The sequence below is a fragment of the Erythrobacter litoralis genome, assembly GCF_029760855.1.
GTDB lineage: Bacteria > Pseudomonadota > Alphaproteobacteria > Sphingomonadales > Sphingomonadaceae > Qipengyuania > Qipengyuania litoralis_A.
The window spans coordinates 1-229,139 of record NZ_SOSI01000002.1 but is presented as its reverse complement, the minus strand read 5'-3'; the positions used below and the strand labels follow the sequence as shown (position 1 = coordinate 229,139).

The 229,139-nt window shown below is 60.4% G+C and carries 215 protein-coding genes, 2 tRNA genes and 1 pseudogene (1 of these 218 running past the window's edge); 127 read left to right on the top strand and 91 right to left on the bottom strand.

Going from position 1 to position 229,139, the window contains the following annotated elements; translation table 11 throughout:
- Both E3U23_RS03990 and lepA read left to right on the top strand, forming a co-directional pair.
- Window positions 1–121: the end of a putative bifunctional diguanylate cyclase/phosphodiesterase gene (locus E3U23_RS03990; protein ID WP_279349911.1), read on the top strand. Its footprint begins 2,075 nt before the window's first position; the window shows 121 of its 2,196 coding nt (coding positions 2,076–2,196); its start codon lies off the left edge, out of view; the stop codon is at window positions 119–121.
- Between the two features lie 51 nt (window positions 122–172).
- Window positions 173–1,990, top strand: a complete 1,818-nt coding sequence (gene lepA, locus E3U23_RS03985) for a translation elongation factor 4 (protein WP_279349910.1) — start codon at window positions 173–175, stop codon at window positions 1,988–1,990.
- A 152-nt stretch (window positions 1,991–2,142) separates the two neighbouring features.
- On the opposite strand, the gene E3U23_RS03980 is transcribed toward lepA, so the two are convergent.
- The 4 genes from E3U23_RS03980 to E3U23_RS03965 all read right to left on the bottom strand — a co-directional run bounded on the left by E3U23_RS03980 (window position 2,143) and on the right by E3U23_RS03965 (window position 8,336).
- Complete coding sequence (locus E3U23_RS03980) at window positions 2,143–5,229, bottom strand: type ISP restriction/modification enzyme (RefSeq protein WP_279349909.1); 3,087 nt, start codon at window positions 5,227–5,229, stop codon at window positions 2,143–2,145.
- A 232-nt stretch (window positions 5,230–5,461) separates the two neighbouring features.
- The gene (locus E3U23_RS03975) at window positions 5,462–6,304 is read right to left on the bottom strand and encodes a hypothetical protein (protein ID WP_279349908.1); all 843 of its coding nucleotides are present in this window, start codon (window positions 6,302–6,304) and stop codon (window positions 5,462–5,464) included.
- A 157-nt stretch (window positions 6,305–6,461) separates the two neighbouring features.
- The gene (locus E3U23_RS03970; RefSeq protein ID WP_279349907.1) at window positions 6,462–6,956 is read right to left on the bottom strand and encodes a DUF2141 domain-containing protein; all 495 of its coding nucleotides are present in this window, start codon (window positions 6,954–6,956) and stop codon (window positions 6,462–6,464) included.
- 114 nt (window positions 6,957–7,070) lie between these two features.
- Complete coding sequence (locus E3U23_RS03965) at window positions 7,071–8,336, bottom strand: glutamate-5-semialdehyde dehydrogenase (RefSeq protein WP_279349906.1); 1,266 nt, start codon at window positions 8,334–8,336, stop codon at window positions 7,071–7,073.
- 286 nt (window positions 8,337–8,622) lie between these two features.
- Here E3U23_RS03965 and proB point away from each other — a divergent pair, with 286 nt between their 5' ends.
- From proB to E3U23_RS03935, 6 genes are all read left to right on the top strand, one after another.
- Complete coding sequence (proB, locus tag E3U23_RS03960; protein ID WP_279349905.1) at window positions 8,623–9,810, top strand: glutamate 5-kinase; 1,188 nt, start codon at window positions 8,623–8,625, stop codon at window positions 9,808–9,810.
- Window positions 9,811–9,878: 68 nt separating this feature from the next.
- On the top strand, window positions 9,879–10,676 hold the full coding sequence (locus E3U23_RS03955; RefSeq protein ID WP_279349904.1) for an outer membrane protein assembly factor BamD: 798 nt from the start codon (window positions 9,879–9,881) through the stop codon (window positions 10,674–10,676).
- A gap of 127 nt (window positions 10,677–10,803) precedes the next feature.
- Window positions 10,804–12,753 carry a CapA family protein gene (locus tag E3U23_RS03950; protein WP_279349903.1) on the top strand — a complete coding sequence of 650 codons (1,950 nt, stop codon included), beginning with the start codon at window positions 10,804–10,806 and terminating at the stop codon, window positions 12,751–12,753.
- Between the two features lie 64 nt (window positions 12,754–12,817).
- Window positions 12,818–14,482 (top strand): DNA repair protein RecN, encoded by a 1,665-nt coding sequence (gene recN, locus E3U23_RS03945; RefSeq protein ID WP_279349902.1) that lies wholly within the window; start codon window positions 12,818–12,820, stop codon window positions 14,480–14,482.
- 35 nt (window positions 14,483–14,517) lie between these two features.
- The gene (gene ligA, locus E3U23_RS03940; RefSeq protein WP_431732662.1) at window positions 14,518–16,536 is read left to right on the top strand and encodes an NAD-dependent DNA ligase LigA; all 2,019 of its coding nucleotides are present in this window, start codon (window positions 14,518–14,520) and stop codon (window positions 16,534–16,536) included.
- A 49-nt stretch (window positions 16,537–16,585) separates the two neighbouring features.
- The gene (locus E3U23_RS03935) at window positions 16,586–17,728 is read left to right on the top strand and encodes a class A beta-lactamase-related serine hydrolase (protein ID WP_279349900.1); all 1,143 of its coding nucleotides are present in this window, start codon (window positions 16,586–16,588) and stop codon (window positions 17,726–17,728) included.
- Here E3U23_RS03935 and E3U23_RS03930 read toward each other — a convergent pair.
- Genes E3U23_RS03930 through E3U23_RS03915 form a run of 4 tightly spaced genes read right to left on the bottom strand, consistent with a single transcriptional unit; the run spans window position 17,661 to window position 20,892 of the window.
- Complete coding sequence (locus tag E3U23_RS03930) at window positions 17,661–18,380, bottom strand: DUF2459 domain-containing protein (RefSeq protein WP_279349899.1); 720 nt, start codon at window positions 18,378–18,380, stop codon at window positions 17,661–17,663. The genes E3U23_RS03935 and E3U23_RS03930 overlap by 68 nt on opposite strands.
- Window positions 18,353–19,279, bottom strand: coding sequence for a 50S ribosomal protein L11 methyltransferase (locus E3U23_RS03925; RefSeq protein ID WP_431732656.1), 927 nt, complete (start codon window positions 19,277–19,279; stop codon window positions 18,353–18,355). The genes E3U23_RS03930 and E3U23_RS03925 overlap by 28 nt, the downstream gene beginning before the upstream one ends.
- A complete protein-coding gene (gene bla / locus E3U23_RS03920) occupies window positions 19,248–20,192 on the bottom strand; it encodes a subclass B3 metallo-beta-lactamase (RefSeq protein WP_279349897.1) in 945 nt (314 codons plus the stop codon). Before bla ends, E3U23_RS03925 begins: the two co-directional genes overlap by 32 nt.
- Window positions 20,182–20,892 (bottom strand): SDR family NAD(P)-dependent oxidoreductase, encoded by a 711-nt coding sequence (locus tag E3U23_RS03915; protein WP_279349896.1) that lies wholly within the window; start codon window positions 20,890–20,892, stop codon window positions 20,182–20,184. Before E3U23_RS03915 ends, bla begins: the two co-directional genes overlap by 11 nt.
- Before the next feature lie 110 nt (window positions 20,893–21,002).
- Here E3U23_RS03915 and sdhC point away from each other — a divergent pair, with 110 nt between their 5' ends.
- From sdhC to E3U23_RS03895, 4 genes are all read left to right on the top strand, one after another.
- Entirely contained in the window at window positions 21,003–21,383 is a 381-nt protein-coding gene (gene sdhC, locus E3U23_RS03910) for a succinate dehydrogenase, cytochrome b556 subunit (protein WP_279349895.1), read from the top strand.
- Between the two features lie 7 nt (window positions 21,384–21,390).
- On the top strand, window positions 21,391–21,777 hold the full coding sequence (sdhD, locus tag E3U23_RS03905; RefSeq protein WP_279349894.1) for a succinate dehydrogenase, hydrophobic membrane anchor protein: 387 nt from the start codon (window positions 21,391–21,393) through the stop codon (window positions 21,775–21,777).
- Window positions 21,777–23,606 carry a succinate dehydrogenase flavoprotein subunit gene (sdhA, locus tag E3U23_RS03900; RefSeq protein WP_279349893.1) on the top strand — a complete coding sequence of 610 codons (1,830 nt, stop codon included), beginning with the start codon at window positions 21,777–21,779 and terminating at the stop codon, window positions 23,604–23,606. The genes sdhD and sdhA overlap by 1 nt, the downstream gene beginning before the upstream one ends.
- Window positions 23,607–23,680: 74 nt before the next feature.
- Window positions 23,681–24,496 carry a glycoside hydrolase gene (locus E3U23_RS03895; protein ID WP_279349892.1) on the top strand — a complete coding sequence of 272 codons (816 nt, stop codon included), beginning with the start codon at window positions 23,681–23,683 and terminating at the stop codon, window positions 24,494–24,496.
- On the opposite strand, the gene E3U23_RS03890 is transcribed toward E3U23_RS03895, so the two are convergent.
- The 3 genes from E3U23_RS03890 to ypfJ all read right to left on the bottom strand — a co-directional run bounded on the left by E3U23_RS03890 (window position 24,493) and on the right by ypfJ (window position 26,568).
- Window positions 24,493–25,113 (bottom strand): peptidylprolyl isomerase, encoded by a 621-nt coding sequence (locus tag E3U23_RS03890; RefSeq protein WP_279349891.1) that lies wholly within the window; start codon window positions 25,111–25,113, stop codon window positions 24,493–24,495. The two genes, E3U23_RS03895 and E3U23_RS03890, sit on opposite strands and share 4 nt — an antisense overlap.
- Window positions 25,114–25,138: 25 nt before the next feature.
- A complete protein-coding gene (locus E3U23_RS03885; RefSeq protein WP_347710007.1) occupies window positions 25,139–25,627 on the bottom strand; it encodes a peptidase S14 in 489 nt (162 codons plus the stop codon).
- A gap of 89 nt (window positions 25,628–25,716) precedes the next feature.
- On the bottom strand, window positions 25,717–26,568 hold the full coding sequence (gene ypfJ, locus E3U23_RS03880) for a KPN_02809 family neutral zinc metallopeptidase (RefSeq protein WP_279349890.1): 852 nt from the start codon (window positions 26,566–26,568) through the stop codon (window positions 25,717–25,719).
- A gap of 98 nt (window positions 26,569–26,666) precedes the next feature.
- Between ypfJ and E3U23_RS03875 the strand changes: the two genes are divergently transcribed.
- The 5 genes from E3U23_RS03875 to E3U23_RS03855 all read left to right on the top strand — a co-directional run bounded on the left by E3U23_RS03875 (window position 26,667) and on the right by E3U23_RS03855 (window position 31,517).
- Entirely contained in the window at window positions 26,667–27,422 is a 756-nt protein-coding gene (locus E3U23_RS03875) for a 3-hydroxybutyrate dehydrogenase (RefSeq protein WP_279349889.1), read from the top strand.
- A gap of 87 nt (window positions 27,423–27,509) precedes the next feature.
- Complete coding sequence (locus E3U23_RS03870; RefSeq protein ID WP_279349888.1) at window positions 27,510–28,160, top strand: PEPxxWA-CTERM sorting domain-containing protein; 651 nt, start codon at window positions 27,510–27,512, stop codon at window positions 28,158–28,160.
- 140 nt (window positions 28,161–28,300) lie between these two features.
- Window positions 28,301–29,764 carry an IMP dehydrogenase gene (gene guaB, locus E3U23_RS03865; RefSeq protein ID WP_279349887.1) on the top strand — a complete coding sequence of 488 codons (1,464 nt, stop codon included), beginning with the start codon at window positions 28,301–28,303 and terminating at the stop codon, window positions 29,762–29,764.
- Between the two features lie 3 nt (window positions 29,765–29,767).
- Window positions 29,768–30,946: an RsmB/NOP family class I SAM-dependent RNA methyltransferase gene (locus tag E3U23_RS03860; protein ID WP_279349886.1), complete on the top strand. Its 1,179-nt coding sequence runs from the start codon at window positions 29,768–29,770 to the stop codon at window positions 30,944–30,946.
- 64 nt (window positions 30,947–31,010) lie between these two features.
- Window positions 31,011–31,517, top strand: coding sequence for a tetratricopeptide repeat protein (locus E3U23_RS03855; RefSeq protein ID WP_279349885.1), 507 nt, complete (start codon window positions 31,011–31,013; stop codon window positions 31,515–31,517).
- A 12-nt stretch (window positions 31,518–31,529) separates the two neighbouring features.
- Here the strand turns inward: E3U23_RS03855 and E3U23_RS03850 are convergent, their stop codons facing one another.
- Complete coding sequence (locus E3U23_RS03850; protein ID WP_279349884.1) at window positions 31,530–32,003, bottom strand: RNA pyrophosphohydrolase; 474 nt, start codon at window positions 32,001–32,003, stop codon at window positions 31,530–31,532.
- Complete coding sequence (locus E3U23_RS03845; RefSeq protein ID WP_279349883.1) at window positions 32,000–32,950, bottom strand: alpha/beta hydrolase; 951 nt, start codon at window positions 32,948–32,950, stop codon at window positions 32,000–32,002. The genes E3U23_RS03850 and E3U23_RS03845 overlap by 4 nt, the downstream gene beginning before the upstream one ends.
- Before the next feature lie 181 nt (window positions 32,951–33,131).
- Here E3U23_RS03845 and E3U23_RS03840 point away from each other — a divergent pair, with 181 nt between their 5' ends.
- From E3U23_RS03840 to E3U23_RS03825, 4 genes are all read left to right on the top strand, one after another.
- Entirely contained in the window at window positions 33,132–35,057 is a 1,926-nt protein-coding gene (locus E3U23_RS03840) for a 2-oxoacid:acceptor oxidoreductase subunit alpha (protein ID WP_279350243.1), read from the top strand.
- Window positions 35,058–35,188: 131 nt separating this feature from the next.
- Complete coding sequence (locus E3U23_RS03835; RefSeq protein WP_279349882.1) at window positions 35,189–36,223, top strand: 2-oxoacid:ferredoxin oxidoreductase subunit beta; 1,035 nt, start codon at window positions 35,189–35,191, stop codon at window positions 36,221–36,223.
- A gap of 107 nt (window positions 36,224–36,330) precedes the next feature.
- Window positions 36,331–36,960 (top strand): hypothetical protein, encoded by a 630-nt coding sequence (locus E3U23_RS03830; RefSeq protein ID WP_279349881.1) that lies wholly within the window; start codon window positions 36,331–36,333, stop codon window positions 36,958–36,960.
- 106 nt (window positions 36,961–37,066) lie between these two features.
- The gene (locus E3U23_RS03825; protein WP_279349880.1) at window positions 37,067–37,978 is read left to right on the top strand and encodes a metal-dependent hydrolase; all 912 of its coding nucleotides are present in this window, start codon (window positions 37,067–37,069) and stop codon (window positions 37,976–37,978) included.
- Window positions 37,979–37,981: 3 nt separating this feature from the next.
- Here E3U23_RS03825 and E3U23_RS03820 read toward each other — a convergent pair whose 3' ends face one another.
- Window positions 37,982–38,602 carry a phosphatase PAP2 family protein gene (locus E3U23_RS03820; RefSeq protein WP_279349879.1) on the bottom strand — a complete coding sequence of 207 codons (621 nt, stop codon included), beginning with the start codon at window positions 38,600–38,602 and terminating at the stop codon, window positions 37,982–37,984.
- A gap of 110 nt (window positions 38,603–38,712) precedes the next feature.
- Between E3U23_RS03820 and E3U23_RS03815 the strand changes: the two genes are divergently transcribed.
- Genes E3U23_RS03815 through E3U23_RS03805 form a run of 3 tightly spaced genes read left to right on the top strand, consistent with a single transcriptional unit; the run spans window position 38,713 to window position 42,593 of the window.
- Window positions 38,713–40,107 (top strand): cryptochrome/photolyase family protein, encoded by a 1,395-nt coding sequence (locus tag E3U23_RS03815; RefSeq protein WP_279349878.1) that lies wholly within the window; start codon window positions 38,713–38,715, stop codon window positions 40,105–40,107.
- A 44-nt stretch (window positions 40,108–40,151) separates the two neighbouring features.
- On the top strand, window positions 40,152–41,396 hold the full coding sequence (locus tag E3U23_RS03810; RefSeq protein ID WP_279349877.1) for a cyclopropane-fatty-acyl-phospholipid synthase: 1,245 nt from the start codon (window positions 40,152–40,154) through the stop codon (window positions 41,394–41,396).
- A 3-nt stretch (window positions 41,397–41,399) separates the two neighbouring features.
- Entirely contained in the window at window positions 41,400–42,593 is a 1,194-nt protein-coding gene (locus E3U23_RS03805) for a serine hydrolase domain-containing protein (RefSeq protein ID WP_279349876.1), read from the top strand.
- A 126-nt stretch (window positions 42,594–42,719) separates the two neighbouring features.
- Here E3U23_RS03805 and E3U23_RS03800 read toward each other — a convergent pair whose 3' ends face one another.
- The 3 genes from E3U23_RS03800 to purF all read right to left on the bottom strand — a co-directional run bounded on the left by E3U23_RS03800 (window position 42,720) and on the right by purF (window position 45,361).
- On the bottom strand, window positions 42,720–43,067 hold the full coding sequence (locus E3U23_RS03800) for a PilZ domain-containing protein (RefSeq protein WP_279349875.1): 348 nt from the start codon (window positions 43,065–43,067) through the stop codon (window positions 42,720–42,722).
- Between the two features lie 111 nt (window positions 43,068–43,178).
- On the bottom strand, window positions 43,179–43,889 hold the full coding sequence (locus E3U23_RS03795) for an SDR family NAD(P)-dependent oxidoreductase (protein ID WP_279349874.1): 711 nt from the start codon (window positions 43,887–43,889) through the stop codon (window positions 43,179–43,181).
- A complete protein-coding gene (purF, locus tag E3U23_RS03790; RefSeq protein WP_279349873.1) occupies window positions 43,889–45,361 on the bottom strand; it encodes an amidophosphoribosyltransferase in 1,473 nt (490 codons plus the stop codon). Before purF ends, E3U23_RS03795 begins: the two co-directional genes overlap by 1 nt.
- 172 nt (window positions 45,362–45,533) lie before the next feature.
- Between purF and E3U23_RS03785 the strand changes: the two genes are divergently transcribed.
- From E3U23_RS03785 to E3U23_RS03735, 11 genes are all read left to right on the top strand, one after another.
- Window positions 45,534–46,775 carry a lipoprotein-releasing ABC transporter permease subunit gene (locus E3U23_RS03785; RefSeq protein WP_279349872.1) on the top strand — a complete coding sequence of 414 codons (1,242 nt, stop codon included), beginning with the start codon at window positions 45,534–45,536 and terminating at the stop codon, window positions 46,773–46,775.
- Entirely contained in the window at window positions 46,768–47,442 is a 675-nt protein-coding gene (locus E3U23_RS03780; protein ID WP_279349871.1) for an ABC transporter ATP-binding protein, read from the top strand. Before E3U23_RS03785 ends, E3U23_RS03780 begins: the two co-directional genes overlap by 8 nt.
- 58 nt (window positions 47,443–47,500) lie before the next feature.
- Window positions 47,501–47,788 (top strand): hypothetical protein, encoded by a 288-nt coding sequence (locus tag E3U23_RS03775; protein ID WP_279349870.1) that lies wholly within the window; start codon window positions 47,501–47,503, stop codon window positions 47,786–47,788.
- Window positions 47,785–48,264 carry a glutathione peroxidase gene (locus E3U23_RS03770; RefSeq protein WP_279349869.1) on the top strand — a complete coding sequence of 160 codons (480 nt, stop codon included), beginning with the start codon at window positions 47,785–47,787 and terminating at the stop codon, window positions 48,262–48,264. The genes E3U23_RS03775 and E3U23_RS03770 overlap by 4 nt, the downstream gene beginning before the upstream one ends.
- A gap of 5 nt (window positions 48,265–48,269) precedes the next feature.
- Window positions 48,270–48,608: a hypothetical protein gene (locus tag E3U23_RS03765; RefSeq protein ID WP_279349868.1), complete on the top strand. Its 339-nt coding sequence runs from the start codon at window positions 48,270–48,272 to the stop codon at window positions 48,606–48,608.
- Window positions 48,609–48,671: 63 nt separating this feature from the next.
- Window positions 48,672–52,145, top strand: a complete 3,474-nt coding sequence (gene dnaE / locus E3U23_RS03760; protein WP_279349867.1) for a DNA polymerase III subunit alpha — start codon at window positions 48,672–48,674, stop codon at window positions 52,143–52,145.
- Window positions 52,146–52,203: 58 nt separating this feature from the next.
- Window positions 52,204–53,820 carry a long-chain fatty acid--CoA ligase gene (locus tag E3U23_RS03755; protein ID WP_279349866.1) on the top strand — a complete coding sequence of 539 codons (1,617 nt, stop codon included), beginning with the start codon at window positions 52,204–52,206 and terminating at the stop codon, window positions 53,818–53,820.
- Window positions 53,817–54,362 (top strand): pseudouridine synthase, encoded by a 546-nt coding sequence (locus E3U23_RS03750; protein ID WP_279349865.1) that lies wholly within the window; start codon window positions 53,817–53,819, stop codon window positions 54,360–54,362. The genes E3U23_RS03755 and E3U23_RS03750 overlap by 4 nt, the downstream gene beginning before the upstream one ends.
- 11 nt (window positions 54,363–54,373) lie before the next feature.
- Window positions 54,374–54,805, top strand: coding sequence for a DUF1330 domain-containing protein (locus E3U23_RS03745; protein ID WP_279349864.1), 432 nt, complete (start codon window positions 54,374–54,376; stop codon window positions 54,803–54,805).
- A gap of 62 nt (window positions 54,806–54,867) precedes the next feature.
- The gene (locus E3U23_RS03740) at window positions 54,868–55,359 is read left to right on the top strand and encodes a hypothetical protein (RefSeq protein ID WP_279349863.1); all 492 of its coding nucleotides are present in this window, start codon (window positions 54,868–54,870) and stop codon (window positions 55,357–55,359) included.
- Between the two features lie 129 nt (window positions 55,360–55,488).
- Complete coding sequence (locus E3U23_RS03735) at window positions 55,489–56,346, top strand: DUF4394 domain-containing protein (RefSeq protein WP_279349862.1); 858 nt, start codon at window positions 55,489–55,491, stop codon at window positions 56,344–56,346.
- Between the two features lie 40 nt (window positions 56,347–56,386).
- Here E3U23_RS03735 and E3U23_RS03730 read toward each other — a convergent pair whose 3' ends face one another.
- The 4 genes from E3U23_RS03730 to E3U23_RS03715 are packed head-to-tail and all read right to left on the bottom strand — an operon-like array spanning window position 56,387 to window position 60,515.
- A complete protein-coding gene (locus E3U23_RS03730; RefSeq protein ID WP_279349861.1) occupies window positions 56,387–57,472 on the bottom strand; it encodes a PA0069 family radical SAM protein in 1,086 nt (361 codons plus the stop codon).
- Window positions 57,473–57,514: 42 nt separating this feature from the next.
- Window positions 57,515–58,042: a molybdenum cofactor biosynthesis protein B gene (moaB, locus tag E3U23_RS03725; RefSeq protein WP_279349860.1), complete on the bottom strand. Its 528-nt coding sequence runs from the start codon at window positions 58,040–58,042 to the stop codon at window positions 57,515–57,517.
- Entirely contained in the window at window positions 58,042–59,766 is a 1,725-nt protein-coding gene (locus E3U23_RS03720) for a transglycosylase SLT domain-containing protein (protein ID WP_279349859.1), read from the bottom strand. Before E3U23_RS03720 ends, moaB begins: the two co-directional genes overlap by 1 nt.
- Entirely contained in the window at window positions 59,754–60,515 is a 762-nt protein-coding gene (locus E3U23_RS03715) for a hypothetical protein (RefSeq protein WP_279349858.1), read from the bottom strand. Before E3U23_RS03715 ends, E3U23_RS03720 begins: the two co-directional genes overlap by 13 nt.
- Window positions 60,516–60,594: 79 nt before the next feature.
- Between E3U23_RS03715 and E3U23_RS03710 the strand changes: the two genes are divergently transcribed.
- The 6 genes from E3U23_RS03710 (at window position 60,595) to E3U23_RS03685 (ending at window position 68,218) form a co-directional block, all read left to right on the top strand.
- Complete coding sequence (locus E3U23_RS03710; RefSeq protein ID WP_279349857.1) at window positions 60,595–62,241, top strand: electron transfer flavoprotein-ubiquinone oxidoreductase; 1,647 nt, start codon at window positions 60,595–60,597, stop codon at window positions 62,239–62,241.
- Window position 62,242: 1 nt separating this feature from the next.
- Complete coding sequence (locus E3U23_RS03705) at window positions 62,243–63,055, top strand: 4-(cytidine 5'-diphospho)-2-C-methyl-D-erythritol kinase (RefSeq protein ID WP_279349856.1); 813 nt, start codon at window positions 62,243–62,245, stop codon at window positions 63,053–63,055.
- Window positions 63,055–63,780 carry an N-formylglutamate amidohydrolase gene (locus tag E3U23_RS03700; RefSeq protein WP_279350242.1) on the top strand — a complete coding sequence of 242 codons (726 nt, stop codon included), beginning with the start codon at window positions 63,055–63,057 and terminating at the stop codon, window positions 63,778–63,780. Before E3U23_RS03705 ends, E3U23_RS03700 begins: the two co-directional genes overlap by 1 nt.
- Before the next feature lie 131 nt (window positions 63,781–63,911).
- Window positions 63,912–65,630, top strand: a complete 1,719-nt coding sequence (ilvD, locus tag E3U23_RS03695) for a dihydroxy-acid dehydratase (protein WP_279349855.1) — start codon at window positions 63,912–63,914, stop codon at window positions 65,628–65,630.
- Window positions 65,631–65,639: 9 nt separating this feature from the next.
- Window positions 65,640–67,025, top strand: a complete 1,386-nt coding sequence (locus E3U23_RS03690) for an NAD(P)H-hydrate epimerase (protein ID WP_279349854.1) — start codon at window positions 65,640–65,642, stop codon at window positions 67,023–67,025.
- Entirely contained in the window at window positions 67,022–68,218 is a 1,197-nt protein-coding gene (locus E3U23_RS03685; RefSeq protein ID WP_279349853.1) for a class I SAM-dependent RNA methyltransferase, read from the top strand. Before E3U23_RS03690 ends, E3U23_RS03685 begins: the two co-directional genes overlap by 4 nt.
- Here the strand turns inward: E3U23_RS03685 and E3U23_RS03680 are convergent.
- Entirely contained in the window at window positions 68,215–68,520 is a 306-nt protein-coding gene (locus tag E3U23_RS03680; RefSeq protein ID WP_279349852.1) for a phosphopantetheine-binding protein, read from the bottom strand. The two genes, E3U23_RS03685 and E3U23_RS03680, sit on opposite strands and share 4 nt — an antisense overlap.
- Window positions 68,521–68,635: 115 nt before the next feature.
- Between E3U23_RS03680 and E3U23_RS03675 the strand changes: the two genes are divergently transcribed.
- The 3 genes from E3U23_RS03675 to E3U23_RS03665 are packed head-to-tail and all read left to right on the top strand — an operon-like array spanning window position 68,636 to window position 72,696.
- Entirely contained in the window at window positions 68,636–70,156 is a 1,521-nt protein-coding gene (locus E3U23_RS03675) for an acyl-CoA ligase (AMP-forming), exosortase A system-associated (protein WP_279349851.1), read from the top strand.
- Window positions 70,153–71,379, top strand: a complete 1,227-nt coding sequence (locus E3U23_RS03670) for a pyridoxal-dependent decarboxylase, exosortase A system-associated (protein WP_279349850.1) — start codon at window positions 70,153–70,155, stop codon at window positions 71,377–71,379. Before E3U23_RS03675 ends, E3U23_RS03670 begins: the two co-directional genes overlap by 4 nt.
- Window positions 71,380–71,433: 54 nt before the next feature.
- The gene (locus E3U23_RS03665) at window positions 71,434–72,696 is read left to right on the top strand and encodes an ExeA family protein (RefSeq protein ID WP_279349849.1); all 1,263 of its coding nucleotides are present in this window, start codon (window positions 71,434–71,436) and stop codon (window positions 72,694–72,696) included.
- A 7-nt stretch (window positions 72,697–72,703) separates the two neighbouring features.
- On the opposite strand, the gene E3U23_RS03660 is transcribed toward E3U23_RS03665, so the two are convergent.
- The 4 genes from E3U23_RS03660 to E3U23_RS03645 form a co-directional block, all read right to left on the bottom strand.
- Complete coding sequence (locus tag E3U23_RS03660; protein WP_279349848.1) at window positions 72,704–73,402, bottom strand: pirin family protein; 699 nt, start codon at window positions 73,400–73,402, stop codon at window positions 72,704–72,706.
- 70 nt (window positions 73,403–73,472) lie between these two features.
- Window positions 73,473–74,588, bottom strand: a complete 1,116-nt coding sequence (gene zapE / locus E3U23_RS03655; protein ID WP_279349847.1) for a cell division protein ZapE — start codon at window positions 74,586–74,588, stop codon at window positions 73,473–73,475.
- Window positions 74,585–75,052, bottom strand: coding sequence for a PaaI family thioesterase (locus E3U23_RS03650; RefSeq protein WP_279349846.1), 468 nt, complete (start codon window positions 75,050–75,052; stop codon window positions 74,585–74,587). The genes zapE and E3U23_RS03650 overlap by 4 nt, the downstream gene beginning before the upstream one ends.
- Before the next feature lies 1 nt (window position 75,053).
- Entirely contained in the window at window positions 75,054–75,836 is a 783-nt protein-coding gene (locus tag E3U23_RS03645; protein ID WP_279349845.1) for a succinate dehydrogenase iron-sulfur subunit, read from the bottom strand.
- Between the two features lie 122 nt (window positions 75,837–75,958).
- Here E3U23_RS03645 and E3U23_RS03640 point away from each other — a divergent pair, with 122 nt between their 5' ends.
- The gene (locus E3U23_RS03640; protein WP_279349844.1) at window positions 75,959–76,636 is read left to right on the top strand and encodes an HAD family hydrolase; all 678 of its coding nucleotides are present in this window, start codon (window positions 75,959–75,961) and stop codon (window positions 76,634–76,636) included.
- Here the strand turns inward: E3U23_RS03640 and E3U23_RS03635 are convergent.
- Window positions 76,587–77,786 (bottom strand): hypothetical protein, encoded by a 1,200-nt coding sequence (locus E3U23_RS03635; protein WP_279349843.1) that lies wholly within the window; start codon window positions 77,784–77,786, stop codon window positions 76,587–76,589. The genes E3U23_RS03640 and E3U23_RS03635 overlap by 50 nt on opposite strands.
- Window positions 77,771–78,916, bottom strand: coding sequence for a hypothetical protein (locus tag E3U23_RS03630; RefSeq protein ID WP_279349842.1), 1,146 nt, complete (start codon window positions 78,914–78,916; stop codon window positions 77,771–77,773). Before E3U23_RS03630 ends, E3U23_RS03635 begins: the two co-directional genes overlap by 16 nt.
- Before the next feature lie 90 nt (window positions 78,917–79,006).
- On the opposite strand from E3U23_RS03630, the gene E3U23_RS03625 reads away from it, so the two are divergent.
- Complete coding sequence (locus tag E3U23_RS03625) at window positions 79,007–80,329, top strand: lipopolysaccharide biosynthesis protein (protein ID WP_279349841.1); 1,323 nt, start codon at window positions 79,007–79,009, stop codon at window positions 80,327–80,329.
- Window positions 80,326–81,075, top strand: a complete 750-nt coding sequence (locus E3U23_RS03620; protein ID WP_279349840.1) for a nucleotidyltransferase family protein — start codon at window positions 80,326–80,328, stop codon at window positions 81,073–81,075. Before E3U23_RS03625 ends, E3U23_RS03620 begins: the two co-directional genes overlap by 4 nt.
- 48 nt (window positions 81,076–81,123) lie before the next feature.
- On the opposite strand, the gene E3U23_RS03615 is transcribed toward E3U23_RS03620, so the two are convergent.
- Window positions 81,124–83,769, bottom strand: a complete 2,646-nt coding sequence (locus E3U23_RS03615) for an Rne/Rng family ribonuclease (protein ID WP_279349839.1) — start codon at window positions 83,767–83,769, stop codon at window positions 81,124–81,126.
- Window positions 83,770–83,915: 146 nt separating this feature from the next.
- Between E3U23_RS03615 and E3U23_RS03610 the strand changes: the two genes are divergently transcribed.
- From E3U23_RS03610 to E3U23_RS03585, 6 genes are all read left to right on the top strand, one after another.
- A complete protein-coding gene (locus E3U23_RS03610) occupies window positions 83,916–84,077 on the top strand; it encodes a hypothetical protein (RefSeq protein WP_279349838.1) in 162 nt (53 codons plus the stop codon).
- A 138-nt stretch (window positions 84,078–84,215) separates the two neighbouring features.
- Window positions 84,216–85,076, top strand: coding sequence for an N-acetylmuramoyl-L-alanine amidase family protein (locus E3U23_RS03605; RefSeq protein ID WP_279349837.1), 861 nt, complete (start codon window positions 84,216–84,218; stop codon window positions 85,074–85,076).
- Window positions 85,077–85,214: 138 nt separating this feature from the next.
- Window positions 85,215–87,653 (top strand): penicillin-binding protein 1A, encoded by a 2,439-nt coding sequence (locus E3U23_RS03600; RefSeq protein ID WP_279350241.1) that lies wholly within the window; start codon window positions 85,215–85,217, stop codon window positions 87,651–87,653.
- Between the two features lie 78 nt (window positions 87,654–87,731).
- Window positions 87,732–88,859, top strand: a complete 1,128-nt coding sequence (gene prfB, locus E3U23_RS03595) for a peptide chain release factor 2 (protein WP_279349836.1) — start codon at window positions 87,732–87,734, stop codon at window positions 88,857–88,859.
- Window positions 88,859–89,578, top strand: coding sequence for a class I SAM-dependent methyltransferase (locus E3U23_RS03590; protein WP_279350240.1), 720 nt, complete (start codon window positions 88,859–88,861; stop codon window positions 89,576–89,578). Before prfB ends, E3U23_RS03590 begins: the two co-directional genes overlap by 1 nt.
- 35 nt (window positions 89,579–89,613) lie before the next feature.
- Window positions 89,614–91,020 (top strand): NAD(P)H-dependent flavin oxidoreductase, encoded by a 1,407-nt coding sequence (locus tag E3U23_RS03585; protein ID WP_279349835.1) that lies wholly within the window; start codon window positions 89,614–89,616, stop codon window positions 91,018–91,020.
- A gap of 10 nt (window positions 91,021–91,030) precedes the next feature.
- Here the strand turns inward: E3U23_RS03585 and E3U23_RS03580 are convergent, their stop codons facing one another.
- Window positions 91,031–92,056, bottom strand: a complete 1,026-nt coding sequence (locus E3U23_RS03580; RefSeq protein ID WP_279349834.1) for a 2-hydroxyacid dehydrogenase — start codon at window positions 92,054–92,056, stop codon at window positions 91,031–91,033.
- 79 nt (window positions 92,057–92,135) lie between these two features.
- On the opposite strand from E3U23_RS03580, the gene E3U23_RS03575 reads away from it, so the two are divergent.
- Complete coding sequence (locus E3U23_RS03575) at window positions 92,136–92,606, top strand: SH3 domain-containing protein (RefSeq protein ID WP_279349833.1); 471 nt, start codon at window positions 92,136–92,138, stop codon at window positions 92,604–92,606.
- A 155-nt stretch (window positions 92,607–92,761) separates the two neighbouring features.
- Here the strand turns inward: E3U23_RS03575 and E3U23_RS03570 are convergent, their stop codons facing one another.
- Complete coding sequence (locus E3U23_RS03570; protein ID WP_279349832.1) at window positions 92,762–93,958, bottom strand: thiolase family protein; 1,197 nt, start codon at window positions 93,956–93,958, stop codon at window positions 92,762–92,764.
- Between the two features lie 104 nt (window positions 93,959–94,062).
- Between E3U23_RS03570 and E3U23_RS03565 the strand changes: the two genes are divergently transcribed.
- The 24 genes from E3U23_RS03565 (at window position 94,063) to E3U23_RS03450 (ending at window position 116,620) form a co-directional block, all read left to right on the top strand.
- Window positions 94,063–95,466, top strand: coding sequence for a coniferyl aldehyde dehydrogenase (locus E3U23_RS03565; RefSeq protein ID WP_279350238.1), 1,404 nt, complete (start codon window positions 94,063–94,065; stop codon window positions 95,464–95,466).
- Between the two features lie 27 nt (window positions 95,467–95,493).
- Entirely contained in the window at window positions 95,494–96,843 is a 1,350-nt protein-coding gene (locus tag E3U23_RS03560; protein ID WP_279349831.1) for a lipopolysaccharide biosynthesis protein, read from the top strand.
- An 87-nt stretch (window positions 96,844–96,930) separates the two neighbouring features.
- Window positions 96,931–97,305: an NADH-quinone oxidoreductase subunit A gene (gene ndhC, locus E3U23_RS03555; protein WP_279349830.1), complete on the top strand. Its 375-nt coding sequence runs from the start codon at window positions 96,931–96,933 to the stop codon at window positions 97,303–97,305.
- 16 nt (window positions 97,306–97,321) lie between these two features.
- Complete coding sequence (locus E3U23_RS03550) at window positions 97,322–97,888, top strand: NuoB/complex I 20 kDa subunit family protein (protein WP_431732661.1); 567 nt, start codon at window positions 97,322–97,324, stop codon at window positions 97,886–97,888.
- Window positions 97,889–97,898: 10 nt separating this feature from the next.
- Window positions 97,899–98,750, top strand: coding sequence for an NADH-quinone oxidoreductase subunit C (locus E3U23_RS03545; RefSeq protein ID WP_279349828.1), 852 nt, complete (start codon window positions 97,899–97,901; stop codon window positions 98,748–98,750).
- Entirely contained in the window at window positions 98,750–99,292 is a 543-nt protein-coding gene (locus E3U23_RS03540) for a hypothetical protein (protein WP_279349827.1), read from the top strand. The genes E3U23_RS03545 and E3U23_RS03540 overlap by 1 nt, the downstream gene beginning before the upstream one ends.
- Window positions 99,289–100,506, top strand: a complete 1,218-nt coding sequence (locus tag E3U23_RS03535; RefSeq protein ID WP_279349826.1) for an NADH-quinone oxidoreductase subunit D — start codon at window positions 99,289–99,291, stop codon at window positions 100,504–100,506. The genes E3U23_RS03540 and E3U23_RS03535 overlap by 4 nt, the downstream gene beginning before the upstream one ends.
- Window positions 100,507–100,701: 195 nt before the next feature.
- Window positions 100,702–101,370, top strand: a complete 669-nt coding sequence (locus E3U23_RS03530; RefSeq protein WP_279349824.1) for a complex I 24 kDa subunit family protein — start codon at window positions 100,702–100,704, stop codon at window positions 101,368–101,370.
- Window positions 101,367–101,546 (top strand): hypothetical protein, encoded by a 180-nt coding sequence (locus tag E3U23_RS03525; protein WP_279349823.1) that lies wholly within the window; start codon window positions 101,367–101,369, stop codon window positions 101,544–101,546. The genes E3U23_RS03530 and E3U23_RS03525 overlap by 4 nt, the downstream gene beginning before the upstream one ends.
- Window positions 101,546–101,683: a hypothetical protein gene (locus E3U23_RS03520; protein ID WP_279349822.1), complete on the top strand. Its 138-nt coding sequence runs from the start codon at window positions 101,546–101,548 to the stop codon at window positions 101,681–101,683. Before E3U23_RS03525 ends, E3U23_RS03520 begins: the two co-directional genes overlap by 1 nt.
- Window positions 101,683–102,975, top strand: a complete 1,293-nt coding sequence (gene nuoF / locus E3U23_RS03515) for an NADH-quinone oxidoreductase subunit NuoF (protein WP_279349821.1) — start codon at window positions 101,683–101,685, stop codon at window positions 102,973–102,975. The genes E3U23_RS03520 and nuoF overlap by 1 nt, the downstream gene beginning before the upstream one ends.
- A complete protein-coding gene (gene nuoG, locus E3U23_RS03510) occupies window positions 102,975–104,990 on the top strand; it encodes an NADH-quinone oxidoreductase subunit NuoG (protein WP_279349820.1) in 2,016 nt (671 codons plus the stop codon). Before nuoF ends, nuoG begins: the two co-directional genes overlap by 1 nt.
- A complete protein-coding gene (gene nuoH, locus E3U23_RS03505) occupies window positions 104,987–106,036 on the top strand; it encodes an NADH-quinone oxidoreductase subunit NuoH (protein WP_279349819.1) in 1,050 nt (349 codons plus the stop codon). The genes nuoG and nuoH overlap by 4 nt, the downstream gene beginning before the upstream one ends.
- Complete coding sequence (locus E3U23_RS03500) at window positions 106,033–106,656, top strand: hypothetical protein (RefSeq protein WP_279349818.1); 624 nt, start codon at window positions 106,033–106,035, stop codon at window positions 106,654–106,656. Before nuoH ends, E3U23_RS03500 begins: the two co-directional genes overlap by 4 nt.
- Window positions 106,653–107,138 (top strand): NADH-quinone oxidoreductase subunit NuoI, encoded by a 486-nt coding sequence (gene nuoI, locus E3U23_RS03495; protein WP_279349817.1) that lies wholly within the window; start codon window positions 106,653–106,655, stop codon window positions 107,136–107,138. Before E3U23_RS03500 ends, nuoI begins: the two co-directional genes overlap by 4 nt.
- 26 nt (window positions 107,139–107,164) lie before the next feature.
- On the top strand, window positions 107,165–107,785 hold the full coding sequence (locus tag E3U23_RS03490) for an NADH-quinone oxidoreductase subunit J (RefSeq protein WP_279349816.1): 621 nt from the start codon (window positions 107,165–107,167) through the stop codon (window positions 107,783–107,785).
- Window positions 107,782–108,087: an NADH-quinone oxidoreductase subunit NuoK gene (gene nuoK / locus E3U23_RS03485; RefSeq protein WP_279349815.1), complete on the top strand. Its 306-nt coding sequence runs from the start codon at window positions 107,782–107,784 to the stop codon at window positions 108,085–108,087. Before E3U23_RS03490 ends, nuoK begins: the two co-directional genes overlap by 4 nt.
- Before the next feature lie 10 nt (window positions 108,088–108,097).
- Window positions 108,098–110,152, top strand: coding sequence for an NADH-quinone oxidoreductase subunit L (nuoL, locus tag E3U23_RS03480; RefSeq protein WP_279349814.1), 2,055 nt, complete (start codon window positions 108,098–108,100; stop codon window positions 110,150–110,152).
- Complete coding sequence (locus E3U23_RS03475; protein ID WP_279349813.1) at window positions 110,137–111,699, top strand: NADH-quinone oxidoreductase subunit M; 1,563 nt, start codon at window positions 110,137–110,139, stop codon at window positions 111,697–111,699. Before nuoL ends, E3U23_RS03475 begins: the two co-directional genes overlap by 16 nt.
- On the top strand, window positions 111,699–113,162 hold the full coding sequence (gene nuoN / locus E3U23_RS03470) for an NADH-quinone oxidoreductase subunit NuoN (protein WP_279349812.1): 1,464 nt from the start codon (window positions 111,699–111,701) through the stop codon (window positions 113,160–113,162). The genes E3U23_RS03475 and nuoN overlap by 1 nt, the downstream gene beginning before the upstream one ends.
- The gene (locus E3U23_RS03465; RefSeq protein WP_279349811.1) at window positions 113,159–113,881 is read left to right on the top strand and encodes a biotin--[acetyl-CoA-carboxylase] ligase; all 723 of its coding nucleotides are present in this window, start codon (window positions 113,159–113,161) and stop codon (window positions 113,879–113,881) included. Before nuoN ends, E3U23_RS03465 begins: the two co-directional genes overlap by 4 nt.
- A gap of 2 nt (window positions 113,882–113,883) precedes the next feature.
- Window positions 113,884–114,681: a type III pantothenate kinase gene (locus E3U23_RS03460; RefSeq protein ID WP_279349810.1), complete on the top strand. Its 798-nt coding sequence runs from the start codon at window positions 113,884–113,886 to the stop codon at window positions 114,679–114,681.
- Window positions 114,678–116,327 carry a ribonuclease J gene (locus E3U23_RS03455; protein ID WP_279349809.1) on the top strand — a complete coding sequence of 550 codons (1,650 nt, stop codon included), beginning with the start codon at window positions 114,678–114,680 and terminating at the stop codon, window positions 116,325–116,327. Before E3U23_RS03460 ends, E3U23_RS03455 begins: the two co-directional genes overlap by 4 nt.
- A 17-nt stretch (window positions 116,328–116,344) precedes the next feature.
- Window positions 116,345–116,620: a DUF1467 family protein gene (locus E3U23_RS03450; RefSeq protein WP_279349808.1), complete on the top strand. Its 276-nt coding sequence runs from the start codon at window positions 116,345–116,347 to the stop codon at window positions 116,618–116,620.
- 6 nt (window positions 116,621–116,626) lie between these two features.
- Here the strand turns inward: E3U23_RS03450 and E3U23_RS03445 are convergent, their stop codons facing one another.
- Window positions 116,627–119,173, bottom strand: a complete 2,547-nt coding sequence (locus tag E3U23_RS03445; RefSeq protein ID WP_279349807.1) for an ATPase — start codon at window positions 119,171–119,173, stop codon at window positions 116,627–116,629.
- Window positions 119,174–119,361: 188 nt separating this feature from the next.
- Between E3U23_RS03445 and E3U23_RS03440 the strand changes: the two genes are divergently transcribed.
- Together E3U23_RS03440 and E3U23_RS03435 are read left to right on the top strand one after the other, a co-directional pair.
- Entirely contained in the window at window positions 119,362–120,453 is a 1,092-nt protein-coding gene (locus tag E3U23_RS03440; protein WP_279349806.1) for a hypothetical protein, read from the top strand.
- A gap of 87 nt (window positions 120,454–120,540) precedes the next feature.
- A complete protein-coding gene (locus tag E3U23_RS03435; RefSeq protein WP_279349805.1) occupies window positions 120,541–121,893 on the top strand; it encodes a sensor histidine kinase in 1,353 nt (450 codons plus the stop codon).
- A gap of 48 nt (window positions 121,894–121,941) precedes the next feature.
- Here the strand turns inward: E3U23_RS03435 and E3U23_RS03430 are convergent, their stop codons facing one another.
- Window positions 121,942–123,228: a citrate synthase gene (locus E3U23_RS03430; RefSeq protein ID WP_279349804.1), complete on the bottom strand. Its 1,287-nt coding sequence runs from the start codon at window positions 123,226–123,228 to the stop codon at window positions 121,942–121,944.
- A 21-nt stretch (window positions 123,229–123,249) separates the two neighbouring features.
- Complete coding sequence (gene gltX, locus E3U23_RS03425; protein WP_279349803.1) at window positions 123,250–124,698, bottom strand: glutamate--tRNA ligase; 1,449 nt, start codon at window positions 124,696–124,698, stop codon at window positions 123,250–123,252.
- A 120-nt stretch (window positions 124,699–124,818) separates the two neighbouring features.
- Between gltX and E3U23_RS03420 the strand changes: the two genes are divergently transcribed.
- Window positions 124,819–126,918 carry a ComEC/Rec2 family competence protein gene (locus tag E3U23_RS03420; protein WP_279349802.1) on the top strand — a complete coding sequence of 700 codons (2,100 nt, stop codon included), beginning with the start codon at window positions 124,819–124,821 and terminating at the stop codon, window positions 126,916–126,918.
- Here the strand turns inward: E3U23_RS03420 and lexA are convergent.
- The 9 genes from lexA to E3U23_RS03375 form a co-directional block, all read right to left on the bottom strand.
- On the bottom strand, window positions 126,912–127,613 hold the full coding sequence (gene lexA / locus E3U23_RS03415) for a transcriptional repressor LexA (protein WP_279349801.1): 702 nt from the start codon (window positions 127,611–127,613) through the stop codon (window positions 126,912–126,914). The genes E3U23_RS03420 and lexA overlap by 7 nt on opposite strands.
- 101 nt (window positions 127,614–127,714) lie before the next feature.
- Window positions 127,715–128,197 carry a cyclic pyranopterin monophosphate synthase MoaC gene (moaC, locus tag E3U23_RS03410; RefSeq protein ID WP_279349800.1) on the bottom strand — a complete coding sequence of 161 codons (483 nt, stop codon included), beginning with the start codon at window positions 128,195–128,197 and terminating at the stop codon, window positions 127,715–127,717.
- A complete protein-coding gene (trpC, locus tag E3U23_RS03405) occupies window positions 128,194–128,985 on the bottom strand; it encodes an indole-3-glycerol phosphate synthase TrpC (protein ID WP_279349799.1) in 792 nt (263 codons plus the stop codon). Before trpC ends, moaC begins: the two co-directional genes overlap by 4 nt.
- Window positions 128,982–129,974, bottom strand: a complete 993-nt coding sequence (gene trpD / locus E3U23_RS03400) for an anthranilate phosphoribosyltransferase (protein WP_279349798.1) — start codon at window positions 129,972–129,974, stop codon at window positions 128,982–128,984. Before trpD ends, trpC begins: the two co-directional genes overlap by 4 nt.
- Window positions 129,971–130,576, bottom strand: a complete 606-nt coding sequence (locus E3U23_RS03395; RefSeq protein WP_279349797.1) for an anthranilate synthase component II — start codon at window positions 130,574–130,576, stop codon at window positions 129,971–129,973. Before E3U23_RS03395 ends, trpD begins: the two co-directional genes overlap by 4 nt.
- A gap of 39 nt (window positions 130,577–130,615) precedes the next feature.
- A complete protein-coding gene (gene pip / locus E3U23_RS03390) occupies window positions 130,616–131,587 on the bottom strand; it encodes a prolyl aminopeptidase (protein ID WP_279349796.1) in 972 nt (323 codons plus the stop codon).
- Complete coding sequence (locus tag E3U23_RS03385) at window positions 131,584–132,414, bottom strand: phosphodiester glycosidase family protein (RefSeq protein ID WP_279349795.1); 831 nt, start codon at window positions 132,412–132,414, stop codon at window positions 131,584–131,586. The genes pip and E3U23_RS03385 overlap by 4 nt, the downstream gene beginning before the upstream one ends.
- Window positions 132,411–133,928 carry an anthranilate synthase component I gene (trpE, locus tag E3U23_RS03380; RefSeq protein WP_279349794.1) on the bottom strand — a complete coding sequence of 506 codons (1,518 nt, stop codon included), beginning with the start codon at window positions 133,926–133,928 and terminating at the stop codon, window positions 132,411–132,413. The genes E3U23_RS03385 and trpE overlap by 4 nt, the downstream gene beginning before the upstream one ends.
- 8 nt (window positions 133,929–133,936) lie before the next feature.
- Complete coding sequence (locus tag E3U23_RS03375) at window positions 133,937–135,871, bottom strand: peptidyl-prolyl cis-trans isomerase (RefSeq protein WP_279349793.1); 1,935 nt, start codon at window positions 135,869–135,871, stop codon at window positions 133,937–133,939.
- A gap of 209 nt (window positions 135,872–136,080) precedes the next feature.
- On the opposite strand from E3U23_RS03375, the gene tpiA reads away from it, so the two are divergent.
- The 3 genes from tpiA (at window position 136,081) to E3U23_RS03360 (ending at window position 139,017) form a co-directional block, all read left to right on the top strand.
- Entirely contained in the window at window positions 136,081–136,842 is a 762-nt protein-coding gene (tpiA, locus tag E3U23_RS03370) for a triose-phosphate isomerase (protein WP_279349792.1), read from the top strand.
- 77 nt (window positions 136,843–136,919) lie between these two features.
- The gene (secG, locus tag E3U23_RS03365) at window positions 136,920–137,288 is read left to right on the top strand and encodes a preprotein translocase subunit SecG (protein WP_279349791.1); all 369 of its coding nucleotides are present in this window, start codon (window positions 136,920–136,922) and stop codon (window positions 137,286–137,288) included.
- A 94-nt stretch (window positions 137,289–137,382) separates the two neighbouring features.
- Window positions 137,383–139,017, top strand: coding sequence for a CTP synthase (locus E3U23_RS03360; protein WP_279349790.1), 1,635 nt, complete (start codon window positions 137,383–137,385; stop codon window positions 139,015–139,017).
- Between the two features lie 286 nt (window positions 139,018–139,303).
- Here the strand turns inward: E3U23_RS03360 and E3U23_RS03355 are convergent, their stop codons facing one another.
- Entirely contained in the window at window positions 139,304–139,771 is a 468-nt protein-coding gene (locus E3U23_RS03355; RefSeq protein WP_279349789.1) for an Hsp20 family protein, read from the bottom strand.
- Window positions 139,772–139,930: 159 nt separating this feature from the next.
- Between E3U23_RS03355 and grxC the strand changes: the two genes are divergently transcribed.
- The 4 genes from grxC (at window position 139,931) to E3U23_RS03335 (ending at window position 141,587) form a co-directional block, all read left to right on the top strand.
- The gene (grxC, locus tag E3U23_RS03350; protein WP_279349788.1) at window positions 139,931–140,188 is read left to right on the top strand and encodes a glutaredoxin 3; all 258 of its coding nucleotides are present in this window, start codon (window positions 139,931–139,933) and stop codon (window positions 140,186–140,188) included.
- A complete protein-coding gene (locus E3U23_RS03345) occupies window positions 140,189–141,007 on the top strand; it encodes a carbon-nitrogen hydrolase family protein (RefSeq protein ID WP_279349787.1) in 819 nt (272 codons plus the stop codon).
- A complete protein-coding gene (locus tag E3U23_RS03340) occupies window positions 141,004–141,471 on the top strand; it encodes a DUF1178 family protein (protein WP_279349786.1) in 468 nt (155 codons plus the stop codon). Before E3U23_RS03345 ends, E3U23_RS03340 begins: the two co-directional genes overlap by 4 nt.
- Window positions 141,472–141,510: 39 nt before the next feature.
- A tRNA-Arg gene (locus E3U23_RS03335) sits at window positions 141,511–141,587 on the top strand.
- Between the two features lie 15 nt (window positions 141,588–141,602).
- On the opposite strand, the gene E3U23_RS03330 is transcribed toward E3U23_RS03335, so the two are convergent.
- The 3 genes from E3U23_RS03330 to hppD form a co-directional block, all read right to left on the bottom strand.
- A complete protein-coding gene (locus E3U23_RS03330; RefSeq protein WP_279349785.1) occupies window positions 141,603–142,481 on the bottom strand; it encodes a mechanosensitive ion channel family protein in 879 nt (292 codons plus the stop codon).
- Window positions 142,482–142,542: 61 nt separating this feature from the next.
- Window positions 142,543–143,115 carry a VOC family protein gene (locus E3U23_RS03325; protein ID WP_279349784.1) on the bottom strand — a complete coding sequence of 191 codons (573 nt, stop codon included), beginning with the start codon at window positions 143,113–143,115 and terminating at the stop codon, window positions 142,543–142,545.
- A complete protein-coding gene (gene hppD, locus E3U23_RS03320; RefSeq protein ID WP_279349783.1) occupies window positions 143,112–144,233 on the bottom strand; it encodes a 4-hydroxyphenylpyruvate dioxygenase in 1,122 nt (373 codons plus the stop codon). The genes E3U23_RS03325 and hppD overlap by 4 nt, the downstream gene beginning before the upstream one ends.
- Before the next feature lie 137 nt (window positions 144,234–144,370).
- On the opposite strand from hppD, the gene E3U23_RS03315 reads away from it, so the two are divergent.
- The 6 genes from E3U23_RS03315 (at window position 144,371) to E3U23_RS03290 (ending at window position 149,658) form a co-directional block, all read left to right on the top strand.
- Complete coding sequence (locus E3U23_RS03315) at window positions 144,371–145,537, top strand: acyl-CoA dehydrogenase family protein (protein ID WP_279349782.1); 1,167 nt, start codon at window positions 144,371–144,373, stop codon at window positions 145,535–145,537.
- 53 nt (window positions 145,538–145,590) lie between these two features.
- The gene (locus E3U23_RS03310; RefSeq protein ID WP_279349781.1) at window positions 145,591–145,905 is read left to right on the top strand and encodes an FtsB family cell division protein; all 315 of its coding nucleotides are present in this window, start codon (window positions 145,591–145,593) and stop codon (window positions 145,903–145,905) included.
- A gap of 111 nt (window positions 145,906–146,016) precedes the next feature.
- A complete protein-coding gene (pdhA, locus tag E3U23_RS03305; RefSeq protein ID WP_279349780.1) occupies window positions 146,017–147,087 on the top strand; it encodes a pyruvate dehydrogenase (acetyl-transferring) E1 component subunit alpha in 1,071 nt (356 codons plus the stop codon).
- A gap of 3 nt (window positions 147,088–147,090) precedes the next feature.
- On the top strand, window positions 147,091–148,473 hold the full coding sequence (locus E3U23_RS03300; RefSeq protein ID WP_279349779.1) for a pyruvate dehydrogenase complex E1 component subunit beta: 1,383 nt from the start codon (window positions 147,091–147,093) through the stop codon (window positions 148,471–148,473).
- 27 nt (window positions 148,474–148,500) lie between these two features.
- On the top strand, window positions 148,501–149,148 hold the full coding sequence (locus tag E3U23_RS03295) for a squalene/phytoene synthase family protein (protein WP_279349778.1): 648 nt from the start codon (window positions 148,501–148,503) through the stop codon (window positions 149,146–149,148).
- Between the two features lie 36 nt (window positions 149,149–149,184).
- A complete protein-coding gene (locus E3U23_RS03290) occupies window positions 149,185–149,658 on the top strand; it encodes a hypothetical protein (protein WP_279349777.1) in 474 nt (157 codons plus the stop codon).
- Here the strand turns inward: E3U23_RS03290 and trmFO are convergent, their stop codons facing one another.
- Window positions 149,659–151,026, bottom strand: a complete 1,368-nt coding sequence (gene trmFO, locus E3U23_RS03285; protein ID WP_279349776.1) for a methylenetetrahydrofolate--tRNA-(uracil(54)-C(5))-methyltransferase (FADH(2)-oxidizing) TrmFO — start codon at window positions 151,024–151,026, stop codon at window positions 149,659–149,661.
- Window positions 151,027–151,097: 71 nt separating this feature from the next.
- On the opposite strand from trmFO, the gene E3U23_RS03280 reads away from it, so the two are divergent.
- Window positions 151,098–151,760 (top strand): lysoplasmalogenase, encoded by a 663-nt coding sequence (locus tag E3U23_RS03280; RefSeq protein WP_279349775.1) that lies wholly within the window; start codon window positions 151,098–151,100, stop codon window positions 151,758–151,760.
- 1 nt (window position 151,761) lies between these two features.
- Here E3U23_RS03280 and gyrA read toward each other — a convergent pair whose 3' ends face one another.
- Window positions 151,762–154,602 (bottom strand): DNA gyrase subunit A, encoded by a 2,841-nt coding sequence (gene gyrA / locus E3U23_RS03275; RefSeq protein ID WP_279349774.1) that lies wholly within the window; start codon window positions 154,600–154,602, stop codon window positions 151,762–151,764.
- A gap of 260 nt (window positions 154,603–154,862) precedes the next feature.
- Between gyrA and E3U23_RS03270 the strand changes: the two genes are divergently transcribed.
- A complete protein-coding gene (locus E3U23_RS03270; RefSeq protein ID WP_279349773.1) occupies window positions 154,863–156,152 on the top strand; it encodes a hypothetical protein in 1,290 nt (429 codons plus the stop codon).
- 61 nt (window positions 156,153–156,213) lie between these two features.
- Here E3U23_RS03270 and E3U23_RS03265 read toward each other — a convergent pair whose 3' ends face one another.
- The gene (locus E3U23_RS03265) at window positions 156,214–156,942 is read right to left on the bottom strand and encodes an NYN domain-containing protein (protein ID WP_279349772.1); all 729 of its coding nucleotides are present in this window, start codon (window positions 156,940–156,942) and stop codon (window positions 156,214–156,216) included.
- Between the two features lie 100 nt (window positions 156,943–157,042).
- Between E3U23_RS03265 and lipA the strand changes: the two genes are divergently transcribed.
- Complete coding sequence (lipA, locus tag E3U23_RS03260) at window positions 157,043–157,996, top strand: lipoyl synthase (RefSeq protein WP_279349771.1); 954 nt, start codon at window positions 157,043–157,045, stop codon at window positions 157,994–157,996.
- Window positions 157,996–158,457, top strand: coding sequence for a type II toxin-antitoxin system RatA family toxin (locus E3U23_RS03255; protein WP_279349770.1), 462 nt, complete (start codon window positions 157,996–157,998; stop codon window positions 158,455–158,457). Before lipA ends, E3U23_RS03255 begins: the two co-directional genes overlap by 1 nt.
- On the opposite strand, the gene E3U23_RS03250 is transcribed toward E3U23_RS03255, so the two are convergent.
- Window positions 158,418–158,921 (bottom strand): CinA family protein, encoded by a 504-nt coding sequence (locus tag E3U23_RS03250; protein WP_279349769.1) that lies wholly within the window; start codon window positions 158,919–158,921, stop codon window positions 158,418–158,420. The genes E3U23_RS03255 and E3U23_RS03250 overlap by 40 nt on opposite strands.
- A 13-nt stretch (window positions 158,922–158,934) precedes the next feature.
- Window positions 158,935–160,077, bottom strand: a complete 1,143-nt coding sequence (locus E3U23_RS03245) for a bifunctional 2-C-methyl-D-erythritol 4-phosphate cytidylyltransferase/2-C-methyl-D-erythritol 2,4-cyclodiphosphate synthase (protein ID WP_279349768.1) — start codon at window positions 160,075–160,077, stop codon at window positions 158,935–158,937.
- A gap of 71 nt (window positions 160,078–160,148) precedes the next feature.
- Here E3U23_RS03245 and dusB point away from each other — a divergent pair, with 71 nt between their 5' ends.
- The 7 genes from dusB to hflX all read left to right on the top strand — a co-directional run bounded on the left by dusB (window position 160,149) and on the right by hflX (window position 169,336).
- A complete protein-coding gene (gene dusB, locus E3U23_RS03240; RefSeq protein ID WP_279349767.1) occupies window positions 160,149–161,171 on the top strand; it encodes a tRNA dihydrouridine synthase DusB in 1,023 nt (340 codons plus the stop codon).
- Window positions 161,168–162,247, top strand: coding sequence for a two-component system sensor histidine kinase NtrB (locus E3U23_RS03235; protein ID WP_279349766.1), 1,080 nt, complete (start codon window positions 161,168–161,170; stop codon window positions 162,245–162,247). The genes dusB and E3U23_RS03235 overlap by 4 nt, the downstream gene beginning before the upstream one ends.
- Complete coding sequence (locus tag E3U23_RS03230) at window positions 162,237–163,649, top strand: sigma-54-dependent transcriptional regulator (protein WP_279349765.1); 1,413 nt, start codon at window positions 162,237–162,239, stop codon at window positions 163,647–163,649. The genes E3U23_RS03235 and E3U23_RS03230 overlap by 11 nt, the downstream gene beginning before the upstream one ends.
- Window positions 163,650–163,710: 61 nt before the next feature.
- Window positions 163,711–165,945 (top strand): sensor histidine kinase, encoded by a 2,235-nt coding sequence (locus E3U23_RS03225; protein WP_279349764.1) that lies wholly within the window; start codon window positions 163,711–163,713, stop codon window positions 165,943–165,945.
- Between the two features lie 3 nt (window positions 165,946–165,948).
- Window positions 165,949–167,319, top strand: coding sequence for a sigma-54-dependent transcriptional regulator (locus tag E3U23_RS03220; protein ID WP_279349763.1), 1,371 nt, complete (start codon window positions 165,949–165,951; stop codon window positions 167,317–167,319).
- Between the two features lie 152 nt (window positions 167,320–167,471).
- A complete protein-coding gene (gene hfq / locus E3U23_RS03215) occupies window positions 167,472–168,014 on the top strand; it encodes an RNA chaperone Hfq (RefSeq protein WP_279349762.1) in 543 nt (180 codons plus the stop codon).
- Between the two features lie 50 nt (window positions 168,015–168,064).
- Entirely contained in the window at window positions 168,065–169,336 is a 1,272-nt protein-coding gene (gene hflX / locus E3U23_RS03210; RefSeq protein ID WP_279349761.1) for a GTPase HflX, read from the top strand.
- A 3-nt stretch (window positions 169,337–169,339) separates the two neighbouring features.
- On the opposite strand, the gene mazG is transcribed toward hflX, so the two are convergent.
- The 9 genes from mazG to E3U23_RS03165 form a co-directional block, all read right to left on the bottom strand.
- On the bottom strand, window positions 169,340–170,119 hold the full coding sequence (gene mazG, locus E3U23_RS03205; RefSeq protein ID WP_279349759.1) for a nucleoside triphosphate pyrophosphohydrolase: 780 nt from the start codon (window positions 170,117–170,119) through the stop codon (window positions 169,340–169,342).
- 54 nt (window positions 170,120–170,173) lie between these two features.
- Window positions 170,174–170,350: a hypothetical protein gene (locus E3U23_RS03200; protein WP_279349758.1), complete on the bottom strand. Its 177-nt coding sequence runs from the start codon at window positions 170,348–170,350 to the stop codon at window positions 170,174–170,176.
- Window positions 170,347–171,114 carry an MBL fold metallo-hydrolase gene (locus E3U23_RS03195; protein ID WP_279349757.1) on the bottom strand — a complete coding sequence of 256 codons (768 nt, stop codon included), beginning with the start codon at window positions 171,112–171,114 and terminating at the stop codon, window positions 170,347–170,349. The genes E3U23_RS03200 and E3U23_RS03195 overlap by 4 nt, the downstream gene beginning before the upstream one ends.
- Window positions 171,111–171,890, bottom strand: a complete 780-nt coding sequence (locus tag E3U23_RS03190) for a TatD family hydrolase (protein WP_279349756.1) — start codon at window positions 171,888–171,890, stop codon at window positions 171,111–171,113. Before E3U23_RS03190 ends, E3U23_RS03195 begins: the two co-directional genes overlap by 4 nt.
- Window positions 171,890–173,449: a methionine--tRNA ligase gene (gene metG / locus E3U23_RS03185; RefSeq protein WP_279349753.1), complete on the bottom strand. Its 1,560-nt coding sequence runs from the start codon at window positions 173,447–173,449 to the stop codon at window positions 171,890–171,892. The genes E3U23_RS03190 and metG overlap by 1 nt, the downstream gene beginning before the upstream one ends.
- A complete protein-coding gene (locus E3U23_RS03180; RefSeq protein ID WP_279349751.1) occupies window positions 173,442–174,386 on the bottom strand; it encodes an AAA family ATPase in 945 nt (314 codons plus the stop codon). Before E3U23_RS03180 ends, metG begins: the two co-directional genes overlap by 8 nt.
- On the bottom strand, window positions 174,383–175,024 hold the full coding sequence (gene tmk / locus E3U23_RS03175) for a dTMP kinase (protein ID WP_279349750.1): 642 nt from the start codon (window positions 175,022–175,024) through the stop codon (window positions 174,383–174,385). The genes E3U23_RS03180 and tmk overlap by 4 nt, the downstream gene beginning before the upstream one ends.
- Complete coding sequence (locus E3U23_RS03170; protein WP_279349749.1) at window positions 175,021–176,193, bottom strand: D-alanyl-D-alanine carboxypeptidase family protein; 1,173 nt, start codon at window positions 176,191–176,193, stop codon at window positions 175,021–175,023. The genes tmk and E3U23_RS03170 overlap by 4 nt, the downstream gene beginning before the upstream one ends.
- Window positions 176,194–176,266: 73 nt before the next feature.
- On the bottom strand, window positions 176,267–177,289 hold the full coding sequence (locus E3U23_RS03165) for a lytic murein transglycosylase (RefSeq protein ID WP_279349748.1): 1,023 nt from the start codon (window positions 177,287–177,289) through the stop codon (window positions 176,267–176,269).
- Window positions 177,290–177,414: 125 nt separating this feature from the next.
- On the opposite strand from E3U23_RS03165, the gene E3U23_RS03160 reads away from it, so the two are divergent.
- The 7 genes from E3U23_RS03160 (at window position 177,415) to E3U23_RS03130 (ending at window position 183,309) form a co-directional block, all read left to right on the top strand.
- Window positions 177,415–177,504: transfer RNA gene (locus E3U23_RS03160), tRNA-Ser, on the top strand.
- Window positions 177,505–177,662: 158 nt separating this feature from the next.
- Window positions 177,663–178,184 carry a tyrosine-type recombinase/integrase gene (locus tag E3U23_RS03155; protein ID WP_279349747.1) on the top strand — a complete coding sequence of 174 codons (522 nt, stop codon included), beginning with the start codon at window positions 177,663–177,665 and terminating at the stop codon, window positions 178,182–178,184.
- Window positions 178,185–178,216: 32 nt separating this feature from the next.
- Window positions 178,217–178,450: a hypothetical protein gene (locus tag E3U23_RS03150; protein WP_279349746.1), complete on the top strand. Its 234-nt coding sequence runs from the start codon at window positions 178,217–178,219 to the stop codon at window positions 178,448–178,450.
- 887 nt (window positions 178,451–179,337) lie between these two features.
- Window positions 179,338–179,745 carry a GtrA family protein gene (locus tag E3U23_RS03145; protein WP_279349745.1) on the top strand — a complete coding sequence of 136 codons (408 nt, stop codon included), beginning with the start codon at window positions 179,338–179,340 and terminating at the stop codon, window positions 179,743–179,745.
- Complete coding sequence (locus tag E3U23_RS03140) at window positions 179,738–180,763, top strand: glycosyltransferase family 2 protein (protein WP_279349744.1); 1,026 nt, start codon at window positions 179,738–179,740, stop codon at window positions 180,761–180,763. The genes E3U23_RS03145 and E3U23_RS03140 overlap by 8 nt, the downstream gene beginning before the upstream one ends.
- A gap of 56 nt (window positions 180,764–180,819) precedes the next feature.
- A complete protein-coding gene (locus E3U23_RS03135) occupies window positions 180,820–182,364 on the top strand; it encodes a hypothetical protein (protein ID WP_279349743.1) in 1,545 nt (514 codons plus the stop codon).
- Window positions 182,365–182,919: 555 nt separating this feature from the next.
- The gene (locus E3U23_RS03130; protein WP_279349742.1) at window positions 182,920–183,309 is read left to right on the top strand and encodes a hypothetical protein; all 390 of its coding nucleotides are present in this window, start codon (window positions 182,920–182,922) and stop codon (window positions 183,307–183,309) included.
- Between the two features lie 98 nt (window positions 183,310–183,407).
- On the opposite strand, the pseudogene E3U23_RS03125 reads toward E3U23_RS03130, so the two are convergent.
- Window positions 183,408–184,040 (bottom strand): annotated as a pseudogene (locus E3U23_RS03125) (tyrosine-type recombinase/integrase).
- 259 nt (window positions 184,041–184,299) lie between these two features.
- Between E3U23_RS03125 and E3U23_RS03120 the strand changes: the two are divergent.
- Both E3U23_RS03120 and E3U23_RS03115 read left to right on the top strand, forming a co-directional pair.
- Window positions 184,300–185,064, top strand: a complete 765-nt coding sequence (locus E3U23_RS03120; protein WP_279349741.1) for an alpha/beta fold hydrolase — start codon at window positions 184,300–184,302, stop codon at window positions 185,062–185,064.
- The gene (locus E3U23_RS03115) at window positions 185,057–186,169 is read left to right on the top strand and encodes a PAS domain-containing sensor histidine kinase (protein WP_279349740.1); all 1,113 of its coding nucleotides are present in this window, start codon (window positions 185,057–185,059) and stop codon (window positions 186,167–186,169) included. Before E3U23_RS03120 ends, E3U23_RS03115 begins: the two co-directional genes overlap by 8 nt.
- A gap of 6 nt (window positions 186,170–186,175) precedes the next feature.
- On the opposite strand, the gene E3U23_RS03110 is transcribed toward E3U23_RS03115, so the two are convergent.
- The gene (locus tag E3U23_RS03110; RefSeq protein ID WP_279349738.1) at window positions 186,176–186,526 is read right to left on the bottom strand and encodes a response regulator; all 351 of its coding nucleotides are present in this window, start codon (window positions 186,524–186,526) and stop codon (window positions 186,176–186,178) included.
- A gap of 196 nt (window positions 186,527–186,722) precedes the next feature.
- On the opposite strand from E3U23_RS03110, the gene E3U23_RS03105 reads away from it, so the two are divergent.
- From E3U23_RS03105 to E3U23_RS03085, 5 genes are all read left to right on the top strand, one after another.
- Entirely contained in the window at window positions 186,723–187,502 is a 780-nt protein-coding gene (locus E3U23_RS03105) for an alpha/beta fold hydrolase (protein ID WP_279349737.1), read from the top strand.
- 189 nt (window positions 187,503–187,691) lie between these two features.
- On the top strand, window positions 187,692–188,810 hold the full coding sequence (locus tag E3U23_RS03100; RefSeq protein WP_279349736.1) for an 8-amino-7-oxononanoate synthase: 1,119 nt from the start codon (window positions 187,692–187,694) through the stop codon (window positions 188,808–188,810).
- Window positions 188,807–189,430 (top strand): dethiobiotin synthase, encoded by a 624-nt coding sequence (gene bioD / locus E3U23_RS03095; protein WP_279349735.1) that lies wholly within the window; start codon window positions 188,807–188,809, stop codon window positions 189,428–189,430. The genes E3U23_RS03100 and bioD overlap by 4 nt, the downstream gene beginning before the upstream one ends.
- Window positions 189,427–190,695 carry an adenosylmethionine--8-amino-7-oxononanoate transaminase gene (locus tag E3U23_RS03090; RefSeq protein ID WP_279349734.1) on the top strand — a complete coding sequence of 423 codons (1,269 nt, stop codon included), beginning with the start codon at window positions 189,427–189,429 and terminating at the stop codon, window positions 190,693–190,695. Before bioD ends, E3U23_RS03090 begins: the two co-directional genes overlap by 4 nt.
- Before the next feature lie 73 nt (window positions 190,696–190,768).
- Window positions 190,769–191,083 carry a MarR family transcriptional regulator gene (locus E3U23_RS03085; RefSeq protein ID WP_279349733.1) on the top strand — a complete coding sequence of 105 codons (315 nt, stop codon included), beginning with the start codon at window positions 190,769–190,771 and terminating at the stop codon, window positions 191,081–191,083.
- Between the two features lie 135 nt (window positions 191,084–191,218).
- Here E3U23_RS03085 and E3U23_RS03080 read toward each other — a convergent pair whose 3' ends face one another.
- The 11 genes from E3U23_RS03080 to E3U23_RS03030 form a co-directional block, all read right to left on the bottom strand.
- A complete protein-coding gene (locus tag E3U23_RS03080; RefSeq protein ID WP_279349732.1) occupies window positions 191,219–192,691 on the bottom strand; it encodes a S41 family peptidase in 1,473 nt (490 codons plus the stop codon).
- Between the two features lie 448 nt (window positions 192,692–193,139).
- The gene (locus E3U23_RS03075) at window positions 193,140–193,715 is read right to left on the bottom strand and encodes a nucleotidyltransferase family protein (RefSeq protein WP_279349730.1); all 576 of its coding nucleotides are present in this window, start codon (window positions 193,713–193,715) and stop codon (window positions 193,140–193,142) included.
- Window positions 193,699–194,550, bottom strand: a complete 852-nt coding sequence (locus tag E3U23_RS03070; RefSeq protein ID WP_279350237.1) for an XdhC family protein — start codon at window positions 194,548–194,550, stop codon at window positions 193,699–193,701. The genes E3U23_RS03075 and E3U23_RS03070 overlap by 17 nt, the downstream gene beginning before the upstream one ends.
- Window positions 194,550–196,739 (bottom strand): xanthine dehydrogenase family protein molybdopterin-binding subunit, encoded by a 2,190-nt coding sequence (locus E3U23_RS03065; RefSeq protein ID WP_279349729.1) that lies wholly within the window; start codon window positions 196,737–196,739, stop codon window positions 194,550–194,552. The genes E3U23_RS03070 and E3U23_RS03065 overlap by 1 nt, the downstream gene beginning before the upstream one ends.
- A complete protein-coding gene (locus tag E3U23_RS03060; RefSeq protein WP_279349728.1) occupies window positions 196,736–197,722 on the bottom strand; it encodes an FAD binding domain-containing protein in 987 nt (328 codons plus the stop codon). The genes E3U23_RS03065 and E3U23_RS03060 overlap by 4 nt, the downstream gene beginning before the upstream one ends.
- A complete protein-coding gene (locus tag E3U23_RS03055) occupies window positions 197,719–198,222 on the bottom strand; it encodes a 2Fe-2S iron-sulfur cluster-binding protein (protein WP_279349727.1) in 504 nt (167 codons plus the stop codon). Before E3U23_RS03055 ends, E3U23_RS03060 begins: the two co-directional genes overlap by 4 nt.
- Window positions 198,223–198,328: 106 nt before the next feature.
- Window positions 198,329–198,508, bottom strand: coding sequence for a hypothetical protein (locus E3U23_RS03050; protein ID WP_279349726.1), 180 nt, complete (start codon window positions 198,506–198,508; stop codon window positions 198,329–198,331).
- Window positions 198,509–198,626: 118 nt separating this feature from the next.
- Window positions 198,627–200,039, bottom strand: coding sequence for a dihydrolipoyl dehydrogenase (gene lpdA, locus E3U23_RS03045; RefSeq protein WP_279349725.1), 1,413 nt, complete (start codon window positions 200,037–200,039; stop codon window positions 198,627–198,629).
- A 167-nt stretch (window positions 200,040–200,206) separates the two neighbouring features.
- Entirely contained in the window at window positions 200,207–200,602 is a 396-nt protein-coding gene (locus tag E3U23_RS03040; protein WP_279349724.1) for an acyl-CoA thioesterase, read from the bottom strand.
- Window positions 200,595–201,011 (bottom strand): hypothetical protein, encoded by a 417-nt coding sequence (locus E3U23_RS03035; protein WP_279349723.1) that lies wholly within the window; start codon window positions 201,009–201,011, stop codon window positions 200,595–200,597. The genes E3U23_RS03040 and E3U23_RS03035 overlap by 8 nt, the downstream gene beginning before the upstream one ends.
- Before the next feature lie 5 nt (window positions 201,012–201,016).
- Window positions 201,017–202,363 (bottom strand): pyruvate dehydrogenase complex dihydrolipoamide acetyltransferase, encoded by a 1,347-nt coding sequence (locus E3U23_RS03030; protein ID WP_279349722.1) that lies wholly within the window; start codon window positions 202,361–202,363, stop codon window positions 201,017–201,019.
- 128 nt (window positions 202,364–202,491) lie between these two features.
- On the opposite strand from E3U23_RS03030, the gene E3U23_RS03025 reads away from it, so the two are divergent.
- Window positions 202,492–202,944 (top strand): universal stress protein, encoded by a 453-nt coding sequence (locus tag E3U23_RS03025; RefSeq protein ID WP_279349721.1) that lies wholly within the window; start codon window positions 202,492–202,494, stop codon window positions 202,942–202,944.
- Window positions 202,945–202,950: 6 nt separating this feature from the next.
- Here the strand turns inward: E3U23_RS03025 and E3U23_RS03020 are convergent, their stop codons facing one another.
- From E3U23_RS03020 to radA, 10 genes are all read right to left on the bottom strand, one after another.
- Entirely contained in the window at window positions 202,951–203,466 is a 516-nt protein-coding gene (locus tag E3U23_RS03020) for a peroxiredoxin-like family protein (RefSeq protein WP_279349720.1), read from the bottom strand.
- A gap of 47 nt (window positions 203,467–203,513) precedes the next feature.
- Window positions 203,514–205,805, bottom strand: a complete 2,292-nt coding sequence (gene rnr, locus E3U23_RS03015; RefSeq protein WP_279349719.1) for a ribonuclease R — start codon at window positions 205,803–205,805, stop codon at window positions 203,514–203,516.
- 21 nt (window positions 205,806–205,826) lie between these two features.
- Window positions 205,827–207,218, bottom strand: coding sequence for a M28 family peptidase (locus E3U23_RS03010; RefSeq protein ID WP_279349718.1), 1,392 nt, complete (start codon window positions 207,216–207,218; stop codon window positions 205,827–205,829).
- A gap of 36 nt (window positions 207,219–207,254) precedes the next feature.
- Window positions 207,255–208,796, bottom strand: a complete 1,542-nt coding sequence (gene proS / locus E3U23_RS03005) for a proline--tRNA ligase (RefSeq protein ID WP_279349717.1) — start codon at window positions 208,794–208,796, stop codon at window positions 207,255–207,257.
- Between the two features lie 54 nt (window positions 208,797–208,850).
- Window positions 208,851–209,414: a polyhydroxyalkanoate synthesis repressor PhaR gene (gene phaR / locus E3U23_RS03000; protein WP_279349716.1), complete on the bottom strand. Its 564-nt coding sequence runs from the start codon at window positions 209,412–209,414 to the stop codon at window positions 208,851–208,853.
- Window positions 209,415–209,484: 70 nt separating this feature from the next.
- Window positions 209,485–210,525 carry an alanine racemase gene (alr, locus tag E3U23_RS02995; protein ID WP_431732655.1) on the bottom strand — a complete coding sequence of 347 codons (1,041 nt, stop codon included), beginning with the start codon at window positions 210,523–210,525 and terminating at the stop codon, window positions 209,485–209,487.
- On the bottom strand, window positions 210,522–212,153 hold the full coding sequence (locus E3U23_RS02990) for an MFS transporter (protein ID WP_279349714.1): 1,632 nt from the start codon (window positions 212,151–212,153) through the stop codon (window positions 210,522–210,524). Before E3U23_RS02990 ends, alr begins: the two co-directional genes overlap by 4 nt.
- 30 nt (window positions 212,154–212,183) lie before the next feature.
- Complete coding sequence (locus E3U23_RS02985; RefSeq protein WP_279349713.1) at window positions 212,184–212,624, bottom strand: iron-sulfur cluster assembly scaffold protein; 441 nt, start codon at window positions 212,622–212,624, stop codon at window positions 212,184–212,186.
- Window positions 212,621–213,136 (bottom strand): CvpA family protein, encoded by a 516-nt coding sequence (locus tag E3U23_RS02980; protein WP_279349712.1) that lies wholly within the window; start codon window positions 213,134–213,136, stop codon window positions 212,621–212,623. The genes E3U23_RS02985 and E3U23_RS02980 overlap by 4 nt, the downstream gene beginning before the upstream one ends.
- A 24-nt stretch (window positions 213,137–213,160) precedes the next feature.
- Window positions 213,161–214,522, bottom strand: a complete 1,362-nt coding sequence (gene radA / locus E3U23_RS02975) for a DNA repair protein RadA (protein ID WP_279349711.1) — start codon at window positions 214,520–214,522, stop codon at window positions 213,161–213,163.
- A gap of 71 nt (window positions 214,523–214,593) precedes the next feature.
- On the opposite strand from radA, the gene E3U23_RS02970 reads away from it, so the two are divergent.
- Window positions 214,594–216,900, top strand: coding sequence for a patatin-like protein (locus E3U23_RS02970; RefSeq protein WP_279349710.1), 2,307 nt, complete (start codon window positions 214,594–214,596; stop codon window positions 216,898–216,900).
- A 1-nt stretch (window position 216,901) separates the two neighbouring features.
- Here E3U23_RS02970 and dnaJ read toward each other — a convergent pair whose 3' ends face one another.
- Window positions 216,902–218,011: a molecular chaperone DnaJ gene (gene dnaJ, locus E3U23_RS02965; protein ID WP_279349709.1), complete on the bottom strand. Its 1,110-nt coding sequence runs from the start codon at window positions 218,009–218,011 to the stop codon at window positions 216,902–216,904.
- A 78-nt stretch (window positions 218,012–218,089) separates the two neighbouring features.
- Window positions 218,090–220,024 (bottom strand): molecular chaperone DnaK, encoded by a 1,935-nt coding sequence (gene dnaK, locus E3U23_RS02960; RefSeq protein ID WP_279349708.1) that lies wholly within the window; start codon window positions 220,022–220,024, stop codon window positions 218,090–218,092.
- A 179-nt stretch (window positions 220,025–220,203) separates the two neighbouring features.
- Between dnaK and E3U23_RS02955 the strand changes: the two genes are divergently transcribed.
- Window positions 220,204–220,692, top strand: coding sequence for a copper chaperone PCu(A)C (locus E3U23_RS02955; RefSeq protein WP_279349707.1), 489 nt, complete (start codon window positions 220,204–220,206; stop codon window positions 220,690–220,692).
- A 41-nt stretch (window positions 220,693–220,733) separates the two neighbouring features.
- Window positions 220,734–221,225: a vgr related protein gene (locus tag E3U23_RS02950; protein ID WP_279350236.1), complete on the top strand. Its 492-nt coding sequence runs from the start codon at window positions 220,734–220,736 to the stop codon at window positions 221,223–221,225.
- Window positions 221,226–221,292: 67 nt separating this feature from the next.
- Here the strand turns inward: E3U23_RS02950 and E3U23_RS02945 are convergent, their stop codons facing one another.
- The 4 genes from E3U23_RS02945 to hrcA all read right to left on the bottom strand — a co-directional run bounded on the left by E3U23_RS02945 (window position 221,293) and on the right by hrcA (window position 225,057).
- On the bottom strand, window positions 221,293–221,583 hold the full coding sequence (locus E3U23_RS02945; RefSeq protein WP_279349705.1) for a glycine zipper domain-containing protein: 291 nt from the start codon (window positions 221,581–221,583) through the stop codon (window positions 221,293–221,295).
- Window positions 221,584–221,647: 64 nt separating this feature from the next.
- Window positions 221,648–223,402, bottom strand: a complete 1,755-nt coding sequence (locus E3U23_RS02940) for a DUF885 domain-containing protein (protein WP_279349704.1) — start codon at window positions 223,400–223,402, stop codon at window positions 221,648–221,650.
- Window positions 223,399–224,004 (bottom strand): nucleotide exchange factor GrpE, encoded by a 606-nt coding sequence (gene grpE / locus E3U23_RS02935; RefSeq protein ID WP_279349703.1) that lies wholly within the window; start codon window positions 224,002–224,004, stop codon window positions 223,399–223,401. The genes E3U23_RS02940 and grpE overlap by 4 nt, the downstream gene beginning before the upstream one ends.
- 9 nt (window positions 224,005–224,013) lie before the next feature.
- Window positions 224,014–225,057, bottom strand: a complete 1,044-nt coding sequence (gene hrcA, locus E3U23_RS02930) for a heat-inducible transcriptional repressor HrcA (protein ID WP_279349702.1) — start codon at window positions 225,055–225,057, stop codon at window positions 224,014–224,016.
- An 81-nt stretch (window positions 225,058–225,138) separates the two neighbouring features.
- Between hrcA and rph the strand changes: the two genes are divergently transcribed.
- Genes rph through E3U23_RS02910 form a run of 4 tightly spaced genes read left to right on the top strand, consistent with a single transcriptional unit; the run spans window position 225,139 to window position 228,562 of the window.
- On the top strand, window positions 225,139–225,855 hold the full coding sequence (gene rph / locus E3U23_RS02925; protein WP_279349701.1) for a ribonuclease PH: 717 nt from the start codon (window positions 225,139–225,141) through the stop codon (window positions 225,853–225,855).
- Window positions 225,852–226,478 carry an RdgB/HAM1 family non-canonical purine NTP pyrophosphatase gene (gene rdgB / locus E3U23_RS02920; protein WP_279349700.1) on the top strand — a complete coding sequence of 209 codons (627 nt, stop codon included), beginning with the start codon at window positions 225,852–225,854 and terminating at the stop codon, window positions 226,476–226,478. Before rph ends, rdgB begins: the two co-directional genes overlap by 4 nt.
- Window positions 226,479–226,514: 36 nt before the next feature.
- Window positions 226,515–227,669, top strand: a complete 1,155-nt coding sequence (hemW, locus tag E3U23_RS02915; RefSeq protein ID WP_279349699.1) for a radical SAM family heme chaperone HemW — start codon at window positions 226,515–226,517, stop codon at window positions 227,667–227,669.
- Entirely contained in the window at window positions 227,666–228,562 is an 897-nt protein-coding gene (locus E3U23_RS02910; protein ID WP_279349698.1) for a tyrosine recombinase XerC, read from the top strand. Before hemW ends, E3U23_RS02910 begins: the two co-directional genes overlap by 4 nt.
- Here E3U23_RS02910 and E3U23_RS02905 read toward each other — a convergent pair.
- Window positions 228,559–229,119 carry a DedA family protein gene (locus E3U23_RS02905; RefSeq protein WP_279350235.1) on the bottom strand — a complete coding sequence of 187 codons (561 nt, stop codon included), beginning with the start codon at window positions 229,117–229,119 and terminating at the stop codon, window positions 228,559–228,561. The two genes, E3U23_RS02910 and E3U23_RS02905, sit on opposite strands and share 4 nt — an antisense overlap.
- Window positions 229,120–229,139: the final 20 nt, after the last annotated feature.

The following is a 229,139-nucleotide window of genomic DNA, read 5'->3' as shown; positions in this document are numbered from 1 at the left end:
GCAGGCTTTGCCGGGCGGAAGCTCGGGCCGGGTTCTCGGCGTCTCACCTGCGGGCGGTTTCGCGCAGTTCAAACTCTCCGCCAACGCACCGGCGCAAGGCGGTGGACCGCAGGCGAGCTGACGCGCGAAAGCGGCTGACAGGGGCGGGCGGCGGCGCTACATGGCGCGCGCAATGACCGACCTTTCCAAGATCCGCAATTTCTCCATCATCGCCCATATCGATCACGGTAAGTCCACTTTGGCGGACCGGCTGATCCAAGTCTGCGGCGGCCTGACCGATCGAGAGATGTCCGAGCAGGTGCTCGATAACATGGACATCGAGAAGGAGCGCGGCATCACGATCAAGGCGCAGACCGTGCGCTTGAATTTTACCGCGAAGGACGGTGAGACCTATGAGTTGAACCTCATGGACACGCCAGGCCATGTCGACTTCGCCTACGAAGTCAGCCGCAGCCTCGCCGCTTGCGAGGGCGCACTGCTTGTCGTCGATGCGGCACAAGGTGTGGAAGCGCAGACGCTGGCCAACGTCTACCAGTCGATTGAGCACGATCACGAGATCGTTCCTGTTATCAACAAGATCGACCTTCCTGCTGCCGAACCCGAAAAGGTAAAGGCGGAGATCGAGGACATCATCGGACTGGATGCTAGCGACGCGGTGCTGACGAGCGCCAAATCCGGCATCGGGATCGAGGATACTCTGGAAGCGCTCGTCGCCCGCATTCCCGCGCCGACTGGCGACCGCGACGCGCCGTTGAAGGCGATGCTGGTCGATAGCTGGTACGATCCGTATCTCGGCGTCGTCATTTTGGTGCGTGTGATGGACGGGGTGCTTACAAAGGGGCTCAACGTAAAATTCATGCAGGGCGGCACGCAGCATCTGGTGGACCGCGTCGGCTGCTTCACGCCCAAGCGCACCGACTTGCCCGAACTCGGACCGGGCGAGATCGGTTTCATCACCGCGCAGATCAAGGAGGTCGAACAAGCCAAGGTCGGCGATACGATCACGACGGTCAAGAACGGCGCCGCCGCTCCGCTCAAAGGCTACAAGGAAGTGCAGCCGGTGGTGTTCTGCGGCCTGTTTCCGGTCGACGCCGCCGATTTCGAGAAGCTGCGCGAAAGCATCGGCAAGCTGCGGCTCAATGATGCCAGCTTCACGTTTGAGATGGAAAGCTCGGCCGCGCTTGGCTTCGGCTTCCGCGCCGGCTTCCTCGGGCTGCTGCATCTTGAGATCATTCAAGAACGCCTGAGCCGCGAATACGATCTCGACCTCATCACAACGGCGCCGAGCGTCGTCTATCGCGTCCATCTCGGCCATACGAAGACCGAGGACGCAAAGACGATCGATGTTCACAATCCTGCCGATTGGCCGGACGTGAACCGGATCGACACGGTGGAGGAGCCGTGGATCAAGGCGGTGATTTACGCGCCCGACGAATATCTCGGCGCGATCCTCAAGCTGTGCCAGGATCGGCGCGGGATCCAGACCGATCTTACCTATGTCGGCGGGCGGGCGCAGGTGAGTTACGAGTTGCCGCTGAACGAAGTGGTGTTCGACTTCTACGACCGGTTGAAAAGCATCAGCCGCGGCTATGCCAGTTTCGATTACGAGCAGATCGGACTACGCGAAGGCGATCTCGTGAAGATGAACATTCTCGTCAACAACGAGCCGGTCGACGCGCTCTCGCTGATCGTCCATCGCAGCGTGGCGGAAGAGCGCGGCCGCGGCATGTGCGAGCGACTTAAGGACTTGATTCCGCGGCATCTTTTCAAGATTCCCATACAGGCCGCGATCGGCGGGAAGATCATCGCCCGCGAGACGATCGCCGCGCTGCGCAAGGACGTTACCGCCAAATGCTACGGCGGTGACATCACGCGCAAGAAGAAGTTGCTCGAGAAGCAGAAGAAGGGCAAGGCCCGCATGCGCGAGTATGGGAACGTGAGCATTCCGCAGGAGGCGTTTATCGCTGCTCTTCGGATGGGGGAGGAGTAGCGAGCAAGGGCGCCTAACGCCGGAGCTTGGCTAGCCAAGCGACAAGTTAGAAGTCGGTGCGCGCCAGCGCATCGCGAGCATCGGCCGGCGGGGCCGCGTAGCGGAACCCGTTCGACGTCACGTGACGCAAACGGCGCGTGGCGGCGCTAGCTCTAGCGGTCCCAATCGCTCCTATCCAATGCCGCCATCGCATCGGTGATCGCATTCGTCTCGACGCTCACCCGCACGACCTTGGCGAGCAGTTCGATCATGCTCTCCTTGTAATCGGCGAAGCGATAGGTGTTGAACTTCTCGCGGATGGTGGGATCGCGCGGTTTCTTTTCCTTGTGCTGGTCCAGCACCCAGTCGATCGCGCTGCGATTGCCAAGGCGATAGTCCCACGCGCCCGCCGGGATGCCGGTGATTTGCGTATCCTCGTCCACCACCACGCTGCCGGTGTCGGCCCCATCAGCAATCACGGATTTGAGCTTGGGCTTTGGATGCGAACCCTCGGCGCGCTTGGGGTTGGGCGTATCGACCCGCTCCAGCGAATACGGCTCGACCTCCTCGTAATCGATATGCAGGCCCAGCAGCGTCTCGCCCCACTGCACCCATTGCGCGAAGTCAGGGTAGAATGGGATACGCGGGAACTCGCGCTTGAGGTTCAGCGCGTATTTTGCGCGATAGACTGGATCGTGCAGGACGGCATAGCAATAGGCGAAGATCGCGTCCTTTGTGACGCCTGCCTTCTTGCCATAGTGTTTGGTAAACTTGTTGAGCGCCCAGTCGCTAATGTTGTCGGTGCGCTCGCCCGACTTTGTGTAGCGGTAACGAGATAGCCCGGTCGCTTTTTCGAGTGTATCGTGATGCCACAACTTCTGAATCGCCAGAGCCTGAAAGGGCTTCGACGCAGGTTGGCCGCTGATCAAAATGGAGCGTGGGAAAGAATTATCACGCTCAATGCGAGCGAGTTGGTAGTGATCCTCGTTGAACTGCCAAAGATAATTTGTCAGTTCGTTGTCAAAAGGTCGATAAAGTGACGAGACCGGATTTGGTGTGGCCTCCAGCTCCGTTCTCGCTGCTGCCAGCTTACGGGTCTTTCTTGTCCACTTGATCCGATCATTGAAATCGATTTGCCGGTAGTCCAATTTACCTTGAGGCAGATCTTGGACCAAATTGCGGTATTCCTTAAGGTGATAATGGTACACCGCCTCAAGGAACTGTAAGGAACGAGAGACTGCCCAGTCGTCGCGGTTCGTTTTGACACCAAGCGAAAACAACTTAAAAATAGCGCGGTCTCCGCGCTTCCCTTCGGCAGACTTTGCTACCTTGTCTGCGATCGGCAGAAAGTCGTCCCATTCGCTGGGTTCAATCTGGTTAAGCCAAGTGCCTTTGTCATTGGGTTTGATCGTTTGAGTATCGAGTTCGTCGATGAGGTTCTTGCCAAGCCAAGAGAGTTTATCTTCTGCGTGCTCTTCCTCTGGCCGCCGAACATACTTTATCCGAGGCCGACCTTTGGACTTGCTCCGAACAAGGAACATGATTGCAACACCGGTTTGTATCGCAAAGACGTTATGGGTGGGACCGGATAGCTTGGGGTTGACCCGCACATCACCGCCCAAATCAACAATCCGAATGTCGTCAAAGTTTGCGGCCACCACCTTGCGAAACCCATCAAAGGTCCGGCTCTCGATAAAGCTACGGTTAGTGATGAACGCAATTATTCCCTCATCGCCCAGCCGGTCACTCGCCCAGCGATAAAAACGCGAATACATATCGTAGAGCTTGGTCTTCTGCGCCGTGCTCTCCTTGATGTAGGTCCGCTTTATCCGGTTATCGATATGCGGATATTCGCGATTCTTGTTGTTGTCGTTCTCGTTCCGCTGGTTCGCATTGTAAGGCGGATTGCCGATAATCACGCTGATCTTCCGCCGGTTCTGCCGTTTTACGCGCTCGATATTCTCGTCGCTCAGCGCGCCCAGCATGTCGAACTGGTGGCCCGAATGGATGCCCAGCCCATCAACATTGTCCAGCGTATCGACAAGGCATAGCCCCTCGAACTCGGCGAACTGACCGGTGATCGCCTGATAGGTCGCTTCGATGTTCAGGTTGGCGACGTAATAGGGCAGGATCGCCACTTCGTTGGCGTGCAGTTCCTCCTTGTATTTGTGCCGCAGCTTGTTCGGCTGGCCGCGGAAATATTCGAGCAGCTCGACGATATAGGTCCCTGTGCCCGTCGCCGGGTCGAGGATTTCGACGCCCTGATCGACGAGGTTCTTGCCGAAGTGCTTTTCGCACAGCCAATCCGCGCTGCGGATCATGAAGCGGACTATTTCTCCCGGCGTGTAGACCACACCCAAACGGTCGGCGGCCTTGGGATTGTAGACCTTGTAGAAATTCTCGTAGAGCGATTTCAGGAAGTTCTGCTTTTCCGAATGGCTCTGGATCAGGTGCGCGGTTTCCTCGATTCCGGTGTAATATGGCCGCAGCGCCTGTAGCAGCGAGCGCCGGTCGCCATATTCGAATAACTTCTCGTCCAGCGCATAGAGTTGCTTCGCGATGTTGTTGTCGCGGTGGTAATCGCGCATGTCGAACACGCGGTTGAAGATGTCCTCGGTCAGGATGTGCTGGATCAGCATCTCGGTGACGTCGGCCCGCTCCAGCGCGGGATTGATCGTTTCCTTGACCTGTTTGAGGAAGGCCTCCTCGGCCTTGGCGAAGTCGGGGCTGGCCTCGCGCTTGTCGCGAATGCGTTCGCGCAGCGCGTCGAGGATGGCGGGCAGGTCTTCGGCGAACTTGGCGATGGCCTTGCGGAAGTCGCGGATCGCTTCCTGCTCGTAGGCGAAGAAGCGGGTGAGAAGCGTGTATAGCTCCTCGGTCTCGGTCATGTCCGCTTCGGCAGCGCGCTTGCCGTCCTGTATCAGGATCGCGCGCCGCGTATCTTCGTAAATGATATTCGTTTTTGGATAGCCCTTGGCTTCCTTCTTACGGATTTCATCTTCGAGATCGTCGCGGCTGTCTTTTGCTTCCCAATAACCGAAAGGAACGCGGATATCGTAAACCAGCGCGCCATCAACCCAGATATTGCCGCCGCTGCCGGTCATCTTGTGTTCGGAAAGGTAAGTGAGGTCTCTGGAACGGCCCCAGCTTTTCAGCAGGCCTTGGAAGGCATCGCGCACGGAGCCTTCGTTCAGGCTGCCGCCAACCTTTACGATGCGATCGAGATCGCTGCGATATTCATTGATAAGCTGCCGGCTCATATGCCCTCCATGAGCCAGCTATTGAGTAATGGAGTGAAAAAGCAAAGGTTTTGCTCCGCATATAGTCGAGCGGGAACGCCGTCACGCGCCGTTCCGCGATTGCTGGCGCAATCGTTCCATGCGTCACGTAACGTCGATCGGGTTCCGCTGCGCAGACCCGCCGGCCGGCGTTACAGCTTTTCGCACCAAGCCTGCGGTTTGCTTTACAAACGCCTGCGCTATTCGCGGGGCTTCACTCCCACCCCTCATCCTTGACCCGCCGCCAGCGCGGGTTCTCCGCCTCGCTCTCCTCCACCTCGCGTTTGCGCCATTCGGGTGGGGGTAGGGGGATCGGGGTGCCATCGTCCTCGTCGTCGAACGGGGCGTGGCGGTCTGTATAGGCTTCGTGGTCCGGGTCGTCCCAGCACAGGTAGCCAGTGTCCTTGTCCTCCTGCTCGCAGCGCTTGTATTCGTCGTAGGCGGCGCGGGTGCGGGGGCTCATGGCGTTGAGAGAGCGCGCGTGCATGTCGGCGAGCTTCGCATCGATGCTGGCGATCACGGCGTCCTCGTCCTCGCCAGCGCGGGCATTGCGGGCGGCTTCCCATTCCCTGTGCCACTGCTTTTCCAGCGCCGCGCGGTCCTTCGTACTGCCCGGGCCGGGGGCGGCGGCGTTGCGCCATTCGCCGAAGCGATCGGCCGCGCGGTTGCGCAGGAGGAACATGAGCAGCCGGTCGTTGTAGACGCGGCGCGTGCCGACCAGCTCGCCGCGGTGATAGACGGGCTCCTCCACGCCGTTGAGCGCGCGGTCCATGGCGACGTCCTCGATCCGGGCGATGCCGCAATCGAGCGCGGCTTCCCATGCCTTGCGAAAGCCGTCGGCCTCGGGGTGGCGGCGCAGCTTGTAGATATGGTGCTCGCCCACGCCCATGCGGCGGCAGGCGGCGCGCACGCTGCCGGTTTCGGCGAGCAGTTCGATGAAGCGGCGCTGGCGCTGGGCGCTCCACCCGCCGCGACGCATGCGCTGGCGCGGGACGGGGGCGAAATCGGTGAGGGCGGGGCGGGGGTCGGTCTGGGTGTCGGGATCGGTATCGGGCATGCGGGCTTTCCTCGGGCCGGGGCGGCGGGGCGCGGGGGCATGCCATCGCTGCGCGAAGGTAGGAAAGCGGAATAGGAGGGGAGGGGTTGCGGCAGATACGAAAAGGGCCGCGGGAGAGATCGTCCCCCGCGGCCCTGATTGTGCGTTGTGCGCTCGCTTACATGTCGTAGTTGAGCGTGACGGTGGCCTGGCCGCCCGTGTCGGTCACTTCGAACATGGCGGGCTGGAACTCGGGCGCGCCGCCGGTCTGCGGCGAACCGCTGATGCCCCACGGCTCGTCCGGGCCGGTTTCGCCGATGTTGATCGAGCCATCGCTGTTCGCGTCATGCACCACGGCAGCGACATAGCTGCCCGGCGTCACGCCGTCGAAGGTGGCGGTGACGGTTTCGCCGCTGGCGTCGACCGACTGGGTATAGGCACCGGCGGACTGGAGGAAGTTATCCTCGCCCTGCAGCGCGACGAGCAGGGGCGCATCGCCCGGCTGCACACCATTGATGGTGACGGTGACCTGGCCGGCGCCGGCCATCGGATCGGTCATGCCGGTGTCCATGGCGGCGGTGTCGTCGGCCATCGGCTCGGCTTCTTCGGTGCTTCCGCAGGCGGTGAGCGCAAGGGCGGAGGCAGCAGCGAGGCTGGCAAATGCGAATTTCATAAGTCGATTACCTTCAGTTATCTACTCGATCCGGTCGCCCGAGAGGGGCTTCCGAAAGAACCGGCGGTTCATGGCAAAAACGTGGCAGAAATAAATCGTTCCGAAAAAGGTTAATCAGGCGCGGACCTGACCGTTGCCGTGGACGAGGTATTTGAAGCTGCACAGTTGTTCGAGCCCGACAGGACCGCGGGCATGCATCTTGCCGGTGGCGATGCCGATCTCGGCGCCCATGCCGAATTCGCCGCCGTCGGAGAACTGCGTGGAAGCGTTGTGCATCACCACGGCGCTGTCGATCGCCATGAGGAACTTGCGTGCGGCCTCGTCGTCTTCGGTCATGATGGCGTCGGTATGGTGGCTGGAATGCTCATCGACCCAGGCGATGCCTTCGTCGAGGCCATCGACGATCTTCACGCTGGCGATCTGGTCGAGATATTCTGTGTCCCAGTCGTCGTCGTTCGCGGGCTTCAGCCGATCGTCGATCTTCACCGCTTCTGCGTCGCCGCGCAATTCGCAGTCACCGCTCATGGCGTCGGCGATTTTGGGGACGGCGGTTTCGGCGATGGCGCGGTCGATCACGATGCTCTCGGTCGCGCCGCAAATGCCGGTGCGGCGCAGCTTGGCGTTGCGCACAACCTGGACGGCCTTGTCGATATCGGCGGCTTCGTGAATGTAGGAGTGGCAATTGCCATCGAGGTGCAACAGGGTGGGCACGCTGGCCTGGTCGCGTACCAGCTCGACGAGGCCGCGCCCTCCGCGCGGAATGACGAGGTCGACGAACTCATCGGCCTTCAGCAGCGCGGCGACGGCAGCGCGGTCGGTGGTGCCGACGGTTTGCACGGCATCCTTGGGCAGTCCTGCGGCGTCGAGCCCTGCCTGCATGCATTCGACGATCACGCGCGTCGAGTGGCGGCTTTCGCTGCCACCGCGCAGGATTACGGCATTGCCCGATTTGAGGCACAGGGCGGAAGCGTCCGCGCCCACATTCGGACGCGATTCGTAGATCATGCCGATGACGCCGATAGGCACCGCCACCCGCTCGATCTTGAGGCCGTTGGGGCGATCGAAGGTCGCAAGCTCGCGGCCCACGGGATCGGGCAGTTCGGCGATTTCCTTCAGCGCGCTCGCCATGCCTTCGACGCGGTCCTCGGTGAGGCGCAGCCGGTCGACGAAACTTTCGGGCTTCGAGCCCTCGACACCGGCAACATCCTCGCCATTCGCATCGAGCAGTTCGCTCATTCGCGAACGCAGCGCCTTGGCCGCTTCGCGAAGCGCCATGTTCTTCTGGTCGGTCGACGCCGTCAGCAGCTTGCGCGAGGCGGCGCGGGCACGACTGCCCAGTTCGTGGATATGGATTTGCGGATCGAGGGTCTGGTCGTTCATAACGGTCCTTCAAGATTAGCGCGGGAGGTTCGCGAGGAACCTCGACCGGGCGTGGAAACGGTGGCTAAGCAAATAGGAAAGTCGGAGCCGATGGTTGCGGTTCCGAAAGCGCGGTAATTCATCGCCGGGTTCGTCTCGGCCCTTGCGCGATGCGCCACAAATTGCTTGATCGCTGATCGAGAAAGCGGCGGCACCGAGTGAATACCAATGCCCCGCCTTGTTCGAGCGTGTAATATTCTTATACCTCACCAGACGAAAAATTTCAAGCTGACAGGTTGAATGCCTAGTGACGGATAAAAGAAGCATCGTAATCAAGATCGGTTCGGCCTTGCTGGCCAACCAGGATTTGCTGACCCCCCGGTTCGGATTTCTCCAGCGATTGCTGGAAGATGTCGCCAGGCTGCGGGCGGATGGATGGAGCGTGATCCTGTGCTCGTCCGGGTCGGTTGCGCTGGGCCTCAAGATCGTCGGCGAAACGCCCGAAACCGCCGGGGTCAGTGACAAACAGGCCGCTGCTGCGTGCGGGATGCCGTTGCTACTCAATGCCTATAAGCAGGTCGGTCATGAATACGGCTTCGAAATCGCGCAAATCCTGCTGACGCTCGGCGATTTCGAAGATCACCGCCGCTTCCTGAACACGCGCAACACCGTGCATCGCCTGCTCGAAGCCGGTGTCGTGCCGATCGTGAACGAGAACGACTCCATCACGACCGAACAAATCCGCGTGGGCGATAACGACCGCCTTGCCGCGAAGGTTGCGCAGATGGTCGGCGCGAGCGACCTCATCATCCTCACTGGCGTCGATGGACTGTACGACCGCAATCCCGACGATCCCGAAGCGCAATTCGTACCCGAGGTCGAGGATGTCGGCCTGTATATGGATGCGACCAAAGGCAAGAGCACGCTCGGCACGGGCGGCATGGCGACCAAGCTGCAGGCGGCGAACATGGCGCAGGAAGCCGGCGTCGTAACCTGGATCGCGCAAGGCGAAGTCGATCGTCCGCTCTCCACCGTTCTTTCCGGAGAGCGCCGCTCGACGAAGGTTCTTGCCAATCCCAACCCGCTTTCGGGGTGGGACAGCTGGATCGCAAATCGCCTGCAAATGGCAGGAAGCCTCGTTATCAGCGACGAGGCCGCGAAAATGCTCGGGGCGGACGATCGGCCGATCACCCGCAGCCAGATCGTCTCGATGGACGGCGATTTCACGCGCGGCGACGTGTTGCACATCTACGACCAGGCCGGGACCGAACTCGCACGCGGATTGAGCGACTTTACATCGGAAGAGCTGCGGGTGCTGACGGTCAATCCCGATACGCCTGCCGAACAATTGCTCGGTTATCGCAGCAAGGGCGAGGTGGTACGGTTCAACAATCTGGTCATGCTCCAGAGCCATCACCTGCAGTGGGATGCGCCCTCCAGCATGGTGTACGAGGTCGCGCCGCCCGACGAGGATTCGCCGCTCCGCAACGCCTGACGCGGCAGAATTGGCGGGGGACAACTTCACTTGGCGTTCAGCGGGCGGCTGGCTATAGGCTGGCGCCTATGAAGACACATTCGCGCACCGTCCGGTCCATCGCTTTCGCCACGCTTGCCGCCACCACCATGCTCGCGGCATGCGGCGGCGGAAACAGCCGTCCGCGCGATACGGCCTATGTCGCCCGCGACGTGGAGACGCTGTACAGCGAAGCGAAGGCCCGGCTCGATCGGAACCAGCCCGCGCTCGCCGCGGCATTGTTCGACGAAGTAGAGCGCCAGCATCCTTATTCGCCCTGGGCTCGTCGTGCGCAGTTGATGAGCGCGTTCAGCTATTACGTGGCGGCGGATTACAACCAGTCGATCCAGGCGGCACAGCGGTTTCTCTCGATCCATCCGGGCAATAAGGATGCGCCTTACGCATTCTATCTGATCGGACTGTCCTATTACGAGCAGATCAGCGACGTGCAGCGCGACCAGAAGGTTACGGAACAGGCGCTGACCGCGTTGCGCGAAGTCGTTCGCCGCTTCCCCAATACCGAATACGCGTCGGATGCCTCGCTGAAGATCGATCTCGTGCAGGATCATCTCGCCGGCAAGGAAATGGAGATCGGCCGCTATTACGAACGTTCCGGTCGTTGGATCGCCGCGCAGATCCGCTTCCAGAACGTGGTCGACAATTACCAGACGACGAGCCACGCGCCCGAAGCGCTGTACCGCCTCACCGAAACCAGCCTTGCGCTCGGCATCCCAGAAGAAGCGGTGAAATACGCGGCGGTTCTCGGCGCGAACTATCCGGGCACGGAATGGTACGAGAAGGCATACGGCCTCGTCGAGGATCACGCGAGCGGCGTGACCGCGAGCTGACAAATCCGCAGGGCGGGGGCGTTAACCGCATCTAGGTAAAATTGCGGTAGTGCGCCGGACGATGTCCGGTCGGGTTCTGCTGTTTTTTTGTGCGTGTTTCGCAGCGCTCTTCGCGCATCCTGCGACTGTGCATGCTATCGAAGATACGGTTCATATCACCGGCAGTCTGGATGGCTCGCATGATCGTATCAATACCGCCACCATCGAAGTCGCGATCAACGGCCATAGAGCCGAGCGAGTAGGCGAAGCCGGCTATCGTGCCGAAGTCCCGATCGCGCGGTATTATTTCGTCGAGATCGGCGGGCCCGCGATCTTTCCCACGATGCAAACCTTCGGGAACGGCGAAACCTACGATGCGGAATGCGCCTGCCTCAAGGTCCCGCCGATCGAACTGGTAGCGCGCAAGAAGGGCCGGATCGAGCTGTTCTTCGGCGGGGACAGCATGGCCGGGCGGCGTTTCTTCGAAGCGGACGAAGGCGAGCAGGCCGTGCTCGACCGCGTGACGCTCGATCGCGATCTCGACCGTCTGTTTACCGCGATCCGCCCGTATTTCGCACATAGCGACCTTGCCTCGATAAACCTCGAATCCGTCGTGGCGGCGGAGCAGCCCGGGCCACCGGCGCCGAAGAAATACCTGTTTTTCTCGCCGCCCGAACTGCCGATGGCACTGGCCCGCGCAGGCATCGACCACGTTTCGCTGGGCAACAACCATACCGCCGATTATCGCGCCGCAGGTTTGCGCACGACCTTCGATGCGCTCGATGCGGCGGGGGTCGCCTGGTCGGGTGCGGGAATGGACAAGGCGGAAGCCGAACGCGCATCGCGCTTCGATCTCGGCGGGCAGAAGATCGGCGTTTATGGCTTCGTCGGCTGGCGTGGCACTTGGGAGCCCAACCAGACCGCGACCGAAACCAAGGCGGGTGCCGCATGGGGCCTCGCCAGCGTGGTCGAAGATGTGACGGTGCGCGAGCGTCGCGCGGGCTTCATCCCGATCATGCAGTTCCACGGCAACTTGGAATATGCCGACCGGCCGAGCGAAATGTCCCTTCCGCGCTATCGACGCGCGATCGAGAAGGGGTCGCCGCTGGTGGTGGGACACCATCCTCATGTCACGCACGGGCTGGAGCTTTATCGCGGCGGTTTGATCGCGCACTCGCTCGGCAACTTCCTGTTCGATCAGGAACATCCCCACACCCACGTGACATACGGGCTGAAGGTCTGGCTGGAGAAGGGCCGCTTCCTGCGCGCCGAGGTCGTGCCGATCCAGATGCTCGATTATCGCCCTGTCCCTGCAACGGGCGGCATGCGCGAGGCGGTGCTGCGCCGCCTGTACTGGTTATCGGCGGAGATGGGCACGACCTTGCATCAGAGCGGCGGGCACGCTGCGGTCTGGCGCAAAGGCAAACGCGCCGCCGATCCTGCCTGCGCGCCGCCGCAGCCGTTCCGCCTCGCATCGTTAAGTCCGGCCTGTGTCGGTGGCGCGCTCGAATACGGCCGCAATCTCGTACCCCGTGGCGATTTCGAGAATGCACTTGCCGGTTATGCGCGGGACCGATTCTGGGCGGCGCGCGGCGCGGCTACGGATTTTCGCGGCGAGGTCGGAAACACGCACCTCTTCGTCCTTCCGGAAAGCGCCGACAGGGCCTTCCATCTGTATTCGAAGAGCTACATCCGCGATATCTACGCGCGCCGCTTCACGCTCGAGACGAAGATCCGTGTGCCGCGCAATGCGACGGTGACCTTGCTCGTCAAACCGCGACCCCATGAGGGCGATCCGCCATCGTCGTCCATCGCCGGCGAAAAACTCGCCACCGTCGATGTCGCCGCAGCATCCGAGGGGGAATGGCAGACCATCCGGCTACCCTTCGAACTGCCCGAAGAAGCACCCGGCACCGCCCGTGCGTTCCGATTCATCCTCAAGTTCGCCTTCGAAGATGGCCAGGAAACCGGTACCCGCATGGTCGAGCTCGACGATTTCGCGCTGGTCGAATGGCCCGAATACGCGGCACAGTCCGATCCGACACAAGCATGGCGGTGGACCCACGCGCGCCCCTCGCAGGCGACCGCGCAGCGCTAATACACAGGCGGGTGCGCTTGGACGGTGACGGGCCCGCCGGGCTGGTATAGAGCCTCGGCGCGCAATGCTGACTCGTCTCGCCATCCGCAATATCGTGTTGATCGAAGCCCTCGATCTCGATTTCGCGCGCGGGCTCGGCGTGCTGACCGGGGAAACCGGGGCGGGCAAGTCGATCCTGCTCGATGCGCTCGGGCTGGTGCTGGGCAATCGGGCCGACAGCGGCTTGGTGCGTGCTGGCGAGGACAAGGCGAGCGTGACCGCCAGCTTTGAATTTGCCGCCTTGCCGCCCGCAATGCTCGAACTGCTCGACGATAGCGACATCGATCTGGAACCGGGCGAGCCGCTGCTGATCCGCCGCCAATTGCGCGCCGACGGCAAGAGCAAGGCCTTCGTCAACGATCAGCCCGCCGGCGTCGCGCTGCTGCGCGAACTCGCGCCGTTTCTCGTCGAACTTCACGGGCAGCATGACGATCGCGGCCTCGTCAATCCGCGCGGCCACCGCGATCTGCTCGATCGTTTCGCCGGGGCGGAAACGGGCAAGGTCGCCGCGGCGCATGCCGCATGGCGCAGCGCCGAGGCGCAGCTTGCCGAAGCCAGAAAAGCGCTCGAACAGGCGAAGCTCGATCAGGATTTGCTGCTGGCGCATCTCGCCGAATTGACCGCACTCGAACCGCAGGCGGGCGAGGAGGACCGGCTCGCCGCAACCCGCGCCGATATGCAGAAGGGCGAACGCCTGTCGGGCGATCTTGAGGAATTGCGCCACGTCTGGGAAGGCTCGGATTCGCCGCTCGCCAGCCTGCGGGTTGCCGCCCGCCGGCTCGACCGGATCGCGCCGGAACATCCGCTGCTTGCCGAAGCGCTGGCGTCCCTCGATCGCGCAGTGATCGAAGCGGGCGAGGCGGAGGAGAAGCTGCAGGCTGCCGCCGAAGCGCTCGACCACGATCCACAGGCGCTGGATGCGGCGGAAACACGCCTGTTCGAACTGCGCGCGCTCGCCCGCAAACATCGCTGCGAGGTAGACGAGCTCCCCGAAAAAATGCGCGAATTTCGCACTGCCCTCGATTCCATCGAAGGCGGGGAGGCCGAACTCGATGCGCTGGAGGGGGCGGTCAAGGATACCGGCGCGCGCTACCGGGCGAAGGCGGAAGCGCTGCATGCCACACGGATCGCCGCCGCGATGAAACTGGACGAGGCGGTGACGCGCGAACTCGTGCCACTCAAGCTCGATGCCGCCCGGTTCAAGACGGCGGTGACCGAACTGCCGGAAGAGCGCTGGGGTCCGCATGGCATGGACGCGGTTGAGTTCCTCATCGCGACCAATCCCGGCGCCGACTTCGCACCGCTTACGAAGATTGTCAGCGGCGGCGAACTCTCGCGCTTCATCCTCGCCCTGAAGGTCGCGCTGGCGGAGCAGGGCGGGGCGGCAACCGTGATCTTCGACGAAATCGACCGCGGCGTCGGCGGCGCGGTCGCCAGCGCCATCGGCGAGCGGCTCGCGCGGCTGGCGGACAGCGGACAATTGCTCGCCGTCACTCACTCGCCCCAAGTCGCGGCACGTGGGCGCACGCATTACATGATCGCGAAGTCATCCGACGGCACCGTCACGCGAACGAGCGTCGCCTTGCTTAACGAAGCGGATCGACAGGAAGAAATCGCGCGAATGTTGAGCGGTGCCGAAGTGACGCCCGAAGCGCGTGCCCAGGCGGATCGCTTGCTGGAGGGGGTGTGAGCGATCTTTCGGAACCCGAAGCTGCCAACGAACTGATGCGGCTTGCGAAGCAAATCGCGCGCCACAATCGGTTGTATCACGCCGACGATGCGCCGGAGATAACCGATCAGGAATATGACGCGCTGGTGCGGCGCAATGCCAAGCTGGAAGCTGCGTTTCCGCACTTGGTGCGCGCAGATTCGCCGAGCCAGGCGATCGGCCACGAGGTCGCCGCCTCGCCGCTGAGCAAGGTCAGCCACGATGTTCGCATGATGAGCCTCGACAATGCGTTTGCCGAGGAGGAGGTGGCCGAATGGCTTGCCCGCGTGCGGCGCTTCCTTTCGCTGGAGGAGGGCGCACCGATCGCGGTAACGGCGGAGGACAAGATCGACGGTCTGTCCTGCTCGCTGCGCTACGAAAAGGGCAAGCTGATCCGCGCGGCAACACGGGGCGACGGGCAGGTCGGCGAAGACGTGACGCCGAACGTCGCGCACATCGCAGACATTCCGCAAACGCTCGACGGCGAGGCGCCGGACGTGTTCGAGATCCGCGGCGAGGTCTACATGGCCAAGGCCGACTTTCTCGCCCTGAACGCGGCGCAGGAGGAAGCGGGCGGAAAGCTGTTCGCTAACCCGCGCAACGCCGCCGCAGGGTCGCTTCGCCAGAAGGATCCAAGCGTTACGGCGGCGCGGCCATTGAAATTCTGGGCACATGGCTGGGGCGCGGCGAGCGCGGTTCCGGGTGAAACCCAAGAGGAGGTCGTGCGGCAAATTGAAGCTTGGGGCTTGCCGGTTTCGCCGCAGTTCGTGCTAGTCACGGATCTCGAAGCCATGCTCGCGCATTATGCGAAGATCGGTTCCGAACGTACTGACATGCCATATGAAATCGACGGCGTAGTCTACAAGGTCGACCGTCTCGACTGGCAACAGCGGCTCGGCTCGGTCGGCAAGGCGCCGCGCTGGGCATTGGCGCACAAGTTTCCCGCCGAACGGGTCGAGACGACGCTGGAGGCGATCGACATTCAGGTCGGGCGGACGGGCAAGTTGACGCCTGTCGGGCGGCTTGCGCCGGTACTGGTCGGCGGGGTCACCGTCACGAATGTCACGCTTCACAATCGCGACGAGATCGCGCGGCTCGGCGTTCGTCCAGGCGACCGCGTGGTCGTTCAGCGGGCGGGCGACGTTATTCCACAGCTTGTGGAAAACCTGACGCCCGAGGCCGATCGCAAGCCTTTCCAGTTTCCCGACCACTGCCCTGAATGCGGCAGCGAAGCGGTTGCCGAGGAAGACGAGGTCGATGTACGCTGCACAGGCGGTCTCATCTGTCCGGCGCAACGCACGGAAAGGCTGAAGCATTTCGTCAGTCGCGGTGCGCTCGATATCGACGGTCTGGGCGAGAAGACCATCGACCTGTTTTTCGCTCTGGGGTGGCTCGAAAGCCCCGCCGATATCTTCCGGTTGAAAGACCGCCGGGCCGACATCCTTGCTCTCGATGGCTGGAAGGAGCGGTCTGTGGATAACCTGTTGGCAAGTATCGAGGCGCGGCGATCACCCGATGCCGCGCGCCTCCTGTTCGGCCTCGGCATCCGCCATGTCGGCGCCGTGACGGCTCGCGATCTGATGAAGCATTTCCACGAAATGCCGGCACTGCGGAAAGCGGCCCAGAACGCACGCGCAGGCGACGAGGGTGCGGAAAACGAACTGACCGCCATCGACGGGATCGGCGGAGCGGTGGTCGAAGCGCTCGGCGACTTCTTCCACGAGGATCACAATATCGCCGTATGGGACGATCTCCTCTCCGAACTTTCGCCGCCCCGCTACGAGGTCGAGACGCGTGACAGCGCGGTGGCGGGGAAGACCGTGGTGTTCACCGGCAAGCTCGAAACCATGAGCCGCGACGAGGCGAAGGCGCAGGCCGAACGGCTCGGCGCGAAGGCGAGCAGCGCAGTGAGCGCGAAGACCGACCTCGTCGTCGCCGGGCCGGGCGCGGGTAGCAAGATGAAGAAGGCCGCCGAACTGGGCATCGAAGTCATCGACGAGGCGGCATGGGCGAAGATCGTTGCCGATGCCGGCTAAGCTTTTGAATTTGCAAAAACGGGCGAAGCGCTTCACCTAGCGCGCAATCGTGTCCCGCACCTTTCTCGTCGCCTTTCTTCTGCTGCTGTTCTCGGGCATTTTCCTGCTCGCGACCTGCATCCCCGAACCCGCGGCGCAGGTGGAGCATGTGCGTGTGGATAGTGCGCCGATCCCCCAGATGACACTTTCGCCCGAACAGGAGGCGCTCGAGGCGCGGCTAGCGGAGATCGGCGAAAGCTTTCCGGGCGTGGTTGGCATCGGCGTCGCCGAAGTGAGCAGCGAAGCGGTAATGAGCTATAACGGCGATGTGCCGATGCCGCAACAAAGCGTCAGCAAGCTATGGGTCTCGATGACCGCGCTCGATCTGGTGGATCGCGGGAAGCTCGATCTCGCCGAGCCGGTCGTTATTCGCGCGCAGGACCTCACGCTGTTTCACCAGCCGATCCGCGAAATCGTGAAAGCGAAAGGGCAGTTCGTCACAACCTATCGCGAATTGATGCAGCGGGCGATCACGCAGAGCGACAACACGGCCAACGATCGCATATTGCGGCGGGCGGGTGGCCCGAAGGCGGTCGATAAATTCATCGCGAAGAACCATCTCCAAGGCGTTGCCTTCGGGACCGACGAGCGGACCAAGCAGGCGGCGATCGCGGGCCTTTCCTGGCAGCCGAGCTATTCCGTCGGCCGCCGGTTCTACGATGCCCGCGAGGCGGTGCCGGACGAGCGGCGCAAGGCCGCCTTCGAAGGCTATCTCGCCGATCCCATCGATGGAGCGACGCCTTCGGGCATGGCGGAGGCGTTGGCGAAGCTGGCGCGCGGCGATTTGCTCTCGAAGCGCTCCACCGAATTGCTAGTCGGCATCATGAATAAAACGAAGAGCGGGCCGAGACGGTTGAAGGGCGGGGTGCCGCCGGACTGGGCGATCGCGCACAAGACGGGCACGGGACAGGTCTATGCTGGCGAGCAGTCGGGCTATAACGACGTCGCAATCCTGTTTTCGCCGACAGGACGGAAATACGGCGTGGCGGCGTTCATCCAGCGTACGCGCAGTTCCTATGCCGAGCGGTTCGCCATGATGCAGGCGGTGACGCGCGCGGTGGTCGCCTATGACGAAGGTTTCGCGCCTAGCGTTCCGGCTGCGGGATCCACTTCATCACGCCCCCCGCAAGCGGCGTCCACACCCCAATCCTGACACCGGCATAGGCGAGCGTGTCGTTGGTCCATTGGTTGCAGGTGTTTGCCAGCGTGTAGCGCCCGGTCGCATCGTAATTCAGCGTCGTCGGATCGAAGCCGGTACGGGATCGGCGCGGCATTCCGGAGGGTTGGGGCGGAAGCAGGGTTTCCACCCGGTCGACGAGCCGGGCATATTCCGCGGGTCGTAACCGAATGGTGCGATAGTATTCCGACGGCTGTGGATTGACGTAATGGCCGACGCGCACCAGCCCTTCTCCACCGCGTGTCGCAATCCGTATTGCTGTGGAGAGCTTCAGATCTCCCCATGTCGGCGTGTTCAGGAAGACCTCGCGCTCACCCCAGCCGATGGCGATATGGGTCGGCATCCAGCCATCTCGCGGGCGCGGTTGCCCAGCGGAGGGAAAGGTCGTGCGCCAGTCCTTCACCGGTGTGACGACCGGAAGCACGAGCTCTGTATGTACGCCGTTGCTGGCGACCATGATCGGGATGCCGTCCGCAGGTTCGGTCCAGTCGGAATTGCGCGGGATCGAACTGCCGATCCATGCGGCAAGCAGGAACGCTGTCACTAGCGAGAGCAGCCCTGCGACAAGCCAAAGCAAGATGCGGCCGGTCTGGCGCAGGATCACCACGCGGTGCGTTTGCGCAGCCACAGGATCGACCAGTCGCCGTTCACCATCCTGCGCGCAAGGCGGAACCCGGCCTTGCGATAGGCGCGGCGCACCTCGGCTTCCTGTGTTTCTAGCAGCCCGGCAAGAAGGATGTTTCCGCGTGCTGACACGCTCGCGGCGAAATCGTCCGCCAGTTCGATCAGCGGGCCGGCAAGGATATTCGCGATCAGGAGGTCGAACGGCGCGCGCGCCTGCAACAGGCTATGCTCCATGCCGTCAGCGATCGTCATGAGCAAAGCACCGCGTCGCGGACCAGCGCGCATTCCGTTGAGGTTGAGATTATCGGCGACAACGCCGGCGCATACATCGTCGATATCGGACGCCGTCGCTGCGGCATTCGGCCACAGGCGCAGAGCGGCCATGGCGAGAAGACCGGTTCCGGTCCCGATATCCGCCAGATTGCGAATACCCACGCCGCTGCGCTTCATCAGGTCGAGCATGGCGAGGCAGCCTGCGGTCGTCGCGTGCTGGCCGGTACCGAACGCCTGGCTGGCGGGGATGACGAACTCGATGGCGGAGGGATCGGGCGAATGGTCCGGGGTGCGTACGCGAAACCGCCCAGCGACGATTGGGTCGACACCCTTCTGGCTTTCCGACACCCAGTCGGAGTCCGGCAGTTTCTCGGCGCGCAGCTCGGGCGCCTCGTCTTCGAACAGCGCCGTCACCTTCGCGATGTCCGCCTTGGAAGGTTTGCGGTCGAGATAGACCTCGAAGGTCCAGTCGTCGGGCCGGTCCTCTGCGATTTCCATGGCGGTGACCACCCAATCGTCGGGCCAGTCGGCGGCGAATTCCTGCGCGACCAGCGCCGCCTTGGCCACCGGTTTGGATACCGCGCCGACGATCTTCCAGCTACTCACCGGCTTCCTCCGCCAGCCGCGCATCGAGGCGCTTCGCTATACTATCGGCATAGGCGGCGCATTGGCCCTGACCGAGCAGTCCACCCTCGCGCAACCGGACGAGCATATCACTGGCCGATGGGTGCGGGGTCAGCAAAAGATCACAGGGCAGGGCACGCACGGTGTCGATGCTGGTTCGAAAAGCCGCCACCGCTTCGGAGTGTTCGGTGAAGCGATAGGCGTCCGCCGATATCGGCGAGAGGCTGTCGACATAGGCAACACGGCGGCAGACGGGGGGATCACCGGGCAAGGAGCAGGCCCACCACGTCCAGCTCATCGCGCCGGGCGAATGGCCGGGGGTCAGGTGGGCGGTCAGTTCGAGATCGCCCAGCTTTACGGTCTCGTCATCGCCGATTTCGCGAACCTTCCCGACCGGCGCAAACGCATCGTGCATCCCTGCTTGCGGATCGTCCGGATGCGCTTCCCCATTGACAAATACCTGCACAGCTTCGGGGGATACGATGACGGTCGCCCCGGTGGCGGCGGAAATCTTCGCATGGCCACCGACGTGATCGAAATGCTCATGACTGTGCAGAAGATAGCGCACATCGCGCGGGTCCAAACCGAGCGCGCGGATATTGGCCAGCACCACGTCGGCTCCCGTATCGGTCCCGCTGTCGATCAGAACGTGCCCTTCCTCGCCGACGACAAGAATGGCGCTGATGCCGCAGGTGCCGACGTAGAAGGTGTTGCCAAAGATCTGAAAGGGCGGGGCGGGCTTGTCCCATTCGTCCCAATCCTTGCAAGCAGCGAGGAAGTCGGCGGAGTTACCGCGCTCTGCACGATCGGGATAGTACCTGGATGCCGCTACGTCGGCCACCGGCATGGCTTCTTCCGCAGTCGCCACGCATCCTGCGGCCGACAAGCAGGCAGCGAGACCGACTATCCTAGCGAACATAGCTTGCCCCGTTGGCATCCAAGGTCGCGCCGGTCATGCTGGGTGGGGCGTCGAGCGCGCAGAAGGCGATGATGGTCGCCATTTCTTTCGGTTCCGCCACCCGGCCCAGGGGAATGTCGGCCAGTAAGCCGCTGCCGCCCCGGCTTTCGAGATAGTCGCCCGCCATCGCTGTGTCGGTGAACCCGGGCGTGACGGCGAAGCTCAATATGCCCTCGGCGGCGTAGGCGCGTGCGATGCTCTTGTGCATGGCCAGCATACCGCCCTTGCTCGCGGCATAATGCCAGTGGGCTGGCGAATCCCCGCGATGGCCTGCGCGGCTGGCGACGTGGACGATGCGGCCGCCCACCCCGCGCTCCTGCCATAGCCGCACCGCGAAACGCGAAAGCTGGGCGGAGGCGGTGAGGTTGATGCGCATGGTATCTTCCCACGTATCCAGCCATTCGATGTCCGACCCATCGAGCGGGCTGGGTGAGAAAAGGCCGGCATTGTTCACCAGTACGTCGATCGTGCCGCCGGCGCGGGCGAGGGCGGCGTTCCATAATTCGGCCGGCGCACCGGGATTGCGGAAGTCTGCGGGCACGGTATCCGTACGGTCGCTCGTCGTGGCCTGTCCGATCACCTTGGCGCCGCGCGCTTCGAGTTCGGATTTGGCGGCGGCGCCGATCCCGCGCGAGGAACCGGTGAGAAGAATGCATGTCATGCAACGCGCTATTTCCAAATTTGCGACGTTTGTCGAGGCGGCGCGCCTTGCCTCGCGGCGCATCTTCGCTAAGTAAGCCGCAGAAATTCACCGAACGGACGCAATTACGCATGGCCAATCGCCCGCTTTCGCCGCATCTGCAGATTTACAAATGGGGGCCGCACATGGCGCTCTCCATCACGCACCGTGTCACCGGCAGCGCGATGGCGTTCGTCGGCCTGCCGATCCTGTTATGGTGGCTCGGCGCGATGGCGGCAGGTGCAGGCGCGTACGACACGTTTGCCTTCGTTATGGGTTCGCCCATCGGAATTATCGTCCTCATCGGTCTGAGCTGGACGTTCTTCACCCATATGCTGAGCGGGCTGCGCCACTTCGTGCTCGATATCGGCGCTGGGTACGAGCTTTCGGTCAACAAGACATGGTCGATGGTGGTCTTCGCCCTCGGCATCATTCTCACGGTCCTGTTCTGGGCCGTCATTTTCTTGAAGTGAACGGATTATGGTAGACGGTACTCCTATCGGTCGCGCACGCGGGCTGGGTTCGGCGCATGAGGGTGTGCATCACTGGCTGACGCAGCGTTTTACCGCGGTCGGCAACCTCGTCCTCATGCTGTTTCTGACGATCAGCCTCGCGCTGCTTCCGGAATACGATTACGCAACCCTGTCCGGCTGGGCTTCCCAACTGCTTCCGGCAACCGCGCTCGCGCTGCTGCTGGTCAGCGTGTTCTGGCATGCGCGGCTCGGCGTGCAGGTCGTGGTCGAGGATTACGTTCACGAAGCCGGCACCAAGTTCGGCATCCTCGTCCTGCTCAATCTCGTTTTCATCGGCGGCGCCGCGTTCGGCCTGATCTCGATCGCCCGGCTCGCCTTCGGAGGAGCCGCCTGATGGCCCGCACGGAAACTTTCGAAATCGGCGGTCGCGCCTATCCGATCATCGATCACAATTATGATGTCGTCGTAGTCGGCGCGGGCGGCAGCGGCCTCCGCGCGACCATGGGTAGCGCGGAAAGCGGGCTGAAGACGGCAAATATCTCCAAAGTGTTCCCGACCCGCAGCCATACCGTGGCCGCGCAGGGCGGCATCGCGGCGAGCCTCGGCAACAACACGCCCGATCACTGGTCGTGGCACATGTACGATACCGTGAAGGGATCGGACTGGCTGAGCGACCAGGATGCGGTTGAGTATCTCGTGCGCGAGGCGCCGCAGGCGGTCTACGAGCTCGAACATGCGGGCGTACCGTTCAGCCGCAACGATAATGGCACGATCTACCAGCGTCCGTTCGGCGGACACATGCAGAACATGGGTGAAGGCCCGCCCGTGCAGCGCACCTGCGCGGCGGCGGACCGTACGGGGCACGCCATGCTCCACGCGCTGTACCAGCAGAGCCTGAAATACGATGCGGACTTCTTCATCGAATATTTCGCGCTCGATCTGATCATGGAAAACGGCGCGTGCCGCGGCGTGATCGCCATGTGCCTCGATGACGGGACGATCCACCGCTTCCGCAGCCATGGCGTCGTGCTGGCGACCGGCGGATACGGCCGCTGCTATTACACGGCGACCAGTGCGCACACCTGCACCGGCGATGGCGGCGGCATGGTACTGCGTGCGGGTCTGCCGCTGCAGGACATGGAATTCGTGCAGTTCCACCCGACCGGCATTTACGGCGCGGGCGTTCTCATCACCGAAGGCGCGCGGGGCGAGGGCGGGTACCTCACCAATTCCGAAGGCGAGCGGTTCATGGAACGCTATGCGCCTTCCGCGAAGGACTTGGCGAGCCGCGATGTCGTATCGCGTTCGATGGCGCTCGAAATGCGCGAAGGGCGCGGCGTGGGGCCGGAAGGCGACCACATCTTCCTGCACCTCGACCATATCGATCCGAACATCCTCGGCGAGCGTCTCCCGGGCATTACCGAAAGCGGCAAGATCTTCGCCGGCGTCGACCTGACGCGCGAACCCCTGCCGGTGACGCCGACCGTCCACTACAATATGGGCGGCATTCCCTGTAACTATCACGGCGAAGTCGTTGCCGGAGACAAGAGCGATCCGGAAAAGGTCGTGCCTGGCCTCTTCGCCGTGGGCGAGGCGGCCTGCGTGTCGGTTCACGGCGCGAACCGCCTCGGCTCGAATTCGCTGATCGACCTCGTTGTGTTCGGTCGCGCGACCGGCCACCGTCTGAAGGAACTGATCAAGCCGGGTACGAGCATGGACGAGCTGCCGAAAGACAGCGCGGACCTGTCGCTCAGCCGTCTCGACCATTTCCGCCATGCGGACGGTGGCTCGCCGACCGCACAGATCCGTGCGCAGATGCAGAAGAGCATGCAGACCCATGCCGCCGTATTCCGCGACAGCAAGCTGCTGTCCGAGGGCGTCGAGCAGCTGAAGGACGTCAACAAGCGCCTGGAAGACGTGCACGTCACCGACCGCTCGCTGGTCTGGAACAGCGATCTGATCGAAACGCTCGAACTCGACAATCTGATGGCGCAGGCCAACGTCACCATCGCCAGCGCGGAAAACCGCAAGGAAAGCCGCGGTGCCCACGCGCACGAGGATTATCCCGAGCGTAACGATGCCGAGTGGATGAAGCACACCATCGCCTGGTTCGAAGGCTGGGGCGGCAAAGGCGGCAAAGTCCCGATCGATTATCGTCCGGTCCACGAATACACGCTGACTGACGACATCGCCTATATCGAGCCCAAGAAGCGGGTGTACTGAGCATAGGAGAGCCGGTTTTCCGCGTGCGATGCGCCGTCTTCGTGGCGGCTTTTGCGGCTCTCCTCACATCCTGCGTGGCTGGGACATCGGCTCCGCCGGGGGCACTAGGTGCCGAACCGTTCTACGCGAAGTATGTCGCGGCGGATGGCATTCCTATCCTCTCTTCGTCACGCGTATCGGACGAAGCGTTGTTCGCTGCGCGCGATATGGCGGAGGGCATGCTGGCCCATCGGCCGGATCTGGCGCAATGGCTTGCCGCTAACGACTATCGTATCGCACTGATTGCCGAAGACGAGGCGCTGCTCGATCTACCGGACAAGGCGCACTGGACGAAGCCAGCCCGCGACGATCCCCGCCTGACGCGGTGCGAACTCAAGCATTACGACGCGCGCATCGGCACGCTGTCCGACCGCGAATACTGGGACGCGCGCGCCCGCGGCATCGGCGGGCAACGCATGGCGGCGGCGGAGGAGGACGTGCTGGGTCTGCCGAGCAGCCGCTATTGGGGCGAGACAATCTTCGTTCACGAAATGGCGCATAGTGTACTGTACGCCATAGAGGGGGTGGACCCTGCGCTCTACCGTCGGATCGAGGCAGCCTATGCCAATGCGCTCGCGAACGAGCTCTGGCTCGACGAATACACGACAACGACGCTACATGAATATTGGGCCGAGGGGACGCAATTCTGGTTCGATTCGAACCGGTTGCAGGCTTTCGATGGTCGCCGCATCCTGAACCACGGCGACGTGGAAGCCTACGACCCGCAGCTCTATGCCGTTCTGGCCGCGGCCTATGGCGACAACCATGCGCTGAAAGGCGACCCCTTCCGCCTCACTGCCGCGCGGGTGCCGCCCGGCCCGCCGCCCGAAAATACTGCCGAGGTCTGTTAATCCTCGTCCGCCACACGGCGCGCTTCGACGATCGTGACGGGTTCGGCCAGCATCTGGCCCTTCATCCAGCCTTCGCCCTTGTCGGGATCGGTCGGCATCGCGTGGATGGCGCGCACGACATCCATACCGTCGACCACCCGACCGAACGCCGAGTAGCCCTCGCGAACCTCGGGATCGTCGCTATCTGGATCGGCATCCATCGAAGGCTGCGCGCGAAGCAGGATCGAAAAATCACCGGTTGCTGTGCCAGGCGCATTGCGCGCCATCGACAAGGCACCTTCGGTATGGAGGACGCCGGTATCGCTCGTCCGCTCATGCGCGATGGGATCGAGCACCCGGTCGGGATCGTATTGCACGCCGCCCTGGATGAGGCCGTTGGGCTGCTCCCAGTCGAGAGCCATAGCCCGGTAGAACACCGTGCCGTCGAGGCGATCTTCATCGACATAACGCAGGAAATTCGCCGCAGTGATCGGCGCGCGCTCGGTCTCGATCTCAACGACGATATCGCCGGCGGTCGTTTCGAGAACCACGCGGTCGGTATCGAAGGTTTCGGCGGTGTCCTGCGCCATGATCGGGGCGGACAGGAGGCAGAACGCGGCAGCGAATCGTTTCAGCATCGCGGCAGAATGCCAGAAGCGCAGGCTAGATAATATCGGCAATCAGCCCGCGATCCTTCGCCTCTTCGCAAGGGATATACCAATTGTCCGGCGCGCGGCGCTGCAATTCCTCGAACTCTACTTCGGAGCCTTCGATCAAATCGCGAAAGCCCGCTTCCTCGATTGCGATCGACTGTTCGATTTCGTTGAGCGAAGCCTTGAGTTGCGCGGTGCAGCTTTTCAGGGGGCCGGAGAGATTGATAGTCTTTGCAATCTGCCGCTCATGTACCAGCAGGGTCGTGCCCTTCGTGAGGAACCGGCATTCGACGGGAAAGCCGGCCATAAAGGTCGCGCCTGCGGAATACACAGCCGCTTTGCCGAGGAAATAGATCGTGCGACCCGCCTCGCGCAAAAGGCGAACGTCGTCGGCCATCGCGCGCGCGACTTCGGGATTCCCGCCCAGCGTGGTCAGCGCGATCACGAGGATCCCATCGCCGGGCGCGGCCGCGAGCTGGTTACGGAATTCGTTGTACATCGCCTCGTTGACCTGCCCGATCAGGCGCAGTTGGGGCGAGGTGAGAACGTCGTTGCAGGTGCTTTGGTCGATAGCGATAAATAAATTTCCTAGCTGAGATTCGTGATGGCGTCGCAGGCGGTATCGTCGCCCCGCAGGCCCAGCCGCAGAGCCTGGCTGCGCTGTTCGCTCGTACCGTGAGTGAAATTCTCGGAACTGACCCGGCCTTGGGTCAGCGCATCGTCGCCGATGGCGGCCGCGGTCTGCATTCCTTCCTCGATGTCACCCGGTTCGATCAGGTTGCGGTTCTTGCCCGCCCAGACGCCAGCATAGCAATCCGCCTGCAATTCCATGCGCACCTGCAACTGGTTCGCCATGCGCGGGTTCTGCTGCTGCACACTGCGGATTTGGTCGGAGATACCGGTGAGGGTCTGGATATGGTGGCCGTATTCGTGGGCGAGCACATAGTAGCGCGCAAAATCGCCGCTGCTGCCGCCCATATTTGCGAGCTGGTCGTAGAAGCTCGTGTCGATGTAGATCGTCTGGTCGGCCGGGCAGTAGAACGGGCCTACGTCCGACGTCGCGCTTCCGCACCCTTGCGTTCTCACACCGCCGCTGAACAAATCCAGCGTTGGTTGGCGGAAGCGATCGCCGACGCCCTGCTGTTCGAACGTCGCGGCCCAAGTCTGGTTGAGCGATTGAAGCCCATTGCAGGCTTCGCGCGCATATTCGCTGCTGGTGCAGATTTCCTGCTCGTTCGTATTGGACGGGCCGGCCTGCTGGCTGCCTTGCTGCACACTGTTGACGGTCGCCGCAGTTTGGAACGGGTCCAGACCGAAGACGAAATAGCCCAATGCCGCGATGACGATCGTGCCGCAGCCCAGCCCCCCGGCCTTGCCCACGCCGCCGCCGCCCGAAGAGCGAACGTTGATATTCCCGGTATCGAACGGATTGAGTTTCATCCCATAACCCCCATGAACCTGTCACGCCGACGCTTTACAGCGCGCCTATCCTCGGCGACATCTGCGCCTCGATACTGCCCCAACGCTCGGAGCCTAAAATGTTTCTTGAAGGAAAACGCGCCCTCGTCACCGGTTCGACCAGCGGCATTGGTCTCGCCATCGCCCGTGCCTTGCATGGTGAGGGTGCCGAGATCGTCCTCAACGGCTTCGGCGAAGAGAACGAGATCGCCAAATTATGCGAGGAATTGGGCGCCAGCCATAGCGGCGCGGACCTGACCAAAGTCGATCAGGTCGAAGACATGATGGCGGAGGCGGGCGGGATCGACATCCTCGTCAACAATGCGGGAACGCAGCACGTCGCGCCGGTCGAGGAGTTCCCGGTCGATAAGTGGGACCTCATCATCGCGCTCAATCTGAGTTCGGCGTTTCACACCGCGCGGCTTGCCGTGCCGCACATGAAGGAACGGGGCTGGGGCCGGATCATCAACACCGCGAGCGCCCATTCGCTCACCGCCTCCCCGTTCAAGAGCGCTTACGTCGCCGCGAAGCACGGCATCGCGGGACTGACCAAGACGCTGGCACTCGAACTGGCCGAGCATGGCATCACGGCAAACTGCATCAGCCCGGGCTATGTGTGGACGCCGCTGGTCGAAAACCAGATCCCCGATACGATGAAAGCCCGCGGAATGAGCCGTGATGAGGTCATCGACAAGGTCCTGCTCGCCAAGCAGCCGACCAAGAAGTTCGTCCAGCCCGAAGATGTGGGCGCGATGGCGGTCTTTCTCTGCCGCGACGAGGCGCAGAACGTCAACGGCGCGAACTGGAGTATCGACGGCGGGTGGACGGCGGAATAGCTTGCCGTAATCGAAATGGCTTGACTCATCGGCTGCCCCGCGGGCAATTATGGTTAACCTGGAGTTAACTTGAAGAGGAGATGTGTCATGTCGCCTGTATGGAAGTTTGCCATAGGAACGGTTGCCCTCGCAGGAATAGCGCATCCAGCGCATGCGGAGGTCGGATTTGCCGATAGAGTAATCGAGTTCTTCGACGCCGGAAATGGACCGATCGTCGGTCCTTATGGGGGAGACGACAACAACTTCCCCGTCCCCGTTTCGCCGGATGTCGTGCTTGGCCCTCCTACTCCCGACAATGATTTTCTATCTCTGCCAACCGGTAGTTTCGTAACCGTAGCCTTCGATGACGAGATTGTCGTCGATGGCGAGGGCAATGATATTTTCATCGCCGAACTTGGCAGTGCTTCGGAATCAGCAGGCATTTTCGTCTCTGCTAATCTCTTGGACTTCGTGTTTCTCGGCTTCGCGAACAACGCCGATGGCGTGTCAAGTTTCGACCTGGGTTCCATCGGATTTACCGAAATCGTTCGCGGCGTTCGCATCGTCGGCAACGATACCTTCGGTGGCTCCCCCGGCTTCGATCTGGACTACGTTCAAGCCCTACCCGGTGCTTTCACGCCGGGGAACCCGGGTGCGGTACCCGAGCCAGCGGCATGGGCTCTCCTGATTCTAGGCTTCGCTTTTGTGGGTGGCGCGATGCGCTGGCCGCGAGGCGTTACGAAAGTCAGGTATACCTGACCGCACAATTTCAGACATGGAGCTGCGAGACATGTGTCTTCGCAGCCCCAGTCTGTTTAGTCGTTCTGTTGACTAGCGCCTCCCCCCAACCGTCGTTACATGGGCCGCCACCTCATTCCCCCCGGCAGGCGATTCTTCACGTGGCACAGTTCGACATTCCCCTCGGTCTCACTTTCGACGACGTTCTCCTCGTTCCCGCCGAAAGCGACATCCTGCCCTCGATGGCGAAGACCGCCACGCGGCTGACGCGGGACATCGGCCTGAACATTCCCGTCGTATCTAGCGCGATGGATACTGTGACCGAGGCGGACATGGCGATCGCGATGGCGCAATTGGGCGGCATCGGCGTGTTGCATCGTAATCTCGAGGTAGACGAGCAAACTGCGGCGGTGCGTGCGGTCAAGCGGTTCGAGAGCGGCATGGTCGTCAATCCGATTACCATCCATCCCGATGCGACGCTGGGCGAAGCGCAGGCGACGATGACCGAGAAGCGGATCAGCGGCATTCCGGTGACCGATCGCGGCGGCAAGCTCGTCGGCATCCTGACCAATCGCGACGTTCGTTTCGCTGAAAATCCGAACCAGCCGGTCAGGGAATTGATGACGACCGAAAACCTCGCCACCGTGCCGCTCGGCACCGGGCAGGACGAGGCGCGGCGGATGCTGCATCAGCGCCGGATCGAAAAACTGTTGGTGGTGGACGACAGCGGGCGCTGCGTCGGCCTGATCACGGTGAAGGATATCGAGAAGGCGGTTGCCTATCCCGATGCCACAAAGGATGCGACCGGGCGCCTGCGGGTGGCGGCGGCCACGACGGTCGGCGACAAAGGGTTCGAGCGCACCGAGGCGCTGATCGATGCCGAGGTCGACGTGGTTGTGATCGATACTGCGCATGGCCACAACAAGGATGTCGCCCGGTCGGTCGAGCGGGTGAAAGCGTTGTCGAACAGCGTGCAGGTGATCGCCGGCAACGTGGCCACGGCGGAAGCGACCAAGGCGCTTATCGGGGCGGGGGCGGATGCCGTGAAGGTGGGCATCGGGCCGGGCTCGATATGCACGACGCGTGTCGTCGCTGGTGTCGGTGTGCCGCAGCTCACGGCAATCATGGATTGCGCCGAGGCGGCGGAAGCTGACGGCGTCCCTGTTATCGCGGACGGCGGCCTTCGCACGAGCGGCGATGCGGCGAAGGCGCTCGCCGCGGGTGCGAGCGTCGTTATGATCGGCTCGATGCTGGCGGGCACCGAGGAAGCGCCGGGCGAGACCTTCATTTACCAGGGCCGTAGCTACAAGGCTTATCGCGGCATGGGCAGCGTCGGTGCCATGGCGCGCGGCAGCGCCGACCGCTATTTCCAACAGGACGTCAGCCAGCAGAAGCTCGTGCCCGAAGGCATCGAAGGGCAAGTGCCTTACAAGGGGCCGGCGGCGGCGGTGGTCCACCAATTGGTCGGCGGGATCAAGGCGGCGATGGGCTATACCGGCAGCGGCACGATCGAAGACCTGCGCAAACGCGCGAACTTCGTGCGCATTACCAATGCCGGCCTCACCGAAAGCCACGTCCACGATGTCGCGATTACGCGTGAAGCGCCGAACTATCCGACGCGCTGAGCCATGACACCAGCGGCGCGGGTACAGACCGCGATCGAATTGCTCGACCGCATCATCGCCTCGGCGCGAGAAAAGGGGCCGCCCGCCGACCGTATCCTGGCCGACTGGTTCAAGAACAATCGCTTCGCCGGATCGAAGGATCGGCGAGCCATTCGCGAACTGGTCTACGGTGCTGTGCGTGCTTGCGGGCCTGTGCCTGAGAACGGCCGCGCTGCGATGCTCCGATATGCCGAGCGTGAACCGGCATTGGCCGACTTGTTCGATGGTTCGCAGTATGGCCCTACAACGCTATCGGACGACGAACCTATCGCTGCAGCTGGTGTCGCGCCGGAATGGCTGGAGGCGCGGTTGCAAGCCTCCGGCATCGAGGAAGCCGGGAAGGCTGCGCTGCTGGATCGCGCTCCGCTTGATATTCGCGTGAATGCGCTGAAAGCGAACCGCGCAAGCCTGATACTACCGGAACAAGCGGAACCGACCGCTGCGCCTCACGGCCTGCGCCTCGAGACCGGTACCAAGGTCGAACAATGGGACGCCTACCGCGACGGGTTGATCGAAATTCAGGATACCGGCTCCCAGCTGGCCTGCCTTGCCGTCGGCGCAAAACCCGGAGAAACCATTGTCGATTTGTGCGCGGGCGGGGGAGGGAAAACCCTGTCGCTCGCGGCCGCGATGCACGATACCGGCAGGCTCATTGCAAGCGATACCGATCGCGGGCGGATCTCTCGCCTGCAGCCCCGGGCCGGGCGAGCGGGCGCAACGATCGTGGAAACCCGCCTGCTCGATCCGAACAAAGAGGCCGAGATGCTTGCGGATCTCGTCGGCGCCGCGGATGCCGTCCTGATCGACGCGCCTTGTTCGGGCACCGGAACGTGGCGGCGCAACCCGGAAGCGCGTTGGCGGTTGGACGAAGTGGAGATCGCGCGCCTCGTCGATCTGCAGGCGCGTTTGCTGAATATCGGTGCACAATTGGTAAAACCGGGCGGCCGCCTGATCTACGTCGTCTGCTCGCTCTTGGACGAAGAAGGGCGGGACCAGTTCGCGGCCTTCCTCGCCCGATCGCAGGATTATCGCCCATCGTTACCGGACCTCCCCGGCGGTGCACCACGCGGGGAGGGTATAAGGCTTACGCCTTCCCACGACGGGACGGATGGATTTTTCATCGCCCGTGCAGAAAGATCGTGATACCCCGCGTCCCACGATGGCTCGATCCACGCTCGCTTCGTCCGACACAATCAAGGAGACGCTGATGCGTTTCGCTCCGCCTGCCGCCGCCCTTTCGCTCGTCGTCGCGTTGACCGCCAGTGTCAGTTGGGGGCAGCAGCGTGATCCCGCACCGGGCGCGCAGGTCCTGTTGTCGCAGGGCGAAACCGCGCTGGAACAAGGCGAGGTTCAGGCGGCGATCGATGCCTTCGAGGCTGCTCTTGCCGTCGATCCGGGGTATACGCCGACGCTCATTCTTTTGGCCGAAGCTTCGCGCGCCGAGCAGTTGCAAGGCAAAGCTATCGGCTATTATCGCGAGGCGCTGGCTCGCGAACCGCGCAACATCGCCGCCATCGCCGGCGAGGGCGAGGCGCTGGCCGAGAAAGGTGCGATCGCCAAGGCGCAGGAAATGCTCACCCGGGTCGAAAGCCTGTGCGGTGGCGACTGCCCGGAAGCGCAAGCTGTTTCCGCCGCGATTGCCGCCGGTCCTGTGACGCCTGTCCAGACAGCGGAAGTGACCCTGTCGGAAGAACAGAAGGCGATGATGAACTAAGCGCCGCCGCGTTCAGACCAGCTCGCGGAATGCATCCACCACGGCGCGATAGACGCGCTTCTTGAACGGTACGATGAGGTCCGGAAGCTGTTCGGGCTCGACCCATTTCCAATCGCAGAATTCGGGCGGGTCGTGCGCCTCCAGGTCGATATCCGCATCGCTCCCGGAAAAGCGGGCGAGGAACCAGACCTGCTCCTGCCCGCGATACTTTCCGCCCCATAGTTTACCAATCAGCTCTTCCGGCAGGTCGTAACGCATCGGTTCGTCCATCTGGCGGATAATGGTTACGTGCTCCGCCTTTGCGCCGGTTTCTTCGCCGAGTTCGCGCATCGCCGCTTCGCGAAGGTCCTCCCCTTCATCGACGCCGCCCTGGGGCATCTGCCACCAGTCGCCTTCCTTGTTGTCGATCCGGCGGCCGACGAAGACGCGGCCCTTGTCGTTCACCAGCATCACGCCGACGCAAGGGCGATAACCGAGTTCGTTCATTTATACCGTTCCACCATGAGGGCGACCGCGTCGAGAAACGCGTCGAGATCTTTCTGACCGCTGGGAATGGCTTTGCGCAAGGTGGTAAAGCCATGGATAATTCCGGAAAATTCCAGATAGCAGACGTCGGTTCCCAACTTGATCAAATGACTCGCGTACTCGCGTCCGGAATCGCGCAGGGGATCGAGCCCGGCGGTGCAGACGACGGTGGGCGGTGTATTCGCGCAATCGCCGACCATGGGTGTGTGGCGCGGGTCTTTCGCATCGCCGCCATAGGATTGCGTAAAGAACGCCATGGCTGCCCCGGTAAGCAGGAAACCGTCGGCAAACAGCGAATAGCTTTCCGTTTCGCTGATATCGCTGGCCACCGGATAGATCGGCGCCTGGACGATCACCGGCACATCGGCGGGTTCGTTCACCAGCTGATTGGTGGTGACGATGGTGAGATTGCCGCCTGCGCTGTCGCCCGTGATGACGAGTCCGGTGACCTCGCGGCCCAAAGCGTCCGGCGAGGATGCGACCCAGCGTGCCGCCGCCTCGCAATCGTCGGGTGCGGCGGGGAAGGGGTGCTCTGGCGCGAGACGGTAATCCACCGAGACGACCGGCAGATCGAGCCGGTCGGCAATTTCCGTGCAAAGCGCGTGATAGACTTCGAGGTCGCCGATCACGAAGCCGCCGCCGTGAATGAAAAGGACGACCGGCGAGGCTCCGCGCGTCTCGCGTTTGTCGTAAAAACGGAGCGGGATCTCGCCCGCCGGGCCGGGGCAGGTCAGATCTTTTACAACCGCCAGGTCCTTCGCCGGTGTTTCGGCCAACGAGCCCATCATGCGCATTTGCTGGCGCCCTTCGACCGCGCCCACTTCCTCCACGCCCTTTCCACCCAATTTTTCGAGCATGTCGAGGAAGCCGCGCACATCCTCGCGCACATAATGTTCGGTATCGGCCATGTTCGCTCTCTCCAATGTATTTCGTGGCCGAAGACTAACGCACCCGCTTCGCTTTTCCACGGGGGTTTTTCCCGCTAGAGCAGAAAATCTTGTTTGCGAGAGGATGGGCGGCTTCCTAGGTGGCGCCCTCGATACACCGAGCGCCGCATTCGAACGGCGCATGACGAGGAATTTTATCGGTATGGCAACAACCGCCAAGCCCGAGCAGGACGGATTGTCCCAAACGCCCGAAACCGTCGTGGTCCGCTTTGCCGGCGACTCCGGCGACGGGATGCAGCTGACCGGCGGTCAGTTCACCCTGTCCACCGCGCTGGCCGGCAACGACCTTGCGACCTTCCCGGACTTTCCTGCGGAAATTCGCGCGCCCCAGGGCACGTTGTTCGGTGTCTCCGCCTTCCAGATCAATTTCGGCAGCCGCCGCATCAACACGGCGGGCGACGCGCCCGATGTGCTGGTCGCGATGAACCCTGCCGCGCTCAAGACCAACATCGCCGCGCTGAAGCCCGGCGGGCTGGTGATCGCGGACACCGGCGCCTTCACCAAGCGCAATCTCGACAAGGCGCATTACGACGCCAATCCGCTGGAAGACGGCAGCCTTGCCAAGTTCGACGTGCTGGCCTTCGACATCAGCGAAAAGACCATTGAGGCGGTGAAGCCTTTCGGCCTCGGTAACAAGGACGCACTGCGCTCCAAGAATATGTGGACGCTGGGCCTAGCCCTGTGGATGTTCGACCGCGACCGCGCCCCGCTACACGACTGGCTGCGTCAGAAATTCAAAAGCAAGCCCGACATTGCCGATGCCAACATCGCGGCGCTCGATGCGGGCCATGCCTATGGCGAAACGGCGGAACTGGCCGGGCCGCTGAAGCAATTGCATGTCGATCCGGTGCCGAGCGATCCCGGCCTTTATCGCACGGTAACAGGCGCCGAAGCGGTCTCGCTTGGCCTCGTTGCGGGGGCGCAGCTTGCCGAACTGCCGATGTTCTTCGGCGGCTATCCTATCACGCCGGCTTCCGCCATCCTCCATCACCTCGCGCGGCTGAAGGAATATGGCGTTACCACTTTCCAGGCGGAAGACGAGATTGCCGCCATTTGTGCCGCCATCGGCGCGAGCTATGCCGGGCAGCTTGGCGTCACATCGTCGTCCGGCCCGGGCATCGCGTTGAAGACCGAAGCCATCGGCCTTGGCATCATGACCGAACTGCCGCTGGTGATCGTCAATTCGCAGCGCGGCGGCCCGTCGACCGGCTTGCCGACCAAGACCGAGCAGAGCGACCTGTATCAAGCCGTCTACGGCCGCAACGGCGATGCGCCCATGCCGGTGATTGCCGCGCGCAGTCCGTCCGATGCGTTCGAGGTCGCAATCGAGGCGTGCCGTATCGCCACCCAGTACATGACGCCGGTAATGCTTCTGACCGACGGCTACATCGCTAATGCCGCCGAGCCGTGGAAGGTGCCGAATCCGGCGGACTATGAGCCGTTCCCCGCCTCCTTCCTTGAAGAACCGCGCGACGAGCGACTGCTACCATACAAGCGTGACGGGAAGGGCGCGCGTCCGTGGATCAAGCCCGGCACGCCGAACATGATGCACCGCATCGGCGGGATCGAGAAGCACGAGGGAACGGGCAATATCGACTATTCGCCCGACAACCATCAGCGCATGACCGACCTGCGCAAGTCGAAGGTCGAGAACATTGCGGTGCCCGATCAGGAGGTTGCGCTTGGTCAGAAGACCGGCGCTCTGGCCGTGGTCGGCTGGGGCTCGACCTATGGGCCGATCCATCAGGCGGTACGGCGTAGCATAGAGAAGGGCTGTTCGGTCAGTCACATCCATGTGCGCCACATCTGGCCGCTGCCGAAGAACCTCGGCGAGATGCTGAAGGGCTTCGACAACGTGCTGGTGCCAGAAATGAACACCGGCCAGTTCAAGACGGTACTGCGCGACCAATTCCTCGTCGATGCGCAACCGCTTACGAAAACGAGCGGACAGCCATTCCAGATCGCGGAACTCGAAGCGGCGATCGCGAAGTATTTCGACGGGATCGAGGGCAACGAGGGGGGGCAGGTTCCGGCGAACGATCAGCAGCTTCCTAGTACGGAGGTTTGAAGTTATGCTCCGGCATCTCAATCCATTCGCCCTTAGCCCTTCGAAGGGCCGCATTACTTCTCCCAACAAGTTCTCAAAAGCAGAGCAGGGCTTCGATAAGGTAAGCTCAAACGGATCAGGCAGGTTTCGCTATGAATGAGATGACCAAAATCGAAACCACGCTCAAGGATTGGGAAACCGACCAGGAAGTTCGCTGGTGTCCGGGTTGCGGGGACTATGCGATCCTCAAGGCCGTGCAGCGTACGCTGCCGCAGCTTGGCGCGGACCCGAAGAACACCGTGTTCATCTCCGGCATCGGCTGTTCGAGCCGCTTCCCCTATTACATGGAGACCTACGGCTTCCACACGATCCATGGCCGCGCGCCGGCGATCGCGACTGGGGTGAAGCTCGCCAATCCAGACCTCGATATCTGGCTTGTGACGGGTGACGGAGACGGTTTGTCCATTGGCGGCAATCACTTGATGCACGTTCTTCGCAGGAATGTGAACATGCAGATCATGCTGTTCAATAACGAGATTTACGGTCTCACCAAGGGGCAGGCTTCGCCGACCAGCCGGGAAGGCACGAAGTCGCCCTCCAGCCCGCTCGGCAGCGTCGATCATCCGGCGAAACCGGCCGCTTTCGCGCTCGGAAGCGGAGCAAGGTTCGTGGCGCGCGGGTTCGATGTATCGAAGAAACTACCTGAAGTGCTTACCGCCGCGCACGCCCATCAGGGTGCTGCCTTCATCGAGATTTTCCAGAACTGCATCGTCTACAACAAGGACGTGTTCGACGATTTCGCCGCGCCCAAGGGGGCGGAGGATCGCCAGCTATGGCTCGAGAATGGCGAACCCTTGCTATTTGCGGGCGGCTCGAAGGGCATCGCAATGGCCGAGGGCAAACTGGCTCTGACAGTCGTCGATGTGGCCGATGGCGATTGGGAAGGGGCGGGCGTGCTGGTCCACGACGTGACCGACCGCATCCTCGCGCATATGCTGGTCGAGATGCCGTTCGGCCCGTTCCCGATGGCATTGGGCGTTCTTTACGACGACCCGCGCCCGACATTCGAAAGCGCCGTCATCGCCGAACGCGAGCGTGCCAGCGAGGGAAAGACCGCCAATCTGGCCAAGTTGCTCGGTACGGGGCAAACATGGACCGTCGACGGTACCGCGCAGGACCCGGTCTGATCACAACCGTGCACGGGAATCTTGCCGTAAAATGAACGATCGGGCGTCTTCTTCGTAAATGCATCGTGAGCGGTATCGATGCCGCCGCAGTCAACAGGAGGACACCCTTGAAAGCTTTTACGATTTTCGCCGTATCGACCGCTGCACTTGCGCTGGCGGCTTGCTCCGACCAGCAGGACGAGACCCCCATTACGCAGGAAGCTGCGGATGATATGGACGTTGCCGCTATGGATGACGATGCCATGCCGGTCGGCGGTGAGCTCAATGAAACGCAGCAGGCATCCTACGACGCGATGGACCGCCAAGCGGTTAGTGACGAATACGATACCAATCGCGATACCATGATGGCCGAAAGCGCGAATTCAGGAGCTATGGCGTCGAACACGTCTATGCAGTCCGATATGGAGGGTGACACAGCGACCTCTTCGACCCCGGCACCATCTGCAACCAACACTGCGGCGCCCCTCCCGGCACGTTCGCAAATGGATTTCGCCTATCTCGATCGCAATGATGACGGTCAGCTATCGGTAGCCGAATATGCCATCTGGGCGGTTCGGGCCAATCCCAATACCTCTGTCGCGAACGATCAGACGAAGCCGTATATTTCGACCGACCAGATTAACGAGGCCGGTCAGACGTTCTTCTACTTCGACGAGGATGGCGATAGCTATCTATCGAATTCAGAATTCACGACAGCCCGCAACAGCTCACGAACCCCAAACACATCCTCGATGTGAGTTGATCGACGAACACGGAAAGGGTGGCGGAGAACCCGCCGCCCTTTCTTGTTGAATGGCCGGTGATTGGTCTTGCCTTTAGAGGGTCGGCAATTGACAAACGCGCATGGACAATCTGACCCATAGCCTCGTGGGCGCGCTGATCGGGCAAGCGGGGCTGAAGCGCAAGACGGGGCTGGCCATGCCAGCGCTCATCATTGGCGCGAACCTACCCGATGTGGATGCCGCCTGTTTCCTATGGCTCGATGGGACTGAACATCTCGGCTTCCGCCGGGGAATAACGCACGGTCCGCCAGCGTGGATACTCCTGCCGCTTATTCTGGCCGGACTGCTTTGGGCGTTCGACCGCTGGCAGGCGAAACGCGGCAAGCGGCCCGATAACCGCCTTCCGGTGCGGTTCGGTTGGCTTTACGCATTATCGCTTATCGGATGCCTCACCCATCCGGCGCTCGACTGGCTGAATGTCTATGGCATTCGCCTGCTTATGCCGTTCAGCGACCGCTGGTTCTATGGCGACATCCTGTTCATCATCGATCCGGTGCTGTGGCTCGGCATGGGCTTCGCGACGTGGTTCTCGCTCCGGCGCGAGAAGCGGGGCGGGGAATGGAAGCGGCCTGCGCGCGTCGCGCTGTCGGCAGTACTCGCCTATATCGGAGTGCAATCCGCGATAACCTGGAATGCCGAACGTGCACCTGTCGATACGCCGACGGGCGCCGATGTCGTGATTGCAAGCCCGCCTCCGCTACGCACTTCCCGGCGCGAAGTTATCACGGGCGGCAACGGACTCTACGCAATCGACGGCACCGTTCTGCCTGGCGTCCCGCTCGAACTCTGCGATCTGGCGAGGGCGCGCCAAGGCGACGCCGGGATCGACGCATTCCTGATGTGGTCACGTACGCCGTTGATCGAACTGCGCGAGGATGGCTCCCAATGGCTGCGCGATGCGCGATTCTACGATCCGCGTGCGGGTGACCGGTTCTCGGTCCAGCTTCCGCCCGGCACCTGCGCGGTTTCCTGAACCTTAGCGGTGGTGCACGGCCCGCGAGAACAGTGCCACCGAAGCAAGTGCCCAGCCCGCTCCGCCGAGCCAGCCTGCGATCACGTCGGTTGGATAGTGTACGCCGAGAAGCACGCGGCTCCATGCCACCATCATCGAGACCACGACGCTGCTCGCAACCACGGTGATGCGGACGGTCTGCCGCCCCGAAAGCGAAGAAAAGGCCAGCGCCATCCCGATATAGACCACCGCCGCGCCGAAGCTGTGACCCGAAGGAAAGCTGCCCCCGCCCGCCGCCATCAGATGCGGGACGATTTCCGGTCGCTCCCGCCCGACAAGCAGCTTGAGCAATCCGCTTACCAACCAGCCGCTCGTAACGGTCAGGAAAAACAAAAGCGCCTCCCGCCGCAAACGGAGGAACAACAGGGCGGCTATCGCGCCCAGCACAAAGAGATTGCGCAGGAATATACCGCCAAGCGCAGTTGCATCGCGAACGGCTTCGAACACGCGCTCCGGTCCGCCGAAGGCGAGGCTGTCCGCCATGCGGTAGGACAGAAGGCCCCAGCGATCGAAAGCACCCGTCGCACCGTTCAGAACAAGATAGGCGATTACGCCGAAACCGGCCCAGCATATGAACGCCAGCACCGCTGAGACCCGCCTGCTTATCGGCGGATGGCGATGCGGCAATTTGCTGATACGCGACGAGCCTTTCATGCGAGGGGAACAAGGGCCCGCCGGCTTCCGTTCCGTGAACGATGAGCAAACCCCAGATCGTCTGGCTCCGGCGCGACCTGCGCCTTGCCGACCAGCCCGCCCTCCATGCCGCCGCCGAAGCCGGTCCCGTCATTCCCGTTTATGTCTACGACGACGAGCGGGGTGGGGATCACAAGCTGGGCGCCGCATCGAAGGTATGGTTACATCATTCGCTGGAGAGCCTGGACAAGAGTTTAGGGGGGAGGCGGTCGAAGCTCGTCCTGCGCCGCGGTGATGCCCCGCAGGTTCTGGCGTCGATCGCCGACGAGACGGGAGCTGAATGCATCCACGCCATGCACCACTACGAACCATGGTGGCGAGAGGCAGAAGACGAGCTTCGCGACGCGTTGGGCGAGGATTGCAGTCTGTGCCTTCATGACGGCAACTACCTGTTGCCGCCCGGCACCGTCACCACGAATGACGGCAACCCGTACAAGATTTACACGCCGTTCTCGCGCGCAATGCTGGAGGAAATGCCGCCGCGCGACGAACTCGGCGAGCCTGATACCATCCATTCGCCCGATAGCTGGCCCGAAAGCGACGATCTGTCCGATTGGGACCTGCTACCATCCGACCCCGACTGGACAGGCGGCATCCGCGAGTTCTGGGAATTCGGCGAGGCCGCCGCGCATAAGCGGCTCGATGCGTGGGAAGAAGACGTCAGCGAATACGACGATGCCCGCAACCTTCCGGCGAAAGATGGCTCTTCCCGCCTGTCGCCCCATCTTCATTGGGGCGAGATTTCGCCCGTCACTGTGTGGCACAAACTAAAAGGCCGCCGGGGAAAGGGCTGGGATACATTCGCCAAGGAATTGATCTGGCGCGACTATACCCAGAATGTGATCATGCAATATCCGGACTATGCCCGCGAAAGCTATCGCGATTACGATGAGCGGACGTTGTGGCGCAATCCGAATGCCGGGCACCTCATCGCGGAGGATTTGACGGCATGGCAGAAAGGCATGACCGGCTATCCCATCGTCGACGCGGGGATGCGGCAATTGTGGAACATCGGATGGATTCACAATCGGGTGCGGATGATCTGTGCCAGCTTTCTCGTAAAGCATTTGCTGATCGACTGGCGGCATGGCGAGCTGTGGTACTGGGACTGTCTCGTCGATGCCGATTACGGTAATAATGGCGTCAACTGGCAGTGGATTTCCGGCACCGGGGTGGACAGCAACATGTTCAGCCGCATCATGGCGCCGCTAAGCCAGAGCGAGAAGTTCGACGCCGCCGATTATATTCGTGCATACGTTCCCGAACTGGCCGATCTCTCGGACGAAAACATCCATGATCCGCCCGACGAAAAGCGCGGCGACTATCCCAAAAAGATCATCGCTCACAAGGAGGCCCGTGAGCGGGCGCTGAAAGCCTATCGAGCGAGTAAGGACTAGCGGTACTTGTACGGCGGCGGCGCGGGGGGCATAGCGCGCGGCTGATGGACATGCCGGTATCAGACAGGGGGCGCGATCTTCGTGCAAGCGCGAGACGTTTTGCGCGTAAACCGAGCGTATTTGCGCGCCTGATTGCGCCGGGTTTTTCGAAGATCATCGACCGGATCGACCTGGCGCTGACATCGGGCGCGCTTCATGCGGTTCTTCCCGATGGAACACGGCGTACGCTTGGCGGCAGGACGCCGGGCTTCGAATGCACGGTCGAATTGCGCAGCTGGAACGCGCTGGTTCGGCTTGCAAGCAACGGGTCGGTCGGCTGGTATCAGGCGTGGGAAGCGGGGGAATGGTGGAGTCCCGATCCGGTGCCGCTGTTCGCCCTGTTCATGCAGCATGCCGAGCGGCTGGGCGATACGGCACGCGCCAAGGGTCCGTTCCGCCATGCCCTGAAGCTCGCGCACTTCGTCAATCGTAACACGCATCATGGCGCTCGCAAGAACATCTCCGCCCATTACGACTTGGGCAACGACTTCTACGCCGCTTGGCTGGACGAGACTATGAGCTACTCTTCGGCGATCGAGGTCGGTGAGGGCGATCTGGCGGCGGCACAACGAAGCAAGTGGGACGCTTTGGCGTCACGCATCGCGGGCGCGAAGACGGTGCTCGAGATCGGATGCGGGTGGGGCGGGCTCGCCGCCGATCTCGCCGCGCGCGGAATGGACGTGACCGCCATCAGCCTCTCGGAAGAACAGCTTGCCTGGGCCCGCGCGCATCACGACATCGGCGTGAATTTCCGCAAGCAGGACTATCGCGACGCCGTCGGGCAGTTCGACGCCATCGTCAGCGTCGAGATGGTCGAAGCACTGGGCCGCGAATACTGGCCCGCCTACATGGACTGCGTTGCCGAACGGCTGAAGCCAGGTGGACGGTCCGCCATCCAGTATATCTCGATGCGTGACGATCTGTTCGAGGATTATGTTCAGAGCGCCGATTTCATCCAGGCTTATATCTTCCCGGGCGGTCTGCTCATCCGGACCAGCGAGTTCCGCCGACTGGCCGAGCAGCGCGGATTACGTTGGAAAGATCAGGTCGATTTCGGCCTCGATTATGCAGAAACGCTGCGCATCTGGCGGGAGAATTTCGATACCGCCTTGTCCACAGGACGGCTTCCGCCGGGTTTTGACGCGCAATTCTGTGATTTGTGGCGCTATTACCTGATGTATTGCGAGGGCGGGTTCCGCGGTGGCGGGATCGACGTCCACCATGTGACCCTCGAGAAACCGGAGAGATAATCCATGCGAATCTTTTTGGCAGCAAGCGCTGCGGTGGCGCTGACAGGCTGCGCCACGTCGACCGTTCCGCCCGCCGCATCGGACGCCCCGCCGCGCGTTACACAAAGTAATCCGGCGACCGCGCCCAGCATGGCCCCGCAGGATTCGATCCTGTTCTGGGATGCTGATCGCCGCTCCGCCGCATTTCGTGCAATGCAGGGCTATTTTACCGGCCTGAACGTCGCACCTGCGAACGAGGTGCGCCAGCTGCCCGAGGGCAATGCTCTTTCGCAGACCCAGCAGGACGCCCTGCGGGCCTATATGGCCAAAACCGATGCAGCCGGCCTGATGGTGCTGCAAGATGGCAAAGTCCGCTTCGAGGATTACGGCCTCGGCTTCCGGTCCGATCAACGTTGGACCAGTTTCAGCGTCGCCAAGAGTTTCACATCGACATTGCTCGGCGCGGCCATTCGCGATGGCCGGATCAAAAGCGTCGACACGTTGGTGACCTCCATCCTGCCTGAACTGGCCGGGACGGCCTATGATGGCGTGACGGTCGGCCAGGTGGCGACCATGACTTCGGGCGTGGCCTGGAACGAAGATTACAGCGACCCGAACAGCGATGTCGCAAAGATGCTTGCCGTCGCCCCGGTTGCGGGCGAGTCGCAAGCCGTCACTTATGCCAAGTCGCTGTCACGCGAAGCGCCAGCCGGTGAGAAGTGGGTTTACAAGACGCTCGAGACCAATTTGCTGGGGCTGCTCGTCGAACGGGCCGTCGGCATGCCGCTTGCCGAGTATGCGGCGTCCAAGATCGTCGAGCCGGCGGGGCTGGAGGGCGGCATGTTCTGGATGCAGGATCTTACCGGCGGCAATATCGCCGGATGCTGTATTTCGCTGCGCCTTTCGGATTACGCTCGCTTCGGCCAGTTCGTGCTGGAGGGTGGCGGAGATGTCGTGCCGCAAGGCTGGTTCGCCGAGGCCACCGCGCCGCAAGTCAGTTTCGCGCCGCGCGCGCCGGGCTTCGGCTATGGCTATCAATGGTGGACCTATCCCGGCGGCGCGTTCGGAGCACAGGGCATTTTCGGGCAGGCGGTGACGATCGTGCCTGAAAAGAACCTCGTCGTGGCCGTCGTCAGCAACTGGCCGACGGCGACGAGCAATGCCTATCGCGACGAATTTCGCGCGCTGGTCGGCGAGTTGGCGGCGAGCCCTAACTGATGTGACGGAGTGGTGACGGGGGCCGTCAAGGCTCCCCGCCACCGGCGACGGACTGCCAAGCGCGGTTCAGGCCGGGCCCGGAGGCCGCCACCAAGATGCGAGCATGGTCGTCGCTATTTGGTGCGCTCAGTACGAGCGGTACGCACCTTGGCCCGAATAGCGGGCGAGGATATTGTCGTGCACTATTGGGGAGAGCAATTCGCTGAAGGCACAGCCGACCAGGCAATTCTCCCACCATACGACCTGCGCCTGAAGCGATTCGAGGCCGGGCAGGGTGAGCCAGCAGAGTTGGCCTTCATGCATGCGGTTGATGGCCGCAGCGGAAAAGCCGGAGATGGAAAGATCATGCACGACGGTCTGGAAGGCACGCCCGCCGCTCGCACGCAATTGGCCCGGGATGGTAAGGCGCGTGCGCGGCGCGCAGCGGTCTTCTTGCGCGGCGAGCGTATAGCGGTCTGTGGTCTGATAAGTCATTGGCCGTCCGATCCCCGTTCTAAGCCGGTTGTTGTGGGCGATCCGCCGAAGCGCCCGCATTACGCATTCTCGCGTAATCGGCTTGAAGAAATCTAGCGCGAATTGGTTAACTCAGCTCTCGATCCGCTCTCGATGACCGACGGGAAAATCGTTAACGAGCAGTTCGACGAGCCGCTCGCCGACGACTTCAGGCGGCTTGACGGTCTGCGGATCTTCGCCGGGATAGGCTTTGGCCCGCATTGCGGTGCGCGTCGCGCCGGGATCGACGATGGCGACCCGCACATTGCCGATCTTTTCGACCTCGCTGCCGTAGCTCTCCAGCAGGTTGTCGAATGCCGCCATGGTCGAACCATAGGCCGACCAGTAGGCGCGCGCGTTATCTCCCACGCTGCTGGTCAGGCCGATCACCCGGCCAGCATCAGCCCGCTTCAACAAGGGATCGAAATTGGCGAGCAGAGCCTGCGTAGCAAGCAGGTTGACAGTGACGGCACGACTGAACTGCTTGCCGTCGATCTGTGTAACCGGTGTAAGGGTCGGCAAGTAAGCCGCAGAAATGATAAGATAATCCAGCTTGTCCCACCGTCCAGCGACGGCCGAGGCGAGCCGCGCGATCCCGTCACTCTCTTCGAGATCGACAGGCGCGATGGTCGATGCGCCGCCGACATCGTGGATCCGGTCCTCGACCGTTTCCAGTGCCCGCACGTCGCGGCCGGTCAGAATGACGTGCGCGCCAGCCTTCGCCAATTCCACCGCTGTCGCCGCGCCGATGCCCTTGCTCGATCCGGTTACGAGGGCGAGACGTCCATCGAGTTGTCCGGCCATCAGGCCACCTTTCCGACCGGCAAGGCCAGTTCCTGCTGCCGATCCTCGCGTCGGGCGAGATCGGTAAGCGATGTGGGATAGTCCCCGGTGAAGCAGGCATCGCAGAATTGCGGGCAAGCCGCATCACGCGCCTCGTGCCCGACCGCGCGATATAGGCCGTCTATAGAGATGAAGGCCAGGCTGTCGGCCTTGATAAACTCCCGCATCGGTCCGACGTCCATCCGGGCCGCGAGCAGCTTGGAACGTTCGGGCGTATCGACGCCATAATAGCAGCTATGCGCGGTCGGCGGGCTGGCAACGCGAAAATGCACTTCGGTCGCGCCTGCATCGCGCATCATCTCGACGATCTGCATCGACGTTGTCCCGCGCACGATCGAATCGTCGATCAAAACGATGCGCTTGCCTTTCACAAGGCCGCGATTGGCGTTGTGCTTGCGGCGGACCCCGGCATGGCGCGCGCCGTCGGATGGTTGGATGAAGGTTCGTCCGACATAGTGCGAACGGATGATCCCAAGTTCGAACGGCAGGCCCGAAGCTTGCGCATACCCGATTGCCGCCGGCACGCCGCTGTCGGGGACTGGGACGACCAGATCGGCCTCGACCGGCTTTTCCTTCGCCAATTCCATCCCGATCGCCTTGCGCGCCTCGTAAACGCTACGCCCGGCAAAAACGCTGTCGGGGCGGCTGAAATAGACGTGCTCAAAAATACAGGGGCGCGAGCGGTGATTACCGAAGGGATGAAGCGAATCGACGTTGCCGTCGAAATCGACCTTGATGAGTTCGCCCGGTTCGACTTCGCGTATCATTTCCGCTCCGACGACGTCGAAGGCGACGCTCTCGCTGGCGAACAATGTCGCATCGCCGATCTTGCCCATCACCAGTGGCCGGATGCCAAGCGGGTCGCGGCAGGCGATCATGCCTTCCGGTGTCGTCACGATCAGCGCATAGGCGCCTTCGAGCAGGCGCAATGCATCGATCAGCCGGTCGACGATGGTGGGATAACGGCTCGTCGCGACGAGATGAATGATGACTTCGGTGTCGCTGGTCGACTGGAAGATAGCGCCGCGCTGTACCAGCTCCTGCCGCAAGGTTCCGGCATTCGAAATATTGCCATTATGCGCCACGGCGAAGCCGCCGCTGGCAAGATCGGCATAGAGCGGTTGCACGTTGCGCAGGCCCGAGCCGCCGGTGGTGGAATAGCGCACATGGCCCGCCGCCATCATGCCGGGAAGTTCGGCGATAGCTTCGCTGCTCGAGAAATTCTCCGCGACGTGGCCGAGGCCGCGGCGCGATCGGAATTCCGCTCCGTCGAACGCCACGATGCCCGCCGCCTCTTGCCCGCGATGCTGCAGGGCATGGAGACCGAGCGCGGTGGCGGCCGCGGCATCGGCTGCGTTCATCGCACCGAACACACCGCATTCCTCGCGCAGGGTGTCGCCATCCTCGTCATTAAACGGGTGGGTGAAGTTCATCGCTGGTACCGTCGCCGCAGGCCGTGGGGGGAAGCGCTCCAATGGCGATGTTACGGTCCGATTACAAGGCTGCCCACGCGCCGGATGGTGCATGGGCTGCGAGCAATTCATTGCGCGGCCAGCATTGACTGCCTAGAGGCGCCACAAGCAGACGGACAGATACGGACCCGCCTTGATCCTTTCCCCCTTCGAACGCACGATTGCCAGACGCTATCTGCTGCCCGGGCGCAGCGAGGCGTTCATCGCGCTCGTAGCGGGCATATCGATAACCGTCGTGATGCTTTCGGTCGCCATGCTGGTGATCGTAATGAGCGTGATGAACGGATTTCGTGCCGAATTACTCGACAAGATCGTGGGTTTGAACGGCCATGCTATCGTGCAAGCCTATGGCGGACGGCTCGACGATTGGGAAAGCGTGCTGAACGAAGTGCGGCAGACGCCCGAGGTAACGAAGGCCGCCCCGCTGATCGAACAGCCATTGCTGACTACCTTCAACGGACGTGTCGAAGCGATCCTGCTACGCGGGAATACGATGCAGGATATCGGCGATCTCGCGCCGAACGTAATCAGCGGGAACCTGTCTGAATTGCAGCCCGGTGCCAGCAAAGTCGCCATCGGATCGCGGCTTGCGGAAAATATCGGTGCACGGGTTGGCGATACGATCACCGTCATCAACCCACAGGGCCGCTCGACGCCGTTCGGCACGGTTCCGAGGCAGGTCGGCTACGAAGTAGCTGCGATTTTCGAGATCGGCATCTACGATTACGACGGGGCTTATGTGGTCATGCCTATGCAGGATGCGCAGACGCTGCTGCTGATCGGCGACGCGGTCCAGATGATCGAGCTTTCGGTCACCGATCCCGACCGGGTGGGGGAAATCCTCGCACCGTTGCAGCAGAGGTTGGCAGGCAGGGCTGTGATTCAGGACTGGAAGACAATCAACGGGACCCTGTTCGAAGCGCTCCAGGTCGAGCGCGCAGCAATGGCATTTGCCTTGAGCTTCATGGTCTTAGTGGCGGCGTTCAACATCCTTTCGAGCCTTGTCATGCTGGTCCGAGCAAAGACCCGCGATATCGCCATCATGCGCACGATGGGCGCCGCGAGGAACAGTCTAGTGAAGATCTTCGTCACGACCGGTTTTACGGTCGGCGCGATCGGGACGCTGGCCGGCTTGGCTCTGGGCGCGCTGGTCCTCGCTTTCCGCGAACAGATCGTGTGGCTTATCAGCAAACTGACCGGGCAGAACCTGTGGGATCCGCAGGTTCGCTTCCTCTCTACCATTCCTTCCAAGGTCGATCCGGTCGAGATCGTCGCCATCGTCGGCTTGGCGCTGGTGATGAGTTTTCTTGCAACGCTCTATCCGGCGATCAAGGCGGCGAACACCGATCCGGTGCAGGTGCTGCGTTATGAGTAGTCCGGTCGTCGAGCTTCGCGGGCTGACCCGCAGTTTCGAGCAAGGTGGCGTCCGGATCGACGTGCTGCGCGGAGTGGACCTCGCAATCATGCCGGGCGAGATCGTCGCCTTGCTGGGCCCCTCGGGATCCGGAAAGTCCACCATGCTTCAGGCGGTTGGCCTGCTCGAAGGCGGGTTCGGCGGTGAGATCAGCATTGCAGGCCAGGCTGCGGAGAAGTCCGATGCCCATGCCCGAACGGCACTGCGGCGCGATCATCTCGGCTTCGTGTATCAGTTCCACCATTTGTTGCCCGATTTCGACGCGACCGAGAATGTCGTCCTGCCGCAGCTGGTTGCCGGAAAACCGAAGGCCGAAGCGGAAGCGAGGGCGCGTGAATTGCTGACAGCGCTCGGCCTCGGCCATCGGCTCGACCATCGGCCTAGCCAGCTCTCGGGCGGAGAGCAGCAGCGCGTTGCGGTCGCCCGCGGTCTTGCCAATCGGCCGAAGTTGGTGCTGGCCGACGAGCCGACGGGCAACTTGGACGAGGTCACGTCGGACAAAGTGCTCGGCCAATTCCTCGAACTTGTGCGCGGAGAGGGCAGTGCGGCGTTGATCGCTACCCATAATGAGCGGCTTGCTGCGCGGATGGATCGCGTGGTGCGCCTGCACGACGGACATCTCGAATAGCGTCGTGCCCGCTGGACCCGCACGCGTCTTGCCGCGTTACTGGCAAAAAGGAGTATTCATGCCCGACCATCCGACGACCTTCGATGCCGAACCTGCCGTAACCGGCCAAATCTCGTGGGAAGATCGCGCCTCGCTTCATCGCGCCGATGATGGACAAGGCGTCCTCGACGGTGGCAAGGGCCTGCGCAGCGGCACCTTTGCCGACATCATCAATCACATGCTGTTGCTGCCGGAAAACGAGCGTGACCAGTACGTAATCCAGAAGGCCGGCGACCGCGCCTACACTGCCGCCGAAGCTGAACGGCTCGCCGCCCGCGATGATTTTCCGCGCCGCGACGCCGAATGACATCGCTTCACGATTTCACCGTCGAGGCGAATGACGGATCGGCGGTGAACCTTTCAGACAAGCGCGGCAAGGTGCTCCTGATCGTAAACACGGCCAGCAAGTGCGGATTTACGCCGCAATATGACGGTCTTCAGGCGCTATACGAGCGGTTCGGGGCGCAGGGCTTCGAAGTGGTCGCCTTCCCATGCAACCAGTTTGGATCGCAGGAACCGGGTAATGCTGCGGAAATTGGCGAGTTCTGCCGGGTGAATCATGGCGTCACCTTCCCGATCATGAGCAAAGTCGACGTCAACGGATCCGATGCGGCGCCGCTGTTCGACTGGCTCAAGGCCGAAGCGCCGGGTGTGATGGGCACGAAGGCGATCAAATGGAACTTCACCAAGTTTTTGATCGACCGCGAAGGCAAGGTCGTCTCCCGTTATGCGCCCACGGACAAGCCGGAAGACCTCGCCGGTGATATTGAAAAGCTGTTGTAATTGCCATGCTTGACGCGATGCATCAGTGGTTCCTCTCGCTCGGCGAGCAATATGGGGTGAACCCGTATATATTCGGCGCGATCTATGTCGGCGCCATACCCTTTTTCCTCGCCTCGATCGCGTGGTTGGTGAAACGCGCGCGGGCCGGGCGCTCGACCCTGCTGCCGACCATGCTGGCGGGGTTCTTCTTCGTCTCGGCCTATCTCTATCTGGCCGTGGTGGGACGGAATATTCCCGTTTGGGTCTGGCTGTTCCTCGCCGCGCTGGTTTTGTACGGCGCATGGACCACGGTGCGCGACACACGGCGCAAGATTGCTGCGGAGAAGGACAAACCGACCGTCTGACCTGTGGAGAGAAAGCGTGCTTCGCGCTTTGCGATTCCCGGCGAAAATTCTTAAATACGCGGAATGCCTTTCAAGCCGTTCGTTCCCTTGCGCATCCTGTCTGCCTATTCGATGCTCGAGGGGGCCATCGATCCCAAGGCGATGGCGAAACTGGCGAAGGAGCGCGGCTTCCCCGCCATTGCCATCGCCGATCGCAACGGTCTGTATGGCGCGGTGATGTTCGCCTCTGCCTGCAAGGCGGAAGGGGTGCAGCCGATCGTCGGCGCGCTGCTCGGTGTGGGGCGTGGGGACGACGGAAAGGTCGTCGACTACCTGCCGCTCTATGCGCAGGACGAAACAGGATACGACAATCTGTGTCACCTCGTTTCGGTCGCCCACCTCGAACGCCCGCTGGAATTCGAACCCCACGTTAAATGGAGCGATCTAGAAGGCCGAACCGAGGGCCTGCTGGCGCTGACAGGCGCGAGCGAGGGCGGGGTGACCCGCCTGCTCGCCGAAGGGCAGGCCAGCCGTGCCGCCGCGATGCTGGACGAGTTACAGCGCCTTTTTCCCGAGCGGCTCTATATCGAACTCGCCCGGCGCGGCGATCCGGTGGAAGAGGCGGCGGAAGGCGCGTTGATCGATCTTGCCTATGCCCGCGACCTGCCGCTGATCGCGACCAATCCCGCCAATTTTGCCGAACCGCACATGCACAAGGCGCATGACGCCATGCTCTGTATTGCCGGCTCGACGCACATCGAGGCAGAGAACCGCGCGAAGTCGAACCCTGAAAGCTACGTGAAAACAGCGTATATGATGGAGGAGGCGTTTGCGGACCTTTCGGAAGCAACGGCCAACACGCTCGTCTTCGCGCAGCGGTGCGCCTACGCGCCGCCCTATCGTAAGCCGATTCTGCCGAGCCTGGCCGGCGATCTCGAAGGCGAAGCGCGAATGCTGGCCGAGGATTCGCGAAAGGGGCTGGAAGCGAGGCTCGCGCTTTATGGCGATCTCAGCGAGGAAGAGCGCGAAGCGTATTTGGATCGTCTCGAATTCGAAGTCGGCATCATCAACCAGATGGGATTTCCCGGCTACTTTCTGATCGTTGCCGATTTCATCAAATGGGCGAAGGAGCAGGACATTCCGGTCGGACCGGGGCGCGGATCGGGTGCGGGCAGCCTCGTCGCCTGGTCGCTCACCATCACCGATCTCGATCCGATCAAGCTCGGCCTGTTGTTCGAACGTTTCCTCAACCCGGAACGTGTGTCGATGCCCGACTTCGACATCGATTTTTGTGAAACCCGCCGCGGCGAGGTGATCCGCTATGTGCAGGCAAAATACGGCCACGACCACGTCGCGCAGATCATTACCTTCGGAAAGCTCAAGGCACGTGCAGTATTGCGCGATACGGGCCGCATCATGCAGATGAGCTACGGTCATGTGGATCGCATCTGCAAGATGGTACCCAACCATCCGACCGACCCGTGGACCCTCCCGCGCACGCTCAACGGCTCGGCAGATTTCAAGCGCGAATACGATAACGACAACCAGGTGAAGCGCCTTGTCGATCTGGCGATGCAGTTGGAAGGCTTCCCGCGCAACTCCTCTACCCATGCGGCGGGCGTGGTGATCGGGGACCGGCCGCTGGCGAAGCTGGTGCCGCTCTATCGCGATCCCCGGTCAGACATGCCGGTGACGCAATACGACATGAAGCATGTCGAGACGAGCGGGCTGGTGAAGTTCGACTTCCTGGGACTGAAGACCCTTTCAGTGCTGAAGAAGGCAACCGATCTTCTGCAGAAGCGCGAGATCGCCATCGATCTCTCCCAGCTTCCGCTCGACGATCCGGAAGTGTTCGAATTGCTGAAGTCCGGCAACACGGTGGGCGTGTTCCAGCTTGAATCGGAAGGCATGCGCCGCACGCTGACTGCGGTGAAGCCGACCAAGTTCGAGGACATTATCGCCCTCGTTTCGCTCTACCGTCCTGGCCCGATGGACAACATCCCGCTGTTCGGCAAGCGCAAGGGCGGCGAGGTGCCGATCGAATATCCGCATCCCAAGCTCGAAGGCATCCTGGCCGAGACCTACGGCATCTTTGTCTATCAGGAACAGGTCATGCAGGCCGCGCAGATCCTTGCGGGCTATTCGCTCGGCGATGCCGACCTTCTGCGCCGCGCAATGGGCAAGAAGGTGCAGGCGGAAATGGACGCGCAGCGCCAGCGCTTCGTTGACGGTTGCCGTGAGGTCTCGGGAATCGAAAAGGCCGAAGCCAATGCGCTGTTCGACTTGATCGACAAGTTCGCAGGCTACGGCTTCAACAAGTCCCACGCCGCCGCCTATGCGCTGCTCGCTTATCAGACCGCGTGGCTTAAGGCGCATTACCCCGAGGAGTTCTTCGCCGCATCGATGTGCTTCGATATGCACCAGTCGGAAAAGTTGGCGATTTTTGTGGACGATGCCCGGCGGCAGGACATCGTGGTCGCTCCGCCCTGCATCAATGCGTCGGAAGCGGAATTCACCGTCGAGCAGACAGACGATGGGTTCGCCGTTCGCTATGCCCTCGCCGGCATCCGCAATGTCGGCGAGAAGTCGATGGAAGCGATCGTGGCGGAGCGCGAAAACGCAGGGCGGTTCGCGAGCCTGCAGGATCTGTTCGAGCGTGTCCCTAAGGGCGCGATGAATTCCCGGCAGCTCGAAGGTCTGGCTTGCGCTGGAGCGCTTGATTCCTTGGAGCCCAATCGGGCCAAGGTCTTCGCCAATGCCGATATGCTGCTCGCCGTCGCCGATGCGGCGCAGCGCGAGCGGACGAGCGGGCAGGGCGGCCTGTTCGGCGGCGAGGATCAGGCGGGCGAGAGCGTGCGCCTAAAGGAAACCGAGGAATGGACACGGGCCGAGCGCATGGCACGGGAGCGCGAGAATTTCGGCTTCTATTTCTCCGCCCACCCAGTCGCCGCATGGCGCGATGTCGCTTCGGCCAATGGCGCGCGCTCCTACGCCTCGTTGATGACCGGCGGGGCACCTGCGGGCGGGCGCGCGAATGCGGTCATGGCGGCGATGGTCGAAAGCGTGAACAAGGGCACGACCCGGCGCGGCAAGCCCTTCATCCGTGCCGATTTTTCCGATGCCTCGGGCCAATTCAGTGCCGCCTGTTTCGAAGAAGGCATGGTCGAACGGTTTCTCAAATGGGCGGAGGAGCAAACCTGCATCCTTCTACAGGTCGAACTGGATTCGCCCAGCCCCGACGAGCCGCCCCGCATCACCGTGCGCGGCGGCACGCCGCTTGCCGAGGTGCGGGGGTCGACGCCGATGCTGCTGAGCCTCGATGTAACCGACCCCGCTGCGATTGGGACGTTGCAAGCCGAACTCGCAGAGGCACGCGGCGGAAAGGATGAAGTACTGCTGACCCTGCGAACCGGGGGCGAGGACGAGCCGATGATCCGCCTTGGACGCGACTTCGCCCTCGATGGGGAACTTGCGGAACGCTTGGCAAGCGTCGCCGGGCTTGCCAAGGTGCAGCTCGATAAACGGCGCGGCGGGGCGCATCTTCGGCTCGTGGCGTAGCATTCTTCGCGACGTCGTCGAGCTGAGGTACCTCGATCGGCCTTAAAGGGAGAGAACAATGCTCGGAGCGATGCAGGAATGGCCGATGCGCGTCACCCATGTGGTGGATTATGCGGCGCGCGAGGCGGGCAACCGCGAAATCGTCACTCGCTGGGCGGACGGCAGCGAAACGCGGACGGACTGGGCGGGCATCCGCCGGGATGCGCTGAAAATGGCGCAGGCGCTCGAGGCGCTCGGCATGAAGAAAGGCGACAAGGTCGCCAGTCTCGCGATGAATCACTCCCGCCACCTTGTCAGCTGGTTCGGCGTCGCGGGCATGGGCGGCGTTCTCCATACCGTGAACCCGCGCCTGTTCGAAGATCAGCTCGAATACATCGTCAATCACGCCGAAGACCGCGTGCTGCTTTACGATGCGGCGTTCCAGCCCATCGTCGATCTGATGCGCGACCGCTGGCCGAACGTCGAACACTACATCTGTTACGATCCACCTGAGGGCGGGGACGTACAGGGCTTCGAAAGCTGGATTGGCGAGCAGGACGGCGACTACGCATGGGTCTCCGGCGACGAGCGCGATCCGTGCATGATCTGCTACACCAGCGGCACGACCGGTAACCCCAAGGGCGTGCAATACGAACACCGTTCGACCCTGTTGCACGCGATGGCCGGTCTTCAGCCGAGCGCTTTCAATTTCAGTGCGTCGAGTGTGATGCTGCCGGTGGTGCCGATGTTCCATGCGGCGAGCTGGGGGTTGCCGTATGCCGGCGGCATGGCGGGCATCAAATTCGTGTTCTCCGCCGTCAACGAGCCCGCCGTACTGCACGAGATGATGCTGAAGGAAGGGGTGACAGACAGTGCCGGCGTGCCGACAGTTTGGCTCGCCCACTTCCAGTATTGTGACAGTGAGGGCCTCGACCTGCCGCCGCTGAAAGCCGCGACCATTGGAGGCTCTGCGGCGCCGCGCTTCATGATCGAGCGGCTTATGCGGAACGGTACCCGCGTCCAGCACGCCTGGGGGATGACCGAAACCTCGCCTATCGGCACCGTCGGCGGGCCGACGGGCAATTGGGACGAACTCAGCTTCGAAGAGCAGGTGGTGAAGACGATGAAGCAGGGCCGTCCGGTCTTCGGCGTCGAGCTGCGCACCGTCGATCTGGATGATTTTACAAAAGTGCTGCCGCGAGACGGCAAGACGGCAGGCGCCCTGCAGATCCGCGGGCCTTGGGTGGTAAAGCGATACTTCAAGGCGGAAGAGGACGCGACTACCGAGGATGGCTGGTTCGACACCGGCGATGTCGGCATCCTGCACCCCGACGGCACATTGCAACTGACCGACCGCACGAAAGACGTCATCAAGTCCGGCGGCGAATGGATCAGCTCGGTCGAGCTGGAAAATGCGGCTGTCGGCCACCCCGCCGTCGCCGAAGCAGCCTGCGTCGGTATGTATCACCCGAAGTGGGACGAGCGGCCGGTGCTGTTCGTGGTGAAGAAATCGGGCGCGGAATGCGATGCAGAGAGCGTTATCGCCTTTTTGTCGGACAAGGTCGCCAAATGGTGGCTGCCCGATGCGGTCGAGTTCGTCGACGACATTCCCCACACTGCGACCGGCAAGATCAGCAAGAAGGATTTGCGCGACCGGCATGCGGATTACGTGCTTCCCGAAGCGCGCGAGGGGTGAGCCAGCTGGTCCTGCTGAACAAGCCGTTCGGCGTGCTGTCGCAGTTCACCGGCGGGAAGGAAGGGGCGGACGATACGCTGGCGCATCTGGTCGATGTGCCGGACGTCTATCCCGCCGGGCGGCTCGACAAGGATAGCGAGGGGCTGTTGCTGCTTACCGATGATGGGTGGCTGCAATCGCGCATCGCCGAGCCTCGCCACAAGATGACCAAGACCTACCTCGCACAGGTCGAAGGAGAGGCGGACGACGCTGCGCTGGAGAAGCTGTCGCGCGGCGTAATTCTCAAAGATGGGAAGACCCGGCCCGCCCGCGTCAAACGGATCGACCCGCCGCCTGTGTGGGACCGCGACCCGCCGGTCCGCTATCGCGAGAGCGTGCCGGATAGCTGGATCGCGCTCGAAATCACCGAAGGCCGCAACCGCCAGGTCCGCCGCATGACCGCGGCCGTCGGCCTTCCCACCCTGCGCCTTATTCGCTGGCGCGTGGGCGACTGGAGTGTGGACGGCATCGCGCCCGGCACCTATCGCATGATCGACGTTTGAGGAGAACCCGCATGACTGACCGCTATATCGATCCAAGCCGCGAGAACTTCGATGCCTTCAAGGCGCTGCCCCGCGACGAGCCGATCCATATGCTCAACCTTCTCCAATATCGTGATAAGGCTGCTTACCCGGACGGCCAAGAGAACACCGATAAGGGCTGGAGCGGTCGCCGCGCTTACGAGGAATACGGTAAGACGAGCGGCCCGATCTTCCGTCGCGTAGGCGGCAGCATCGTGTGGCGCGGCGCTTACGAGGCGGTCGTTACCGGACCAGAGAACATGCACTGGCATGATGGCTTCGTGGCTAGTTACCCCAGCGCGGCTGCGTTCTTCGAGATGATCAGCGATCCGGAATACCAGAAGGCGGTGGTGAACCGGACGGCGGCGTTGCTGGACAGCAGGTTGGTACGGTTCAAGCCGGGCGCAGCGGGTGACGGTTTTTAGAAGATCCCACCCAACAATTCGAAGTTTGGGCCCCGCGGCTTGCCGTTTCCCGTTTGCCGGCCATGAAACATTGGATTTGGCCCGGGGTTACGTTTCTTCTCATTTGCACGTTCGGTTATGGCGCGCGGCAGGCGATCGGCTCCGTATACGGTTCCGGCGAAGCGATGGTGCTGCTTGAATCGCTGGCACGCTCCGGTCTCTATCTAGGATCAGCCACGGCTACCGCTTCGGCGACGACCTTGGCATTGATGCTGACCCTGATCGGGATGGTACGGCGAGCCGATCAGGAATTCGCTCACCGAATTTACGGCAACGTCGAGCGGATCGCGCGACTTTCGGTTATTTCCCTGATGACCAGTCTTATCTTGCTCATGATTCTCGTGTTCCCCGTAGGCGAGTTCGACGGCATGCCGAGCAACTGGTATCCGATACTCTACGAGACGCTGTTCGGCGGCGTGGTCCTTGTTATCGCTCTGCTGGGGGCAACGGTCATCATGCTCTATCGCACTATCCGGCACGTGATTGCGAAGGTCACCCCGGGCGATGAGGTTTGACGACGTATCGGCTTTTCATGCCCTTCGCAGCGACAATTGGAGATTAAAAGATAGTTAACGGGTTTCAAAACTGTTAACTACGCGCGAATCTTCCAATCTGGTCGGTTCGTTGCGTAAGGATCTTTCGTCATGAAAAGACTAGCTACTGCACTTGTTATCACCCTCTGCACTGCGAGTACGGCAAACGCTGCAACCATCGTCGGCGTCGATGAAAACAATAACCTCGTCACCTTCGATTCCAGCACACCGGAAAGCTTCGACAGCAGCACTCGCATTTCCGGAACTACAGCAACCTTCCTGGCTCTGGATTTTCGCGACAGCGACGGCTTGCTGTATGGCCTTGCTGATGACCTGCGCGTCTACACCATCAACATGATGAGCGGTCTCGCTACTGCGGTGACCGACGTACTCAACATCACCGGAAGCAATTTCGGCTTCGATTTCAATACGGTGGTCGATGCTATCCGCGTGGTCAGCAATGACGACAGCAATTACGTCGTGAATCCCGAGGCCGGAACTGCGTCGCAATTTACGGATGTCGCATACGGTGCCGGCGACCCCAATTTCGGTACGGACCCGCAAGTAACCGGGAACGCGTATCTGCACGGGACGACCCAGCAATTCGCCATCGGTACGAACACCGACTCGCTCGTAATGCAGGCTAACAATGCCGGCACTTTGACGACGGTCGGTTCGCTCGGGCGTGAAGTCGGGCCACGTGTCGGCTTCGACATCGATTTCGATGGCACTGCCTACCTGTCGGATGTGAGCACATTCCACACCGTCGATCTTTCGACCGGTACCGCTACGCTTATCGGCACCCTCGAACGTCCGGTATTCGGCATTGCAGTCGCACCGGCTATGGGCGCAGTGCCGGAACCGGCAGCCTGGATGATGATGATCCTCGGCTTCGGTTTCGTCGGCGCGGCGGTGCGCGGCCAGAAGCGCAGAAGCGTACAGTCGAAAGTCGCTTACGACTTCGCTTGAGCCTTGGCGGCGGGGGAGGGACTGTCTCTCCCCCGCTATTTCACAGTAACCGTAGTTGACCACCTACCGTCGGCGGGCGGAACTGCGTGCAATCGAGTTCGAATTGCGTCTTGTCCAGACCGGCGCGTTTACAGGCCAGGCGGAAGCGGGCGCGGAACAGATCAGCCCATACGCCGACCGGACGCAGACGGTTGAAGAAGCTCGGATCGTTGTCCTTCCCGTCGCGGATCGAGCACACGATACTCATTACCTTGTCGCTGCGATCGGGGAAGTGGACCGAGAGCCATTCCCGAAACAAAGGCGCGACTTCGTGCGGCAAGCGCAACGGTATCCAGCCTACGCTTGCCACGCCGAGCGCGGCGGCGCGCTGCACGATCTCTTCCATGAACTCGTCGGTGATAGCCGGTATCACCGGGGCGACCGAACAGTGCGTAGGCACCCCAGCCTCCGACAATTTCGCCAAGGCCTGCAACCGCTTGGCAGGCGAAGCGGCGCACGGTTCGAGCTTGCCCGAAAGCTTGGGATCGAGACTTGTCACCGAAATCGCCACCGCGACGAGCCGCTGCTCCGCCATTTCGGCGATCAGGTCGAGATCGTCCAGTACCCGGTCCGACTTGGTCGTGATCGTGACCGGATGTCGCGCGTCCAGGCAGACCTCCAGCACCTGCCGTGTGATGCGATAGCGACGCTCGATCGGTTGATAGGGATCGGTATTGGTCCCCATAGCGATCGGCTTGGGTCTGTACTTGGGCTTGGCGAGCGTGGCGCGTAGCAAGTCCGCCGCATTCGGCTTCGCGAAAAGCTGCGTCTCGAAATCCAGCCCAGGCGAAAGGTCGTGATAAGCATGGGTCGGCCGGGCGAAACAATAGACGCAGCCATGCTCGCAGCCACGATAGGCGTTTATTGAACGGTCGAAAAAGATATCAGGCGACTGATTGAAGCTGAGGATCGTCTTCGGATGTTCTTCGGTCACATGGGTGCGTAGCTTGACCGGCGGACCGTCCAATGCCTCCATGTGATCGCGCCAGTCGCCATCCGCTTCGCGCTGGTCCAGTCCGAAGCGTGTCGAAACCGCGGCGGATTGCGCTCCCCGGCCCGTGATCGGCGACTCGTTGCTCGGCTCCATGCAGGAGAACATACACGGAACATAGGAATGGTGGAAGTGGCCTTAGCGCTCCTGCAATCGAGGCATGAGTTCGACGAAATTGCAGGGCCGATGGCGGCTGTCGAGTTGCAGAGCGAGGATCTGGTCCCATCCATCTTTCACCGCGCCGTTCGAGCCGGGCAGGGCAAAAATATAGGTGCTTTGCGCTAGCACCGCGCAGGCCCGACTTTGGATTGTACTAGTGCCGATGCTGGCAATGCTGATGTAACGAAAATATTCACCGAAGCCCGGAATGTCCTTGGTTTTAACCCGTCCGAGCGCCTCGGGCGTGACATCGCGTCCGGTCAGGCCTGTGCCCCCGGTGATGATTACGGCGTCGATCTCGCCGTCGGCAATCCAGCGTTCGAGCAGTGTGACGATCTCATCGACGTCGTCACGCAGAATTTCGCGCGCGGCAACGCTGTGACCAGTTCCCTCGATCCGCTCGGCTAGAATATCGCCGGAGGTGTCATCGTCCCGTGTACGCGTATCCGAAACCGTCAGAAGCGCGATATTGATTGGCTTGAAGGCCCGGCTTTCATCGATTGGCATCACCGCGTCCTCGGAAAGCTAGGCCAACGGTTCTGGGCAAGTTCTTCGGCACTGGGCCGGTTCGCCTCGGCCTGACGGAGATACATCCAGTAATTGCGCATCACGATGGCAACATAGCCGCGCGTCTCCCAATAGGGGATCGATTCCATCCAGAGTAGTGGATCGTTCTGATCGTTCACCTCGGTATTCCACCGTGTCACGGGGGTAAGGCCGGCATTGTAGGCTGCCATCACCTTGGGCAGATGGCCGCGCGTGGCTCCGGATTGGCTCAGCGCTTCCAGCGTCCGCTGTCCGAAGGCGAGATTGGTCTTCGGATCCTTGAGGTCGGCCGAAGCGCTGAGATTGATAGACGAGGCGTATTCGCGCGCAGCAATCGGCCTGATCTGCATGAGGCCGATGGCGTTTGCAGGGCTGACCACGCTTTCGCGAAAGTTCGACTCCTGCAAGGCGTGGGCGAAAGCGAGTGCCGGATCGACCTGCCACCCGCCATGCGGCGTATGATAGGCCACCGGCCAGCGCAGACTCGGCGGCGAGACCGCACCGCGCGGGGCGTTATACGCCATGAAGCTCTGCGTGCCAGCAAGACCTAAGGCGCGAGCAAGCCGGGTGAGGGCCGGGTAGTCGCGCACATCGATGCGCCTAGCCTGCCAGCGCAGCGCCTCGTCCGCTGCATCGCGCCGGTCGATCTCGGCAAGCATCACCGCCTCGCGCACGGCCGGTTCGTCCTGCAAGCGGCGCCAGTCATCCGCCGTCAGGTCGGGCGTCGCGTGGTCGCCCGGCATATCCTGCCCGAGCTGTTCAAGCGCGAGCATACCGTACAGCGTCTCGTCGTAGCGCGCGGCAGCGCGGAACTGCTCCTGCGCATCGATCGGCTTGCGACACCGGGTAAAGGCGCGGCCGGCCCAATAGCGTGCGGCGGAGGTCAGTTCCTGATTGGTCGAATTTTGCGCGGCGGCGCGGAAACCGTCGACCGCTGCGTCGCAGTCGCCTAGTCGCCAGGCGGCGAGACCCGCCACCCACTCGCCCTCCGCGACCCATGCGCCGCTGCCTTCGCGCACGAGGTTGGCCATGCCCCAGGCATCGGCGTCGCGATTTTCGATATAGTAGGACCACGCGACGCGCTGCCGCCACTCTGCCCGCGCCTCGCGCGAGAGCGAATTGTCGATCCCGTCGAGCAGTAGGCGCGCACCATCGGGATCGTCCGCGACGATGCGCTCCAAGATCGCCGTGCGCAGTTCGGCGGGCATGGTGCCGTCCTCGACCGAACGCGGCAGGATGCGCTTCGACATGCCGGTCTGCCGGACGAGTTGCCGTTCCGGAGGAAGAGAAGGTGGATTCTCCAACCCGCGCGTTTGGCCGAGACGGATGATGCCCTCCGCTTCCGGACTGTCGCTATAGCGTGCGAGCCAAGACTGTACGCGCTCCAGCGGAATGCGCGGACTGTTCGGATGAAGGAAATATTCGGCCAGCGCAGCGCCGTGCAGCGGACCATCCTCGCGCTGCAGCAGTAGCACTTCGACCCGGTCCCAGTTCTGCCCGTCGATCGCCTCGAACAGCGAGCCGTAATAGAGGCGGTCCTCTGTCGAAAGGAGGCGCGGAAGGGCAGCGGAATGCGAGCGCGTGAAGTAGGTCGTACTATCGGCATAAACGGGCTGCGCAGCCGAGGCGACGGCGATCAACGCAAAAGCAGCGAGAGATGAGCGAAGCGAAGTCATGCGGTCCATTCGAGCCAGCGGTTCCAGAAAGTCTTGCGGCGCTCGGGTGAGCGCATGAGGTCGGCGAGGGCGGGGGCGAGCATCAGGGGCATCTGCCGTGCACCGAGTTCCAGTACAGTCGGCGTGCGCGCCGCGCTCGGTCCGATGTCGAACAGCGGCGCGAGGCCCCGGTCGAATACAAGCAGGCGCTTCGGCTGTGCCAGCGCCATGTGGTGCCTCGTCAGAGCGGCCAGACCGCGCGATCGAAGCTCTTGCCAATCGGGAAGGCCGATCGCTGCCGGCACCGCGCTGGCGCGATAGACCTGCATCTCCTGCGACCCGAACGCGCGCAAAATTGCGGCGAGAAAGTCCTGTTCGTTCACTTCAAGCGGAAATGGCGTCAGCACTGCGATTTCCGCGCCGCGCGCGCCGATCGGTGGTTCACGACGGTCTTCAGACGCGTCACTCAAACTTTTTTCGGTCAGCCACCAGTTGTGAAACGCTGGCAAATCCTGCGGCCAATCCCGTTCATTTCCGCCGATCCTGCCCGCATCTTCATCGCCCAGCGCACGTTCGAGCGCTGTCTTGCGTGCGGGCTCTTTTGGAAGCGGCACGGGCGGCGACGTTACGGCCTCGTCCGTTTCATCGGCCCGAAGCCATTGGTTCGCCGTGTCGGCATAGTCGAAATCGACCCCGGCTTCGCGCCACCAGTCGAACGCGGCGGCGAGCGCGTCCTTTCCCGGCAAAACGCCGTTTTTATAAGGCTGTGCAACCATCATCCGTCCGCCGCGGGTCTTGACCTCAAACGCCCCAGCAATCAAGTGAACAGGCACAAGCTTGCGACGAGAAGAGAGAGACATGAGCGAACGTGAATCCATGCCTTGCGATGTCGTCATCATCGGCGGCGGCGTGGCCGGTCTGGCAACGGCGATCCGGCTGAAGCAGATCAACGACGAACTCGAAGTCATCGTGCTCGAAAAGGGTAGCGAGATCGGTGCGCACGTATTGTCCGGTGCGGTGGTCGACGGGCGGGCGCTCGACGAGCTCCTGCCCGACTGGCGCGAGATGGATTGTCCGATGGCGGAAACGCCTGTGGTGGAGAATCATCACTGGGTGCTCTCGAAAACGGGAAAGTCCAACCTGCCCGAAATGATGCTACCGCCCTTCATGGGGAATGACGGCAACTACACCGGTTCGCTCGGCAATCTGTCGCGCTGGCTGGCCGAGCAGGCCGAGGGATTGGGCGTCATGGTCTTCCCCGGCTTCCCGGCATCCGAGGTCATGTTCGACGAAAGCGGCGCAGTCACCGGTATTATAACGCAGGATATGGGCGTCGCTGCCGACGGTACGCACAAGCCGGAATATGAACCGGGCATGGAAATTCATGCAAAATATACCGTCTTCGCTGAAGGGGTGCGGGGCAATCTCACGAAGAAGATGAAGCAGCGCTTCGATCTGGAAGCGAACTGCCAGCCGCAGGTCTACGGTCTTGGGATCAAGGAATTGTGGGACATCGAGCCGGACAAGCACATGCCCGGCCGTGTCATCCACACGCAAGGTTGGCCATTGTCCGAAAGCGGCACCTGGGGCGGCGGGTTTATCTACCACCAGTCGAACAACCAGGTGGCCATCGGCTTTGTCACTGCGCTGGATTACCGCAACCCCTACGTTTCGCCCTACCAGGAATTTCAACGCTTCAAGCACCATCCGGAGATCGCGGCAATTCTCGAAGGCGGGAAGCGGGTTGCCTATGGTGCGCGCGCGATCAACGAAGGCGGTTGGCAAAGCGTGCCAAAGCTCGCCTTCCCCGGTGGCGTGCTAGTCGGCTGCGCAGCCGGCTTCGTCAACGTGCCGCGCATCAAGGGCAGCCACACCGCGATGAAGAGCGGAATGCTGGCGGCAGAAAGCATGGCTGCCGCGATCGCCGCGGGCAAAGAGCATGCCGAACTGATGGAGTATGACGACGCCGTTCGCTCCAGCTGGATCGCCGACGAATTGAAACTGGTGAAGAATGCGCAGCCCGCTGTCGCGAAATATGGCGAGGACATTGGAACCGTGCTCGCCGGAATCGACATGTGGATGCGTCAGCTCAAGATCGGCCTTCCGATCACCATGAAGCACCACCGCGACTACACCATGCTCGAACGCATGGATCTGCATGCGCCAATCGATTATCCGAAGCCTGACGGTAAACTCAGCTTTGACCGGCTGACCAACGTCGCCTACAGCTACACCAACCACGCCGAGGATCAGCGCAATCACCTGCAAGTCCAGGACATGGAATTGCAGCGGGAAAGCGAGTTGGGCGTCTATGGCGGCCCCTCGACGCGCTATTGCCCCGCCGGCGTCTACGAATGGGTGACCGAAGGCGAGGCCGAGCCGAAATTCGTAATCAACTCGCAGAACTGCGTCCACTGCAAGACGTGCGACATCAAGGACCCGAACCAGAACATCGAATGGACCACGCCCGAAGGCGGCGGCGGTCCGAATTATCCGAATATGTGACTTGCCGACGACCGAAACCGCCTACGCGAAGATCAACCTCGCGCTGCACGTCCGTGCGCGCCGCGATGATGGCTATCACGAACTCGAAACGCTATTCGCCTTCGTCGACCAAGGCGATGTTCTGACGGCGCATCCTGCTGATGCCGATGCGCTGCATCAACAGGGTGAGTTCGCGGACGATCTCGGACTGCCTTTCGGTAATCTCGTGGCGCGGGCGCTTGGCAAATTGCCGCGGCCGACGGGGCTGACGATCGCACTCGACAAGCGATTACCCGTCGCGGCAGGGCTTGGTGGCGGATCGGCGGATGCCGGTGCGGTGTTCCGCATCGTGCGCGAAATGTACGGCTTGCCCGACGATTGGCACGCGCGCGCTGCTGCCCTAGGCGCCGATGTGCCGGCCTGCGTCAAAAGCCGCACCTGCATAGGTCGGGGGACGGGAACGGAACTCGAGCGTGCTGACGACGGGCTCGCCGGAACCCCGGTTCTGCTCGTCAATCCGCGAGAAGGGCTGTCCACCGCCGATGTGTTCGCACGATGGAGCGGCGGGGATCGCGGCCCCCTGCCGGAAGGTGACGCGCGACGGATCGCGCTCGACGGGCGCAACGACCTCGAAGATCCCGCCATCGCCCTTTGCCCTGCTATCTCGGAGATTCTTGACGCACTGCGCGGAACTTCGCCGATTCTCGCCCGTATGTCGGGCTCCGGTGCCACGTGTTTCGCTTTGTACGACGATGAGAAAAGGCGCGACCAAGCAGCGGAGCAAATTGCCAGCAGCCACTCTTACTGGTGGCAAATGAAGGGTTCCCTGCGATGATGATCGACAATCTTCCTTACCGCCAGGTCGGCGTGGAAGATGCGCGTGCGGGCGGCATCCTGTGCGTTGCCGATCACGCCTCGAACTATGTCCCGGACGATATCCAGTTAGGCATCGATCCTAAATTGCTGAACGCGCATATCGCAGTCGATATCGGGGTCGGCGGTATGGCCGATCGCCTTGCACGCAAGCATGGTCTCCCGGCGCATATCGCAACCGTTAGTCGCCTTGTTTGCGACCTTCACCGCAAGGAAAACGAAGCGGCGGTGGTTCCCAGCGAAAGCGACGGACATCTTATTCCCGGCAATATCGGCGCGGACCTTGCGATGCGGCTCGAACGCTTTCACCGGCCCTATCATACCGCGCTCGGCAAGCTGATCGACCGGTTGCAACCGCGCCTTATCCTCGCGCTACACAGCTTTACGCCGAGCCTGGAGACAAGCGACGAAACGCGGCCATGGGAAGTCGGCCTCCTCTACAATCAGGACGACCGCGCCGCCCGCCACGCAATCCGTCTGTTCGGCGAGCAGGGCCTGACCGTCGGCGACAACGAACCTTATTCCGGCAAACAGCTCAACGCGACGATGGATCGCCATGCGGAAGCGCGCGGCATTCCGTACTGCACCGTGGAGATTCGGCAGGACCAGGTGAACACGGCCGCCGGGCAATCGCGCTGGGCGACCTTACTGGCGGACATCATGGGGCGAGTGGCGCTCGAGGTTTAGAGCGTATCAGTAATCCTATCGAAAAGACTGTTCGAGCTGAGCTTGTCGAAGCCACGCCTTTTCTTCTACCGCCTGCAAAATCATGAGAGTCCTTCGACAGGCTCATGACGAGCGGATAGGAAGCGAGCGCGATGCCCAAATTCGATAAATCGAAACTCCCCAGCCGCCACGTTTCGGTCGGCCCGGAGCGCGCGCCACACCGGTCCTATTACTATGCTATGGGCCTGACCGAAGAAGAGATCGCGCGGCCTTTCGTCGCTGTGGCGAGCGCGGGCAACGATAGCGCGCCGTGCAACACTACGCTCGATGCACAGGCTGACATCTGCCGTCGCGGCGTGGACGAAGCGGGCGGAATGCCGCGCCGTTTTAACACCATCACCGTGACCGACGGGATCGCGATGGGCCATCAGGGCATGAAAAGCTCGCTCGTCAGCCGGGAGGTAATCGCGGATTCGGTCGAACTTTCGGTGCGCGGCCATTGTTATGATGCGCTGATCGGGTTCGCAGGCTGCGACAAGAGCTTGCCGGGCATGATGATGGCGATGCTGCGCCTGAATGTGCCGAGCATCTTCGTCTATGGCGGCTCGATCCTGCCGGGCACTTACAAAGGTGAAGACGTCACGGTGGTCGATGTGTTCGAGGCGGTAGGGCAGCATGCCGCCGGAAATTGCCCGCTGAAAGACTTGACCGCGTTGGAGAAGGTCGCTTGTCCCGGGCACGGGGCGTGCGGAGGGCAATTCACCGCAAACACCATGGCATGCGTCGGGGAAGCGATTGGATTGTCCTTACCGAACAGCAATATGGCTCCCGCACCGTATAAATCGCGTGAGGAAATTGCGATGGCTGCGGGACGGCAGGTGATGACGCTTCTGGAGCGCAATCTGCGCCCGCGCGACATTTGCACTCGTGCCGCCTTCGAGAATGCCGCGCGCGTCGTGGCGGCGACCGGTGGGTCCACCAATGCAGCGCTCCATTTGCCGGCCATGGCGCACGAGGCGGGGATCGCATTCGACCTTCACGACGTCGCCGAAATCTTCAAATCGACCCCGTACATCGCCGATCTGAAGCCCGGCGGCCGCTATGTCGCTAAAGATATGCACGAGGCGGGCGGCGTTTACATGGCGATGAAAACCCTGCTCGACGGTGGTTTTCTCGATCCCGAACCGCTTACGGTGACCGGCAAGACGCTCGGCGAAAATATCGACGAGATTACGTGGAATCGCGATCAGAAAGTCTTTTACGACGTCAAGACGCCGATCACCCCGACTGGCGGCGTGGTCGGCTTGAAAGGTTCGCTGGCGCCCGAAGGTGCGATCGTGAAAGTCGCCGGGATGAAACGGCTTCAATTCACCGGTCCGGCCCGCGTGTTCGAATGCGAGGAAGACGCTTTCCGAGCGGTGGAGGATCGCGACATCGCCGAGGGAAGCGTAATCGTCATCCGGTACGAAGGACCGAAAGGCGGCCCCGGCATGCGCGAAATGCTTGCCACGACTGCCGCTCTTTACGGGCAAGGCATGGGCGAGAAAGTCGCACTTATAACCGACGGGCGCTTCTCCGGCGCGACGCGGGGTTTCTGCATCGGCCACGTCGGGCCGGAAGCTGCCGAAGGCGGCCCGATCGCCCTGATCGAGGACGGCGACGAGATCGCCATCGATGCCGAAGCGGGAACCATCGACCTCAACGTCGAACCGTCCGTACTCGACGAGCGGCGGATAGCGTGGCAGCCGCGCCAGAACGATTACCAGTCAGGCGCTTTGTGGCGCTTCGCGCAAAATGTCGGCCCTGCATCCGAAGGCGCGGTGACCCACCCCGGCGCGGCGCGCGAAACGCATGTGTTCGCCGATATCTAGCCTGCGATCATGAGCAACGCCGTCCTCTCCGTTGCGGAAATGCGTGCCGCCGAAAGGGCAGCAACGGCGGATGGTGTGTCCGAATGGGATTTGATGCGCCGCGCGGGCGAAGGCGCAGCAGAATGGGTTCGACGCATGGCGGCGGGCAGAGCGGTCACCGTTCTGTGCGGGCCCGGCAACAACGGCGGCGATGGCTACGTCATTGCGCAAACTCTGGCGATTGGCGGTACGAAAGTCCGCGTCGTGGCACCCGAACTGCCGAATACGGACCTCTCCAAAAAAGCGCGCGCGCTGTACGAAGGCACGGTCGAACGGGATGGCGATCTCTCGGATCCCGTGATCGTCGACTGTTTGTTCGGATATGGCCTTTCGCGAGCCGTTGAAGGGCCTTACGCGCAGCTCCTCGAACAGCTCTCGAACATGGATGCCTATCGGATCGCCGTCGACGTACCGAGCGGTGTCGTGGCCGATAGCGGCCAACTGCTCGGAACGGTGCCGCAGTTCGATCTGACCCTCGCGCTGGGCGCGTGGAAACCTGCCCATTTTACGATACCTGCGCGACAATACATGGGTACGACCCGTCTAGTACCGATCGGGATCGATACGAAGGACACGTTTAAGCGCTCTTCTTCCCGGCCGAAGTTCCAAGTGCCGCAAGCTGACAGTCAGAAATACATACGTGGGTTGCTCGCCATTGCGGCGGGCGAGATGCCCAGTGCGTCACTCCTTTCGGCGGAGGCGGCGATGCGGGCCGGGGCAGGCTATGTGAAACTTATTAGCGAGCATTCGCATCCGGCTGCTCCGGCCGACCTCGTCGTCGACGAGATGGAGCTTGCAGAAGCGCTAAACGATAGGCGGATTGATGCCTGCCTCATCGGACCGGGCCTCGGCCGGTCTTCACTGTCGCGAGACAGGCTAAGCGCCGTCCTCGATCAAGGCATGCCAACTGTCCTTGATGCCGACGCCCTCCATCTGATCGATAGCGACACGCTTGAAGGTCTCGACGCCACCAAACTCGTATGTACGCCGCACGAGGGCGAATTGGCGGCCTTGTGCAACACCTTCGATATCAGGGACGAAGGAAAGGCGAACCGCGCCCGTGCGCTTCATGCGAAAACCGGCATGACGGTTCTTGCCAAGGGACCGGATACAATTTTGGTCGGCGAGGATGGCATGCGTTATTTCCCGGCGGCAACCCCGTGGCTGTCGGTCGCAGGAAGCGGCGATGTACTAGCTGGCATCATCGCCGCGCGGCTTGCGATGGATGGCGATCCGTTCCAGGCGGCCGAGGAAGGTTTCTGGCTCCACGCCGAAGCGGCGCGCCTTGCTGCTCCCGCGTTCACCGCAAGCGAACTGACCCACTGTGTCGGATCGGCGATGAGGGCGTTCCTGTGAGCGAAAGTGAAGCGGTCATCCGCATTGCCGCGAAAGGCGATGGCGTCACAGCTTCGGGCCGACATGTTCTTGGCGGTGTCACCGGCGATGTCGTTGAGAGCGACGGCACTCTTTCATTCGGTCCGCACCATGTCGAACCACCGTGCCGCCATTTCCCCGAATGCGGCGGATGCCAATTGCAGTATGCGGACGAGAGTGTACTCCGCCAGTTCGTGACCGACCGGGTGGTCAACGCGGCGGAGGGACAGGGTCTCGCAATCGGGACACTGCTTGAAACCCACCTGTCGCCGCCGAAGTCCCGCAGACGCGCGACGCTACATGGCATGAAAACGAGGTCCGGCGCGGTTCTGGGATTCAAGCAGCAACGTTCGCACCACGTTCTCGATTTGCGTGAGTGCCCGGTACTCGATCCGGCGCTGTTTCGCCTGATCGCCCCCTTGCGCGACGCGATCGCACGATATGCCGGGAAGCGGCCGGTCGATATTTCACTGACGCTGGCAGATCAGGGCGTCGATTGCACGATCAGCGGTATCGAACTGGACGGGCTCGCGGCGACCGAGGGTATCCTCGAGCTTGCTCGAACCAATAGCTTGACCCGATTGACCGTTCACGACGGCTATACGCCTCAGACGGTGTGGGAGCCGGAACCCGTCACCGTTTCGCTCGGCAGGACGCCTGTCGGTTTGCCGGTCGGCAGCTTCCTCCAACCCACGCAGGACGGCGAGCAGCGCTTGTGCGCAGACGTTCGCGAATTTGTCGGTTCGGCCACCACCGTCGCGGACTTTTTCGCAGGTCTTGGCACTTTCGCGTTCTCGGTTGTCGGACCTGCCAAAGTCCTCGCCGTCGAAGCCGCTCGCGATGCGCATCTGGCTTGCAAGCTCGCCGCGGACCGCGGCCAACTTCCCGTCCACACCATGCACCGCGACTTGTTCCGCAACCCTTTGCAGCCGCAAGAAATCGGCCGATTCGATGCGGCAATACTCGATCCGCCCCGCGCCGGCGCGCACAAACAGGTGACACAGATAGCGCAAAGCGATATCGAGCGCGTCGCATATGTGAGCTGCAATCCCGCAAGCTGGGCGCGCGACGCGAAGACTCTGATCGATGCCGGTTTCAGGCTCGAAAAAGTCCGACCGGTCGGACAGTTTCGCTGGTCTACCCATGTCGAGTTGACCAGTCTGTTCATGCGTTAAGCGGTAACTGTTTTGGCCTCTACGAAGGCGAGCAGGCCACCATAAGTTTCAAGCATCTCGCCATCGACATCGTCGTCGTCGATCACGATATCGAGCCTGTCTTCCATCTCGGTGAGAAGCCCGGCAACAGCCATGGAGTCCAATTCCGGCAAATATCCGAACAAACCGGTATCTGCGTCGAATTCGGCGACTTGCGAAGGCGGCAACGCGAGTACATCGATAAGGATCTGACGCAGCTCGCCATCGATCGCCTCACGGCTCGGACCGACTGCCGATGCGGTTTGCGCGGTTTTCGCTGTCATGCTCGCATTCTCCTGCGAGGCCGTCTACTCGCCGTGAAACCACGGCGCAAGCCGATCCGATCGTGAAAGCAGGAGCACTTGCGCCTAAAGGCGCCAATGCGGATATGCACGAACGATGGATAGCAGCTTGCCAAACCCCGAAGCCTTTCCACTCGATCACCTTACCGAGCGGGGCAAGCCGAGCGATATCGCGCTGATACTTCGTGACCGATCCCTTACTTATGACGACCTTTCCCGGAATGTCGGGCGCCTCGCGTCCTGGCTGACTTCAAAAGGGCAAGCGGGCGATCGAGTGGCGAGTTGGGCGGCGAAAGGCGAATTGACATGCTTCATGCCGCTCGCGGCAGCGAGAGCTGGAATGATACATGTGCCTATCAACCCATTGCTCAAAAGGGCCCAGGTTGCCCATATCCTTCGCGATAGCGGCGCGCGGCTTATCGTGGGAACACCATCGCGGTTGACCTTGCTCGAAGCCGACGACGTTCCTGCAAATTGCGAACTTGTCGAGGAAGAGCGAGCGCTAGGATCGGCCCGCGAGTTCGATAAAGCGCAGCTGTCTGCGGTCGATCCAAACGCGATCGCCGCGATCCTCTATACGAGTGGATCGACAGGAGCACCGAAGGGGGTCGTGTTGTCCCATGCCAATATGTGGCTCGGCGCGGCGGCGGTGGTGCAATATCTCGGTCTTGCTCCCTCCGACCGTACACTGGCGGTCTTGCCGCTTAGCTTCGACTACGGCCAGAACCAGATCCTCAGCGCATTCTACTCGGGCGGATCCGCGGTGCCGTTCGATTATCTTTTCGCCCGCGATGTGCCGAAGGCATGCGAGAAGTACGGCATTACGACGCTTGCGGCTGTTCCTCCGCTTTGGCGACAGTTGACGGAGGTCGATTGGCCTGAAGCTGCGATCGATTGCATGAGGCGGATCACCAATAGCGGCGGTGCATTGACGACAGATCTTGTCCATCGTCTGCAGTCCGTCTTCCCATCGACGGAAATCTACCCGATGTACGGACTGACGGAGGCGTTCCGTTCGACCTATCTTCCGCCGCATCTTGTCGATAGCCATCCGACTTCAATGGGATCGGCTATACCGTTTGCAGAGATACTCGTGGTTCGAGACGACAATAGCCTTTGCCAACCGGGGGAAGAAGGCGAGCTGGTGCACTGTGGCCCTCTGGTTGCGAAAGGTTATTGGCAGGATGAAGAGAGGACCGCCGAACGATTCAAACCGGCGCCGCCTGCTTCGCGCTATGGCGGCTTAGCAGTCTATTCGGGCGACAGGGTCATTTCTGATGAAGACGGGCTGCTGTATTTCGCTGGACGGCGCGATGCCATGATCAAGACCATGGGTAATCGTATCAGTCCGCAAGAGATAGAAGCGGCGGCAGTGGCGACCGGGTTCGTGGCAGATGCGGTCGCTTTCGGGATCCCGGATGAAGAGAAGGGGCAGGGGATAGTGCTGATCGTGCGGACACTGGGAGGTCGCGATGCCGATGAGGCTTTACGGGGCGCACTGAAGCGAGAATTGCCGGGGTTCATGCAACCGGATGCGATACATTGGCGGTTTGAAATGCCGATAAACCCCAACGGCAAGATCGACAGAGCTGCTTTGATCGCGGAGTATTCATTGTGAAACCGGTTGGCCCGATACCGCCGGGGTTTGCTGACCAGACTGGCGAACTCGCGATAGGCGGCAGACCAGTGAGCTCGCTTGTTTCCGAAGCCGGTGCGACGCCGCTATTCGTATATTCCGCGGATATGATCGCGCAGCGTATCTCCGATCTGCGTGAGCATTTGCCAGCGTCAATACGGCTTAATTACGCCATCAAGGCAAACAGCTTCGCACCATTGCTAAACCGGATGGCGGCGCTGGTCGACGGGTTCGATATCGCTTCCCGAGGCGAATTGGAGATGGCGCTCGCAAGCGGTATGAAACCATCGTCGATCAGTTTCGCAGGGCCTGGTAAGGGCGATGACGAACTTGCCGCCGCAATCGAAGCTGGCGTTACGATCAATCTGGAGAGCGAGCACGAAGCGGAACGTGCTTTGGCAATCGGTCGAAGGGGCAATCTAACGCCCTGCCTGGCAATACGGGTCAATCCCAGGTTCGAGCTTCGCGGCTCGGGCATGAAAATGGGTGGGGGCGCGAAACCGTTCGGCATCGATGCGGAACGCATCCCCGCACTGGTTCGGGAGTTGGCGACACAGGACTGCGAATGGCGAGGCCTGCATATTTTCACCGGCAGCCAGTCACTCGACGCGCAGGCGGTTCTCGAAGCACAAGCGAACGTATTAGCTCTCGCCGATCAGATCGCGCGCGATTCCGGCATCGGTATTCCCCTGCTCAATATGGGTGGCGGCTTTGGCATCCCATATTTTCCAGGCGACAAGCCTCTTGACCTTGCAAGGCTCGGACAAGGTATTTCGGTCGGGATGCAGAACCTTCCATCAACTTTGTCCGATACCGAATTTCACATAGAACTCGGTCGATACCTTGTCGGCGAGGCGGGCGTGTATCTGACACGCATACTCGACCGCAAGGAGAGTTATGGCGAAACGTACCTCATTACGGACGGTGGTCTGCACCACCAACTGGCGGCCTCAGGCAATTTCGGAACGGTCGTAAGGCGAAATTACCCCGTCGGCATCGCGACGCGCTTCGATAAGCCAGCGGAAGAGACGGTCAATATCGTGGGGCGCCTATGTACGCCGCTCGACAGGTTGGCTGACAAGGTGCGTATGCCAAAAGCGGGGGTAGGTGACATCGTGGCGGTTTTCTGTGCTGGAGCATATGGCGCAAGCGCATCGCCGAGTGCCTTTTTGGGACATGGCCCCGCTGCTGAAATCCTTGTTTGAGACACCTACGATGTCGGCGCTTCCGAAGAAGCGGTTTCTGATAAGGAAGCCGCCATGTACGAGGAATTCTACGGATTCGACAAAGCGCCTTTCCGGCTGACTCCGGATCCCGAGTTCTATTTCCAATCCGCCACGCATCGTAAAGCCTTGAGTCACTTGGATTACGGGCTCCAGCAGCAAGAAGGGTTCGTCATTATCACCGGTGAAATCGGTGCAGGTAAAACAATTCTTGTCGAGCGTTTCGTTAACGAATTGGCTTCCGCCAATGTAACCATCGGCAAGGTCGCGGCCAGCGCGTCTACAGGCGAAGCGATGCTGTTCGCCGTCGCATCGAGCTTCGGTCTCAATAAGGCTCAGGAACGGCATACGGCGCAGGCTACCATCGAGCGCTTTTTACGGAACGAGGCTCTCGAAGGTCGGCGAACGATGCTTTTTGTGGACGAGGCTCAAGCGCTGTCCGTAGATGCGCTGGAAGCCCTTCGGATGCTATCGAACACTCACCTGTCCGGCCAGCCGATAATCCAGGTGGTTTTGCTCGGCCAACCCCGTCTTCGGGACGAATTGGCGGAGGCGGGCCGGCTCGAGGAGCTTCGCCAGCGGATTATCGCGTCGCATCATCTGGAAGCAATGAGCGCGCAAGAGATCGAGCCTTATGTCCTGCACCGACTCACGCGGGCTGGATGGCGCGGTTTGCCAACATTCGATGGCGAGCTTTGGCATCGGTTGGGCGAAGTAACCGGCGGTATTCCGCGCAAAATCAATCAGGTTATGACCCGGCTTCTGCTTCTTGGAAGCATCGAGCAAGCAGACCGGCTAGATTTGGCGATGCTGAATTCCGTCTTGGAGGAAATGTCTCCCGACGGGAACGCGCATCGGTCTGTTGAAAGTCGGGAAAATCTGGCCACAAGCCGGGGCGAGGATGCTCAGGAAGTAGAAGGTCGGACCGACGAAGCTATCTCGTCCGATATCGAGGATACCAAATCTTCAGCCGACAAGGTCGAGGAAGAGCTTAGTGCTACAGAGGAGATATCTGGGAGTGACGATTACGCGGACCTGCGTAAGGTGGAAGAGATTCAAGAGCAGCTCGATGCGATCGAACTGGCGTTCGCAGAACGCGACGCGCATCTGCATGCATTGAGGGAATTAATTGAAAACACCGCAGACGCCCAACCAGCCCGTCCATCCTACGATGATAGGTTGGACCGGCGCTTGAGCGACTTGGAAGACAGAGTAAGCGAACAAGAGCGTTCGCTTAGAAACATTCTGCAAACGATGATCGAGCATTTCGAGACGCGAAGCCCGTCCGAAATGCCCTGACCTGCAATCAACGCGCGTCGACTAATACGATTTCCGAGTCTTCCTCCGCCTCGACGCGAATTTGGGTTTCGCCGGTTATGGCGATGCCATCCCGGGGTTCGGCCCTTTCGCCGTTGACGATTACAGGCCCCTTCGTGGCAACCAGATATTGATGTCGCTTTCCGGATGTCTCCCAAACGGCCGCCTGGCCTTTCTCGAGTGTCGCCGCCGCCACCTTGGCGTCGCAGCGGATCGAGAGCGCATCGTCCACATTCGGGGTTCCGCTCGCTAGGACGACGAAATTGCCGTCGCGTGTGGCGGCAGGAAACTCGCGTTGGCCCCATCCCGGAGCTTCACCGTTGCGATCGGGCAGGATCCAGATCTGGAACAGTGTCGTCGCCTCGTCCTCTAGATTGAATTCGGCGTGCGTAATGCCGGTGCCAGCACTCATGACTTGTACGTCGCCCGCGCCGGTGCGGCCTTCATTGCCGAGACTGTCGCGGTGACTGATTGCTCCATTGCGCACGAAGGTCACGATTTCCATGTCGCGATGCGGATGGGGCGGGAAGCCGGATTGCGCAGCGATCGTATCGTCATTCCATACGCGGATGGCGCCCCAGCCCATGCGCGAAGGATCGTGATAATTCGCGAAACTGAAATGGTGTCGGGCATCGAGCCAGCCGTGATCTGCATGGCCCAGACTGTCGAACGGTCGAATATCGATCATAGAAATTTCCACATCGGCGGGAGAGCGAGCCGCCGGAACGGGTGCGAGATATGGTCTGTGCAGCGGCGCTTCAAGCGTCGGCGCCGTGGCCTTGCGCCATGTATTGGCTGCTCTGCATTTCCTTCAGCCGGCTGACGGTCCGTGCGAACTCGAATGCTCCGTCGCCTGTCACGTAAAGGTCTTCGGGTTCGGCTTCGGCCGCCGCGAAAAGCTTAACCTTGTTCTCGTACAAAGCATCGATCAGCTTGGTGAAGCGGATCGCTTCATTACGATTGTCCGGACCCATGCGCGGGATACCCACGACGATGACGGTATGATAGGCGTGAGCGACGGCGAGGTAATCGGCCGCCCCGCGATTTTCGCCGCACAACCGCTTGAAGCTGAACACGCCGACGCCTTTCAGGCTCTTGGGAACATGCAACGTGCGCCCGCCGCCGAGATCGAGTTCGGCGGATGGCACATTGTCCGCATCTTCCGGCTCGTAATCGGTCAGGCGGAAGAATGCCTCACGCACTTGCCCGGTCGCCGCTTCGCCCAAGGGCGTATGCCAAGTGTCAAGATCACCAAGTCGGTCGAGCCGGTAGTCGGTGGGCCCATCGAGCGGCAGCACGTCGAGTTCCGCCTCCACCAGATCGATGAAGGGCAAAAATAGCGAGCGATTGAGCCCGTCCTTGTAAAGGTCCTTCGGCGGACGGTTGCTGGTAGTGACGACGATCACCCCCTCGTCGCGGATGAGCGCGGTAAACAGGCGGGCCATAATCGCCGCATCGGCAGTATTGGTGACAACCATTTCGTCGAAAGCCAGGCAACGTGCCTCACTGGCGATCTTCGCCGCGACCGGGGCGATCGGATTGCCTGCGCGCCGCGTACGTTCGTGACTGATCAGCCGATCAACCTCGAGCATGAACGCGTGAAAATGCACGCGGCGCTTTTCATTTATGTCCAGCGTTTCGACGAACAGGTCCATCAGCATGGATTTCCCGCGCCCGACGCCGCCCCACATATACACGCCGCGTAATTGGTGTTTCTTCCCGCCGAACAGGTTGGAGAAGAAACCTGTGTCTTTGCGCTGTTCGAGCTCGTCCTGTAAAAGCTGCAATCGCTCGGCCGCCGCCTCCTGATCCGCATCCGCGTGCAATTCGTCCCTTGCGACGAGATCGCGATACCGCGCGAGAATGCCGCTCATGATGGGATCGCGCGCCGGTTCATCTTGCGAATGATGCCTGAGAAGGATGCGACCACATCGCTTTCCTGCTCGACCATGCCGCGGATAAAAACGAGCTTGCCGGTTTCTCGCACGATTTCCGTTACCGCATCGAGGGGGCGTTTGGGGTCGCCGCCACCGACAAACTGGGTCGAAAGTTCGAGCGTTACAGACGGCCCCGCATTGCCGCTGCCAGCAAAATGCATCGTCGTGAACAGGGCTATGTCAATCAACGACAGCGTTACCGCGCCGTGGACGATACCCTGAAGGTTCTCGTGCCGCCGCTCCGGCACCATACGCAGGCGCGCTTTGCCATCATCGTCGCGCCGTGCGATCAGCGGACCCATCACCGCGCCGTTGAACAGCGTCGAGTCTCTCAGGTTCCAGTGACGCCAGCCGGGATTGTCCGGATCGGGACCGGTATCGAACAGCTCTTCGGGCGGCACGTCAGATAGCGCGTTCGGCCATCATCTTCTTAGTTTCGGCGATGGCCTTTGCGGGGTTCAGACCCTTCGGGCAGACGTTCGCGCAATTCATGATGGTGTGGCAACGATAGAGGCGGAAAGGGTCCTCGAGCTGATCGAGGCGTTCCCCGGTCATCTCGTCGCGGCTGTCGGCCAGCCAGCGATAGGCCTGCAGCAGGATCGCCGGGCCGAGGAATTTGTCGCTGTTCCACCAATAGCTGGGGCATGCAGTCGAGCAGCAAGCGCACAGAATGCACTCGTACAGCCCGTCAAGCCGTTCGCGCTGCTCAGGTGACTGAAGGCGCTCCTTGCCGCTCGGCGTCGGCGAGACGGTTTGCAGCCAGGGACGGATCGAGGCGTATTGCGCGTAGAAATGCGTGAAGTCCGGCACCAAGTCTTTTACCACTTCCATATGCGGGAGCGGAGTGATGCGGATTTCGCCCTTCAAATCGTCGATCGCAGTGGTGCAGGCGAGACCGTTCTTGCCGTTCATGTTCATCGAACACGAACCGCAGATGCCTTCGCGGCAGGAACGCCGGAAGGTGAGCGAGGGATCGATCTCGTTCTTGATCTTGAACAGGGCATCGAGGACCATCGGCCCGCAGGCGTCGAGATCGACCTCGAAGGTATCGTAGCGCGGGTTCTTCCCGCTGTCGGGGTCGTAACGATAGATTTTGAACGACTTAACCCGGCCCGCATCTGTCGCCTTGTGGGTTTGCCCCTTGCTGCTGATCTTCGAGTTCTTGGGAAGGGTGAAAGTCGCCATCGCTGAATCCGTTCTATCTGCCTGCAAGCTCTCTAGCGAAACGTGTCCGCCACGCAAGGTTTGCAACCCCAATTCGGTAGGGTTCGCTTGAATTTCAAGGCGCACCCTGCCACGCGCCGACTATGCGCAAGCTGGCAATTTACGACCTCGACAAGACGCTAGTCCGCCGCGCCACATTCACGCCCTTCCTTGTATTTGCCGCACGAAACCGTGCACCGGTTCGTCTATTGCTCCTGCCGCTTTGGCTGCTCGCTATGGCTGGCTACAAGATCGGTTTCTGCTCAAGAAGTGCTTTGAAAACCTTCGGTATGCGCCTGATGATCGGATCCGTTTCCGCAGACGAACTGGAATACCTCGGACAATCATTCGTAAAGCGTCTTGAGACCGGTGACTTCATGACCGGTCCGGTTGAAATGCTTCGTTCCGATCTTGAGGAGGGCACAACTGTGCTACTCGCTACCGCAGCGTTCGAGTTTTATTCGCGCCGTTTCGCGGAGCGCTTGGGTATCGAGCACGTCGTTGCCACAATTTGGGAGAATGGTGAGATATGGGGCTCGAATTGCTATGGAACGGAAAAATTGGCTCGCGTTCGGTGTTGGCTTGCAGAACAGGGCGATGACGCATTCGATCATATTAAGTTTGTAAGCGACAGTTTCGCAGATGCGCCAATGCTGGATTTCGCTGACGAACCGGTTTTCGTTTCAAGGTCCGAACGAAAGCGTCTGTCTGCTCAGTCTCGTGGATGGGAGGTCATGCATCCACTAGTATCTCAGCCGCAAGAATTTCTTCAAGCGCTCTAGCACCGCGTTCGCTCGCCGAATGCTTAGGATCGATGTCCATCGTGTATTCGAAAAGCGCCTTCTGTTTAGCGACAAAGGTGGTGCTCCATTCATTTGCATCGATCAGTTTCGTCAGTGCCTCCACGCCTGAATTTACGACTGGCCCGTTCTGCCAGAACTGGTACGCTTCTTTACCGTGACCGTTTGCATCTATGAAAACGCTTGGTTTCGGAGTGCGCAGAAACTCGTAAATCTGGCTGCTGACGTCACCGAGGTAGAAATCGGCTGCAGAGGTATAGGTCATATCGAACAAACTTGGACTGTCCGTATCGATCAGGATGTTCGGCGCATCGATGGCTGCCTGCGGTATCTCGGGCCTTAGCCGAACTGCGCGATGCTCGAGCGAAACATGCAATTTCTTTCTGAAGAGCATTACATGCGGCGCAAAAATAATATTCAAACCGTCGGGAATTTGAGCGGCAAGGCGCAGGATGTCAGGTCCATGATCATACCATGACGAGAGCGCCGGATCGAAGTGGGGATTGTAAACGACGGTCGGTCGGTCGTTTTCGAACAGCTTGTTGGAACTTTTGGGCGAAGCGGTGTCGAATTTTGCGTATCCCGTGATGAAGCACTGGTCAGCCTGGGCAATTCCGTGAGCGACGAATTCGTCTTTCACTTTTCGACCGCTCACCAGGAAGTAGTCGAACCCCGCAAGATCGGGATGATAGGTTACGCTTCGGTCTCCTGCCCCGTGCGGCACGAACACGAACGGCGGGGAGCTTCTATGCTTTATGATCAATAACCGCTTGATAGCAAGACAGGTTCTTTCCGGCGAAACAACCAGATCGGCAGATTCGAAAAGGCTAATCGATCGACGAAGGCGCGCAAGACGCTTCACCGGTGCCAAAGAATTGAATGGCGTCAAAGCAGCATCGAGAGTCCCCGAAAGATCAAGTGATCGCCATTCTATTTTCGTTTGCTGATCCGCCGGAACAAGAGCGCGAACCTGCCTCTCGATATCAGGCGTTCCTACTGCGGCCTCAATTCGCCAATCCCGCCGATATTCGGCAAGAGTAGCCATGATGCCGGCAATGTGCGCTGCCTGATGCGCTGCATCGTGATTGAAAAGAAAAAGGACCTTAGGAATGTTCGTTATCCTTTCGGCCAATTACGCACGAACGTCTCTATGAGATCGGCACCGTAAACAACGGAGTTTGGCGACGTATCGCCTAAGGAACGCTCTGCCGCCTCTTTCTGGCGCGCGACGAACTCCGAATGCAGCTTAGGAGCGCGCCGAATGGCAGGAAGCAGGTCTTGAGGATCATCAATCACTTCGCCCAAATGCCACATGGCGTAGGCCGGATCTTGCTGCCACTGAACCTTGTGCGCGTTAAGAAAAATGCAGGGTCTTGGATTTGCAAGAAACTCGTACACCTGACTGCTCACGTCACCGACATAGATATCTGCTTGCTCGAGATACGTACCGTCGAGCAATCGATCGGAGCCAAGATCGATCTTAATGTTATCGGCAGTGCGCGACTCGATCCTGGCACGATAGCCGGAGGGTCTCCGACGAAACAACTTGATATGGGGAGCCACGACAAGATTGCGATCTGTATGTTCTTCGAAGAGATGCACCATCGGTTTGAAGAACCGATCCCAGCTGCGTTGGCGCGGTTCCTTGTGTGAGTTGTACAGAACGGTAGGATTGCTGTTAGCGAAAAGGGGCTTGTCGTCACGGCCCAAAGCTAAAAGGGAGGTGAATTTTGGATAGCCTGCCGCGACGATCTTGCCTGGCTCCGAGTGACCTTTCTCGAGATGAAGGGCGACGTCCCGTGGGCCCTTGGCAAGAATAAGGTCGCAGTCTCTGCGTTTCTGGCGATCCGGGACTGCTCGTGCGTCCGCTCCATGCGTGATCAAGATGCGCGCCGGGCGATTGGCCTCCTGCAAATCTCGAAACAGGGCCGTAATTCCGTCCTCAGTCGAAACGATGGCGTCGTACTTTCTCAGCTTAGCTTCATTTTTTCTAAGCACCTGCGGTTTCGCCAGACCGAGGATGCGAACCGACTGGATGGCGGCCCCGGCAAGACCGCTCGGCAGACGGGTCATTTCGAATGACGCCGCATTGTGCGTTTTTCGCAATCGCTCGAGCGCAGCCGGTGACGCCGGATCGATGTAGAACACGTCGACCGTGATATCCGAGCGCCTCATCAATTCGAACATCACCGCGGCCGCATGATATACCTGATAGGCTTCGGCGATGAAGAGAAAGGCCAGGCGCAAGGGTTCGCGTTCCATAAGTCGAGGGCGGCTACATACGATGTGTCCCGCAAACCGCAAACGGTGGACCGACTTGTCTTGCCCGAGCACTTCGTCCAAGGCCACGTAATGGCGGGAAAGCTGGAAGATATTCACGCTTCTGAGGGGCTGCGCCGGATCATCAGAAACATCGGGTGGCTGCTTGGCGGCAAGGGCTTCGCCGCGATCGTCAGCCTGGTCTACCTCGCCATACTCGCTCGATCCCTCGGACTGAAAGGGTTCGGGCACTTCTCGCTGATATTCGGCACGGCGCAGGCGATGGTTGCCATCGCGGGTTTTCAAACCTGGCAAACGATCGTTCGGTTCGGCGCGCGCCACCTTACAGCCAAAAAGGAAGATCGGTTTGCGCGCCTCGCTGTATTTGGAGGGGCAATCGACATCATCGGGTCGGTTCTAGGTACGCTTTTTGCCGGTATTGTCATTTACGGTTTCGGCGACCAGCTCGAGCTCAACCCTCGCTATGTGACAGCAGCTTTCTTATTCATTGCGACGCTCCTGTTTGCTCGCGGAACCGCGCCGACAGGAATCATCCGCGTTCTCGACCGATATGATTTGGCGGTAGCAGCAGGAGCGATCACGCCCGTGGCGCGCCTCTTTGCTGCGCTCTATATATGGAATACGGGCGCCACAGTCGTTCGATTCCTTCTCGCTTGGGGGGCAATCGAATTGTTCTCGGCGGGGTTATTATGGGCGATTGCCTATCGCCTCCAGAAAGGGAACCTGAAGTTCTCCGACATAACGCAATGGCGGCGAACCGTAAGAGAAAACCCTGGATTACTTGGCTTCCTCGGTGTGACTTATGCAAGCCAAACTATTCAGGCTGTTCTGCAACATGGCCCGCTGCTGGCTGTAGGTTATTTTCTCGGCACCCGTGCGGCCGGTGTCTACCGGATTGCGGATCAATTGGCGAAAGCTTTGAGTAAGCTCGCTACGCTCGTAACGCAGGCGATCTACCCGGAAGTGAATCGACAGAAACACCAGGCTCCTGAGGCCGAATTTCAGAGGCTTATTACCCGCATAAGCCTGATTGTGTTCGGGGCAGGAGCTCTCATCGTCCTGATCGCATTGTTGGTCGGTCGGCAAGTTCTCGAACTTATCGGGGGACCGGAATTTTCCCAAGGGGCACCGTTATTGCTGCCTCTTGCGATCGCAGCGTCTTTTGACCTGGCTGCGGTTGCATTCGAGCCGGTCCTTCACGCTCACGGAAAGGCGCATTGGTCACTAGGCGTTCGTTTGTTCGGAGTAGCAGCAATGACCTTATCTACCGCGCTATTCGTCGGCTTTGGTGTGATCGGAGTGAGTTGGGCGGTGGCTCTTGCATTCGCGGTGATCTACCTTGCTTTCGCGATCGTCGTTCGCCGCGCTATCCTTTGCTCACGGGGTGGGGCATGAGGAAGATCGCCGCCCTAATCCTTGCCGGGACGAGAGCAGAGGGCGACGGGCTTGCCGAAGCTCATGGCGTCTCGCACAAGTCTTTGATCGAAATCGGCGATCAGCCGATGCTAACTCGTGTCGTAGCTGCGCTGAGGGCGGCTGGGATCAAGCGGATCGTAGTGTCAACAAACGATGCTCGCGTCCGGCATTTGGCAATCGGGCAGGGGTGCGAGGCGATGGCAGCCGAACCAGGACCGAGCAAGAGTGTTGCTGCTGCGATTGAGATAATAGGCACGCCGACAATCATCACTACCAGCGACCATGCGCTGCTGGACGCGGATATGGTTCACGATTTTCTCGATAGCGCACCTGAAGATGCGGACGTCGCAATACTGATGGCGCATAGAGACCGTGTCCAATCTGCGATGCCCGGGTCGGCGCGGACTTATCTATCTTTCGCCGATGGCGACTGGTCAGGATGCAATCTGTTCCTGTTGCGAACCGAACGCGCTCAGGCGGCTGTTGGCTTGTGGCAAATGGTCGAAGCCGATCGCAAGCAGCCATGGCGTATCGCCGCAAAACTCGGTTTGTCTACGCTTGTCATGATGTTGTTTAAACGGCTCGACCTTCAGGAGGCCATCAGTCGGTTGGGTCTTCGTGCCGGCATCAAGGCGGCAATGGTGCCCGCCAATAACGGTCTCGCTGCTGTCGATGTCGATAAGGAGAGCGATCTCAAAGCGGTTCGCCAAAAGATCGAAACCTGACGTTCGGGGCTAGCCGGTCCCGACGGAAGACGGGACCGGCTAGCGTAATTATTCCCCGAAGGTTCGCTGCCACCATCCGCGGCGCGGTTTGGCAGGCTCAGCGCTCAAGGATGCTTCCGTCTTATCCGCGTCCGGAGCGTTCTCTACATCGGCAGAGGCATCGTCCTTGGCGACAACCTTCGTATCATCGGCTGCGGACGCCTCGACTTTTTTGCGACGACTGCGCTTCGGCTTTTCGCTTTGCGCGATTTCGGACTGCTCTTCGCCTGCTGTATCCGCGTCGGAAGGCACAGCCTTTTTGCGCCGCGGTTTCCTCACTGCAGGTTTATCTTCGGCCTCAGCCTGCCCAGTATCCTCGCTGGTCGCCGAAGGCGTGTCAGCCTTTTTGCGGCGGGGCGCACGGCGCTTTGGTTTCGCCTTTTCCTCCTCAGCAGCTTCCTCCGCCGTTTCGGGGGCATCGTCTGGTCCGGCGACGACCGCCATGTCCTCCACGATCTTATCCGAAACCTCTTCAAGGTTTTTCGCGTCTTCGGCGGTCACATTTGCTTCGTCCTTCTTGCCGCGACCGCGGCCACCGCGACGACGTCCGCCACGGCGGTTCTTCTTCGTCGTATCGTCGTCCTGCGTATCAGACGCGTCTTCGCGTTCGTCGTCTTCATCGCTATCGGCGTCTTCATCCTGATCACGATTGCGATTGCGACCACGGCCCCCGCGACGGCGACGGCGCTTCTTGCGCGGCTTGTCGTCACCATCGCTGCGAGCTTCGTCTTCGCCATCATCGCCGGCTTCGACGACCTCGTCCTCTTCGTCATCTTCGACGAGCGGTTCGAAACGAGGAGCCTCGGCCGGTTTCGGGCCGTGGCTGGTCACCGCCATCTTGGCACCTTCATCCTCGCCTTCTGGCACCACTTCCACCGATACGCCGTAGCGCTGTTCGATCTCCATCAGGTCGTGGCGTTTTTCGTTCAGAAGATACACGGCGGCCTCGGTGCTCGCCGCCAGACGAATGCGCGTTCCCTTCCCGCGGGCCGCTTCCTCTTCGATCAGACGCAGGGCGGACAGCCCGGCGGACGAAGCCGTACGCACCAAGCCCGTACCGTCGCAGTGCGGACATTCGCGGGTAGTTGCTTCGAGTACGCCGGTACGCAAGCGCTGTCGGCTCATTTCCATCAGGCCGAAGCTGGATATGCGGCCCACCTGGATGCGCGCCCGGTCGGACTTGAGCGCGTCTTTCATTGCACGCTCAACCTTACGGGTGTTGTTGTTGTATTCCTGGTCGATGAAGTCGATCACGACCAAGCCGGCCATGTCGCGCAAGCGAAGCTGCCGGGCGATCTCCTTGGCTGCCTCGATATTCGTCGAAAGGGCGGTCTGCTCGATATTGTGCTCACGAGTAGAGCGGCCGGAGTTGATGTCGATGGAGACCAGCGCTTCAGTCGGGTTGATGACCAGATAGCCGCCGCTCTTCAACTGCACGACCGGATCGTACATTGCCTTCAACTGGTCTTCCGCGCCATACCGCTGGAAAAGCGGCACGGGATCGGCATACTGTTTTACCCGCCGTGCATGGCTGGGCATGAGCATCTTCATGAAGGCCTTGGCGGATTTGTAGCCCTCTTCGCCTTCGACCACCACTTCCTCGATCTCACGATTGTAGATGTCGCGGATAGCGCGCTTGATAAGATCGCTGTCTGAGTGAATTAGATTCGGGGCCGCCGAAGCCAGCGTCTTCTCGCGTATCTCATCCCATAGGCGTGCAAGATAGTCGAAGTCGCGCTTGATCTCGGTCTTGGTGCGGCTGAGACCCGCAGTGCGGACGATCAGGCCCATCGAGCGCGGTAAGCTAAGATCGCCTACGATCTGCTTGAGGCGCTTGCGGTCACTAGCGCTGGAAATCTTGCGGCTGATGCCACCACCATGGCTGCTGTTCGGCATAAGCACGGTGTAGCGGCCAGCGAGGCTAAGATAGGACGTTAGCGCCGCGCCCTTATTGCCGCGTTCTTCCTTGACGACCTGGACCAGTAGTACCTGGCGGCGCTGGATGACGTCCTGGATCTTGTACTTGCGGCGCAAGGCGAGACGACGCGAACGCGCATCGTCTACATCCTTCGCGCGCGCTTTCCCGCCGCCCTGACGCCGCCCGCGGCCTTTGCGGCCCCGACCACGGCTCTTGCCGCCGTTCGCATCGTCTTCGCTGTCGTCGTCCTCGTCCGCATCGTCTCGGTCGAGCTGGCCTTCTTCGATGGTGGCGACATCGTCCTTGTCCGACGTGTCCACTTCTTCCAGACCATCCTCGGCGAGATCTTCGGCCAGCGCTTCGGCGCTTTCGTCCTCGGCGTCGTATTCGTCGCCGGGCATCTCGCCGCGCTCTTCCTCTTCGGCGCGGAGGCGAGCTTCCTCTTCGGCGACTTCCGCTTCTGCAGCAAGAAGCGCCTCGCGGTCCTCCTTGGGAATTTGGTAATAGTCGGGGTGAATCTCGCTGAAAGCGAGGAAGCCGTGGCGATTGCCGCCGAAATCGACGAACGCCGCCTGCAGCGACGGTTCGACCCGCGTAACCTTGGCTAGATAGATATTGCCCTTGATCTGCTTCTTGTCGGCAGATTCGAAATCGAATTCCTCAATCCGGTTTCCCGTGAGAACCGCCACCCGGGTTTCTTCCTGGTGGCGCGCATCGATAAGCATGCGCGTTGCCATGTATTCGTCTCCACACACGGCCGGGCGGAGCAAAGCCTGCCGACGCACCGTGCGATTGTTCATGTTGTGAATGATAGTCGCCGCGACCGGCGGAAGCGACGATGGTTTGCGGCCGGAAGCGCACGTGTTGGCGCGTCCGGCGATTCGTGACTGCAGATTCCGTCCTGCGCCGCGCGCTAGCGCCGAGCCGCTCACCCGCGCCGCCGATGGCGGAGCGGAATGCGAGCGGAAACGTGCTTGTTTCGGACATGGACTGCATCAACCTGGTAAGCGAGGTCGCTCCGGTATCGGACCGACCTGCCGCATAGCGGCGACCCTCTTCGTCGCGGTCGAAATCGCGCCGATCGGAGGCGCCGGTCATCCGGCATCTGCTCGCTAGCACCGCACAGGATCAACGGCAACTGTATTGCAAACTTACGCAATGGGGGGGTAATCGCCATATCGATATGCGAGCCAGAGGCGACCAATCGATATACCCGGCAGCAGGCTTCGCGATTGTCGGCGCGTTCGCCGTACTGCTTTTGATTACACAGGCGATTTGGCTGCGTGCAGATCCGGTATTGCGGGTCCGTCTGTCGGATGTCGGCAGCGCGACAACCGGAAAAGAGGTTGCGCCGGGTCAGGAGAATTGGCCGCTTGTCGTCATCGATCCAGGCCATGGCGGATCGGATCCGGGCGCTTCGGGTAGCGGCTTTCAGGAGAAGGACGTCGTTCTGGCTCTTGCGCGCGCGATCCGCAACCAACTGGAAAGCGAAGGCGGCGTTCGCGTCATACTTACGCGCGACGACGATGTGTATCTGCCCCATGCCGAACGCTACGAAATCGCGCGCCGGGCGGGCGCGTCGCTGTTCCTCTCGCTGCATGCCGATAGCGGCGGCGAATATGACAGCGTCGGGGGCGCGAGCATCTATACCTTGTCCAACCAAGCCTCCAGCGAGGCGGCGGCTCGTTTCGCGGCGCGCGAAAACGCAGCCGATCTCGTCAACGGGATCGACCTTGGCGGGCAAAGCGACGATGTGAACGGGATCCTCGTTGATCTCGCACAGCGCCAAACATCTGAACAATCGGATGCGTTTGCCCAACTGATCCGCCGAGAAGGGGAGGGCGTTTTGAAATTCCATCCGCAGACCCGGCGGTATGCCGCGCTACGGGTACTGCGCGCGCCCGATGTGCCCTCGGTGCTGTTCGAAAGCGGGTTCATCACCAACGCGCAGGATGCGGAGCGTCTGACGAGCCCGCAAGGCCGCAAGCAATTTGCCGAAGCCATGGCGCAGGCGATACGCATCTATCTCGCCAGCGAGGCATAAACCGGGGCGCCACGCGTTCTTGTTCTGGCGAAGTTTAGATAAGCCGTGCTAAGCGCCCGTCCGATCATGTCAGATACTCCGACGCTCCCCTACTGGCGCAACCGCTTGGCCGGCGATCCGCGACGATTCCTTGTCTGGATGCGCGAAAACTGGAATTATAGCCGCCGTCTGCGGATCGCGACCTATCTTGTAGGTATATTTCTTGCGCTGCTGGTTTTGGCTTGGTCGACGCTGGCGCGAAACCTGCCCGAAGCCAGCACCCTGCTCGATTACGAGACTCCGCTTCCCACGGTCGTCCGCGGCATCGATGGTGAGATCGTCCATAGCTATGCTCGCGAACGCCGCGTGCAATTGCAATATGTCGATTTTCCCGCGCCACTGATCGAAGCGTTCCTCTCCGCCGAAGACAAAACCTTCTTCACCCATGGCGGTGTGGACCTGACCGGGACGCTGAATGCCGTACTCGACTATGCGACCAAATACGGATCAGGCGAGCGTGCGGTCGGCGGCTCGACCATCACACAGCAGGTGGCGAAGAACCTGCTTTTGTCGGACGAATATTCCGTCACGCGCAAGCTGAAGGAAATGATCCTCGCGCGGCGCATCGAAGAGGTTCTGACCAAGCAGGAAATCCTCGAGCTCTATCTCAACGAGATCCCGCTCGGACGGCGCAGCTTCGGCGTGCAGGCGGCGGCGCGGGCCTATTTCGATAAGGACGTCGAAGATCTCGATCTTGCCGAGACGGCGTTCCTCGCAATTCTTCCGAAAGCGCCTGAGCGCTACGGCCGCTCGCGCTACACCGACATGGCGATCGAGCGGCGAAATTTCGTTCTCGATAAGATGGCAGAAAACGGCTTCGTCACTGCCTCTGCGGCCAACGCTGCGAAAGCCGAACCGCTTGGGCTCGTCCAGCAGCGGACGGAACGCTCGGCGGATGCAGGCTATTTTCTGGAAGAAGTCCGGCGGCAGTTGATGGAGCGGTTCGGTGAGACTGCGGATGACGGACCGGACAGCGTGTATGCCGGCGGCCTGTGGGTCAGGACGTCCCTCGACGCCGAATTGCAGGATGCGGCACGCGACGCCCTGCGTGCCGGTTTGCTGCGCTATCAGGGCAACCGCGCTTGGTCGAAACCGATTGCGACGCTTAATCCCGATAACGGCGACCTCACGTCGCAGCTCGCCTCGTCCAACCTTTCGATCAACTACGAGGACTGGCGGGTCGGTGTGATTACGGAAGGCGGCTCGCCCCCGACGATCGGCTTTACCGACGGCGAGACCTTTCCGCTATCCGGCGCCCCTTCCGCGATCAAAGTCGGCGACGTCGTCGCTTCGGAGAAGTCCGGCAGCGGTTATCGCTTGCGGACCGTGCCGGAAGTTTCGGGCGCGTTCCTCGTGGAAAATCCCCATACCGGGCGGATCATGGCCATGCAGGGCGGGTTCGACAGCCGGCTCGGCAGTTTCAATCGTGCGACGCAGGCGCTGCGGCAGCCGGGATCGACGATCAAGCCTTTCGTCTATGCCACCGGGCTCGACACCGGGATGACCCCGGCGACCCAAGTGCCGGACCAGACCTATTGCTTCTGGCAGGGTGCCGGCCTCGGTGAGAAGTGCTTCCGCAATTTCGGCGGCGGCGGAGGCGGTACGCACACGATGCGATGGGGGCTCGAACAGAGCCGCAACCTCATGACCGTTCACATTGCGATGGATGCGGGAATGCCCGCGGTGAACAAGATGTTCTCGCGCGTTGGCATCGGCGATTACGAAAACTATCCAAGCTTTGCTCTTGGTGCCGGGGATACGACTGTCGAACGCATGGTCAATGCCTACGCCGCGCTCGCGAACTGGGGCCGCCAGAATGCCCCGAGCGTTGTCGACTACGTACAGGATCGCCGTGGCAAGGTTATCTGGCGCGCCGACAGTCGGCAATGTGACAGCTGCAACATGCCCGAATGGGATGGGCAGCCGATGCCGCGCTTCGAACCATCCGGCAAGCAGGTGATGGACCCGCGTACGGCGTTCCAGGTCGTTCACATGTTGCAGGGCGTGGTAACCCGCGGCACGGCGGTACGCCTGCGCAGTCTCGAACTTCCGATTTTCGGCAAGACCGGCACAACCAGCGGACCGACCAACGCGTGGTTCGTAGGCGGATTGCCCGACATGGTGGCCGGCACCTATATCGGCTACGATCAGCCTCGCAATCTGGGGGGCTGGGTGCAGGGCGGGAATACGGCCGCGCCGGTGTTCAAGCAATTCGTCGAGGAAACCAAGGAACGCTGGACGAGCGACGATTTCATTGCGCCGCCCGGCGTGCGCATGGTCAAGATCGACCGGCGCAGCGGCAAGCGGGTTTTCGCCGGAACGCCGTCCGACGATCCCAAAGCTGCGGTCATCTGGGAAGCGTTCAAGCCCGATACCGAACCGCCGCGTTCCACCCGAACCGACGAACTCGCCGCGCGTCGCAGCGAAGTACTCGACCTCATCCGTCGTGCGCGACAGGGGCCCCGATCCGCGGCGGCGGTGGCCCGAAGAGAGGAGCCGGTCGAGGATTTCGTGGAAGAGCAAGGCGGCATATACTGAGCCGTCCGCGCTCCGCTCGGCTTTACAAAAGGCTGGCGCGCACTAGGTGAGCGGCTTCACTGATCGAGAGGAAAGTCCATGCGTGCCGAAGGGCAGGCCAATATCGACCGTATCGAGGCTGCATTGGCACTGGTGCGCCAGTCGCTCGATTGGGAACGCGCCTTGCGCCGCCTCGACGAGCTCGATGCGCGTGTGCAGGATCCCAATCTCTGGAACGATCCCAAGGAAGCGCAGGCGATAACGCAGGAACAGAAGCGCCTCGAAACTGCGATCAAGACAGTGCGCGAGATCGAGAGCGAAATGGACGACGCCATAGAATTCGTCCAGATGGGCGAAGAGGAAGGCGATGACGAGGTCGCGAACGAGGGCGTAGCGACGTTGCAGAGGCTGGCGGACCGGGCGGACAGCGACAAGGTACAGGCCTTGCTATCGGGAGAAGCCGACGGAAACGACACGTATCTCGAAATCCATGCCGGCGCGGGCGGGACCGAAAGCCAGGATTGGGCTGAAATGCTTTTCCGCATGTACGCGAGGTGGGCCGAACGACGCGGCTTCAAGGTTGAGACGGTCGAATACCAAGCCGGAGATCAGGCCGGCATCAAAAGCGCGACGCTGCTGATGAAGGGCGAAAATGCTTATGGCTATGCAAAGACGGAAAGCGGCGTCCACCGCCTCGTTCGCATCAGCCCGTATGATAGCAGCGCGCGGCGGCACACCAGTTTCAGTTCGGTCTGGGTCTACCCGGTCATCGACGACGATATCGATATCGAGATCAATCCGTCCGATTTGAAAATCGACACCTACCGCGCGAGCGGGGCGGGCGGGCAGCACGTCAATACGACTGATTCCGCCGTGCGCATCACGCACCAACCCACCGGTATCGTGGTGGCCAGCCAGAACGACCGCAGCCAGCACAAGAACCGCGCCACGGCCATGAACATGCTGAAAGCGCGGCTGTTCGAGCGCGAAATGGCGGAGCGCGAGGCGGCGGCAGGCACGGAATACGAGAGCAAGACCGAAATCGGGTGGGGACACCAGATCCGCAGCTACGTCCTGCAGCCATACCAGATGGTCAAGGATTTGCGCACTGGCGTCACTTCTCCGACACCCGACGACGTGCTGGACGGCGCGCTTGACCCATTCATCTCCGCGGCGCTTGCGCAGCGGGTAACCGGCGAGACCGTCGAAGTGGAAGATACCGAATGATGCGGGTCGGTGCGGCAGTGCTGTCCTTTGCGCTGCTTGCCTCCTGCAACGCGGCGGGTTCCGACGGAAGCTCTGCGGCCAACTTTCCGCCGCCCGATCGGCCCGTTTCCGGTCTCGGATCGAACCAGTTCTCGACCGAGGACCAGCGCGACAGCCGCGGCGAAGCACAGACGGTGATGGAGTTGGCCAAGATCGAGCCGGGCATGACCGTCGCCGATATCGGCGCGGGCAATGGCTACTATACCGTACGCCTCTCCGAACGGGTCGGCCCCGACGGGCGCGTCCTTGCCCAAGATATCGATCGCGAAGCACTCGACCGCCTTGCGCGCCGCGTCGAACGTGAACGGCTTGAAAATATTTCGATCCGCGGTGGAAGTGAGGGCGACCCCAAGCTTCCTCCCGACAGTTTCGATCGCATTTTCATGGTCCACATGTATCACGAGATCGCGCAGCCTTACGAGTTTCTGTGGCGGATGTGGCCAGCTTTGCGCGATGGCGGGCAAGTCGTGGTCGTAGATATCGACCGGCCGACCGATCAGCACGGCATCGACCCGCTTCTTCTGTCCTGCGAATTCCGGCAGGTCGGATACGAACTGGTCGCCTTCCGAGATGCGCCGCAATTGTCGGGCTACTATGCACAGTTCAAGGCAGGCGCTAACAGGCCTGTACCGCAAGACATCAAGCCGTGCCGCAATGAAAGTTCGCAAGCGGGCGGATAACCGGTCGCGAAGGCGGGCGAGGAAGAAAGAGTATCATGAGCTTCAAGGGTCTCAACCCCATCACCTACGGCGGCCGCGAAGTCTTGCCGCTGGTGGAAGGCGGCAAGGGCGTGTCCGCCACCAATCACGCCAGTTCCGGCGCATGGGCCGCGGCGGGAGGCATCGGGACGGTCAGCGCTGTTAATGCCGACACCTATGACGAAGACGGGAACCCGATCCCGCAAGTCTATCCGCAGGCCACGCGTAAGGAGCGCTTCGAACAGCTCGTTCGCTACGCCATCGACGGCGCGACCACGCAGGTGAAACTTGCGCACGAGATCGCCGACGGTCGTGGCGCGATAAACATCAACGTCCTGTGGGAAATGGGCGGGGCGCAGCAGGTGCTCGAAGGCGTCCTCGAAAACTGCCCCGGCCTCGTGACGGGCGTCACCTGCGGGGCGGGAATGCCGTACAAGCTTGCCGAGATTGCCGCGAAGTACAACGTCCATTACCTGCCGATCATCAGTTCGGCCCGCGCCTTTCGCGCGCTCTGGAAGCGCAGCTATTCCAAGGTGCCCGAGCTTATGGCGGCGGTGGTCTATGAAGACCCATGGCTCGCCGGCGGTCACAACGGCCTATCCAATGCCGAAGATCCGCGCAGCCCCGAAGATCCCTATCCGCGCGTCAAGGCATTGCGGGATACCATGAGGGCCGAGGGTGTGTCCGAAGACGTCGCCATCGTCATGGCGGGCGGGGTGTGGTTCCTGCGCGAATGGAACGACTGGATCGACAATCCCGAACTCGGCAAAATCGCCTTCCAGTTCGGCACGCGCCCCCTGCTGACCGAAGAAAGTCCCATTCCGCAGGTTTGGAAGGACATGCTCCGCACGGTGGAACCGGGCGACGTGCTTCTGCACAAATTCTCGCCAACCGGTTTCTATTCCAGCGCAGTGAAGACGCCATTCCTTTACGATCTGATGCACCGCAGCGAGCGGCAGATCCCGATCTTCAAACGCGACGAGGAGGAAGGCACCATACCGCTCGCCGATCACGGGAAGGCGAAGTATTTCTTCGTTCACCCCGGCGACCAGCGCAAAGCGCAGGCATGGATGCATGAAGGGTTTACCGAAGCCTTGAAGACGCCCGACGATACGGTCGTATTCACCACGCCCGCCAGCGCCGAGCAGATCCGCGAAGACCAACAGGCCTGCATGGGCTGCCTCTCGCATTGTCAGTTCTCGAGCTGGAAGGATCACGACAACCACACCACCGGCCGCCTCGCCGATCCGCGCAGCTTTTGCATTCAGAAGACCTTGCAGGACATCGCCCACGGGGGCGACCCGGACGAAAACCTCTCCTTCGCCGGCCACGCGGCCTATCGCTTCAAGCAAGACCCGTTCTACTCGAACAATTTTACGCCGACAGTGAAGCAGTTGGTCGAGCGGATTTTGACGGGGGACTAGATCCAGCGGTTCAGGCCAGCCCGCTCAACACTTGATCGGGCGGCCTGTGACCATCCGCCCACATGCGGATGTTGGCGATGACTTTCATTCCGGAGTCCTCTCGCCCTTCGCGCGTCGCGCTGCCGATATGGGGCAGGGTCATGACATTCGGGTGGCGCAACAGGCGCTCGTCTACATTCGGCTCTTCGGGATAGACGTCGAGTCCAGCCCCTGTGAGGTGCCCGCTTTCCAGCGCAGCGATCAGCGCTTCCTGATCCACCAGATCGCCGCGGGCGGTATTCACCAGGCTCGCCCCGGGTTTCATCAGGCCCAGACGCCTCGCATCGATCATGCGTAGGCTGTCCGGATTGGCCGGGCTGTGCAGCGAAACGATATCTGCCGTGCGCAGAAGATCGTCGAGACCTTCAAAATAGGTTGCGCCGAACATACGCTCGACCGCTTCTGGCAGGCGCTTGCGGTTGTGGTAGGCGATTTCAAGCCCGAAGGCGCGGGCCCGGTGCGCCACCGCTTGTCCGATCCGGCCCATGCCGACGATCCCGAGCGTCTTGCCCGCCAGCTTCCGGCCGAGAAGCGCGGTCGGCGCCCAGCCGGTCCACTCGCCGCTTCGCACCAGTTCCACGCCCTCGCGCACACGGCGCGGCACGCCGATGATCATCGCCATCGCAAGATCGGCGGTATCGTCGGTGAAGACGCTGGGCGTATTCGTCACGAGGATTTTCGCCCGTGCCGCCGCTTGGAGGTCGATATGGTCGGTGCCTGCGCCGAAGCTGGCGATCAGCTTCAGGCGCGGTCCGGCATTTTCGATCAGGTCCGCATCGATCGAATCCGTAACCGTGGGCACGATAACATCGTACTTCGCCATCGCCTCACGCAGCATGTTGCGAGAGAACGGCGTATCCTCGGCGTTGAGGCGTGTTTCGAATAACTGCACCATGCGCGCTTCGACGGCCGGTTCCAAATGGCGTGTCACGACGACGTGCGGCGTGCGGTCTAGTCGGGAATGTCCGGGCAAGTTCGAAGGCAGTGGAGTGTCCATTCCCGCTGGGCTAATGCGGCGGCACGGGCGCGGTCAAGTTGCTTGCGAGGCCCAACCGCGATCCGTAAAGGGCACGGACATGAAATCGCTCCGTTTCTCCTTGGCCATGTTGGCGATATCCCTCTCATTTTCGTCGCTCCAGGCGCAGGATCGCGAAGTCCCTTACTGGGCGACAGTCCGCGCAACCGAACTGAACATGCGGGTAGGGCCGAGCGCCGAGTACCGGGTCGCCTGGGTGTATCGCCGCGCGGGGCTGCCGGTCAAAGTACTGCGCACTATGGAAGGCTGGCGGCTGATCGAAGATTCCGACGGGGACAAAGGCTGGGTTGTCGCCCGTTTGCTGAGCCCAGATCGCGGGGCCATCGTCGTTGGCGATGGCCTTGCCGATATGCGCGCCGATAGCAGCGATACGGCCGAGCTGAAATGGCGGGTCGAGCCGGGCGTATCGGGCGCGCTCGGAAAATGCGAGGACGGGTGGTGCGCTGTGGAGATCGATGGCCGGAGAGGCTGGATTGAGGAAAACCGGCTATGGGGCGACGGCGCGCCCTAATAGCCGAACATCAAATGGGCCGTCTCAAACGAAAAAGGGCGGCCTTGAAAGACCGCCCTTCATCGGTGTGAAGCGACATTGTTACGTAGCGCGCCGGATTCCGTTCCGACTAACTTGGCAATTCGATGCCGCTGTCTTTTTGTCGGACGTTTCGCTCAAACCATTTCGACCGCGACCGCCGTGGCTTCGCCGCCGCCGATGCATAGCGAAGCCACGCCGCGGGTCTTTCCTTGCTGCTTCAGCGCGTTGAGCAGGGTCACGATGATGCGAGTTCCGCTTGCCCCGATGGGGTGACCGAGCGCGGTGCCGCCGCCGTTTACGTTGATCTTGTCATGCGGAATACCGATGTCGCGCATCGCGAACATGGCGACGCAGGCGAACGCCTCGTTCACTTCCCACAGCTCGACGTCGTCGGCTTTCCAGCCGGCCTGTTCGAGCACTTTCTCGATCGCGCCGATAGGGGCGGTGGTGAACTTTTCCGGCTCGTGCGCATGCGCCGCCAGCCCGACGATCCGGGCGACCGGTTGCTGGCCATTATCGTTTGCACAGCTCTGGCGCGTGAGAACGACGGCGGCCGCACCGTCTGAGATCGAGCTGGACGTCGCCGCGGTTATCGTGCCGTCCTTCGCGAAGGCGGGGCGGAGCTGCGGGATCTTGTCCGGATTGCCCTTGCCGGGCGCTTCATCGTGCTCGACGGTGACATCGCCTTTACGCGTCGACATGGTGACCGGCACCACCTCATCGGCGAAGGCACCGCTTTCGATCGCGGCGTTGGCGCGGCGAAGGGACTCGATGGAATAATCGTCCATCTCCTCACGCGTCATCTGGTATTCGTTGGCCGTTTCCTGCGCAAACGTACCCATCGCGCGGCCCTCTTCGTAAGCATCTTCCAGCCCGTCGAGGAACATGTGGTCGTAGGCCGTATCGTGGCCGAGGCGCGCCCCCGAGCGGTGCTTCTTGAGCAGGTAAGGCGCGTTGGTCATGCTTTCCATGCCGCCGGCGACGACATAGTCGATCGAACCACTGGCCAGCGCTTCGGCACCCATGATGACCGTCTGCATGCCGGAGCCGCAGACCTTGTTCACCGTGGTGGCCTGCACCGATTTCGGCAGACCGGCCTTTATGCTCGCCTGCCGGGCGGGCGCCTGGCCGAGGCCCGCGGGGAGGACGCAGCCCATATAGGTGCGGTCGAACTTATCGACCGGCACGCCCGAACGCTCGACCGCCGCCTTCACCGCCGTCGCTCCGAGGTCGGTCGCCGAAGCGTCGGATAAAGCGCCTTGCATGCCGCCCATGGGCGTCCGTGCGTAAGATAGAATGACGACGGGATCGTTCGCGGCGAACTGGGTCATGGTTGTGCTGGTCCTCGGTTTGTGAAACGCATATCGCTTGAAGCGATGGTGGATATGCCGCAGGATTTAGGCCGCGGACCGCACGAAATCAAATGGAGACGATGATGGCAGACGACCGGACGAACGAGATGAACGCCGTGCTGAAGCGGCAGCGGGCCGCCCATCATCAGATGCGTCCCGAGCCGATGGCGCTGCGGCGCGACCGGATCGAGCGCGCGATCAAACTTCTGAACGACAATTCTTCCGACCTGTGCACCGTGATGGCGGAAGATTTCGGCAATCGCTCACCCCATCAGTCGATGAAAACCGATATCGAAGGAACGGTCAATTTCGGCAAATACTGCCTGAAATATATCGAGAATTGGGCCAAGCCCGATAAGCGCAGCCTGCAATTTCCGCTAAGCTTACTGGGCGCGAAGGCGGAGGTGCGGTACGAGCCCAAAGGCGTCGTCGGCATTCTCAGCCCGTGGAATTTCCCGGTCAACCTGACCTTTGGGCCGCTGATGCAGGTGTTTGCCGCGGGTAATCGCGCGATGATCAAGCCGAGCGAATTCACCGAGAAAACAAGCCTTTTGATGAAGGAATTGGTCGAGGAATTTTATACAGCCGACGAATGCGTTGTCTTCACCGGCGGCCCGGAAGTTGCGCAGGCCTTCAGCGGTCTGGCCTTCGACCACCTCGTTTTTACGGGTTCGACTGCCACGGGGCGCAAGGTGATGGAAGCCGCGGCGGCCAACCTCGTTCCGGTCACGCTGGAGCTGGGCGGTAAAAGCCCTGTGATCATGGGCGAGAGCGCGGATTTCGCGAAGGCCGGCGAAAAGGTCGCAATGGGCAAGATGCTGAATGCCGGGCAGATCTGCCTCGCGCCCGACTATCTGTATGTGCCGGAAAGCAGGCAGGACGAAGCGATCCACGGTATCTGGCAAGGTACGGCGAACATGTATCCGAGCCTGTTAGACAACGAGGATTATGCGAGCGTCGTGACCGACAAGCATTTCGACCGGTTGAAGGGTTTGATCGAAGATGCCCGAGAGAAGGGCGCTGAAGTTATCGAGATCAATCCCGGCGACGAGAATTTTTCGAACACCAACAGCCGCAAGATGCCGCTCACGATCCTGCGTAACGTGACCGAGGACATGAAGGCGATGCAGGAGGAAATTTTCGGGCCGATCCTCCCGGTCAAGACCTATAGCCGGATTGACGATGCGATCGATTACGTGAACGACCATGACCGTCCGCTCGGCCTGTATTACTTCGGCGAGGATAGCGGCGAACGCGAGAAGGTTCTCGAACGCACGATTAGCGGCGGCGTCACGGTCAATGATGTTATTTTTCACGTTTCGATGGACGATCTCCCGTTCGGCGGCGTGGGTCCTTCAGGCATGGGCAGCTATCATGGGGTGGAGGGCTTCCGCGAGTTCAGTCATGCGCGCAGCATCTACACGCAGGCCAGGGTCGATGTCGCGAAGCTTGGCGGGCTGAAGCCGCCCTACGGCCGCAAGCGCTAATCCGGCCGTTCGAACACGCGACAACCCATGACACGATCGCCCGGCGAGCGGCGCGGCCTGCTGTTCCAGCTTCTGATATCGGGTGCGATGAAGGGGGGCGGGGGGCTGCTGACCTTCGCCTGCTTCATCTTTATCGCGCGCGCCGCGTCGGCCGAGCAATACGGCTTGTTCTCGATCCTGTTCTCGATCGCGATGCTGGCCTGTTACGTTATCGTGGGTGGCCAGCACACGGCGATCCTGAAGGTCTACCCGCGCGTCAGCGAGGAAGGACCGATGTCGGCGGCGGGAGGTTACGTCACGGGGCTGGCCCTGCGCAGGATCGGTCTGATCGCGCTTGCCGCTTTCGGTGCCGCCATCCCGGTGTGGTTCGTGCTCTCCGCTCTGGCTGGCGATATCGGACTAACGATCGATTTGCCTTTGGTGCTCTGGACCGTTGCTCTGAGCATTTTGCTCGGCCTAGCGGAATTTTTTTCGAGCTTTTTCCGCGCCCGCGGCATGTTGCTGGCAGGCATGTGGCCGCGCGATATCCTTTGGCGCGGATTTATGATCGTTTTTTTCGGCGCTGCCCTCTTCCTTTACGCCCCAATCACCTTTCGCGCGGACCTGTTTTCCGCATCAGCACTGATCGCATGGACCGCCGCCCTCCTGCTTATCGCGCTCGGTATACAAATTCTCCGCCTCGCTATGGACTGGCGCCGTATCGTCCGTGACGAGGGCCTCGATCGGAATGGCTTGAACGCGGATATGAACGCGTCGTTCTGGTCTTTCTGGGGCCTCGGTCTGATCTGGCCCGCTCGGGGGCAGCTCGGAACGATCGTCGTCGGGCTCATGATCAGCCCGGAGGTTGCCGGAGCGTTTTTCTCTGCTCAGCGGCTCGCTTCGGTTCTGCTAATGGTTTCGGTCGCGATCAATACGGCGATGGGCCCGCAGATTTCGCGCGCCTTCGCGGCGAACGATTTCGACAAAGCGAAGCGGGTCTTCGGCACCGCGTCCATTGTCGCCGGCGGGACGAGCGCCGCCTTCATGATCGTCCTGCTGTTCTTCGGAGCCGATCTCCTAGCCCTATTCGACCCAGCCTATAGCAACTTCGCACCTGTCCTGCTCGTCCTCGCACTTGGGCAAGCGCTCTTCAATGCCTGCGGCCCCCTTGGCGTGCTACTTACCCTGGCGGATCGCGAACGACAGGTTCTGTGGAGCGCAATTGTCGCGACCGCAGCGACTTTGATCGGCGTAATTGTGTTTACCGGACGGTATGGCGCAATGGGCGCGGCCGTCGTAATGGCGGTGGTGACGGTCGCACTGAACCTTTATCTCGCCGGTATCGGTCGCGAGGTTTTCGCATCTGCGAAAAAAACCCACAGCAAGGTCGACGGATAGGCGCATCACCCTGGTTGCGACCCTTGCGTTTCAGCCCTCCGAGGCCTAGGTGCAGGCCGGAAAACAGCTTGAAATTTGGAATCGCGCGTGGTCGATCTCGGTCAATACCTACCCATACTTATTTTCCTGTTCATCGCGGTCGCCCTGTCGGCGGCGTTCGTGTTCCTGCCGATGGGCGTTTCGCGCCTGACCGGTAGCCACCATCCCGATGCGGAAAAGCTGAGCGAATACGAGTGCGGCTTTCCTGCCTTCGAGGATCCGCGCAGCCAGTTCGACGTGCGGTTCTACCTCGTCGCGATCCTGTTCATCATCTTCGACCTCGAAGCGGCGTTCCTGTTTCCGTGGGCGGTCAGCCTCGATCTGACCGGTTGGCCAGGCTGGATTACGATGATGGTGTTCCTCGGCGAACTGATCGTCGGCTTCGCCTATGCTTGGAAAGTCGGCGCGCTGGAGTGGGAGTGATCCGATGGCCGAACAGATGACCACCAGCCCGCATGGCCGCGACGCCCATATCCAGCCGACGGCGAAGCCCGGCAATGTGCGCCAGCCGGACCAAGAATATTTCAACGCGCTCCAGACCGAAGTGAACGACAAGGGCTTCCTTGTCGCCAGTACCGAGGACCTGTTCCAGTGGGCGCGCACCGGCTCGCTATGGTGGATGACCTTCGGGCTTGCTTGCTGTGCGGTCGAAATGATCCACGTCAATATGCCGCGCTACGATATGGAGCGGTTCGGGGTCGCCCCGCGCGCCTCCCCGCGTCAGAGCGACGTGATGATCGTGGCGGGGACGCTGTGCAACAAGATGGCGCCTGCACTGCGCAAGGTTTACGACCAGATGTCGGACCCGAAATACGTCATCAGCATGGGTAGCTGCGCCAATGGCGGCGGCTATTACCACTACAGCTACAGCGTCGTGCGTGGTTGCGACCGGATCGTTCCGGTCGATATTTACGTGCCGGGCTGCCCGCCCACGGCCGAAGCCCTGCTGTATGGCGTGATGCAATTGCAGCGGAAGATTCGCCGCGTCGGCACGATCGAGCGTTGAGGTTCAGGCGATGACGACGCTGCACTCTGCCCCGCGCTTCACGCAGATCGACGGGCTTCAGGCAACCTTGTCGAACGCGATCGGCGATGCGCTCGAGCATGCGCACGACGAGCATGGCGAGTTGATGTTTCGCGTGCGCCGCGAAAGCATCGCCGACGTTTTACGGATGCTCCGCGACGAATTCGAATACCAGCAGCTCATGGAAATCGCCGGGGTCGATTATCCGGGCAGGCCGGAGCGGTTCGAAGTCGTATACATGTTGCTTTCGGTGACAAAGAACAGCCGCATCATGGTCAAGGTCCGGGCGAGTGAAGACTCCCCGGTGCCGACGCTTACCGGCGTTTGGCCGAATGCCGGGTGGCTGGAACGCGAAGTGTTCGACATGTACGGCGTGCTGTTCGACGGCAACACCGACCTCCGCCGGATCCTCACCGATTACGGGTTCGAGGGACATCCTTTCCGTAAGGACTTCCCGCTTACCGGCTATGTGGAACTGCGCTATTCGGAAGACGAAAAGCGCGTTGTGTACGAACCCGTCCAGCTCGCGCAGGACTTGCGCCAGTTCGATTTCCTCTCGCCTTGGGAGGGCGCGGATTACGTGCTGCCCGGCGACGAAAAAGCGTCCACCCCGCCAGTCGACGATCCGAAGGTAACGGAAAGTACGAAGGACACCGGAGCTGGTCCAGAAGCCGATGCTAAGGCCGATGAGAAGGTCAGCGCCGGCTCTCCTGCCGAAGAGAATGGCGGTGAAGATCGCACCCCGCCGCCCGAGCCGACCGAGGACCGTCCCGATCGTGCAAAGCGCGAGGGTGAAACTACTGATACGCCGGCTGCTACCACGCCGAAGGAGGTCAAGGACTGATGCGGTTTACCTTCGCAATGGTCGCAGCATGTGCGCTTGCCGCCTGCTCGCAGGAACCCGCAGCCGAACAAGAAGGTGCCGACGATTTCGCGGCGCGCATCGGCGGTGGTGAACAGAGTGGCGCGCCTGAATCCTCGCAGCGAAGGATGGATCTGCCTAACACAGCCGAGACCGCACCGCCGCAGGGCGCCGATGTCACCCAGCTCCAGCAGCTCGGCGATATCGCCAACGTCAATCTCGGCCCGCGCGAAGGCGGCTGCACGTTCATGGAAGGTTCGCGCGAGATGCTTATAGCAGCGGGCCTTCGCGACGGCAGCATTCCCGGCAAGGCCGTGATCCGTGTAGGTGACGGTCTGACCTTGCTCGACAGCGGGCCGGGCGGCCTCGACAGCATCAAGAACGGCACGACCTTCACCGGAGAGGGCGTGACCGTTTCCGTCCAGCCCACCGGTGCCGCCGGACAAAGCCGGCGTGCCCGGATTACGGTCGCGGATGCGGCGGGTACGCGGAAAAGCTACTCCGGCAATTGGATCTGCGCATGAGCCACGCCCTGCAAATCGAAGAGTCGCCCACCACCGGTGACGAAACGATCACCAACTACACGATCAATTTCGGGCCGCAGCACCCTGCCGCGCACGGCGTTCTGCGCATGGTCATGGAACTGGACGGTGAGATCATCGAACGCGTCGATCCGCATGTAGGCCTGCTGCATCGCGGCACCGAAAAGCTGATCGAGAACAAGACCTATCTGCAAGCGCTGCCCTATTTCGACCGGCTCGATTATTGTAGTCCGCTCTGCATGGAGCATAGCTACGTCCTCGCGATCGAGAAGCTGCTCAACATCGAAGTGCCTGAGCGCGCTCAGTATCTACGCGTACTTTTCGCCGAGCTGACTCGCATCTGTAATCATATGCTCAACATCGGTGCGCACGTCATGGACGTCGGTGCGATGACGCCGAACCTGTGGGTGTTCGAGCTGCGCGAAGATTGCATGAACTTCTTCGAGCGGATGAGCGGCGCGCGGATGCACCATGCCTATCTGCGCCCGGGCGGCGTCCACCAGGACGTGCCGGAAAAGCTGCTGGTCGATATAGGAGACTGGCTCGACAATCGCCTTCCCGAACTGTTCGGCGATGCGATGAGCCTCGTCACCGGCAACCGCATCTTCAAGCAGCGCAATGTCGATATCGCCGTGGTGAGCAAGGAAGACGCGCTGGCATGGGGCTTCTCCGGCCCGATGATCCGCGCCGCCGGCATCCCGTGGGACTTGCGCAAGTCGCAGCCCTACGAGGTGTACGACCGGATGGAGTTCGACATCCCCGTCGGCACGAATTCCGACTGCTACGATCGCTTCATGGTTCGCGTGAACGAGGTTTACGAGAGCAAGAAAATCATCAAGCAGTGCCTCGCACAGATTCCCACCGGACCGATCGCGAGCGACGACCGCAAAGTTGCTCCGCCAAAACGTGCGGAGATGAAGCAGTCGATGGAAGCACTGATTCATCACTTCAAGCTCTACACCGAGGGCTTCCACGTGCCCGCCGGAGAGGTCTACGTTGCGACCGAAAGCCCCAAGGGCGAGTTCGGCGTTTATCTGGTAAGCGATGGGTCGAACAAACCCTATCGTTGCAAGATCCGCCCGACGGCCTTCAGCCATTTGCAGGCGATGGACATGATGTGCCGCGGCCATATGCTGCCCGACGCGACCGCCATTTTGGGCGCGATCGACGTGGTGTTCGGGGAGTGTGACCGGTGAGCAAAACAAGTTTTCTTGATTTGCTCGACAAGTTGCGGTGCGCGACGGCTGGCTCCTACCTTACCTTGATCGGACTCCGCCTTGCCGGATACGGTGGCCTCGAAGGCTTTTCCCGGACCGTGTTTGCGGTGTTTACCCTGAATTTGCTCTTTTCAGTATTTGTAAGACGGAATCGTTCTGCTTTGAGATATACCAATGGCTGACCGTTCCCCGGCACCCGACACTCCCGAACTTCGCGATCGCTGGGGAGGCTTTGCGTTTACGGAAACCTACAAGGCAAAGGCCGACGAGGCGATCGCGCGTTATCCGGATGGACGCCAGAAATCGGCGGTAATGCCGCTGCTTGACCTTGCCCAGCGGCAGGTCGGCGAGGAGACGGACACGCAGGGTTGGTTGCCGCTTCCGGTAATCGAATATGTCGCCGAGTATCTCGACATGCCGGTAATCCGCGTGCTCGAGGTCGCGACCTTCTACTTTATGTACAATCTGAAGCCGGTCGGGAAGTATCACGTGCAGGTTTGCGGCACGACGCCGTGCATGCTGCGCGGCTCGGATGCTTTGTTCGAAACCTGCAAGAAGCGCGGCATGGTGAAAGGCCACGTCTCGCAAGACGGCCTCTGGACCCTTACCGAGGTCGAATGCATGGGCAATTGCGCCACCGCGCCGATGGCCCAGATCAACGACGATAATTACGAAGACCTTACGCCGGAACGTCTCGACGCGGTTCTCGATGCGCTGGCCGCCGGCGAACAGCCGAAGCCCGGCACACAGGAGCCAGGCCGCCACACCAGCGAGCCGTCAGATGGTGTAACGACACTGAAAGAGATGGTCGACGCTAACTACGATTATCGGAGCGAATGGTGAAAAAACGCAATTCGCCGATGATCTGGATAGGTGTCACCCTGATCGTGGTCGGCATCCTGATCGATGTCTTCAGTACATCCTACGTAATTGGCACCGCACTGATTGTAGTCGGAGCGCTTCTGGTCGCGTTGCAGGCTGGTAAAGGCAAGCCGAAGGGTGGGGAGAGCGACCACTGATGGACATCGTTACCATCATTATCGCGCTGGTCGCGGTTTTCATCGCATGGAAGGTGCTCGCGGGCGTTGTTAAGACTATCGCGCTCGTAGGCATTCTGATCGTCGCGGCAATCGTCGTATTCGGAGGAATGGGCTGATGCTCGCTGACAAGGACCGTATCTTTACCAACCTCTACGGATTCCAGGACTGGGGCCTGAAAGCGGCGCAGCAGCGCGGCGACTGGGACGATACGAAGGCACTGCTCGGCCGCGGGCAGGATGCGATCATCGAAGAGATCAAGGCGTCTGGGCTACGTGGCCGGGGCGGGGCGGGCTTCCCGACGGGCCTCAAATGGTCGTTCATGCCGAAGGAGAGCAAGGACGGTCGCCCAAGCTTCCTCGTCATCAATGCCGACGAATCCGAACCCGGTTCCTGCAAGGACCGGGAAATCATCCGCCACGATCCGCATAAGCTGATCGAGGGCGCTTTGGTTGCCGGCTACGCGATGCGGGCACGCGCCGCCTACATCTACATTCGCGGCGAATATATTCGCGAGGCCGAGACATTGCAGGCCGCGATCGACGAGGCGTACGATGCCGGACTGATCGGCAAGAACGCCAGCGGTTCGGGCTACGATTACGACGTGTTCCTGCATCGCGGGGCAGGCGCCTATATCTGCGGCGAAGAAACTGCGATGATCGAAAGCCTCGAAGGCAAGAAGGGCCAGCCGCGCCTTAAGCCGCCCTTCCCGGCGGGCGCTGGTCTTTATGGCTGCCCCACCACGGTTAACAATGTCGAAAGCATCGCCGTAACACCCACGATCCTCCGGCGCGGCGCTTCATGGTTTTCCAGTTTCGGGCGTGAGGGCAATGCGGGCACCAAGCTGTTCCAGATCAGCGGCCACGTCGAACAGCCGTGCGTCGTCGAAGAGGCGATGAGCATCCCGTTCAGCGAACTGATCGAGAAGCATTGCGGCGGCATTACCGGGGGGCGCGACAACCTCCTCGCGGTCATTCCGGGCGGATCGTCGGTGCCTTTGGTTCCGGCTGAACAGATCTGGGATGCGCCGATGGACTTTGACGGGCTTAAAGAACTCGGTTCAGGCCTCGGCACGGCGGCGGTCATTGTGATGGACAAATCGACCGACATCGTCCGTGCAATCTCGCGTCTCTCCTATTTCTACAAGCACGAGAGCTGCGGCCAGTGCACCCCCTGCCGTGAAGGCACGGGGTGGATGTGGCGCATGATGGAGCGTTTGCGCGATGGCGATGCGGCAATCGAGGAAATCGATATGCTGCAGCAGGTCACGAAGCAGGTGGAAGGCCACACCATCTGCGCACTTGGCGATGCTGCGGCCTGGCCGATTCAAGGCCTGATCCGTCACTTTCGCCCCGAACTGGAACGTCGCATCGAGGAGCATAATGCACAATTCGCGGAGGCGGCGGAATAATGCCTAAAGTTACCGTAGATGGCCAGGAAATCGAAGTTCCCGACGGCGCGACCGTCCTGCAGGCTTGCGAGCTTGCCGGGAAGGAAATCCCGCGCTTCTGCTATCATGAACGTCTCAGCATCGCTGGCAATTGCCGTATGTGCTTGGTCGAGGTGAAACCCGGACCGCCAAAGCCGCAGGCAAGTTGTGCGCTTCCGGCGGCGGACGGACAGGAGATCCGCACCGACACCAAGATGGTCAAGACCGCGCGCGAAGGGGTGATGGAGTTCCTCCTCATCAACCATCCGCTCGATTGCCCGATCTGCGACCAAGGCGGCGAGTGCGACTTGCAGGACCAGTCGATGACCTATGGTCGCGGCGCTACGCGCTATCATGAGAACAAGCGCGCTGTAACCGAGAAATATATGGGCCCGCTGATCAAGACGATCATGACCCGCTGCATCCACTGCACACGCTGTGTCCGCTTTTCCGAAGAGATCGCCGGGGTGGACGAGATCGGCGCGGTCGGCCGCGGCGAGGACATGCAGATTACAACCTATCTCGAACAGGCGGCGGAGCATGAGCTTAGCGCCAATGTGATCGACCTGTGCCCGGTCGGCGCTTTGACCTCCCGCCCTTACGCGTTCGAGGCGCGTCCGTGGGAATTGAAGAAAACGATGAGCATCGACGTATCCGATGCTGTCGGCGCCAATATCCGGCTCGATAGTCGGGGCCGCGAAGTGATGCGCGCCCTGCCGCGCATAAATGATGCGGTCAACGAGGAGTGGTTGAGCGATAAGGGGCGCTACCAAGTCGATGGGCTTGGCAAGCGGCGGCTCGACAAGGTGTTTCTGCGCAAGGACGGGAAACTCGCGGCAAGTACGTGGGACGAAGCATTCGGGACGATCGCGGACCGGCTTGGTTCGGACAAATCGTCCATCGGGGCGGTCGCAGGCGACATGCTCGATTGCGAGACCATGTTCGCTGCCAAGGCGCTTATAAAGGCATGCGGTTCCTCGTTTATCGAAGGTCGCCAGACCGGGATGAACTACGATGTGTCCAACCTCGCTGCCGTAAACTTCAACAGCGGGTTAGCCGGGATCGAAACTGCCGATGCGATCTTGATCGTCGGTAGCCATGTGCGTTGGGAAGCGCCTCTCGTGAACGTTCGCCTGCGCAAGGCGGCGAAGCGCGGTGCGAAGATTTTCCTCGTCGGTCCGCTCTGGGATACGACCTTCCCGGCAGAATTCCTCGGCACCGATCTTGCCGTGCTGAATGATCTGCCTGGCCATGTCAGTGATGCCTTCGAAGCGGCGGAGCGGCCTGCGATCATCATGGGCGGCGCGGCACTGGCGCGCGGCGCGCTGAATGCAGGGCTGGCTTTCGCCGAGACGTTCGGTCTCGTGAAGGAGGATTGGAACGGCTTCAACGTCCTGCATTTCTCGGCGGCGCGAATGGGCGGTTTGATGCTCGGCTTTGCGCAAAGCGGGGGCATGGCGGATATTGCAGCCGCAAACCCTAACGTGCTTCTAAGCCTCGGTGCGGACGAGACGGATTACGCGCCGTTCGCAAATAGCCTGAAGGTCTATATCGGCCACCATGGCGACAAGGGCGCACACGCGGCGGACATTGTTTTGCCGGGTGCCAGCTTCGCGGAGAAGGACGGTACATACGTCAACACCGAGGGCCGGGTGCAATTCGCCGAGAAGGCCGTGTTCGCTCCGGGCGACGCACGTGAGGACTGGACGATTCTGCGGGCACTCGCCGATGCGCTCGGCGTAAAGGTCGGGTTCGACAGCTTCGCCGAGCTTCAATCGGCGATGATCGCGGAAGTGCCGGCACTGGGCGAAGAGGGTGTTGCGTCCTTCGGTGCATTGCCGAAAGCCGACATGAATGCGAAGGCGGAAGGCTCTATCGACCGGTATCCGATCGCGGACTTCTATCTCACCAACCCGATCGCCCGAGCGAGCGCGGTGATGCAGCAATGCTCCGCCGAACTTTTCCATGGCGACGAACTGGCGGAGGCTGCGGAATGACCGCATTCTTCCAATCTCTCGGCCTCACTTACGAGGCGGCGTGGACCATCGCGACCATCGCGGGCATTCTGCTGATTGCGCTGCCGTTGATGCTGGCCGTGGCCTATGTAATCTATGTCGACCGTAAGGTGTGGGCGGCAATCAACTTGCGGCGTGGACCTAATGTGGTCGGCCCCTTTGGCCTGCTGCAAAGCTTTGCCGACGGATTGAAGGTGTTCCTCCAGGAAACCATCATCCCGACTGCGGCGAACAAGGGTATCTTCATCCTCGCGCCGATCGTGACTTTCACCGTGGCACTCGCCGCGTGGGCGGTGATCCCGTTCAGTAGCGGCGCGGTACTGGCGGACATCAATGTCGGCCTGCTCTACATACTCGCGATCAGCTCGCTCTCGGTGTACGGCGTGGTGATGGCGGGGTGGGCGAGTAACTCAAAATACCCGTTCTTCTCCGCCATGCGCGCCGCCGCCCAGATGATCAGCTACGAAGTCTCGATCGGCTTCATCCTGATCTGCGTGGTGCTCTATGCCGGTACGTTCAACCTCAACGAGATCGTCGCCAGCCAGCTCGGACACGGCTTCGGCATTGTGAACGCCTATGCTTTCAACCTGCTGCTGTTCCCGATGTGGGTGATGTTCTTCATCTCTAGCTTGGCCGAAACGCAGCGTGTGCCATTCGACCTCACCGAGGCTGAGAGCGAGCTCGTTGCCGGGTATCAGACCGAATATTCCAGCATGAGCTTCGCGCTGTTCTGGCTCGGCGAATATGCCAACATCCTGTTGATGTGCAGCCTCAACACGCTGCTGTTCTTCGGCGGATGGCTGCCGCCTTTGAACATCGACCTGATCCCCTGGTTCGACATTCCCGGCATCGTGTGGTTCCTGTTGAAGACGTTTTTCTTCTTCTTCATGTTCAGCTGGGTCATGGCGACAGTGCCGCGCTATCGCTACGACCAACTCATGCGGCTTGGTTGGAAGGTTTTCCTGCCGCTGAGCTTGCTGTTCGTGGTCCTGATTTCGGGCTGGCTGATGCTGACGAGGTTTGGATGATCACGTTCAGGTACTTGGCAATATGTGGGTTGGTCACGTCAGGCGCTGTCTGGGCGCAAACTGCGGTCCCGCCATCTGGGCCAACGCCTGAATGGTCTTTTATAAACTACTCGGAAATTTCGACGCCTCCGAAACTCTTCGTAGAATGTGATTTTCGCGATACAAAGGACAAACTCTACAACCTCGTTTTAGAACAAAATGGTGGTACAGTTTATGTCGTAGGAGGTTTCGAAGCATGGAAGGATAGGTCAGAGCGGACCATCCGCGAACTTCCAAAGCAGACTCGTATAATCCATGACGATACAGGGCTGTTTGCAAACGCCGATCTTCCGAGATTTGACGAGTGGTCAGAACCGGTAACTACTAAAGATAAATGGCATACCTTTGAACTTAAGACCGAAAATTTTATGCTTCCGCAGCGTGAAGAATTGCCAACGGTCGTCACGGCTTTCCGAATTCCACCGCCAGCGCCTTCCATCACAAGATCAGGCAAAGTGATCCAATCCGCTGAAGAGGCGCCCGAAAGACCTTTGGCCCTTGCTGGCTTTTGTAAAATTACCGAAGAAATTAATATCTTCACATTCAATGAATTGAACAAGTTAGGATTACAGGCGCAATGAATGTCGCCCATCTCGTAAAGTCGTTCACCCTGTGGGAGTTCGTGAAGGCGCACGCCCTCACGTTGAAGTATTTCTTCAAGCCCAAGGTGACGATCAACTATCCGTTCGAGAAAAACCCGCTCTCCCCGCGCTTTCGCGGCGAACATGCGCTTCGCCGGTATCCTAATGGTGAGGAACGCTGCATCGCGTGCAAGCTGTGCGAAGCGGTCTGTCCGGCGCAAGCGATCACGATCGAAAGCGAGCCGCGCAACGATGGCAGCCGCCGCACTACGCGCTACGATATCGATATGACGAAGTGCATCTATTGCGGCTTCTGCCAGGAAGCGTGCCCGGTGGATGCCATCGTCGAAGGCCCGAACTTCGAATATTCGACTGAAACCCGCGAGGAATTGCTCTACGACAAGGCGAAATTGCTCGCCAACGGGGACAAATGGGAACGCGCCATCGCCGCGAACCTTGAAGCCGACGCGCCCTACCGCTAACCGCCGCCCAACGAATCCGGGGCCACATGATCCAGACCATTGCCTTTTACCTGTTCGCGGTACTCGTGATCGCTTCCGCCGTGATGGTCATCACGGCGCGCAATCCCGTGCACAGCGTGTTGTGGCTCATCCTCGCCTTCTTCAATGCGGCGGGGCTGATGGTCCTTGTCGGCGCCGAGTTCATCGCGATGCTGCTGGTAATCGTTTATGTCGGCGCGGTCGCGGTGTTGTTCCTGTTCGTGGTCATGATGCTCGACATCGACGTCGCGGCCCTGCGGGCGGGGTTCGTCCGGAATTTCCCCCTCGGCCTTGTCATCGCGCTGGTGCTGCTCGCGGAATTGGTGCTGGGCATCGGCGCCTATCGCGCAGGCGAAATCGCATTGGGCACGCCGGTGGCGGGCGCGGCGCAGCCGGTCGTCGCAAGCAATACGGCGGCGATTGGTGCGTTGCTCTATTCGGAATACCTGTTTTTGTTCGAGGCGGCGGGTATCATTCTTTTGGTCGCCATGATCGGAGCAATTGTGCTGACTCACCGCCCGCCCAAGACGCAGCGCGGCCACCAGAATATCTCGAAGCAAAACCAGCGCCGGCCCGAAGATGCGACGGTGATGCGTCAGCCCACGGTGGGCGAGGGGGTCGAGCTATGATCGGTATCGAACATTACGTCGTTGTCAGCGCCATCCTGTTCGTGCTCGGCGTGCTGGGCATTTTCCTCAACCGCAAAAACATCATCGTCATTCTTATGGCGATCGAACTGATCCTGCTTAGCGTGAACCTGAACCTCGTCGCGTTCAGCGCCTTCCTGAACGATCTGGTCGGTCAGATCTTCGCGATGTTCGTGCTGACCGTCGCTGCGGGCGAGGCGGCGATCGGCTTGGCCATCCTCGTCATCTATTTCCGCGGTCGCGGCACCATTGCGGTCGACAGTGTCGACAGGCTGAAAGGGTAGGGCGACCCCCATGATCAAGATCATCGTCTTCCTGCCCCTGCTGGCAGCCATCGTCGCGGGCTTCATCAACAAGTCCGCACCCAGCGTGGTCGCTAAGGGTGTGACCACGGCGGCGCTGTTCATCTCGTGCGCGCTGAGCTGGCCGATCTTCCTGACCTATCTCGGTGGCGGCGTCCCGGCCACCGTCGAGCCGGTATTGCAATGGGTGCAATCGGGCGAACTTCGCTTCGATTGGGCGCTCAGGGTCGATACCCTGACGGCGGTCATGCTGGTAGTCATCACGACCGTATCAGCCTTGGTCCACCTCTACAGCTGGGGCTACATGGACGAGGATCCAGATCAACCGCGCTTCTTCGCCTATCTCTCGCTGTTCACCTTCGCGATGCTGATGCTGGTGACGGCAGACAATCTGGTGCAGATGTTCTTCGGTTGGGAAGGCGTCGGCCTGGCCTCCTACCTTCTTATCGGCTTCTGGTTCAGAAAGCCGAGTGCCAGTGCGGCGGCGATCAAGGCGTTCGTCGTCAACCGTGTCGGCGATCTTGGCTTCATGCTCGGAATTTTCGGTACGTTCTGGGTCTTCGGCACGGTGTCGATCCCCGAAATTCTAGCCGCGGCGCCCGGCATGAGCGGAGCGACGATCGGCTTCCTCGGCATGCGCGTGCAGACGATGGATGTGCTGTGCATCCTTCTCTTCATCGGCGCGATGGGTAAGTCGGCGCAGCTTGGCCTCCACACCTGGCTCCCCGACGCGATGGAAGGGCCGACGCCCGTTTCGGCGCTGATCCACGCGGCGACTATGGTAACGGCCGGCGTGTTCATGGTATGCCGCCTTAGTCCGATGTTCGAGACCGCGCCGGTGGCGCTCGGCCTCGTGACGTTCATCGGGGCGGCCACCTGTATATTCGCCGCCACCGTCGGCACGACCCAGTGGGACATCAAGCGCGTCATCGCCTATTCGACCTGTTCGCAGCTGGGCTACATGTTCTTTGCCGCGGGCGTCGGCGCATATGGCGCGGCGATGTTCCACCTCTTCACGCACGCCTTCTTCAAGGCGCTTCTGTTCCTCGGGGCGGGCAGCGTGATACACGCGATGCACCACGAGCAGGACATGCGCTATTACGGAGCGCTGCGAAAAGAGATACCGTTTACCTTCTGGGGTATGCTGTTCGGCACGTTGGCAATCACCGGCGTCGGCATCTATCATCTCGGCGTGGGTTTTGCGGGCTTCTGGTCGAAGGACGCCATCATCGAGGTTGCGTTCGCGCGCGGCACCGAACTTGGCACATTTGCCTTCTGGATGGGTATTTTCGCGGCGCTCTTGACGAGTTTCTACAGCTGGCGCCTGATGTTTCTGACGTTCTGGGGTCGTCCGCGCTGGGCCGATAGCGAGCATATCCGGCACGCCGTCCATGCGGGACATGGCGAACCGGAAGAACACAATCCGGCGATCCAGGAAGATGCCGGACATGATGTCAGCCACCACGTTCCGTCGCCGAATTACGAAGCCGGTACAGGCGGCTATCATCCGCACGAAAGCCCGATTACAATGCTCGTGCCGCTCGGCGTTCTTTCGTTAGGTGCCATCCTGGCAGGCCAGCTGTTTGCGCCTGCATTCCTGGACAGCGCAGCCTTCTGGAACGGTTCGATCTTCTACAACGAGCCTTTGATCCACGCGATGCATGCGACGCCGTATCTCGTGAAATACGCCGCCGCGATCGTCATGCTGATCGGGCTTTTCGTAGCTTGGCTGGCTTACATCAAAGATACGACCATACCTGAGAAGGGCGCGGACCAACTCGGACCGGTCTATCGCTTCTTCTACAACAAGTGGTATTTCGACGAACTCTATCATTACCTCTTCGTCGTACCCGCCTTCTGGCTCGGTCGGATCTTCTGGAAGTTCGGCGATGTCGGCACGATCGACCGGTTCGGCCCGAACGGCATTGCCTGGATCGTAGAGAAAGGGTCGGTCGGCGCGCACAAGTTCCAGACCGGTTATCTTTACAGCTACGCGCTGGTGATGCTGCTGGGCCTTGTCGCTGCGATCACATGGGTGCTGTTCTGATGGATTTTCCGATCCTCTCGATCATGCTCGCCATTCCGTTCGCAGCGGCGATCGCCTGCCTGTTCCTGTCCGGTCCAGCCGCGCGTATGGTGGCGCTTGGCGCGACGCTGTTCGATCTGGCGTTGGGCATCCTGCTGTGGCTCACTTTCGACATCGGCGGGGCGCAGTGGCAGTTCACCGAGCGTGCCTCGCTGTTCGCAGGTTTCCAGTACGCCCTTGGCATAGACGGGATCGCGCTGTTGCTCATCATGCTCAGCGTGTTCCTGATGCCGATTTGTATCCTCGCCAGTTGGGACAGCATCACCAAACGCGTCGGTGAATACATGGCCGCGTTCCTCCTGATGGAAGTGTTGATGATCGGCGTGTTTGCCGCACAGGACCTTTTCCTGTTCTACATCTTCTTCGAGGCGGGCCTCATTCCGATGTACCTCATTATCGGCGTGTGGGGAGGCGACAACCGCATTTACGCGAGCTACAAGTTCTTTCTCTATACGCTGCTCGGCTCGGTCCTCATGCTGATCGCGATGCTTTGGATGGCGAATGCCGCCGGTACGACCGACATCCCGACGCTGATGCAGTATGACTTCGCGGCCGGTGCGCAGACATGGCTGTGGCTTGCCTTCTTCGCGAGCTTTGCAGTGAAGATGCCGATGTGGCCGGTGCATACCTGGCTCCCCGATGCGCACGTGCAGGCGCCGACCGCGGGTTCGGTCATTCTTGCAGGCGTGCTGCTGAAACTCGGCGGTTACGGCTTCATCCGTTTCAGCCTGCCGATGTTTCCCGATGCGAGTGCGCAGCTTGCGTGGCTGGTTTTCGCCTTGTCGATGGTTGCGGTAATTTATACGTCTCTCGTCGCTTTGGTGCAGGCGGACATGAAGAAGTTGATCGCCTATTCGTCGGTTGCGCACATGGCGATCGTCACCGTAGGCCTGTTTGCGTTCAATGCGCAGGGGCTGGAAGGCGCGATGATGGTCATGCTCGGTCATGGCCTTGTTTCCGGCGCGCTGTTCCTGTGCGTAGGCGTTATCTACGATCGGCTGCATACGCGCGAAATTGCGCGCTATGGCGGGCTCAGCATCAATATGCCACGCTATGCCCTGTTCTTCTTGCTGTTCACCATGGCGAGCATCGGCTTGCCGGGCACCAGCAATTTCGTCGGCGAGTTCCTGGCACTTGCAGGCATTTACCGGGTTTCGACCTTCGTGACGCTCGTCTGCACGACCGGCATTATCCTCGGCGCGGCATACATGCTCTATCTCTATCGCCGGGTCGCATTTGGCGAGCAGAAGAATGCCGATGCAGCGCGGATGCCGGACCTTAACCTACGCGAATGGGCGATGCTCGGGCCGATTGCCGCGGCGACGCTGTGGATGGGTATCTACCCCGAAAGTTTCCTGGCGCCGATGCGCAGCGATATAGCGATGCTCGAAGCGCGGCTCGCGCCTGTCTCGCCGCATTACGATAGCGAACTGGCGGTCGGAACGCCGCGAGAGCGGGCGGCAAATTACGTCGTCGCCGAAGAACACGGCTCGGAAGGGGCGCATTGATGGGGTACGCCAATTCCCTTTACCTGACCTCGGCGGAGATCGGGCTCTCGATCACGGGCCTTGTACTGCTGTTGGTTACGGCATGGACCGGCCGCGGCGCTGCGCGGATAATAACCATTGCGGCGGCGGCTGCGCTGTTCGGCGCGTTGGTTTTCACCGCGTTCATGATGGACGACACGATGCGTGGTCTTGCCGGCTATGCTTTCGGCGACCTGTTCCGAGTAGATGCTTTCTCGTCCCTGTCGAAAATACTGATCTACATCGCGACCATCGCCTGCCTCGTCCTGACACCGCATTACTTCGACCGTCGCGGTGAATATCGCGGTGAGTATCCCGTGCTGATGCTGTTCAGCGCGGTCGGCATGGGCATGATGGTCTCCGCCACCAATCTGATGACGCTCTATATCGGACTAGAGATGTCCAGCCTCGCGTCCTACGTCCTTGCGAGTTTTGCCCGGTCCGATAGCCGGTCGAGCGAAGCGGGCCTCAAATATTTCGTCCTCGGCGGTCTCGCCTCGGGTATCATCCTTTACGGTATAAGCCTGGTCTACGGTTTTTCCGGCACGACGAGCTATGACGGCATCCGCCTGGCGTTCGACACACAGTTCAACACCGGGGCAGTATTCGGCGTTGTATTCGTTCTGGCTGGCGTCGCTTTCAAGGTTGCCGCCGTGCCGTTCCATATGTGGACGCCCGACGTATACGAAGGTGCGCCGACGCCCGTTACCACCTTCTTCGCCAGCGCACCGAAGGTTGCGGCGGTGGCGATGCTGGTTCGCCTGGCGTTCGAACCTTTTGGTGGACAGTCCGGAAGCTGGCAGCAGATCGTCATCTTCGCGGCGCTCGCATCGATCGTGGTGGGTGCGCTTGGGGCTATCGGTCAACAGAACCTCAAACGCCTGCTCGCTTACTCGTCGATCAATAATGTCGGCTTTATCTTGATCGGCCTCGCTGCCGCCACGCCGCAAGGTGCTAGCGCGGTGCTGGTCTATCTTGCGATCTACGTTTTCATGACGCTCGGCAGCTTTGCCGCGCTTCTGATCCTGCGCGATCCCGAAGGCGACAAATTGACAAGTTTCGCCGACATTGCAGGTTTGGCCACACGGAGCCCCGCGCTTGCGTGGTGCCTCCTCGCGTTGATGTTCAGCCTCGCGGGCATTCCCCCGCTTTTCGGCTTCTGGGGCAAGTTCGTGGTGTTCCAAGCCGCCGTCCAAGCCGATATGCTCGCCCTCGCGGCGATCGGTATCGCCGCGAGCGTGATCGGCGCATTCTATTACATCAAGTTCGTCAAGGTGATGTTCTTCGATGAGCCGGGCGAAGTGCGCAGCTTCTCGGCTCCGGTCGGCCATTGGGCGGTACTCGCCTTAAGCGTGCTCGTGGTTTCTCCGCTGGGCTACCTGCTCACGCCGTGGCTCGGCCGTATGGCGGATGCTGCCGGTCTTACGCTGTTCGCGATACCTTGATCGAGACGGTCGCCGAAACCGGTTCGACCAATGCCGACTTCCTGGCGCGGATCGACGCGAACGAAGTGCTGCACGAGGGGACCTGGCTCGTCGCCGACAGGCAAGGGTCGGGGCGCGGACGGCAAGGCCGCGTATGGCAGGATGCGAGCGGCAATTTCATGGGCTCGACGCCGGTCGCGGTAAAGCCCGATGATCCGCCGCCGCATACCCTCTCGCTCGTCGCAGGACTGGCTGTTTATGAAGCGACCGCGCCCCTCATTCCGCCGACAGCGAGAGCGGCGCTCAAATGGCCGAACGACCTGCTGCTGAACGATGCGAAGCTTTCAGGCATCCTTCTTGAACGGAGCCGCGATACGATTATCGTCGGCATCGGCGTCAATCTCTTCAAGGCGCCCGTACTTCCGGAGCGAAAGACCATCGCGCTTTCGCACTTTGGACCTGCACCCGATCGCGACATGTTCGCCCAAAGCCTTGTCGAACGGTTCGCGCAGGAACTGGAACGCTGGCGGACCTACGGGCTCGACCTTCTCATCCGCCGCTGGATGCAGGCTGCCCACTCCCCCGGCACGCTGCTTACTGTGATGCCGCCGGGCGAGGAACCGCTGTCCGGTTCCTTCGCTGGATTGACGAACGAGGGCAACCTTTGTCTCGCGCTGCCGGACGGCGGGGAGCGCGTCATTCATGCAGGCGATGTCGTGCTGCAACAGGAGATCCGCTGATTATGCTGCTCGTTGCCGATGTCGGAAACACAAATGTCGTTTTCGCGCTCTTTGCGAAGGCTCAGGCTGAAGGCGGCACGCCGGACATCAAGGCCCGCTGGCGTATCGCGACCGACCCGCGCCGTACGGGCGACGAATACGCAGTCTGGCTTCTCCAATTGCTCGCTATCGAGGGCTATGCGCGCGAGGATATCACGCGCATCATGATCGGCTCTGTCGTCCCACGGTCGCTGCATAATCTCACCGTACTGTCGCAGAAATATTTCGGTGTCGAACCGATGATCGCGGGCGAGGGCGGGGCGGCTTGGCCCATCTCCATCGATGTTGACGAGCCGCGGTCGCTTGGCGCGGACCGCGCGCTCAATGCCATTGCGGCCCATCGCAAATATGAGGGCGACTTGATCGTGATCGATTTCGGCACGGCGACAACGATCGACGCGGTCGATTTCAACGGCGCCTATAAAGGCGGCATCATCGCGCCGGGCATCACCCTTTCGCTCGACGCCCTCGTCGGCAACACGGCTAAACTCCCGCGCATCGCGATCCGCAAACCCGATAGCGATAGCGTTATCGGTCGCAATACCGAGGACCAGATGCAGGTCGGCGTCTTCTGGGGCTACGTCGCGTTGATCGAGGGCCTGATCGAGCGAATGCGGCGCGAAATCGGCCGCCCCGTGAAGGTCGTTGCGACCGGAGGCCTTGCTATCCTGTTTGACGAGCATACCTCCATGTTCGACGCAGTCGATAGCGACCTCACCATAGAAGGGCTGGCGATCCTCGCCGGAAACGCCGCCACATGAAGAAGAATTACGCGCCCGAAGACGAATTGCTGTTCCTAGCCCTCGGGGGATCGGGAGAGATCGGCATGAACGTCAATCTCTATGGCTGTCAGGGCAAATGGCTGATGGTCGATCTTGGCATGACCTTTAGCGGCGGCGAATATCCCGGCGTCGATCTAGTCTTCGCCGACCTCGAATTCATTGAAGACCGGCTCGACCAGCTTGAAGCTCTCGTCGTCACGCACGCGCATGAAGATCACATCGGGGCGATCCCGTATTTCGCCGCCGACCTCGGCGTGCCGATCTATGCAACGCCCTTCACGATGGACCTCATAAAACGCAAGCTGGCGGAAGCGGGGCTCGACGGCGAGATCGAACTGCATACGATCGACGAGGACCACGGCATCTTCGATGTCGGGCCGTTCAAGGTGACCTATCTTCCGCTCGCACACTCGATCGCGGAAGGGAACGCGCTTTTAATCGAAACGCCGCATGGAAAGATCTTCCACACAGGAGACTGGAAGCTCGACGAAGATCCAATCATCGGCGAACCAACGACCGAAGACGAGCTGGCCGAGATCGGCGACGAGGGCGTTCTCGCATTGGTATGCGACAGCACCAATGTCTTCAATCCGGCCCCCAGCGGATCGGAAGGTGCGGTATACAAGGGCTTACTTGAAGAGGTTCAGAAGCACTCGGGCAAACGTGTGCTGGTCACGACGTTTGCAAGCAATGTGGCGCGGCTACAAACTTTGGGCGATGTAGCGCGGGAGACCGGACGGCAACTATGTGTCGCGGGTCGATCGCTCGACCGCATCATGGAGGTCGCACAGGACAATGGCTATCTCGCCGAATTTCCGCAGGTTATCGATTGGGACGCAGCGATGCGCCTCCCGCGTGGCGAGGTGCTGATTCTCGCGACGGGAGGGCAGGGAGAACCGCGCGCCGCGCTTTCGCGAATTGCGGAAGAAAACCATCCGATCGAACTCGTTCGCGGGGATGTAGTGCTGTTTTCCAGTCGCCAGATACCGGGCAACGAGATCGCCATCGGCGCCATTCAGAACAAGCTCGCCGAACGTGGGATCACGATGGTGACCGATCGGCAAAGCATGATCCACGTTTCGGGCCATCCGGGGCGCCCGGAACTCGAAGCGCTTTACGGTTGGCTCCGACCTGAAGTTCTCGTGCCGGTGCATGGGGAGATGCGGCACATGCAAGAGCAGGCGCGGCTCGGCAAGGCGAACGCCATTCCCCATGCTGTCGTACAACAGAACGGAGACATCGTTCGCCTCGCTCCCGGCAAGCCCGAAACCGTCGCGCAGGTTCGCGCAGGACGGCTTGTGCTGGACGGCGATCTAATTGTGCCTGCTGATGGAGAGACAATGGCGATGCGCAGGCGCTTGATGCGCGACGGTGTGATCGTAGTCGCATTGGATCGCGCGCTCGAGGCCCAAATAGAGACACTCGGTCTCCCGCTAGATGAAGATCATGACGACTTCGTTGCCGAAGCGCGTGCGGATATTGGCAAGGCAATCGCCAAACTAAAAGGCGCGGACCGCAAATCACGCGACGCCATTCACGAGGCGGCGCGTCTCGCCACTCGTAGGACGGCGCAGAGGTGGTCGGGCAAGAAGCCACAAGTTCGAGTCCTGCTCCCGGCAGCATAAGCGCGATGTCGTTACCGATGCAGTGGACGTCGATCGTCGCGATTTATGCCCTGTTCTGGGTGGTGAGCGCGTTCGTTATCCTGCCATTCGGGGTAAAAACGCATGACGAGGCGGGTGTCGAAAAAGTCGCTGGTCAGGCGGATAGTGCGCCCGTTAATTTTCGTCCAAGTCTAGTGGCCAAACGCGCAAGCGTCCTCGCCGCTGTCCTGACGTTCCTCTACGTTCTGAATTACGCCTATGGCTGGATCGTGGCTGAAGATCTCATCCTTTGGGGGCCAGGCATGAAAAGCTGATCAAGCCTATTGCCGCAAACGTTCCAGCGCCTGCGCAAGAATAACATACAGCTTGCCCATGTCGCTCGAGAGCATGGTGACGCTCAAAGCATTGCCGTCACGCGTCGAGAGAAGGGTCCGCAGCATCGATTCGAAATCGTGGATGTAACGATTGACGTGCTCGCGGAAATCCGCGTCGTCATTGTAGATCGCCGCAATCTCGCGCGCTTCGCTGTTCTCGATCAGGCGAACTGCGCGGCGGGTGAAGATGCCGCGATCGCCCTTGAGGTAGCTCGTCCATGCGGTGTCCGAAACGTCGGTCGAGAGGGCTTTGGCGACGTCGATTGAACTCGAATTCAGGCTTTCCGTGATCAAGGCGACGCGGCGGGAGAAGTCATTGTCAATCCGTTCCTGCGCTTCGGTTCGCGCACGGGCCACGCGGGTCTCCAGATTATCCGTCAGCTCGTCTATTTTCGACAGCTGATCTCGCAATTGCTCGGCAGCATCCTGCGCGGCGGAACTGGATCGTTCGCGAGCAAGATCGAGAGAATTGAGCGCACCGTCGAGATGCTCGGTAACAGCGCTATCAATCGCGGCAGCACTATTGCGGCCAATCCGATCCGCAATTTCTTGAATTCGAGCATCGTGCTCATCGCTGAATGAAGCCAAAGCGTCCCGCGCGGCCTTCTCCACGATTTCGAACGATGCGCGAAGATCGTTTTGGGTTTTTTCCGCTACTTCGTTGTTTTCATTCGCTAAGTCGCGGACAGCCTCGCGAAGTCGATCTATTTCAGCGATTTGTATTTCCGTACCGTGTCCGAATTCGGACTGGAATTTGCTTATGAAACCGATGACACCCTGAGTACGTCCGTCGATCGAAGATAAACGCTCGTGTAGAGCCTCCCCGGATTGTTGAGCGTCTTGAATGACGGAGCGAACTTGCTTCGAACGTTCTTCGATTGTTCGCAGATGATCTTCCGAAGAGGAGAGGGCCGACGGCAATTCATCGCGGCTTTGCCGTGCACTTGCCTGCAAGAGTTCGAGGAGCCGAACGCCTGCGTCGGTCAAAGCGGCGATCGCCATGTCGGTCCCGTCTAGCGCTTCCCGGCTTCCATCGAGCGTCGCTCTTAATTCGGTAATGGCAGCCATAAGCGTACCTTGCGTCTCGCGCGTTTGTTCGGAAACCGCTCCCAAAGTTGCACTCGCCTTATCGATACGGTCGGCGACTCCCTCCGCCTCACGCGCGAGGTCTTCCAGTCTATCACGATGGAGTACCCGTCGCTGTTCAAGACCCTCATCGATCCCGGCAATTTTGGTCTTGGCCTCGTCGATTGCTTCGTTCAGCGCAGAATGAAGCTTCGAAGTCTCCTTACCTATTCCCGTCAGCAGCGCGCGGTGCCGGTCCTCGACTTCCTCGATATGACCAAGCCAGGCGTTGCGAGCAGCCTGATTCTGCTCTGACAGCATACGCTCAAGGGCGTCGGCGTCTTGCCGCACATCGGCCAATCGCGACTTGAAAATTTCCAGGGATACTTCGCCGCTTTTGCGCGATCCCTCATGAACCTCATCCAATAGGTTTCGCATTGCTTCGGCGCGCGAGCGTAATGCTTCAAGATTTGCGGCTTCTCTCTCACCGAGTGCTGCGGAAAAGGTATCGGTTTCTTCCCTTAGCGCCACAAAACGCGCGGATACCGTTCCTTCGATTTCACCTGCCCGCAGTTCCAACGCTTCCAGAGTTTCGTTCACCTGCTCACGCAGGGATATGACTTGCCGCTCGCTAGCCGTCCCGAACTCGTTGAGGCGTTCGAAGCCGTTAATCAGATGTTCCAATTGATCCGACGCGATACGCCCGGCATTCCCGATCTGGTTGGAAACGTCGCGCGAAGAGTTTGCAATGACCGGGAGCTGGTCGCGCAACTTCTCCATGTTCGTCAGAGCGTTTTCGCTGACACTTTCAATCGCCTCGAACTGCCCGCCGTTTTCACGAAGCAGAGTTTCAAGAGTTTCCGCGTGTCGTGTAATGCCCTCGGCCGCTGCTCGTCCGAAGTAACTCAGTTCCCTGGACTGAGCGGAGAGAAACTCTCGAGCGAGACTGAGTTCGCGGTTCACCGTCGCCAGTCGCGCTTCAAGGATGGCAGATTCATTCGAGAGCGCAGCGGCGATATTCGCGAACCGCTTGGCTTCTCGTGTCGAAGTACGAAGGATTAGCAAGCAGATTGCGATCACTAGAAGAACGGGAACGGCCCATGTCGCGATCCAGTCTACCCATTGCGCGATTGGTGCTCCGCCCAATATTTCCGAACGGTTGCTCCAGAAGAACAAACCTGTCCACGCTGTGACCGCTATAAGTGCGAGTATCGATACGGCCGTGCCGGTCGATGTTCCGCCGGCTTCCTCTACATCTTCATACGAGGAGGCTGTCCAAACGTCAGACGCGGTGGGGTCATCGACCTCAGCGGCGTGTTCTTCAACGGGGTCGGCTTCGGGAGGAGGGGGGCCTTGTCGCTGAGACGCTGCTTCTTCGACGGCTCTGATATGCGAACGCTTGTCCATGGCGATCAGATCTACGCGCATTCCCTTTCGCCTAAAAGAGATTTTAACGGGTTATGCAGAGCGCTTTGCATGCTCCGTCCATGGCGTTTAGGCATGAATGCATGTCGGTAGGAATGCGTACAGCGATTATCTCTTTCCAAGATCGCGAGCCTGGATCACCCACGCTGGCCCGATATCTCGGAAGGACGGTTCTCGAGCATCAATGTGACATGGCGATAGCGCTGCAATGCCAAAGAATAGTGTGTTTCGCGAGTGGATCTCACGGGACCCTCCAAAAGCTGGCCGATCGGCTCCACGCCTCACAAGTTGATTTTGTCGTCGCCCTTTCCACGCCCGATCTTGTCTCGAAACTGCCGATCGATGGTGAGCTGTTGCTGTTCGAAGAGGCGGTCTTTCCTGAAGAGAGGCTTCTGGAGGAGTTGTCTCATTCGCCCTTCGTTGCGGCGGTTAATTCCGAAGTTGGCGTTCCGATCGGCTATGAGAGGATAGATCCGCAATGGGCGTGGGCCGGTGTGCTAATGGCACCAAGTGCGATCGCTCGGTCCTTTGTAAATCTGCCGAGCGATGTTGCGCCTGTGCCGACTTTATTGCGTTTGGCATTGCAAAACAGGGTGCCGATCAAGCCAATTGATAGCGCCCTAATCGACTGTGGATATTGGATGCGGGAGAGCACTGCCGTCGATCTTCGAGACAAAGAAAAACGATGGCTCACCTCGCAAGCGCGGGAAACAGACATTTGGGCCCCATGCTTGTTCATGGCCGAAAGAGTTGGACTGCGACTGGCTCGCGACGTGATTAGCACGCGCTACGAACGTGGTCCGACGCTCGTTTGTGCGATACTTCTCGTTCTAGCATGCGCGCTTGGTTCTATCGGATGGTTTGCCACCGCTTTCGCGACAATCGCGTTAGCGTTCATTTCAGGGCGCTGCGGGGAGACGATTGCTCACCTCACCAATCAGGACGATCGCGGGTTCCGGTTCCTGTCTTCCGCAGCTGAAATTGTGATTTGCGGTCTGATCTTCTTGTCGGCGCCGATGATATATGGCTTCACCCGCGTATTCGTATCGCTCATGCTGTTTGCGGTTTTGATTTTAGCGAAGGCGAAGGCCCAAACGCCTATATCATCTCTCGCCCGCGATACTGCGTTATTGGCGATTACTCTATCTTTGGGCCAACTCGCCGGTTCGAGCTTCGTTGTGGCCGCCATTCTATGCGGTATAGTAACCGCAAACCTGATTTGGATCGAGTATCGTGGATCACACGCAAACCATCACTCTGAAAGAAATGACGCTACGAGGTAACGAGTTTAAAACGGTAGCTTCGAGTTTCATTAACCAAATTATGAGCTAACCAAGACGTGTAGCAAGGTTTAATTTGGCGCACTCGATATGACCAATTCTGAAGATGAAAGACCGGTCTGTGGTGTGACGGACGCCGATGATCGTCTGGTAGCGGCGGATGCTCGGCTCGCCATGTTGCAAGCGACCTGTGGCGGAAAAATTGGATCAATCGTTGCAGTGCCTATGCTTCTCGAACTGGTCGAAAAAGCGCGTTCAGAAGCGAAGACTGTTTCCGAAGAATTCCAAGCTTACGATGGCCTGCAAACGATAAAGGCAAGAGCTGAGATCGTACCAAAATATTCAGGCACGAAAATCTCAATCATCGAATGGAGTGCCGAGCCAATCGGAAGAGGAAGTAATATTCTCTCTCGTGAGATTGACCGTAATCTCGCCGAATGTGCGATGCGGGTAGATCTCGAACATCGTATCGTTTCGATCGAGACTGAATCAGACGACCTTGCGCAGTTCCATAAGCGCGGAACTGCCGCTATGGGGCAAGATTGGCGTACCATTCTCGATTTTTCTATCGAGATCTCGGGCAACTTGGACTGGCGGCAGTTAGATGGCAAAGTTGCCCGCATAGCTGGCTCGCGAAGAAGTTGGACGGTCCACATTGAAAGATTGGACGAGGGCGAAGAACAGGCAGGTTTCGTCGTTTACCTCACTGCAAATGAGGCTTTGTCCAGCGACCTCGCGACCGCTCCCGGAAATCATGCGTATTCGCCTTCTCTTGGCCGTGATCTCACCCCCGCACTTCGTCAACCTGTCGATCGGATAATCAGCCACGCGGAGACCATTCGCTCGAAGCTCGCTGGTCCTCTTTCGGACAATTACAGTGAGTACGCGAAGGACATTGCGGATGCAGGGCAGCATCTGCTTGGTCTGATCGACGACTTATCGGATTTGGAAGCGGTTGAAGCGGAAAACTTTACGACGGCTCCCGACCGCATCGATCTTGCAGAGGTCGCCCAGCGCGCTTGTGGCATTCTTGGTGCACGAGCGAAGGAAAAGCAGATCACCCTTGTCCCTCCCGTGGAAGGGGAAAGCCAGATGGCAATCGCCGAATTTCGCCGGGTTCTTCAAATCCTTCTTAACCTCGTCGGGAACGCCATCCGCTATTCACCGCAAAACAGTCAGGTTTGGGTTAGAACGGATGCCGGGGAGGGGTACGCTTCGGTCACCGTCGCCGATCAGGGGCACGGTCTGGATGAGGAGCAGCAAAAGAAGGTTTTCGAAAAGTTCGAGCGGCTTGGTCGTAGCGGAGATAGCGGTTCTGGGCTTGGGCTGTATATTTCGCGCCGTATCGCGTGTGCCATGAATGGCGATCTCATCGTCGAGAGTGCGCCGGGGCAGGGGGCCCGCTTCACTTTAAAAGTGCCGGATGCGGCGTTGTACACCTAAGAAAAAGGGCGCCGGAGCGCCCTAGTTCTCTTCAATCCCGAACCCAGCTTATCGCTTTTCGACCGGCACGTAGTCGCGCTGCGTCGGGCCGGTATAAAGCTGGCGCGGACGGCCGATAACCTGGCCGGGATCGGAAATCATCTCGTTCCACTGTGCGACCCAACCCACGGTTCGGGCAAGGGCAAAGAGAGCCGTGAACATTGTAGTCGGGAAGCCAATCGCCGAAAGGATGATTCCCGAATAGAAATCGACATTCGGGAACAGCTTCTTTTCGGCGAAATAGTCGTCGTTCAGAGCGATTTCCTCAAACTGCAGCGCAGTTTCAAAAACCGGATCCTTTACGTTCAAGGCTTCGAACACCTCGCGAACGGTCTTCTGCATGACCGTCGCGCGCGGATCGTAGTTCTTGTACACGCGGTGGCCGAAACCCATGAGGCGGAACGGATCGCTCTTGTCCTTTGCGCGCTCAATGTAATGCGGGATACGATCGGGCGTGCCGATCTCCTTCAGCATGTTCAGCGCGGCCTCGTTTGCCCCGCCATGTGCCGGGCCCCAGAGGCACGCGATGCCGGCTGAAATGCAGGCGAACGGGTTGGCGCCAGAGGACCCCGCAAGGCGAACGGTGCTGGTCGAAGCGTTCTGTTCGTGATCGGCGTGAAGGATGAAGATCCGGTCCATCGCCTTTTCGACGGCGGGAATTACCTCATATTCCTCCGCCGGAACGCCAAAAGTCATACGCAGGAAATTGCCCGTGTAGCTCAGGGAGTTATCTGGGTAGAGGAAGGGTTGACCAACCGAATATTTATACGCCATCGCCGCGATCGTTGGCATTTTGGCGATCAACCGGTGGCTGCTGATCTTTCGATGCTCTGGGTCGGCAATGTCGGTGCTGTCATGGTAGAAGGCCGAAAGCGCGCCGACCACGCCGCACATAATTGCCATCGGGTGCGCATCGCGGCGGAAGCCTTGGTAGAACTGCCGCATCTGATCGTGCAGCATGGTATGCCGCGTGATTGTGTTGTCGAAATCGTCCAGTTCATCAGCACTCGGCAGTTCGCCGTTCAGCATCAGGTAGGCGACTTCCATGAAACTCGATTGTTCGGCGAGTTGGCCGATCGGATAGCCGCGATGGAGCAATACGCCTTCTTCACCGTCGATGAATGTGAGCGCGCTTTCACAGCTCGCGGTCGATTTGTAGCCCGGATCGTAGGTGAACTTGCCGGTCGATCCATAGAGCTTGCGGATGTCAACGACGTCCGGTCCGCAGCTGCCTTCCAATACGGGAAAGTCCTGCGAGGTATCGCCGAAATCGAGAGTTGCCTGTTTATCGGCCACGGTTGTCTCCTTACTTTGAACCTACCGGTTTTTCGGAACGGTCTGCTCATCGATACGCGCGAGCGACTCTTCCTTTCCGAGAAGCACCAGAACATCGAAAATGCCGGGCGACATCGTAGATCCGGTCAAAGCCGCGCGCATCGGCTGCGCCAGCTTGCCGAGCCCTATGTCGAGCTTTTCGGCATACGATTTTGTAGTGGCTTCCAGCGCGTCGGATGTCCAGTCATTTTGCAGGTGCAGCATTTTCGACAGACCCGACAGCCTTTCACGCGCTTCCTCGTCCAGGAGCGCTGCGGCTTTATCGGTCATTTCTAAAGGTCGTGTAGCAAAAAGGAACCGAGCGCTTTCCGCCAATTCGTTTACGGTTTTCGCGCGGGGCGTGAGAACCGGCATGGCGCGTTCCAGCAGATCCGTTTCTGCGCCTTGCCCGATTTTCTTGGCGACAATTTCAGCCAAATGGGTCGTATCGGCATCTCGGATATAATGCGCATTCAGATTCAAAAGCTTTTTGATGTCGAAACGCGATGGGCTTTTTCCTACGCCGTCGAGATCGAACAGTGCGATCGCGTCTTCACGAGTTATCTCTTCCCTATCGCCGTGACCCCATCCGAGGCGAAGGAGGTAATTGAATAAAGCTTCGGGAAGGATCCCTTCATCATCACGGTAAGCTTCCACGCCTACCGCGCCGTGCCGCTTGGAAAGCTTCGCTCCGTCCGAGCCATGGATCAGCGGGACATGGGCGTAGACCGGATCGGGCCAACCGCCTTCGATCCGATCCATGGCCCGAATGATCGGCAATTGCCGAAATGCATTGTTGAGGTGATCGTCACCCCGGATAATGTGAGTGACACCCATATCGTGATCGTCGACTACCACCGCCAGCATATAGGTCGGCGTCCCGTCTGCGCGTAGCAGGATATAGTCGTCGATCTCGCTGTTGTTCACCGTAACTCGGCCCTGCACGGCGTCCTCGATGACGGTTTCGCCCTCGATCGGTACCTTTAGCCTGATCGTAAAGGCCGTATCCGAAGGCATTTCAGCCGATTCTCGATCGCGCCAGCGGCGATCATAGCGCATTGGCTGCTTCGCGGCGCGCTGCTCTGCACGCATCTGCTCGAGTTCCTCAGAGGTCGCGAAACATTTATAGGCATGACCGGCCTCAAGCAGCGCGTAGGCGACTTCTGCGTGCCGTTCAGCGCGATCCGACTGGAAAACGGGAGGGGCGTCATAGTCGAGCCCGAGCCAGTCTAGACCTTCGAGAATTTTGTCGATTGCGTCCTGGGTCGATCTTTGGCGGTCGGTATCCTCGATCCGCAACAAAGCTTTGCCTCCATGATGACGGGCAAACAGCCAATTGAAGAGAGCAGTGCGCGCTCCGCCGATATGTAGAAAGCCGGTTGGGGAGGGTGCGAAACGTGTGACGACTTCGCGATCAGAGCTTTCGCCGGCATTCACACTTTTACTAGCCATTTCTCGTACTGCCCTTCCATGTCGGTATCGTCCGCATCTGATCCACCCACCATTCCCGGCGTTTCGATGTCGGGGCGGGATGATGCTGCAGTGCGGCGCATTTGGCCCATGCGCACGGTCTTGTCCAGATTGGCGGACCGGATCGAAGGGTTCCTGTCGCTATCCGGTTTCGACCGGGGACCTTGGCTGGCTGTCGCATTCGCGGCCGGTATCGGCGCATGGTTCATCCTGCCGCTACAATGGCAGTGGGTGGCATTTAACGGCGTTGTGGCGAGCCTGGCTGCACTTTCTTATACCATTTGGCGTGGTAGATCCGACAGGACTCTTATCCTGCTGTCGATCGTTACTATCACGGTAGCAATTGCGGCAGGATTGGCGACGGTCTGGACCCGGTCGGCGATCGCTGATGCCGAGCCTATCGAACACCCCGGCTTCTTACGCATGGAAGCCACTATCCTCGAGCTTATCGAACAGCCGGCGGAAGAACGCGTGCGGATTGTCGTTGCCGCACGTCAACCGGACACCGGCAAACCGATCAAGGTTCGCATCAATATTCCCGAGGATCGAGTGGTCGCAGGAATGGTCGAAGGAGCCCGGGTGCGCTTAGGTGCGCGTCTCATGCCGCCGTCCCCGCCATTGCTTCCCGGCGCATACGATTTTGCGCGTGCCGCCTGGTTCGAAGGTTACGCCGCGACAGGGAGCCTCGCAGGAGAGGTCCAGATCGTAGGCGCGGCCCCTACAAAACGGAATCATATTGCAAGCATACAGCGTAGCTTGGCCGCCCACGTTCGCGAACGGCTCGACGGTTCCGCCGGAAGTATCGCGGCCGCTTTCGCCAGTGGTGACCGCGGTTCCATCTCGACTGCCGATGAGGAGGCGATGCGTGATGCCGGATTGACGCATCTGTTATCGATCAGTGGACTTCATGTAAGTGCCGTAATCGCCGCGATCTACTTTCTGACAATCCGTGTCCTCGCGCTTTTTCCAGCTTTGGCTTTGCGTGTTCGTTTGCCCCTTATTGCTGCTGCCTTGGGCGCCGCAGCGGGCATTAGTTACACCCTTCTAACTGGTGCGCAGGTTCCGACCGTTAGAAGCTGCGCCGGGGCGATCCTCGTACTGGGCGCCCTCGTTCTTGGGAGAGAGCCGCTTTCACTGCGAATGGTAGCCATAGCGGCCATCTTTGTTCTCCTGCTATGGCCGGAGTCGCTCGTCGGGCCGAGCTTTCAAATGAGTTTTGCGGCGGTCTTAGCGATCGTGGCGCTGCATAGCAGTGAGCCGGTTCGGAAATTCCTAGCGCCGCGCGAATGCAGTTCAGTGGAGCGGCTCGCTCGTAAAACCGCAATGCTATTTGCGACAGGCGTTGTGATCGAGCTCGCACTCATGCCGATCGTTCTGTTCCATTTCCACCGCGCCGGGCTTTACGGGGCGTTCGCCAACGTCCTCGCTATACCGCTTGTCACCTTCGTCAGCATGCCCTTGATAGCGCTTGCTTTGTTTCTCGACCTGTTCGGTCTTGGCGCGCCCGTCTGGTTCTTTGCAGGACTTTCGCTGGACGCGATGCTGGCACTTGCGCACTTTACGGCGACGCGGCCTGATGCGGTCAAACTCATACCGCAGATCGGCCTGTTTACTGTCATGCTTTTCGTATCCGGTGCGCTGTGGTTGGCCCTATGGCGCGGCAAGGTTCGGCTCTACGGACTGCTGCCGGCCAGCTTCGCGGCAGGACTTGTGGCTTTCACTCCGACACCGGATATCCTCATTACTCGCGATGGCCGCGATGTCGGATTGGTCGACGACAGCGGCAAGCTTTTCGTGCTGCGAGATAGCGAAGGTAGCTATGCGCGAGACATTCTCGTCGAACTTTCCGGGTCTGAGGCATCACCGATGCTATTGGACAATTGGCCGGGAGCGCGATGTAGCCGAGACTTCTGCAGTTTGACGATCTTACGCGCAGATCGGCCATGGCATATTTTGGTTGCGCGAAATCGTCAGCGGCTCGACGAACGTCAACTTTCGGCAGCATGCGAAAGGGCGCATATCGTCATCGCGGATCGTTGGTTACCGCGCAGCTGCCGCCCACTATGGTTGAAAGCCGATGGACGCTTTCTGAAAGATAATGGCGGAACTGCGATTTATCTCGGGGAAGAGCATATAGTCACGAGCGAGCCACCCGTAAGCGATCACGGTTGGAAGCAATCTGCCGGATCACGCTATCAATGATAGCGCCGCAGTAGTCCCGCAAGCTTGCCCTGCACCTGAACGCGAGAAGGAGCATATACCTGCGCTTCGTAGGTAGCGTTGGCCGGATCGAGACGAACCATGCCGCTTTCTTTCCGCAGATATTTGAGCGTCGCTTCCTCGCCGTCTACGAGAGCAACGACGATCTCGCCGTCGCGCGCCGTTTCGGTCCGCTTCACCAAGGCGAAGTCGCCGTCAAAGATGCCCGCCTCGATCATCGAGTCCCCTGATACTTCCAGGGCATAGTGATCGCCGGGGCCGAGCAAAGCGGCCGGCACCGGCATCGAACTTTGTCCCTCGATGGCCTCGATCGGCGCGCCTGCCGCGATCCGGCCGTGCAAAGGAATTTCAATTACGTCGTTCGCAGGTTCGGCAGGAACGCGTTTGACCGCGTGGCTGGAAACGATGGTGTCGTTCGCAGCAGTCTTGCCAGAATTGGCAGACCCTTTCGCCGTGACCGCATCTTCAGGCAGTTTCACCACTTCGAGCGCACGTGCGCGGTTCGGCAATCGCCGGATAAACCCTCGCTCTTCGAGAGCCGAGATAAGGCGATGCACCCCCGACTTGCTTTTCAGATCGAGCGCCGCCTTCATTTCCTCGAATGACGGCGATATTCCGGTGACTTCCAGACGCTGCTGAATGAAGCGAATGAGTTCGTGTTGTTTCGCGGTCAACATGATGTGGGCACTCCGAAAAGCGTTCTCTGAGGAACGAATACGGAACAATTAGGCAACCAACAAAAATAAGTCAACCGTGCGCAAATCACGCTGAAGACCAATCAAGCCCCTGCCAGATCTCGCCGCCAAACGCCGGATTTCCCGCCCCGTTTTTCGACCAATTGGATGTCTCCGATAGTCATTGCCTTATCCAAGGCTTTCGCCATGTCATACAAGGTAAGAAGGGCGACACTGACTGCCGTCAACGCCTCCATTTCCACGCCCGTCTTACCGGTAAGGGAAGCGGTGCCGGTAACGGCCACGCCTTCATCCTCGAAAGCGAATTCGAGCTCGATCGCATCCAATCCCAGCGGGTGGCAAAGAGGGATGAGGTCGCTGGTCCGTTTGCCGGCCATAATCCCGGCAATGCGCGCCGTAGCTATCGCGTCGCCCTTTGGTCCGGACCCTTCCCGAATTGCGGTCAGGGCATCATCGGACATCGAAATACGGCCACGCGCAATTGCGACGCGTTCCGTCAGGGCTTTTGCGCCGACATCGACCATGCGGGCAGCGCCCTCGTCATCCAGATGAGTAAGGCGGGTCATGCCGTGCCCGTGAGTAGGTGTCGGGTCGCAGCTTCGATATCCTGCTGCCGCATAAGGCTTTCCCCGACTAGGAAACAGCGGACGCCAGACCGTGCAAGTCTCTCGCAGTCGTTGTGGGTCGCAATACCGCTTTCGCCCACAATCAAGACGTCCTCCGGCATAGATGCGGCCAGCCTTTCGGTCGTAGCGAGATCGGTCTGAAAGGTACGCAGATCGCGGTTGTTGACGCCGATTAGCCGGGAGCGAAGATCGAGCGCCCGTTCCAGCTCTCTCTCGTCATGGACCTCGACAAGCACATCCATGCCCCGTTCGATCGCAGCCGCTTCGATTTCCCGCATCAGGGCATCTTCGAGAGCGGCGACGATAATCAGGATGGCATCCGCACCTAAAGCGCGCGCTTCGGCGACCTGCCATGGATCGATCATGAAGTCCTTCCGCAGGGCGGGCAAATCGGACGCTTCTCGAGCTTGAACGAGGTAAGAATCCTCGCCTTGAAAATATTCATGATCGGTCAGGACCGACAGACACGTTGCCCCGCCGGCTGCGTAATCGCGAGCATGCTCGGCAGGATGAAAGTCATCGCGGATCAGTCCTTTAGACGGCGATGCTTTCTTAACCTCCGCAATCAGTCCGAAGCCCGCTCGCGATGCGGAACGCAACGCTTGCTCGAACCCACGTGGGGCGGAGACATCGGCCGCTTTCCTGTCGAGTTCGGATACGGAAACCTCGACCTTGCGAGCGGCAACGAGTTTCTTTTTGGTCGCGCAAATCTCTTCCAGCTTGTTCATTGCGCCATTCCGATCCAGCGCGACAACAGGGAATTGGCAGCGCCGGAGTCCAGCGTTTCAGCGGCAATCGACACGCCCTCGTCCCACCCTTCCGTACGGCCAGCGACTATCAAAGTGGCCGCTGCGTTAAAGAGTACGGCATCCCTGTACGCTCCCCTGCCGCCAGCGAGTAATTCCTTGAGCGCTTGCGCGTTGTGTTGAGCGTCGCCGCCCCGGATGGCTTCGATCGGGGCATGCTGGATACCCGCCATCTGGCCATCGACCCGCCGCATCTCGAAATCCTGCCCAACGACGTCGGCCAACTCGTTACCACCCGCAAGGCTTAACTCGTCGAGGCCTTCGTCGCCGGAGACGATGAAGGTTCGCGTCGTTCCAAGCTTCGCTTTGGCTTCGGCATAGATCGGCACATACGCCGGCCGGGCGATCCCTATCAGCTGCCGTTCGACCCCGGCAGGGTTCGACAAGGGGCCCATAAGATTGAAGATCGTGCGGACGCCGAGCCTTTGCCGGATGGGCTGTATCCTGCCCATCGCGGGATGATGGTTCTTGGCGAAGAGGAAGCAGATGCCGAGTTCGGCCAGCGTCTTTTCGGCCGTTCTGCCTGCGGCCTCCATGTCCAGCCCCAAAGCTTCGAGCGTATCGGCCGCGCCAGACTTGCTGCTGGCTGCACGGTTGCCGTGCTTCGCGACAGGGGTTCCGCTTGCCGCGACGACCAAGCTTACCGCAGTGGATACGTTGAGGGTGTGATGCCCGTCGCCGCCGGTCCCGCAGCAATCGACCGCGCCTTCCGGAGACACCACCGGCACCATGCGCTGTCTCAAAGCCCGTGCCGCTCCTGCGATTTCCTCGGCGGTTTCACTGCGGCGGCTCATAAGAACGAGAAAATCGGCGATTTCTCCATCTTCGACGTCGCCGTCCAGAATGGCCCCGAAGGTTTTTTCCGCCTCGTTCTCGCTTAGATGGGTGGTAGCATCTGGGAGCCTGTTCATGCAGCGGCCTTCCGAAAATTCCCACAAAGACGAAGGAAATTTGCAAGCAAGGCATGGCCATGTTTGGTGGCGATGCTCTCTGGATGAAACTGCACGCCATGAATGGGAAGGTTGCGATGCCGGAATCCCATGACGCAGGTTCCGTCGAGGTTCGGCGTCGTGCTCGTTGCATTGACGACGAGAGAGTCAGGAATGTCTTCCACGACGAGCGAGTGATAGCGCGTCGCTTCGTAGGGGGAGGGGAGACCTTCGAAAACGCCGGTTCCATCATGTTCGATCAGGCTGGTCTTGCCATGCATGAGACCGCCCCGCACCACGCGACCGCCAAAGTACTGACCAATGGCCTGGTGACCGAGACATACGCCCAATAGCGGGAAGTTCGTGTCGGCACAGGCTGCCACGGCATCGAGGCTCACCCCGGCTTCGGTCGGAGTACAGGGGCCGGGAGAAATAAGACAGCCGGCATATGCTCCACCAATAATTTCGGCAGGCTCGATGTCGTCGTTCCGGCGAACAGCGACGTCCACATCCAACTCCATGAGATAATGCACGAGGTTGAACGTGAAGCTGTCGTAATTATCGATGACGAGAATGGGTTTCATTGCATTATGCTTTTGCGAAATGGACCGGGTCTGAAGAAGCTATTGACCGCTAGCGGGTTTTCCAGCGAGCTTGTCGGTCGCGCGCACCAGGCCATCGACGATGCCGGGCTCACTCGCACTGTGCCCCGCGTCGTCTACGATCCATAACTCGGCTTGCGGCCAAACCTTCGTCAGATCATAGGCGGAGACCGCCGGAGTGCAGATGTCGTGCCGGCCCTGGACGATTATGCCCGGAATTTCCGCGATTTTGTCCGCGTTTTTGAGCAGTTGCGCCTCGTCGAGCCAGAAGTTCTCGAGGAAATACTTCGCAGCGATCCGCGCCATCGGGACCGCTTTCGATGGATCGGCGAAATCTTCGATCAACGCCGAGTTCGGCAGCAGGGTGGCGACATGCCCCTCCCACATCGACCAGGCGACCGCCGCTTCGTTGCGCGTGGCTTCATCGTCCGAAACGAGGCGACGGTAATATGCTTCCACAAGGTTATCGCGATCCGCTTTGGGTATGACCGAAACGAACTCATCCCATGCTTCGGCCATGATTTCGCTCGCGCCGTAGGAATAGAGCCAGTCCTTTTCCTTCTGACGGGCGAGGAAAACTCCGCGCAGAACGAGTTCGCTGACACAGTCGGGATGCGTCTGCGCATAGGCGAGTGCCAGCGTCGCCCCCCAACTTCCGCCGAATACCTGCCATTTCTCGTGCCCGGCCATTTCGCGCAGGCGCTCGATATCCGCGACGATCGACCACGTCTCGTTCGCTTCCAATCCGGCGAAGGGTGTCGATTTGCCACATCCGCGCTGATCGAACAGGATGATATCGTAAAGCGCCGGATCCCACTGCCGGCGGTGCGAAGGGCTCATGCCGCCGCCCGGGCCGCCATGCAGGAAAACTGCGGGCTTTGCTCCCTTGGTCCCGACACGTTCCCAATACAGCGAGTGACCATCGCCGACATCGAGCATGCCGGTATCGAAAGGTTCGATTTCGGGATAAAGGCCGCGGCGCTCTGTCGTCATTCTTCCGTCTCCTTGCGAACGGCATAAACGATAGGGCCGATGGGCGCGCCCCCGTCGAGCCGGTCGGTTGCCGGGTTCCACAGTGCCGAAACGTTTCCATCGAGATAGAGGGCGTTAGGCGTTTTCAGCTCGTCGCGCATGAAACGCGCAAGTTTGCCGAACGACAGAGGCCCGTTCGAGATGACGAAATGCGCGCGCCCTTTTTCGTCGATGCCGACTGCATTGCGCACGAGCTTGGAAGGACCATCGGCCTGAATGTCGGGATGGATCGCGCCATCGATCACCAGCATCGGGCCCGATTGCGTCCCGAACTCCGGACGCTCCGTGACATTAGACAGGAAGGAGTCAGTCGAACGAATTTCCCACGTGTCGCCCGTGCCGTAGAAGACCCCATTGGGCTTCATATGGAAATTGCCCTCGCCATCGGCCGTGTTGAGTTCATGCAGGCGATCGGAATTCTCTACGAAATAGCCGATCGGATTGCCGTCATCATCGAACATTCCGGCGTTCATCGCAAAGGCGATCCGACCTTCGCCGCGAGCCTCTGCGAACGCGGCGAGACTGCGATAGGGCGCTCCGCCATCCGGCCCGAGATCCATGGCCAGTCTGTGGCGTGAAGGAATGGCGAGGCAGTGGGTCAGCGGCGAATTTTCGAAGATGATCGAGCGACAGGCGGATTGCACTTCCGGCGAGACGCCCGGGGCCGAGGCTTGGGTAACCGGCGAAGCCTGCCCGTCGATCCGCGCGCGCGTTACCGGCTCGCCTTCGCCATCGGCGTCGCATGCGGTCAGCATGAGAAGGGCAGAAAGAAGCGTAATTCGGATCATAGACTTCCTTCCGGCGTAGCCGCGAGCCTAACGGCTTCCCGCGCCGCGGCAAACAGGGCCCCGGCTTTCGCTTCGCATTCCCGCTGCTCGTAGGCCGGATCGCTATCGGCGACAATTCCCGCTCCGGCCTGCACATGCATCGTGCCGTCCTTTATCACCGCCGTTCGAAGCACGATGCAACTGTCGATCGAACCATCGGGTCCGAAATAGCCGACGCCCCCGGCATATGGTCCGCGTGAGACTGGCTCAAGTTCGGCGATGATTTCACATGCGCGAAGTTTCGGTGCCCCGCTTACCGTACCAGCCGGGAACCCCGCGAACATGGCGTCGATCGCGTCATGCGCTTCGGATAGCTTGCCGCTCACTTCGCTGACGATATGCATGACGTGACTGTACCGCTCGACCGTAAAGCTCTGCGTCACCCCGACGGTGCCGCGCTCTGCCACCCGGCCGACATCGTTTCGACCGAGGTCCAATAGCATGAGATGCTCCGCGCGTTCCTTCGCATCGTCGAGGAGTTCGCGCTCGTTCCGGTCATCTTCCTCGGCGTTCCTACCCCTCGGACGTGTGCCGGCGATCGGCCTGATGGTAACATCGCCGTCGCGGACCCGCACAAGAATTTCGGGACTCGATCCGACGACGGCGAACCCCGGAAAATCGAGAAAGAACATGAACGGGGAAGGATTGACGCGGCGCAATGCGCGATAAAGCGCCATCGGTGACAGCGTGAAAGGCGTCGTGAATCTCTGCGACAGCACGACTTGAAAAATGTCCCCCGCCGCGATGTACTCCTTGGCGTGTAAAACCATGTCGCGATACCGGTCGGCGGATAACGCGTGAGTTTGGGCGATTTCTACCTGCTCTGCAGCTTCCGGTTCGAGCGAAGACGAACGACCCGTTTTCAGGCGGTCGACGACTTCCTGAATGCGCCTCCCGGCCAGATCGATGGAGGCTTGGGCAAGGCCTTCTTTCGGCCAGATCGGAACCACGCAATAAAGCGTATCGGCCAATCCATCGAAAACCAGAAGAACTGTCGGACGCATGAAGAGCATGTCCGGTATGTCGAGAGGGTTTTCCTCACGCCGTGGGACTTTCTCTACGAGGCTAATGGTTTCGTATCCGAAATATCCGACGAGCAGGGGGAGGGCAGGCGGCAACGCCTCATCTACCTCTGTGCGACATTCTTCCAGCAGGGATCGAAGGCTTTTCAACGATCCCATTGTTGACGGCCGGAAGGCGCCCTTATCGGTCTGCCACGACCGGTTAATGTGCGCCTGATCCCCATCTGCACGGAAGACGAGGTCGGGGTCGAGGCCAAGGATCGTGTAACGACCCCGCGTTTCCCCGCCCTCGACGGACTCGAGCAAAAAGTCTCCGCGGCCCTCTTCCATGAGCTGCGATGCAGCTCCGACGGGCGTGACGGTGTCGCTCACCACCTTGCGCCAAACTAAAGCGGGCTGCCCTCGTTCGAATGCTTCCAGCGCCGCATCGCTTCCGCCCAACGAAGATGACATTGAGGGTCTCAGTTTTCGCCCAGAAGCTGCCGGCGGACGGCTTCGATCGCGTCCGCATTGCGCTCGACGCCGACATCGGCCTGCATGGCTGCGGCGAGTTGTTCCCCGTATTCACTGCCCCACGCCTGGCCCAGTTGGCGGTTGGCTTGGGCAATCAGGGGATCGCTATCATCCAGCCGATCGAGTTCGACGTCCTCGAGCTCGACGACGAACCACCCATTGTTCCGCGGAATCTCGAGCTTCTTTACCGATCCTTGCGCCATGCCGAAGAGCAGGGCGATCGGAGCCGGGACTTGCCGATCCCCCAACTGCGCCAATTCCTGTCGGCTGATATTCACATCGTCTATCGGAGGCAGAGTGACGTCCTCGCTCGCGAGGGCTTGCGAAAGGCTCGCTCCGGCTTCGACCTTCTTCACGATGCGGGCGGCGGCCTGTTCGGCGCGCTGCGCACCTGTGAGCTGTCGCCAATCGCGGATAACCTGATCCCGAATTTGTGCGAGCGGCGCCGTTGCAGACGGTGCAATATCTCCAACCTGATAAACGACATAGGACCCGCCGCCGGGAAGCGCTCCGATTTCAGGTTCGCCTTCCTCCATTTGGAAGGTCACGGGTATAATCTGTGCGAGGGCTTCGGGCGCGTTTTCCTGTCGGCCATATAATTGGCCATTCGCCAGAACAGGCGGCGTTCTCTGAACGCTCACACCCCGTTCCCTGGCGACTTCCGCGAGCGTCGCGCCGTCGGCCAACTGATCTTCGATTGAGATCGACAGATCGGATAGCAGTGCAACGCGCTTTTCTTCCCGAAGAGCAGTCACGATTTCATCGCGGGCCTGCGCCAGCGTTCGCGCCGGAGTCGTATCGACTGAACGAACCTGCGCGATATGCCACCCGAGAGGGCTGCGGGCAGGGGACGTAACCGCGCCCTGCGCAGCGGCGAAATAGGCGCTCGCAACGGCTTCCGAGGCCTGTTCACGTATGTCCGCGCGGCTCGCGTCGTTGACAGCCGTTGTCCGAAGGCCACCACCCTGAGCCGCTTGCGCTAAGCTGGTTCCCCCGCGAACGCGTTCCGCAATCGATTGCGCAGCCGCTTGGGTCGGCACGATCAACTGCGTGAAACTGCGGGTCTGGCTCGCCGCGTAACGCGCAGCGTTCTGGCGGAAGTACGCGGTGATTTCGGCGTCTGTCGGCTCTATCGCATCTCCGAGGCTCGATGCATCGAATAGCGCATACTCGATCACGCGACGCTCGGGGCGTACGAAGCGGGAGCGGTTTTCCTCGTAGAAAGCAGTCAACTGAGCATCTGTGGGCGCGCCGGTCGGGGCAAAGGCCTCGGCAGGCAAAAGCGCGACCGATCCTTCTCTGCGCTCTTTGAAGGACCGGGCGTAGGTTCGCGCGATCGATTCCGGGATCGTCGCACCGAAACCCGCGGGAATAAGCGTTTGCTGCGCGAGAAGGCTCGCTCCTAGCAATTCGCGAAGACGTTGGTCGGTCAATTGCTCTCGCGCGAGAAAAGCGCGGTAGCTGTTCTCGTCGAACGCCCCACTCGGCCCGGCGGCCGCCGGAATTTGCCTGATCTCGCTGTTCAGGAGATTGTCGCCAGCACGTAGACCGAAATCGCGGGTCCACTCAACCAATGCGATGCGGTTGATGAGACTGGCAAGCGCGTCATTCAACCCGTCGCCCGCCAGGAAGGTCTGCATCGTAGCGGTCGGATTTTCCTGCCGTACCCGCTCCAACTCTTCCGTCGCGGCGCGGGAAAGCTCGGCTGTCCCGATTTTCTCGTCGCCCACTACGGCCACCCTGTTTCCGCCGGCGACACCGCCGAACGCGCCCGTGCTGGACACGTCCATGCTGGCAAAGGCAAAGCCGATCAGGACCAGAAATGCCAGGACCAGCGCAAGGCCGATCTTGGTTTTGAAAAAATTACGGAAAAAGGTGAGCATGGGTTGCTTAAGGTTCCGATTTTCTGCTTAGGGCGCACCCGGTTCGGGGACTGCCGCGCGATTATGCGAACGGGCCTTTATCCTTCCTGCGGCCTGCCCGCAACAGGTCGCGGAAGGCTTTCGGAACATCGTCGTCTGATGACTGGCGAAGTCGGCAACGCGCTCTATATAGCGCCGAGCCGAACGGGCACGGAAATTGGGATTTGCTTATGGCCGAGCGGCCTTACATCGTTGGAAACTGGAAAATGAACGGCACGCGCGCGATGCTTTCCGAAGCGCGCGCGATCGATCGGGCAGCGCAGCGCTACATGAAGGTCGAGGTTGCCTTGGCGCCGCCTGCGACCTTGATCCACGCCGTGCATCGCGAAGCCGAACAGATCGGTATCGGCGCGCAGGATTGTCATCCAGGTGAAGCCGGGGCCCATACCGGCGATGTCTCGGCGGCAATGATTGCCGATGCCGGTGCGAAGTTCGTCATCCTCGGACATAGCGAGCGGCGGCAAGGGCATGGTGAAAGCGATGCGCTGATCGCCGACAAGGTGCAGAGCGCAATTGCGGCGGGACTTCGTGTCATCCTGTGCTGCGGCGAGAATGCGGAAACGCGCGATGCCGGCAAAGCGGAAGAGTTCGTACTCGGCCAACTGCGGGCCGCGCTACCCAAGATCGAGGATGCCGGTGATCGGCTCACGGTCGCCTATGAACCTATCTGGGCCATCGGCACCGGACGCGCTGCGAAGCCGTCCGATATCGAAGCGATGCATGGCGCGATCCGGGAATTGCTCGACGAGATGTACGGCGAGGCGGAAAGTGCCAAGATCCGTATACTTTACGGCGGCTCGGTCGATAGCAAGAATGCGCCGACCATCCTCGCTGTGCCTGAAGTCGGCGGCGCGCTCGTCGGTGGGGCCAGCCTGACGGCGGAGAAATTCCTCGGCATCGTCGTCGGCGGATCCGAGACGGTCGAGGCGTAACCCGCTTCCCTTGCCCATTTCGCCATCGCGCCCTAAATGCGCGGCTGAACACAATCCAACGCTCAGGCTAAAGCTTCATGTTCCTTTTTCTCACCGTCCTCCAGGCGATCGTTGGTGCCGCACTTGTCGGCGTCATCCTCATGCAGCGCTCCGAAGGCGGCGGGCTCGGGATCGGGGGCAGCCCTTCCGGCATGCTTGGCGCACGGGGTGCGGCGGATTTTCTGACCCGGTCGACCAAATGGCTGGCGGTTCTGTTCGTCGTCCTTTCGATCCTATTGGCAGCGATCGCGGTCGAGACCGGCGATACGACGTCGATCGAATCCACGCTCGACCGGTCGACCTTGCCTGTTCAAACGGCCGATCCTCTCGGCGGCCCAGCGGCGGCTCCGGCCGAGACGGCTCCCACCCCGGCCGATGACGACCCGCTGGGCGACGTCACCAACTGATCGTTCTAAATTGTCGGAAGCTGTGGACTGCGTGCGTTTCGCGGCACGCAGGGGCTTGCGGCATCGTACCCTCTTTCCTTAAGGCGCGACTCCCATGGCGCGGTATATTTTCATCACCGGCGGCGTGGTTTCCTCGCTCGGTAAAGGTCTCATGGCGGCATCGCTTGCGGCGCTCTTGCAGGCGCGTGGCTACAAGGTGCGCATTCGCAAATTCGATCCGTATCTGAACGTCGATCCGGGCACGATGAGCCCGTATCAACACGGCGAAGTGTACGTGACCGACGATGGCGCCGAAACCGATCTCGATCTCGGCCATTACGAGCGCTTCACCGGCGTTTCCGCGCATCAGGGCGACAATGTAACCTCAGGCCGCGTCTATCGCGACATCATCGCGCGCGAGAGGCGCGGCGATTATCTCGGGGCGACAGTCCAGGTCGTGCCGCATGTTACCGACGCCATCAAACAGTTCGCGCTGGCGGACCAGAGCGACCACGACTTCATCCTGTGCGAGATCGGCGGTACGGTCGGCGACATCGAAGGCCTGCCCTTCATGGAAGCTATCCGGCAGCTTCGGAACGAGCTCGAGCCGATGCAAACGCTGAGCGTCCACGTCACACTCGTGCCGTATATCGCGGCGGCGGGCGAGCTAAAGACCAAGCCGACGCAGCACTCGGTCCGCGAACTTGCGAGCCTCGGCATCAAGCCGGACGTTCTCCTGTGCCGCGCGGAACATCCCATTCCGCATTCCGAACGGCGCAAGATCGCGCAATTCTGCAACGTTCGCGCAGAGGCCGTCATCCCCGCTCTCGACGCGTCTTCGATCTATGCCGTCCCGCTGCAATATCACCGGGAAGGGCTCGATACCGAAGTGTTGCGCGGTTTCGGCATTACCGATGCGCCCGAACCCGATCTCTCCCGCTGGTACGACGTCATGGATCGCCATTCCAACCCGGAAGGCGAAGTCACCATCGGTGTCGTCGGGAAATATGTCGGCCTGCAAGATGCCTACAAATCGCTTAACGAAGCGCTGATCCACGGAGGGATGGCGCACCGTGTCAAGGTCAACGTGAAATGGATCGATGCGGAAATCTTCGAGCAGGACGATAGCGATATCGCCGCGCAGTTGGAGCCGATGCACGGCATTCTCGTGCCTGGCGGTTTCGGCGAGCGTGGATCGGAAGGCAAGATCGCGGCAGTTCGGTTTGCCCGCGAGCGGGGCGTGCCCTTCTTCGGCATCTGCCTCGGCATGCAAATGGCCTGTATTGAGAGCGCGCGTTCGGCAGGGTTCGGGGCGGCATCATCGACGGAGTTCGGTCAGACCCAAGAGCCGGTGGTCGGCGTAATTACGGAATGGATGACCGCCGAGGGTTTGGAAACGCGGGAGGCCGACGGCGATCTTGGTGGCACCATGCGCTTGGGAGCGTACAAGGCGGCGCTCGCGCCGGACAGCAAAGTATCCGCAATTTACGGCGGCGAGACCGAGATATCCGAGCGGCATCGTCACCGGTACGAGGTAAACAGCCACTATATCGAGGCGATGGAAAAAGATGGCCTCATGTTTTCAGGCATGTCGCCCGACGGCCTCTTGCCGGAGATCGTGGAACGGCCCGAGCACCCCTGGTTCGTAGGTGTACAGTTCCATCCCGAACTGAAGAGCAAGCCGTTCGAGCCGCATCCCTTGTTCGCGGAATTCATCGGCGCTGCGTTAAATCAGGAACGCCTCGTCTGACATTTTTTGGGCTTGGAACTTCGTTTGTAGGCAACAATAGCATTGCTTGCTTGGACAAGAGCGACAAAAATATTCCCAAGCTTTATCTTTTGATAAGACTGCGCCATAGTGTTCAAAGGTGGGCATTCAGATCAAAATTCATTCGGCCTGCTGGTACACGAGCTTGCTCCGAACCCGGTCGTCTTCTGCGACCCGGACGGCCGAATCCGGAGCTCGGCGGCGCTAGACGTCGCGAGGGCGAGACCACCAAGGTGGGCTCGCCCTCTATCCTATGAGCATCTAGCTTTTATGCAGCTTCGGTCTCATCGTCGTCTTTCACGATTTCGAGGGGTTTTTGCCCGCCGATCGCGATCTTCTTCGGACGCATCGCCTCGGGCACTTCACGTACCAAATCGATGACGAGCAAACCGTCGCGAAGGTCGGCATTCTGCACACGGACATAATCCGCCAGTTCGAAGCGACGCTCGAACCCGCGATTGGCGATGCCGACATGCAGCAATTCGCCTTCGGGTTCTTCGTCGCGCTTGCGACCCTGAACGGTCAAAAGGTTCTGCTGCGCGGTAATGTCGAGGTCGCCGGGGCGAAAGCCTGCAACGGCAAGCGTGATGCGGTAATCGTCATCACCGCGCCGCTCGATATTGAAGGGCGGATAATTATCGCCACCCGCATTGCGGGCCTGGCGTTCCATCAGATCGAATAGCCGATCGAACCCGACGGTTGAGCGGCGATAGGGTGTAAAGTCCATACGGTTCATCGTTACAAATCCTCTGTTTGAGCAATTTGAAATCCCGGAACCCATACTGGCATTCCGGACCGACGAGGTCGGCAATGAAAAGATAATTTCGCCGGTCAGGCTTTCAAGCCTTTCGCGCATCCGATATGGCGCCGACCCAAACGAAAGGTACGACCGATCATGCCGCATATTGATATCTATACGAAATTTGGCTGCGGATACTGCGCACGGGCGAAACGCCTCCTCGACGAGAAGGGCGCACAATACGAGGAGCACGACATCACCATGGGCGGGCCGGACAGGGACGCCATGCTGGAACGTGCACCGCAGGCCCGTACAGTTCCCCAGATCTTTATCGGCGACCGTCATGTCGGCGGGTCGGACGATCTGGCCGCTCTCGAACGCTCGGGCGAACTCGACACATTGCTGGCGAGCTGAATGACTCGCATCGCTGTTTTGCAGATGACGTCCGGCATCGATCCGGATGAGAATTCTGCTACGATCAGCGGCGCAGCCGAGCGGGCGGACGGCGAGGGCGCGGCGATGCTCTTCACTCCGGAAATGTCTGGACTTCTGGACAGGGATCGTGGGCGTGCTGCCGGCCGGATCGTCGATGAGGGCAATGATCGTACGCTGGCCCGGGCGCGTGAGGATGCCGCGCGGTTGGGTCTCTGGATCTGCCTTGGTTCGCTAGCTGTCGCCGTAGGCGACCGTTGGGCTAATCGCTCCTTCGTTATAGATGCCAAAGGCGATATCGCCGCGCGATACGACAAGATTCATATGTTCGACGTCGATCTGGAAAGCGGGGAGAGTTGGCGGGAGTCCAACGCTTACCAAGCCGGGGCAGAGGCCGTCACCGTCCAAACGCCAATCGGCAAGCTCGGATTGGCGGTTTGTTACGACTTGCGCTTCCCGGCTCTTTTCGACGCGCTGGGGCAGGCACACTGCGACGCCATATCGATCCCAGCCGCCTTCACGGTTCCGACGGGGCGCGCGCATTGGCACGTATTGCAGCGGGCGCGCGCAATCGAGGCGAGTGCGTTCGTGATTGCGGCCGCACAATCCGGCCATCACCAGGATGGACGCGAGACGTTCGGACATAGCCTGGTGATCGATCCTTGGGGCGAGGTGGTGTTGGACATGGGTACGAAAGCCGGCCTGTCTTTTGCGGAAATCGACCCGCAACGAACCGAAAAGGCGCGGCGGCAGGTTCCCAGCCTTGCCAATCGCCGCCCGATCGCAAGTTCGGCGCAATGATCGTTTTCGACCTCGTCTGCCCTGACGATCATCGGTTTGAAGGCTGGTTTTCGTCCTCTGCGGATTTCACCGAGCAGGGGGATCGTGGGCTTCTCACTTGTCCAGTATGCGGCGCTGCCGACATTCGCAAAGCGCCCATGGCTCCCGCCGTCTCAACGCGGGTATCGGAGAGACAGGGCACGACCGACAGCGCCAGAGGAAAGCAGGTTGCAAATATCGAGCTTCCCGCGGAACTCAAAGACGCATTCGCCAAAATTGCGAAGGTTCAGGCCGAAGCGCTGAAGAAAAGTACCTGGGTCGGTAAGAAATTCGCCGAAGAAGTGCGCTCGCAGCATTACGGCGAAAAGGACGAGGCCCCTGTGCACGGCAAAGCGACGAAAGAGGAAGCCGCGTCGCTGGCCGAAGAAGGCATCGCCATCGCACCGATCCTGTTCCCGATGGCCGATCCCGACGAACTCAACTGATTGCTCTCGCCGCGCGAGCCGTTATAGCCGGACCCGGCCGCGCCCGTAGCTCAGTAGGATAGAGCATCGGATTCCTAATCCGGGGGCCACAGGTTCGAATCCTGTCGGGCGCACCATTCCCTTCGAGCGTTTTAAGGCGTCGGCTTGTTCTGCTGACCGATCTGGCTGACCGGCACCGTTTCCTTGAAGGTGTGCGTGACGTAAGGGAAGGGGATCTCGATACCCGCATCGTCGAGCGCAGCCTTGATCGCGCGGACGACCTTGTCCTTGCTTTCCCACCCGGCTCGCGGAGTCGAACCAGCCCACCAGCGCACAAGGAAATCGACCGAGCTGGAATTGAATTCCTGCGCAAAGATATCGATGCCCTTGCTGGCGAGAACGTCGTCCACCTCTTCGACCGACCGGCGAATAACGTCGGCGGCATGATCGAGATTGGTGTCGTAGGATACACCGACGACGACCTCATGCCGGCGCTGGTCAACGTCGGTGAGGATTTCGACCGGATTTTTGAACAGGATGGAATTCGGCACGACGGTCAATTCGCCTGACAGGCGGCGAACGTGGCTTTCACGCAAGCTGATATGTTCTACCTTGCCGGTGATGCCCTGGCATTCGATGACGTCACCGATACGCATCTTCTCGCGCACCATGATGAGGACGCCGGCGAGGAAATTTTCAAAGATGTCCTGGAAAGCGAAACCGATCGCGACCGCGCCGATGCCGAGACCTGCTAGCAGGCTGGCAGGCGTGAGATCGGGCATTACTACGACGGCAGCGATGAACAGGCCGATGACCCAGATGGCCAGCTTCACGACCGTATCGATCAGGTTCTTGAGGCTAGGCCGGATATCCGTTTTTCCGACAAGCATGTCGGACAGCTTCGTCGCAAAGCGCGCGACGATCCACGTCAGCAAGATGACAAAAAGCGCAATTGCGAAGCTGGGCAAGGCGGCAACAAACCCCGTGGCCATGCCCTGCAATTGGTCGCGCAAAGTTGCGATGTAATTCACCGTCCAGTACCCTCCGTGTTGCACCTGCTAACGTTGCGCGGCGGCGCGGGTTCCGCAAGGTTTACTTGGCAGCGCGTTCCTTGCGCGCGATCTCATGCAGCCAATCTGCATGGCGAGGCGCCTTCTTCGTCTCGCTCCATTCTTCGAGCATCGGCATCGCCACCCGTTTCAATTCGGCATACTGCTCATCGGTACCGATATCGGCGGCGAGTTCGACGCGGTGTCCGTTCGGATCGAAGAAGTAGATCGACTTGAAAATGCCGTGATGGGTTGGCCCGAGCACGTCGATGCCGAGGCTCTCGACATGGGTCTTTGCCGCCAGCAATTCATCTTCGCTGCCAACCTTGAATGCGAGATGCTGTACCCATTTCGGCGTATTCTCGTCCCGCCCCATATCCTTCTGATTGGGCAGTTCGAAAAAGGCGAGGATATTGCCGTTTCCGGCATTGAGGAAGACGTGCATATACGGATCGTATTCCCCGGTAGAGGGCACATGGTCCTCGCTAAAGGCGCTGGTATATTCCATGCCCAGCACGTCGCGGTACCATTCGACCGTTTCCTTGGCATCCTTGCAGCGATAGGCCGCATGGTGGACGCCGCCGAGCTTGACCGGGTGGGAGGACTGATCGTTCATTCGGCCGGCTCCTTCTCGACGCTCTTCGCTTCGTCCACGCTCAGCGTGCCGCGCTTAATCTGGTCGCGCTCCATGCTTTCAAACAGGGCCTTGAAATTGCCTTCGCCAAAGCCTTCGTCGCCCTTGCGCTGGATAAATTCGAAGAACACGGGGCCGACTTGCGCCTCCGCGAAAATCTGGAGGAGCAGGCGTGGCTGTCCGCCTTCGGTCGTACCGTCGAGCAGGATGCCCCGCGCCTTCAACTCATCGACCGGTTCGCCGTGATCGGGCAGGCGTTCGGGAAGCATCTCGTAATAGGTTTCCGGCGGCGCGGTCATGAAGGGCACGCCGAATTCCTTCAGCCGGTCCCAAGCCTTGACGAGATCGTCGCAGATGAGAGCGATGTGCTGGATGCCTTCGCCGTTGAATTCCTTCAGGAATTCCTCGATTTGACCCTTGCCGCCTTCGCCTTCTTCATTAAGGGGAATGCGGATTTTCCCATCGGGAGCGGTCAGCGCTTTGGAGGTCAATCCGGTATATTCGCCCTTGATGTCGAAGAAGCGGATTTCACGGAAGTTGAACAGCGTCTCGTAATAGTCCGCCCAGTACTTCATTCGCCCATTATAGACGTTATGCGTGAGGTGATCGATGACGTCGAAGCCCGCGCCTTCGGGATGCCGCTCGACGCCTTCGCGATATTCGAAATCGATATCGTAAATCGACAAGCCTTCGCCGTCTTCGCTCTCGTAGCGGTCGATCAGATAGATGATTGCGTTGCCGATCCCGCGAATGGCCGGAATGCGCAGTTCCATCGGGCCGGTCTCGACGGTCACGGGCTCGGCCCCGCGCGCCAACAGTTCTTCATAGGCTTTCGCCGCGTTCTTCACGCGGAAGCCCATGCCGCAGGCCGACGGACCGTGTTCGCGCGCGAAGAACCACGCGGCGCTTTTCGGTTCGTAGTTGAGGATGAGGTTGATCTGGCCCTGTCGCCACAGCTGCACGTCCTTGCTGCGGTGATCGGCAACGTGTGTAAAACCCATGGCTTTGAAGACCGGCTCGACCATTCCGCGCTCCGGAGCGCAGAATTCGACGAATTCGAAGCCATCGAGGCCGATCGGGTTTTCGAAAAGGTCGGGCATGTTTATCCTCTATCTTGGTTGGTTACATTAGTAACTAAATAGGTGGCGTCACGTCGAATGTCAAGAATCCAACGGGCCGCACCATCTGCCAGTTCCGGCGGATTGCGCCCTAATGCCGCTCGGTCCATGGTAGCCCGATGGATGCTGTAAAACCTTCCGAACGCCATTCCGACATTCGCGATGCGGTGCGCCAGGTATGTCGCGATTTTCCGGCCGAATACTGGCGTGCGAAAGATCGCGAGCGCGCCTACCCGACGGAGTTCGTTCGCGCGATTACCGAAGCCGGTTTTCTTGCTGCGTTGATCCCGGAAGAATTCGGCGGAAGCGGGCTCGGCCTCGATGCGGCCTGCGCCATCATGGAGGAAATTCAGGCAAGCGGTTGCAACGGCGCCGCCGCCCACGCGCAGATGTATGTAATGAATACCCTGCTACGCTACGGATCGGACGAGCAGAAAAATACCTATCTTCCCGGAGTGGCAAGCGGCGATTTGCGGCTTCAGGCATTCGGCGTCTCTGAACCGACCAGCGGTACGGACACGCTCAGCCTCCAGACCTTCGCAAGGCGCGATGGCGAGGAATACGTAATCGACGGTCAGAAGATCTGGACCAGCCGGGCGGAGCATTCCGACCTTATGGTGCTGCTTGCGCGGACCACACCTCGCGACGAGGTCGAGAAGAAGACCGAAGGTTTGTCGCTCTTTCTCGTGGATATGCGCGAAGCGGTCGGCAACGGTATGACGATCAAGCCGATCCGCACGATGATGAACCATTCGACCACCGAGATTTTCTTCGATGGCCTGCGCATACCCGCCTCGGCTTTGATCGGCGAGGAGGGGAAGGGCTTCCGCTATATCCTCTCGGGCATGAATGCCGAACGCATTCTCATCGGCGCGGAATGCATCGGGGATGCGAAATGGTTCATCGACAAGGCCAGCGCCTATGCCGGCGATCGCTCGGTCTTCGCACGCCCCATCGGCGCGAACCAAGGCGTACAGTTCCCGATCGCGCGTTGCTATGCGCAGATGTGCGCCGCCGAATTAATGGTCCACCATGCCGCTGCCCTCTACATGGAGGCCGGCAATGCAGGGGCGGAGGCTAACATGGCCAAGATGCTCGCCAGCGAAGCGAGCTGGGCTGCCGCCGATATGTGCGTCCAGACCTTCGGCGGCTTCGGCTTCGCCGAGGAATACGACGTCGAGCGCAAGTTTCGCGAAGCGCGCCTATACACGGTCGCCCCCATCAGCACGAACCTCATCCTAAGCTACCTGGCCGAACACGTTCTCGGTCTGCCGCGCTCCTACTGAGCTTCGCCGTTTTCGTCTTGCTAACCATACCGGTTTGTGGCTGATATGCGGGCATGGGACGGAAGGGCAGATATCGTAATCGCGCGAACGGCAAACTGCTGCGCCGGACGGCCGTCGGCGCGTTGCTTCTGATGGGCGGGATTGCCGTCGCCGGACCGTCGGGTTTGCTTGCGTGGAGCGACAACCTGCGGACGCTCGATCAGCGCAAGGCGCAACTTGCCGCGATCGAACACGACCGCACGGCGCTCGAGAACAAGGTCGCCCTTTTGGACCCCGATCATGCCGATCCGGATATGGTCGGGGAATTGCTGCGCAGCCAACTCAATGTCGTCCATCCCGACGAGGTCGTCGTCAAGCTCGACGACTAGCCTGCGGACGCGCGCTTTCCGTAAGGGTTTTTCGTATGCATGGTTGTTGCGCAGCACTTGCCGCTGTGCCTATAGCCGCGCGACATCTTGACGAGATAAGGACACCATCCCTTGGCCAAAGCCCCGGCAAATAACGATCCTGCACTTTCCGAGCAGGATCAGGATTTCGCGCTGCGCTCGCTTCAGGAAAGCTTCGAGCAGAACAAGCGCTACGATGCCAGCAAGGAAGAAATGCTGCGCTTCTACGAGCAGATGCTGCTCATCCGCCGGTTCGAGGAACGGGCTGGCCAGCTCTACGGCCTTGGCCTGATCGGGGGCTTTTGCCACCTTTATATTGGGCAGGAAGCGGTCGCGATCGGTCTGCAAAGCGCGCTCGACAACGACACGGACAGTGTGATCACCGGTTACCGCGATCATGGCCACATGCTTGCCTACGGCATCGATCCCAAGATCATCATGGCTGAACTGACCGGGCGACAGGCCGGCATATCCAAGGGCAAGGGCGGCTCGATGCACATGTTCAGCACCGAGCATAAGTTTTACGGCGGCCACGGCATCGTTGGCGCGCAGGTCGCGCTGGGTGGCGGCCTGGCGCTCGCACACCAGTATAACGACGATGGCGGCCTGTGCCTTGCGTACTTCGGCGACGGGGCAGCAAACCAGGGGCAGGTCTACGAAACGATGAATATGGCTTCGCTGTGGAAGCTGCCGATCGTCTTTGTGGTCGAGAACAATCAGTACGCTATGGGCACTGCAGTCAAGCGCAGCTCGGCCGAAACGGAATTCTACCGCCGTGGTACCGCGTTCCGCATCCCCGGCATGAATGTCAACGGCATGGACGTGCTCGAAGTGCGCGCCGCCGCCGAAACCGCCTTCGCCCACGTGCGAGAGGGCAACGGTCCGGTGTTAATGGAATGCAGCACCTATCGCTATCGCGGGCATTCGATGTCCGATCCGGCGAAATACCGTACGAGGGAAGAAGTGCAGGATTATCGCGAGCATCGCGATCCGATCGAGGGTCTGAAAAAGACGCTGATCGAACAGGGCAGCAATGAAGACGATCTGAAAGCGATCGACAAGGAGATCCGCGCTCGTGTTTCCGAAGCTGCGGACTTCGCCGAGAACTCGCCCGAGCCGGAACCGGCGGAATTGTACACCGACGTTCTGGTGGAGGAGTATTGAGCCATGGCGATCGAACTCAAAATGCCCGCGCTCTCTCCCACCATGGAAGAGGGCACACTTGCCAAGTGGCTGAAATCGGAAGGTGACGAGATCGTTGCCGGCGACATCATCGCCGAGATCGAGACCGACAAGGCGACGATGGAATTCGAAGCGGTGGACGAGGGCACGCTCGGCAAGATCCTGATCGAGGAAGGTACCGAAGGCGTAAAGGTCGGCACCGTCATTGCGATGCTGGCGGGCGAGGGCGAGGATGCCTCCGACCTCGAAGCGCCTTCTTCTGCTTCGACCGACGAGGTGTCCGGCGAAGGCAAGGATGTTGGTCAGGCGGAAAGCGAAGCCGAGATCACGAAGCCCGAAGCGCAGGCTCGCCCGTCCGACCCCAAAATCCCCGATGGCACGAATATGGCGACCGTCAGCGTCCGCGAAGCCTTGCGCGATGCGATGGCCGAAGAAATGCGCCGCGATGAGCGCGTATTCATCATGGGCGAGGAAGTCGCGCAGTACCAAGGCGCCTATAAAGTGACGCAGGGTTTGCTCGACGAGTTTGGCCCGAAGCGCGTGATCGATACGCCGATCACCGAATACGGGTTCGCCGGCATCGGCACCGGTGCTGCGATGGGCGGCTTGCGCCCGATCGTTGAATTCATGACGTTCAACTTCGCAATGCAGGCGATCGACCACATCGTGAACTCCGCCGCGAAAACGAACTACATGTCGGGCGGCCAGATGCGCTGCCCGGTCGTGTTCCGTGGCCCCAACGGCGCGGCAAGCCGGGTGGGCGCGCAGCACAGCCAGAACTATGGGCCATGGTATGCCAGCGTTCCTGGCCTGATCGTCATCGCGCCTTACGACAGCTACGATGCGAAGGGCCTGATGAAAGCGGCCATTCGCTGCGAGGACCCCGTGGTCTTTCTCGAGAACGAACTTGTCTACGGCCGCAGCTTCGAATTGCCCGAACTGGACGATCACGTGCTTCCCATCGGCAAGGCGCGGATCGTACGCGAGGGCGACGACGTGACCATCGTGACCTATTCCATCGCGGTCGGTCTGGCGCTCGAAGCGGCGGAGGAACTGGCAGGCGAGGGGATCGAAGCCGAAGTGATCGACCTTCGCACGCTGCGCCCGCTCGATCATGAGACAATTCTGGAATCGCTGAAGAAGACCAACCGTCTAATCATCGCCGAGGAAGGCTGGCCAACCTGCTCGATCGCGTCCGAGGTGACGGCGATCTGCATGGAGCAGGGCTTCGATTATCTCGATGCGCCGGTCACCCGGGTTTGCAACGAGGACGTACCTCTGCCCTATGCCGCCAATCTGGAGAAGCTGGCGTTGATCGACAGTGAGCGGATCGTGAATGCGGCGAAGAAGGTGTGCTATCGCGACTGACCGAGAGTATACTGGTCCGCGAGCAAAATGAGCGATCTTACCGACGAATGCGACGAGCTCGGCAAACTCGCGGTTACCCTCGCGCCGGTCGGCTTGCGTGAAACATTCGCCGCGGCCTTCGCCCTCGACCACCGCCTGTCGCGAATAGCTACGAACGCCAAAGAGCCGATGCTCGCGCAAATCCGTTTGGCGTGGTGGCGCGACCGGTTGGGTGAGGACGTCGAAGCCCGGCCACGGGGCGATATCGTGCTGGACGCGATCGGGCGATCGTGGCGCGGAGAGGAAAGTTGTCTTCGCGATCTTGTGGACGGGTGGGAGCAAGCGATCGGCGAGGCGCCCGGCTCGCCGGCAGCCGAGGCTCTCGGCAGCGGGCGTGCATCTACATTCGCGAGCCTGTCACGGCTTGCTGGATTTACCGACGCTCAGCGCGATGCTGCTTTTCACGGCCATGTGTGGGGGCAGGCGACAGTTGCTCTTGTTTCGGAAGCCCGACCGCAGATCGCAGCAGAGTACGTACGCAAAAGAAATAGCCTGCCGGTTCTGCCGCGAGCGCTTCGCCCTATTGCCCTTATCGGGCAACTATCGGCTCGCGCCTTGAAGCGCGGGGGAAAACCTTTGCTCGGAGACCGGCTGAGTCCGCTCGTGGCGGCGCGTATCGCCGCTGTGGGGCGTTGACCAAACCTTTACGCAGGCTGGCGTAGTGCTGCCTGCATGCCTCGCGGGATCGTTCTGGGCGCAGTCGGCGCATTGACCCTGACCGGGGTCGGCATGTTCTGGTGGCAGGGCAGGGCGGAAGTCGAGAACGCTGCGCCTCCGCCAGGCTTCGTGCCGTATGCTCCCGACAAGGTGGATCCGGAGTTATTGCCGGTTGCCGATGTCTCGGACCTGCGCGGCCCCGCGCCGCCCGAAGCGACTGAGCTGACCAAGGAAGAGCAGCGGTTCTTCCGCTACGACCGCAATCGCGACCGGCGAATCACGCGTTCCGAAATGCTTTCGACCCGAAGCGACGCATTCCGCAAGCTCGACAAGGATGGCAACAACTTGCTCGACTTCGAGGAGTGGGCGGTCACGACGGTCGAGAAATTCGAAGGCGCGGATGCGGACGGCGACCGCGAGCTTACGCCACGCGAATTTGCGACAACCAAGCCGAAGCCCGCGAAGAAGAAACCGCGCTGCGCCTGCTGATTACGCGGCGAGCGCCAAGGCGCCGTGCAGCCATTCGCCGAAATCGCTTTTCGCGCGCGAGGTATAGGCTTCCTTGCGTTGCTTCTTCGGCACGTCGTGAAGGGGCGGAAAAAGCCCGAAATTGACATTCATGGGCTGGAAGGTCTCCGCTTCCGCATCCCCCGTTATATGTGCCAGCAGCGCTCCGCAGGCGGAGGTACGCGGCGGAGGCGACCAGCTTCGGCCCGCCAGCTCGCTCGCCGCCATCAGGCCGGTGAGCAGACCGACCGCCGAGCTTTCGACATAGCCTTCACAACCGGTGATCTGTCCGGCGAAGCGAATGTTCGGCGCATTCTTCAAACGCAGTTGCCGGTCCAGCACGATCGGGGAATTGAGGAAGGTGTTGCGATGCAAACCTCCAAGCCGCGCGAATTCGGCATTCTGCAGCCCCGGGATCGTGCGAAACAGATCGACCTGCGCGCCGTATTTCATTTTCGTCTGGAAGCCGACCATGTTCCATAGCGTGCCGAGCTTGTTGTCCTGACGCAGCTGCACCACTGCATAGGGCCATCGCCCTTGCGGAAATTCCGGTGTCGTATCGCGAGGATTGTCCAGCCCGACGGGTTTCATCGGACCGTAGCGCAGCGTCTCGACGCCGCGTGCCGCAATGACTTCGATCGGCATGCATCCGTCGAAATAGGGCGTATCGGCTTCCCATTCGCGGAACTCGGTCTTTTCCGCATCCAGTAAGCCTTGGTGGAAGGCGAGATACTCGTCCTTCGTCATGGGGCAATTGATGTAATCGCCTTCCTCGTTCGACGCTTCCGTGCGCTTGTTCCAGCGGGACTGGATCCAGCAAATGTCCATATCGATGCTGTCGCGGTGCACGATCGGCGCAATGGCGTCGAAGAAAGCGAGCCGGTCCTGCCCCGTCGCCGCGACAATGCTTTCCGCAAGCGTTTGCGCCGTGAGCGGGCCAGTGGCAATGATCGCGGGTTGGTCGGACGGTAGGGCATCCACGCGCTCCCGAACGACCGTGACATTGGGATGCTCGATAAGCGCGCGCTCGACCGCAGCAGAGAACACATCGCGGTCCACTGCCATGGCGGAACCTGCCGGAACACGTGCCTCTTCGCCCGCACGCATGACCAGACTGTCCATCCGCCGCATTTCGTGGTGCAGCAGACCAACCGCGTTCTTCTCATCGTCGTCGGAGCGGAAGCTGTTCGAGCATACGAGTTCGGCCAACCCGCCCGTCTGGTGGGCAGGGGTCGTCTCGCCGCTGCCGCGCATTTCGGAAAGCCGGACTTTGAAGCCGCGCTGTGCGAGTTGCCACGTCGCTTCGCTGCCGGCCAGACCGCCGCCGACTATTTGTATGTCATGTACCATGGCGCGCACCTAGGCCTTGCACGGGGGGCGCTTCAAGCCCTAGCGGTTCGCGCGAAACAAGGAATGCATTCATGCCGCGTCGCGCCTTGGCCGAACACCGGCCTTATCTTTTGCTGAGCCTGATTGCGGGCATATCCTACTACTTCGTAGTGGACGATCCGATCGGCGGGCTCTGGCTCATGCTATGGAAGGGGCTCGCCGTCGGCTTTCTCGCCCTCTACGCTGCGCATCGCGGGCTTGGGCGGGACAGCATGCTATTGAGCGTCGTATTCGCGCTAGCCGCGCTCGGTGACGTAATGCTGGACGTCAGCCTTCTTTATGCCGGCATTCTATTCACGCTCAGCCATAGCACTGCCATCATTTTGTACATACGGAACCACCGTGAGAAGACGACGGTGAGCCAGAAGCTCGTTGCCGTTGCCTTTATTTTTCTCGTGCCGGCTATCGCGTTATTTCTCACGCTTTCTTCTTCGAACGCGATCCCGGCGACCGCCTATGCCGCCCTGATTGGCGCGATGGCCGCAGGTTCCTGGACAAGCCGGTTCCCGCGTTATCGCGGCGGCGTAGGCGCGGCGCTGTTCGTTGCCAGTCACCTCCTGATCATCGCACGCGAAACGAACCATGTTCAGGCAGACACTGCAAACCTCTTCATCTGGCCGCTCTATTTCGTAGGCCAGTTCCTGATCGCCACCGGGGTGGTGCAAACGATCAGGAAAAGTCGCAACGTGGATTAACTCAGCCGCCCGGTTCGTCGTCCATATTTCGGTCGGAATGCGCGGTCGTGTGAGGGGTGGTGGCGGTCAGGCCGCCACGCGCGGCGATCTCATCGGCCACCTTTTCTTCCGCTTCGTTCTCGGGTTCCTCGGTCTCATCGATCAGGGCCGCGCCGACAATCGTCTCGTTCTTACCGACGTTGAAGATGCGTACGCCCGAAGAGCCGCGACCCGAAATGGAGTAACCCGAATGATTGTCGAACCCGCCATCGACCATATGGCGGAAGTCGATCGGCAAGCGAATGAGCTTAGCCTGATCGGTCACCAACATGAGCTGCGAGCCGTGCTTCACCGGGAAGCTGGCGACGACGGGGCCGTTGCGATCAGGATTGCTCGACGGTTCGCCGATATTGGTCAGTCCCTGGCCGCCACGGCCAATCGTGCGGTATTCGTAAGATGACGAAATCTTGCCATATCCGCGTGCGGTTAGGGTGAGGATAAATTCTTCCTCGCTTTCCATTTCCGCCGCAAGATCGGGGTCGATCGAGTGCTCGGTGTCGTTGTTTTTCCAGACGGCCGCCCGAAGATAGGCATCGCGCGTTTCGGTATCGCCCTTGCCTTCGTCGAGGACCGCCATCGAGACGACCTTCTGCCCGTCTTTCAACTTCATACCACGCACACCGATGCCGGTGCGGCTCTTGGTTTCACGGGCATCGCTGGCGGAGAAACGAATTGCCTTGCCGGCATCGGAGGCGAGGAAGATTTCCTGCCCTTCGCTAAGCAGCTTCACACCAATCAGCCTGTCGCCACTGCCTTCGACGAACCCCATGGCGTATTTGCCGTTCGAAGGAACATTGGTGAACGAATCCATCGAATTGCGGCGGACCATACCCTGTTCGGTCGCGAACACGATATTGAGATCGGCCCATTCGCCTTCGTCTTCGGGTAAGGGAAGAACGTTGGTCACGCGCTCCTCGTCGCCGAGCGGTAGAAGATTGACCATCGGGCGGCCCTTAGTCTGCGGACCGCCTTCGGGCAGCTTCCAGACTTTCAGGCGATAGACACGGCCCGTGTTCGTAAAAAACAATACTGGGTTATGGGTCGAAGTTACGAACAGTTCGACAACCGCATCTTCGTCCTTCGTCGCCATGCCGCTGCGGCCTTTGCCGCCGCGTGCCTGCGCCCGGAAGGTATCGAGCGGGGTGCGCTTGATGTAGCCGCCGTGCGTGACGGTGACGACCATGTCCTCGCGCTCAATCAGGTCTTCATCTTCTAGACCGTCCCATGCCGGCGCGATCTCTGTGATGCGCGGTGTAGCATAAGTCGAGCGGATTTCCTCAAGCTCTTCGCGCATGACGCCGTAAAGCTTCACCCGGTCGGCGAGAATGGAAAGGTATTCTTCGATCGCAACCGAAAGCTCTTTCAGTTCGTCGCCGATCTCGTCGCGGCCCAGGGCCGTCAGGCGGTGGAGGCGAAGGTCAAGGATCGCCTTCACCTGCCGCGCGGAAAGCCGATAGGTTCCGCCATGCTCTTCGTCGCTCGGCTCTATGGCTTCCACCAGCGCGATATATTGCGCAATGTCGCCGATGGGCCATTCTTTGGCGAGCAGCTTGGCACGCGCGTCAGCCGGATTGGAGGCCCCGCGGATCATCGCGACCACTTCGTCGAGGTTCGACACCGCAACCACGAGGCCGAGCAAGATATGCGCCCGATCACGTGCCTTGTTGAGCTCGTATTTCGTGCGGCGGGTTATGACTTCTTCGCGAAAAGCGATGAACGCCTGCACGAATTCGCGCAGGGTAAGCGTTTCAGGGCGGCCGCCGCGAATGGCGAGCATATTTGCGGGGAAACTTGCCTGCGCCGGGCTGTATCGCCAGATCTGGTTCAGCACGACTTCGGGCGAGGCGTCGCGTTTCAAATCGACGACGACGCGAACGCCTTCGCGCGAGGATTCGTCGCGAATGTCGCTGATCCCCTCGATCCGCTTTTCTTTTGCGGCTTCGGCGATCTTCTCGACCAAAGAGTTCTTGCCGACCTGGAACGGGATCGAGGTCAGCACGATGGAGCGGCGGTCGTTGCGCCCGGTCTCGATGTCGTGCCGCGCGCGCATCAGGATCGAGCCGCGCCCGGTGGTGTAAGCGGCGCGCGCACCGGATTTGCCTAGGATCAGCGGCGCAGTCGGGAAATCTGGGCCCGGAATGATTTCGAACAGTTCTTCGCTGGTAATAGCCGGATTGTCGATGAAGGCGAGACAGCCGTCGATCACTTCGCCGAGGTTATGCGGCGGGATATTGGTCGCCATACCGACAGCGATGCCGCCTGCCCCGTTGACCAGCAAATTTGGGAAGCGAGCCGGAAGAACCGTCGGCTCCTGCCGCGATTGGTCGTAATTATCGACGAAATCGACCGTATCCTTGTCGAGATCGTCGAGTAGCGCATTGGCAACGCGCGCCAACCGCGCCTCGGTATAACGCATGGAGGCCGGCGGATCGGGGTCCATGCTGCCGAAATTGCCCTGACCGTCGATCAGCGGCACCCGCATCGACCAGTCCTGCGTCATCCGCGCGAGCGCGTCGTATATCGCCGCGTCGCCGTGCGGGTGATAGTTGCCCATGACGTCGCCAACGATTTTGGCGCTCTTGCGATAGGGCCGTCCGGCGACGAAGCCGCCTTCCTGGCTGGCGAAGAGGATGCGGCGATGTACAGGCTTCAACCCGTCGCGCACATCGGGCAAAGCGCGGCTCACGATCACGCTCATCGCGTAATCGAGATAGCTCGTCTTCATTTCATCGACGATATCGATGCGGGCGTAATGGCCGCCTTCGGGGGCGGGGGGATCGAGAACTTCGGTTTCGTCGGCCAAGATTGGATGTCCGTAACTTGGTTTGATTTATGCGGGAGGGTCTAGGCTATCACGAGGCATCGTGCCACCGCGTATCGGGAACCAGATGATCGAGTGAAGCGCTTTTCCACACAATCGAGACTGGGTTAGTTGGAGTTCATGCAACCGGCATTCAATCGGTATTCAGGCGGAAAACCTAAACTTTCCCTCAGATTTCTCGCGTTGCACGGCGTTAGATCATCGTGTGTACGCGCCCATTAATTCACTATCGGAGATCCAATATGTCCTTGCAATCCAAGCTTGTACGCAAGTCGATTTCGAAGTTCGCCCTGGCCGTTGCGATGGCGACGACAGGTGTTGTCGCTATGGGCGCAATCGAAGCCCCCGCCTTCGCGCAGAAGAAAAAGAAGGACAAGCAAGAGGCTGCACAGACGAACTATTCTGAAGGGTTCGTTGCGACTTACCAGCCTATCGCCACGCAGATCGAAGGCGGAGCGGATCCGGCCACGCTGACCGGTCAGGTGCCTGCCGTTGTCGCAGCTGTGGAGACCGATGACGATCGTATGGCCGCTGGCAACTTGATCCTTTCGATGGGTCAGAAAGCGCAGGATCCGGCGTTGCAAAAGCAGGGTCTTGAAATGATGCTGCAGAGCGGGAAGGTCCCTGCGGCGAATATTGGACAATACAATATGTTCGCGGGGCAACTGGCTTACAACGCGAAGGAGTATCCCGCTGCACGCAACTATCTCGAGACGGCTTTGGCCAATGGCCAGACGAGCAACGATCTCGAAGCGCTCATTGCCGAAAGCTATTTCGCTGAAAACAACTATCAGGAAGGTCTGACCTACCTTAACCAAGCGATCGAGACCCGTAAGGCAGCAGGCCAAACAGTCGATCAGGAATGGATCAAGCGCGGCTTGGCCGTAGCCTACAATAACAAGCTTTCACCGCAGACAAGCAACTTTGCGACGATGCTCGTCGAAAACGAACCCACGCCGTCCAATTGGGCCGATGTCGTAATCCTGCAGATGGGTGCGGCGAATTACGCGAACCCCGAACTGCTGGATTTGCTGCGTCTCGCACGAGAGGCAGATGCTCTTCGCGAGGAGGGTATGTATCTCGATTACGTCGATGCAGCGGACTACCGTAGGCTTCCCGGCGAAGTCATGGCTGTGATCGACGAGGGAAGGGCCGCGGGGAAGCTGGATCAATCGGCGACCTATTTGAACGACATTCGCAGCCAGGCAGAAGGCCGGGCGACCGAGGATCGCGGCGATCTCAGCGGTATTCTATCTTCTGCGCGCAGTTCGAGCGATGCGACTACGATCGTAAACGGCGCCAACCTTGCTCTGAGCTATGGCGATTATCCGGCCGCCGAGATGCTTTATACGAAGGCTATGGATATGGCTGGTGTCGATAAGTCGTTGGTGCAGACCCGTCTTGGCATTGCCCAGCTCGAACAGGGCAAGGCAGCCGAGGCGAAAGCTAACTTCGATGCCGTAACGACAGGCGATCGCGCTTCCATCGCACGGCTGTGGGCTCTTTATGCGAGCCAACAGCAAGGGGGCTGAAACCTCGATAACTCCTTACATAGCGGCGCGAGACCAACTAGGTTTCGCGCCGCTTTTCTATTCAGCGTAAGCGTTTGACGTAGGCTCCGGTGCCGTTGCGGCGTTCGACCTGGAACTGCGCAATCGACTCGAAAAGATCGGACAAGCGCTTGAAGCCGTAGTTTCGGACGTCGAAGCTCGAGCGGTTGCCTGCGATCTTTCCGACTTCCCCTAATGCTGCAAAGCCATTTTCGTCCCGCTTCGCCGCTTTCCACGCCGTTCCCAGCAATTCGACGAGTTCTTCGTCCACTACGTCCTTGCCGCGCGGTTGCTTGCTTTTCGGCGTATCAGGCTCATCCGAAGCACCTTTGATGAGCGCATCGATATCGATGAAACGGGTGCACGCACTCTTGAACGCGCCCGGAGTCTTACTGACGCTGCCAAACCCGTAAACGACCAATCCGTCCTGCCGGAGCCGCGTGACCAAAGGCGTAAAATCGCTGTCGGAACTCATGATCCCGAAGCCATCGACCTTCCCTTGATAAAGCAGGTCGATGGCATCGATCGTCATGGCCATGTCCGTGGCGTTTTTCCCCGCCGTAAGATCGAATTGCTGCTGAGGGCGAATTCCGTATTTGTGGGTGATCTGATCCCACTTCGCGAGATTGTTCTTCGCGAAGTTGCCATAGGCCCGCTTGATATTCACCTGGCCCAGTTCGGCCATTACGGTCAGCACAGGGTCTATGCCTTTCGGCGACGTGTTGTCCGCATCGATCAGTAGCGCGATGTTCTTCAGAGATTCGTCGGTCATGTTCGTGGCCATGGCCATATCGAGAGAGGCGCGCAAGATGTCGGTCCCCGCAGAGACGCGGCTTGCGACAGCGAAGCCGCACTCCTAGATGGAACACGCAATGAACGATCTATCTTCCGTCCCGTCCCCCGAAAGCGACCGTCCGATTTCCCGTCGCAAACCCGATTGGATTCGCGTCAAGGCTCCGGTTAGCAAGGGCTATCACGAGACGCGCAAGCTGATGCGCGATCTCAACCTCAATACGGTGTGCGAAGAAGCAGCATGCCCGAACATTGGCGAGTGCTGGGACAAGAAGCACGCCACTGTCATGATCCTCGGTGATGTGTGCACGCGCGCCTGCGCATTCTGCAACGTGAAAACGGGAATGCCGCGGATCGTCGATACGATGGAACCGGAAAATGTGGCCGTCGCGGCGGGCCAGATGGGCCTAAAGCATATCGTCATTACCAGCGTCGACCGGGATGACTTGCCGGATGGCGGCGCGAGCCAGTTCGTTAAGGTAATCAAGGCGCTTCGCCGTGAGACGCCCGAAACGACCATCGAAATTCTCACTCCCGACTTCCGTAATAAGATGCGCCCCGCCGTTGAAGCAATTTGCGAGGCGGGACCGGACGTCTACAACCACAACCTCGAAACCGTACCGCGCCTATATCCCACCATCCGACCGGGCGCGCGCTATTACGCCTCGCTGCGGTTGCTTGAAGAGGTGAAGAGCCACGATCCAATGATTTTCACCAAGTCCGGCATCATGCTCGGTCTGGGTGAGCAGCGGCTCGAAGTGCACCAAGTCATGGACGACATGCGCAGCGCCGATGTCGACTTCATCACGATGGGCCAATATCTTCAGCCGACCCCGCGCCACGCCAAGGTGGAGGATTTCGTGACGCCGAAAGCCTTCGCCGCTTACGGCTCCATCGCGCGGGCGAAAGGCTTCCTGCAAGTCGCATCAAGTCCGCTCACCCGGTCGAGCTATCATGCAGGTGACGACTTCGCACAGATGAAGGCGGCGCGCGAGGAACGGCTGACTAAGGAGCGGGCGAGGGCACAAGCCTGATGCCTGGCATTCGCGAAAAGCGCGTTCTTCCTTACAGCGCCGAACAGATGTTCGACCTCGTTGCCGATGTCGATAAGTATCCCGAATTCCTACCGTGGGTGGTTGCGACCCGGGTCCGCAGCAATTCCGAAGACGTGCTCGTCGCCGACATGCTGGTGGGCTTCAAGGCGATCCGCGAAAAATTCACTTCGCGCGTGACGAAGAACCGGCCGGACAGCCTGGAAGTTAGCTACGTTGACGGTCCGCTACGCGACCTGCGCAATAGCTGGAAGTTCGAACCGCGGGACGACGGCGGTTGCGAAATCGATTTTTGCGTGGATTTCACGTTTCGCAATGCCGTTTTCGAAGCGCTGGCCGGCCAGTATTTCGACAGGGCGTTCCGAAAGATGGTTGGCGCCTTCGAACAGCGCGCCGAGGAGCTTTATGGCAGCAGCAGTTCGAGCGCGCAAAGCGTCGCCTGACGGCGAATCTCCCCCCGACTGTCCGAATCGAAGTGCCGCATCTCGCCATCGGGCTGCGCGGTTTCGCCGCGTAGGACACGGGCAAAGACGACTGTCCCTACAGGCTTCAACTCCGTCCCGCCGCCCGGCCCGGCAATGCCGCTGATCGCCACCGCGACGTCGGCCCTCGACTTTTCCAGCGCGCCCTTCGCCATCGCCCAGGCGCAAGCTACCGAGACTGCGCCGAAAGTTTCGATAAGATCCTGCGGCACTCCGAGAGATTCGATCTTCGCTTCGTTCGAATAGGTGACGAACCCGCGTTCAAGGACAGCCGAAGAGCCCGGAATGTCGGTCAGCGCAGCCGACACCAATCCCCCGGTGCAACTTTCAGCCAGCACGACCTTACGGCCGCTCTGCGCATTCTGTTCGACGACCTTGTGCGCAAGAGCGACGATGTCGGGCGGCATGAGGGCATCGGCGTACATGGCGGTCCTTCCGTCAATTGCTTAGCAAGGTGGCAACCGCCTGCGCCGCAATACCTTCCTCGCGACCGGTGAAGCCGAGCCTTTCCGTGGTCGTGGCCTTTACCGACACAAGGTCGATGTCAACCTCGACCAGTTCGGCGATCCGTTCCCGCATCCTTTCGCGATGAGGTCCGATCTTGGGCGCTTCGCACATGATAGTAAGATCGATATTGCCGATACGATAGCCTCTCGCGTCCGCAAGTTCGACGGCGTGTACCAGAAACCGGTCGCTGCTCGCGCCGCGCCATTCGGGGTCTGACGGTGGGAAATGAGACCCGATATCGCCCGCCCCGATCGCCCCCAGAACGGCGTCGGTAAGGGCATGGAGCGCGACATCGGCATCGCTATGGCCTGCAAGGCCGCGGTCATGCTCGATCCGGACGCCGCCGAGCCACAGTTCCTCACCGGACGCGAGCCGGTGTACGTCGAAGCCGGTTCCGACCCGCACAGAGGGCGCTTCGCGGAAGTCTTCGGCAAAAGTGAGTTTTCGCAATCGTTCGTCTCCTTCGACCATCGCGACGACTCCTCCATTGGCGCGCAGAACCTGTGCATCGTCGCCTGCGTCAGAGATACCGCCCCATGCTTCGTGGGCGTCCTTTATCGCCCGAAGATTGAACGCCTGAGGGGTCTGCACCCTGCGAAGAGCATTTCGATCCGCGCTTCCCATCATGATCGTGCCAGCGCCGGTTGCCAAACTGTCCACTACCGGAAGGACCGGAATAACGCCGGCGTAATCTTGCAACGCAGCCAAGAGCCGGTCAACCACTTCCCCCGGAACAAACGGCCGCGCCGCGTCGTGAATCAGGACCGCCTCAAATTGAGGCGATATGCGCGTCAGCGCCGCAGCAACCGATTCCTGTCGCGTAATCCCACCGGCCACGAACTCGACAATGTCTGAAGGGCCGATCATGTCCGCAGCGAGCGCTTCATAGCCTTCTGGTACGGCAATTACGATCTTCCCAGCGCCTGCCTTCACTAAACCCTCTACGGAATGCCGAAGGACAGACTTCCCGCGATAGCTCGCGAACTGTTTCGGTACGCCTTGCGCGGCCCTCTCACCTTTCCCGGCGGCGACGACGACGGCTGCGAAACGGGACGGGGGAGGTGGCGCGGTCATCCCCTTCGCCGCTAGCGGCTTGCTCCGCTACCAGCAACGCCCTATGTGGCTGCCTATATTTTGAGCATACGATGACAGACATTTTGCCTCCCCCGCCTCGCAGCCCCATGCCGATCAAAGTCGGACCAGTGACGATCGACACGCCCGTTGTTCTCGCGCCGATGACCGGGGTGACGGACCTGCCGTTTCGAAAGATGGTGCGCCGGTTCGGCTCGGGTTTGAACGTGACCGAGATGATCGCCAGCCAGGCCGCCATTCGCGAGACGCGCCAATCGGTTCAGAAAGCCGCTTGGGATCCTATCGAGGAACCCATTTCGATGCAGCTTGTCGGCTGCGATCCAGTCAGCATGGCCGAAGCCGCGAAGCTCAATGCAGACCGCGGCGCGGACATTATCGATATCAATTTTGGGTGTCCGGTCCGCAAGGTCGTGAATGGGTTAGCCGGGTCGGCCCTGATGCGTGAAGTGCCATTGGCGACCAAGCTCATGGAAGCGACGGTGAAGGCGGTAGACGTACCGGTGACGGTGAAAATGCGCATGGGCTGGGACCATGCCGACCTCAACGCGCCGGACCTTGCGCGCATCGCCGAGGATCTTGGTGTAAAGATGATCACCGTCCACGGTCGCACCCGTAACCAGATGTATAAGGGCAGTGCGGACTGGGCTTTCATCCGCAAAGTCAAGGAAGCGGTGTCGATCCCCGTGATCGTTAACGGAGACATCTGCAGTCCGGAGGATGCTGGCAATGCGCTTGCGCAGTCCGGCGCGGATGGCGTGATGATCGGGCGCGGAGCCTACGGCAAGCCTTGGCTGCTGGCGCAAGTTATGCATTGGTGGCGCACGGGCGACAGCCTTTCTGCGCCGTCGGTCTCTCAGCAATACGGTACCATTACTGAACATTACGCCGATATGCTCGAACTCTATGGCAAAGATGTTGGTGTGAAAATCGCGCGCAAGCATCTGGGCTGGTATACCAAGGGCCTTCCCGGTTCCGCCGAGTTCAGAAACCGGGTGAACTTCATCGATGATGTCGACACGGTTCGTTCGGAATTGGCGCGCTTTTACGAACCGTATTTGGAACGACAGGCTGCGTGATTGAGCAGACTACGAGCTTGCCGCCTTATGAGGCGCAGGTGGCGGGGATGGTTTTCGCTGTGCTGCTTATCGATGCCGACGGTGTGGTAGTTCAGGCAAACCCCTCTTCCGAAGAAATGCTCGGGCTGAGCGCGTCGCGCCTAGTCGGCCGTAAATTCGACGAGATCGTGAGAGTAGAAGATCCTCGGGTCGAGCGGGAAATGGCTGAAGGCAACGCGCGGCTAATCGCTCGCCATGTCGAAACGGAAATCGAAAGCTCGAGCCGGGTTATCAACCTGACGTCGTCGCCACTCGCAACTCATCGTGGGTGGCGAGTGATTACATTGTCCGACATCGGGCAGGGCGAGGCGGCGTTCGATCATGGGCAATCCGCAGCCTCTACTCCATCGATCCTCGCACATGAAATCAAGAACCCTCTCGCTGCCATAAAAGGCGCCAGCCAGCTGCTCGAACGGCGGAGTGAAGAGAACAATCGTTCGCTCGCTCGAATGATCATCAAGGAAGTCGATCGCATCGCTTACTTGATCGATCGAATGCAGCAGTTGGGCAGTCGGACCGCGCTGCAAATGGAAAATTGCAATGTCCACGAAATCGCCCGTAGCGCGCTTGGCGTGATCCGCGCGAGCCGAAACAGCCAAATTACCTTTCGGGAGGAGTTCGATCCATCTCTGCCCGAAGTGCAAGTAGACCGAGAAGCGCTCCGACAGGTTCTCATCAATTTACTGGCCAATGCCTGCGAGACGCTCGAAAATAACAACGACCGGCAGATCGAGATACGCACGCGCTACGAAAGCGGATTTGTGTTCTCGGCCTTTCGCTTAGGTCAATCTACAAAGTTGCCGATCGAAATTTCGATTATCGATAACGGTCCGGGCATTCCGCAGGATTTGCAAAGCCGTATATTCGACCCGTTTTTCTCGACGAAAAGGGGTGGGCAAGGTTTGGGGCTGGCGCTCGTGGCCAAACTCGTCGCCGATATGGGCGGTCGGATTGATCACTTTCGTGACAATCGAAACGGAACGACGAATTTCCGGGTCAATCTTCCAGTCGCAAAGCTGAAAACGCATGACCTCTAGAATTCTTCTCGTCGAGGACGATCCCGGCATAGCAACCGTGATTGGGGAGGCTTTGCGGGAAACAGGATACGACCTCGTCACCTGTGCCAGCGTTGCAAAGCGTGACCTTCATTTATCGCAAGACTGGTTCGACGCCATGATCACGGATGTTTTCCTCGAAGATGGCGACGGTTTGGCTTCGATCGAAACGGTTCGAGAAACAGCGCCTGGCTTGCCTATCATCGTTCTTTCCGCGCAGAACACACTCGATACAGCCGTTCGCGCAAGTGCCAGCGAAGCCTTCGAGTATTTTCCAAAACCGTTCGATCTCGATGAGCTTCTTGCGGCGGTAAAGGCTGCAATTTCGCGTAGTCCATCGGGCGGTTGCGAAAGCGGGACCACACCGCAGCAAGACCTGCCGCTGATCGGGCGAAGCCCGGCCATGCAAGAGGTGTATCGCCTCATTACGCGCGTTTTAAACAACGAACTGACCGTATTGATTACCGGCGAATCCGGCACCGGAAAGGAACTGGTGGCCGAGGCCATCCATCAGTTAGGCAAGCGCCGAACGGGGCCGTTCGTCGCAATCAACGCCGCGGCCATTCCGCGCGACCTTATCGAAAGCGAATTGTTCGGTCACGAACGGGGAGCGTTCACAGGAGCGATCACGCAGCAGATCGGTAAATTCGAACAAGCCAATGGCGGAACCTTGTTCTTGGACGAGATCGGCGACATGCCGATTGAGGCGCAAACGCGTCTCCTGCGGACGCTGCAGTCCAGTCGTATTCGGCGCGTCGGTGGGCGACACGAGATACCCATCGACGTACGAATTATCGCTGCAACCAATCGCGATCTGCAGCCTGCTATTGCAGAAAATCGTTTTCGCGAGGATTTGTTCTATCGGTTGAACGTCGTTCCCATTCACCTGCCGCCGCTGCGCGAAAGGTTTGGGGATATCGAACCGCTTGTGCACCATTTTCTGATGAAAGCGACGGAGCAGGGTCTTCCGAACCGCAAGATTACGAACAGCGCCTTACAGATCCTCCAGGGTCGTCGCTGGCGAGGTAACGTTAGAGAGCTGCAGAATACGGTTTTCCGTTTGGCCTTGCTCGCGCGAGACGAGATGATCGACGAGGCGCTGGTTCACAACTCTCTCGGCGAGGAAGAGGCCGCTCAAGGAGACACTCTGCGCGATTGGCGATCAACTATTGATCTATGGTACGATGCGGCAGAGCCTATAGATGGTCAGGTATATCACGACGCGCTTGCAGCTTTCGAAGCGCCATTGCTCGAGCGAACACTCGAGGAAACGCACGGAAACCAACTGAAAGCAGCCAAGGTGCTCGGGATAAACAGGAACACGTTGCGAAAGAAAATATCCGAACTCGGAATAGATACGTCGGTTTTTATCGAACGCCAATAACACGCATCTCGTCGCTTTTTCGCTTGCATGAAAGGCACAGGAGCGTTGTAAGCCTGCAACAATGGCTACACATGCCTCAACTTCCCTGAGTTCCAGTCCGCGGTGGCGGCGAAAGTTCGTCGTGGCTTCACGTCGCGCGAACCTATTCACCTTTCTCGAAATCGCGGCACTTGCCGCCTTTCTTATCATGATCGGTAGTACGTGGGCCGCATTCGACGGTGCGCCCACTGATGGAAAGCTGTTACCCAATCAGCAAGTTGCAGCGCTTCTCATTGGAACGCTCATTCCGGCGATGGCGCTCCTGATCCTCGCAGGTCGGCGGCTGGCCTTACGCCGTGCGGCCGGTAGCACCGCGCGCCTCCATGTACGGCTGGTGTTCTTCTTCTCCCTGATTGCGGCCGTACCGACGCTGCTCGTCTCCGCATTCTCCGCTTGGTTGTTTCAATCGGGAGTGGATTTCTGGTTCTCCGACAATTCGCGTGGCCTGATGGAGAACGCGAACCAGCTCGCCGAAAACTATTACAACGACAACCAGCTCGATCTCGCTAACGAAACGGTCTCGATGGCGATGGACATGCGGGCGATCCTGCAGAACGTGTCTGTCACGGATCCAAACTTCATGCTGGTATACGAGTATCAGGCCCAACCGCGGGAGGTGATTGAAAGCGCAATCCTTCAAGCCATGCCCGATGGCAGCATCAGAACCGCGGTTGTGTACGGTATCGAGCAGGACAGCGATCCGCGATCGTTTGCCGAAGGAACGCTACGGCAGCTTCGCGCTGGTGAACCGGTCGCCGTGCGTGGCAGCGCCGAAAGGATAGAGGCGGTCGCTCCGATCGATCGACCGGCCGGTATCTACCTGTACACAGCACGCAACGCCGAAGCGCGCGGCTTCCAGAGCTGGCAAAGCGCTCGTGAAATTTCCATCGCCTACGATAGCTTGACGACACGCGCCCGGGCGCTCCAGCTAAGGTTCAACCTCGCTCTATTTTTCGTAAGTTTGGCATTGGTGGGATTGGCAGTCTGGTTCGCTTTACGCTTCGCCGATCGACAAGTCGAACCCCTAACCGAATTAGTGCTGGCTGCTCGTAAGGTCGGGCAAGGTAATTTCGCGATGCGAGTGGAAGGACGCACGGGGGCGGATGAAATCGGGATGCTAAACCGCGCCTTTAATCGCATGACGTCGCAGCTCGAGAAACAGACCGATGCGCTTTTGTCAGCCAACACGCAACTCGAGGAGAGACGGAGCTTCATCGAAGCCGTCCTGGAATCGGTGAGCGCCGGGGTCATCTCGATTGATCGGCAGCGCAATGTGTTGCTGATGAACGGACCGGCAGAATCCATGTTGCTCGAAGATCCGGATGCCACAGATCGGCCGACAAAACTCGATGCGCTCGCGCCGCAGATTTCGGCGCTCGTTCAGTCGGGCCTCGACAGAGGCGTCATCAGCCATTCGAGAAGAGGAGACCTCCTGACCCTCGCCGTCAAAATCGGTGCGGATGCGGACGGGTCCGTCATCACGTTCGAGGACATAACACGACAATTGCTGGACCAGCGGCAAGCGGCATGGTCGGACGTGGCCCGAAGGATCGCTCACGAAATCAAGAACCCGTTGACTCCTATCCAATTGGCAACGGAACGGTTGAAACGCCGGTATCGCAAGCAAATCGATCTCGATGTGGAACTGTTCGACGAACTTACGGGAACTATCGTGCGGCAAGTTGGCGACCTGCGGAAGATGGTCGATGAATTTTCGAGCTTCGCAAGGTTGCCAAAGCCGGTGTTTCGTCCGGAGGATGCGATCGACCTTATCAGACAGTCACTGTTTCTTCAGGAAGTTGCAAATCCAGAAATCGAATATTTCTTGGATACGGATGTCACGTCGGAAGCAAAGATCGATGCGGACCGTCATCAACTTGGCCAGGCGCTGACCAACGTTTTAAAAAATGCGGCCGAAGCAATCGAGGGCCGCGCAGCGCAGGAAACCGAACCCTATCATGGCCGTATCAAGGTTGGAGTAGAACTTACCGAAACGCAGCTTGTCGTAGCGGTGGAAGATAACGGTGTTGGCCTGCCGAAAGATCGCGAACGACTCCTCGAACCGTACGTAACCACGCGTGAAAAAGGGACGGGGCTAGGCCTCGCAATTGTTAACAAGATCGTCGAGGAACATGGCGGTACGATGGTGTTCTCCTCCCTCGAGCATGGGGGAACGCGGGTGACATTATCGTTCGCGCGAGACCCCACGCGACCTTCGAACACTCCGACCTCGCAAGAACTCGAAATAGGAAACTGACGCATGGCGCTCGACATTCTCGTAGTCGATGACGAACGCGACATCCGCGAACTGGTCTCAGGCGTATTGAGCGATGAGGGCTATGAATGCCGCACCGCTGCCGACAGCTCGGGAGCGCTGGAAGCGGTCGATAAGAAGCGACCGAGTTTGGTGCTTCTCGACGTATGGCTGCATGGCAGCAAGATGGACGGCCTCGAAGTTCTCGACGCCATCAAGGCCCGTGAACCGGAACTGCCGGTAATCATTTTCTCCGGCCACGGTAATATCGATACGGCGGTGTCGGCCGTAAGCCGTGGCGCAGTAGATTTTCTGGAAAAACCGTTCGAAACAGAGCGTCTCCTGCATCTCGTGGAGCGCGCTACTGAAACGGAAAGATTGAGGCGCGAAAATACGCGTCTGAAGCAGGACACCAGCGAGGAAGGGGAATTCACCGGCAATTCGGCGTCGATCAACGCCGTGCGAGCCACTTTGAAAAGAGTGGCAGGGACGGGCAGCCGCGTGATGATCAGTGGTCCTGCGGGTTCCGGCAAAGAAGTAGCTGCCAGGCTCTTGCATAACTGGTCGACGCGCGCTGACAAACCATTCGTAATTGTCAATTCCGCACGAATTACGCCGGAGAGGTTCGAGGAAGAGTTGTTCGGTGAAGAGAGCAACGGCAAGCTTGTTCGTCGTGGTCTCTTGGAAAGTGCGGATGGCGGGACGCTCTTTCTCGACGAAGTTGCCGATATGCCGACATCGACCCAAGCGCGTATCCTGCGGGTCCTGACAGATCAAAGTTTCGTAAGGGTAGGGGGCTCGCGGCAGATTGCCGTCGACGTCCGCGTCGTATCCAGCACTGCGCGGGATTTGACTCTGGAAATGGAGGAGAAACGTTTTCGAGAAGACCTTTTCTACCGATTGAATGTGGTCCCAGTCGAGGTCCCATCACTGACAGAACGGCGGGACGATATCCCGGCGCTCGCAAGGCACTTCTTCGCCCGGTACGCATCGGAACAGGGCGTTCCACCACCCGAAATAAGCGAGGAGGCGATAGCAGCCTTGCAGGCGTATGACTGGCCTGGAAATGTCCGCCAGATGCGCAATGTTGTCGAACGTACGGTGATTCTGACACCGCGCGAGGAGATGCAAACCATCGAGGCAGACATGCTGCCGGAAGAGATCTCCGGTAGCGGGTCGGGATCTAGTGGCATTGCGGCCTTGATGGGCGCCCCGCTGCGCGAAGCTAGGGAAAGCTTCGAGCGAGAATATCTCGCCATCCAAATACGACGTTTTTCCGGCAATATTTCAAAGACCGCCAATTTCATCGGAATGGAACGTTCGGCATTGCACCGCAAGTTGAAGCTTCTGGGCATGGCAGAGCGTGGAAAGAAATAGCCGCACGTCTTGGAGGGAATTTTTCGCGATCTCGAAACCGAACGGTGCAATAGGCTTTACAAAATAAGGGAGTACCCACTTCAGATATCGGACGCGGTGGTTGTGTCCAGATTGCCGCGATAAGATGTGCGGCCAAGAAACGGAGAACGTACATGCCAAGCGAAAGAACGCTGACGGCTAGGCCGAAGTCGGTCAAACCGGCAGAGCCGAAGACGAAAGAGAAACGCCCCGGGCTGCAAGATGCTTTTCTGAATTTACTCCGAAAGGAGAAAATGCCGGTAACGATCTTTCTTGTTAAAGGCGTAAAGCTTCAGGGTATCGTCACGTGGTTCGATAATTTCAGCATCCTGTTGCGACGAGACGGTCAATCCCAGCTCGTTTACAAACACGCTGTCAGCACTATCATGCCGAGCCAACCCGTCGATGCCACGCAGTTTGGTAGTCAGGGCTCAAATGCGAAGCAGAGGCTTCTTCAGGATGTTTTCCTCAGCCGGGTCAGCGAGAGCGAAACGCAAGTTACGATGTTTCTTGTCAATGGTGTAATGCTACAGGGCGAAATCGCTGCATACGATCTGTTTTGCATGCTGCTCGAACGCGATGGTTATGTGCAACTCGCATACAAGCATGCGGTCTCAACGATCCAACCTGCGACACCTGTAGACCTGTCCGAAGATATATCCGAGGAAGACCACTGAGCTTCGACGACGACCTTCTCGGCGAAGTAACGCGTGGCGCATGCGCTCTCGTGGTGTGTCCGGATATTCGTGGGACGAATTACGACCTCGATGCTCGAAGCCGTCTCGCCGAGGCAGAAGGCTTGGCATTGGCGATCGGCATCGAGATCGCCGAAAGTTTTGTCCTGCCGGTTCGAGAAGTCAGGCCGAACCTCCTGTTTGGGTCTGGCCAAGTCGAGAACATCGCGACCGCATGTGAACAGAACGAGGCGGAACTCGTCGTGGTCGACGGTTCGCTTACGCCGATCCAGCAGCGCAACCTCGAGGAGAAACTGTCGCGCAAGGTCATTGATCGAACGGGTTTGATCCTCGAGATCTTCGGAGAACGTGCGGACACGGCGGAGGGTCGCCTGCAGGTCGAACTGGCGCATCTGGATTACCAGCAAAGCCGGCTCGTACGTAGCTGGACTCACCTCGAACGTCAGCGTGGCGGCTTCGGCTTTCTCGGCGGTCCGGGCGAAACGCAGATCGAGGCGGACCGTCGAATGATTCGACAGCGCATGGGACGGTTGCGGCGCGATCTGGAGCAGGTTCGCAAAACTCGTACCCTTCACCGCGACCGGCGCGAGCGAGCACCATGGCCCGTCATCGCGCTGGTCGGCTATACGAACGCGGGCAAATCGACGCTGTTCAATCGTCTCACAGGCTCGGATGTGATGGCCGAAGACCTTCTTTTTGCTACCCTCGATCCGACGATGCGTGCGATCGCACTGCCGGGTGTCGAAAAGGCGATTTTATCGGACACGGTAGGCTTCATCTCGGACCTGCCGACGCAGCTCGTCGCCGCATTTCGCGCGACTTTGGAAGAAGTGACCGGGGCAGATGTCATCTGTCACATTCGCGATATGGCCAACCCCAACGCGGCGGCCCAAAAGGCTCAGGTTCTTCAGGTGCTTACTGATCTCGACGTCATCGAGAAGGGGGAGGGGGGCGAAAGCACCATTCCCATCCTCGAAATCTGGAACAAATGGGACGCGTTGAGTGAAGACGCTCGCGCGGAACTCGAACCGCTTGCAAACAGCGATCCCGATGTCGTGGCGGCTTCGGCGCTAGATGGAACAGGCGTTGGCGATGTATTGGCGCGGCTTAGCGAAATGCTGACCGAAAAAGCCTTGGTCAAGACGTTCGAATTGCCGACTTCCGATGGTCGCCGGATCGCTTGGCTTCATGCGCATGGCGATGTTCTTGAGGAAAGCGATGCCGGGCAGGGCGTGGATGGCCCTCTGCGTAAGTTCGTCGTGCGGCTTAATCCGAAGGAACTGGGTCAGTTCGAAAGCCTTTGAAGTCTATGCTTCAAGTTCGTGCTTTTCGAGGCTTTTGACCTTCACCCATAACACTTCCTGCTCCGGTAACGGCAGATCGGAGAAGGGGCCATCTGCCTCTCTCTCCATCGCACGGAACCTGCGCTCGAATTTGGCGCTGGCTTGCTTGAGTGCTTGTTCGGCGTCGACGCCATAGCTCCTCACCACATTGACCGCAGCGAATAGCAGGTCACCGGCTTCTTCCTCGACCGCGTCCGGGGCGGCGGTTTCGAGCTCCTCCAATTCTTCGATAACTTTGGCTCTCGGCCCGGCTCGATCAGGCCAGTCGAACCCATCGCGCGCCGCGCGTTTCTGCAGTTTTTGCGCGCGAAGCAAAGCTGGTAGGGCGTTCGCCACACCATCCATGGCGCTGGTCGATCCCGCGTCCAAGCGTTCCCGCGCCTTCAAGTCCTCCCAGCGCGAAGAATCCATTGTTCCGCCTTCTGAGCCGAAGATATGAGGATGCCGCGCTTCCATCTTCCTGGAGACAGCCTCAGCAACATCGTCGAAGTTGAAATGACCCTCTTCTTCGGCAATTCGTGAATGGAATACGACTTGGAGTAGCAGATCTCCCAATTCCCCGCGGAGGTCGCTCATGTCTTTTCGTTCGATCGCATCGGCAACCTCGTAGGCTTCCTCGATCGTGTAGGGAGCGATCGTCTCAAAGGTCTGCGCGACATCCCATTCGCAGCCAACATCCTTGTCGCGCAAGCGCGCCATGATCGCGAGAAGTCGATTGATGGAAGGACTGACTTGATCGGACATTGAGATACTCAACTGCATCGGAATGATAATCGATATTATGTTAAATAGTCGAGATTACGATACGCCGAGGACACCGCTGACCAAAAGATATCCGCCACCAATAATTCCGATCCAGATAAGCGCAATAACCGCGATACGTTTCGTATCCAGTCCGTAGCTGCGTACACCGCGAAGATAGACGACGACGAGCGCGGCCATGATCGCCGCATAGGCTGCGTAGCCCCAGCTCACAATTCGATCTCAAGACCGTCATAGCCGACCGTAACATTGCTCGGCGTTAAGTCCGCCACAGTTCGGTAATCCATGCTCTTGTCGAGATGTGTCAGGACCATTGCCCGCGCATTTGTGCGGCCTCCGAACTCCAACGCCATCTCGTAATGCGCATGTGTCGGATGCGGCCGCATCCTCAGGCAGTCGCATACTAGCAGATCTACCCCCTCAAGGCATTCGACCATAGCATCGGTTATCTCGCTGAAATCCGTCGCGTATCCGATTGATCGACCATCGCTTTCAAAGCGAAAACCCGTACTTTTCGCTGGCCCGTGCGGCATTTCAACCCAATCGAACGAGAAGCCGGACACCAGTCTGGCATCCTTGACGTCCCGTAATTCGACGAGCGTCGGATAACCGAACTGGCCTGCGAAGATGTAATCGAACCGTCGTTTCAACCGCTCGCCGGTTACGGTCGTGGCGTATCCGGGCAAAGGATTGCTGCGATCGTAGCGCATGACACGAAGATCGTCGATTCCGTGGCAATGATCGGCATGGTCGTGGGTCCAGAATACGGCATCGACTTTCTCGATACCGTTCGCCAGCAACTGGTTGCGCAGGTCGGGCGACGTATCGACAAGAATGCGCTGACCTGCATTGCTCTCGACGATGATCGAGACCCTGCTTCGCCGATTGCGCGGCTCTTTCGGGTCGCATTCGCCCCAATCCTCGCCGATCCGCGGCACGCCGGTCGACGTTCCGCTGCCGAGCATCAGCAGTTTCACGGTCGCTGCGCTTTGGAAAATAGACGATAGAAGTTATCCGTCGTGTACCGTGCTAGGTCGTCGGGTTCCTCGTTTCGTAGTTCGGCAAGAAAAGCGGCGGTGTCGCCGACGAAAGCCGGTTCGCACGTCTTGCCGCGATGCGGAACGGGCGCGAGAAACGGGCTGTCCGTTTCGACCAAAAGCCGGTCTTGCGGTAGGGTCTTTGCAAATGCCTGCAAGTCTTTGGCATTCTTGAAGGTCACGATACCGGAGAGTGAAATCGACAAACCAAGTTCCAGCACGTGTTCGCCGAATTCGGCGGACGCTGTGAAGCAGTGAATCAGAGCCGCGAAGGTCCCCTGCCCCATTTCTTCGCGGAGGATTGCGAGTGTATCCTCTTCTGCGTCGCGCGTATGGATGATCAACGGCAGGCCGGTTTCTCGACTTACCGATATGTGCATGCGGAAAAGTCGCTTCTGCGCTTCGCGATCGGAGTGATCGTAATAGTAGTCGAGGCCGGTTTCACCGATGCCAATCACTCGCGCATTGCGAGTGGCTTCAAGCAGTTCCGCGCGGGTCAATTCCGGATGGTCATCGGCATTGTGTGGGTGGATGCCGACGCTCGCCCAAACGGTATCACGCCGGTTTGCCGTGCCGACGACCTGCGCCCATTCCGACTGCTTGGTCGAGATATTGAGAAACGCACCGACGCCGCGTGCGCGAGCCCGGTCGAGGACATCGTCCTGACTTTCGACCAACCCTTCGTATTCGAGATGGCAATGACTATCGACCAGCATCACGCCGTCTCCGCTTCAGACAGTTCGAGCCGGGGGAAGATCGGCGACGGCTTGTCGAGCGTCTTGCCGGTCGCGACGCGCGCATCGAACCAGCTCTCGTCGGAAAGCGCAGCGAAGTCCCTTGCATTGTCTGGCACATCGAGTTGGTCGAGGACTGCAGCGGCCTTGGTCGGGATAACGGGCTGAATAGCGATCGCCAGATCGCGGATCGCGAGTACGAGAGTCTGCAACACGACCTTCATTCGTTTAGGATCGGTCTTCTTGAGCGACCACGGCGCCTGTTCGTCGACATATTGGTTGCAAGCATAGACCGCGCGCAGCCACGCTTCGATGCCTGTGCTGAACGAAAGACTGTCGAACGCGTCTGGCAGTGCATTACGGCAGGCAACCTGGACGATTGTCAGCAAGGCCTTGTCCTCGCCCGAAGTCTCGAAACGTTCGAGCGCGCCGTCCATATTCTTTTGAACCATCGACAGGGTGCGCTGTGCAAGATTGCCGAAGCTGTTCGCCAGTTCCGCATTAACTTTGTTTACTAGAGCTTCGGCGGAATAGCTGCCATCTTGCCCGAAGGTGACTTCCGCCATCAGGAAGTAGCGCAGCGCATCGACCCCGAAGCGATCCGCCAACTCGCCCGGATCGGTGACGTTACCAAGCGACTTGGATTCCTTCTGCCCTCGATTGAGCAGAAAGCCATGGCCGAACACCTTTTTCGGTAACGGCAGGTCCGCGCTCATAAGGAATGCCGGCCAATAGACCGTGTGGAACCGCACGATATCCTTGCCGATCAAATGGAGATCGGCGGGCCAGAATTTCTCCCACATCTCCCCGCCATCCGGATAGCCAACTCCGGTTACGTAATTCGTGAGGGCATCGACCCATACATACATGACGTGATCGTCGTGACCCGGTACCTTCACGCCCCAATCGAAACTCGTCCGGCTGATCGAAAGGTCTTTCAACCCACCCTCGACAAAGGCGAGCATCTCATTCCGCCGGCTTGCGGGTTCGCAAAATCCGGGCCGGTTGAGCAGCTCTATCAGGCGATCCTGATATGCAGAAAGCCGGAAGAAGCAGGTTTCCTCCTCGGTCCATTCGACAGGCGTTCCTTGGGGCGAAAGGCGTTCGCCGCCCTCCCCTTCGACCAATTCCTTTTCGTCATAAAAGGCCTCGTCCCTGATCGAATACCAGCCTTCATAGCGGTCGAGGTATATGTCGCCCTTCGCTTCCATTGCCCGCCAGATTGCACGGCTTGCCTCGTGATGATCGACATCGGTGGTGCGGAGGAACCGGTCGTAAGAAATATCGAGTTTATCGAACAGTGCTTTGAAATAGCCCGACATTTCGTCCGCCAAGGCGCGCGGGGTCTGACCCAGTTCGCGCGCTTTCTGCGCCATTTTAAGCCCGTGCTCGTCGGTTCCGGTCTGGAAGCGCACCTCACGACCGCGCAGGCGCTGAAACCGCGCCATCACGTCGGCGGCGATCGTTTCGTAGGCGTGGCCGATATGCGGCTTGCCATTGGGATAATGGATCGCGGTGGTAATGTAATAAGGATCAGGCATCGACCGACGCGCTAGCGGCCCCCGCTTTTGCGAGCAAGGTTCCGATTTCCATTGCGAGAAGACCGGCGTCGTAATTGAAGATTGGCTGTTCGGCGGTCAGCCGCACGAGCTCGCCGTGCGCATCGATCAGCGGCGAGGGATCGCGGCTTGCCTGCTCGACCTCTTCCGCAAGGGTCGATCTGGCAAGATCGAGCACGGCCTGCAAACGGTCACGATCCGGCCGAGCGCCGATCACGCCGGCCAACGCACCTCGCAACGCGAAGCCGCGGTCCCCCTCCTTGAGGATCGAACTCATAAGCGTGGCAGCCTCGCCCAAATCCATTCGGACGAAAGAGATTGCGGCTCCGGGAGAGCCGGCGGCAGCCTTCACCGCAGCCGTTCGTGTTTCTGCCTCCGCGTCCGGTGCCAGATCGCGAAGCAATTCGTCCATCACTTGGTCGGACAACGAGGGAAACCGCAGCGTTCGACAGCGCGAACGGATCGTCGGAAGAAGTCGTGCCGGACGATGCGTAATGAGCAGGAAGGTGGTGCCCTGCGGCGGCTCTTCCAAACTTTTCAACAAAGCATTAGCGGCATTGCGTTCGAGATCGTCGGCAGCGTCGATGATGACGATGCGTCGATCGCCGAGCGTCGGCTTGGTCGTAAGGCGCCGCTGCATGGCGCGCACCTGCGCAATACGGATGCTGCGGGCGCTTTCATACGCTTTGCCGTCCGCTCGCTTGCGCTCCTCCTTGTCGTCCTTCGCGCCATAGGTCAGCGATAGGATATCGGGATGCAATTCAGTCCCAGCGCCAAGCAATCGGCGCGCGGCTGCTTGTGCGAAGCCTGCCTTTCCAAGCCCTTTCTTACCGGCAAGTAGCCACGCGTGATGCATCCGCTGGCCTTTGGTCGCGCGCGTCCAACTGTCCCACGCCTGCTCGTGACCGATATAGGTCATAGCTTGAATGCATCTATAAGGGGCAGAACCGCATCCATTACGCGGCGGTGGACGCCCTCAACGCCGCCCTCTCCCGAAATAACCGCAAATCGCGAGGGTTCGCGTTCAGCGAAGTTGAGAAACGCGCGATTTACCGCTTCATGATATTCCCGACCCCGCCCGCCGATCGCGTCGCTCGTATCGCCATCGCGCTGGCGCAAGCGGAGCGAAGACGTCGCCTCTTCCGCCGCGAGCACAATGGTCAGGTCGGGCAGAAGATCTTGGCTGCCTATCTTATGCAAGGTGCGCACCGCTTCGTCTCCGATGGAAAGTGCAAACCCCTGATAGGCGCGGCTGCTATCGAGAAAGCGGTCGGACACAATCCAGGTCCCGCGCGCCAAGGCAGGACGAATGCGCTTTTCGACATGATCCGCCCGGGCGGCGGCGAAAAGGAGCGCTTCAGAGGGCGCGCCCCACCCCTCTCCCGGAGGGTCGAGTATCAGCTGACGGATCGCTTCCGCACCCGGCGTTCCACCGGGCTCTCTCGTCGCGTCGACCTCAATTCCGCATTCCCGCAGCGCCGAGGCAAGAAGCCGGGCCTGTGTCGATTTGCCCGCCCCCTCGCCGCCCTCGAGGGCAATGAATTTTCCGTGCATCACGAGAACCAGCCGAGAATGGCGTTGAATGTCCGCCAAATAGGCGTTGCTTCGTCGACATTCGCGGTCGCCGCCAACGGAATTTCGAAGGTGCCCAGCGGCCCTGCCGACACTTCCAGATGCGCCACGGTCTCGCCCTTGGCGATCGGCGCGCGCAGCGGCCCCTCATATACGATGCGCGTCGTCATGGTCGGCGTCCGATCATGCGGAAGATTGATATGGACCCCCTCCCGAGGAGCCAGCCCAACATAACGGTCCTTTCCTCCCTGTACCTCGGCCGTACCAATCTCGACGCCTGCCGTAGCCAACACCTTTTCATCGAAATTCGTAAATCCCCATTCGAGCAAATCACGGGCGGCGCGATTGCGTGCGGTTCCGCGAGGGCTTCCGGCTACGACGAGAATAAGCCGACGATCGCCGCGCCTTGCCGAGCCGAGATATCCATAGCCTGCCTGGTTGGTGAACCCGGTCTTGATACCGTCCGCGCCGGGCACGACGCCGCTCAACGGATCGTGATTGGGCTGTGTGATCTCATTGAACCGGAATTCCCGTTTCCCGACATAATGCGCATACTTCGCCGGATGACGTTCGATCATCGTATGTGCCAGCGTTCCAAGGTCGCGAGCGGTTACGAACGTGCGACCCTCATCCATCCACCCGTTTGGAGTGCCGAACCGACTGTCGGACATGCCAATATCCTGAGCCTTCGCATTCATGGCATCGACCCATTGCCTGACGGAGCCGGCTGCCCCTTCCGCCAGCACAGCCGCCCCGTCATTCGCCGATACCGTGGCGATCCCGTGAATGAGATCGTCGATGCGCACCTGATCCTGCGCGTCGAGGAACATCGTCGAGCCGACACCGCGCCATGCCTTGAACATAGCAGGGCTGACGGCGACGCGTTTGTCCTGGGTAAGTTTGCCCTCTTCCATCATTTCGAATGCAAGAAAGATGGTCATCGTCTTCGTGATCGAGGCCGGCATGAATCGCCGGTCCGCCTCGCGGGCGAAAAGAACCTGTCCATTCGCAGCGTCGATCAGGTATGCGATCGGAGCATCTTCGGCCGATGGTGGACTGGGTGGGTCGGACAGCTGAGGCTGCGCCGCGCTCGTCGCCGGCACGCTTATCGATAAAAGGACGGGGAGGTATCGCTTGATGAAAGTGCCCAACATCGCTCGCGTCATAGGTTGGCGACAGCTCTAGGTCGAGAAGGATGAAGGCATCCTTCCGCGTTTAACCGTTCGATCAGGACCCTATCTCACTCGCCAGAAGGCCAACGCTCATCGCGTAATAGTTAGAACAGTTGTATTCGAGGATAACGCGATAATTCGACGTCAGCAGCCATGCGGGTGAACCCGGGCCATCCGGTTGGAACAGCGATACGAGAGTTCCCGGTGCGAGGGGCCTTTGCGGCTGGACACCAAGCGCCTGCCATTCGTCGACCGTCTTGTATTGGCTATGCCGACTATGCACTCGTTCGCAGACCGGCGCATCGAGTTTCGTCGCGTAGCGCGATGGAGTGAAATCGCGCGGCACATAAGCGCTGACGCCCCATGGCTGTCCGGGACGCCACCCGGCATCACGGAAGTAATTGGCGATCGATGCCAACGTATCCGCGCGATTGTTCATGATGTCCGCCCGCCCGTCACCGTCCCCGTCGGTCGCGAGGCGGAGATAGACGCTGGGAAGGAATTGAGGATAGCCGAAAGCGCCGGCCCAGCTGCCCTTCAACTGCGAACGACTATAACCCTTGTCGGCGACCTTCATCAACGCGACGAACTCTTCCTCGAACAGATCGCGTCGCCGCCCTTCCCATGCGAGGGTCGCAAGCGCCTGCGACAAATCGAAACCGCCGGTCACGTTGCCGTAGGCGGTCTCATGGCCCCAGATAGCCACGAGGATCTCGCCGGGAACACCATAATCCTGTTCGATCCGCGCAAGGGTGCTTCGCGCATTGCGATATTCGCGTTGTCCGCCGGAGATACGCGCCGTGTCGACATGAGACGCTATGTACGGCGCCAGAGGGGGAAAGCGGTTGCTTTGCGACGTCCCACCCGGTTGCGATTCATCGAGTTCGATCACCCGGTTGCTGGGTGACAGTCCTGCCGTCATCCGCGAAATCGTTGCTTCGCTCACACCTTCGGCGCGCGAACGTGCCTGCAGGATCTGGACATACTGATCGAAGGACATGTCCTGCGCCGCCAGCGGTACGGATGCCGGCAGGCTGAAAAGCGCAATCAAGGAAGCGAACGACCGTAGATATTTCATGCTGTCTCCCTTCGCATATCGTACCTGAATGGCCAATGCGAATGATTGCGCCCATGCAGCGATCCATCTTTTGGTTTTGCGTGACACCTGCCGTCCATATCGCTAGCGCGGATACGACCGAGAGCGGACAGGTGGCAGAGTGGTCGAATGCAGCGGTCTTGAAAACCGCCGTGGGTTCACGCCCACCGTGGGTTCGAATCCCACCCTGTCCGCCACCCCCCTATATCATTAAGCGTCAGGACGTGCCATAAAGTGTCACGTTTCTGCGGTTTTGTCCAAATCAGACGCGCATCGCGTGTCAGGACGTGTCATGAATTGTCAGGTCGCTGGGGGCACACCTGGGGGCATCAAACGTCAATTTGGGGGCACCGATATGTTGAGCGATGCGAAGGCGCGGAAGGCAAAGCCGGGCGAGAAGGATTACAAGCTCGCCGATGAGAAGGGGTTGCACCTGCTCGTGCGGCCGAACGGGTCGAAGCTCTGGCGGCACAAGTATCGCGTGAACGGCAAGGAAAAGCAGGCGAGCTACGGCGCCTATCCCGAAGTGTCGATTCGCGCGGCGCGCGACCGGCGAGACGAGACACGCGAAATCTTGCGCGCCGGTAACGATCCGGCAATCGAGGCGCGCAAGGCTGCTGCATCCGCCATCACGTCTTCCGAGCATTCGTTCGAATCGCTGGCCCGCGAATGGTACGAGATCAATCGGTCGCGCTGGGTCGATCGACACGCCGAGGACGTCATTACCAGCCTCGAGCGCGACGTGTTCCCCATGCTGGGAGAGTTTGCGCCGGGCGAACTAACCGCGCCTCTTATCCTTGCCTGCCTTCGCCAGGTCGAGAACCGCGGCGCGATCGAAACGGCGGGACGTCTGCGCAGGGCCGTATCACATGGCTGACAAGCCGCGGTGCGTTCGGCAAATCGGGCAAGATGGACATCGAGCTCGAACATGTCGAAGTGGATGGACGGATCGTTCCGCTCAACAACACCTATTGTCAGGAAGGCGAAGGGGCCATCATGGCGACCGTCGGCGGCGTCCTGCTCGCCGGCGTCTTGGCCGGCTTCATCATCGGAAAGTCGGGCCGCATTCCCGAATGCCGCGAGCTGATGGTTAAGACGGAAGAGCCTCTCGAACTCGCCGTCTCGGCCAGCGCTGTCGCCTAGTCGAGCCGGCAGGCTGCATTCGCGCCTCCTGCTCCCCAGGTTGCCACTACGGGCGGAGCCCCCGCTTCCGCGACCGCGGACCTCGGCACGATGGCAGTAGCTGGCGAATAAGCAAAACAGGCTGGGCGCATGCACGTTTGCGTTCCCGCCTGAAATTGTTGCTGCCACTCGGCGCGCTTTGTAATCTAATCAGCGCCGCACGTCGCAAAGGATTGGTGTCGTAGCCGTAACCCAAGGGGGATAGGACGGCGTAGCAGTTCGCCAGCCGGGTGGCACCGGCCGCGGCGTCTGACTGGGTTAGAGACTCAATCTGAGCGAGATCGCAGGGGTCCGCCAATTTTGCTGCATTGCAAGACTGTTTGGTTTTCAAGGCTTTAGAATCGGCTTTCGTTGCGAGAATGCGAGACCAAACCTCAAGGCTTCACGCGGGATACATATAAATCGCATAGGCAAACCCCGATACTCGTTCGCCCCCAAATGAAACCGGTTTTTTCATGTACGTTGACTTTTAACCGGGGAAGGCCATTCAAAACGCGCGCTGCGGCGATCGACTGAACGATCGAAATCTTGGAAAACTCAGCATTCACGCCACTCCCTCGCGCTCGGACTAGGTTTATAAGTAATGATTTCTCGCGATAGCATAGACTCGGATAAACGAATGCCTCTCTCACCCGAAGGGACGCGGCATCAAAACTGGAGGACGATTTTTGCGGCGAACGCTAGAGGGCAAAGGCAACCGTACTGCCTTAATTACCGAGAGCGGGACATCACGCGCTATCGCGAGCATCCATATGCGTTCATCTTTGGCACGTGGAGTATGCTTACCTTGTATCGCCGGTTTGAAATGAAGATACCGTCCAACGCGTCACTCTAGGACTAGTGATTCCATGCTGTTGAAATTGAAAGGTAAATTGAACCGCGATCTGCTGGGGGAACTCACTAGATTTGCTGTTTGCGGTGTGGCGAACACTGCGACATGCTTTGTACTTTTATTTGTCCTCACAAGCGTCGACTTGAACGTCTGGCTGGCGAGTTTTTTTTCTTACGGTATTGCGACCGTACAGAGCTTCTTTCTCAATAAAAGCTGGACCTTTCGGGCCGCAAAAACATCTTCCCAATTTACTCAGTTTGTTTTGCTGAATGTCGTTTCAGCTTTAGTTTTCAGCTCTCTCACCGATTGCCTTACTTCCATCATCACCCTTTTTCCCGCTGCAGTTTTCGCAACAGGTGTCAGTATGCTGGTAAACTTTGTCGCCATGAAACTGATTATATTTAAAAAGGCTGCTCATGTGTAATCACGCACGCCCTCGCAGGTCTTACCCAAGCGTTTCAATCGTAGTCCCAGTTTACAACGAAGAAACCGCCATTTCCCTTTTCCTCGAAGCGGTCATCTCGGTCTTGGAAGCTGATTCCAAAAACTGGGAGATTATCTTCGTCAACGATGGCAGTTCCGACCAAACATTGTCCGTTATTCGCAATCATTCTATCGAAGATCCGCGGATAAAGGGCGTCGATCTTTCGCGCAATTTCGGTAAGGAAATTGCGCTGACGACCGGCTTAGATTTTGCAAGCAACCAGGTCGTCATCCCGATGGACGTCGATCTGCAAGATCCGCCTCAGCTGATCCCAGAGATGATCGATCGCTGGCGCGACGGCTATGAAGTCGTCCTTGCCAAGCGTTCCGACCGCAAATCTGACTCGTTTGCAAAGCGCCTTTCGGCTTCGATGTTTTACTGCACGATGTCTCGTCTGACCAAGATCGACATTCCCGCAAATGTGGGCGACTTTCGATTGCTTGGTTCCGATGCCATGGCGACTTTGCGCAAATATCCCGAACGCGAACGTTTTATGAAAGGGCTGTTTGCTAGTCTGGGATTCAAGACGGCGACTATCGAATATGTTAGGCCAGAACGCTCGACCGGAGAGACCAAGTTCAATCCGTGGAAGCTTTGGTCTCTAGCGCTTGAAGGAATCATTTCCTTTTCATCAACGCCGCTCAAGATTTGGACCTATATCGGTATTACCTGCGCAACAGCGTCGGCGCTTTACCTTCTGACCATCCTTATAAAGACGATTATACTTGGCATCGATATGCCAGGCTATGCTTCACTGATGTGTGTCGTTTTGTTTATGAACGGTCTCATTTTAACAGGTCTGGGTGTCATTGCCGAATACATTGCGCGGATTTTCAATGAGGTGAAAAACCGCCCCCTTTATGTCGTACAGGAATGCATCGGTAAGTTCGATCCTGACGCTCTCGTACAATGCGCAAGCGCTTATACTGAAGGTCAGCGATGGCGGCCGTCGTTATGACCCTTCGATCACTCCTACTCGAAACCGACGCAGTAGAAAACGATCAAAATTACCGTATGATCATTTCTGTCTGGGCACTCATCCTTCTGGTGCCGCTCGCCTTCTCACCGGTGATCCCGTCGATAGACCTCTATTCGCACATCGCAAGATATTGGGTGCTCGCCAATATCGACGATCCGGTATTACAGGAGAATTACCGATCCGCATGGGCGATCCTTCCGAACCTCGGTCTAGACCTGATCGGGGTAATTCTTGTTAGCGTGGTATCTCCCGAAATAACTACAAAAATCATCGTCGGCGGCGTTTTGCTGATTCAGTACTTTGGTGCCTTGTATGCTTCCAGGCTTCTTTCGGGGAAGGATAACCCGAACCTCCCACCGCTGCTATGCATTCTTGCCTATAGTTATATTCTCGGTTGGGGGTTTTCAAATTTTCTGTTCGGCTTGGGTCTTGCCTTCTGGAATTTCGCCCTTTGGGTGCGCTTTCGCAAACGAGTTTTTCTCGCGACTATGATTTGTAGCATGGGAGCATTCGTCGTCTTCCTCGCACACGGACTAGCCTTTGCACTCTATGGTCTGATAGTGGGATGCTATGAACTCTCGCGCTGGTATTTAAAGCGTACCCGGCATCTTGAGGATCTGGCGAGCCGAACGGCATTGCTAGGCGCGCAAGCCCTCATCCCTGCATCGTTGTTTTTTCTATCGAAGACCTCCGACGCAGAAGGGCAAACTGGCGGTATCGCCGCCAGCATCGACCAACACATGGCGGCCGGTTCGCTAATCGATCGGTTGTTCGATCTCTTTGCTCATAGATCAGAATCTTTTTTTCGCTTAGCCGAAGGTCCCTATCTGGCGCTCGACGTTGTAACCGTGCTTTGCCTAGCTGGCCTCCTTACATACGGCCTTACCAAAAAGGCCCTACGCATCCTTCCGGTGCAAATGCTCGCCATCGGTTTGTTTACGGTTTTGCTGGTGCTCACGCCGCCCAACTTATTTGGTGTGGGTTATATCGCCGACCGGATACCGCTCGTGCTTGCGTTAGTTTTCTCAATATCACAAATTTCGCAACCCTACCGCGCAAACAAGGCCGTTCGCCATATCACGCTCGGACTATCGCTTCTTGCTGTCATTCGCATCGGAACGGTAAGCTACGGCTACTCGAAATACAGCGAAACCTATCGGGATTTTGTGGAAATAACTCGTTACATACCTACCGGATCTATAGTTCTCGATACAAGTTACCCTTCCAAGTCGCGCAAAACGTTCGCCGATCGTTGCAACAGTTTTTTGCCACTCGTAATTGCCTCCCGAAAGGCTGCGGTCCCGATTTTCGCCTATCCTTCCCAGCAGCCTATCGCGGTAATTGGACCCTTGCGGCGAGCTGTTACAGACCGCAAGGAAACCATAGCGCGGACGCATGACAGTCAAGACGTCTCGACAACAATCGAGGCGCTCACAACCTACGATACTTTCGATTTTCTTTTTGTGTGCGATCACAAAAGGATAAAGAAGCCCCTCCCGAATGGTGTGTCCGTCGTTGCAATCTCTGGGCAAATGCTGCTTTTGAGAAATGAGGGACGAGTAAACCGTCACTCGATTTGATTGTTAAGAGAATGAAGAAGGCCGTTATCGCGACGCGTGCCAGTTTTCTGCACGCGAACCGTTCATCCTGTATTGCTGCCTTGGCCGACAAGCAGGAACAGTACCTCATTGCCCTTGTAGCGCGAAGTTCGTTGACCGGTGTGCCCGTAAGCTGTCCAATCGCCTTACCCTCAGACTCTTGCCCATAGCATGGAGAAGCAGGAGAGATGCGAGAGGCGATCCTCAGAAACAAACAAAACGCGGCCCTTCCCTCCTCCGGTATATGTAGCAAAAATACCCCGAAGGCCAATGGCGGTGCTGCCAGTCTAATCGTAACTTATCTCTAACAAGCGCAATTATTCCTTCGTCGCGCATTGAAAAGGACATACGGTTTTGTTGATCGGCCGCCGTGGCCGAGTAACGAGCCTTACAGGTATGTCTGCCGACAGGGTGCCTTACTTGGACAGCTAATGGGCCGGAATCGGACTGTCCGATTTTGGAAGGCAAACGGTGCAAAGCTGCCTTTCGACTTACGACTCCATTGCTGACATTCGAGTGAAGTGCCAATCATAGCCGATGTGGACGCGTCTAGTTGCTTTTGGATTGCTTGCCGGTTGCGCCGAAGACCGCCCGCCGACTGTATGCGGCGCAACATTCTGCATGACAGCGGAAGCTGTATTGATTGGTAAGCAGCATGTTGCCGACTTCAACCTTTATCAAGTGCGTTTCGATGGACAACGGTTTGGCATATACGAAGGCGACTTCCCTGACTTCGACGATGCCGAAGCCGAACACGTCAATATTCCCATGGACGCAAACGCGCGGCTGATAATGCAAGAGGAAGAGTCTCAAGTCCTTGCTTTCGTAAGCAAGAGCTCACCGCGCTATGTTCACGTAACTGGGCCATGCGCATCCGGCAGCTCATGTCCATTGTTGGACATCGCACGCTCAATGACGCGGCAGTAGCCAATGGCGGGAAACCACCCCAATTCCGGTCGCCCGACCGCGCCAAGCAGATGCTCCAAAGCGGTCGACCGAGGATCGACGGCCGACCGCTCGATAAGTCAGATTTCGGTGCGCTCTGCCAGGAGTAAGGCGTCTTCGACGTCCACACCGAGATAGCGGACTGTGTTCTCGATCTTTGTGTGACCCAGCAAAATCTGGATAGCCCGAATGTTGCCGGTGGCCCGATAAATCATCGCGGCCTTTGTCCTTCGAAGCGAGTGTGTTCCGTATTCAGACTTCCGAAGACCAATCGCAGTCACCCATTCGTCAACGAGGCGGGCATACTGGCGCGTGCTCATGTGTCCGGCATGATCGATCCTGCTTGGAAATAGATGATCGCCCGTTGAGCCGCCCCGACGTTCCAGCTAGGCTAGTAGCGTCGCTCGCACATCGGCGGTGAGTTCGAATTGCACCGGTCGACTGGTTTACTGTTGAATGACGGTCGCGCGATTGCGGATGTCAGAGCCGGCAACGACGTCGCCAATCTTGATCTTCATCAAATCGCAGCCGCGCAATTTACTGCCGATGGCGAGATCGAAGAGCGCCTTGTCCCTCAGGCGTCCTTCCCGATCCAGGTGAAAGCGGATTGCCCATATCTGTTTCTGCGTCAGCGGGCGTTTGGTGCCGACATTCTTGCCAGCGTTACAAGCCACGCGTCCCTGCATGGCAGGGTCAAATCGTGAGTATCCCATCATTCTTCTCCTTGGCCGTCATTGGCCAAGAAGATAACGTTCGGCGTGTCGTCGTTTGGGCCCATCCAGCCTGTCGGCTTTTCATCAGGGGGTCACTGACCCAGACGGATCGAGGATTGCAGCATCTTCGAAGTTAGCCTCCTGCAAGGTCGGCATAAAATGTGGCACCCGCGAACCGTTTCTGCTACGGTCGCTTCTAGACAAAATGCTCGCTGGCGGGCGCGGGAGCCGGGCAGTGGGCATACTCGAGCGGAACAATGTGAATCTCCGCGGCCTCGGCGAACGCTCGATGGTGTTCGCCCACGGGTTCGGCTGCGACCAGAACATGTGGCGCATGGTCGCGCCTGCTTTCGAGAACAACTTCCGGACAGTGCTTTTCGATCACGTCGGCGCCGGGGGCTCGGACCTCTCGGCCTACAATGCACAACGCTACGCCTCGCTCGATGCCTATGCCGACGATTTGGTTGAGCTGGGCCGCGACCTGGAATTGGCCGGCGCCGTGTTCGTGGGCCATTCGGTGAGCGCTATGATCGGCGTTCTCGCGTCGCTGAAGGCTCCGGGCATGTTCGCCGATCTCGTCCTCGTCTCGCCCTCTGCGCGCTATATCGACGATCACGGCTACCGCGGCGGCTTCTCGCGCGCAGATATCGACGAACTTCTGGCCTCGCTCGACGACAATCACCTTGGCTGGTCGAACATGATGGCGCCGGTGATCATGGGTAATCCCGACCGGCCCGAGCTGGGCGAGGAACTGACGAACAGCTTCTGCCGCACAGATACGGTGATCGCCCGCCAGTTCGCCGAGGTAACGTTTCTGTCCGACAATCGCAAAGATCTCGCCAGCGTGGCCGCACGCACGCTCGTCATTCAGTGTCGCGACGACGCCATTGCCCCCGTTGAAGTCGGCGAGCATGTGCGCGATTCGATTACGGGGAGCGAAATGGTCCTTCTCGAAGCGACCGGGCATTGCCCTAACCTCAGCGCGCCCGATCAGGTGATCGCGGCCATTCGCGCGTTTGTCTGAGGTAGTCGTCACGCCGTACGATCCCGACCATGTGCCGTGCGGCCTGATGTCGCTGTCACCCGATGGCCGGATCGCGCGCGCCAATAAGCGGATGTCGGACAAGACCGGCTATGGCAGGGATGAACTTGTCGGAATGCCGTTCCAGACGCTGCTCAGCGTTCCCTCGCGCATATTTTACGAAACCAACATCTCGCCGCTGCTGCGGATGCAGGGCTTCGTCGATGAGGTGGCGATGGACCTGCGAACGAATGATGGAAAGCCGGTGCCCTGCTTGGTCAACGTGGCCGAAAGGCGGGACGCCGACGGTTCGCTGTTGTTTACCGACGTCGTCGTACTGCGCGCCGTCGAGCGCCGCCGGTACGAACGCGATCTCGTAAGAAAGCGCGACGCGTCGCGTCGCGAGCTTGATGCGGCAGCCGAAACTGCCCAGCTGCGCGAACAGTTCGTCGCCGTGCTCGGGCACGATCTGCGCAATCCGCTCGCGTCGATCAGCAGCGGCATCCGCTTGCTCAGCCAGCGCGAGGACCTGAGCGAGCGCGGGCAAACCGTGGTCTCGCTTATGGCCGGAAGCGTGCTGCGCGCGTCCGAATTGGTGGACAACGTGCTCGATTTCGCGCGCGGGAGGCTTGGCGGCGGGATTACGCTGAGCCGCAACGCAGACGGGCCCCTCGGGCCGGTTCTCGAGCAGGTCGTGGCAGAGATCCAGTCGGTCAATTCCGGCCGGGTGATCGACTCCAAGATCGATCTGGACGAGAACATCGATTGTGATCGGGTGCGGATCGGCCAGATGCTGTCGAACCTGCTTGGAAACGCGATCACCCATGGGGCGAGCGATCAACCGATAGAGGTGCGCGCGCTTTCGGACGCTGGGCTGTTCGTGCTCGAAGTGGCAAACGGCGGCGCCCCGATTGATGACGCGGCCAGACGCAAGCTCTTCCAACCATTCTTCCGCGGCGAGGTCCGTCCCAACAGCACCGGCTTGGGGCTCGGACTGCATATCGCTTCGGAAATTGCCAAGGCGCATGGCGGCCAGATCGACGTCACATCGGACACGCAGGCGACGCGGTTTCGGTTCGAAATGCCGCTCGTCGTAGCCCAGAGCTGAGGACCGCTATCCGAAAGCCATCGTGTGAAACGTCGCCCCGATAGCGCGCCGATCCATAGGCTTGCGAAAGACATTACTCGGCGGATCGCGCTGGAACTCCGCGTCCGGGGTCGCGGTAACGAAAATTACCGGAATAATACCGTGGCTCGCGCGTATCTTCGCAACCGCCTGGGGACCAGTGCCGGCCCGTAAAGACACGTCGGAGACGATGAAATCAGGAACCCGCTGATCGGCCGCGTCGATTGCATCGCCCTCGTTGTCGGCAAAACTGAAGCTCAATGCGCCGTGATCCGTCAGCACATCAGCCACATCGAGCGCAATCAGCGGCTCGTCTTCGATAATCAGTACATGGCACAAGAATAATTCGTATCGACCTTCTAACGCGCGCTCCTTGCCATCGGGCCCAAGGATTTCACTGGGGCGGGATGTTCCAACGTCTAAAAATTGCTGAACGCAAGGAATTGGGCCGGAAGCGCACCGTCCGCTTTTGGCAACACTTGCGCCAATACAGACATCTACGGGGCCATAAGTCGGTGCGGGACGTTGCCGTTACATGACCATGCACCATACGCGCGCGGGGCGCGGAAAACCCCTTCTCCTTGTCCACGGGCTGGGGGCTACCTCGGGTTCGTGGGACACGATCTCGCCTGCGCTTTCTCAAGTCAGGGAGGTAATTGCCATAGACCTGCCCGGCCATGGGCAAGCACCCGACGAGGCCGACAGCGGCACGTTTGACGGACTTGTGCGCAGTCTGGACAACTGGCTCGGCGCGGAGAATCTCACAGGTATTGATATGGTTGGCAGCTCGCTGGGGGCTCGCCTGGTGCTCGAGATGGCGCGGCGCGGCCAAGCGGGCGCGGTTGTCGCACTCGATCCGGGCGGCTTCTGGCAAGGGTGGGAGCGCACCTTCTTCAAAGCCACCTTAATGCCATCGGTTGCTCTGGTTCGCGCACTGCGACCGGCGCTTTCTGCCATCACCGGAAATGTCGCAGGCCGGACCGCGCTCTTGGCCCAGCTCTCTGCTAGGCCGTGGGCGCTCGATGGGGCATTCGTCGCGCGCGAATTGAAGTCGTTGGCTGACACGCGCACCGTCAATTCGCTTGTGAAGGATCTCGCCAACGGCGCGATGCAGGAGGGTCCTGCGAAAACGGCTGCGCCTGTTGTCATAGGCTGGGGACGCAAGGATCGGCTGTGTCTACCGCAGCAGGCGGATCGCGCGATGAAAGCTTTCCCTGAAGCGACGCTGCACTGGTTCGAGCGTAGCGGGCACTTCCCGATGTGGGATCGGCCAGAGGAGACTGTCCGCGTGATACTGGATGCAACGAGCATCTAGGAATCGAAAAAATACTGCCACTGGGTAATTAGCAAAATGAGGGCCTATGCAGGGGCCGGCCCCATTGCAAAGTCCTTTGTTGGGCCGGAAGCTGACCGTCTGCTCTCATGCGCTTAGCCGCTACAAAGAGACATCCGCACGAAGTCGCCTTTGCAGCGTGGACCAGCCCGTTTAGGGCCACATTTGCCCATGGTTTCCAGTTTTCACCGCGATGATCTCATTACGCTCGCTAGGGCGCACCGTCGCCGCAAATTGTTGTCTCCGGTCGGCCGTGACTTTTCCTCGAACGACTATCTCGCATTTGCCGGGTCGCAATCGCTCCGCGATGCCGCCGTCGAGGCAATAGATCGCGGAGTGGCAGTGGGTTCTGGCGGCTCGCGTCTCCTGCGCGGCAACACAGCGGAACATGAAGCGCTGGAAGCGCAGGCGGCGCGGTTCTTCCACAGCGAGAGCGCGTTGTTCGTCGGATCGGGTTTTGCTGCCAATAGCCTGATCTTCGCCACACTGCCTCAACCGGGCGACCTGATCGTGTACGACACTCTAATCCATGCAAGTGCCCACGAAGGGATGAAACTTTCGCGCGCGCCATGCAGCAGCTTCACCCATAACGACGTCGGCGCAGCCGCTGATGCGATCGACCGGTGGCGCGCCGCCGGTGGCAAGGGGACGCCGTGGATTGCTGTCGAGACACTTTACAGCATGGACGGCGACTGCGCCCCGATCGAGGATTTCGCAGCGCTGGCTGATCAGGTGGACGCGATCCTGCTGGTCGACGAAGCGCACGCGGCAGGGGTGTATGGTCCCGGTGGGCGCGGACTTGCAGCCGACTTTCTGGGTCGCGAGAACGTCGTCTCGATGGTGACCTGCGGCAAAGCGTTCGGCTGCGAGGGTGCCCTGATACTTGGCCCCGCCGTGTTCCGCGACTTCCTGCTAAATCGTGGGCGCAGCTTCATCTTCTCTACCGCACCCTCTCCCTTGATTGCCTCGGTCGTGCGGGCGAGCCTGGGCATCGTGGCGCGGGCCGAAGATCGCCGAGAACGCTTGCGCGCACTGGTCGTCGAAGCCGGCCGCGCATTCGAACGTTTCGGCTTTGCCCCCAGCGGAACGCAAATTCAGCCAATCGTGATCGGTGACGAGGCCCGCACGATGCGGATCGCGGAGACTTTGCAAGGCTGCGGTTTCGACGTGCGCGGCATCCGCCCGCCGACCGTGCCGCCGGGCACGGCGCGGCTGCGTATGTCTATCACGCTCAACAGCGGGGAAAGCGATATCCGCGAGTTCGCGGCCGCGTTGGCGAGGTTGCTGTGAGCCAGACATTCATCGTCACCGGCACCGATACCGATATCGGTAAGACTGTGTTTGCGGCAGGGCTGACACGCGCACTGGGCGCGATCTACTGGAAACCGGTGCAGGCCGGGCTTGATGATGGATCGGATAGCGAGCGCGTTGCCTCTCTCGGCGTGCCCCGCGCGTCGATTCTGCCTGAAGCGTACCGCCTGACGACACCGTGCTCGCCACATCGTGCCGCCGAGTTGGACGATGTGGCGATCGATCCCGCGTCACTTGCGCTGCCTCAGGTGGCCCGTTCGCTGGTGATCGAAGGCGCGGGTGGCGCGTTGGTGCCGGTCACGCGAACCCTGCTTTACGCCGACCTGTTCGCGATCTGGGGTGCACCGGTGGTGATCGTCGCGCGCACCGGGCTTGGCACTATCAACCATTCGTTGTTGACGATCGAGGCGCTGCGTACGCGCGGCGTTCCCATTCTCGGCATGGCGTTCGTCGGCGCGCCGCAGGAGGACAGCGAGAGGACCATATGCACGATCGGGGGCGTCGAGCGGCTCGGCCGTCTGCCGATCCTCGACCCGCTCGATGCGGCGACACTCGCTGCGGAGTTTGCCGAGGGCTTCACGTCGGAGCATTTCACATGACCGAGGCGCCCATCTGGCACCCCTTCACCCAGCATGGGCTTCAAGAACCCATCCCGGTGGTGTCCCACGCCGAAGGTGCCTCGCTGTTCCGCAAGGATGGCAGCGAGGTGATCGACGCGATCTCATCCTGGTGGGTGACCACGCACGGCCATGCGCACCCGCGGATCGCCCAGGCGATCGCCGAACAGGCATCGCGGCTCGACCAGATAATCTTTGCTGGCTGGACGCATGAGCCAGCCGAAGAGCTGGCGCGGAATCTGCGCGCACTGATGCCCAACACCCTCACACGCGTATTCTTTTCCGACTCCGGCTCCACCAGCGTGGAGGTCGCGCTCAAGATGGCGCTCGGCTACTGGCTTCATCGCGGTGAAGCGCGGCATCGGATCGTGGTGATGGATCACGGCTATCATGGCGATACGATTGGCACCATGTCGGTCGGCGCGCGCGGTGCATTCAACCGGGCCTACGAACCGCTGCTGTTCGACGTCACTTCGATACCCTTCCCGAGCCCGGGTGCGGAGCAATCCACGCTCGATGCGCTCGACCGAGCATGCCGTGAAGGTGCTGCCGCCTTCATCGTCGAACCGCTGGTTCTGGGTGCGGGCGGAATGCTGATGTATTCCGCCCAGACCTTGGCAGAGATGCGACGAATCTGCGCCACGCACGGCACGCTGTTCATCGCGGACGAGGTGATGACCGGATGGGGCCGGACTGGAACGCTACTGGCGTGCGATCAGGCGGACATCGCGCCCGATATCCTCTGTCTCTCCAAAGGGCTGACCGGAGGCGCGATCCCGCTCGCGGTGACGATGGCGAGCGAGCCTGTGTTCGATGCGCATCTGAGCATCGATCGCGCGCGGATGTTCTTCCACTCTTCCAGCTACACCGCCAACCCGATCGCCTGTGCGGCAGCGAATGCGAATATCGCGATCTGGCGAGACGAGCCTATGATGAAACGCATCGCTTCGCTCGCCGAGCGACAAGCGGCGCATCTGGCACAGCTTGAACGGCATTCGCGGGTTCAGGACGCGCGACAGGCGGGGACCATCGCCGCGTTTGAGGTGAGCATCGCGGACGAGCCGGCCGGCTATCTTTCCGATATCGCGTCACGTATGCTGGCCATGTTTCGGGAACGCGATGTGCTGCTCCGACCGCTGGGCAACACGATCTACACGATGCCGCCCTATTGTATAACGCCGGACCAACTCGAAAGGATCTACGCCGCGATCGGCGAGGTTCTTTACTTACTCGGCGATACGCGATGATACGGGCGAACCCATCCCATGCGGGCTTTCCGTTTTGCGGTCGGATGAAACGACGGATATGTCAATGCGATAGGTGGACGGCTTCGAAGACTGGAATCCCGAAGCCGGCATCTCCGCACCCGTCCGCACGGCATCGACCCTGCGGGTTCTATACCGGAAAGGGCCGTTGCCTGTGACGACCATAGCCAAGGAGATTTGCCAGTCTCACCCCCTGGTCATCAACTGGATCCGGCAGTTGAAGGCGTTGGGCATGGTGCGATCACGCAGTCATCCCCGCGATGCGCGCATGTCGATCATCGAGCTAACGGATTTGGGCCGCGAGAACGCAGAAAGCATGATCGCGGCGGACGAGCCGATCGAAAAAGCCTATCGAGCGCTTTTTCACTGAGGCGGATGCCGATTGCTTCGCCGCGTTATGGCGTATCGAAGCGGCCTGTCGCAGAAAAGGGATGACCGAGCGGCTCGCCGAAGCTCAAAGCATTGGCGATTAAACGAGAAGCGAACCGGCCTACGGCGAGACTTCCTATTGCTTGAGCAAGTTGACGATCCACGCTTCTATATTCTCGGTGGAGCGCATGTCACCGGCGAATGCATGAACAGGTGTCCATGGCTCGTTCGATCCGCGAGCCCGACCGCGATACACCTTCATCGGCATGCCGACCTTCGACAGACCGCTGGGCAGCGGGTCCTCGCGGATATCCATGTAGAGTGTGTCGGCGCTCGTTTCCTGTCCCACCTGGATCGCGCCGAGGGAACGCCACAGATCGACCGCATCGAGGCAGGCCGAAGCGCAGGTCCAGTCGGTAAGAACGTAGACTGGTCCTTGCGGAGCAGCGTTGCTAGTGCCAGCGCTGTCAGACGAAGGCGACTGAGCGGACGAAGGCTCGCGCCATAGCGGCTCGCCCTTCTGCAAAGCTCCCTGCATCCCGGTGACCGCGGTATCCAGCCAACCGCGCACGTCTTGCGATGCATCCGGACTATTCTCGTATTCCTGCCGGTATTCGTCCAACGCGGCGATATTGCCAGCTGAGGCGCGCCATTCGACATAGTCGGAACCGCTTTCTACCGATTCTACCGTATCATCGCCCCAGATAATCCGTGCAATCTGCTTCGACCAGTCCGACGAGCCGCCTCCATTGCCTCTGAGATCCAGGACGATCCGCGGCGCCGAGCGGATTGCGTCGCCATCGCTGCGCATATCAGCAATCAAGGCCGTCAGCTGCTTGCTCGCTTCGCTTTCTGGCTCACCATCGAAATCCGACAGCGAATACCACCGCGTGCCGCTATCGAAGGTCCGCGCGCCAATCTCCGGACTGAACCTCAGGCCAGTGGCCCCGAAACGATCGGCCAGTTCCTTATCCGATATGTCGCGCCACTGCAGGGTTGTCGTCACCCGTGCGCCATCCACCGAGAAAACGCACCGGTCGGGCCGGCTTACGAAGGGATTTCCGACATCCATGAACAGGCGACCCCCGTGGATCATGCGCTGACTGAGCAGCTCCCATCTACCGCGGAAAGCGCCGACGTTTTCGGCCATCAATTCCGCAGCCGGGGTGTCGTCGCATTGTACGAGTTCCGAGCCTATTGGCACCGTCCCATCGTCCGCTACGGTCCGAACTACCTGTCGGCCGTTGTCATCGTATCCAGTAAGAAAGCCCGGCCATCGAACCGCTAGGTCGGGTGCGGCCTCGGTCGAACGAAGAAGGACATGGCCGTCGTCGAATGCGGAGATGTAGGCGCGCATCGCCCAGATGTAGCCAGGGTAGTCACTGATGCGCTCGGCCCGGTCGAGCGCGGTTCGCAGGGCCTCCTCGTTGCAATCCGTGAAGCCGGGATCTAGCGCGTTGACCGGCCCAGGATGGTTCTGCTTCACCAGATCATGCAGTGCCTGTGCGTCATCGCGCAAAGCAGACGCCCAATCCCGATCGGCGGGGCCAGCGGCGATTAAAAGAAACGCCAATCCTGGTGTGGTGAACTTCGCGAGCCAGTTTGCCATCATCGTGATTTAATTTGACCGGCGCGCGTCGGCAATTGAATTGAGAGCGGAGGCAACGCCTTCGATCGCTTCTGTCAAACGGCGTCTTCCACGGCGATTAGACACTCATCAGAATTACAGAGATCGCGGCGAAATCTCATCAGTATCGCACCGGAACGAATATCCGCTTTTGGGCAATCCGCTCTTGCCCCAGAATGACCGAAATTGGGGCGCTTTGTTGCCATAGACCTTTTACCCGAATATGCGGTGTTTCTAGGGTCACAGCAATAGTCGATCCTAAAGAAATACTTCGCCTAGTCTGACATCAAAAGCGTCTAACTCCATCGAACTAATGCTCACAAGGGCACATTTGGGGGTACAAAGCGGAATGACGATGCATGAACTCGCGCAGTTCCGCCCTTACTCACTCACCTTTCGACGGACACCCTGTCCGCCAAATGGTTCAAGTTCATACCCCGAATACGCCGGTTTCAGCAGCTTCGAGATCCTGCTTCGTATCAATATCGACAAGAGCACCGCTTTCAAAAGGCTCGATCGTGTCTGCCCGGTCCCAATTGATGCTCGCGGCGCCGCGATCTCCTTCCAGCATCATCAGACGGTCGTACGAAGTCTCGGGAAACGCAGCCGGGGCGCCTCGCGTCCCGTCTTTCTGCGTGGTAAATACGACGCCTTCGCTGCTCGCTAAACGGCGAAGGTGGTCTGCTCCAATGAAAGGCATGTCTGCCAGACCGATGACGACGCGTTTCGCCGATGATGCGTGCGGAAGTCCTATTCGGATCGATGAAGCCATTCCGCGCTGCGGCTGTTCGTTGACCACGATGGTCCATCCTTCGGACTTGAATCCGGCCAGATCCGGCCCGATCACGAGGACGCGGCGAGCAAATCCGGCAGCTTCGGCGGTGTGCAAAGCAATATCGATCAAGCGCCGCCCGTCGATTTCCGCCAGCAATTTGTCGCCACCGAACCTCGTGCTCCGGCCGGCGGCCAAGAGGACATAGGCGATGGCATCATCCAGCGGTTCCATAAGCCCGTTCATACCGTTCGACGATCTGGGCTATGGCGGACAAGGCCAAGGTGTCCGCGCGTTTGCAATTCGCGATGAGGCCGACCGGACTCACGATACGGGCGATCTGCTCTTCCGGCACTCCCCGCTCCATCAAAGCAACAGAACGCGCCATCCGTGCGTTTTCGCCGCCTTGTGCCCCGATGAAAAACGTCGGACTCTTCAACGCTTCTTCGAGCAAAGCGGCTTCCCATTCGTGATCATGAAACAGAAGCAGCACTGCGGTGAATGCGTCCGCCTCTCGAAGGCCACTAGGAGAGCGAAGGGTCAGGTCGTTCTTCGCGACAATCTCAGTCTCGACGCCTGCCGCTTGAGCCAAGGCGAAGAGCATTCGCACTTCGGGCCCCTCTCCGAATACCCGGATCCGAAGTGCCGGATTGTATGCGCGCTCGCAGAGAAAATCGTTTTCCGGAAGGCGCAAGCGTGCCGGCTGGCGCTTTTCCAAGCTATCGACAGTTCGACAGATCGCGATGCGATCGGGTGACGGATCGAGCAGTATATCGACGCCCCCGCCGCACGGCAGTTGAAAATCGATAACGGATGACCCGCGACCGTATCTACGAACGAATGGCGCGTCGGCGTTAGCGATATCGCTTACGAGTTGGTTCTCGAGGCATCCGTCGGCCAGATCGCCGATCACATTGCCATCCGGCAAAATCGCGAGTTGCGCTCCGATGGCGCGCGAAAAGCTACCCTCAACACCTACCACCGTACACAGGGAAACGCCCGGGTCACACGCAGCGACGAGCGCCGCGTGGTCCCGGGCGACTAGATTGTCGCGCACGTCCGTCTGCATCAATCCGGCATTGCGGCAAGTACGCGGTCCGGCGTCATCGGGAACGAAAGGACACGCGCGCCGCAGGCATTGTAGATCGCATTAGCGATTGCGCCGGCGCCGCCGCACATTCCGAGTTCGCCGATGCCTTTGGCCTGGATCGGACTGGCGACCGGATCGCGTTCATCGACCATCACTACCTCGCAGTCCGGCACGTCGCGGCAGACCGGCACGTGATATTCGGCAAGGTTGTGGTTCACGATGTGTCCGTCGTTCGGATCGAACAGCAATGCCTCGGTCAAAGCCGCGCCGATGCTCCATGTGATACCACCAAGGCATTGCGAGCGTGCGGTCTTCTCGTTCAGCACCCGGCCGAACCCGAACGCACCCAGCATCCGATTCACGCGCGTTTCCCCGGTGAACCGATTGACGCGCACTTCAGCGAAGAACGCGCCGAAGCCCGACGCCACGTAGTCGTCCGAGATATCGCCTGGCTCGTATTCGCCGACCTGGGAAATGTCTGAGCCATCGAGGATGTCGGTCAGGCTGCGCCCATCGTGCAGCTTGCCATCCTGCAGGCTTGCATCGTCGGAGTTGACGCCGGCCTTTTCAAAGACAGCATCGCGTACGGCGTTGCACGCAACGAAGGCAGCAGAGCCGATCGAGGCCGCGCCCCAGCTTCCGCCGGAACCCGAGCCACGCGGAAACGCGGTGTCCCCGAGCCGCACTAGGACCTTGTCCGTTTCGAGCCCAAGCATCTCGCCGACAATCTGCGCCAGGATCGTATAAGTCCCGGTGCCGAGATCGGTCATGTCGGTTTCGACGATAGCGGTGCCGTCGGCTTTCAGCGTGACGCGGGTCTGAGCCTTGGAAACGTTGTGGACGCGGGCGGCGCTCGCCATGCCGGTCCCGATCCACCATTCGCCGTCGCGTGTCTGACGCGGGGTGCGGCTTGCACCGTCCCATCCGAAAGCTTTGGCTCCCTGCCGTAGAGCCTCTTCCAGCTTGTGCGAGGAGAACGGTTTTCCATTGGCCGGATGTTTTTCCGGGATGTTCCTGATGCGCAGTTCCACCGGGTCGACGCCCGCCTTCTCCGCTAGCATGTCCATCGCGATTTCGAGCGCCGGCATGCCGATCGCCTCGCCCGGCGCGCGCACCGAGCCCGCGGTCATCCGGTGAATGCGCGCGACTTCCAGTTCGAGCAGGCGATTGTCGCCCTTGTAGAGAAAATCGCTCGATTGCAGCACCGGCTCGGCGAATTCCTCTTCCGGCAAATTCGAGACGCGCGCCTGGTGCCCGAACCCCGACAATTCGCCATCGTCGTTCGATGCGAGACGGAGGCGCTGGGTCGATTCCGAACGGCGCATCACCATCTCGAAAACCTGCTGGCGCGTCATCACCACACGCACCGGCCGCTCCAACTGCATGGCGGCAAGCGATGCGGCCACCACATCCTCGCTGATACCGAGCTTCGATCCGAACCCGCCACCGACATAGCGCGAAACGATGCGAATCTGGTCTTCCTCCAGATCGAGCGCATCGGCGAGTTCTGTGATGTTATAGTTCAACATCTGAAGCGAGGCGTGGACCGTCAGCGTATTTCCGTCCCACTCCGCTATCGTCGCATGCGGCTCCATGGCTGCGGAAGCATGGCCTTCGGTTTGAATCGTCGTATCGACCGCGTGCTGCGCCTCGTTGAGAGCATGCGGCACATCGCCCTGTCGTGTAGCGCCGTCTTCCTGCACTTCGGCTTCGACCTTTTGCGGATCGAACGCGATATCCTCTTCGGCATTATACTCGATCTTCGCCTGCGCCGCGGCGTTGCGCGCATCTTCGAAACGTTCGGCAACGACAAGTGCGATCGGCTGCCCCAGATAATTCACGGTTTTTGGTTTCTGGACTGGAGCCTCGTTCGCGGTGCCTTGAGCGGCGCGAGCCGTTTGGCGTGAATCTTCGATGACCGCGACAACGCCCGGCATTGCCAAAAGCGCATCGGTATCGATGGAGGTGACTTCGCCTTTGGCGAAGGGTGCCTGAATGAGAACGCCTTCGAGGCAGCCATCGATCTTGTACTCGGCCGAATAGGTCGCCATGCCGGTGACCTTCGCCAGTCCTTCCACGCGGGAGATCGGCTTACCCAGAACGCCCTGCTTCATGCCGTCCAGCACGTTGCGAGTATCGGGTTCGTCCTGCTTCATCTTGACTGTCATATTTCTGTTCCCGTCGCTTGCGCGAGCACTGCGGACAAGGTCCGGCGCGCAAGCGGTATCTTGAAATCGTTCTCGCCGTAGCCCTGCGCCGTATCGAGCAGAATATCGGCTGCCTTGTCGAACAGGGCGGCAGACGGTTCGCTACCAACCAGATGATCGGACAGGCGCGGATCGTGCCACGGCTTGTGCGCTACGCCTCCGAACGCGAGGTCAGCGCGCGAAATGCGGCCGTCTTCCATGTCCACGATTGCTGCGATCGAAACCAGCGCAAACGCGTAGGACGAGCGTTCGCGAACCTTGCGATAGATCTGCGTTCCGCCGATTGGCTTCGGCAGGGTGACGCCGGTGATGATCTCGCCGTCCTTCAACACATTGTCCCTCCAGGGCTCGTCGCCCGGCAGACGATGAAAGTCGCGCACGGAAACCGAGCGGCTGGTGTCGCCCTCCCCCGCGATCTCGACCGTTGCGTTGAGCGCCGCCATCGCCACGGCCATATCGCCGGGATAAGTCGCGATGCACTGGTTGCTCGTGCCGAGGATCGCATGGAGCCGCGCGATCCCGTCGATCGCTCCGCAACCCGAACCCGGCTCGCGCTTGTTGCACGGCTGCGTGGTGTCAGTGAAATAATAACACCGAGTGCGCTGGCACAGGTTGCCGCCCGTCGTCGCCTTGTTGCGCAATTGCTGCGTCGCTCCGGCGAGGATGGCTCGCGAGAGGACCGGATAATCCGCCTTCACACGCGGATGTACGGCGGTGGCGGTGTTGGTAGCGAGCGCGCCAATGCGCAAACCGCCCTCGTCCGTGTCCTCGATCTGCGCCATTGGCAGGCGGGAGATATCGACTAGCGTTTCGGGGGTTTCGACCTGCAATTTCATCAGGTCGATCAGGTTCGTACCGCCCGCAATGCTCATCCCGCTTTCGGGCATCGTCAATTGCGAAGCGTGTTCGAGCCGCTCGGCGCGTTGATAATCGAATGGCCTCATGCCGCCATCTCCTTGGCTGCCGCCTTGATCGCGGCGACAATGTTCACATAGGCTCCGCAGCGGCACAGATTGCCGCTCATCCGTTCGCGGATTTCCTCATCGCTCATATCGATCGCCGCTTCGAGGTCGTCGCTGGCGTCGCTCGGCCAGTTGTTCGCGAATTCGTTCAGCATGGCAGTCGCGGAACAGATTTGTCCCGGCGTACAGTAGCCGCACTGGTATCCATCGTGTTCGAGAAATGCTTTCTGCAGCGGGCTGGGATCGGTTTCGGTACCTAGACCTTCGATCGTCTGCACGGTGTCGCCATCGTGCATAACGGCGAGCGACAGGCAGGAATTGATCCGCATTCCGTCAACGAGAACCGTACACGCCCCGCACTGGCCGTGATCGCAGCCTTTCTTGGTGCCGGTCAGACCGATCTCGTGACGCAGAAAATCGAGCAAGCTGACGCGCGGATCGTCGGGCAGGTCGTATTGGGTATCGTTGACGGTTATCGGCACGGTTTGCTCCTGGCGGATAATAAGCGAAGGCGCAGAGAAGGCGCGGCAGTCAAAAAGGGCGACTGACGTGAGCCGCCCTCAGAAAAGTCGGTGCGGATGCCGAAGGTCACTTTTTCGATTTCGGCGTCACCAGCGATTGCGCCTTGCGTTCTTCGGTCGGATAATCGTCGGCCTTGACGCTCGACTGGTTCTTCAACGCGATGTGATCTTCCACGATACCGCCATCACGGTCACCTTCGTGATCGTCACGCTCGCCCTGCGGATCATCCTGAATTTCGAATTCCATTGCTCGTCTCCTCGAACCAGTAACGGTCGGGAAACCAAAGCGTTTCAAGTAGGGACGACGAAACGCCCCACGGTGGGGGCGAATTTCGCGATGTTGATCTTTGGCAACCTGCGGACGATCAGATGTGTAAAGCCTTGCCGTAAGCAGCAAGTACGCTCTCGTGCATCATTTCGGAGAGCGTCGGGTGCGGGAAGACCGTATTCATCAGTTCGGCCTCTGTAGTCTCCAGTGTCTTGCCGACCGTATAGCCTTGGATCAGTTCGGTGACTTCCGCCCCGATCATGTGTGCGCCGAGCAGTTCGCCGGTCTTCGCGTCGAACACCGTCTTGATGAAGCCTTCCGCCTCCCCAAGAGCGATCGCCTTGCCATTGCCGATAAAGGGGAAGGTGCCGGCCTTCACCTCGTGGCCCGCCTCCTTCGCCTTCGCCTCGGTCAAGCCGACGCTGGCGACCTGCGGGTGGCAATAGGTGCAGCCGGGAATGCTGGTGCGGTCGAGCGGATGGGGATGGACGTCCTTATTGCCGAGCTCTTTCGCGATCGATTCCGCGCAGGTCACACCCTCGTGGCTAGCCTTGTGAGCCAGCCACGGGCCGGGGGTGCAGTCGCCGATCGCCCACAGCCCCTTGGATTTCGTGCGGCCGTATTCGTCGATCTGAACGAAACCCTTCTCCATCTCGACCAGCTTTTCCAGCCCAATATCCTCAGTGTTCGGCACGATTCCGATGGCGACGATGCAGTGGGTGAACTCCTGCTCGGACACCTTGCCCTTTGCATCCTTGATCTTCGCCATCACGCCGCCGTCCGACACGTTGATGTCATCCACCCCGGCACCGGTCATGATCGTCATGCCCTGCTTGGTCAGGCTCTTTTCGAGGAAGGCGGAGACATCCTTGTCCTCCACCGGCACGATCCGATCGAGCATTTCGACCACCGTCACCTCGGCACCCATATCGTTGTAGAAGCTGGCGAACTCGATCCCGATCGCGCCGCTGCCGATAACCAGAAGCTTCTTCGGCATTTCGGGCGGGGTCATGGCGGTGCGATAGGTCCACACGCGCTTACCGTCGGCAGGCGCGAAAGGCAGGTCGCGAGCCCGGGCGCCCGTGGCGACGATGACGTGCTTGGCGGTGAGCTTTTCTTCGCCCTTCTCACCTTTCACTGTCATGCTGGTCGGGCCGGTCAGCGTGCCCTCGCCCATGTGGACGGCGATCTTGTTCTTCTTCATCAGGTGGCCGACACCCTGATTGAGCTGGCTGGCGACGCCGCGGCTGCGTTTCACCACCGCTTCCAGATCCGCCTCGATCGCGCCCGCGACCTTCAGGCCGTAATCGCTCGCATGATCCATATAGTGCTTGATCTCGGCCGAACGCAGCAGCGCCTTGGTCGGGATACAGCCCCAATTGAGACAAATGCCGCCCAGCTTCTCGCGCTCCACGATGGCGGCCTTCAGGCCGAGTTGCGCGCAGCGGATTGCCGCGACGTATCCACCGGGGCCGCTGCCGAGAACGATGACGTCGTAAGTTGTACTCATATTGGATTAGCCTTCGGTCGGTCCGTCTGGATGGAACACATGGAACACGGTCCTGCGCCTAAAAAGCAGCGGCCCGTGTCGAGTAATCGCAGAGGCAGTTGGGGCAATGATCGGAAAGCAAGACATGCGGCGTGCGATAGAGCGCCGGCCCGTATGTAGGACAGTCATCATCCTTCGTTCGCCGCTGCCTGCCCCGCCGCGCGCACCGGGCGCGGATTGCCGTCGTCGTCGGCGAGGACGAACACGAACGTGCCCTTGCAGACCAATGTGGTTTCCTCGCCATGCCGGGCGCGGGCGATGCCCTCGGCGGCGATGGTGATCGAGGTGTTCCCCTCGCGCACGATCTCGCAATAGACGTTGAGCTCGTCACCCAGGTTCATCGCGGCGGGAAAGCCGAAATCCGTCGCCGCGACTACATTCGCCCGCCCCTCGCCCACCCGGCTGGCAAGCGACCCTGCGCCGAGCGCCATCTGGCTCATCAACCACCCGCCGAACACCCCGCCATAGGGGTTCATGTCGGTCGGCATGGCGGTGACGCGGATTTGGGGGGAGCGGTCAGTCATTTACTAAACCTGCCTCACTTTGATGCAACCAAAGCCATACGGGAGAGGCCACAAATCCAGCGATAGCGCCCATCACCGCCCACGCCCAAAGGCCAGCCAATATTACCTCTAAATTGCCTTGCCAAAATCCGGCGCTGAGCAAAATTCCGCCAAACGCCCCAACTAAAGTGCCGATAGAGGTGACAATCCCCATTTCTCTCGCCCACCCCTGACGCCTCAAGAACCAGAGTGTGGGAAGCCCAAATATTAGGCCTCCAATGATTGCGAGTACAAAGCTTATGGCACCGACGGCGAAGAAGGCTTCAATTGAAAAAGTCTCTCCAGTGAACAATGACGCCATTAGAAAGGACGCGGGAATAGCTATGGCGACAGCCAAGGCAGTCACAAAAAAGCGGCCAAGCTCGATCAATATTGTCAAACCACCAGCCCCATCGGGTTCTCGACCAGCTGCTGGAACGCCTGCATCAGCGCTGCGCCGTCTGCGCCGTCGATGGCGCGGTGATCGAAGCTGCCGGTGGCGCTCATCACGGTTGCTACACCCAGCGCGCCGTCAATGACATGCGGGCGCTGCTCGCCCGCGCCGACCGCGAGGATCATCGCCTGCGGAGGGTTGATCACGGCGTCGAACTGCTTGGTACCGAACATGCCGAGATTGGAGAGCGAGGCGGTGCCGCCCTGATACTCATGCGGCTGCAGCTTGCCGTCGCGCGCCTTGCCGGCAAGCTCCTTCATCTCGGACGAGATCTGCGCAAGGCCCTTGCGCCCGGCATCGACGATGATCGGCGTGATGAGGCCCGAGGGTGCGGCGACCGCGACCGAGATATCCTCCCGCGTATACTGGTGCAGTTCGTCGCCCTGGAAGCTGACATTGCATTTGGGCACACGCTGCAACGCGCGGGCCAGCGCCTTGATCAGCAGATCGTTGACCGAAAGCTTCACCCCGTCCGCCTCGAGGCTTGTGTTGAGTTCGCCGCGCAGCTTGAGCAGCGCATCGAGGCGCACGTCGACGGTAAGGTAGATGTGCGGAATGGTCTGCTTCGCCTCGGTCAGGCGGCGCGCGATGACTTTGCGGACATTATTGAGCTTTTGCGCTTCGTACGGTGCGCCGAATTCGCTTTCCGCCGGAGTCTGGCTCGGCGTCCGCGGCGCGTCCATTTCGCCGAGGCCATCGGTCTTGCCGGCGGATGTTTCGGATGCCTTGCCCGGTTCGGCGTTCTCGACATCAGCCTTAATAATGCGGCCGCGCGGACCGGAACCCGAGACCTGTGAAAGATCGAGACCCTTCTGCTCGGCTATACGCCGGGCGAGAGGCGAGGCGAAAATCCTGTCGCCCTTATCGGACTCTGTTTTGGAAGTGGAGGACGAGCCTTCGGCAGGCTCAGGGCTAGCTGGAGAAGCAGAGGTTTCCTCCGTCCGCCGCTCCTCTTCGGAAACCTTTTCCTCGCGTTCTTCCTTCGCCGCCGTTTCGTTCGCAGCATCGCCGGACGGTGCGGCCTTCGCGGCTTCCTCCACATCCTCGCCTTCCATGGCGAGCATGGCGATGACGGTGCCGACCTTCACGCCGTCGGTCCCTTCCTCCACCTCGATCGAGGCGAGCGTACCCTCATCGACCGCTTCGAATTCCATCGTCGCCTTGTCGGTCTCGATCTCGGCCATGATGTCGCCGGCGGAGATCGCGTCGCCCGGCTTGACCAGCCACTTGGCTAGCGTGCCCTCTTCCATGGTGGGCGAAAGGGCGGGCATCTTGATCGGAGTAGGCATGCGCGACGTTACGTCCTTGCTGGATTAGACTGTCCCACCGCCTCTGGCCAAAAGCGGCGCGCGCCGCAAGGTGCTTGCGCAGAATACGAATGAAGGCGTAGGCCGCGATGCGGAGAGGAACCTGGCAAATGCGTATCTACCTCGTGGTGATGGACGAGACCGAAGAGGCCAAAAGCGCGCTGCGCTTCGCCTCGCTTCGCGCGGTGAAAACCGGCGGATCGGTGCATATCCTCGCGCTCGTGCCGCAGCAGACGTTCAATGCCTTCGGCAGCGTGCAGGCGACGATCGAGCAGGAAGCGCGCGAGCGGGCCGAGGTGATGGCCAACAATGCCGCAGGAAACATCTTCGGCGAGATGGGCAAGATGCCGATCATCGCCGTTCGCCCTGGCGCCGCGGTGGATGTGGTGCGACGCTATCTCGAAGAAAACGATGAGGTCGCCGCGCTGGTGCTGGGCGTCGGGCTGGATGGCGGGCCGGGTCCGCTGGTGAGCTATTTCGCCGCTCACGCCACGGAAATTCCCTGCCCGCTCTATCTCATTCCCGGCAGCCTTTCGCGCGAGCGGATCGACGAACTGGCCTGACGCGGCTCAGGTCGCCATGCCGCGTGGCGGGTAATCGTTCTTCTTGATGATATCCAAACCGTCCATCAGTTGATCGAGGTCGGGCCGCGTGAACGGCGCGCTCTGGACCTGCGCGAAATAGACGGTCCGGTCCGGGCGGATGAGAAACAGGCCGGGTTCGGAAAAGGTATCGGGTTCTTCGCTGCCTTCTCGCTTGCTCGAAACGAACAGGCCCCATTCGCGGGCCATATCCTCACTCATGTCGTAGGCCAGAGGCAAATCGCCGGTGTTCCATTCCTTATCGACCACCATCGCGCGATCCTCGTCGTCCATCGAAACGGCAAACACGTTGACCCCGCGATCGGTGATTTCGCGCAGGCGGCTACCGATTTCGGTCAGATACTTCTTGCAGATCGGGCAGTGCTTGCCGCGATAGAACACCAGCATGGTGAACTGTTCGGGGCTCTGGTCGGACAGTTTGAAGCGCGCGTCGATGGTGAGCGGCAGGTCGATATCGGGGGCGGTGTCGCCGGGCTTGAGCATGGGTTTCTCCTTTGCTCATCAAGCGCCCGGCGGCCCGGTGCGTTCCGCTATTTGCGCTTGCGCCCCTGGTGGCGGATATTGCCGGGGCGGCCGCGCTTGTTCGGGTCGTGCTTCTGCCGCGGCGCGCCCTTCCCCTTTTCCGGACGCTTCTTCGGCGGCGGACGATTGCCGCGCTTCTCGATCGGTTTGCCTTCGCTGTCCGGGACCTCGAATTTGAGTGCGCCAGTCAGCGCATTGGCTTCGGCGAGCTTCAGTTCGAGCTTATCGCCGACGGCATATTGCGTGCCGCTGTTTTCGCCCACGAGCGTTTGAGAGGCTTCTTCGTAGCGAAAGTATTCGCGACCTAGCGTGCTGACGGGTACGAGACCGTCGCCCCCCAAACCCTCAATGGTGGCGAAGAACCCGAAGCCCTGTACGCCGGTGATGCGCGTCTTGAACGTCTCTCCGACCCGTTCCGAAAGGTAGGCTGCGACGTAGCGGTCGATCGTATCGCGCTCCGCTTCCATTGCGCGGCGTTCGGTCTGGCTGATGGCGTCGGTGATATTGCCCAGAGCGCTCTTGTCGCGGTCGGAGAGACCGGTGGTGTCCGGAATGTCGCCCTTCGGTTTTGGCTGCTCAAGACCGTATGCGTCCACCAGCGCGCGGTGCACCAGCAAGTCGGCATAGCGGCGAATGGGCGAGGTGAAATGCGCATAGCTGCCGAGGGCGAGGCCGAAATGGCCGGAATTGGCAGGGCCGTAATAGGCCTGCGTCTGGCTGCGCAGCACCGCTTCCATAATCAGTGCCTTCTCCGCCGGATCGGAAACGTCCTTGATCAGACGATTGAACAGGCCCGGCGTGATGACCTGACCCATCGCGAACTTGCGGCCTTGCGATTGCAGGTAATCGCGAAAGGCGATGAGCTTCTCGCGGCTCGGCGTTTCATGAACGCGATAGACGACCGGCGCCTTCTTCGCCTCCAAAGCCTTTGCGGCCGCGACGTTAGCGGCGATCATGAAGTCCTCGACTACGCGGTGCGCGTCGAGCCGTTCGCGCAGCGCGATTTCGGCAATGCGGCCCTTGTCGTTCAGCTTCACCTGCCGTTCTGGCATGTCGAGATCGAGCGGGTCGCGATCGTTGCGGGCCGTGAAAAGGAGATCCCACGCGCCCCACAGGTTCTTCAGGTTCTCGTCGGCGCTGCCGTCGTCGATAGCCTTCTGCGCATCCTCGTAGGCGATATTTGCCGCGAGCCGCACGATGGCACGAGTAAAGCGCCACTCGGTAATCTTTCCCTCGGGTGAAATCCGCAGGTGGCACGCCATTGCCGCACGGTCTTCGTCCTCTACCAGCGAACAGATGTCCGCGCTGAGGATTTCGGGCAGCATCGGCACGACGCGGTCGGGGAAATAGACCGAGTTGCCGCGCTTCCTCGCCTCGCGGTCCAGCGCCCCGCGGGGCCGCACGTAATAGCTGACATCGGCGATCGCGACGATGGCGCGATAGCCGCCCTCGCCATCCGGTTCGGCCCAGATCGCATCGTCGTGATCGCGCGCATCGGCGGGATCGATGGCGACGATCGGCACATTGCGCAGGTCCTCGCGCTTGTCCTCGGACAGCGGCAGGTCAGTGACCGCTTGCGCCTCGTCCAGCGCTTCCTGCGGGAAGACGTGCGGGATGCCGTGCTTCGCAATGGCGATCAGGCTAAAGGCACCGGGCGCGAGCGGATCGCCGACCACCTCGACCACCTTCACGCTCGATCGCGCAGACTTGCCGGTTCGTTCGCACAGCACCAGTTCACCTTCCTCCGCACCGCCGAGGTCGGAGATGGGCGAAGAATTTCGCACCCGCTTGTCGACCGGGGCAAGCCATGGCTTGCCGCCGCCGTCGAACTCGACGACACCCATCAAGCCTTCGCTACGCGCGGGCAGCTTCTTCATCGGATGGGCAATCCATCCCTTGCCGCGTTCCTCGGTCCGGGCAAGGAAGCGGTCGCCGCGCTTTAACGCCGCAACTTTCTTCCCTTCCTTCACCGTTAGGCGAGGCGGCTTTTCGGGCGCATCCTCGGGCCAACTTTCCGGCTCGGCGACGGGCTCGCCGTCCGCGATCTCGACGACCTTGAGTACCGTTACCTTGGGGACGCCGCCCATCCGGTGATAGGCGGTTTTCTTGCCGTCGATCAGGCCTTCTTCGGCCATGTCCTTCAGGCGCTTCTTCAGCGCGATCTTGTCCTGCCCCTTGATGCCGAAAGCCTTCGCGATCTCGCGTTTGCCGGCAGGACCGTCCGCAGTTTGAATGAATTCGAGTATTTCTGTTTGCGAGGGAAGCCCCTGCTTCCCTCGCTCTTTGTTCTGTTTTGTCATGCTGCCTATATGGGGACGGGCCTACGCGCTGTCATCCTCGGCGATCGCGATCGGCGCGAACTCGCCGGCGGGAACGGCACTGGAAACGGGGCTGCATACCTCGCCGTTACAGGACTGTACGCCAAACAGCCAATCGTCGCCGCGCAACGGCACGGCGATGGAAAAGCCATCCGCCGCCCCAGCCGATGCCGCAACAGTGGGGCTCCATTCGATGCCGTTGTTTCCGTCCGGCGCTTCGTCTAGCCAGCCGGCGTCGGTCGTGCGGCGCACGCGGATACGATAGCTGTCCGCCCCGGCAACCGGTTGCCAGCTTAGCCCCGTATCGACACGCACTGCGGCATCCGCTTCCACCACCGGCGGCATCGGTACCTGCGCCAGACGATCGAGCGCGCGAACATTCAACTGTGCGGCTCGCGTGAGGTAATCCCAATCCAGTTCATCGGGCGTATCGCCATAGACGATGCCGTCCTCGGTCCGCAAATCCTGATGTTGGTGCTCGTAATCCTCGACCGACACAGTCAGGCGCACGGCAGGATAGCCGCGGTCGAGAAACGGTATCTGGTCGCCGCCCCTGCCCATCCGGTCGGTCCGCCAGATTTGCCGGACCTGCATCCCTTGCGGATAGTCCTGCGCCAGATCGTCGAGCCAGCGCGAGAGGTTACGGCCCGGGGAATCGTTCTCGCCGCCAAAACGGCGCTGGCTTGCCCGGATGTCGTCTGTCAGGTCGGCGCGCGGACCTTCGGAGAAGATGCGCAGATGGTCGGGATCGCAGAACCCGTCGCTGCCGCAGCTATTGCCGATCATGTCGTTGTTGAGGACCGCCTTCACTGTCATTCCTTGCTCAGCGACCCAGTCAGCCAAGATGCCGGCGCCATAAAGCCCCTGCTCTTCGCCGCTCAGAAGAGCGTAAATGATCGTGGAGGGGTACTCTTTTTGCGAGAGGATGCGCGCCGCCTCCAGAATCATGACGCTGCCCGAGCCGTCGTCGTTCGCACCGGGCGCATCGCTCGTTCCGTCGAGGGCATCCGTGACCCGGCTGTCGTAATGGCCTTGCACGATGATGACTTCGTTCGGGCGCTCGCTCCCGCGCTGGATTGCGACGGCATTGCGGATGAGGGTCGGCTGCGGAATGCGCCGCCCATCCGCTTCAACGGTCCGTCCTACCGGCATGACTTCGAGACAATCGCCACAATTCGCGCCGATCCGCCCAAATTCGGCCAGCGCCCAGTCGACCGCGGCGCCGATCCCACGTTCGGGATCGGTCTGCGTCGAAAGCGTATGCCGGGTGCCGAAGCCGACGATGGTGTCCATATCGTCTTGCATCCGCTCGGTCGAAACCTGCGGACCGGGATCGTCCTGCGCGCACAGCGGGGCGGAAAGGACGGCGATGGCGAGGAAGGGAAGTTTTCTCATACCCCCTGTCTCGACCCATTCGCTTGCCGAATCAACCTAGTAGGCTTTGCCGATCAGGATCCTCTCGACCGCCGGATTGCCCGAGAAGATACAGCCCCCCTCCACCGGAGCCGCACCTATCGGCACGTTGCGGATCGTGAGTTTGTGCGCCTTGAGCTTTTCGACGACCTGATCGAGCGCATCACCCGTCGGTTTGGACCATTGCACCTCGATCCACCCCGGATAGCGCGATCCTGTGAAGAACGCCACCACCTCGTCCCACGAACCGACGCCGCGGGTGATATTTGCTTCGCGCCGCTCCGCCGCTTGAGTAAGCAGCGCGGCCTGCATATCGCCAAGAATGTCGGGCACGGTCTGGCCGGCTATGTCCTTCGTCGGGGTCTGGAAAGCGGGCTTACCGGTGGCCTCGTCCCACAACCGGTCGCGGCGGAGCAAGCTGACGACGCCGTTTTCCATATCCCGACCGCCCACCTCGATAATGACCGGTGCGCCTTTGCGCACCCAGTCCCACCGCTTGGCCGCGGCCTTGCCCGGCTTCGTATCGAGCAGCACACGCACTTTCTCACCCAGTGCGGTCTGTCCGGCGAGCGTGGCGCGAAGGCCTTCGCAATAGGAGATTAGCGCCTCGTCTTCGGGCTTGTCGCGCAGCATCGGCAGGATCACGACCTGCTGCGGTGCGATTGCCGGGGGCAAGCGCAACCCATCGTCGTCGCCATGCGTCATGATGACGCCGCCGACCATGCGGGTGGAGACCCCCCAGCTGGTCGTGTGGCACAGGTTCTCTCCGCCGTCGCGGTTCTGATACTTGATGCCGCTGGCCTGACTGAAATTGGTACCGAGATAATGGCTTGTGCCGGCCTGCAATGCCTTGCCGTCCTGCATCATCGCCTCGATTGACCAGGTCTCGACGGCGCCGGGGAAGCGCTCGTTCTCCGGCTTCTCGCCCGCAACCACCCCAAGGGCCAGATCCTCGTCCGCGAACGCGCGATAGACTTCGAGCATGGTCTGGGTGTGCTCGCGCGCTTCGGCCTCGTCGGCGTGGGCCGTATGCCCTTCCTGCCAGAGGAATTCGCTGGTGCGCAAGAACATGCGGGTGCGCATTTCCCAACGCACCACATTGGCCCACTGGTTGAGCTTCAGGGGCAGATCGCGCCAGCTCTGCACCCAGCGCGCCATTGCATCGCCGATGATGGTTTCCGACGTCGGGCGCACGACCAGCGGCTCTTCAAGCTTCGCTTCCGGATCGGGCACCAGCCCGCCATCTTTGCCCGCGATAAGGCGATGGTGCGTGACGACCGCCATTTCCTTCGCAAAGCCTTCGACATGCTCCGCTTCGCGCTCGAAATTCGACAGGGGAATGAAGAGGGGGAAATAGGCGTTGTCATGTCCGGTCGCCTTGATCCGGTCGTCCAGCAGGCGCTGCATCCGCTCCCATATGCCCCAGCCCCATGGGCGAATGACCATGCAGCCGCGCACACCTGATTCCTCGGCCATTTCGGCAGCGGCGATGACTTCCTGGTACCAGGCGGCAAAATCATCGGCACGCTTGGTGGTCAGCGCATGGCGGATCTGGGCCATGTTTTCGGTATTCCTGTCTTGTGTTCGATAATGCGGCGAGCCGCGCCGCTTACGTCATTTACCGAGTTCGTCGAGCTTCTTTTGCATTGCGGCAAGCTGCGCGCGCATTTCGGACAGATCGTCGGCCTTGATCTCTGCCCCTTCCCCGTCTTGGCTGGTTTTCGGCATCGTCCCCGGCATGAACGCCTGCGCCGCGCTGCGCATCATGCGCAGGTTCGTTTCCGCCATCGCGGTGAAGGGGTTGGCACCCATTCCGGTCTGGAAAACCTCTTGCAGCTGCTCGCGGTTCTTGCGGAAGGCGATCATGCTGGCTTCGAGATAGGTCGGCATCATTGAGGACATCGAATTGCCGTACATTCCGATGAGATCGCGCAGGAAGCTGACGGGGAGCATTTGCGAGCCGCCGCTGGCTTCTTCTTCCACGATGATCTGCGTGAGTATCGTGTGCGTGATATCGTCGCCGGTCTTGGCGTCGAGAACCTGAAAGTCCACATTCTCGCGCACCATTTCGGCCAAATCGTCGAGCGTGATGTAGCTGCTGGTGTCGGTATTGTAGAGCCGCCGGTTGGCGTATTTCTTGATGATGATCGGTTCGCCTTCGGCGGTCTTCCGGGCCATGCGCAGATGCCTCCCCATTGTGCAGCTTATTTGCCTTCTTAGCACCTGCACAATGAAGCGTGCAATGGCGCTATGTCCGTGCGAAGCGATTGCCCAATAGCGTCAGCAATTCGTATTGCGACAGACCGGTTTGTTGCGCAGCATCGGGAAGGCGATACGGGAGGTTGACCCAGTCACCCTCTCCAATATCCGCCGCGTCGGCGAGATCGAGCACGATCATGTCCATCGAGACCTTGCCAAGAATGGGCAGACACCGCCCTTCATGCGCGAGCGCCGCCCCGCCCCATGCGCGCAGGATACCGTCCGCATAGCCGAGGGAGACGACACCGATGCGCATTCGTTCGGTAGCACGAAAAGTCGCATTGTAACCGACGGCTTCCCCGGCCTCGATCCACCGCGTCTGAAGAATAGCGGCGCGGGGGTAAGCAACCTGTCGGATCTTGCTGGCTAGTTCCCTACGCGGAACCCCGCCATAGAGGGCGAGACCCGGCCGGGTCAGATCGAAGCGGTAGTCGTCGCCAAGACCGATGCCGGCGCTATTCGACAAGCTGGTTTCGCGATGCGGTATGTGCGCGCGTACGTTTTCGAAGGCGGCGAGTTGCTGCGCGTTCATCGCTCCATCGACATCCGCATCCGCGAGGTGGCTCATCAGGACGCTTACGTCGAGCATTCGGATCGCAGGGTGATCGGCCTCTTCCGGCCGAATACCGAGCCGGTTGATCCCGGTATCGACCATCAGGTGGCACGCCCCGCCCCCGTTCGCGGCCCAGAGTTCGGCTTGGATCACGGAGTTGATGACAGGTACCGCGCCCGTCGCTTGCGCATATTCGCATTCGGCGGCGCTGATCGGACCATGCAGCACGGCAACCTGCGCGGCCGGGACGTGTGCGACGACGCCAGCAACCTCGCTCCAATGCGCGACGAAGAAATCGCGGCAACCCGCATCGCGCAGGACCGGAACGCACCGGTCCGCACCCAATCCGTAGCAATCCGCTTTTACCGCAGCGCCGGCACGTGCGCTGCCGCTCACCTCGTTCAGCGCGCACCAGTTTTCGGCAAGTGCGTCTTCATCGATCCGCAATTGCAACGTCGGAGAAGGGGGCTCGATCACGCCTCTTCGAAATCCCGCGGCGGGCCCGACGGTAGGCCCCACCATGCCACGACCAGGCCGAAAGCGACCACGCCCCATGTATACCATAGTCCCGCGTAAACATCGCCCGATCGCGCGACGATGATGCCGGAAATCAGCGGCAGAAACCCGCCGAGATACCCCGCACCGATATGGTAGGGGATCGACATGGAGCTATAGCGGATGCGGGGCGGAAACATTTCGGACAGCAGCGCTGCGACCGAACCGTAGGTGAGCGCGGACAATCCGCCGAGCACCAGCAGCAATACAACGATGCCGACGATATTAATGACGGGAGGAACCTGCGTCGAGAAATCGAACCCGGCGGCTTCGAGCGCTCTTTGCAAACCATCGCGCCGCGCCGCGCCGTCCGCGAACCAGTTAGATTGGAGGGCCACGGTCCGCTCGTCGACGGCGACGGTCAGGTCGGTGCCTTCCTGCACATCGTAAGCCACCCCGCTCGCCGTAAGGGACTCCAAGATTTTGCCACAGTCCGATTGTTCGCGGCCGAACAGTTCCGCGAATGGATCGGTGGAGCAAGTTTGACCGGATACGACCACGGGTTCAGCTTGGGCGGCGTTTGCCAGACTCGGATTGGCAAGTGCACCCATGCCCCAAAAGACCGGGAACAGCAGGACGAGGCTGGCAAGCGCACCAATAAGGATTGGTTTGCGGCGACCGACCCTGTCGCTCCATCGGCCAACGAGCAGATAGAAGCCCATCGAGATCGAACCTGCGACCATCAGGATCCATTCGACCAAGGTCTCGTCCACTCGCATCGGACCCCGCAGGAAGCTGAGACCGGAGAAGAATGCGGTGTACCAGATCGTCGTCAACACACCGGTGATACCGAACAGCGCCACGAATATGCGCTTGGGGTTTCCCGGATAGGTCAGGCTTTCCTTGAATGGATTGGACGATGTCTCACCCGCAGCCTTCATCGCCTGGAACACCGGGCTTTCGGAAAGCTTCAGGCGCATCCATAGCGAGATGCCGAGAAGGATCAGCGAAAGCAGGAATGGGACGCGCCAGCCCCATGCCGCAAACTCGTCCGCCGGGATAAGCGCACGGCAGGCGATAACCACGATGATGGAAAGCACGAACCCGCCCACCACGCTGGCTTGGATGAAGCTGGTATAGAACCCCCGCTTTTCCGGCGGGGCGTGTTCTGCCACGTAGATTGCCGCGCCGCCATATTCACCGCCCAACGCGAGGCCCTGCAGGATGCGGAACAGGATGACGATGACGGGCGCGGCCAGACCGATCGTCGCCGCGTTTGGCACCAAGCCGACCCCTGCGGTCGCTATACCCATCAGGGTCACCGTGACGAGGAACGTGTATTTCCGTCCAAGCCGATCGCCGAGAAAGCCGAACAGGATCGCACCCAACGGCCGAAAGCCGAAACCCACGGCGAACCCCGCCCAGACCAGAAGGATCTGCAGCGTCTCGTTACCGCTCGGGAAGAAGGCTGCTCCGATAAGGCCCGCGAGTGTTCCGTAGATGAAGAAATCGTACCATTCGAAAATCGTGCCTGCACTGCTGGCGGCAATGACGAGGCGGATTTCCTTGTCTGACGGCTGGCGCTGGCCCACGGCGTTATCGGCAATCATCGTCTGGCTTCCCTGCTCCCTCCGCCTCCCTTAGCTCCCCTGATTGCGAGGAGAAAGAGCGTCGATCGCGGCCTTCCACGGCAGAACGATTGCACCATGACGGGCAGGGTATGCGCGCGCCGCCTCGATAGCATCCAAGCCCGGCCATTCGGGCTTCGCGTCCGAGCCGGAGAGCCAGGCCTCTATTTGCGAAAGAGCTTGCTCGTAATCGCTAACAGTACGCCCCTTGGCAGAATGGAGGAAAAGAGCGGCGGAAGCCTGGCCCACAGCGCAGGTCGATGCGCGCAGTCCGATATCTATCAGGGACCTCTCGGCGCCTTCGTCGGCCGATAGGCGCAATATACTTCCGCACGCCCGCGAACGCGCCTCTCCTTTCAATTTGGCACTCTCGTTGAAAGGATGGTCCGCAAGTTCGGTCGAGAGCCGAAGCATTTCCTGCGAATACAATGCCCGCCGATTGGCTTGAGTCACGAAGCCGTCTCGCCGAGCAGCCTTGCTTTTCGCTCGGCCAGAACTTCGACAAGGGCCCGGGATGAACTGTCTACCAGCTCATATGTTCGGGCAGTAGTCATCCATGTCGGCCGCCCGCGATAATCCCACACCGTATCGTAGCCGAGAACGAGAAGGGAGAAGGCGATGACGACAATTAAAACACCTTTCACACCGCCGAACCCGAACCCAAGGACACGGTCGATCGGCCCGAGGACGCTATCGCGAGATACCCGGCCGACGTTCGTCGCGATGACCTTCATCGCTGCATAGGGAATGAGCAGGAGCAGGGCGAACGCGAGAACGGACGTCGATACGCCCTGTCCGATATAGGGCCGAATGGCGAGCGTAAGGTCTGTGTGCAGGAAGCGGATCGCACACGCAGCAAGGACCCACGCAGCGAGCGAAAGAATTTCCTGCATGAAACCCCGCAGGAAACCGCCCACCGCCGAAACGCCGACGATCAATAAAACAATAAGATCGAAACCCGTCATAGCGCGTCCCATAGAGCCCTATGGTTAAGAAATCACGCGGTCAACGAGGTTCGCCAATTGCGAAAGGCCGGCGTAGGTGATGCCCGGCGCATTTCCGCCTGTCTCCGCAGGGCCATAACCACGATCGAAGCCGAGTTTCGCAGCCTCGCGAAGTCGCAGGCCCGCATGAGCAACCGGCCGGATCTCACCAGCGAGCGAAATCTCGCCCAGCCAGACACTGCGATCGGGCAAGGGCTTGTCGGCCAGCGCACTAACCAAAGCCGCCGCTACGGCGAGATCCGCGGCAGGGTCGGCCAGGCGATAGCCACCGGCAACATTCAAATAGACTTCGGCGGAGGAGAAGTTGAGGCCGCAACGCGATTCCAACACCGCCAGCAACATGGCGAGTCGGCCGTTGTCCCATCCCACGACGGCCCTGCGCGGCGTCGCACCGGATTGCAGCCGCACGATAAGGGCCTGTATTTCCACCAGGACCGGCCGCGTCCCTTCCACAGCCGGAAATACCGCGCTGCCGGCGAGCGGTTGCTCCCTGCCGGACAGGAACAGCATCGAAGGGTTCTCCACCTCTTCCAGCCCCTCGCCCGCCATTGCGAATACGCCGATCTCGTCGACCGCGCCAAAACGGTTCTTCAGGGCGCGCAGAATGCGGTATTGATGGCTTCGCTCGCCCTCGAAGCTCATCACGACATCCACCATGTGTTCGAGCACGCGGGGCCCGGCGATAGTGCCGTCCTTCGTCACATGCCCGACCAGCACCAGCGCAACGCCGTTTTCCTTTGCATAGCGGATCAGTTCGAAGGCACAGCCCCGCACCTGGCTGACCGTACCCGGTGCGCCTTCGATCGTGTCGGAATGCATGGTCTGGATGGAATCGATCACCAGCAAGCTCGGTTGCGGCATGGTGTGAAGCGTCGTCAGGATGTCACGCACGCCAGTCGCGGCAGCGAGCTTTACCGGCGCATCCGAAAGGCCGAGCCGCGCGGCGCGCATACGAACCTGCCCCGCCGCTTCCTCGCCGCTGACATAGACCACGCCCCGCCCTTCGCGAGCGACCTTTGCCGCCGCCTGAAGCAACAACGTCGATTTGCCGATCCCCGGATCGCCGCCCATCAGAATCGCGCTGCCCGGCACGAGCCCGCCACCCAGCGCCCGGTCGAACTCGGCGAGGCCCGTCTTCTGCCGCACCGGCATTTCGCCCGGTTTGTCGAGATCGACAAACTCGACCGCCCGCCCCCCGCTGGAAAGATCGTGCTTTTGCGAGAAGACTGTCGCCGGCACGTCTTCCGTCAGCGTGTTCCATTCCGCGCAGTCGCCACATTGTCCCTGCCAACGGTGTGACACACTGCCGCAAGCTTGGCAGACATAGCGTTTCTTGGGTTTCGCCATGCTCGTCCGATAGCGAGAACATTTTAGGAACGCAATTGCCAAGGGTTCTCTGCATCGGCATGGAGGGATCGATGCGGCAAAAAGAATTGCGGATAGCCCTGATCTGTTACGGCGGCGTCAGTCTTGCCGTCTACATGCACGGCGTCACGCGCGAATTGTGGCAGCTTGCCCGTGCCAGTCGCGATCATCATTCGGGCGTGGAAGGGCGCGGCGGCGTTCATCAGGTCTATTGCGACCTCCTCGGACTTATCGAGGACGAACAAAGCCTGCGATTGCGAGTCCTACCCGACATCATGAGCGGTGCGAGCGCGGGTGGAATTAACGCCGTGTTCCTGGCGCAGGCAATCTATTCGGGGCAAAGTTTAGAACCGCTGACCGATTTATGGCTCGAAAATGCGGATACCGAAAAGCTGGTGGCGCCCGAGGCGAAACTGCGCTGGCGGTTCGCCAAGCTGTGGGCGCAGCCATTCGCCGAATGGGTACTGACCCGCCCCGGCAATGCGATCGCCGAAACGGTCGCTCCTGAAACGCGCGAGGAAGTGCGGCGCAAGGTCTCGCACCTCATTCGAGGGCGCTGGTTCGAGCCGCCCTTTTCCGGGCTCGGTTTTTCCAAACTGCTCGAACAGGCCTTCGCCGCGATGGCGGCCACGACGGCCGAAAGTCCACTCTTGCCACCGAACCATCCGCTCGACCTGTTCGTCACGGCGACTGACTTTTACGGCCATCTCGAACTGCTCCGCCTACATAGTCCGAAAGTCGTCGAGGACACGGAGCATCGCACGCCGATCGTGTTGCGCGAACGTACGCCGAATTCGGGGGGCAGCGACCTCGCTGATCGGCTCGAACTGGTATTCGCGGCGCGGGCGACAGCGAGCTTTCCGGGCGCCTTTCCGCCATTGAAGGTAAGTGAGATTGATGCGCTGGCCGACGACCGGGAACTGGAATGGCCGGGCCGAACCGACTTCCTCGAGCGCGTCCTTCCCTCCCACGTGACGCGCGGGAATGTCGAGAACGTATCGCTGATCGACGGCTCTGTTCTCGTCAACAAGCCGTTCGGCGGAGCGATGTCGGCGCTTCGCGGTCGCCCCGCCCAGCGCGAGGTCGACAGGCGGTTCGTCTATGTCGATCCGAGGCCCGACCGTTTTACGGCAAGGCGCGCAGAACAGCAGCGCGAGGTCGGTTTCTTCTCCGCCATCTTCGGTTCGCTTTCGACCTTGCCGCGCGAACAGCCCATCCGTGACAACCTCGAACAGATCGAAGAGCAGAGCCGGGAAGCCGAACGGCTCGCGCGCATCCTGAAAACGCTCCGACCCGAGGTTGAAAAAACCGTCGAGCGGCTATTCGGCTATACTTTCTTTCTCGACCGCCCGACGCCGCGCCGACTGAACGCGTGGCGGCAGAAGGCGCAGCAGGCCGCCGCCGAGCAGGCCGGCTATGCCTTCCATTCCTATGCGCTTGCCAAATTTTCCGGCATCGTCAATCGCCTCGCGCAAGCGACATTGCGGGCCGTCCCCGATCTCGATCTGACGGCGGTCGAGAGCGTTTTACGCGCCGAACTCGAACGGCGGGGTCTCGATCACCTAGCCGCTTCTTCAGGGGGTGCAACGCCGGAAGCGATCGCCTTTTTCCGCGAGCATGATATCGCGTTTCGTATCCGCCGTTTGCGCCTGCTGGCTCGTCGATTGGCGCGCGATTGGGAGGCCGACCCGGAAATCCCCGACGAGGCCCTCGAGAAGGGGCGGGAAGCGATCTACGCCATCCTCGCTCTGTATTTCGATCGCGAAGACCCGACGCAGTTCGGTGAAGGTTTCGCTGAAGCCGCGAAGGATGTGCTGGAGGATCCAGGCCGCGTTCTCGACCTTTTGCGGGAACGCCGCCTGCTGCCTTCGGTCGACGATACCGCCGAAGAAATGCTGGCCGAAGCGTTCGAGACGATGCCTGGCAACCTCAAGCGCCGGATGCTGTTCGCCTATCTCGGTTTCCCGTTCTACGATGCGGCGACCCTGCCCCTGCTCCGGAACGAAGGTTTGACCGAATTCGACCCGATCAAGGTCGATCGCATCAGCCCGGACGATGCGAAATCGATCCGCGAAGGCGGCACCGCAGCGACCCTGCGCGGTACGGAGTTCTACAATTTCGGCGCATTCTTCAGCCGGGCCTATCGCGAAAACGATTATCTATGGGGCCGGCTTCACGGCGCGGAGCGGATGATCGATCTGGTTCTGTCGACCGCCACCGAACCGCTCGGTCATGCGACCGCGCGAGACTTCAAGCGCCGCGCGTTTCTTGCCATCCTGGACGAAGAAGCAGCAGCCGAGCGTTGCGATGCCGCCCTGCTGGACGACATACGCAACGAAGTGCTCGAGAGGCTGTGTTGATCTAGGCGCCGAACGCCGTCTTGATCTTGTCGAAGAAACCGCGGCTTTCGGGGCATTCGTCCCCCGTTTCCAGTTCGCGGAATTCTTCCAGCAAAGCGCGCTGTTCGCGGGTGAGCTTGGTCGGTGTCTCGACCGCGATCTCGATGACCATGTCGCCCCGCCCGCGTCCTTGCAGAACAGGCATGCCGGCTCCGCGCTGGCGCAATTGCTTGCCGGACTGAATACCCGCGGGAATTTCCAGACTCAGGCTTTCGCCGTCGAGGCCCGGTATCTCGATCGATCCGCCAAGGGCTGCCTTCGTGAAGCTGATCGGCACGCGTGTCGCCAGCACCGTGCCTTCTCGCTGAAAGATTGTGTGGGGTTTAACGTGCACAAACACATACAGATCGCCCGGAGGGGCGCCGTGCGGTCCGGCCTCGCCCTTTCCGTTCAGGCGGATACGCGTGCCGGTATCGACGCCCGGCGGAATGTCGAAATCGATCGTCTGCGGAACGTCTACGCGCCCTTCGCCCCGGCAGTCCCTGCAAGGCGAGGTGATGACCTCGCCCCGGCCATGGCAATTCGGGCAAGGCCGTTCGACGACGAAGAAGCCCTGTTTCGCACGGACTTTGCCGTGTCCGCCGCAAAGGTTGCAGGTACGAACCTGAGTGCCTGGCGTCGCACCCGATCCCTGGCAAGTGTTGCAAGTCTTGCTGACCTCGATCTCGATTTCCTCGGACTTGCCGTGGAAAGCCTCCTCCAGATCGATCTGCAAATCGTAGCGCAGGTCGGCTCCGCGGCGCGCCTGCTGGCGCCCGCCGCCGAAACCGCTGCCGAAGATCGTTTCGAAAATATCGCCGATATCGCCGAAGTCCTGCGGCCCGGCGCCGCCCCCGCCCTGCTGGAAGGCGGCATGGCCGTAGCGGTCGTATGCCGCACGCTTCTGTGGGTCTTTGAGGCAATCGTAGGCAACGCTGATCGCCTTGAACTTCGCCTCGCTCTCTGCGTCGCCCGGATTGCGGTCCGGGTGATGCTTCATCGCGAGTTTGCGATAGGCACTCTTGATGGTCGAACCGTTGGCATCGCGGCTAACCCCGAGCAGTTCGTAAAAATCTATTTCAGTAGCTGACATATCGGCCCCGTCCGGTGAAAAGGTTACCGCCACCGGAGCGCTGGGCACCGGTGGCGGCTTCTGTCTTCATCGAGACGATCAGTTCTTCGCGTCTTCGTCGACTTCGGAGAACTCGGCGTCAACCACGTCTTCTTCCGCGCCGCCTTCGCTGCCCGCAGCCGCACCGTCGGTCGGCGCGTCGGCGGAAGCGTTGGCCTGCTCGGCTTCGTAGATCGACTGGCCCATCTTCATGGCCGACTGCGACAACTCCTGGGCCTTCGCATTGATGGCTTCGTTATCGTCGCCTTCGAGCGCGGTCTTGAGCGCCGCAACCTTCTCCTCCACTTCGCTCTTCAAGGATGCGTCGAGCTTGTCGCCATGCTCTTCAAGTTGCTTTTCCGTGGCATGGACGAGGCTGTCCGCCTGGTTGCGGGCTTCGGCCCCTTCGCGGCGCTTCTTGTCCTCTTCGGCGAACTTCTCGGCATCCTGCACCATCTGTTCGATGTCGCTATCGCTGAGACCGCCCGAGGCCTGGATCTTGATCTGCTGTTCCTTGCCCGTGCCCTTGTCCTTGGCACTAACGTTCACGATGCCGTTCGCATCGATGTCGAACGTCACCTCGATCTGCGGAACGCCGCGCGGTGCCGGGGGAATGCCGACAAGGTCGAAATTGCCGAGCAGCTTGTTGTCCGCCGCCATTTCGCGTTCGCCCTGAAGGACGCGGATCGTCACCGCCTGCTGATTGTCTTCGGCAGTCGAATAGGTCTGCGTCTTCTTGGTCGGGATCGTGGTATTGCGATCGATCATGCGCGTGAACACGCCGCCCAGCGTCTCGATGCCGAGCGAAAGCGGCGTCACGTCGAGCAGCAGCACGTCCTTGACGTCGCCCTGCAGCACGCCCGCCTGGATGGCGGCACCCATCGCAACGACTTCATCGGGATTGACGCCAGTATGCGGCTTCGAACCGAAGAAGTTCTCAACGACTTCACGCACCTTGGGCATGCGGGTCATACCGCCGACCATGATCACTTCGTCGATCTGGTCCTTGGTCACACCGGCATCGGACAGCGCCTTCTTGCACGGATCGAGCGTGCGCTGAATCAGATCGCCGACCATCTTTTCGAGGTCCGACCGGCTGATCGTTTCGACGAGGTGCAGCGGGGTGGAGCTTCCGCCTTCCATGCGCGCGGTGATGAAGGGCAGGTTGACTTCGGTCGTCTGCGCAGAGCTTAGCTCGATCTTGGCCTTTTCAGCCGCTTCCTTCAGACGCTGAAGAGCGAGCTTGTCGGAGCGGAGATCCATGTTCTCCTTCTTCTTGAACTGCTCCGCCAGATATTCGACGATCGCCTGGTCGAAATCTTCGCCGCCGAGGAAGGTGTCGCCATTGGTGGATTTCACTTCGAACACGCCGTCGCCGATTTCGAGGATCGAGACGTCGAACGTACCACCGCCAAGGTCATAGACGGCAATGGTTTTGCCGTCTTCCTTGTCCATTCCGTAGGCGAGCGCGGCAGCAGTCGGCTCGTTGATGATACGCAGGACTTCGAGACCGGCGATCTGGCCGGCATCCTTGGTCGCCTGACGCTGTGCGTCGTTGAAGTAGGCGGGAACGGTGATGACGGCCTGCGAAACGGTTTCGCCAAGATAGCTTTCGGCGGTTTCCTTCATCTTCTGCAGGATGAAGGCGGAAACCTGGCTCGGCGAATAGTCTTCGCCTCCGGCTTCGACCCACGCATCGCCGTTCTTGCCCTTGACGATGTCATAGGGGACGAGGTCCATGTCCTTCTTGGTCATCGGATCGTCGAACCGGCGGCCGATCAGGCGCTTGATTGCGAAAAGAGTATTGTCGGGATTGGTGACCGCCTGGCGCTTCGCCGGCTGGCCGATCAGGCGCTCGTTGTCCTTGGTGAAGGCAACGATCGAGGGCGTCGTACGCGCGCCTTCGGAATTTTCGACGACCTTGGGCTTGCCCCCGTCCATGACGGCCACACAGCTATTGGTGGTTCCGAGGTCGATGCCGATAACTTTGCTCATGGTTTCCCCATCTGCTTGCATTGATTGGACGCCGCACTTTCGGTCCCCCGCATTGGCAAGACCCCTCGGCGGCTCGGTTGAGAGTGGTGTGTTACGCGGCGCGATATAGGGGCGCTTTTTCTTGGCACAAGGGACGCTCTGCGCTAGCGATCCGCAACGTAAACAGGAGGGGTTAGATTATGAATTCACGGCTATTCGCAGCTGCTTTTCTATTGGGAAGTGGGACCGTTCTCGCCTCGTGCGGAGGGAATTCGGAAGAACCGGTGGAGCAGCAGGCGCCCGAGGGGGTCGAGGGCTTGTCGATCGAGAATCCGCGTCTGATCCTGCCCGCCGTCGCCGGGAATCCGGGGGTCGTGTATTTCGATCTCGTCAACGATTCCGACCGTAACTACGCAGTGCGCCGGGCCGATGTCGAAGGCGCGGGGCGTACGGAAATGCACGGCTCGATGGAAATGTACGATGGCGAGATCGCGATGTCGCCGGTCGGGCCACAAACCGTAATGGCGAACGACACTTTTACGTTCGAGCCCGGTGGATTTCACGTAATGGTATTCGATCTTTCGCCCGAGCTTCAGGCAGGCGGCGAAACGGAAATGACCCTGACCGTCGCGGGAGGCGACAAGGCAAGCTTTGCTGTTCCGATCCAATCTCCGGGTGATGCGCGCTGAGCGAACGCGGCAATAATCTGAAGGTCGAAAGCCATGACGAGATTGTCGCCCCCCGCTGTGCCGCGGGTGACGAGCGGCCTCTGACATCCGGAGAAATCACGCTTGCGCAGACCGTCTTCGGAACGGCGCTAGATTATGCGCGGGTCACGATCAAACGACGGAAGTGGTTTCCGTTTCAGCCGCGCCGCGTCACGATGGCTCCACGCGGGCACCTGCACTTTCATCCCGCGAGCGAGAACTACTGCGACGATTTCTCACGCGAGAGCGTCATCCGGCAGGGCCTGCTAATCCATGAGATGACCCACGTCTGGCAGACGCAGACTCTCGGGGAATGGTATCTGGTGACCCACCGGATGCCTTGGGCTCGGTACGATTACAGCCTGAAGCCGGGTTGGAACCTCCAGCGCTATGGCATCGAGCAGCAGGCAGAAATCGTCAAACATGCTTTTTGGCTGCGCAATGGAGTCCGGATTGCAGGTGCTGCCGACGTCGCAGCCTACGATTTGCTGGTCGCTTTTCCCGGCGCGAAATAGCGATAGCAAAAACGAAAAGGGCCGCTCCCACCGGGCGGCCCATCGTTTGTTTTAGGTGTCGCAGCTATCAGAAATAGCGCGCGTAACGATCGTCGTAGCGGCAATCGTCATCGACATAGCGGCCATTGTCATAATAGCCGTCGCACTCATCGTTCTTGTCCTTGAAATAGCCGACGACACCGCCGACGGCTGCGCCTGCCAAGGCATAGGTCGTGATATCTTCACCGGTGATCGCGGCTAGGCCAGCGCCGGCAGCGGCACCGAGGCCCGCGCCTTCCGCGGCATAGTTTTCGGCGCACGCGCCGAGGCTCATGGTCGAAAGCGCAAGGGCCGGGGCGAGAATGAGTTTCTTGTTCATGGTGGGATGCTCCATCATTGTCCCTGTAGAACCATGAATACAATCGAGACGCGCTTGCGGTTCCTCAGTCGTAGGGGACCCCCGGCAATCCTTCGCCGCCATCCGCGATGAATGCCGCGATCCGATCTTCGAGAGCCGGCAACGGAACCGAGCCGAGCGACAGGATGACGTCATGAAACTTGCGAATGTCGAATTGCGGACCGAGCGCGTTTTCCGCCTCGCTGCGCAGCCGCCGGATGGTCATCTCGCCGAGCTTGTAGGCCAGCGCCTGGCCGGGCCAGCTGATATAGCGATCGACTTCGGTGCCGACTTCGCGCTCCGACAAGGCGGTATGCGATGCGAGGTAATCAATCGCCTGTTCGCGGCTCCACCCGTAATGGTGAATGCCCGTATCGATCACGAGCCGCGCCGCGCGCCACATTTCGTAGGATAAGCGCCCGAACCGTTCATACGGCGTACGATAGATGCCCATCTCCTCGCCGAGATATTCGGTGTAAAGGCCCCACCCTTCCCCGAAGCCGGAAAAATAGGTCTGCCGGCGAAAACGCGGCGCTTCGTCCTGCTCCAGCCCGACCGCCATCTGGAAGCTGTGACCCGGCGCGCATTCGTGCAGGGTCAAGGCGGGAATATTGTAGAGCGGCCGCGAGGGCAGATCGTAGGTGTTCATCTGGCAGGCATCGAGCCCGCCCCGCCCCGCAGTGTAGAACGGTGCGATCGACGGGGCGACCGGGCGGATGGTATAGCGATGGCGCGGCAGGAAGCCGAAATAGTCGGCCAGTTGGCCGTCCACCCGCTTGGCGACATAGGCGGAAACGCCCATTAATTCGTCACCGGTCCTGGCTACGAACTGCGGATCGGTGCGAAGGAAGGTTACGAATTCCGCGAGCGTGCCTTCGAAACCGGCCTGCTGCTTGACCTCTTCCATCTCGGCGGTGATCCGCGCGACCTCCTCGAGACCGATCTGGTGGATTTCCTCGGCAGTGAGATCGAGGGTGGTGTATTGCCGGATCTGCTGCGCATAATACGCCTCTCCGTCGGGCAAATCGCTTGCTGCAAGCGACGTTCTCGTGGCGGGAAGATACTCGTCGCGAAAGAAATTCAGCAAGTTGCGATAGGCCGGGATAACATCTCCTTCGATAACCGCGCGCGCCTCGGCTTGAAGGCGTTCCTGCTCGGCTTGCGGAATGCTGCGCGGCATTTCAACGAAAGCGCGAAAAAAATTGCTCCCCCGACCGTCTTCTACAAGATACGAGTTGATCGATGCGTCGCGGCCTTCAAGCGTCACACGCGGCACGCTGAAACCGCGTTTAAGCCCTGCGCGGGAATTGGCGATTTGCTCTTCAAAATAACGCGGAATATCGCGCATGCGGCCGATATAATTTTCGTATTCTTCGACCGTCGAAAAGCCGCTTGGGGCCGCAAGATAGGACCAGAAGTTGGAATCGCTATCGAACGGCATCTCCCATTCGGAAAAACGCGCATCGCCAATTTCCTGTTCGAGCAAGGTGCGAAAAACGGCGGCATCGATCCGTGCATCTTCCGTAAACTCGCTTTTGGGCAAAGCCTCCAGTCGTTCAAGATAAGCGGAATACTGCGCGGCCCGCGCTCGCTGCGCTTCCGGCGTAACCGACCACAGCCGGTCGCCCTGTTCGGTATCGCCGCTCGCCGTTTCACTCTGTCCGAATTGCTCTAGCCGGTAATAATAATATTCATCGGCTAAAGCCGACAGTCGCTCGTCCGCGCTATCCTGCGCCGCGAGCGGTCCGCCCACACAAAGTGCGAGAGCCGCACCGAGCCGCAGCGCAGACTTCGCTATCATTCCGGCTTCTTCGCCACGCCGACCATGGCCGGGCGCAGCAAGCGGTCCTTGATCATATAACCCGCCTGCATTTCCTGCACGACGGTGCCTGGTTCCGCCTCGTCGGTCGGCACTTCCAGCATCGCCTGGTGCTGGTTCGGGTCGAGCGGCATGCCCTTGGCCGCAATGCGCGTGATGCCATTCTGGTTGAATACTTTGTCGAGTTCGCGCTGGGTCGCTTCGATGCCGGCGATGAAACCCTTCAGCTTCTCGTCGCCGCGCAGGTCCTGCGGAATCGAGTCCAATGCCCGCCCGAGATTGTCGGCCACGCTCAGGATATCGCGTGCAAAGCCAGTCGCGGCATAGTTGCGCGCGTCCTGTACGTCCTTCTCCATCCGGCGCCGCACGTTCTGCGTCTCGGCTTTGGCATACAGCGTTTCCTGCTTGGCCGCTTCGAGATCGCCGCGGAGGCTGGCCAGCGCGTCGTCGAGCGCTTCTTCTGCGCTTTCGTCCACATCATCTTCGCCATCGTCGCGCAGATGTTCGGGCACGCCGTCCATCTCGCGTGCCGCTTCTTCGTCGAGAGCGCTCGTATCGCGCTCGTCCATCGGTTCGTCGATCATTTTTACCTGTCAGCTGATGAGTTTGCCCAGCGAGCGGGCGGTGAAGTCCACCATGGGGACAACCCGGGCGTAATTCAACCGAGTCGGCCCGATCACGCCCAGCACCCCGACCACGTTCCCCTCCCGGTCTCGATAGGGGGCGGCAATGACGGAGCTGCCGGAAAGCGAAAACAACCGGTTCTCGCTGCCGATGAAAATGCGAAGCGCCTCCGCCTCACGGGCGTTCTCCAGCAGGCTCGCGACCGATTGTTTGCTTTCCAAGTCATCCAACAGCGAACGCACCCGGTCGATGTCAGACAGCGCCGCTTCGTCGAGGAGATTGGCCTGCCCGCGCACGATCAGCACCGGCCGCTCTGCCGCGTCCCGCGACCATACCGCGAGGCCACGAGCGACGAGATTGCGGCTCGCTTCGTCCAACGCGCTGCGATCCGTGGCGATCTCTTCGGAAATCAGGCGCGATGCGTCCGCCATTGTCCTACCAGCGGCTCGCGCGGTGAGATAATTGCTCGCCTGTTCGAGGGAAAAACCGAACGCGTCCGGTGGCAGGTCCAGGACGCGGTTCTCGATCTGCCCGTCCTGCGCGACGAGAATGGCAAGTACGCGATTATTGCCGAGCGCCGTCAGCGAAACCTGCTCCAGGAGCGGCTCGCGGCGCGGCACCATCACCATACCCGCCGCGCCGGAGAGGTCCGACAGCATAGCGCTCGTTTCCTCCAGCGCCCGCTCGATCGGCCCCGGCGAGGACAGACGCTGCTCGATCGCCTCACGCTCCTCGCGCGACGGCTCGGCGACCTGCATCATTGCATCGACGAACAAGCGCAGCCCGCTATCGGTCGGCATCCGCCCGGCACTCGTGTGCGGAGCGGCAAGAAGCCCGCGCTGTTCGAGATCGGCCAGAACCGAGCGGATCGAGGCAGGCGACAGGCCGAGCCGCTTCTCCCCGCTCAGCGCCTTCGATCCCACCGGCGAACCGGTTTCGAGATAGCCCTCGACCACCAGCCGGAAGATATTCCGCGCGCGGTCGGTCAGATCGTTGAGGGGCGGCGAATTCATATCCCTTACTTAGCGCAACCGCTTGCGCCCTCAAGCCCGGCCCGTCTACTAGCGGGCGACTTCACTGAATAAGGATACAGGATGCGACCCTCAGGACGCGCGCCAGACGAAATGCGCGCCATCTCGATCGAGACCGGCTACACCAAGCATGCAGAAGGATCGTGCCTCATCAGCTTCGGCGATACGAGGGTGCTGTGCACCGCCAGCGTCGAAGACCGCGTGCCGCCGTGGATGCGCGGCAAGGGCCAGGGCTGGGTTACCGGCGAATACTCGATGCTTCCCCGCGCGACGCATACTCGTGGCCAGCGCGAGGCGGCGAAGGGCCGGCAGAGTGGCAGAACGCAGGAAATCCAGCGCCTTATCGGCCGGTCCTTGCGCGCTGTAGTAGATATGAAGAAGCTCGGCGAGCACCAGATCACGCTCGATTGCGACGTCATCCAGGCCGATGGCGGCACGCGCACGGCGTCGATCTCCGGTGCGTGGGTGGCTCTTCAGCTTGCTGTCAACGGGCTGATGAAGTCCGGTGCCATCGTCGAGAACCCGGTGACTGCCAAGGTCGCGGCGATCTCGTGCGGGATTTACAAGGGCACTCCCGTGCTCGACCTCGACTACCCCGAAGACAGCAGCGCCGATGCCGACGCGAATTTCGTGCTGATCGATGGCGGCAAGATCGCCGAGGCGCAGGCCACTGCCGAGGGTGCACCCTATGACGAGGAGGGCTTCCTGCGCCTCCTGCGCCTCGCCCAGATCGGCTGCGCGCAGATCTTCAAGGCACAGGACGAAGCGGTCCGGAAATGACACGCCGTCTGGGTTCGGGTTCGCTGGTCATCGCCACGCACAATGCGGGGAAATTGAAAGAGATTTCATCGCTGCTCGAACCTTATGGCGTCAAATGCCTGTCCGCCGGATCGCTCGGTCTGTCCGAGCCAGCCGAGACAGGCACCACCTTCATCGAGAATGCGCTGATCAAAGCGCGCGCCGCCGCCGAGGGGTCCGGCATGGCGGCTCTTGCCGACGACAGCGGACTTGCGGTGGACGCGCTTGGCGGACGCCCTGGCGTCTACACGGCCGACTGGGCCGAGCGGCAATGGTTCGAAGGCGAGCCGGGGCGCGACTGGTACATGGCGATGGGCAAGGTCGAAGGAATGCTCCAGCAAATCGGACGCGATGCCGACCGTTCCTGCGCCTTCCACTGCACATTGGCGATCGCTTGGCCCGACGGGGAACACGCCGTTTATGAAGGCACGGCACCCGGCAGCCTCACTTGGCCACCGCGCGGCGAACTCGGCTTCGGATACGATCCGGTGTTCGTGCCGAAGGGGCGCGAGCAGACCTTCGCCGAGATCGATCCTGCCGAAAAGCATGCCATCAGTCACCGCGCCGATGCCTTCGCAAAACTCGTGGCTGAGCAATTCGGCTGACGCCCGAAGGACCGTGTGGTAAGGCGCGGCGAAGTTATGGCGCGCGCACTTTACATTCACTGGCCCTTCTGCCTTTCCAAATGCCCCTATTGCGATTTCAACTCGCATGTGCGCGACGGCGCAGACATCGATGCGTGGAAGGCCGCGCTGCTGGCAGACATGCGCCATGAAGCCGAAGAAGGCGCGGCGGAAGTGCCGCTCGACAGCATCTTCTTCGGTGGGGGCACACCGTCGCTCATGCCGCCCGCCCTCGTCGGCGCGCTGATTGCCGAGGCGGAGAGCCTGTGGAGCTTCTCCAACGACATCGAAATCACACTCGAAGCCAACCCTTCCTCCGTCGAAGCGTCGAACTTCGCCGCTTTGGCGAACGCGGGCGTAAACCGCGTCTCGCTCGGCGTACAATCCTTCGACGACGAGGCGCTAAGCTTCCTCGGCCGCCTTCACGGGGCGGACGAAGCACGCCGTGCGATTGCAACGGCGCAGAAAAATTTCAGCCGGGTTTCGTTCGATTTGATCTATGCGCGCCCGGGACAGACCGCGGAGGACTGGGACGCCGAACTGACCGAAGCGCTCGCCATCGGCACCGGTCACCTATCGCTTTACCAGCTCACCATCGAGCCTTCGACCCGCTTCGCCAGCGACGTGCGCCGCGGCATCTTCGATCCGCTGGACGACGATCCGGCGGCGGACCTTTTCGCTCTTACACGACAGATTACGAGCAGCGCAGGACTTCCCGCGTATGAGGTCAGCAATCATGCGCGACCCGGCAAGGAAAGCCGGCATAACCTGACCTATTGGCGCTATGCCGACTATTGCGGGATCGGGCCCGGTGCCCATGGCCGGCGTGGCGGTGTCGCGACGATGCGGCATCGGAAGCCCGAGAATTTTCTTTCTGCAATCGAACGCCAAAGGCACGGTGTTCAGGAAGCTCGAGCGCTATCCCTGCGGGAGCAGGCTTCGGAAGCGTTACTGGTCGGCTTGCGCCTGAACGAAGGCGTCGATCTGCAAGCCCTATCCCGGCGCTTCGCTATTCCAGCTACCTCTCTCGTCGATCCTGAAAAAATCGCGCTCTATCGATCGCTCGGGCTTGTGCGAGAGGAAGGCAACCGCCTTGCGCTCACAGATGCGGGGATGCCGCTGCTCGATGCGTTGCTGGGCGAACTCGTAGCGGGCGAACTCGTGTCGTCGTGACGAGGCCCGAAATGCTCGAGGCGTGGCACTGCCATCTTGTTGAAGGTCGTCGTCGTTCTCCGCATACCGTGCGCGCTTATGTCCGCGCGGCCCAGCGCCTGCTCGATTCGCAAAGCATTCGGAACTGGGACGGCGTCGCGCGCTTACCGACGGACAAGCTCCGTGCGCACCTTGCCAAAAGGCGTGACGACGGCCTTTCCAATGCGTCGGCAGCCCGCGAACTGTCGGCGCTGAAGAGTTTCGTCGCCTTCGCCCGATCCGAAGCGGGGTTCGAACATGGCGAAACACCACGCATGCGCGGGCCGCGTCTCAAAAAAGGGCTCCCCCGCCCCGTAACGCCGGACGATGTGCTGGGCCTCGCCGATATGGTACGGGATAGTGCGGGCGAAGCCTGGATCGGTGCGCGCGATCAGGCCGTCCTGCTGCTACTATATGGCAGCGGCCTTCGCATTGCGGAGGCTCTTTCGTTGAAAGGGTCTGACCTGCCGCTTAGAGAATCACTCCTCGTCACCGGGAAAGGCGGCAAGCAGCGTATCGTGCCTATTTTGCCGATCGTAGCCGATGCGGTCGAACGCTATGTGAAAGCCTGCCCCTGGCCGCTAACGCCAGAAGGACCGTTGTTCCGAGGGGCGAAAGGCGGGCCGCTCAATCAAGGCATGGTCCAGAAAGCCGTCGCGCATGCACGTAAGGCGATGGGTTTGCCGGACAGTGCCACCCCGCATGCCTTACGTCACAGTTTTGCGACCCATCTGCTGGGCGCAGGCGCGGATTTGCGGAGCCTTCAGGAACTGCTCGGTCACGCCAGTCTGGGCTCCACGCAAATTTATACGAAGGTGGATGCGGCAAGCCTGCTCGATACTTATCGAAGCGCGCATCCGCGCGAACGTGGCTAGGGCCGCTCGCTGCGCGGTTTCCACGTCGCCACGCGGAAGAGATACCAGCCGACCGCGACCGCGATAAGCCCGCCTACGATGTAACCGGCGATCGCTTCGTATTCTTGAATCGCTCCGGCAAGCTTTTGACCGCCCCAGATCAGCAGGGCATTCCAAACAAGCGAACCGAGGAAGGTAAATAGCAGAAACCGCCAGAGCTTCATTTTCGCGAGGCCCGCAGGGAGCGAGATGATCGTCCGCAGGAATGGCGAGAACCGCAGTACGAAGACCACCCAGTCGCCATGCTTGCGGAACACCTGAGCGGCGCTTGTGAAGTCCTGCCATTCCATCGTCAGCCAGCGCCCACGTTTGTCGACGAAGCGCTTCAGGCGCGCCTCGCTCCAGCGCGAGCCCATCCAGTACCAGACGTAGTTGCCCGCTACCGTTCCCAGCGTACCGATCAGCAGGAGCGTCGCGAAATCGAAGCGGCCCCGGGCGACCAGGACGCCGCCATATCCCATTATGATTTCCGAGGGAATCGGCGGGAAGATATTCTCCGCCGCCATCAGCAGAAAAATGCCGAAATAATCACACCCCC

What these genes read in the sequence shown, in the direction of transcription:
- grpE (WP_279349703.1), bottom strand. Translation starts at nt 224,004, where the DNA reads ATGATCGACGAACCGATGGACGAGCGCGATACGAGCGCTCTCGACGAA.
- E3U23_RS03625 (WP_279349841.1), top strand. Translation starts at nt 79,007, where the DNA reads ATGGCGGGAAAGCTGGAAGATATTCACGCTTCTGAGGGGCTGCGCCGG.
- E3U23_RS03840 (WP_279350243.1), top strand. Translation starts at nt 33,132, where the DNA reads ATGGCAACAACCGCCAAGCCCGAGCAGGACGGATTGTCCCAAACGCCC.
- E3U23_RS03300 (WP_279349779.1), top strand. Translation starts at nt 147,091, where the DNA reads ATGGCGATCGAACTCAAAATGCCCGCGCTCTCTCCCACCATGGAAGAG.
- E3U23_RS03755 (WP_279349866.1), top strand. Translation starts at nt 52,204, where the DNA reads ATGCTCGGAGCGATGCAGGAATGGCCGATGCGCGTCACCCATGTGGTG.
- E3U23_RS03020 (WP_279349720.1), bottom strand. Translation starts at nt 203,466, where the DNA reads ATGCTCAAGCCCGGCGACACCGCCCCCGATATCGACCTGCCGCTCACC.
- E3U23_RS03170 (WP_279349749.1), bottom strand. Translation starts at nt 176,193, where the DNA reads ATGTTGGGCACTTTCATCAAGCGATACCTCCCCGTCCTTTTATCGATA.
- sdhD (WP_279349894.1), top strand. Translation starts at nt 21,391, where the DNA reads ATGGTAGACGGTACTCCTATCGGTCGCGCACGCGGGCTGGGTTCGGCG.
- E3U23_RS03645 (WP_279349845.1), bottom strand. Translation starts at nt 75,836, where the DNA reads ATGGCGACTTTCACCCTTCCCAAGAACTCGAAGATCAGCAGCAAGGGG.
- E3U23_RS03850 (WP_279349884.1), bottom strand. Translation starts at nt 32,003, where the DNA reads ATGAACGAACTCGGTTATCGCCCTTGCGTCGGCGTGATGCTGGTGAAC.
- E3U23_RS03585 (WP_279349835.1), top strand. Translation starts at nt 89,614, where the DNA reads ATGAGCTTCAAGGGTCTCAACCCCATCACCTACGGCGGCCGCGAAGTC.
- E3U23_RS03810 (WP_279349877.1), top strand. Translation starts at nt 40,152, where the DNA reads ATGGACATGCCGGTATCAGACAGGGGGCGCGATCTTCGTGCAAGCGCG.
- E3U23_RS03290 (WP_279349777.1), top strand. Translation starts at nt 149,185, where the DNA reads ATGCCTCGCGGGATCGTTCTGGGCGCAGTCGGCGCATTGACCCTGACC.
- E3U23_RS03500 (WP_279349818.1), top strand. Translation starts at nt 106,033, where the DNA reads ATGATCACGTTCAGGTACTTGGCAATATGTGGGTTGGTCACGTCAGGC.
- E3U23_RS03190 (WP_279349756.1), bottom strand. Translation starts at nt 171,890, where the DNA reads ATGCTGGTCGATAGTCATTGCCATCTCGAATACGAAGGGTTGGTCGAA.
- E3U23_RS03040 (WP_279349724.1), bottom strand. Translation starts at nt 200,602, where the DNA reads ATGACTGACCGCTCCCCCCAAATCCGCGTCACCGCCATGCCGACCGAC.
- nuoH (WP_279349819.1), top strand. Translation starts at nt 104,987, where the DNA reads ATGACCGCATTCTTCCAATCTCTCGGCCTCACTTACGAGGCGGCGTGG.
- E3U23_RS03565 (WP_279350238.1), top strand. Translation starts at nt 94,063, where the DNA reads ATGGCAGACGACCGGACGAACGAGATGAACGCCGTGCTGAAGCGGCAG.
- E3U23_RS03520 (WP_279349822.1), top strand. Translation starts at nt 101,546, where the DNA reads ATGGACATCGTTACCATCATTATCGCGCTGGTCGCGGTTTTCATCGCA.
- ligA (WP_431732662.1), top strand. Translation starts at nt 14,518, where the DNA reads ATGCGGCTTGCGAAGCAAATCGCGCGCCACAATCGGTTGTATCACGCC.
- E3U23_RS03780 (WP_279349871.1), top strand. Translation starts at nt 46,768, where the DNA reads ATGAGTAGTCCGGTCGTCGAGCTTCGCGGGCTGACCCGCAGTTTCGAG.
- E3U23_RS03545 (WP_279349828.1), top strand. Translation starts at nt 97,899, where the DNA reads ATGACGACGCTGCACTCTGCCCCGCGCTTCACGCAGATCGACGGGCTT.
- E3U23_RS03225 (WP_279349764.1), top strand. Translation starts at nt 163,711, where the DNA reads ATGGCTACACATGCCTCAACTTCCCTGAGTTCCAGTCCGCGGTGGCGG.
- E3U23_RS03640 (WP_279349844.1), top strand. Translation starts at nt 75,959, where the DNA reads ATGCGCAAGCTGGCAATTTACGACCTCGACAAGACGCTAGTCCGCCGC.
- E3U23_RS03720 (WP_279349859.1), bottom strand. Translation starts at nt 59,766, where the DNA reads ATGGACCGCATGACTTCGCTTCGCTCATCTCTCGCTGCTTTTGCGTTG.
- E3U23_RS03700 (WP_279350242.1), top strand. Translation starts at nt 63,055, where the DNA reads ATGATCGACAATCTTCCTTACCGCCAGGTCGGCGTGGAAGATGCGCGT.
- E3U23_RS03965 (WP_279349906.1), bottom strand. Translation starts at nt 8,336, where the DNA reads ATGAACGACCAGACCCTCGATCCGCAAATCCATATCCACGAACTGGGC.
- E3U23_RS03165 (WP_279349748.1), bottom strand. Translation starts at nt 177,289, where the DNA reads ATGAAATATCTACGGTCGTTCGCTTCCTTGATTGCGCTTTTCAGCCTG.
- prfB (WP_279349836.1), top strand. Translation starts at nt 87,732, where the DNA reads ATGCGTGCCGAAGGGCAGGCCAATATCGACCGTATCGAGGCTGCATTG.
- E3U23_RS03450 (WP_279349808.1), top strand. Translation starts at nt 116,345, where the DNA reads ATGCAGTGGACGTCGATCGTCGCGATTTATGCCCTGTTCTGGGTGGTG.
- nuoG (WP_279349820.1), top strand. Translation starts at nt 102,975, where the DNA reads ATGCCTAAAGTTACCGTAGATGGCCAGGAAATCGAAGTTCCCGACGGC.
- dusB (WP_279349767.1), top strand. Translation starts at nt 160,149, where the DNA reads ATGACAGACATTTTGCCTCCCCCGCCTCGCAGCCCCATGCCGATCAAA.
- E3U23_RS03325 (WP_279349784.1), bottom strand. Translation starts at nt 143,115, where the DNA reads ATGAACGATCAGTCCTCCCACCCGGTCAAGCTCGGCGGCGTCCACCAT.
- E3U23_RS03620 (WP_279349840.1), top strand. Translation starts at nt 80,326, where the DNA reads ATGAGGAAGATCGCCGCCCTAATCCTTGCCGGGACGAGAGCAGAGGGC.
- rph (WP_279349701.1), top strand. Translation starts at nt 225,139, where the DNA reads ATGCGACCCTCAGGACGCGCGCCAGACGAAATGCGCGCCATCTCGATC.
- E3U23_RS03100 (WP_279349736.1), top strand. Translation starts at nt 187,692, where the DNA reads ATGGTTTCCAGTTTTCACCGCGATGATCTCATTACGCTCGCTAGGGCG.
- trpD (WP_279349798.1), bottom strand. Translation starts at nt 129,974, where the DNA reads ATGAACAGGCTCCCAGATGCTACCACCCATCTAAGCGAGAACGAGGCG.
- E3U23_RS03680 (WP_279349852.1), bottom strand. Translation starts at nt 68,520, where the DNA reads ATGACAGCGAAAACCGCGCAAACCGCATCGGCAGTCGGTCCGAGCCGT.
- E3U23_RS03345 (WP_279349787.1), top strand. Translation starts at nt 140,189, where the DNA reads ATGACTCGCATCGCTGTTTTGCAGATGACGTCCGGCATCGATCCGGAT.
- E3U23_RS03315 (WP_279349782.1), top strand. Translation starts at nt 144,371, where the DNA reads ATGGATGCTGTAAAACCTTCCGAACGCCATTCCGACATTCGCGATGCG.
- E3U23_RS02980 (WP_279349712.1), bottom strand. Translation starts at nt 213,136, where the DNA reads ATGACGGGTTTCGATCTTATTGTTTTATTGATCGTCGGCGTTTCGGCG.
- E3U23_RS03295 (WP_279349778.1), top strand. Translation starts at nt 148,501, where the DNA reads ATGAGCGATCTTACCGACGAATGCGACGAGCTCGGCAAACTCGCGGTT.
- E3U23_RS03090 (WP_279349734.1), top strand. Translation starts at nt 189,427, where the DNA reads ATGACCGAGGCGCCCATCTGGCACCCCTTCACCCAGCATGGGCTTCAA.
- E3U23_RS03560 (WP_279349831.1), top strand. Translation starts at nt 95,494, where the DNA reads ATGACACGATCGCCCGGCGAGCGGCGCGGCCTGCTGTTCCAGCTTCTG.
- E3U23_RS03885 (WP_347710007.1), bottom strand. Translation starts at nt 25,627, where the DNA reads ATGTACAACGAATTCCGTAACCAGCTCGCGGCCGCGCCCGGCGATGGG.
- lexA (WP_279349801.1), bottom strand. Translation starts at nt 127,613, where the DNA reads ATGTTGACCGCGAAACAACACGAACTCATTCGCTTCATTCAGCAGCGT.
- E3U23_RS03615 (WP_279349839.1), bottom strand. Translation starts at nt 83,769, where the DNA reads ATGGCAACGCGCATGCTTATCGATGCGCGCCACCAGGAAGAAACCCGG.
- E3U23_RS03050 (WP_279349726.1), bottom strand. Translation starts at nt 198,508, where the DNA reads ATGGAATTCGAAATTCAGGATGATCCGCAGGGCGAGCGTGACGATCAC.
- E3U23_RS03360 (WP_279349790.1), top strand. Translation starts at nt 137,383, where the DNA reads ATGGCGCGGTATATTTTCATCACCGGCGGCGTGGTTTCCTCGCTCGGT.
- E3U23_RS03310 (WP_279349781.1), top strand. Translation starts at nt 145,591, where the DNA reads ATGGGACGGAAGGGCAGATATCGTAATCGCGCGAACGGCAAACTGCTG.
- E3U23_RS03130 (WP_279349742.1), top strand. Translation starts at nt 182,920, where the DNA reads ATGTGGACGCGTCTAGTTGCTTTTGGATTGCTTGCCGGTTGCGCCGAA.
- E3U23_RS03660 (WP_279349848.1), bottom strand. Translation starts at nt 73,402, where the DNA reads ATGATCGATATTCGACCGTTCGACAGTCTGGGCCATGCAGATCACGGC.
- lepA (WP_279349910.1), top strand. Translation starts at nt 173, where the DNA reads ATGACCGACCTTTCCAAGATCCGCAATTTCTCCATCATCGCCCATATC.
- E3U23_RS03600 (WP_279350241.1), top strand. Translation starts at nt 85,215, where the DNA reads ATGCGCGAAAACTGGAATTATAGCCGCCGTCTGCGGATCGCGACCTAT.
- hppD (WP_279349783.1), bottom strand. Translation starts at nt 144,233, where the DNA reads ATGCCCGACCTTTTCGAAAACCCGATCGGCCTCGATGGCTTCGAATTC.
- E3U23_RS03010 (WP_279349718.1), bottom strand. Translation starts at nt 207,218, where the DNA reads ATGAGAAAACTTCCCTTCCTCGCCATCGCCGTCCTTTCCGCCCCGCTG.
- E3U23_RS02970 (WP_279349710.1), top strand. Translation starts at nt 214,594, where the DNA reads ATGCGGCAAAAAGAATTGCGGATAGCCCTGATCTGTTACGGCGGCGTC.
- pip (WP_279349796.1), bottom strand. Translation starts at nt 131,587, where the DNA reads ATGACGACAGAGCGCCGCGGCCTTTATCCCGAAATCGAACCTTTCGAT.
- ilvD (WP_279349855.1), top strand. Translation starts at nt 63,912, where the DNA reads ATGCCCAAATTCGATAAATCGAAACTCCCCAGCCGCCACGTTTCGGTC.
- E3U23_RS03535 (WP_279349826.1), top strand. Translation starts at nt 99,289, where the DNA reads ATGAGCCACGCCCTGCAAATCGAAGAGTCGCCCACCACCGGTGACGAA.
- E3U23_RS02955 (WP_279349707.1), top strand. Translation starts at nt 220,204, where the DNA reads ATGAATTCACGGCTATTCGCAGCTGCTTTTCTATTGGGAAGTGGGACC.
- E3U23_RS03025 (WP_279349721.1), top strand. Translation starts at nt 202,492, where the DNA reads ATGCGTATCTACCTCGTGGTGATGGACGAGACCGAAGAGGCCAAAAGC.
- lipA (WP_279349771.1), top strand. Translation starts at nt 157,043, where the DNA reads ATGAACGATCTATCTTCCGTCCCGTCCCCCGAAAGCGACCGTCCGATT.
- purF (WP_279349873.1), bottom strand. Translation starts at nt 45,361, where the DNA reads ATGAACTTCACCCACCCGTTTAATGACGAGGATGGCGACACCCTGCGC.
- E3U23_RS03080 (WP_279349732.1), bottom strand. Translation starts at nt 192,691, where the DNA reads ATGGCAAACTGGCTCGCGAAGTTCACCACACCAGGATTGGCGTTTCTT.
- E3U23_RS03630 (WP_279349842.1), bottom strand. Translation starts at nt 78,916, where the DNA reads ATGGAACGCGAACCCTTGCGCCTGGCCTTTCTCTTCATCGCCGAAGCC.
- E3U23_RS03440 (WP_279349806.1), top strand. Translation starts at nt 119,362, where the DNA reads ATGGCGATAGCGCTGCAATGCCAAAGAATAGTGTGTTTCGCGAGTGGA.
- E3U23_RS03890 (WP_279349891.1), bottom strand. Translation starts at nt 25,113, where the DNA reads ATGCTGAAACGATTCGCTGCCGCGTTCTGCCTCCTGTCCGCCCCGATC.
- E3U23_RS03770 (WP_279349869.1), top strand. Translation starts at nt 47,785, where the DNA reads ATGACATCGCTTCACGATTTCACCGTCGAGGCGAATGACGGATCGGCG.
- E3U23_RS03580 (WP_279349834.1), bottom strand. Translation starts at nt 92,056, where the DNA reads ATGGACACTCCACTGCCTTCGAACTTGCCCGGACATTCCCGACTAGAC.
- rdgB (WP_279349700.1), top strand. Translation starts at nt 225,852, where the DNA reads ATGACACGCCGTCTGGGTTCGGGTTCGCTGGTCATCGCCACGCACAAT.
- E3U23_RS03340 (WP_279349786.1), top strand. Translation starts at nt 141,004, where the DNA reads ATGATCGTTTTCGACCTCGTCTGCCCTGACGATCATCGGTTTGAAGGC.
- E3U23_RS03460 (WP_279349810.1), top strand. Translation starts at nt 113,884, where the DNA reads ATGCTGCTCGTTGCCGATGTCGGAAACACAAATGTCGTTTTCGCGCTC.
- grxC (WP_279349788.1), top strand. Translation starts at nt 139,931, where the DNA reads ATGCCGCATATTGATATCTATACGAAATTTGGCTGCGGATACTGCGCA.
- E3U23_RS03135 (WP_279349743.1), top strand. Translation starts at nt 180,820, where the DNA reads ATGATCATTTCTGTCTGGGCACTCATCCTTCTGGTGCCGCTCGCCTTC.
- E3U23_RS03455 (WP_279349809.1), top strand. Translation starts at nt 114,678, where the DNA reads ATGAAGAAGAATTACGCGCCCGAAGACGAATTGCTGTTCCTAGCCCTC.
- E3U23_RS03835 (WP_279349882.1), top strand. Translation starts at nt 35,189, where the DNA reads ATGAATGAGATGACCAAAATCGAAACCACGCTCAAGGATTGGGAAACC.
- E3U23_RS03870 (WP_279349888.1), top strand. Translation starts at nt 27,510, where the DNA reads ATGTCGCCTGTATGGAAGTTTGCCATAGGAACGGTTGCCCTCGCAGGA.
- secG (WP_279349791.1), top strand. Translation starts at nt 136,920, where the DNA reads ATGTTCCTTTTTCTCACCGTCCTCCAGGCGATCGTTGGTGCCGCACTT.
- E3U23_RS03860 (WP_279349886.1), top strand. Translation starts at nt 29,768, where the DNA reads ATGACACCAGCGGCGCGGGTACAGACCGCGATCGAATTGCTCGACCGC.
- zapE (WP_279349847.1), bottom strand. Translation starts at nt 74,588, where the DNA reads ATGAGCGGCATTCTCGCGCGGTATCGCGATCTCGTCGCAAGGGACGAA.
- E3U23_RS03220 (WP_279349763.1), top strand. Translation starts at nt 165,949, where the DNA reads ATGGCGCTCGACATTCTCGTAGTCGATGACGAACGCGACATCCGCGAA.
- dnaE (WP_279349867.1), top strand. Translation starts at nt 48,672, where the DNA reads ATGCCTTTCAAGCCGTTCGTTCCCTTGCGCATCCTGTCTGCCTATTCG.
- E3U23_RS03800 (WP_279349875.1), bottom strand. Translation starts at nt 43,067, where the DNA reads ATGACTTATCAGACCACAGACCGCTATACGCTCGCCGCGCAAGAAGAC.
- E3U23_RS03475 (WP_279349813.1), top strand. Translation starts at nt 110,137, where the DNA reads ATGGGTGCTGTTCTGATGGATTTTCCGATCCTCTCGATCATGCTCGCC.
- dnaK (WP_279349708.1), bottom strand. Translation starts at nt 220,024, where the DNA reads ATGAGCAAAGTTATCGGCATCGACCTCGGAACCACCAATAGCTGTGTG.
- trpE (WP_279349794.1), bottom strand. Translation starts at nt 133,928, where the DNA reads ATGTCATCTTCGTTGGGCGGAAGCGATGCGGCGCTGGAAGCATTCGAA.
- E3U23_RS03675 (WP_279349851.1), top strand. Translation starts at nt 68,636, where the DNA reads ATGGATAGCAGCTTGCCAAACCCCGAAGCCTTTCCACTCGATCACCTT.
- E3U23_RS03180 (WP_279349751.1), bottom strand. Translation starts at nt 174,386, where the DNA reads ATGACCTATATCGGTCACGAGCAGGCGTGGGACAGTTGGACGCGCGCG.
- E3U23_RS03875 (WP_279349889.1), top strand. Translation starts at nt 26,667, where the DNA reads ATGTTTCTTGAAGGAAAACGCGCCCTCGTCACCGGTTCGACCAGCGGC.
- radA (WP_279349711.1), bottom strand. Translation starts at nt 214,522, where the DNA reads ATGGCGAAACCCAAGAAACGCTATGTCTGCCAAGCTTGCGGCAGTGTG.
- E3U23_RS03155 (WP_279349747.1), top strand. Translation starts at nt 177,663, where the DNA reads ATGTTGAGCGATGCGAAGGCGCGGAAGGCAAAGCCGGGCGAGAAGGAT.
- E3U23_RS03245 (WP_279349768.1), bottom strand. Translation starts at nt 160,077, where the DNA reads ATGACCGCGCCACCTCCCCCGTCCCGTTTCGCAGCCGTCGTCGTCGCC.
- lpdA (WP_279349725.1), bottom strand. Translation starts at nt 200,039, where the DNA reads ATGAGTACAACTTACGACGTCATCGTTCTCGGCAGCGGCCCCGGTGGA.
- hemW (WP_279349699.1), top strand. Translation starts at nt 226,515, where the DNA reads ATGGCGCGCGCACTTTACATTCACTGGCCCTTCTGCCTTTCCAAATGC.
- E3U23_RS03925 (WP_431732656.1), bottom strand. Translation starts at nt 19,279, where the DNA reads ATGCGCGGCTGGCGGAGGAAGCCGGTGAGTAGCTGGAAGATCGTCGGC.
- E3U23_RS03740 (WP_279349863.1), top strand. Translation starts at nt 54,868, where the DNA reads ATGAAACATTGGATTTGGCCCGGGGTTACGTTTCTTCTCATTTGCACG.
- E3U23_RS03550 (WP_431732661.1), top strand. Translation starts at nt 97,322, where the DNA reads ATGACCACCAGCCCGCATGGCCGCGACGCCCATATCCAGCCGACGGCG.
- E3U23_RS03775 (WP_279349870.1), top strand. Translation starts at nt 47,501, where the DNA reads ATGCCCGACCATCCGACGACCTTCGATGCCGAACCTGCCGTAACCGGC.
- rnr (WP_279349719.1), bottom strand. Translation starts at nt 205,805, where the DNA reads ATGACAAAACAGAACAAAGAGCGAGGGAAGCAGGGGCTTCCCTCGCAA.
- phaR (WP_279349716.1), bottom strand. Translation starts at nt 209,414, where the DNA reads ATGGCCCGGAAGACCGCCGAAGGCGAACCGATCATCATCAAGAAATAC.
- E3U23_RS03715 (WP_279349858.1), bottom strand. Translation starts at nt 60,515, where the DNA reads ATGATGGTTGCACAGCCTTATAAAAACGGCGTTTTGCCGGGAAAGGAC.
- E3U23_RS03825 (WP_279349880.1), top strand. Translation starts at nt 37,067, where the DNA reads ATGGACAATCTGACCCATAGCCTCGTGGGCGCGCTGATCGGGCAAGCG.
- E3U23_RS02940 (WP_279349704.1), bottom strand. Translation starts at nt 223,402, where the DNA reads ATGATAGCGAAGTCTGCGCTGCGGCTCGGTGCGGCTCTCGCACTTTGT.
- E3U23_RS03250 (WP_279349769.1), bottom strand. Translation starts at nt 158,921, where the DNA reads ATGTACGCCGATGCCCTCATGCCGCCCGACATCGTCGCTCTTGCGCAC.
- E3U23_RS03980 (WP_279349909.1), bottom strand. Translation starts at nt 5,229, where the DNA reads ATGAGCCGGCAGCTTATCAATGAATATCGCAGCGATCTCGATCGCATC.
- E3U23_RS03975 (WP_279349908.1), bottom strand. Translation starts at nt 6,304, where the DNA reads ATGCCCGATACCGATCCCGACACCCAGACCGACCCCCGCCCCGCCCTC.
- E3U23_RS03270 (WP_279349773.1), top strand. Translation starts at nt 154,863, where the DNA reads ATGTCCTTGCAATCCAAGCTTGTACGCAAGTCGATTTCGAAGTTCGCC.
- E3U23_RS03805 (WP_279349876.1), top strand. Translation starts at nt 41,400, where the DNA reads ATGCGAATCTTTTTGGCAGCAAGCGCTGCGGTGGCGCTGACAGGCTGC.
- E3U23_RS02945 (WP_279349705.1), bottom strand. Translation starts at nt 221,583, where the DNA reads ATGAACAAGAAACTCATTCTCGCCCCGGCCCTTGCGCTTTCGACCATG.
- E3U23_RS03105 (WP_279349737.1), top strand. Translation starts at nt 186,723, where the DNA reads ATGACCATGCACCATACGCGCGCGGGGCGCGGAAAACCCCTTCTCCTT.
- trmFO (WP_279349776.1), bottom strand. Translation starts at nt 151,026, where the DNA reads ATGGTACATGACATACAAATAGTCGGCGGCGGTCTGGCCGGCAGCGAA.
- moaB (WP_279349860.1), bottom strand. Translation starts at nt 58,042, where the DNA reads ATGCCAATCGATGAAAGCCGGGCCTTCAAGCCAATCAATATCGCGCTT.
- E3U23_RS03445 (WP_279349807.1), bottom strand. Translation starts at nt 119,173, where the DNA reads ATGCGCGTAGATCTGATCGCCATGGACAAGCGTTCGCATATCAGAGCC.
- E3U23_RS03590 (WP_279350240.1), top strand. Translation starts at nt 88,859, where the DNA reads ATGCGGGTCGGTGCGGCAGTGCTGTCCTTTGCGCTGCTTGCCTCCTGC.
- hfq (WP_279349762.1), top strand. Translation starts at nt 167,472, where the DNA reads ATGCCAAGCGAAAGAACGCTGACGGCTAGGCCGAAGTCGGTCAAACCG.
- E3U23_RS03060 (WP_279349728.1), bottom strand. Translation starts at nt 197,722, where the DNA reads ATGAGGCCATTCGATTATCAACGCGCCGAGCGGCTCGAACACGCTTCG.
- mazG (WP_279349759.1), bottom strand. Translation starts at nt 170,119, where the DNA reads ATGTCCGATCAAGTCAGTCCTTCCATCAATCGACTTCTCGCGATCATG.
- E3U23_RS03815 (WP_279349878.1), top strand. Translation starts at nt 38,713, where the DNA reads ATGAGCAAACCCCAGATCGTCTGGCTCCGGCGCGACCTGCGCCTTGCC.
- E3U23_RS03355 (WP_279349789.1), bottom strand. Translation starts at nt 139,771, where the DNA reads ATGAACCGTATGGACTTTACACCCTATCGCCGCTCAACCGTCGGGTTC.
- E3U23_RS03065 (WP_279349729.1), bottom strand. Translation starts at nt 196,739, where the DNA reads ATGACAGTCAAGATGAAGCAGGACGAACCCGATACTCGCAACGTGCTG.
- E3U23_RS03745 (WP_279349864.1), top strand. Translation starts at nt 54,374, where the DNA reads ATGACTGACCGCTATATCGATCCAAGCCGCGAGAACTTCGATGCCTTC.
- nuoL (WP_279349814.1), top strand. Translation starts at nt 108,098, where the DNA reads ATGATCAAGATCATCGTCTTCCTGCCCCTGCTGGCAGCCATCGTCGCG.
- E3U23_RS03970 (WP_279349907.1), bottom strand. Translation starts at nt 6,956, where the DNA reads ATGAAATTCGCATTTGCCAGCCTCGCTGCTGCCTCCGCCCTTGCGCTC.
- bla (WP_279349897.1), bottom strand. Translation starts at nt 20,192, where the DNA reads ATGTTCGCTAGGATAGTCGGTCTCGCTGCCTGCTTGTCGGCCGCAGGA.
- E3U23_RS03575 (WP_279349833.1), top strand. Translation starts at nt 92,136, where the DNA reads ATGAAATCGCTCCGTTTCTCCTTGGCCATGTTGGCGATATCCCTCTCA.
- trpC (WP_279349799.1), bottom strand. Translation starts at nt 128,985, where the DNA reads ATGAACAAGCTGGAAGAGATTTGCGCGACCAAAAAGAAACTCGTTGCC.
- E3U23_RS03605 (WP_279349837.1), top strand. Translation starts at nt 84,216, where the DNA reads ATGCGAGCCAGAGGCGACCAATCGATATACCCGGCAGCAGGCTTCGCG.
- moaC (WP_279349800.1), bottom strand. Translation starts at nt 128,197, where the DNA reads ATGACCCGCCTTACTCATCTGGATGACGAGGGCGCTGCCCGCATGGTC.
- ypfJ (WP_279349890.1), bottom strand. Translation starts at nt 26,568, where the DNA reads ATGAAACTCAATCCGTTCGATACCGGGAATATCAACGTTCGCTCTTCG.
- hrcA (WP_279349702.1), bottom strand. Translation starts at nt 225,057, where the DNA reads ATGAATTCGCCGCCCCTCAACGATCTGACCGACCGCGCGCGGAATATC.
- E3U23_RS03385 (WP_279349795.1), bottom strand. Translation starts at nt 132,414, where the DNA reads ATGATCCGAATTACGCTTCTTTCTGCCCTTCTCATGCTGACCGCATGC.
- nuoK (WP_279349815.1), top strand. Translation starts at nt 107,782, where the DNA reads ATGATCGGTATCGAACATTACGTCGTTGTCAGCGCCATCCTGTTCGTG.
- E3U23_RS03375 (WP_279349793.1), bottom strand. Translation starts at nt 135,871, where the DNA reads ATGCTCACCTTTTTCCGTAATTTTTTCAAAACCAAGATCGGCCTTGCG.
- nuoF (WP_279349821.1), top strand. Translation starts at nt 101,683, where the DNA reads ATGCTCGCTGACAAGGACCGTATCTTTACCAACCTCTACGGATTCCAG.
- sdhC (WP_279349895.1), top strand. Translation starts at nt 21,003, where the DNA reads ATGGCCAATCGCCCGCTTTCGCCGCATCTGCAGATTTACAAATGGGGG.
- E3U23_RS03730 (WP_279349861.1), bottom strand. Translation starts at nt 57,472, where the DNA reads ATGGAGCCGAGCAACGAGTCGCCGATCACGGGCCGGGGAGCGCAATCC.
- tpiA (WP_279349792.1), top strand. Translation starts at nt 136,081, where the DNA reads ATGGCCGAGCGGCCTTACATCGTTGGAAACTGGAAAATGAACGGCACG.
- recN (WP_279349902.1), top strand. Translation starts at nt 12,818, where the DNA reads ATGCTGACTCGTCTCGCCATCCGCAATATCGTGTTGATCGAAGCCCTC.
- E3U23_RS03845 (WP_279349883.1), bottom strand. Translation starts at nt 32,950, where the DNA reads ATGGCCGATACCGAACATTATGTGCGCGAGGATGTGCGCGGCTTCCTC.
- E3U23_RS03030 (WP_279349722.1), bottom strand. Translation starts at nt 202,363, where the DNA reads ATGCCTACTCCGATCAAGATGCCCGCCCTTTCGCCCACCATGGAAGAG.
- E3U23_RS03145 (WP_279349745.1), top strand. Translation starts at nt 179,338, where the DNA reads ATGCTGTTGAAATTGAAAGGTAAATTGAACCGCGATCTGCTGGGGGAA.
- metG (WP_279349753.1), bottom strand. Translation starts at nt 173,449, where the DNA reads ATGCCTGATCCTTATTACATTACCACCGCGATCCATTATCCCAATGGC.
- dnaJ (WP_279349709.1), bottom strand. Translation starts at nt 218,011, where the DNA reads ATGTCAGCTACTGAAATAGATTTTTACGAACTGCTCGGGGTTAGCCGC.
- gltX (WP_279349803.1), bottom strand. Translation starts at nt 124,698, where the DNA reads ATGGCTAGTAAAAGTGTGAATGCCGGCGAAAGCTCTGATCGCGAAGTC.
- E3U23_RS03540 (WP_279349827.1), top strand. Translation starts at nt 98,750, where the DNA reads ATGCGGTTTACCTTCGCAATGGTCGCAGCATGTGCGCTTGCCGCCTGC.
- sdhA (WP_279349893.1), top strand. Translation starts at nt 21,777, where the DNA reads ATGGCCCGCACGGAAACTTTCGAAATCGGCGGTCGCGCCTATCCGATC.
- E3U23_RS03665 (WP_279349849.1), top strand. Translation starts at nt 71,434, where the DNA reads ATGTACGAGGAATTCTACGGATTCGACAAAGCGCCTTTCCGGCTGACT.
- E3U23_RS03395 (WP_279349797.1), bottom strand. Translation starts at nt 130,576, where the DNA reads ATGAAACCCATTCTCGTCATCGATAATTACGACAGCTTCACGTTCAAC.
- proS (WP_279349717.1), bottom strand. Translation starts at nt 208,796, where the DNA reads ATGGCCCAGATCCGCCATGCGCTGACCACCAAGCGTGCCGATGATTTT.
- E3U23_RS03570 (WP_279349832.1), bottom strand. Translation starts at nt 93,958, where the DNA reads ATGACCCAGTTCGCCGCGAACGATCCCGTCGTCATTCTATCTTACGCA.
- E3U23_RS03795 (WP_279349874.1), bottom strand. Translation starts at nt 43,889, where the DNA reads ATGGCCGGACAACTCGATGGACGTCTCGCCCTCGTAACCGGATCGAGC.
- E3U23_RS03915 (WP_279349896.1), bottom strand. Translation starts at nt 20,892, where the DNA reads ATGACATGCATTCTTCTCACCGGTTCCTCGCGCGGGATCGGCGCCGCC.
- E3U23_RS02990 (WP_279349714.1), bottom strand. Translation starts at nt 212,153, where the DNA reads ATGATTGCCGATAACGCCGTGGGCCAGCGCCAGCCGTCAGACAAGGAA.
- E3U23_RS03490 (WP_279349816.1), top strand. Translation starts at nt 107,165, where the DNA reads ATGATCCAGACCATTGCCTTTTACCTGTTCGCGGTACTCGTGATCGCT.
- E3U23_RS03690 (WP_279349854.1), top strand. Translation starts at nt 65,640, where the DNA reads ATGAGCAACGCCGTCCTCTCCGTTGCGGAAATGCGTGCCGCCGAAAGG.
- E3U23_RS03280 (WP_279349775.1), top strand. Translation starts at nt 151,098, where the DNA reads ATGCCGCGTCGCGCCTTGGCCGAACACCGGCCTTATCTTTTGCTGAGC.
- E3U23_RS03265 (WP_279349772.1), bottom strand. Translation starts at nt 156,942, where the DNA reads ATGACCGACGAATCTCTGAAGAACATCGCGCTACTGATCGATGCGGAC.
- E3U23_RS03855 (WP_279349885.1), top strand. Translation starts at nt 31,011, where the DNA reads ATGCGTTTCGCTCCGCCTGCCGCCGCCCTTTCGCTCGTCGTCGCGTTG.
- nuoN (WP_279349812.1), top strand. Translation starts at nt 111,699, where the DNA reads ATGGGGTACGCCAATTCCCTTTACCTGACCTCGGCGGAGATCGGGCTC.
- E3U23_RS03255 (WP_279349770.1), top strand. Translation starts at nt 157,996, where the DNA reads ATGCCTGGCATTCGCGAAAAGCGCGTTCTTCCTTACAGCGCCGAACAG.
- E3U23_RS03735 (WP_279349862.1), top strand. Translation starts at nt 55,489, where the DNA reads ATGAAAAGACTAGCTACTGCACTTGTTATCACCCTCTGCACTGCGAGT.
- E3U23_RS03150 (WP_279349746.1), top strand. Translation starts at nt 178,217, where the DNA reads ATGGACATCGAGCTCGAACATGTCGAAGTGGATGGACGGATCGTTCCG.
- E3U23_RS03955 (WP_279349904.1), top strand. Translation starts at nt 9,879, where the DNA reads ATGAAGACACATTCGCGCACCGTCCGGTCCATCGCTTTCGCCACGCTT.
- E3U23_RS03530 (WP_279349824.1), top strand. Translation starts at nt 100,702, where the DNA reads ATGGCTGACCGTTCCCCGGCACCCGACACTCCCGAACTTCGCGATCGC.
- nuoI (WP_279349817.1), top strand. Translation starts at nt 106,653, where the DNA reads ATGAATGTCGCCCATCTCGTAAAGTCGTTCACCCTGTGGGAGTTCGTG.
- E3U23_RS03230 (WP_279349765.1), top strand. Translation starts at nt 162,237, where the DNA reads ATGACCTCTAGAATTCTTCTCGTCGAGGACGATCCCGGCATAGCAACC.
- E3U23_RS03435 (WP_279349805.1), top strand. Translation starts at nt 120,541, where the DNA reads ATGACCAATTCTGAAGATGAAAGACCGGTCTGTGGTGTGACGGACGCC.
- E3U23_RS03140 (WP_279349744.1), top strand. Translation starts at nt 179,738, where the DNA reads ATGTGTAATCACGCACGCCCTCGCAGGTCTTACCCAAGCGTTTCAATC.
- E3U23_RS03710 (WP_279349857.1), top strand. Translation starts at nt 60,595, where the DNA reads ATGAGCGAACGTGAATCCATGCCTTGCGATGTCGTCATCATCGGCGGC.
- E3U23_RS03070 (WP_279350237.1), bottom strand. Translation starts at nt 194,550, where the DNA reads ATGCAGACGGACGTGCGCGACAATCTAGTCGCCCGGGACCACGCGGCG.
- E3U23_RS03075 (WP_279349730.1), bottom strand. Translation starts at nt 193,715, where the DNA reads ATGGAACCGCTGGATGATGCCATCGCCTATGTCCTCTTGGCCGCCGGC.
- E3U23_RS03765 (WP_279349868.1), top strand. Translation starts at nt 48,270, where the DNA reads ATGCTTGACGCGATGCATCAGTGGTTCCTCTCGCTCGGCGAGCAATAT.